The organism is Burkholderia sp. WP9 (genome assembly GCF_900104795.1).
In the GTDB taxonomy this organism is placed as follows: domain Bacteria; phylum Pseudomonadota; class Gammaproteobacteria; order Burkholderiales; family Burkholderiaceae; genus Paraburkholderia.
In genome coordinates this window covers 3,439,810-3,623,263 of record NZ_FNTG01000002.1, presented here as the reverse complement: position 1 = coordinate 3,623,263, position 183,454 = coordinate 3,439,810, and the positions used below count along the sequence as shown (strand labels likewise).

The window sequence follows — 183,454 nt, the reverse complement described above, 5'->3', positions numbered from 1 at the left end:
TCCGGCTGTATCGTCGTTCGCCCAGTCAGAGGCACCTGTTAGCCGTGCGCAAGTGCGTGCTGATTTGGCTCAACTTGAACAGGCGGGCTACCAGCCGGGTGCTGGCGACCAAGCAACTTATCCGGTGCAGATTCAAGCCGCCGAAGCACGTGTCACCGCGAAAAATAACGCCGCTTCGGGTTACGGTGGAGTCTCGGGCGGATCATCCTCATCAGGCGCCTCGCTTAAGCCAACCGCCAATATCGCTACGAAGTCGATCAATTCGGGTCACTAAGCTGATCTGGAGCATCGGCAAAATGCGGCCTAAGGCTGGTTGCTGTCTTGATCGATAGCAAGCCAGCCATCTTGTTTTAGTACCTCCTCCTACGGCATATTTGCCGGTGGATCCCGCCCAGCTACGGCTGGCTTTTTTTTCGTACGCCGAGCTACCGCTAGATAAAAAATCAAAATGCGTTTGCTCAATTTCTTTGCCATTCGATAGCGGCACCTAGCGGCTTATCTTGATCGGAACTGGATGGTCCGCGCCCGACCCGCATTTCTGCCCATGTGGGCATCACGCGTATCGATCTCACGTATGTCGCAATGACGCCAAGGGTCGGCCCGACCTTTCCCTGGTGACGTATATCTCACACCATGCTGCCTATGACCCGCAGTCATAGGATTACGAGACGCCTTCTTCACTCAGATCGCTTTGCCTAAACTGACCATCAGAGCAGCACCTCATTCGCTGATTTCATCTGTCAAGGAGGCAATAACGATGTCGAATCACAACGCTCAGCCAAACACTAACGCGGTCAACGTCGCGACCTCGCGTAACCCTGCGACCAACGAACTGATCGCAACCTATACATTCCAGTCTGCCAACGAAGTGGAGCGCCTGCTTGTTGATAGTGCTGCAGCTTTCCGCCTGTGGCGGGCGACGCCGATGCGAGAACGCGTCGCTGCCTATCATCGCCTGTCGGCGATCTTGCGGGAAAGATCAGATAGCCTGGCCGCTCTCATCACCGCCGAGATGGGCAAGACCATCGGCGCAGCGCACGCAGAGGTCGAAAAATGCGCCGCCACCATCGAGTGGATCGCAGAAAATGGCCCTGCGATCATCGCAGACGAACCGGTCTCAGTCGATAGCGATGACGAGGTCCATGTTTCGTATCTGCCCATCGGCACGGTTCTGGCCGTCATGCCATGGAACTTCCCTTTGTGGCAGGTGGTACGCGCCTCTGGTCCGATCATGTTGTCGGGTAACGGCTTTTTACTGAAGCATGCGCCCAACGTTATGGGTTCTGCTTATGCCCTGCAGGAGGCGTATGAAGCTGCCGGCTTTCCAAAAGGACTTTTCGCCAATCTGAATACCGACAACGAGACAGTAGCCCGCACGATCGAGGATGATCGGATCGCGGCGGTCACGCTGACAGGAAGTATGCGCGCGGGCTCGGCGGTGGCTGCCACAGCAGGAAAAGCACTCAAGAAGAGCCTGCTGGAGTTGGGCGGCGCTGACGCCTTCGTTGTCCTGTCCGATGCGAATATCGATCTGGCAGTGGAAGCGGGCATTAAAGCGCGATTCCAGAACGCCGGGCAGGTCTGTCTGGCCGCCAAGCGGTTTATTCTTGAAAAGCCCATCGCCGAAGAATTTACTCGCAAGTTCGTTGCTGCCGCAAAGCAAGTAAAGGCGGGGGACCCGCTTGATCCTGAGAGCACGATCGGGCCGATGGCGCGCCACGACTTGCGCGACGAACTACACCAGCAGATCGAACGTACCATTGCGGCCGGCGCGACCCTGCTGCTCGGTGGCAAGAAAATTGAGGGCACCGGCAACTTCTACGAACCAACGGTGCTAGCTGACGTCACCCCGGGCATGGCGGCATTCGACGAGGAAACATTCGGGCCGGTGGCAGCGATCACGGTGGCAGACAACGCAGAACACGCGATTGAGCTTGCCAATACCAGCGATTACGGACTGGGCGGCAGTCTCTGGACCAACGACATCGCACAAGCACAACGCATCGCACGTCGCCTGGAGACTGGTGGCGTATTCATCAACGGCTATCCCGCCTCGAATGCTCGCATTCCGGTCGGTGGGGTAAAAAAGAGTGGCTACGGGCGCGAACTGTCGCATTTCGGCTTACGCGAGTTCACCAACGCCCAGGCGGTCTGGGCCAAGGTCGTGGCCTGATCCACAACCATCACATCGAAAAACAAACGACTAATTCTCGAAGGAATAGCCATGATGTCTAATCTCAAATCCAGTCCTGTTTTGCAAGCGGCTACAATCGGCGGCTTGCTCCTGAAGAACCGCGTTGTGATGGCACCGATGACGCGCAGTCGCTCGGACGATGCCGGCGTGCCGCCTGACTATGCCGCCGATTACTATTCGCAGCGCGCTGATGCAGGTCTAATCATCACAGAGGCGACCAATATCTCGGCACAAGCGCGTGGCTACCCACGCACGCCGGGGATCTGGACTAGCGAACACATTAAGGCGTGGAAACACGTGACCGAGGCGGTGCATCGCCGAGAGGGCAGGATCTTCCTGCAGCTCTGGCACACGGGACGGATGTCACACCCCGATATGCATGCCGGTGCGCTGCCTGTCGCACCATCGGCGATCAAACCGGCCGGACAGATCCGCGTCCACGATGGCATGAAAGATTTTGTCACGCCTCGTGCGCTCGCGACGGACGAAATCCCGTTGATTGTCGAGGAATATCGCCGTGCTGCGGAAAACGCGAAGCTTGCCGGCTTCGATGGTGTCGAAGTGCATTCGGCCAATAATTACCTACTCGAACAATTCATTCGTGACAGCACGAATCATCGTTCGGGCAGGTATGGTGGTTCGGTAGAGAATCGATTGCGTTTCCCACTCGATGTCGTCAAAGCCGTTATCGATGTTTGGGGCGCAGACCGCGTCGGCATCCGCATTTCGCCAGTCACTACGACCCCGGGTGACACACCGCCCGACAGCAATACGATGGAGACATACGGTGCATATGTAGACGCGTTGTCACGCCTCGGATTGCTTTATATACACGACATCGAGGGCGTGACTCAACTGAGCCGCGAAGCGTCAGAAGGCATCAGCTTCACTGACCTGCGCAAGCGCTTTAAAGGCGCCTACATCGCCAACAATCAATACACGCTCGCCCTAGCCGAAAAAACACTGGCTGCGGGAGACGCGGATCTGTTCAGCATAGGACGGCCGTTCATTGCCAATCCGGATTTGGTCGAGCGCTTCAGGACAGGCGCTCCACTAGCCGAAGCGCCAAAGGAATATTGGTATGGCGGAGACGCGAACGGATATTCCAACTGGCCGCGGATGAACGGTCAGAGTGCAATAGATCAATGAGGAGGGTAAAACCCCGGTCATTGAGCGAGATTAACATACTGCACTCTCTATAGAGCCAAACCGACTTGGTACGTGCAACATCGTTTGGCGGCCGGAGACCATCGATGGAATGTAACTAGCGCAACTCCCATGTTGAACGGTCTTCGGCGAATCAATTCGAGACTAGTCGAGATGGTCGATAGCCGGTCTTCCCAGACAGGAAAGAAATGACTGTTGTACTCTGGAACCGGTCGTTTGGATGGCCCCATCCGACCGTCCGTAGTGGGTCGAGAGTGTGAGGTCACTGATCGAGAAAGCTGTCATTCGGCGGCGACGACAAACCACCGGCCGCAGTCCGCCATATTGCTGACGTAGCAGTCGTCCGGTCCCAGCGGCCGCAAAGGCCGACCAGCGGTCCTCCGAAACTTCGTTAGCGATGCGCAAATCGAGCTCACAGAGTTCGAGGCACTCTTCTCTTTAACGCCTTGGCAACCGTAGCTGCGATAACGGGTGTTAAGTCACCGTGCGCGCCTGCTCGGAATCACGGTCCTGTGGATCGTCAGTGAGGCCGAGAAAGTCCACAATGTCCGGATCATCCTGCGCATCCCGAGCGAAATCGCACTGTTGTCGAGCGAAGCTTTCCCTAAAATTCGTCACGGCACTGGCGGCTCGCGCAGAGCGCTGTCTTGATCTGCATCGTCAGAACGTGCCGCGGCCAGCCATGCTCATGCGTCTTGCCGGCATACGCGCTTCCTCGCTTCGAATCCTTGACCATATGCAGTAAGGTAGAAAGATAGAACCAAGGCAATTGTGCAGCAGGCTCTGCCCAAAGTTGGCCCTCTGGCCACGCCTGCATAAGCGAGCGCATATATTTCAGGTTGCGTTAAGAAAATCCGCGCATGTCGGGAACCTCGATCTTAGGTTCCGGGCAAGTTGGGCAACTATTCCAGCGCCCCGCCCCGTCGCCACCGATGATCGCCGGGTCCTCAGCCAATCTGCCCCACTCCTCGTGCAGTCGCAGCCCAATCCAGCGCAGGGAGGCTTCCCTGCCGGCGCCCCACTGCGCGTTGGCCTAGTTGCCTCAGGACGAGGTTGCAATCCACCGCATTCCTCCGTCCTTGGTCCGTTGATTTTGCTCATGGAATACCAGTTGTCTCGCGACAATGGGGTATCCCGGCTCGGTCGTCCAGACTGTTGACGCTGTCAGCGCAGCGCTACTCGCCGGCTGCGACTGCGACTTAGGGCGAGGTCCGGCGGCGCGATCGGCCTTGAACGCAGGCGCATGGGTGGCGCAGGCGCCCAGCGACGAAGTGGACGCGGCGACGCCCTTCCTAGCATCGATGACTTTGCCCGTAAGCCAAGGTCCTGTCACTCATCAAACTTAGGTCACCGCTCCAATGCAGAATCGGATGTCGCCTCGACGGCAGGTGAAAAATCAGGGGAACTTCTGCGGCAATCGGTCCGCTGCCCTGCAGGCAACTCGTGTCTCTCAAGCAGTCACTTTAAGACCTCTTTTGCCCGCTGCGAAGGACTCGCTGCAGTGAGGCAGCATGAGGGGCGTTCAGAATAGTTTCTATGAACAGCAGCGCCGACACCGGTCGGACTCGGTGAAGTTAATGTCGATCGGAAATAGTGAAAGAAGCTTGGCGCGACGGCGACCTATTTCGCGCGACAACAATTAGTTGCGCATCATGCCGACGGGCAAACTAATCGGACCGGGCGACGACTCGGAAGTGAGACACGAGGCTAATTAATTGCGTGCACATTTGGTGTGAGTCGCTACATCGCGTCTCGGCGGAAGCGGTTCCTGCATCGCGTACGGGGAATTCTTGCCTGTCAAGGGATGGTCGTTCCTAATCTGCCTAATACGCACAAGAACGGTGCCACACTCATAGCGTTTGCACGAGCGGATCGCGCACCGTGTGGCTCTTTTTGATGGTTCCAACCAGTCACGCATCAGCACCGTATTCAGCGCGGTGCAGTTCGAATCGACGACGGCCCACCGGTCAGCGCAATCCGCGGGCCAACTTCATGCAAGCGTCCGCCATCCACGGCGAAAAATGCGAGTTGCTTCTCGACGTTGAACTGCACGATCAAGTACTTACTGTCCGCAGTGAACGCGATGCCCTGTGCTGCTTCTCCGCCAGCCGCTTCGGAAACCTTCACCGCCTGTCCGTCGCGAATCGCGAACAACAGTACCTTCCCGCGCGGCTGACGACCTGGATTGTCTGGCGTCAGATTCGAGCCATTCATTGCCTGGACGCCAATCCATTTGCCATCTGGCGAAATGGCAACGCCTTCAGGCAACGACGGCACGGTGATGTGTTGAACCGCGCGGAACGGCTCATGCGCCGTGTCGATAAGTGTGATTGCATCGGCATCGCCCGTGAGCGTGCCCGCGTAAGACGGCAGCCCGGCGAGACCAACATCACTCACGACAGCCCACTTACCATCGCTCGACACGTCGATCGTGTACGGAGCCACGCCGCTCGACAAACGCAAACCGCTATCTGATACCCGAGCATCGGCAACGTTGAGCACAGCGACGCCCTGCTCATCGCGCATGGCCACCAACGCGCGCCGCCCATCATGAGTGAAACTCACGCCCGCCAGGCGTTTGTGTCCAACAGTCAGACGCCCGGCGAGCGTCACATTTCCATCGTCAATTCGAAGCTCCACAACACTGCCGTCGACACACGTAACAAGTGCAAGCCGACCCGCGTGGTCGATCGCAATCCCTTGAGGATGACTCCCTATCTCGATCCGGCTCACGACAGGCACCGGCGCGTGCAAATCGACTACTTGCACAAATGAATCCATTTGCAGCTTGCTCGTTGCATGATCGTAGCGAGTCGGTGCGCCGACCAGCGCGATGGCGCCGTCTGGTGTAATTGCAACTGCTTGCGGCGGACCCTGAATGCCATTCTCGACCTCCACCTGCGCCTTTATCTGGGGCGGGAAATGGCTCGCATCGAGAAGCGTCAACGTGTCAGGGCCGTGAGTGACGGGATATGTATCGCGCCCCTCGACCCGCTGATACTTTCCGTCGTTACCCGACACGATCCAGTCGGCCCCTTCGGACGCAGATGCGAACGTCGATGAGGTAACGGCGATGGTCAGCGTAATTACCGCCTGCGCACAGAGGGTGAATTTCGAAATAGATAATTGCATGTCGATGTCTCGGTAATGACGTCTCGTGAAACTATTTTGCCGATGCGGCTACCGCGCCGGCCTGGGCAATTATGGAGTCCTGGACGCCGGCGCCACCGCTGGCGCCCACCGCTCCCTCCAGTTTGCCGTCAATCACGATCGGAATCCCGCCCTCGCCCGCCAAAATGCCAGGAATGCTCAGCACAGCCGCTGAGCCGTTATTTACCGCTTCTTGCATCGCCTTCGTCGGCCGACGAAATTGCGCGGACGCGCGCGCCTTCGCCTCCGCAATCGCGAGCGACGCCAGTTGGGTGTTGTCCATCCTGTCACACGACAGCAGATTGCCGGCGCTGTCGACTACAGCAACCGCATATTGCCAGTTACGTCGATGTGCTTCTGTCTCGGCGGCATCGATAACCTTGCGGGCCTGCGTCAATGACAGAGGAGGACCATAAGGCACGTCAAACGGTAATTTCTCCGGCACGTTCGGGGTATCAACTGACTGGGCTTGCGTCGCACCGGCAACACTCAAGGCCACCAACGCGAGAAGAGACGAAACAGCAACTTTGAACATAGATGAACCCCCATTCACACATAACGCGCCACGCGATGGTCTTTTATCCGTTGCTCCGGCCGCCAGCGACCTCGGACTGATGCACACGCCACTTCCAGAACGCAAACGTGCCGAACAGCAACACGAGTCCGCACAGACCCGCCACCGGCAAGATGTACGGCTGAATCCACGCGAGCAATGGCAACTGGCCGCCCTGGCGCGCAACTGCAACATCGGCTGAAGTCACGGGAGCTTTCGGATTGCCGAAGTGCTGCAATACGTAGTTCGAGATCGCGGCAATCTGATCGTCGGTTAGAGGCTGTACGTACGACTCTTCGCCAAAGTTCGGCATAAGCACGTGCCTGTCACCCACTTTGCGATCCACACCATGAAGGATGGTCGCGACCAGATTCGATGAATTCGTGCCGCCCGTCGCTGTATTATGAAATAGCGACGGATAGCTTTGATCGGCGCTGCCCGAAGCGTCCGCGCGATGACAGCTTGCGCAATAGCCACTGAACAACGCAGCGCCGGAGGACGGCGGAACGATAGTGTTCTCACTCGACATGCCGCGCAGCGACGCTTCATCGCTACCATGGCCGTCGTACGCGAATGCCGGCTTGCTTTCGCCCGGCGTGCGGATCGGTGCCGTGCTGCGCAGGTAGACTGCGATCGATTTCAGATCGTCGTCCGACAGGAACTGCAAACTGTTTTGCACCGCTTCGGCCATGCCGCCAGCCGCTTGGTTCTTGCCGTCGACGTGGCCGGCTTTCAGATACGTGACGAGTTCGTCGTCGGACCATGCACCGATACCGCTGACCGGATCCGATGTGATGTTCGGTGCGTACCAGGGCCCAAGTTGTGCGCCGCTGAATCCCTGGTCGATATCTTCGGCCATCATGAAGTTACGCGGCGTGTGACACGCGCTGCAATGCGCGAGTACGTTCGTCAGGTACGCACCGCGATTCCACTCGACGCTACGATGCGGATCGACCGTGAAGCGCTGATTCTTCAGAAACAGCATGTTCCACACGATCATCGACTGACGGATGCTGAACGGAAGCGGCAATGCCGTTTGCGGTGGAACGTCGTCGACCGGCTCCACACCCTTCATGAAATACGTATAAAGCGCGTGCACGTCCTTATCCGTCATACCGACATATGAGGTGTACGGCATCGCCGGATAGAGATGCGCGCCGTCGGCGCGAACGCCTTCGCGCAACGCGCGCGCGAACTGCGCCTCGGTGTAATTGCCTATTCCCGCTCTTTTCGAGGGCGTGATGTTGGTCGAGTAGATCGTACCCATCGGCGACACGATGCCGTAGCCGCCTGCAAACGGTTTGCCTTTGTCCGCGACCGTGTGACATGCCATGCAGTCGGACGCAATCGCAAGAAGATGACCTTGATGGATCAACGCGGTTTCCGTATCTGGCGCGGCTGCACCCGTAACCGAGTTCGCGACGCTTTGCGCAAACGCGGCTGCTGCACCAAGCGCACTCACGCCGAGCGCGATGATCGCTACCCACGCGCGGCGACGCCTCTTGGCCGCGTCCACCGAGCGGCGCGCATTGAAGAATCGATCGATCATGTCAGCCTCGCCGCAAGGTTCTTTCGATCGAATCGGCTGATTTGATAGCGAGCGCGGCCATCGACAGTGTGGTATTCACCACCGAAGCTGACGCCATCGCACCGCCGCCGGGCAACCAGAGGTTCACGTGATCGTGCGCGCGGCAATCGCCATCGACGACCGAGTCTTTCGCGCTCGCCCCCATGATCGTGCCGCCCATGATGTGGTTATTCGCGTTCAGGCTCTTCGTGATATTGAACTCGAGCGCCCCGAACAACTGGCCAATATGCTCGAGTTGCGCGTGCGCAGCGGTCGCGCCGTCGCGCACATAATCGCCGACGTCGTAGTAGATATCGGGGCACGCAAGACCATGCGGATCGCGGCGCGTTTTGCTCAACGTGAGACGGTTTTTAGGGTCGGGCAACGGCTCAAGGCTGATCGACAGATCGACGCCAAAAATCGCGCGGCGGCGAATCTCGTCGTCCAGTTCCTTGCCGACGAGACCGAGTTGCAATGCCTGCTCCGTCGCCGGAGCGACGCGCGAGATATTGTTCAGGATCATCTTGTTTGACGAATACTTCGAGCGGAACGCACCGTCGCGCGGACCGACGATGCAACTGCTCTGTGCTGGTCCGCGGCCCAGCCACAACGGCTCGTTGGCAAGGAACGTGCAGTGAAAACCGGAGTGGTCCATCATGTTGCGGCCGACCTGGTCCGAGCTGTTTGCAATGCCGTTGGGATTGCGCGCATTAGCGGCGAGCAGCAACAGACGTGGCGTCTCGATGCCATTGCACGCGAGTACGAAGGCACGCCCCTTCGCCGCATGCGACTGGCGATTCGCATCGTAGAAATGAACCGCGGTGATGTTGTTCTGGTCGTCAGTATCGATCTTGTAGACCACCGATTCCGCCATCACTTTTGCGCCCTTCTTTTCGGCGCTCTGAATCGTGTGAATACCGTTGTACATTGCGCCGATCGGACAGATCGGCTGACAGTTGTTGTTGCCGCAGCAGGTCGGCCTGCCATTCCACGGTCGCGTGCTACGTCCTTGCGGAATTGGGATCGAGCGATAGCCGTGCGCATTGACGATTTCGGCAAAACGCGTGTCGCCGTAAGCCCAGGGGACCATGTCCATTGGATACGGACGGCTGCGCTCGGACGGCGATTGCCGTTCGGGATCGTTCGGACCGGCAACGCCGAGCGCTTCCTCCGCGCGGCAATAGTATGGTTCGAGATCGTCGTACGAGATCGGCCAGTCACGACCCACGCCGTATGTCGATTGCATCTTGAAGTCCACCGGCAGATGGCGCCAGCACGACGCTGCCCAGTGCCACGTCGTGCCCCCCACCGTGCGCAGATAGCCCTGCTTGAAACTACCCGCGCTTGGGCCACTCAATGCGACGTAATCGTTCGGCGGAAAGTACAGCGGCGCGGGCGCAGCTTTCGCCTGCGGATACAGACCCTGAAAGTCAGAACCGACGCGATTCGGGAATGGCATGTTTCGCCAGTTCTCGACAGCGGTTGCGCGGTCGATGCGCAGTCCTGCTTCAAGAATCACGACAGAGTGGCCTTGTCCGGCGAGTTGATCGGCGATCAACGCGCCGACCACGCCTGAGCCGACGATAACGACGTCCGCGACGACATCGCCGCTGGAGGAGATTGTGGGCGATACCATGTTCAAGCCTGTTTTTGCGTGGTGGGCGCAGGCGCGGCGCTACGCGCTCTGGCGGCTTCGGCGGGCGTCGAAACGCCGGCGACGGGCGGCTGCCTTTCCCACCAAAGAGGTCCGTTTGCGCAGTAAGTCGGCGCGCTCAGACCGTCGGCGACGGTCGCGTACATCAGCGAATCCGCGTACGCGACCATCTTCGAATGCTGGTCGCGCGTGACGGTGCCGGTGTACCAGCCGGCGACGATCGCAGTCGCGATGTCGTGCAGCCCGGCACCATTGGCGGCGGCAAGTAGCTGTTGCGGGCTCTGCCCTGAATGCATCTGATCCGCGAGCGCCGCTGCCTGCGCGGCAAAAACACTATCGCTAGCGCACAGCGTCGCGAACAAACGCGCACCGAAAGTCGCGTTCATCGACGCGTGGCCGGTCAGCGCTTTCGATAGTTGCACGAAGGCCGTTGCGTCGAGCAACGGCGCGCTCGTTGCACGCTTGGCCGCCGATACCCGCGCCCCCTGCGCAAACACCGCTGTAGGGGAAAGAAACGCGAGCTGCGTCGCAGCCGCGAGTGTCTTGAGCGCATGACGTCGGGACAGATTTGGCGCGCCCGGATCGCATTCCGAACTGATTTTTTCTCTGAGCATTCGAGGTTGCTGGAACGGTCAACGGGCGTGTCACTACATCCGGCGCGGACAAATCCAATTGGACCGGCCCAAGCATTGGGTAAGTTGAAATTCACGTTCAGGTTTGATTGCGCCATTGGCGAAATTCTGCTGAATACTATATTGGAACCGGTTCCAAATGAAAATTAATTTGTGGAAACTCGATTGCAATACTTGCAACAATCGCGCGTGACTACATCTGGTCGCGTTCCACAGCGTCCGTTGCACCGGTGGACGAACAATCCGTGTATAGCAAACTAGTTGAATATTTCAACTAGTTTGCTATACTTTGCTTATCCGCCATGGAGTTTCCTGTGTATTCCGATTTTCTGAATTTCAAGCTGGACATGACCAGTGCTCTACTCATGGAGCACGCTAACGCTGTATATCTCCAGCATTGGAATCTGGATGTGCGCGGATTGCGGGTGTTGCGCCTGATCCACGCCTGCCCTGACATCACCCCCAAGGAAGTTTCATCCCGCGCGTTGCTGGAAAAAACACTGCTGTCCAAGACACTATCGCTGCTGGAGTCTCGCAAACTCATCTCCCGCAACCCCCACCCTGTCGATCGGCGCAGCGTCGGCTTGCGCACTACGGCCATGGGCGCCCAGGTCGCAGATGATTCCTCGGCCGTGGGTGCAGAACTTGAAGATCGGCTCGTGTCGGCGCTTTCGCTTAAGGAACGCAAGGCACTTGATGGTCTGCTATCCAAGCTGATGGACAGCCTGCTACCGCCTGCTTGACGCAGCCGTTTTCCCATCACTTTGCCGCCTTTGTATTTGAAGGAATACCCGATGTCGTCCTTAAAAAAGTTAATCCCCGAGCTTGATGCCCTGTTGCCTGAATTGGAGGAGGTATACAAAGATCTCCACCGTAACCCCGAACTATCGATGTGCGAGTTCCGCACAGCGAAGATTGCCGCCGACTATCTGGAGCGTTATGGCTACGATGTTACGCAAGAGATAGGCGTGACTGGCGTTGTCGGAGTGCTGCGCAACGGCGAAGGCCCGGTGGTAATGCTGCGTGCCGACATGGACGCGCTGCCCATGGCTGAAGCCACTGGTCTGCCCTACGCCAGCGATGTGGTTAGCCGCGATGAAGACGGCGTGGAAGTTCCTGTGTGCCATTCCTGCGGGCATGACATGCATGTCACGTGGTTGATGGGCGTGGCGCGGGTATTGGCAGAGAACCTCGACACCTGGCACGGCACGCTTCTAGCCGTGTTCCAGCCAGGCGAAGAAGTGGGCAAGGGGGCGCAGAGCATGCTCGACGACGGTATGCTCCAACGCTTTCCCAAGCCCGACATCGTTCTTGGTCAGCATGTGATGGTCGGGCCGGCTGGCACCGTCGGTCATCGCAGCGGCACCATTCTGTCGGCCGGTGACAGCCTGAAAATCAAGTTGTTCGGCCGCGGCGCGCACGGCTCCCAGCCGCAAACCTCGGTAGATCCGGTCATCATGGCGGCATCGACAGTACTGCGCCTGCAGACCATCGTATCGCGAGAAATCTCCCCGCAGGATCGGGCCGTCCTTACCGTTGGCTCGTTACAGGCTGGCACCAAGGAAAACATCATCCCCGACAATGCCACGCTGAAGCTGAACGTGCGCACCTACGACGAGGACGTACGCGACTATATGCTGGGCGCCATCAAGCGAATCTGCTGCGCCGAATGCTCGGCGTCCAATGCACCACGCGATCCCGAGTTCACGACGATCAACCGCTACCCGCTGACGGTCAACGATGCACAGGCCTCCGCCACTCTGGCCGGAGCTTTCGGTGCCTGGTTTGGCGACCGCGCCTATGAAACGGCGCCGGCAGCCGCTAGCGAGGATTTCAGTGTGTTTGGCCGCGCATGGCAAGTGCCATACGTGTTTTGGTTCGTGGGCTGTACCGATCCGCAAGTGTACGAACAGGCCAAGGCCGCGCGACAAATAAATACTATCCCAAGCAACCATTCACCCCAGTTCGCGCCTTTGCTGCACCCAACCTTGCGCACCGGACTTGAAGCGATGCTGTGCGCGGCCTTCGCCTGGTTCGGGAACGCCGAATAGCCTGCGATGGACAGCCATCTGATCTATACGGTACTCGACCTGTTGGGCACGTTTGCATTTGGCGTAAGCGGCGCAGTTGCGGCACGTCAGCAGCGGCTGGATCTGTTCGGCATTGCGACCATTACCTTCATCGTCGCGTGCGGCGGTGGGATTTTGAGGGACGTGTGCCTTGGCGCATTTCCGCCGGTAGGCCTGTCGAGCTGGCGGTATCTGGCCGTGTCGCTGGTCGCTGCCGCCTGGGTCGTGTGCTCTTACCCAACGGTGTGTCGAATGAAATCGCCCGTACAGCTTTTCGATTCCATCGGCCTTGGACTGTTTGCAGTTGCGGGAGCGAAAAAGGCTTTGGCCGCCCATGCCGGCGCGGAAGTCGCGATAGTTCTGGGAACGGTCAGCGCCGTGGGCGGCGGAGTGCTCAGAGATATATTGCTGTCACGCGTGCCAAGCATCCTGCAGCGGGAAATTTACGCCTCCGCCGCGCTGGCAGGCGCCAGCGTCGAGGTTCTTCTCAGCTACACCGGCGCAAGCTCGGTGTGGACCCCGTGGGCAACAGCCGTCGCATGTACTGTGCTGCGGCTCGTATCGCTGCACTTTGGCTGGCGACTGCCTTCCAGTCGGGATGACGGCAGCAAGCAACTGCTCTAAACCCTGTCTGTCTTCCCGGTTAGCCGACCTCGCGGCATTTTGGGTATCGCAATTAAACACCTGTGACGCCACCACCGTGCTATTCACGCCCCTTCGGTGGCTTGATGCGGGGAATTGCGCCAGCGCGTCGGAACGTAGCTCCCATGTTGCCGCTGCTCTCACGAATCATGTCGATCAACGCCCTCGCGATAGATGTCGCGAGGGCCAGGTCACGGCAGATCAAGCCAATCGTCATGTTGGGCAACGGTTCTGATATCTGCACTCGGCGCAGTTTTGAGTTGTATTCGGGCATGTGGAAAGGTAATGCACTCCACATGCTAATGAGATCCGTCGTCGTCGCCATTTCCACGTACAGCGTTGTCGACGTGCAGCGCAGCACGCTAGACGGTGGCTCAACACCGTTGGCGCTGAAGAGCGACCCTACCAGGCTTGTTGCATCGTCGAAACCATCCCAACTGAGCCATGCCGACTGGGCCAGCTCACGCAGGGACTTCTTTCCGCGCAGTGGGTGATCCACACGAACCGCTAAAGCGGTCGGAATGGTATAAAGCTCCTCCCAATGGAACCGTGGTTCGACTGGTTGCCCGATACGGGAAACCAATCCCAAATCGATCGAACCGTCCGCCAGCCCCTCTTGTAGCTGTAGCGGCCGGAGTTCACGCACGTTGACGCTGACATGCGGGTGCATCCGCATGAATCGTTTAAGCGCCTCGGCAAACGGTCCAGTTGCGGTTGCTGGTGTGACGCCTACCGTCACATTGCCACGAGCAATTCCTAGCAGATTGTCGATGTCCTCTTTCGCGTGCTGCATCTCCAGTTCGATGACGCGCGCGTGCCGGACCAGACTCTGCCCATACGAAGTCAGTTGCACACCATTGTTGAACCGCAAAAGCAACGGCGCCCCGAGTTCAGTTTCGAGATCGGAAAGTGCCTTGCTAATCGCCGGCTGGGTAATGTGAAGCACCCGGGACGCCTCGCGAATGCTGCCCTTCTCTGCCACCACGATCAACGAGCGAAGCTGGTGAAGTTTCATTAGAAGTATCCGTTGCCGTGTCGTAGGAGGAGACGCGAGGATAGCCCAACGTCAGCAAACGTAAAAGTTGGCGATAAGAAAAAGTAATCGGCATAAAAACAAACGAATTGCGGTAACAAATTGACGCCTTCATTGTTGGATCACCGCGTCAAACGCGCGACACCCACCACCCCACCGGAATCGTCATGGCAAATCTGCATAGCCCGGCCGTAGATTCGGCGATCAGTGCATCCACTGAGGTCCGAGCGTCAAATTTCAAGCTGATCGCCGCAACAGCACTCGGAAACGGTCTTGAGATGTTCGATTTCACGATTTACAGCTTCTTCGCGCTTCTTATCGGAAAGCAATTTTTTCCGTCAGACACGCCTTTCGGTTCCTTGTTAATGGCCGTAGCGACGTTCGGCATCGGCTTTGTGATGCGCCCCCTCGGTGGTGTGCTGATCGGCAATTATGCGGACCGCGCTGGTCGAAAAGCAGCAATGACGCTGACGATCATGATGATGGCCGTAGGCACTGCGCTCATCGGACTAGCTCCGACATACAAGAGCATAGGAGTGCTGGCTCCAATATTGATCGTCATTGGACGATTGATCCAGGGGTTTTCAGCAGGCGGGGAAATTGGGGCATCGACCACCCTGCTCATGGAGTCGAGCGGGCCCTCCAGTCGCGGCTTTCTTACGAGCTGGCAAGTAGGTAGCCAAGGTGCAGCAGCACTGATCGGTGCTCTGAGCGGATTTGCGTTGTCGAACCTCTTATCACCAGTGAACCTCGAGACGTGGGGTTGGCGGGTACCTTTCCTGTTCGGACTGTTAATCGGTCCTGTGGGCATGTACATCCGTCAGGCGCTCGACGAAACACACACGGACGCGCCTAGGCCCCAAAGCGCCTTCCGAGAAGTCCTGTCCAACTATAAACGCCAGTTGATAATCGGCATCTCGCTGATCATCAGCAGCACGGCCGCTATGTACGTCGTCGTGTTCTACATGCCCACGTATCTGATTCGCGTGCTGCACTTACCGCCGTCCACGGCCTTCCTGGCAGGATGCGTCTCCGGCGCCACATTGATGGTCGGCGCACCTCTCGCGGGCCTTGTAGCGGACCGCCTGGGGCGCAGGAAGCCCATGGTGATGTGCGCGATGGTCATGGGGGCTGTCTTGATCTATCCAGCATTCTGGTTGCTTAATCACACCACCGATATTGGCATCGCACTCGTCATCATCGCGTGTCTGGTAGCGTGCCTTGCCGGCTCATCGATCCCGATGATGTTGCTCCTGCTCGAATCGTTCCCGAAGCACGTTCGGGCAACCGGCCTTTCGGTTGTCTACAGTGTAGGCGTCTCGATCTTTGGTGGCTTCGCCCAATTTATCGTGACGTGGCTCATTAGCACCACCGGAAACCAGATGTCGCCCGCATGGTACATGGTCGTATGCAGCCTCATTTCGCTTGCCGGCCTGATAGCGGCGCAAGAGCGGCGCACCGACTGAGCGCGCCGCACTACTTCAACGAATGGAGATCTAGAAATGCCGTTGGTTTTGGAGAAGGGATTTGCTGAAGACCGTCTGATCGCGGAAATCGTGGCCGAGGAAGGAATGTTCATCGAGATCCGGCGTCGTCTCCATGCGAATCCGGAACTTGGGGCAGACGTCGACGAGACCGCTGATTTCGTCGCAGGCCTGCTTCGAGACTGGGGCTACAGCGTCTACACAGGTATCGGCGGAATGGGCGTCGTTGCTCAACTCAAGCTCGGAACGAGTAAACGAACGATCGGCATCCGCGCTGATATGGATGCGCTACCGATCTTCGAGCAAACTGGTCTGCCCTACGCGAGCCGTACGCCCGGAAAGATGCACGCTTGCGGGCATGACGGACACACGGCCATCCTGCTCGCCGCAGCAAAACATATTGCGCGAAGCCGGTCATTCAACGGCACCCTAAACCTGATTTTTCAGCCCGATGAGGAGAACCTCGGCGGCGCACGCCGGATGATCGAGGACGGCTTATTCAAACGCTTTCCTTGCGATGCCGTGTACGCACTGCACAATGGGCCCGGCATCCCTGTCGGTCAATTCGTTGTGAAGGACGGCGACATGTTAGCGGGGTCCGATATAGCAACGATCAAGCTGACAGGTGTGGGTGGTCATGGGGCAATGCCTGACAAGACACGCGACCCCATCGTCGCCGCCGGCTCTCTCATCATGGCGTTGCAAACGATCGTCGCGCGCAATCTCGCGGCGACGGACACGGGTGTCGTCAGCATCGGCGCAATCCATGCAGGAGCAACACACAACGTCATTCCCGAGTCCGTGGAACTGATGCTCAATATACGCTCAACCAGCCCTGAGATCCGTGAGCGCATTGAGGCACGCGTGCGCGGGATAGTCGAGGCTCAGGCACAGTGCTTCGGTGTGGAAGCCTCGATTCACTATAAGCAACTGGTGCCAGTGGTAATGAACGCCGAATCCCCTACGGCGCTCGCGCGCGGTGTCGCGTCGGCGATCGTCGGTCCCGAGAATGTGCTACACGACACGAAATCCGTACTTGCCAGCGAAGATTTTGCATGGATGGCGCAGGCTGTTCCGGGTAGCTACGTGTTCATCGGCAATGGCGTCGGCCAGTGGGGTGGGTGCATGTGCCACAACCCAAAATACGACTTCAATGACCGCATCATCAGTCTCGGGGCGACCTATTGGGTCAAGGTCGTGGAAACGTACCTTCAGTAGGGCGCTCCGTTTCGATTGCTGTATTTCTTGATTTCCTGCCCGTCAGTCACAAATCAGCATAAATCCAACGAGATGCGATTCGTTGAAAAATTCTATTCGATCGCGAATATATATTTAGTAGTCCGTTTGAGAATACAGTGACCTTGGATTTCAAAAAAAGAGCATGCCCCTTCTGGAGATCAATCGATGAAAAAGCATTACTTTGCGCTCAGCGTTCTGAGTGCACTCGCCAGCGTTGGTCAAGCGCAAAGCAACATGACGTTCTATGGCATCCTCGACGAGGGAGTCAACTACAATTCCAACGCTGGCGGGAAGCGGCTCTATAGTCTGACGAGCGGAGGCCTGCAAGCCAGTCGATGGGGACTACGCGGCGCAGAAGATCTCGGCAGTGGCATGAAGGCAGTCTTCGTGCTGGAGAACGGTTTTGACGTCAGCACCGGAAAGCTTGGTCAAGGCGGTTTGATGTTCGGCCGCCAGGCATATGTCGGTGTGTCCGGCGGCGTCGGAACGATTACGCTAGGCCGTCAATACGATTCCGTCGTGGACTATGTCGGTCCGCTGGAGTCCGGGGACCAGTGGGCAAGCAGCATGGGCGCTCACCCGGGCGATCTCGACAATCTTAACAACTCATACCGCACAAATAACACCATCAAGTACACAAGTGCGAATCTTGCCGGTTTGACATTCGGCGGCACGTATAGCATGGGCGGCGTCGCAGGCAACTTCACGTCGAACCAGATCTGGTCGCTAGGCGCCGGCTATGTCAACGGTCCGTTGGTACTTGGGGTGGGTTATCTGAACGCCCGAACACCTGCAGCGAACAATGGCAGCATGTTCGGCAATAATACTTCGTCCAGCACCGCGTCGTCTGTCACTACGCCGGTTTACAGCGGCTTCGTTTCAGCCAATACCTACCAGGTCGTCGCATTGGGCGCGGCTTACACCTTTGGTGCGACAACGATTGGCGCGACGTACTCCAACATCAGGTTTATGGACCTTGGCGCGGTCGCATCGCTTAACACGAAGGGCTATGTCGGCACGGCGACGTTCAATAACGCGGAACTCAATGTCAAATATCAGCTGACCCCCACCCTGCTCGTGGGCGCGGCATTCGACTATACGAAGGGAAGCGACGTCAGCGAGTCGAACGGTGCTACCAACCCGGGTGCGAAATATTTGCAGACAGCGTTGGGAGTTGACTATTTCCTGTCAAAGCGAACAGACATGTACGTTGTTGGCATATACCAGTCGGCTTCAGGAACAGGCTCATCCGGCAAACCGGCTGTCGCGGCGATCAATACTCAGATTGCGTCAAGCAGCGATAGGCAAACCTTTCTGCGTATCGGCATGCGTCACAAATTCTAGACACTTTGGGACGGTCAAAAATCCAAGTTTCCCGGATTAGAACAAATCCAGAATCGTGGAGAGCGGAGGACGTGGAATGGAAAAAACACGGGTCCTCCGCGTAGGGACCGGAAAGCGAATCCTCGCCACAGCGTGGGCCATGAGAATCGCAATCTGCACTAGAACACGGACTGTCGTGACCGACACTTCAGAAATCGCCCGGGTTGAACACCCTTTTGACGAGATTGAGCCAGTGACAGTCGGCCTGACGCTCGCTGAGGTGAGGCAGCAAGGACAACGCGGTCATTGCAAAGTTGGTCCGGCGTGTCAGTTTTGCGACAGTGAATGAGTAACCGCCCATGCTGGTTCCAGAAACGCGTCGGACAGAAAATCGACAAGCCGGCGAACTTTGATCGGCAACTGCTTCCGGCTGGGATACACGGCGTAAATTCCCAGTTCAACCGAACGGTAGTCGGGCAGTATTCTCACAAGATCCCCACGCTTCAAATCCTCCCCAATCATGAAGCTGGGTTGCAATATGATGCCGCCGTCGCGCAATGCGATCGCGCGGCAGGTGTCTCCGTTGTTTGAATAGACACGCGCGCGCGTGCGTACGACCACCTCGCCATCTGGGCCTTCGAATTTCCATTCATCCCGCCCTGCCAGGTGCGAGTACGCCATAACCCGGTGGGCAGTCAGTTCCTTCGGATGCGTCGGAACGCCGTGACGGGAAAGATAGCCCGGTGATGCACATGCAAGCATCTCCGTCTCCGCAAGCTTGCGACACACCAATGATGAGTCCGGCAGCGCGCTGATGCGGACTGCGAGGTCGTAACCTTCGTCGACGAGGTCCACGACGCGGTCGTTGAGCGTAATGTCCAGATCGACCTGCGGATGCGTTTCCATGAAAGCACCCCATAACGGGGCCAGATGCATGATGCCAAACGTCAACGGCACATTGACGCGGATCAGTCCGCTCGGTTCCTGCGTCCGCGAGCTCACTTCTGTTTCGGCGTCGTCCAAGGCCACCAGAATCTCTTTGGAGCGTTGATAGAAGAGCCTGCCTTCCTCAGTCAGCGAAAGCCGGCGCGTGGTGCGCTGTAGCAGGCGCACGCCAAGACGCTGCTCCAAGGAGTCGACATGACGGGAGACCGCGGCCTTGGACATTCTCAGCGCATCGACCGCGCCAATAAAGCTTCCGGCCTCGACGACGGCCGTAAACACGCTCATTTCAAGAGTTCGATCCATTCTATTGTCTCGATAAATGGGACTATATGTCCAGATAATAGCTGTTTATCAACCATTGCTGGATCAATAGAATGGACTTCAATACTCCGGCTGCGAACAGGCAGGTTCGCAGTCGAAAAGGCAAAAACTCCGAGGCAAACCATCATGAAGTCGCTCATCCAAGCCATTGTTGTCGCCACTGCATTCGTCGCTCCCGTCGCGTTCGGCCAGTCAAACCAGCCAGTGAGCCGCGCTCAGGTTCTCGACCAATTGGTCCAGCTCAGAAACGCTGGTTATAGCGCCCACGGCAGAGACCCCTCCTATCCCGCCGACGTTCAGGCGGCTGAGACTCGTGTGTCCGCGCGGAACGGCGCGGCACGAGCCGAAAACAACGCCTTTGGCGGGGTGGGCAGCGGATTGTCGCAATCTGGCGAGTCCGCGGCGAATCCCCCCACAAAGTCGTTGTACGCGCGTCATTAGCCGTTGGACCGGCGAGCCGCGAGCGATTCGACGCTGAACCGCTACTCACCATAAATGTGGCTGCTTTCTACTTAACGTGTCAGCTTAAAGAGGTTATTGATATGAACGTCACCATCATTGGCACCGGCAACATGGGGGCCGCATTCGTCAAGCAGCTGAGCAAGGCCGGCCATGCGGTTCGCGTCACCGGCCGCGATGTCTCGAAGGCCGAAGCACTTGCGGCCGGGCACGCAGGTGCAACGGCCTCTCCCCTCGGCGAGGCGCTAGGTAACAGTGAGGTCGTTATTCTTGCGACCGGCTACGGCGATGCCGTGACTGCCCTGCAAGGTCTGGGCGACCTCACCGGCAAGGTCATCATCGACATCACCAACCCGCTGAATGCAGACTATTCGGGCCTGGTCGTCGGCCATGACACGTCGGCCGCGGAAGAAATCTCCAAGGCAATCCCTGGTGTTCAACTGGTCAAGGCATTCAACACTCTGTTTGCTCAGGTTCTAGCCGACGGGCCGAATTTCGCCAACGAACAGACCGCACCGGTGTTCTTCGCCAGTGACAGTGCGCACGCCAGGCAGACGGTCAAGGCACTCATCGAAAGCCTTGGCTTTAAGCCGATCGACGCCGGTCCGTTGAAAAACGCCCGCTACCTCGAGCCTCTGGCGGGCCTGAATATCTATCTGGGCTACGGCGCCGGTCTGGGCACGGCCATCGCACCCACCTGGATCGCAAAATAACAGCACACGAGCAGAGCAGATCATGAATATCCTGCACAAAGACGCCGCTTCCGGCCTCGCGTTCCGTCTACGCCCCGCAACGGGTCAGCCCGCCGCACGGCTCTTTCTGCTGCATGGAGTCGGAGGTAATGAGACTAACCTGCTACCGCTTGCAGACACCATCGACAAGCGTGTAGAGGTGGTCTTCGTGCGTGGCCGGCTAGAGCTCGGTGCCGGACAGTACGCCTGGTTCCATGTGCGATTCGGCCCGCAAGGACCCGTCATCAATGAGGCCCAAGCGGACGAAAGTCGCCTGACCCTTCGTAGGCTGGTCCGTTCCATGGCCAGTGCCGACGCGAACGCACCTGTGCCGGCGTTGATGGCGGGATTCAGCCAGGGCGGGATCCTCAGCGCGAGTGTTGCTTTGTCTTCCCCCAAGGACGTGGGGCGCTTTGCCGTTCTGAGCGGTCGTATTCTTCCGGAACTGGAGCCGCATCTCGCACCAGCCGAAGAGCTTGCCCGACTCTCGGCATTCATCGCACACGGCCGACTCGACGACAAGCTGTCAGTAAAGTTCGCAGAACACGCTGATTCGTGGTTGACCACGCTCGGCGTCCCGCATGAAATGCATCTGTATTCCGTGGGCCACACCCTGACGGCCGAAATAGCCGGTGATTTTTCACGTTGGGTCAGTCAGCAAACCAATCTCGATTAACCAGAACCGGAGTTTCATCATGACCGATAACCGCACGGCTCCTTATGCCGCCTTCCTCCTGCGCCTCGCGTTGGGCATTATGTTCATCGCGCACGGACTGACCAAGCTGCTCGTCTTCACGCCTGCCGGCACCGCGAAATTCTTCGAATCGGTTGGCTTCGCCGGCTGGTTTGCCTGGCCGATTATCTTGTTCGAGATCGTCGGTGGAATTTTCCTACTGACGGGCATTTATGCGCGCGCCGTCGCGGCTGTTGCCGCGATTGAATTGTTGGCCGCTTCGACCGTGCACTTTGGCAACGGCTGGTCCTTTACCAATCCAAATGGTGGCTGGGAGTACCCGGTTTTCCTCGCGATTGCGGCTGCGACACTGGCGTTGCTTGGCGATGGAGTCTTTGCTGTGAAACCGACTGTTCGCGGGGCCTAAGCGCTACGGCTCATCACGACGTCACAGGAATAACGCAATGGAATTCGGCATTTACACGTTCGGCGATCTTGCTGCCGGAGAAGTCAGCACAGAGCGCGTGCATCAGCGCCTCGAGGAGATCGTCGCCGCGGCAAGGATCGCCGACGAAGCCGGAATCGACGTCTTTGGTGTGGGCGAACACCATCGCCCGGATTTCGCTGTATCGTTTCCATCGGTCGTGTTGGGCGCAGTAGCGAGTGTGACACGACGGATCCGTCTCACCAGCGCGGTGAGCATACTGAGCTCCGACGATCCGGTCCGGCTCTACCAGCAGTTCTCCACGCTCGACCTCCTGTCGGGCGGACGGTCCGAACTGCTGGTAGGACGCGGCGCATATAGCGAGTCATTTCCGCTGTTCGGCCATTCGCTTACTGACTACGAATCGCTGTTTGACGAGAAGCTGGGCCTTTTGGTCGCAATCAATGAACCGGGGCCTGTGTCATGGTCAGGGATGCACCGGTCGCCTCTGTCCGACGCCTGGATCATGCCGCGACCGTTGCGAGGCCGCATTCCGATCTGGGTCGCCGCCGGTGGAACATCGTCGAGTGCTATTCGTGCCGGCCGTGCAGGCTTGCCGTTGAATCTTGCCAACATTGGCGGAATGCCCGAGCAGTTTGTACCGTTCGTCGACCTTTATCGCGCAGCGGGCGCCGAGGCCGGCCATTCCCCAGCGCAACTGAAAATGGCCGTCTCCGGGCATTTCCATGTTCAACGCGACGGCCGACGTGCACGAGAGGCATTCTTCCCCTACTACAGGCGTTACATAGCAAACAATCTTCCCCGTGAGCACGCAGAGATGTCATGGAGCGCCTACGAAGCTTTGTCTTCACCGCGCGGTGCCCTCTTCGTCGGAAGCGTAGAGGAAATCGTCGACAAGATTCTGATGGAATATCAGCTGTTCGGACATCAGCGCTACATGGCGCAACTTGACATCGGTGGTCTTCCATTCGAGATGGTCAAGGAATCGATTGAACTGCTTGCCGCCGAAGTCATTCCCGCTGTTCGCCGGGCTATTCCCTAGCGGGCGAACTGCCCGCGGCACAACAAACAGATGCCGGCGAGGGTGCTACGTCATTCTCGAAGTCTGCGCATCTACAACTGGCCTCAGATCGGTTTATTGCGTGCGCATTAGTGCGAACGCCATCCGCACATCGGGGCAAGACAGTTTTCCAGCTCAATGCTGATCAGCGAAACGTCACCACAGCGTAGCTTGCCCGGCGATACCACTTTGGCGTCAACCCAGGGATAACGATGGCGCTCGCCTCTTTCATCCATTTCGGCGGGTAACGGCGGTGCAGTTTTCTTCGGGCCGGCGAAGTGTCACGCTTGCCGTCAATAGCGCGACAACCATCGTATAGCAAGCCATCCACTGTTGAGCCTGAATAGCAAGGTCGCGAGGACGCGCCGCGTGAATCGGCGAAGCCTTGTGCGTCGCGCCGTCGTGAAAACATCTCACGCATCCGCTTGCAAAATAACTATTGTGAATAAGCAATATGCGATTGGGTTCCGTAGACGCAGGAAACATCGCCCGATTACTTTGGAGGCTAGACAGAAAAATAGAATCTGGAGACATTTAATGAAGAGTGCATCGCCTGTCATCGACGTTCGCGCCTGGCTGGACGTTCAACGTTTCTCCGTGTTTCAGTGGCGAATCGTGTTTCTCTGCTTCTGTATTGTGGCTGTCGACGGCTTTGACACCGCCTGCGTCGGCTTCATCGCCCCTGCTCTGATGCATGAGTGGCAAATCGGCCCAGCGGTGCTCGGAGGTCTGTTCGGCGCAGGACTAGCGGGCCTAATGATCGGTGCATTGTTTTTCGGCCCGTTAGCCGACCGGGTCGGGCGAAAAAAAACACTAATCGTCACCGTAACCTTTTTCGGCCTCGCTAGCCTGGCTGCGGCATACGCGCCAACCGTCGCATTCCTCATCGCTCTTCGTTTCATTACGGGTCTAGGCCTTGGCGGCGCGATGCCCAACGCTATCGCGCTTACCTCGGAGTATTGCCCCGAACGCCGAAAGTCTTTTCTAACGACCGTGATGTTCTGTGGATTTACGCTGGGCTCCGGCTTGGGTGGTGTCGTCTCAGCTCAACTGTTGCCAGACCACGGGTGGCGAAGCGTACTTCTCTTCGGTGGCGTGCTTCCTTTGGCCTTGGTGCCAATCCTGGTCATCTTCCTCCCGGAATCCGTGCGGTTCATGGTCTCCCGAGAATGTCAGCCGGCTAGAATTGGGCCACTTCTTTCTCGCATAGCGCCGGTTCATTACGACGAGAACACGCGTTTCTCACTTCAGGAAATCAAGGTTGAAGGTTCGCCGGTCCGACAGCTTTTTGCCGCCGAATTCCGGCGCGGCACATTGTTGCTATGGTGCGTGTTCTTCATGAGCCTGTTGATCGTTTATCTCATGACGAACTGGCTGCCCACCTTGATCCACCATTCTGGCTTGTCGCTCGCCACTGCGGCGCGGATCGCCATCTTCTATCAGGTCGGCGGCACCGTCGGGGCCCTTTTCATTGGTTATCTGATGGACCGCTTCCCCCCGACCATCGTATTGGGTGTCGCTTATGCTGCCGGCTCGGCGTTCCTCATCGCCACAGGAAGTGCACAGGGCCCGCTGCTGGCAGCCGCCGTCACAGGCGTCGGATTCTGCATTAGCGGTTCACAAGTGGGCGCTAACGCATTTGCGGCTCGCTACTATCCCACAGCGAGCAGAGTTACCGGGGTAAGTTGGGCTCTCGGGGTCGGTCGCTTTGGATCCGTCTGCGGCGCGCTCATTGGCGGAATTCTCCTTTCGGCGAACATTGGCTTCACCCTCCTCTTTCTACTCGTTGCTGTTCCTGCCGCTATTGCATCAATTGCGATCTTTGCATGCGGAGTCCAGCCAGCGATCCGCAGCACCAAATCCGCTGCCGTCTAATTTCAAAACCAGCGGCACACAGCACCGCTAAGCCGCGGACGCAGTAACCTGTGTGCCTCCTCAAGGCACACACAACCATATATAAGAATCGGAGACCCCATGAAGAGGTATTCTGCTGCCTGCATTATCGCTTTTACTGTGGGAACTGCTCACGCTCAAAGCAGCGTAACGCTATATGGCTTAATCGATGTCGGTCTGACATACACCAATAACGCACAAACCGGCAAGCTAAATGGTCAACCCACAGGCGGCAGTCAGGTTGCGCTCACCGACGCGCACACCACTGGTCTGTCTGGGAGTCGCTGGGGCCTGCGCGGCACCGAAGATCTCGGAGGCGGACTGAAAGCAATCTTCGTCCTCGAAAACGGATTTATGGCAAACAGCGGAGCGCTCGCACAGGGCGGAGCTGAGTTCGGACGTCAGGCCTACGTGGGATTATTGTCCGAAAATAGAGGCACCGTGACTGCCGGTCGGCAATATGATCCGTTGGTCGAGTCTGTCCAGCAGTTCTCGGCATCCGGGTATTGGGGTGGCTATATGTCATCGCATCTGAACGACGTCGACAACCTGAGCAACACGAACCGTATCAACAACTCCATCAAATACACGACACCAACCTTCCGTGGCATCCGCGCGGGTGGACTATATAGTTTTGGCGGTGTGGCGGGCAGCGAGACCCAGAATCAAATATGGTCTTTGGGAGTCAACTACAACGGCGGCTCGTTCTCATTGGGTGCAGGATACCTCAACGCTAGAGATCCGAACGTTTCTTTTTATGGGAATACGCCTAACAAGGGACTGGCGACTGCCAACAACATCGGCTCTTTCGGCTCCCCTAGCGCGCCCGAAGCATCTCCCGGTCTAGCAGGATATGCGTCTGCCAAAACGCTAGAGATTATTGGCGGCGGAGCCTCGTACACGATCAGCCAGACAACCGTTAGTGCGGTAGTAACCAACACGCGCTTTGAATCGCTAGGGTCCTCGTCCGGCCCAAATCCTTTGCGCTATTCGGGCAATGCTGTTTTCACCAGCGCGGAGCTGAGCGTGCGAGCTATGGTCACGCCGACACTGCTGGCCGGCGTTGCCTTTGACTATACTCAGCGCAATTCGGTCGCCGGCGACGGCGGAGCGAAATATATTCAGCTCGATCTAGGTGCAGACTATTATCTTTCAAAGCGAACCGATATCTATACCCTCTGCGTACTACAACGAGCGAACGGACGAGATTCATTGGGCCAACCTGCTGTAGCGAATATCGCCGGCTTTACGCCGTCCTCATCGGATAAGCAGATCGGCTTGCGCCTTGGGGTTCGACACAAGTTCTAAGTCCCGTTCATCACGATGGTGCGCTTAAAACACGCCTATGGTCAACCTAAGGCTGACGGCGAAACGTCATGCGCGGTCGACAAATTTCGCCAACAAGCGGCGTAACTCTTCGATCTCTGCACCACTGAATCGCCTTAGACGATCGTTTAGTGTCTCATCGACAACAGCGGGCGCTTGCGCGGCAAGCGCCCCACCTCTATTAGTCAGTCGCATGTCCACCACACGCCTGTCAGAGAGACTCCGTTTCCGCTCAAGCAAACCGCATTGCTCCAGTTTATCCAGCACCCGTGAAACGTAACCTGAGTCAACGTCCAACGCTTTCGCAACTTCGCGCGGGGTTGTTGTGTCATTTCGCCTCATAACGGACAGCACCGATAACTGGCTGTAAGTCGATCCGACTTTCCGGGCGGCGAGGTCCGCTTCGCGACCCACTATCCTCGCCGCTCGAGTGATAACAGATCCCAAACTATCCTCGATAGCGACGTATCGCGATGGATCATCGTTCATTGTCAATTCCAAAACCAGACGAGCCAGCCATTTGCCGCCGTCTGCCGGGTTGCATTAAGGGAGCGGAGCATTCTCACCTGATCACTAAGCAGATGGCTTGAACAGCCCGCCGATGCGCCCTGCCCCCTTCTGATTTTCATCTGTATCGATGGTCACCGTGCAGGTGGTCCCTGCGGAAAGAACGACTCCACGCGCCACGCTGTCGATGTGGATGCGCACCGGTACCCGCTGCGCCAGCCGAACCCAGTTGAATGTCGGGTTGACATCGGCGGTCAAATCCCTGCTCACAGGGTTATCCCGGTCGTAGATGCCACGAGAAATGCTATCGACATGCCCAACAACCTCCCCTCCGCTCATCAGCCGAACATGGGCCTTATCGCCGACTTTTACATGAGGTAATTTAGTTTCCTCAAAATACCCATAGACCCAGAACGAGGAACTGTCGACCACGGCAAGTTTCGGCACGCCGGCCGTTACATAGTCTCCACGATGCACATTGAGATTGGTGACATAACCATCGACGGGCGCATAGACTTTGGTCCGAGCCAGGTTCAGTTCCGCGGCATCGAGTTGCGCCTGCGCCTGCTGCAGCAGTGCCGCCGCGCTTGCCGCCGCTTTCAGTGCGTTGTCCCGACTTTCCTTCGAAACCACGTCGTTGTCCAGATCTTGTCTGCGTTCCGCATCGGCCTTCAATCTGACAAGATCAGCACGATGCGCGTCCACAGCAGCCTTGGCTTGTTCGACTGCAATGGCGTAATGCGACGGATCGACTTCCATCAGAAGATCGCCCTTATGGACCAACTGATTGTCGGCTACCGGCATGGAAACCACCGCTCCCGACACGTCGGGGGCGATGCCGATGATGTCCGCGCGTATCCTCCCGTCCCGGGTCCATGGTTCGTCCATGTACCTGACCCATAGCACTCGTCCTATCGATACAGCGACAAGAAAGACCAACGCGGTCATCGCGATACCGATCAATTTCCGCATGATCATGTTGAAATCCTTTTTAAGTTTTCGGCGCGCATATCAGTAAATGAGCAGACCGAGAATCCCACAGACGCAAACCAGCACACTCGCCCTGAACAGCGACGGATGCCAAACCAGGCGATAAATGCCTGTTAATGCCAACACTCGATCGAGCACCCAAGTACACATACAACCCAACGCGAACGCGAGAAGAATAGTCGGCACATAGGCGTCGAACAGGGCGAAATCACGATGCATGGTCGGAGTTTCTCAATTTTGAATTGAAACGACGGATCTGTGAATCGACACAGTCCGATAAAGGCGACTTCTCGTTTTGGAGCGTTACCTTGAGATATTCCAACAGACTAAGTGAACGCAACAAGCTCTCGCGCTCTTCCTGATAGAGCGTGGGGCGGCTCGTCAGCGCCAGTGTCGTTTCAGTCAGCGTATCCAACAACCGCAGCACGTGGGTCAACCGCTTGCTGTTGACTCTCTTGAACAGCGCAGCGATCGCTCCGATCACGCCACCGAGGTTAGAACTCCACGCCTTGATCTCTTCCGGCGATGTCCGACAAACATGCAGTTCGGCCAGTTCGTCACGAAGGTCAATGACTGTCCGCCCGACCGAGAGTACTAGCAGCAGCCAGCGCGCCGATTCGTTCCGACCGGTTCCGCCAGCGGCCACTGCATTCATTTGAGAGACAATATCTCGCGAACCACTTTCAAAGCGCGCGGCAAGATCGCCGCCGCGGCCTACGCACGCATGGACGACCTGCCTCCTCAAATCCCGAAGCAAGATCCATCTCAACCAATTCCCGTCCGTGGGAAACACGACCGCGAACGAAAGCCAAACTACCAACATGGCTATCATGAGCGCGACACTATCGTTGATAAAAGAATAAGGTTCATATTGCATAACAAGGTCCGGGCCAGCCATGAAGCTGAAAAATATGCAAAAGCCAATGCCAATGCCAAGCGTCTTCGGGCGAGCCATCATCACCGCACCGAACAGCAGAAATGGGGTGAGGCAGAAGGCGAGTAATGGAAACCCATCTATCCGGGGATAAACTCCAAATTGCAGAAATCCTCCGAGAAAGACGGCAAGCGTCGTGCCGATACACATCTGCCTGGAAAACCGCCCGGGCTGGGGCGAAGTTGCAGCAAGCGCACAGACGGCTGTGGCCGCGAGTACCATCGTTCCACCGCTTGGCCACGCAGTTTCGATCCAAAATGCGCTGAGGACACCCGTCAAGAGTGCGGCCCTTGATCCGGCGATCACAGCAGCGATCATATTTGTCTTCGGGATGAAGCTGCCGGACCACGTCTCTCGTCTGTGGCTATGCGTCGCCAGCGACGCGTATGTTTCCACATATGCGACAAGATCATCCACGAACCTTCGGAACAAATCGGCACAGGTATCAAACCGGCGCAGCACCGCCTGATCTCGTCCCGCCAACTCTCGGCGCCCTCGAGAAAGGCGCTTTGTGAGATCGTCTCTGAATGCCGAGAGTGGCCCGGTCGCATGTGCCGCGTCCGCAGCGGTCTTAATCGGACTTCCTTCCGGGTTTAAAAGAAGACTTATTTCGCCGAATATCACGTCCATGATCGCGACCTCCGGGCCGTCTTGATTCCGTGCAAATTCCCACTGCTCGTGAAGAGTACGCAGCCTTGTCGCGACGTTCATAAATTCAAGGTTCGCTCGGGCAAGCCTTCTGCCGCGCATTCGCATGTCAGGCAACTCAAATACGCCCACACTACGGGCGGCCTCAAGACCAATGACCTGCTCGAGGAAATACGTGTGTGCCAGCTCTATCTCGGATTGCTCGACCGTACCGCTAAGTGCACTGCTTAGATGCTCCGAAAGTGTGCGGAAGCGCTTTCTCATCACTGTCTTTATCTGCTCGCCGATGTAGCTTGGAAATATCAACGCACTGACAGCGCCGGCACACACAATACCAACCGAAGTCTCTGCAACACGCGTCATTGCCGATATGAATGCTCCGTCCGGCTGCTGGCCGACGGGAACACCGATCAGAGCAGCCGTGTATCCGGCGAGGACAAAGCCATATGAGCGGAAATTACGGTTGCGCGCTGCTCCTGTTGTGCACACGCAGACCCACGTCGCGACGGCTGTCAGATATAGAACCGGCTGTTGTGCAAACAGACTGACGAAAAACAACATGACAGAGAGGCCGACTGCCGTGCCGAGAAACCGGAACACGCTCTTTGCGAGAACCAGCCCGCTCTGTGGCTGCATCAGGATGAAGACCGTGATCATTGCAGTGCGCGGTTGCGGCAAATTCAGCCGCATAGCAATGAGAAGCGCCAGAATGACTGCCAGCGCTGTCTTGGACACATAGATCCATACCGGGCCTGACGTTCCCCACCAGTTCGCAAAGCCTGCTACGAGTGACTGAAAGGAGAAGAATCGCGAGTCCTCGGCTTTGAATGCAGCACTGCTATTCATACCGCTCATTTTTCGCCCGGCTTCGAAGATGTATTGAAACCAAAGGGCGTCAAATGATCGGACGGAGTCATCTGTTTCTCATTGGGACTCTGGAAGGCGATGTCTGCGCCGCCCCCGAGCGCTGTCTGCAGCGACGCATAAGCCTGGAGCTGGGAGACCTGCACATGAGCCTGCCCTTCACGCGCTTTTAGTAGTTGCATTTGAGCTGTCAGGACGTTGAGATAATCCGTCAGCCCCCGGCGATATCCTTTATCCGCCAGCTGATAACTATCTTGGGCTGCCGCTACAGAGTCGGCTGAATCTTCCGCCTGCGCATCAAACGACCGGACGTTCACGACCTGGTCGGAGATATCTTTTAGGGCGGAGATCAGCACGGCGTTATAGCGGCTAATCGCTTCATCGTATTGCGCAGAAGCAGCTCCAAGCTGGGCCCGCAGCGCGCCTCCCTCGAATATCGGCAACGTGATCGCCGGGCCCGCCATCCACCCGGTGCCTTCAGGATGAAGGAAGGTGAGAAATGTTCCCCCAGCGGCCATTTGCGTGATCGACGCCATAAGATTCACGTTCGGATAGAACTGAGCCTTGGCGACATCGATACCCCGAGCCTGGGCGGCGACCATCCATTTTGCCGCGACGACGTCGGGACGGCGCCCCACAAGTTCGGCGGGCAGATTTGACGGGAGTTGTGCATGCGTCGCCAATGAAAGAACCGGGCGGGTGATCGATTCGCCGAAGCCCGGACCGTCTCCGGTAAGCGCAGCCAACTGATTTCGCGTCAAAGCAATCGTCTGGTCATACACCTGAATTTGCCGCTTGAACTCAGGCAAAGGCGCGACCGCCTGACTCAAGTCGAGCCGCGTGCCGATGCCTCCGGCAAGCCGTCGTTGCGCGATGGACGCTATATGCTCCTGTTGCTCCAGTGTCGAGACCGCGATATCCCGCAGAGCAAAGCTCAACGAAAGCGTCAGATATGTTCGAACAACATTTGACTGGAGTTCCACTGCTGCGGCCCGTTCGTCAGTAGCGGCAGCATGCGATGCGTCAAGCGAACGCAAAAGTGCGTTGTGATCCCGCCCCCACAAATCCAGGTTGTATGAAAGGGACAACCCAGCTGTATTGTTCCAGGTCGTAGTGTGATTGTAGGCACCGGGTCCGTAATAGGTATTGTCGGGAAAATGCTTTCGTCCCAATGCCATCGATCCGTCCACACGTGGATATAGGGAGGCATGTGCGAGATCCGCGGCCGCTTCTGCTTCCCGCACTCGCGCCTGCACAACCGCAAGCGTAGGATTCTTGTCCAGCGATCGCTCGACCAGTCCGTTAAGCTGGGGATCTCCCAACGCGTGCCACCATTGTTGCGACGGCCACTGCGCCTCGGCATTGGCGCTTCTGATTGCTGCTCCCGCATCAAGCGTCGCCGGGTCTATCCGACTGCTCTCAGGCGCCGTATGGTTGAAGCTCGCACAGCCGGCCATCAGCGCATTCGCCACAGCAATCAGTGTGACGAAAACTATCTTTGTCGATCGGGGTTGCACGGGATTCTCCAGGCTCAAGGCTTACACGGGACGATTATATTTTTCGTCCTCCAGCGACCGGAGAGATGCTTTCTCAAAATATTGTTAACAGAATCACTCGTAATGCCTTAGGGCTACGCTGAAGAAGCCACCGTTTTCGCCGACAGCTTGATGCTGAATTCCGGAATGTGAGATCAGCGATGCGACCGGTTCGATTTCCCGGCCCTGAAGGGCCTGGCAAGCGGGGCTCTCGACCCATTTCGGCTGCTTATGGACGCACCTGTGCCATCAGCCGCGCGCGGCTCATGTAGATGTTGGCCAGCGCGAGTGCAGTAAAGGCACGCGTGGCGTTCTTCGCGAGGCCGCGATAGCGCACCTTGCCGAAGCCCCACAGCCGCTTGACCACCGCAAAGACGTGTTCGACCCGGGCACGAATCTTCGACTTGTTGCGGTTTTTCGAGCGCCTGGTTTCATCGACTTCACCACTGCGATTGCGCACACGCTGGTTGGTGAAGTCCTTCGCTTTCGGCGCCTTGCTGGCGATGAGTTCCTTCTGGCTCGCATAGGCGCTGTCGCCGTACACACGCCGCTCGTCGCCGTGCAGTAGCGCCGGCAGCGGATGCTTGTCATGCACGTTTGCCGCCGTCACTACCGCGCTGTGTGCCAGTCCCGTCTGGCTATCCACACCGATGTGCAGCTTCATGCCGAAGTACCACTGCTGGCCCTTCCTCGTCTGATGCATTTCGGGGTCTCGTGCCTTGTCCGCATTCTTCGTGGAACTGGGCGCACCGATGATGGTGGCATCCACGATCGTGCCGGTGCCAACCTTCAGCCCATGCCCTTGCAGTACTTCGCCGACCTTGGAGAACAACTGCTCGCCGAGCTTGTTGCGCTCCAGCAGCCGGCGAAACTTCAACAGCGTCGTGCCATCGGGAACCCGCTCGCGCCCCAGGTCAATCCCGACGAATCGCCGCAATGCGGTGCTGTCCAGCAGCGCCTCCTCGCACGCCTCATCCGCCAGGTTGAACCAGTGCTGCACAAAGTGCATGCGCAGCATGCGCTCCAGACCCACTGGCGGGCGACCGCCTTGACCCTTCGGATAGTACGGCTCGACAACCTCGCACAATTGCGCCCACGGCACGATCTGCTCCATCGTCTCAAGGAACACATCGCGTTTGGTTGGCCGACGGTACTGTTCAAATCCGGCGCCTTGATCGGCCGCCATCGCAAGGGTCTGTTGTTTCATGCACATCTAACGATTGAACGCCCAATGCCGTTGACCTTTTTCAGCGTAGCCTTAGGCCAAAAGTGCAAGAATCAGCGCCACATAGTCGAGATGTGAGTGGAAAGTGGATACGCTTCAGAGTATGAAACTCTTCTTGAAGGTCGTTGAGCTGGGAAGTTTCACCGATGCGGCCCAAGCGCTGGATACGACCACGGCAAGTGCGTCACGGGCGATTTCCGAGCTCGAGGTCCGCTTGAGTGCAAAGCTACTGCAGCGATCCACGCGACGAATGGTCCTCACGGAGACCGGACGCCGTTACCGGGCACGGTGCTACGCAATACTAGACTGCCTGGAACAAGCAGAGCTTGAGATCAGTGATGCAGATGCGCATGTGCGCGCGCGGCCGGTCGGTAAGCTCAAAGTGTATTCAACAGTCCATCTTGGGCAGCACTACGTCGTTCCGCTTGTCACCGCTTACGAGCGTCGCTACCCCCTTGTCGAGGTTGAACTTACGCTCGGAAATGGCTTGCCGGGATTTGATGAACCCTATGATGCGTTGCTTTTGAGCGCGGAAGACGCCTTCCGCGCGCGTGGATGGGCGAGACAGCGCGTTGGAACCGTCTTCGGTATTGCATGTGCGGCGCCCAGTTATCTAGCAAAACAAGGTAGACCGCAGTCCCCTCTCGAGATTTCGCTACACGCTTTCGTCGAATTTTCAGCTTCGAGAGGCCGTAGTCATCTAACCTTTAATGGGCCGAACAGCAGCGAGGTCATCGAGATTTTGACTTCGAGCTTCTCCGAGAACTCTGTCAATGCATTGGCTGCTGCACTCTGCGAAGGAAGAGGGATCGGCATCCTGCCTGCATCGGTAGCTTTACCTCATCTGAGTGCCGGCACGCTTACGCGACTCTTCCCGCAATACACACTCGATAACAAGGTTATCGTTGGGCTGTATCACGCCGGACAACACCTCGAATCAAAATTGCGGACATGGCTGGACTTCGTTGCAGCGGAGCTACCACCTGCTTAGAGAAGCTAGCTCCAACCTGAGGTGGAACTCATTCGCCGCGGGCAACGCGCACGCGCTCTCTCCCGGTTGCGACCGTGCCTTACAAATCCGGACCAAGTGTTCTGAGCAAATCGAAGTCGGAATCCAGCTCTGGAGTGAGTTCCTGCCGCACAAAATCCACCCAGGTCCGAACCTTCGCATCTAAATACTGGCGAGACGGATACAGCGCATAGATAGTTAAATGCTGCGCGGTGTAGTCAGGCAGCACGCGCCGAAGCGCACCGGATTTGAGCAACGGAATTGCCGTGAGTGCCGGCACCAAACCAATCCCCATCCCCTCCTTTACAGCGATGGATAGCGCCTCTGGAATATTGACCCTCAGGGGCGCAGGTCCAAGGTCAAACATTTCCTCGCCGTCAGGGCCGCTGAAAGTCCAACGGTCGGTTTGCCCCGTCGGCGCGAGAACGTAAAGGCACTTGTGCTGAGCGAGGTCCGATAGTTCGACCGGTGTGCCATTGCGTCGCAAATATTCCGGAGAAGCGCAGAGAATGCTGTGGACACTCCCCAATCGCTGGGAGACCAGCGCCGAATCCGGCAAGTCTGCGGAAAGCGTAATCGTTATGTCGTAACCTTCCTCAATCAAATCGGGAAGATGCTGGGATAGCGTGAGGTCGACCTCGACAGAGGGGTGACCGTCGTGATATCTGGCGATGATCGGCACCAGATATCGCAAACCAAAGCTTGTCAGTGAATGCAGTCTGAGCTTTCCCGACGCGGTCATATGTGCGTCACTTGCCTCGGCTTCCGCTTCATCCACGTACATCAGAATCTTGTTGCAGCGTGCGAGATAGCGCTCGCCCGCTTCCGTAAGCGCAATGCGACGCGTCGTACGGTGCAGGAGGCGAGTGCGCAAACGCACCTCAAGCTCAGAAACAGCACGCGAAACCTGCGCCGTGGCCATATCGAGGTGCTTAGCCGCGGTAGTAAAACTCGCATATTCCACGACCTGTTTGAATATGCGCATATTTTGAAGCGTGTCCACAGACTCTCCAGTGCAGCGGCCCTCCCCGTAAAACGGTCCCGCAGCTCATTTAATGCAGCTTAGTTTGATCTCATTTGCTGGGCTGTCGCTGACCAGGCAATCTTTACCGGAACGTCGGGCGGTGCGGCCCGCTGCGCCCTTCCGTCCACCCTGTAGGTGCAGATGGAAGGTCGCTCCACTCTTCTTACCACCGCAGTCTCAACTCGTTACGTAATCAGGTTGGTTTTGCGGTTTCGCACGATCAAAAGCTGGATGCGCGTTTGCGTGTTCACAGATTGCCAGACTGCGCCGATACTCGCTCATGTCGCAGCCCATACGCTGTGCATTCGCGAACTGCGGCACGAGACATACATCGGCCAGTGTCGGTTGCGCGCCGAAGCACCATGGACCGGCAGAACCATCCGCCGCCGCTTCATCTGCCGCTCGTGCGAGCAAACGTTCTACGCCTGCCATACCCTCGGCAATCCAATGCCGATACCACGCATTTTTTTGTTCCGGTGTTACCTTCAGTTCATCTTGCAGATATCGCAGCACACGAAGGTTGTTGACAGGATGAATATCGCACGCAATCAGGTACGACATTTCAAGTACACGTGCCCGCTCGTGCACATCTGCTGGAATCAGGCGTGGCTCGGGATGCTGCGCATCGAGATAGTCAATGATCGCGAGCGACTGCCCGAGGTGAAACTCACCATCGACCAAAGCGGGAACCGACGCGGACGGGTTGATTTCAGCGACATACTGGGCGTCACGGTGTCCTCCGGTCCGAATGTTCACGGGCTTGTACGAATAATCCAGACCCTTCAATGCGAGTGCGATGCGTAGCCGGTACGACGTCGAACTATTGAAAAAACTGTAGAGTTGCATGGCAACGATCTCCTGGCGACGGTCAAATAACGCGTACGGTCAGTTCGCCGAGTTTCTCCACTCCAACTTTCATCGTATCGCCCGCCTTAACCGCGCCGACCCCCTCAGGCGTGCCCGTGAAGATCACATCGCCTGGTTCGAGCCGGAAGAACTGCGACAGATAAGCGACGGTTTCCGCGACCGACCAGATGAGATGGGAAACATCACTCTTTTGCTTGGTCTCACCGTTGACCGTGAGCCATAAACTGGCGCTCTCGAAGTGGCCTACTTTCTCGACCGGATGGATCGGCCCCATCGGCGCGGAGCGATCAAACGCCTTGCCGAGTTCCCACGGCCGACCCATTTCGCGCATTTTCATCTGCAAATCACGACGCGTCATATCCAGACCGACCGCATAGCCCCACACATGGTCGAGTGCATTATCGAGCGCGATATCCGAACCCCCTTTGCCTATCACCGCAACGAGTTCCGCTTCATAGTGATAGTTGGACGTTTGACTCGGGTATTCAAGCTCCAGCGTTTCGCCGTATGCAACCGGCACAACCGCGTCAGCCGGCTTGCAGAAGAAAAACGGCGGTTCGCGGTCGGGATCAAATCCCATTTCCCGCGCGTGCGCTGCATAATTGCGGCCGACACAATAGACACGCCGCACGGCAAAGCTGTCGTCGCTACCGGCGACCGGAACGGCGACTGGCGCCTCGGGTGGGAAAACGAATGCCATAATGTTCAACCTGAAAAGTGAAAAATAGAATCAAACACGCTCTTCGCGCAGCAAATTCAACGCGCTCAGCACCGGGCGATCGGAGTAACTGAACAAAACCGCATCGGTGTCTGCGTCAAGGCGTACCGGCATCCACGACGGTGCGACAAACACGTCATGCGGCTCAAAAGCAAAAGTTTCGTCGCCGATATGCGCCACTCCGCGCCCCTCTACAACGGAGTACACAGTCGAATCAGTGCTGCGATAGGATCTACCGCGGAAACCTGCCGGAAGGAATTGCATGAAGGTCGCGATCGTCGGCATTGGAAATCCGCCAGTGGCCGGATTCACATAGCGCAGCTTCACACCGTCCCATTCGTCGTGCTCCCCGTTCCGATGCAGACGGTCTAGCGCTTCGCGGCTGCGTTCATACGGATAGCTGAAAATCGGTGAAGTCGGATCGGTAGACGTGTGACGCATCGGCAACATGTTGTGACCATAGCGCGCAAAGCTATCCCCCTCCGGACGCGTAACCGGCTGCGTCGCCTTGGGAAAGTTTTCCGCAAACCCGGCGTCCATGTGCGCCACAAGCGGGATATCAAGGCCATCAAGCCAAACCACGGGAACCCCGCCTTCCTCGGTCGACAAATTGCCATGGTCATGCCAGGTCCAGGATGGCGTAATGATGAAGTCGCCTGGACGCATCGTCGTGCGCTCACCGTTGACTGCAGTCCACGCTGTTTCACCTTCAACGATGAACCGCAGAGCCGATTGGGTATGACGGTGGCTCGGTGCAATTTCGCCAGGAAGAATAAGTTGCAGGCCTGCGTAAAGGTTCGAAGTCATGCTCGACTTTCCCGGTAGCCCAGGATTCTCGAGTATCAGCACGCGACGTACGGCTTCCTCCGCACTGATCAGCGAGCCGGACTGCAATACCAGATCGCGGATCTTCGCGTATTTCCAGATCGCCGCCACAGCCGTTGGCTTGGGCTGCTTCGGCACAAGATTGTGCAGAGACTCCCATAGGGGCGACAACTTTTGTTGAGCGATCTGCCCGTAGTAAGCCGCGCGTTGTTCGGATTGCGTATTTGCGGTCACACTCTCCTCCTTTGATTGAACCGGCAGCGCCTTTGCTGTGCCGGAGATTGGCGCATCGCCGTCAGGGAAACGTCGACGCCTTGCGTTGAGAAACCGCCAGACCGGAAGTTACGGTCACGTCTGCCATACAGTTGGCTCGCAGCCGACTAGATTTCGACGAAGACGCTGCCATCCTCAATCTTTACCGGATATACGTTGATGTCCTCGGTCAGTGGCTCACACATCGCTTTGCCATTCCGTATGTCGAAGCGACCTTGATGCAGCGGACACTCGATTTCGTGCCCCTCCAGAAAGCCATCACATAGCCGGGCGTGTCCGTGCGTACAGATGTTGTCTGTTGCAAACACGGCTCCGTCTACGCCGTAGATCGCCAACTCCTTACCATTGGCTTGTACCGCGACAACGTCGTCGTTCGGCACCGCGACTAGTTCAATGACCTTGGTCCATTGTTGTGCCATGTCAAACCTCAAATCGGATAAATCAACGAGTTGGCGATCATCTCGCTATCGAATACGCAAACGCGCGATTCGAATTTCAGACCGTCTTCCGTGCGACGAATGGTGTCGATATACCGCCCGACGTTATAAACGGTGGAGATCTCGTCGGGTTTCGTTCGAAACACGGCATAGTTTGCTTCGGACCGGATACGTTCGGCATCGACCAGAAGAACCCTAGGTGCGCCGACGACATGGCGCTGATAATACGGATCGTGAAAGATGGTTTCCGTCATGCCATAGATGCGATCCTTCAACATGCCGCGGCTTTCGAAAGAGAGTGTCGCGAGCGGATAGCCGCTGTCGTAGTTTTCGCGCGGCTGCACTTTGTACACGCACTCTTCCGTAAAGAACTCCGCCCATTTTTCCCATTCGTTGTTGTCGACGGCAGCGACGTAGTCGGAGTAAAGCGCGAGCAACTGTTGATATGTATTGAAATCAAGCATCTCAGGCCTCCATGACGCGACGCCAGTAGTCGTACATCCCACGAATGAGTGTCTCGGTCACCATGTGATCGGAATCCCCAACTTCGCGGCCACCTAACTCCGCAATCGTTCGATGGAATGGTTTCTGCTCGAAGCCTTCCTGCGAAAATTCGATCACTTCGCCATCGTCTGCGGAAACAAAACCCGCGGGGCCAAAGAGGTTGGCCTGGCGAAGCCGACGGCGTGTCATCTCTTCGCTGTCACCCTCAAACCCGAAATGCGTCCATACGAAGTCGAACGACCCGTGCCCATTCGGCTGAATGTGTCGCGTCGAGACAGAATTGACCTGCTGTTGAATGATCACGCTCGGAAACAGCGTCATCATCACCGCAGTCGGTTCACCCCACCAATCTTCCTTGACAATGTCGAGGATCCTGTCATCGCTGAGGTTCATCTGTTCCTTGAAGCTGGAGACGCCAGATGTGACTTCGCTCTTCCCAGCGGCTCCACGCGTTGAAATCATGGCGGCATGGCGGAATTGTTCATCCATCTTTAATTCCGACTTGTTATCCGCTCGCCACAGACCGAACGTAACAAACCACGTATGCAACAACCCAGGGTGGTACGGGTCCTTGATGTTTTCTTGCATCAACTTCCAGTTTCCGGGAATGCGTTGACGGTTGTAGCCCAAAATGGTCAGTTTTCGGCCGTCGAAAACCCGATCGAAATAGCGAAGAATTGTCGGACCCAGGTACTCTTCAAGCGAGCTAACGTCATGATCGAATGACGCGAAAACTACGCCATGTCGTACTGCGACCTTCAACTTGGTAAGACCATGCTCTTTCGGATCGAAGTCTGACGGCATGCCACCGTTGACCTTGCCGTCAAGTTTGACGCCTCGTCGAAAGGGAACTCCGACGAGGTTCCCTTTGAGGTCGTAATTCCACTGGTGATACGGGCAGGTGAAATCCTTCCGGTTGCCGGACTTCTCCCGACAGAAGCGAACACCGCGGTGCGCACAGACATTCTCTACCGCGTAGATTTCACCATCGGCAGCCCGACTCACGATAACGGATCGCTCTCCGATGACCGTTCGCTTGAAATCGCCGGCGTTTGGAATCTCCGCCTCTAGTGCCACGTAACACCAGTGGCCGTGATAAAAGAAACGCTCGAGTTCTCGGCGATAGACGTCATCGTCCGTGTATGCCCAGAACGGGATGCGACTCGAGCCGTCACCTTTCCATTCGGACTTCTTGAATACAACGGGAGCCTCGTTCATGCCTGTCTCCTAAAGTTGGATTTTTATGGTGTTGCCAAGCGTTCAAACACCACTCGAATAAAAGGCGTCGGCGTAGATGCGTCCAGGTTCTACTCCCTTCTGCCTGAGTAATATCGACGCCGCATCGACCATCACCGGTGCGCCGGCAATGTAGGCGCTCCAGCCACGCATATCACTCCAGTCGTCGCTCACGGCTTGAGTAACCAGGCCACTGCGGCAGCCCTCAACGTCATGACCCGACGCCACTACGATATGAAACTTCAATTTGGGAAGACGACTCTGCAACTCCACCAACCACGGTTCGCCGTACACGTCGATGCTCGACCGAACACCGAAATACACGTGCACAGGGTTAGCCATGCGCGCCTCCGCCATACCCCGGAGGATCGAGAGGATTGGCGCAAGGCCGGTGCCGCCAGCGATGCAAACGACAGGAGCAGAGTTTTTGCGGCGCAGATACGCAGTGCCGAGTGGCCCACTCACTCGTACCGAATCGCCAACTTTCAGTTCGTTGGCGATGTACGACGTGACGCGGCCACCAGGAACGAGTCGGATATGAAACTCGACCTCCTCATCGTTCTGCGTCGCCGCCATCGAATAGGGACGTATATGCTGTGGAGAAAACTGCAGATTCGCATATTGACCCGGTGAATATTCGAGGGGCTTCGCCAGTCCCAGTCGCAAACGCTTGATATCGTGCGTCAAGTCTTCTATGGAGAGCACAGTCGACTTGAGGATCTTTGCAGGATGAACGACAACTTCATCCACTTCTGGAATCTCGATTGCGCAGTCCTCGACGAGCGTGGTCTGGCACGCAAGTACCGTCTCGCCTGTCCTCATAGGCGCGTTCGACTCACCGCTGCCTGTTACGAGCACGCGACCGGACGTTACACGGCAGCGGCACGTACCACAGCGGCCAGCCATGCAGCTATAGGAGATCGGAATTTGATGTTCACGAAACACTTCCAGCAGGTTTTCCCCTGCTCGCACGTCAAGGACGCGGTGTAAAGGCAGAATTGATACTTCCATAGCGCCAGTGTCTCCGGGCTGGTCGATTGATGCCTCAATGATGCCGCCGGACGGGATATTGATAAATAGAAACTCCTTGATAACCCACATCACTGGCAGTGATAATGGTGTCCAGGGAGGGTTTTCGGATGGAACTTCAGGATATCGATCTCAATCTGCTCGTCGTGTTTAACGAGTTACTGCGACAGCGCCGCGTCTCCGCAGTCGCCAACACCTTGGGCATCTCTCAGCCGGCCATCAGCAACGCGCTGAACCGGTTGAGGAAACTCCTGGGGGATGAGCTATTCCTCAGAACATCAAAAGGGATGATTCCGACACCGCTCGCGGAGACACTTGCTGAGCCGATCGGATTCGCGCTGGGTGCGATTTACAACACACTTAACGCGAAATCAAACTTTGACCCGACCACGAGCACGCGTGCATTTACCCTGGCGATGACCGATATCGGCGAGATCTATTTTCTTCCTGCCCTCATGAAGAGGCTCGCCCAGGTCGCCCCTGGCGTCTCCGTCAGCACGGTACGCAATCACGCCGACACGTTGAGCCAGGAAATGGAGACAGGGCGCGTAGACCTCGCGATCGGATTTCTACCCGACCTCAAAACCGGTTTCTTCCAACGGCGCCTTTTCAAGCAAAGATATGTTTGTATTTTTCGCAAAGGGCATCCGCTGGCGAAGACGGGCATGACACCAGACGCATTCTGGGAAGCGGAGCATGTCTCCATTGTTGCAGAAGGCACCGGACATGGAATGGTCGACTCTGCCATTCAGCGTGCTGGCGTGACGCGCAATCTCCGCCTGAGAGTTCCGCATTTTGTAGCTGTAGGACACATCCTCCAGACGACGGATCTGATCGCCGTCGTCCCGGAAGCCTATGCAACGAGAACGCTTGCTCCATTCGGTCTTGAATCCGCCCCCTGCCCCGTGAAGATTCCAGATATTTCCATTAACGTGCTGTGGCATGCTCGCAATCATCGGGAACCGAGCAATCAATGGCTTCGGCAACTCATGGTTGAAGAGTTTTCAATCTGAGCGAATTCCCTCGCAACAAGACGGGCAGAACCGTGCCGATCTGGCGAGGGCTCGCTCATTCTGTCATGAGTCCAGCAAAGCTGGCAGCGTACTTTCCGATCGGTACGTCCACGCCAAGCACTTTATCGTGAGAAAAAGCTTTTCCTGCCTTGCAAGACTTAAAAAACAGGAACTCTGAATTTGCAAAGTCTGGCAGGGTTGCATGGCTAATATTCACCGCGTGAATTTAGCAAATTAACAAAGCGACATTGGCGGCATCCGTGGTCTGATTCATCATCAACACGGTTAGTTCTGCGTTATCCCGCGTCGCTTTTAAAGCGTGACCGCGGAAAACGCAGGCGACTGGAACGTCCATGGGCGTACGTCCACTTCTCACCTGCGGGCAGATCTCATGGTTGCAAACATGGGGTGCTGTACCGCTGCAGAGTCTGACGGAAGCATTCCGTTGCAACGCACGCCAGTGGGCACACCTCATTAAGTACAACAATCCAGGAGACGCTCATGAGCCAATCAATTAGGGCCGCGGTCGTTCGCGAGGCGGGAAGCAATCTCATACTTGAGAGCCTTACGCTTGGCGACCCGCAGCCTCACGAAGTCGTAATCAAGATGGTTGCGACAGGGGTCTGCCATACCGACATGGTGGTTCGCGACCAACTCTTCACCTCGCCGCTCCCGCTTGTACTCGGCCATGAAGGCGCCGGCATCGTTCACGCAGTCGGCAGCGAGGTATCCAACGTCACGCCCGGTGACCACGTCGTTCTAACGTTTATGTCGTGCGGGCATTGTGATACTCGCCTGTCAGGACATCCGGCTTATTGCGAAAACATGGCCCCGCTTAACTTCGGCGGTGCGCGCGAAGACGGCACGAGCGGACTGTGCGATTGCGCAGGCCACCCAGTACACGGACATTTCTTCGGTCAATCATCTTTTTCTACGTACGCGCTTGCTAATGCTCGAAACGTAGTGAAGGTACCCAAAGACATTCCCCTTGAACTTCTGGCGCCACTCGGTTGTGGCATCCAGACCGGCGCGGGTGCAGTGCTGAACTCGCTGAAGGTTGCCCCAGGATCGAGCTTCGTCGCATTCGGGGCCGGGGCAGTTGGTCTCGCCGCAATCATGGCTGCGCGCATCGCCGGCGCCACTACGATCATTGCAGCCGACATTGCCGACAACCGACTCCAACTCGCGCTTGAACTCGGTGCCACACACATCGTCAATCCCCAGACAGTCAATCCGGTCGAAGAGGTCCGCAAAATTACCGGAGGTGGCGCGAACTTTACGCTGGAATGCAGCGGCCGCTCCCAAGTCCTGCGCCAAGCAGTCGACAGCCTCGCCATCTTCGGTACATGCGGCATTGTGGGTGCCACAAAGATTGGTACTGAGGTTTCGCTCAATATCAACGATGTGATGATTCCAAGTCGCCGCATCATGGGGATTGTCCAAGGCGACGCACTACCTCATCGCTTCATTCCCACGCTCATCGAGTTTTATCGCCAAGGTCGTTTTCCGTTCGACCGACTTATCAAGCACTATCGATTCGATCAGATTAACGAAGCGATGGCGGACAGTGAGAGCGGCGTGACCATCAAGCCTGTACTCACGTTCGATGAAGCTTGAGCATCGCTTAAATCCATTCCAGGAGTCTTGTATTGAAAACGCAACTCATCATAGACAACGAGGCGAGGGACGCACAGGGCGGCAAGATCTTTCATCGTTATAGCCCGGTCACCACCGAGCTTGTGACGACAGGCGCCGCGGCGTCGGTCGCAGACGCCGTCGCCGCGGCGGATTTCGCGCAACTGGCATTTCGCACCTGGTGCAGGGTCGGGCCCACCGAGCGCCGTCGTATTTTGCTAAAGGCCGCGGACATTCTAGAAGGCAAGCGAGAAGAACTGCGCCAGCGAATGGCGAGCGAAATCGGCGCGTCAAGTCTCTGGGCGGACTTCAACGTCATGGGCTCGGCCGCGCTCTTCAGAGAGGCGGCAGCGCTTACGACGCAGATTCAGGGCGAAACTATTCCGACTGACAAACCCAATACCCTGTCCTTCACGGAGCGACAGCCAGCGGGTGTGGTGCTTAGCATTGTTCCGTGGAACGGTCCTGTGCTCCTCGCTGCGCGTGCCATCGCCTATCCGCTAGCTTGTGGCAATACGGTAGTGTTTCGTGCTTCGGAGGTAAGTCCGTCGACACATCTCGCAGTGGCAGAAAGCCTTTACGAAGCAGGGCTCCCGGCGGGTGTACTGAACTTTGTGACATGTGCTCCTGAAGATTCGCCGCAAGTCACCGATGCACTGATCGCTCATCCGGCTGTAAGGCGCGTCAATTTCACGGGATCGACCCGCGTAGGTCGAATCATTGCTGAGAAGTCGGCAACACATCTGAAACGTTGCCTACTCGAACTCGGCGGCAAAGCACCATTCGTCGTGCTCGACGACGCGGATATCGACGCCGCGGTCAACGCCGCAACGTTTGGCGCGTTCCTATATCAAGGCCAGATTTGCATGTCGACGGAGCGCTTCATTGTTGACGAGAAGATTGCCGACGAATTCGTCGCCCGGTTCGCGGCGCGTGCGAAAGAGCTTCCAGTCGGCGACCCATCCGGTAGTGCGGCCTGCGTGGTAGGACCACTGGTGTCCAGTGAGTCGGGCAAGCGAATCAACGCTCTCCTCGAAGATGCCCTTTCGAAGGGCGCGCAAGTCCTGACAGGCGGCCCTGCGGAAGCAGCAATCATGCATCCAACCATTGTTGACCGCGTTCAACCGTCCATGTCGATCTACGACGAGGAGACGTTCGGGCCGATTACCACAGTGGTACGCGTGTCGGGAGTTGAGCATGCCATTCGGGTGGCTAACGACACCGAATACGGATTATCTTCCGCTGTCTTTGGCCGGGACGTAACGCGCGCACTGGACGTTGCTCGCCGGATCGACGCTGGATGCGTGCACATCAACGGCGCCACCGTGCAAAACGAAGCTCAGGCACCTTATGGCGGGACGAAGAAGAGTGGCTATGGCCGATTCGACGGTCGTGCGGTGATCGACGAGTTCACCGAACTCAAGTGGATCACGATCGAACCAGCATCACAATCCTACCCGTTCTAAAGAAAGAGCAAGCCCCATCTGGCCGGGTAGGCTAATGGGGCAACTTTTCAATTTTCGGCGTGCCCCGAATTGATGGCGGCCGGCACCGAATCCGCCAACCGATGACTTGACCCCTAGCTGCTCATTATCGGCTCAACTAATGGTCGAGAACCAGCGCGCGCCAACGCCATCTACGCGGCCCGCACATCTAGCGATTCCGCAGCCAGCTGATACGAACGACAACGAGCTGACGGATCGTGAATGCGGGCATCGATGATCAACTCGTCCGCGCCGGTCATCTCCACAAACTGGCGCAAGCCGTCGCCGACCTGCCGTCGGTTGCCCACGACGGTGCACGCCATCGCCTGCGCCAGGCCGCGCTGCTCGGAGGCCGACAGGCTTTGAAGATAGCCTTCTTCGGGAAGCGGCAATGGACCCGGCCGGCCCTGGTGAAGCCGATTCACCCAGTGGAAATGCGAGCTGGCCAGATAGGCCGCTTCGGCCTCGCTTTCAGCGGCAATCACATTGATTCCGGCAATCACATACGGCTCGCTTAGCATCGCAGACGGCCGGAAGTGCTCACGGTAGTGGCGCACGGCATTTGTCAGGAAGCGGGGCGCGAAATGCGACGCAAACACATACGGCAAGCCCCGCTTCGCTGCCAGATCCGCACTCTGCGGGCTCGACCCCAGCATCCAGAGCGGAACGTCGTGAACACCGGGAATGCCGCGCACGGGCTGTCGGCCGTTGTCCCGCAGATAGTCTTCGAGCAAGCCGATGTCCGCCTCGAAATTCCGTTCCGAGGCGTCGCCCCGCAACGCGTGGATCGCGGACCCCGCTGATCCCGCGGCTCGCCCAAGACCTAGATCGATACGTTTCGGGAACAGCGTCTCGAGGGTGGCGAAGTGCTCCGCCACGACCAGCGGCGAATGGTTGGGCAGCATGATGCCGCCGGCCCCCACCCGCAGTCGCTTGGTGGCTGCGGCGAGGTGCTGAATCAGCAACGTCGTCGCTGACGACGCGATGCCCGGGAGGTCATGGTGCTCGGCGATCCAATAGCGTCGATAGCCGCATGATTCGACATGTCGGGCCAGCATCGTGGCGTCGGCGATGGTATCGGCAAACACTTTGCCTTCGCCGATCATCATCAGGTCAAGTACGGATAAAGCTGTCAAGAGGGCTCCGTGTTACAGGCGGCGTCGCCGAATCCGCAATCGGGCGACACAGGGTTCAAAAGACACCATGAGAAAGCGTGTCAACGTCGTGGGGCGATGTCCGCCCAGGCTGGATGACTTTCCAGGCGCTCATCCATCGCGCGCAGCGTGCGCAGGCAACGCTGAAGCTTCAGGTACACGTCGCCACCGTAATCCCAGCCAAGGACGCCTACGCTGCCGGTGTAGCCGATCCGATCGACCGCGGCCAGCACCGCCAGGTTGTCGAGTTCGCCCCTGTCGAGCGGCTCCATCGTCGCGACGCCGCCCCATCCGAGCGGCGACATCGCGCTGCCGGACAGTACGACCTGCATCAGCCACGGTCTGATGGCCGCCAGTCGCTCGTCTAGTTGTCCTTCCTGGCTGGCGTACCAGTGGTAGCCGTTGAAGGACATCCCAAGGCGCGGATGGTCGAAGTGCTCACACAGGCGCACGACTTGGGACGTGGTCTGCGTCACATGCTTCAGGTGGGGATACAGTGCGATGCGCAGACCGCGACGCTCAGCGATCAGCAGCAACGATTCGATCGCGCGCAGAATCGCGCCGTTGCCGTTCATCGAGGTCTGCACGGCAAGCTCGATCAGCTCGACGCCCTCCACGGCTTCGACGATCCGACGCAACGCCGCGTCGTTCCGGCCTTCATGGAGGACTAGATAAAGTGCCGCGACGTCCAGGCCATGCCGCGCCTTGACCGTCGGAAGCAGCGACAGGTCGGTATAGGGCGTGCCGCCCCACGCCGACACGGTGATGCCGTCATAGCCGAGTTCGGCGAGCATCTCGCATTGCGACTGAAATGCATAAATGCCCATCGAAGTATAGAAAAATGAATCAAGTGCGTGAACAGGATGGGTCATGTGTTTTCGCTCCCGTCGACCTAATAAGGCAACGGCGTCATGACCGCCCACTCGGGGTGGGCTGCCAGTCTGCACTCCATTGAGCGGAACGCGGAGTGCGAGCGCTGCAGGTTGCCGTAGACATCTCCTCCCATGCTCTCCCAGCCCAGCACGCCGAATCGCCCGAGATAGCCGCGCCGATCCAGCGCACCGAGCAATACGAAGTTGTCCATTTCGCCTTCGTCGAGGGGCTCAATCGTCGCGGCGCCACCCCAGCCTAGCGGCGACAGCCGGCAGCCGGCGAGATTGACTTGCCGCAGCCACGGCCAGATGGCATCAAGACGCTGCTCGAGCGCCTTCTCCTGCGTCGCGAACCAGTGATAGCCGTTGAATACAATCCCGAGATTTGGGTGATTGAATTCCCGGCACAATGCAACCGCTTCCGACGTGGTCTGCATGCCATAGCGAACGTGCGGATAAAGAGCGATGTCGATGCCGCGGCGCTCGCAGATTGGCAGGACGCGCTCGATCATTCGCCGATCCGCATCGCTCACCTCGTCGCCTGCATGCAAAGCCAGTTCAATGCTGTTGCAGCCTTCGATCGATTCAAAGATGCCGGTGACAAACGATTCGAGGCCCTGACGGTAGATCAGATAAATTGCCCCGACGTCGAGCCCCCAGTTCTGTTTCACGCGAGGCAGCGATTTCAGCTCTTTGCTCCAGGCCGAAACAGTCAACCCCTGGTAGCCGGCTTCGGCGAGCATCTCGCATTGCGCGGCCAGCGGATAGGTACCCAGCGTGGTCTGAAAGATGAAATCCATGTGATGCAGCGGGCGGTTCATGACTGAACTCCCGGCTTGAGGCTCGGAAACAGCGGCAACAGGTGCTCTCCGAGCTCGTCGACGACTTCCGACGCGGCGCGCCGTTGGGGTTTGAAATGAAGCGCTACGTGCGAGACGCCCTGCTCCTGTTGCCGCAACCACAGTTCGCGAAGCGCATTGCGTCCGCCGCGCAGCACGCGACCTGGCTGAATCGGCATGTTGGGATCCCGGTCGAGGTCGAACAGCGTGCCGTATCCGTAGGGTTTGAAGACATCCGTCCCGCACGCGGCTCGCCATTGATCGACAATCTCAGGAATTCGCGATGGATTGGAGATGTAGGAAAGGATCCCGTCGGTACGACTCGCCGTCCATTCTGTCGTCTGTCCTGCGTGTCCGATCACGACGACGGGCACCCGCCTGCCCACCGGCTTGGGCACGAGTTCAAGCGTGCCGCTCAGGTGACCATAGAAGCGCGAGGCATGAATGGGCCAGGTTTGCTCTGTCGCAGCGCGGATGACGTCCAACGCGTCTCTGAAACGCTCCGCGCGATTCTCGAATTCGACGCCGAATGCCGGATATTCGGCGGGCCGGTCGCCGGTCGCGAGACCGAGCACGAAACGTCCGCCCAACAACTGGTCGACCGTAGCAACCTGCTTGGCCACAATCAACGGATCACGGAGCGGCAGTACGATGCCCGCAGTACCTATCGTGATGCGACGCGTGATTGCGGCGAGGTAGCCGGCATAGATCAGAGGATCCAGAACCTGGCCGACATCGCCGAAATTCGGGTCGTAGAACGGCACATCGCGCAGCCAGATGGCTGAGAAACCCGCATCGTCCACCCTTTTCGCCAATTCGGCGTGACCGGCCAAGGTCGGGCCAGGGGTATCGGGATAACTTTCTAGCGGCGCGATGAAACCGAAGGTCAGGTGGCCAGGTTGGAAAAGACGGGAGTAGCCTGGATGCCGCGCAAGCTCGGGCAGAAGTTGGCCGGTCGATGAAATTGTCGCCATTGCAGTCTCGGGGAAGGAGGATGCCGCGCTTCAGTAAGAGGTTGGACTCGCCCGGCATCGAATGTAGACACTGTAAAGGGCTTCTGTATCGAGAAAAATAGGCTTATATTCAAAACATATCGGAAAATAAGGATGAAATGAGGGGATTCCATGTCGATGGATTACTTTGGGGCGCTGGGCGCGTTCGTTCACTCAGCCGAAACGCGCAGCTTCACCGAGGCCGGTCGCAGGCTGGGCGTCTCGTCTTCCGCTATTGGCAAGTCGGTCGTGCGACTGGAGGAGGAATTAGGCGTCAGGCTGTTCCACCGCTCAACACGCGCCATAACACTGACTTCGGAAGGCAGCCGATTCCTGCAGCGCTGCTATCGGATCATTGCGGAGTTCGATACCGCGAGGGCGGAGGTGACCGAAGCCGCTGGCAAGCCACAAGGCAAGTTGCGCGTCGGTCTCCCACAACTTGGCATGCATTTGATGCCTCTACTGATCGCATTCCAAAAGCAGTTCCCGCAGATTCAACTCGAACTGGACTTTAGTGACAGGCTCGTCAATGTGATCGACGAGGGGTTCGACGCGGTCATGCGGATCGGAGTCGTCGACGATTCGCGCCTGACGATGCGCAAGCTCAATGGCTACCAACATCGCCTGGTTGCGGCACCATCCTATGTATCGCTGCACGGCATGCCGTCCCGGCCCGCGGATCTGCCAAGTCATGCGTGCTTGCGCTATCGCTATCCCAGCACCGGTAAGCTCGCGCCGTGGCCGCTGGTATCACGCGGCCAGCCAGTCAACGTCGAACTTCCACAAACCGCAGTTACCAATGCGATCGACCCATTGCTCGAAATGGCTGAAACCGGGCTGGGGATTGCGCTCCTACCCGACTTCATTGTGTCGAATGCGCTCGAGAATGGCCGCCTGGTTTTGGTACTGGAAAAGCACATTCAAGATCACCGCGACGTCTGCCTGCTTTGGCCATCTAGTCGCCAACCGCTGCCCAAGATCAAGGCATTCGTCGATTTCATGGTTGCGCAGATGGGCGACAGTCGAGCGAAACAGGAGAGGCCCGGCGAAAAGATTGTCGAGCCTGTCGCAAAGCATCGTCTTCGCACCGTCCCCCGCCGAACAGGCAGTTCAGCCTAGCGAGGCGAGCCTTTGCATTGCGCCAAACCCTTCGTTCAACAGGGCGGTGAAACCAGTAGATCACAGAGACGCAGCTAGGCTTTCGGCCCCCCCAATTTTCTGGGTTCAAACCGAACAACGGCTGTTGACACCGTTGACGGCCCCTACTTACGAAATTTCGCCACTCACATTGTCGACATCCTTTCTACTCAGATCGTATATTTCGGCTGTTTATCCGCCCCGGCCTCTCCGATAGACTGGACTTGAAGTTACACGTGATGCGCGAGGCGCCAAGACCGATGTCGCCGCCCATCAAACCCAGTTTCTTAAGGAGTGTGTTATGCCCGTCGTGCGAGTCAGTTGGTTTGAAGGAAAGGACAACACTGCAAAAAAAGCAGTCGCTGCTGAAATCACAGAAAGCATCGTCAAGAATACCGGCACCGACCCGAAGTACATTTATGTCATCTTCGAAGACGTCGCGCCTTCGAACTGGGCGGGCGCAGGTCAACTGTTCGGGGGCGATCCAGTATCGCCGTGACACCGACGTTGTCCCCGGACGCGTGGCCAGTCCACATTTCGCGAGTGACCACGACCGCGGGTCCCAGCGGACTCGCGATCCAGCCGTACTCCATTTTGCGGAATCGAGCGCGAACTTTATTCGGTCGTCCTTGCGTGCAGGTGGCTCTCTGAGATCGGGTTGAATTCTGATTAGCAAGGGTTCTCGCTGCACGTGACCACTATATTTCCATCTAATATGCACAATGAAATAACATGCGTCTTTTCGCTCGAAGTTAAACCCGGAAGATTCGAGCAGTTCAAACAGTTGATTGCTGAAATCGTTCCGCTGGCCAAGGCGGAGCCGGGAACGATCATGTATGAATACAGTTCGAGCGCTGACGGCAACGTAGTCCATATCGTTGAGCGTTACCGGAATTCAAGGGCTATCACCGAGCACGTCGAGTTGACCTTCGCGCCCTATGCTGAGCGCTTTCTGTCGTTAGTGACAGTCAAAGCGCTCACCGTCTACGGCGATCCTGATCAGGCGGCGCGGCAAAAGCTCGACGCCTTCGGCCCTTCCTACCTGGTCCAGTTCGACGGATTCAAGCGTTGGGACTAGATACTCGCTCGCGACGAGGCCCGCAAAGTTACTATGCGCCGCGACTTTTGTTCGCGAGCCATTAGCCGCCCAAAAAAGGATTGCGTGTTTGGCGGCGTGGCCAGACGGTCCACGCACGCCGCCATAAGCGTCGGGGCCGGTTGAACGCCACACGCTAAGTGTGGCTGCCGTCCGTTCTTGAGTCAGACTCTCGCCTACCAGGGAATCGTGTTGCCCTGATAGTCGACAAACACGAGTCCCTGCTTACCGGCGTGCTGAGCGACTACGTCCGCGAGGCCTCGGACACTGTCGCTTACCTCGACCGGCGCGTCGGGTCCACCCATATCGGTTTTCACCCAACCAGGCATCAGCGCCAGAAACGATCGTTGCTCCCCTGCGCGCGCAACGAAGCTGCGCAGCAACATGTTCAATGCCACCTTGCTGGCACGGTAAGTCTCATAGCCGCCATCCGTATTGTTGGCGATGCTACCGAGAGCCGTTGACATGGCCGCCACGCTGCCGTCCTTCCTCACCAGCGGGCTCAACGTTTCAATGATCCGAAGCGGGCTCAACGCGTTTGTCACCATCACATGCGCAAACTCCTCCGTGCTGATTTCGTTGATAGTTTGCTTAGGATTGTCGCTAACGCCTGCGTTCACGAAAAGGACATCGAGCGACTCTCCGTCCAGATCGTCCGCTAACGTCGAAATGTTGGCACGATCATTTATATCCAACGTCTTGATGACCAGATTGGCGCCCGCATCGGTCGCGACTGCAGCGAGTGCGGGCGACGGCTTGCGCTCCGTTGCGATCACTCGCCAGCCGCGAGCGAGATATTCGCGAACGAGTCCCAGACCGATGCCGCGCGATGCACCGGCGATCAGGATAGTGGGTTGATGTTGAACTTCAGGCATGGCAGAACCTCTTGGATGGCTTCAAGGAGCAGCGTTGCACATTACAGTCTCCATAAGGAGGATCTGCTTTGAGCGTTACACAAGCGGGTGTGTCGCCGCTAGTAATCGCAATCTTATCGACGGGTAGCACGCTGATAAATGGGCTAGACTTCCGCTTATCGTAGAAAATTTGTCTACTATCCGGCGTCAAATGCTCGATGAACTCACTCGAATCCCTCAATGGCATCGCCACATTCGTAGCCACCGCGCGTTCGTCCAGCTTCACGGAGGCTGCGGATCAACTCGGCATTTCGAAGTCTGCCGTCGGCAAATCGATCGGGCGTCTGGAGCAACGGCTTGGCGTCAAGTTGTTTCACCGCACGACCCGCCGCATTAAGCTGTCAGCGGATGGTGAAGCTTATTTCGCCGCGTGCGCAATGGCGCTAGACGAGATTACGGCGGCGGAGTCTGCCCTTGGTCCGGGTTCACGCGAACCCGCTGGGCGGCTGCGGATAGACATGGCTTCCGCTTTTGGAAGGCAATGCATAATGCCGGTTCTACTGGAGCTCGGAAACACCTATCCGCGGCTCCAGTTCACCATGACGTTCACCGATCACGTGATTGATCCAGTTGAGGAAGGAGTCGACCTGGCGATCCGTTTCGGCGAACTTGCAGACTCTAGCGGGGTCGTTGCGCGGCGGCTGGCATCGCAACAATGGGTGATTTGTGGATCGCCTGCATATTTGGCTCGTGAAGGTACACCGCACACCCTCGACGACATCAGCGCGCACAGATGTGTGGTGGGTTATCGCCGTGGTCAGCCGCTGTCGTGGCGGGTCAAGCAGAACGGACGCTCGTTCCGGATTCACCCTCCATCGACACATCAGATCAGCGATGGCGAAGCGATGATCGACGCTGCTGCCGCAGGTCTCGGTCTATGTCAGATGCCTTTGTCGCTTTTTCGCAAGCACATCGATGCCGGCCGCCTCGTCACCGTTCTCGACGACTACCGCCCGGATCCAGTCGATGTGCATGCGGTGTGGCCGCAAGTTGCGCATTTGCGGCCGAAGGTACGGCATGTTGTCGACGCGCTGGTTGAGCTAGGACGTCAGGGGCGCTTTGATTAGACCGACAAATCCAAACACTTTCTCCCGGATGGGCGAATTGGCCGACTTTCAAGGCGGACAATGAAATCCGCCAATGTCGCGTGACGAAAGCATTCCGCCATATAAGCGTGCATGAACCGCACGCCCCCGAGACCGTTGCCTTCAATCAATAATTGATGACAGTACGAATGGATTTCCCTTCGTGCATAAGGTCGAAAGCTTCATTGATTCGCTCGAGCGGCATTGTGTGCGTCACGAACGGAGCGAGCTGGATTTCGCCACGCATCGCGTCCTCGACCATTCCAGGAAGCTGGCTGCGCCCCTTCACGCCGCCGAACGCCGAACCTTTCCATGTACGGCCGGTGACCAACTGAAATGGCCTCGTAGAAATTTCTTGGCCTGCCCCTGCTACCCCGATCACTACCGACTGTCCCCATCCGCGATGGGCACATTCAAGCGCCGCGCGCATGACATTCACATTGCCGATGCATTCAAAAGAGTGATCAACGCCCCACCCTGTCATATCGATGATGACCTGCTGTACGGGCTTTGCATGATCCTTCGGATTCACGAAGTCCGTCGCGCCAAATACACGCGCGAGCTCGAATTTTTCCGGATTTGTATCAACCGCGATAATGCGTCCCGCCTTCGCCTGACGGGCACCCTGGACGACAGCCAGACCAATGCCTCCCAGTCCAAAGACCGCGACACTATCCCCCGGTTGCACTTTGGCCGTATTGTGGACGGCGCCAATTCCGGTTGTGACCCCGCAGCCAAGGAGACAGACATGCTCGGGGTTGGCATCGGGATTGATCTTTGCCAACGATACTTCAGCGACCACCGTGTATTCGCTGAAAGTCGAACACCCCATGTAGTGATAGATCGGCTGACCGTTATACGAGAACCGGGTTGTGCCATCGGGCATCAAGCCCTTGCCTTGAGTCGCGCGCACCGCCACGCAAAGATTGGTCTTACCCGACTTGCAAAACAGGCATTCACCGCACTCCGCCGTGTACAACGGGATCACGTGGTCACCCGGTTTCACACTCAAGACACCCTCGCCGACTTCGACGACGATACCCGCGCCTTCATGTCCAAGAACAACCGGGAAGAGTCCTTCAGGATCATCGCCAGACATTGTGAAGGCGTCCGTGTGGCAAACACCGGTATGCGTAATCTTGACGAGAACTTCGCCGGCGCGCGGCGGCTCGACATCTAGCTCTACGATTTCAAGTGGCTTACCGGGGCCGAATGCAACAGCAGCGCGTGATTTCATACGAATTCCATCCAAAATTTTTAGTCAATAAACGAAAGCCGGGCGCAACGGTTGGCCATCATTTCAGGTAGGACTTGACGAGGGAGACGACATTCTCGATCGAAGCTTGCTGCGAGTCGGTCACCTTTCCCACTGGTGGGAATTCCTCTCGCAAATGACTTTCGAGAACTCCCGCCATCAATCCGTTCACCGCCCCTCTAACCGCGGCAATTTGCTGAAGGATAGGACCGCATTCCGTACCCGACACTAACGCATTCTCCAGCGCGTCGAGTTGGCCCTTGATGCGACGAACGCGGGCTAGAACGCGCTTTTGCTCTTCGATTGTATGTGGCATCCAAACACCTCGCTTTATACTGGTAGGTAGTATATACCAATACTGGGTGGTAGTATCCAGCAGGAGATGTGACAAAGCGTCTTATCCCGTCCGCCCATGACTCCGGCGTCTTCCTGACGGCATCGGGCCACGGTCACAGGAAGCTAGTCCATCGTAAAATCGATTGCGCCGAATTCCGCGGCGGCAAAATCCAGAAAGCTTCGAACTTTCGGTGTGACCCGCCGGTCCGGAGCGTAGAGCATGTGCATTGGACGCGTTGGGATCGAGTAATCGGGCAACAATGCCACGAGTTGCCCACTGTCCAGCGCGGATCTCACCAACTCGATTGGCTGAAGGATGACCCCAAGGCCCGCGAGCGCCGAGAATAGCAACGCTTCACCATGGTCAGACGTCAAGCGGCTGGTAATAGGGACCGCCACTCGACCAGTTGGCCCTTCAAACGTCCAATGTGTTCGCAATTCCGTATGCCCAAACCCAAGACATTCTTGGTTTTGCAGATCGAGTGGCGTCAGAAGCGGCGGGTGCCTCTTCACGTAACTCGGCGCCGCACACAACACGAGCCTGTAGGGAGTCAACGATATCGCTACCAATCGACTATCAGTGAGCGCCCCAACCCGGAAAACGACATCAAACCCCTCGTCGATCAAATTCACTTCCCGATTTGACAGACTCAATTCGACATCGACCTGCGGATACGCCTTCAGATAGTCGGGCAGCCGTTGTGAGAGTGAATGCACGCCAAAGCTCACCGGCGCATTCACTCGAAGTTTGCCGGTGGGTAGCGCACGCGTTTCTGCGGCAAGGCCTTCGGCGACCTCGACTTCCGCCAGGATGAACTTGGCACGCTCGTAGAACGAACGACCGAACTCAGTGAGACTCTGGCGCCGGGTCGTCCGGTTCAGGAGACGCCCCCCCAATCGATGCTCAATATGCTGGACGTGCTTGCCGACGAGTTGCGACGACATCTGCAAGGCGTCACCAGCCGCGCTGAACGACCCAAGTTCGACGGCTTTGACAAACACGGACATGCTAGTCAATCGGTCCATTGCATCCGTTTTGTTTCAAATGTTCTTCTAATTTGACCATTTATCATAGATTGACTCAAGCGGATACTGCACGATCCGTCGACCACTTTTTCCCATGACTAATTCGGCACTTGATGTCCTCGGCAAGGACTTTACTTTTCCTCAAGCCTTGAGCGACTTTCCATCAAAGCTGTCAGAGTTCGCCGACCTCTGCATTGGCCACTTCACCACGAGTGACGGCGTCAGGCTAGCCTATTGGGCCGCCGGCGCGGGCGAGCCTCTTGTCTTCATCCCCGGCTGGTCCGGCAACGGCGCGCAATACGTAAACCTTCTTTACGCACTGAAGCGGCACTACCGGGTTTATGTGCTCGATGTCCGAAATCAAGGACTTTCACAGCGTGTCGACTATGGCAATCGGATCGCCAGATACGCCGTCGACCTGAGGGATTTTGGCGACCACCTGCGCTTGCAGAAGGCAAACTATTGCGGCTGGTCGATGGGAGCCGCTGTCTTGTGGAGCTATGTGGATCTATTCGGAACCGGGAGTATTCGAAAAGCGGCGTTTGTCGATGAACCGATTTCGATCTATGCCCATTCAAACTGGTCGGAAGAAGAACGGCGTAACGCTGGTGGGATGACGACCTCGGTAGAAAGAATGGTTGCCGCTTTCACTGAAGGGGCGCCCACCAACAATCTCATAGTCGACATGAAGGCGATCGAACGCTATTCGCAAATGGACTCTCCCTATTTCATCAACTCCGAAAGCTTTGCCAATGAGTTCGTGAAGAATGATCCGAAAGCGCTGTCACGCGTACTGTTTGATCATGCAATGAACGACTGGCGCGACGTCATCAAACACAAGATGAATATACCTGTCGCCATCTTTTCCGTAAGCGACATTTGGCGGCCGTCTTGACGATCAGAATTTGATCTCGAAGAGGCGTTCGTTGAGGCCTTGGAGGTCAAAGGCAGAAGGATCGAAACTACCGCCGCACCAGTCGAGCAACCGGTGGTGTTCCTCATGAGCGGGATCGATGATCGCGTCGAGGAACTCGATGTAGCCGGGTACACCGCCAACATCTTCCGGCGGACAGGCATTGCGGCCGCCCAGGCAGATGGGCGAGCGCAACTCAGGATCAGGCGGCAGGACCTTCTCGACCTTCACACGATGCTGCCAGTTGTCACCGTAATCGTAGATGTAGGTGAATGACTTCAGCGCACCGAGCGCACGGCCCAGGCTCACCCGCGCTTCGTTGAGCATCGGAGGGTCACTCGGGAAGTCCGGATCGGGCACCCCGTAGTTGATGTCGCCGAACACGAATTCGTGCAGATGGCCGCCATCCCAGCCCATCGCCCACAGCAGCAGGACATGCAGCTTCGGCAGCTTGATCGAGGCGGGGACCAGAACCCGCCTCCAGACCGCCGGCTTCAGATACTTCAGCTCGATGTGCAGTTGGTAGACCGGTGCCGGTGAGTTGACCGCGCGTAACGCGGGTTTGCGAGTCAATGTCATCGTCACGCAGCCTGCTGGACCGGTTGCTTCACCGGCATCAAATGCCACGGCAGCAACTCGTCAATCCGGTTGATGGGATGATCGGCAATCCGCTCGAACACCGTACGCAGATACGCATACGGTTCGATACCATTCAGGCGTGCCGTGCCGATCAGGCTGTAGATAACCGCCGCACTCTGTCCACCGCCGTCAGAACCGGCAAACAGATAGTTGCGCCTGCCGAGAACCAGCGGCCTGATTGATCGCTCCGCGGTGTTGTTATCTATCTCGATGCGTCCGTCTTCACAGTAGCGCACCAGCGCAGGCCAGTTCCCCAGCGCATACCGGATCGCCTTTCCGAGGCCCGACTTCACCGAGACCTGCGCGAGCGTATGTTCGAGCCAGTCCTTCAGCGCACCTGCGAGCGGCAATGCCCGCGTCATGCGCACCGACTGCCGGACCTCCGGCTTGCGGCCGCGCACCTCGCGCTCGATGGCATACAGGGCCGCGATGCGGTTGAGTGCCTCCTGCGCCACCGGCGAACGCTCCAGTTCGTACAGGTCGTAGAACTTGCGCCGCACATGCGCCCAGCACGCTGCCTCGATGATCGTGCCATCGCGGTACAGCGCATCGTAGCCACTATAGGCATCTGCCTGCAGGATGCCCGACCAGCCCTGCAGATGCGTACGGGGTCGCTCTCCCTTACGGTCGGGCGAGTACTGGTACCAGACCGCCGGGGGTGCCCGGCTGCCCGCCGGCCGGTCATCGCGTACATACGTCCACAACCGTGCCGTACGCGTCTTGCCGCGTCCGGGTTCCAGCACCGGGACGGGCGTGTCATCCGTATGGATTTTTTGCGCCTCACGTACATACCGGCCGACGGCATCCGCCAGCGGCCGCAGCAGTGCGGCGGACTCGCGAACCCACGAGGCCAGCGTGGCACGGTCGAGTTCAATGCCGGCACGGCGATAGATTCCTGCCTGCCGGTACAACGGCGTATGGTCGGCGTACTTGGCAACCACCACCTGCGCGAGCAGGCCGGCTGCGGCCATGCCGCGTGCGATCGGGCGCGGCGGCGCCGCTTCCTGGACGACCTTCGCACAACGGCTGCAGCTCAGCCGGGGGCGCACATGGCGGATCACCCGGAAGTATCCCGGCACGTAGTCCAGCATCTCGGAAGCGTCTTCACCCAGCTTGCGCAGCCGGCCGCCGCATTCGGGGCAGTCGCAGCCCTGTGGCTTGTGCTCCACCACCTCGCGTGGCAGGTGCGCAGGGAATTCGCGCGAGCGGCGGCGTAGCGGAACCACCGGCGCTGTCGTGTCTACCGGTTCATCCGGCACCGGTTCTGGCGCCGGTGCCGCCACGGCATCCTGCTGCGGCAGTGCCCCGTCACTGAGTGCGAGCTGCAGTTGTCCCGCCAGTTCTGCCATGCGCTCCGACGAGCGTCCGTACTGCCAGCGCTTCAGACGCGAGATCTCGGCAAGCAGGCGCGCGATGGTTTCTTCGCGCGAGACAAGCATGCGCTTGAGTGTATCGATGTCGTCGGGGAGTCGGCTGACTGGCATGCCTGGGAGTTTACCAGGCACGCGCAGAAGTGGGGGCAAATTTACGCGGCGCATGTGGGCTTCCACGTCCGTTCGGGGCGTCGCCAGTCGATGCCTTCGAGCAGCATCGACAGTTGTGCCGCCGACAGATGGATGCATCCCGCGTCGGCCTGCGGCCAGATGAAACGGCCTCGCTCCAGGCGCTTGACGTACAGGTTCATTCCATCGCCACTCCACCACAGCAGTTTCACCAGATCGCCCCGGCGACCACGGAAGGCGAACACGTGGCCCGAGAACGGGTCTTGCTCAAGCGCCACCTGCGCCAGTGCAGCCAGACCATCCATGCCACGGCGCATGTCGGTGACGCCGGCGGCGAGCCAGATGCGGGTGCCGGTCGGCAGCGCGATCATGCCGGCCTCAGGCAATGCAGCACCAGTCGCAGCTGGGCTGGGTCTACCTTCCCGCTCACTCGCACGCGTGCGCCATTGAGCTCGATCTCGATACCTGAAGTCGCGGCTTCCTGTGCGCGCAATGGCAATTGCGCTGTCGGCACCGGTAGCGACGAAACCGCCATCGAATCATCCGGCGATATCGCCACCGGAACGAACACTGCCGCTTCGCTCTCCCTCTTGTTGCCCGGCAGGTCGGCAAGGTATTGCCTGCGCCACTTGAACACCATGTTCGGATTCAGACCGTGCGACTGCGCGAGCTTCGCCACCGAGATGCCCGGCTCACACGCGGCCACTGCAACTTCACGCCGGAATTCAGGCGCGTAATTCGGCCGCCCCTTGCGGCTTCCAGCTCTGCCGGTCTCTGTCATCAAAGTGGTCCCCACTACTCGAAGTGATGGACATCACTTTGGACACTCTCAACGTCGATGTCGATACGGCCTTCAAATGACGCTTACTCTTTTCCGGCGAACAGAGCAACAACTTGCCAAGTCAGCGTTGGGCACAATCCGTAATACCTGGCGCAAAACTGTACAACTACTCCGACGCAGAGCATGGGGACCACTTCCTGATGTTCAAAAATCCAAATAAATTTTCGGCTGATCTCCGTGCCTTTCTGGATGAATGAGCAAGCTGACAACCCGCCATCGGCGAAGGTGCTTCCGAAGGCGGAATGAACAATCGCGCTTTTCGGACAATCGGCGCGCAGACACGACCTAATCAACCGGCTCCGCCAGTGCGCCTGCAATGAAAACATGGTGACGTCCAGTGTGGCCGCATGAAATCAGAAATTTAGTGGATATGAAGCGTTGTGATGAAGAGGATTCCAGCGTCTCTGCAAAGCATGCCGTGCAACTCGCCTCGACCATGAGCACATTCGGCGCTCCGCACGCCTTCCGTCTCTCGGGTGTTTCGCTCAGCAATGCAACTTTTCTCGGTGAGCAATCACTAGAAATCACTATGCCGACGTCGGCATATCAAGACCCGACCAGAGAACAGCTAACCGACCGGCATTTCATGGCGTGGTTGCCACTAGATTTTCATGATGGGACGATAGAAGTCGAGGTGGCTAGCCAGGTAGCGCCCAATGCACCGTCATATGCCCGTGGATTCGTTGGTGTTGCGTTCCGGGTAGACGCAGGGCTTCGTTTTGAGAGCATTTATCTTCGCCCGACGAATGCCATCGCCGACGATCAGGTCCGACGCAACCATACCGTCCAGTATTTTTCACATCCGGATTATCCATTTGCTCGGCTGCGCTCCGAATCACCCGAGATGTACGAAACCTATGCGGACATTGCGCCGGCACAGTGGATACATATGAAGATCACGGTCTTTGGGAACCGCGCGCAACTTCATCTGAATCGTCAGCCCCGTCCCACAATAGTGATCAACGACATGAAGCTCGGGCACGACCAACGCGGTGGCGTCGGCCTCTGGATTGAGTCTGGAACCATTGCTTACTTCCGTAACCTGAGTGTCGCCCCGGTGGCAGGCGACGACGACTGACTTCAGTTGTTTCAGCCTGGAGGGCAAGTGGACCGCCAACGTCTTTGTTCGCTGTGCCTACTCATAAGAGCCCGCCCGATAAGACCTGTCATTTCATTGTGGTTAACCACTAGCGGTGTACACGGCATGTTTCTCGACCATATGGCCGCCTCAGGCGCTGAGACCGATCCTCTCGCGACAGTAGTGTCGCACGGTGTCGCGCACGCAACACACCAAGGAAACGCAAGTGTCTGATTTTGCGTGAATTGTTCCATTGGCAAGGCCCGTGCTCTATATCGGGTGCCTTCCACTGTTGCAATTACGAGGTGACCTCATGAATCAGACACCTGACCTAACGATCGACCCGGTACTCGCGGCCGACTTCCGCACTGCAATGCGGCGTATCGCTTCATCCGTGACCCTTGTGACGGGCCGTGACCTCGGTGGAAATCCTCACGGCATGGCGGCCTCCGCTGTCATTCCCGTCTCGATGGATCCGCCATCCATGCTGGTTTCTGCAAATCAAGGGGCCGGCCTGCACTCGGTCGTCCAGTCAACCGGGAAGTTCTGCGTCAACTTGCTCGGTGAATCACACCTTGACCTGCTCCTGCCGTTCTCGCAGTCATCACGGCGCACCGAACGCTTCGCCTCCGGCGACTGGTATGAAGGGACCGACTCCCTGCTCTATCTCAGCAGCGCCCCTGCCGCCATTTTCTGCGAACTTGACCATCACGTGGGCTACGGCACTCACACCCTCTTCATCGGGCGCGTCACCGCCGTGCGCCTTTACGACCGTGAAGTGGACCCGCTCGTCTGGTTCAACGGAGCCAGCGCAGGCGTATCACGAGAAGTTGCACTCGCTTGAACCTTTACCAGCCTATCTGACTTCACCTCGGGGCGACCGCTCCGCTACAAAGTAATTGGAGACAATATGAAACTCGGTCTGTTTGGCATGCCACTTCACCTTCCCACCCGTTCACTGGGAGAAACCATTGAGGAAGATGCGCAAAAGGTAATCTACGCGGATGAGATCGGCTTCGACGAAGCATTTTTCGGCGAACACACGTCCTGTAAAACTGAGCCGATAGCTGCGCCGCTCATTTTCCTCGCGTCAGTGCTTCGGCAGACCAAGAAGATCAAACTCGGCACTGGCGTGATCGCATTGCCGAATCATCATCCCGCGCTAGTCGCGGCGGAAGTCGCCCAGTTCGACCATATGTCCAAGGGGCGCTTCATCTTCGGCATTGGACCAGGCGGGCTCTCGAGTGACATGGAGATGTTCGACGTCGAAGACACGCCTTACCGGAACGAGCGGATGATGGAATCTATCGACACAATCCTCAAGATCTGGTCGCAAGACCCGCCCTACGACATTCAGGGAAAGCACTGGACTATTTCGTTGAAGAAATCGGTGATTCCCGAACTCGGCGTCGGGTACATGCCCAAGCCGTTTCAGAAGCCTTTCCCGGAAATTTCGATGACGGCGATGTCGCCCTTCTCCAGCAGTGTGAAGGTCGCCGCGATGCGGGGCTTCGGCGCAATGACGGCTAACTTCTGTCCGGAATACGTCGTCGCAAGCCACTGGAAAAAGTATGTGGAGGGCTGCGAAGCAGTTGGGCGCGAATCCGCGGGCGAAGCCTGGAGAGTCGCGCGCAATATGATCATTGCCGAAAGCGACGCGGAAGCACGTGATCGCGTGATGGATCCCGAAGGGAGCAGCTACTACTACTTCGACTACATGTGGAGAATTCTTAAGGCCGTCGACTACACCGCCGTTATGAAAGACGACCCGAAGAAGCCCGACAACGAAGTGACCGTCGAGCAACTGATCGAAAGCATGGTTGTCTACGGTTCACCGAAAACGGTCCTCGACAAACTTGTCGCTTTACGGGAACGCACGGGCCCCTTCGGCGGCCTGATGATGGCCTCAATGGACGGTGCAGGGAAAAACCGCGAGTGGGAATGGGAAACGATGCGACGGCTGGCAACCGAAGTCATGCCCGGCCTGCGCAGCGCAACGGCCCACGCACAAAAAGCGGCCGAGCCGGCGTAAAGCACACCGCGCCTCATTTCTGTAGGGTCTGGCAGCGGAATCGGTTCATCGAAGTTCGAACGAATGCCGCTGTCTACCCTTTGCTGCGCAGGCAATAAGACATATGGAGACAAGAAATGCGAGCTGCGGTCTATTACGGCAATTGCGAACTTTCGATTGAAGATATTCCGGAACCCTCCGTCTCTGACGGCGAAGTCAAGATCAAAGTGAGTCGAAACGGAATCTGCGGTACTGACTTGCACGAGTATTACGACGGGCCGATTTTCATACCCAAAACCGATCCACATCCGCTGACCGGGAAAAAGATGCCTCTTGTCATCGGGCATGAGTTTTCGGGCATTGTCACGGCGGTCGGCAATGGTGTCAGCGACATTCGTGAAGGCGACAAAGTCGCGGTCGAACCTATCTATCGGTGTGGCACGTGTAGACCGTGCAAAGGTGGCTACTACAACGTATGCAACCACATTGGCTTCCACGGCCTGATGGCGGATGGTGGGATGGCCGAATACACCGTTGTGCCCCGCAATATGGTCCACAAGCTTCCCGATTCCGTTCCTGTTGATATGGGCGCACTGGTGGAACCCATGTCGGTCGCCTATCACGCCGCAAAGCTCGGCAAGGTCGGTCCAGAAAGCCGTGCGCTTGTCTTCGGCGGCGGCCCAATCGGAATTGGTCTCTGGTTCGCGCTCAAGGGCATGGGGTTGACGCAAATCGATCTCGTCGAACCATCCGAAACACGTCGCAAAGCGGTCGAGACGCTGGGCGCTCGCACTATCGATCCGACTCGCGTCAATGTCACTGAGATGATTCTGGACCAGACCCACGGAAATGGAGTCGATGCGGCGTATGACGCAGCGGGAGTGCCCGCAGCCGTCGCAACGGCTCTCGACTGTCTGGGAGAACAAAGGTCGCTTGTCAGCGTTGCGATCTACGACAAGCCCATACAAACGCCGTTACTCAGCGCCGTTCTGCGCGAAAGACGGATACAGGGAACGATCTGCTACACCGGCGACGATTACAAGGCAGTCATTGACCTTATGGCCCAGGGACACTACGAGACAACCGGTTGGGTTGAGACTGTTCCGTTGAGCGGTGTACTCACGCAGGGCTTCGAGGAACTTCGCGCCGGCCGGAAAATGAAGGTCCTCGTAGATCCAACTGCCTGATTTCGCCTTTTTATCAACATCAATCAAATCTAATCAAGGAGACGAGTCATGACCGTTGCTCACGTTACGGGCGCCGCTCGTGGTATCGGGAAATCCATCGCGCTTCGGCTTGCAAGAGATGGTCACAATATCGCTGTTTCAGACCTTCCTTCGATGGAAAAGGAACTTGAGGAAACCCGGAAGCAAATCGAATCGTCGGGCGTCAGAGCAATCAGCCTGTACGGCGATATTTCTCAGCCTCAGTCGGTCAAGAAACTGGTCGAAAACACGGCAAGTGGACTTGGATCCCTCGACATCATGGTCGCCAACGCCGGCATTGCGCAAACCAAAGCACTTCTGGACGTGTCGCCCGAAGAGTACGACAAGGTGCATGCTGTGAATGGACGCGGCGTGTTCCTTTGTTATACCGAAGCGGCCAGATGGATGATCAAGCAAGGCACGGGCGGGAAGATTATCGGCGCCTGCTCCATCGCGGGACATAAAGGGTTTCCTCTGCTTGGCGTCTACTGCTCGTCGAAGTTCGGCGTGCGTGCGCTCACGCAGTCAGCGGCTCAGGAATGGGCTCCTCATGGCATCACCGTCAATGCTTATTGCCCCGGAATCGTCGACACGCAAATGTGGGTGGAAGTCGATCGAGACCTTGGTGCGATTAACAAGGTCGGCAAAGGCGAGTCTATGAAAGCTATGGCGCAAGGGATCGCGCTTGGGCGTGTGTCCACGGGCGACGACGTCGCAGGATTGGTGTCGTGGCTCGCAGGCGCCGATTCCGCCTACATGACAGGACAATCGCTGCTAATCGACGGTGGCATGCTGTTTGTCTGACCACGCGACGGCGGCGAGCAGGATCAGCGCTTTCGGCGCTCCGATCCTGCTCGCTGTCGATCATTGCACAAGGGCGCCATCTACCTTTCGCAGACGCCGCGCTGTCAGGCCAGAGAACCAAAAAGGGCTTTAAATAAGGCTCGCTCTCAGCGATAGGCTCGGCCAATCATTGCAATCGGTCGATTACCGGATTTGGATTAGACGCCCGCACCCGAACGAACCCACGCCCTGGCGAGCCGCCAGACCATGAAGAATCAGCGGCTGGCATGTATTATCTGATACATGACACGGGCCATAAGGCCCGGACCTGGAGACAAAGTCGATGCAGCCAGATCGCCATAAAAGCATGGTGTTGACGTCAGTCGAGCGTCATCCGTTGCAGGCCCGCCCTCATTCTGATGGTAGCGTCCCTGTATCGTGGGAACGTTGCGTTGGACAGCATAGCCTGAGTCCCGATCGAATCGGTCGCCCGCTCGTGTTGTCTCCGTCCGAACTGAAGGATCATCGAGAACCCATGGGCGACCTGCTTGCGCTGTCGCAAGGAGAGGTACAGCGCCTCTTTGAGTTGCTCGCGGAGCAGGATTACATCGTGATGTTGACCGATTGTAATGGTATCGCTCTGGATTTCCGCTCCAACGCGCTCACGTTGGATGCCTGCGCGGCCGCCGGCGTTCTTCCCGGATCCATGTGGACCGAACAGGCACAAGGCACGAATGGCGTCAGCCTTTGCCTGCAGGAGCAACGCCCCCTCTCGGTCGTGATGGGTGATCACTTCGCATCGTCACTTGAACGGCTTAGTTGCACCGTTGCGCCGATTTTTGGAAACGCCGGGGAACTCGTGGCAGTGTTGAACGTGACGACTTTGATGCCTTCTGACCATGCCACGCAGGCAGTCGTGCGAAACGTCATTTCGGCGTCGGCGCGCCGCATCGAAAACCTGTATTTCGACCGACGTAATGCAGACAACCTGATCCTGCGAATCTCGAAGCACAGCGATTTTTGCGACACCGCGGGGGAAGCGCGCGTGGCCCTGGATTCGAACGGCCACATTCTCGATGCGACGCCTGCGGCACATCTGATGTTGCACAATCGGTCCATGCCGCTCATTGGACAGCCTCTCTCGGAGGTACAAGGTATGGAAGAGTGGCTCGACGCCACCGACCAACCGGCAACGCCGCTCGCGTCGGTGAATGGCCGAATCTTCCTGCGAGCGGAAGAAGTCCGTCGCAGAACGTCGACGGCCTGTTCTTCCCAGCGTAGCCAGCGTCTGCGTACCGAGACGGCGGAACGCCCATGTCTGACCGAGCTGATTGGTGATGACGAGGGTATTCGTGAATCGATAAACATCGCCCGCCGGCTCGTGACTCATCATGTTCCCATTCTGCTACAGGGGGAGACCGGAACAGGCAAAAGCGCTCTCGCCCGTGCCATCCATATGGATGTTGGAGGCGATGACGCAAAATTTGTTTCGATCAACTGTGCTGCAATCACCGCCGAACTGATTGAGAGCGAACTGTTCGGCTACCGCCCCGGTGCATTTACTGGCGCCGCTCGGCAAGGGTCCAAAGGGCGCCTGCTTGAGGCGGATGGCGGCATGCTCTTTCTTGACGAAATTGGTGACATGCCTCTCGGATTGCAAACAAGGCTCTTACAGGTCTTATCAGATGGTGAATTCGTTCCAGTCGGCGCTATCCGTTCCGTCAGGGTGAACTTCGCATTGGTGGCGGCCAGTTTGCATGACATTGCTCAACTCGTGCGCGAGGGCAAGTTTCGGGAAGACTTGTATTTCAGACTAGCCGGTGCAACCGTTCGACTCCCGGCTCTACGCGAGCGCGAAGATCGACTTCAGGTAGTCGAGCAGGTCTTTGCTCAAGCGTCGAGAAACATCGGCAAGCGCTTCTCAAGCATCGACGAGCAGGCGAGACGCGCACTCGCAGCACACAACTGGCCTGGCAATCTACGTGAACTGCACCACGCTGCGCGCTTCGCTGTCGCAGTTGATTCGGACGGAGTCATCACTCTGAACGATCTTCCTCCTCCGCTCAACGCCCGGAATGGCACCGAGGTCTCAACACCCGCTCGGAGTAAGCGCAATGCAATCGAAGTAGCGCTAGAGCGCAGCCATTGGAATGTTTCCGAAGCCGCCATTAGCCTCGGGGTCTCACGTTCCACGTTGCACCGGCAGATGAGGTCACTCGGGATCGACCGCCCGGAAGATTGAGTCTCACGAGCGTACTGACCGCTGCGACAGAAACTGTCGCAGCGCGTGTCATCTGCAACAGTGGCGAAGGTTCCTGGCCCTTGATTGATAGGGTATTTCAAACTGGCATGCTATCTGCACGCATCCTGTTGCTAAAAGTGCTACCCCAACAGGAGACATAATGAACTACGACAATATCGGCCGCGATGGCAATTTGACCTCGTCCGCCATTCAGGAGGCGTTGGCGGCAATGGCCAATGGAACGCCTCTGGTCGTCGTCGACGGCGAAGATCGCGAGAACGAGGGCGATTTGATTGTTGCTGCGGAACATGCGACACCCGAAACAATTGCCTTCATGGTCCGATGGACTAGCGGCCTACTTTGCGTGGCCTTACCGGCCGAGCGGACATCCGAGCTCCAGCTCCCTCTCATGGTCGAGGAAAACACTGATTCAATGCGTACTGCTTTCACCGTGTCTGTCGACCTCCGGGAGGGGATCACCACCGGCATATCCGCCAGCGAACGAGCGGCAACGATCAGAGCGCTCGTTGATCCTTCGCGTCAGGCCTGCGACTTCAGTCGGCCCGGCCATATCTTTCCCCTTCGCGCGGTTCGTGAGGGCATTCTGGAGCGTCCAGGACACACTGAGGCCGGGGTCGACCTCGCCCGCCTGGCGGGATTGCGGCCGGGGGCGGTCCTGGCCGAAATCGTGAATGACGACGGCAGTATGGCACGACGTCCGCAGCTCGAGCACTTCGCGCGCCTGCACGGGTTACCCCTTATCACGATCGACGATCTCGTCCGCTTCCGCCTGGAATTGGAAATCCTGGATTTTCCTCGTGATACATCACGTCGACCAGACAGCGTCGCAGCCTGACTCGTACACCGGCCCGGCAGGAATTCTCCCAAGCATGAGCGGGTCGGGTGGTCGGGGCCCAACCAAGCCTTCCATCGGCGCAGAAATAGTGTATTTCACATATGCACGATTGGAATCACTCATGAAATACGCTAGCATCAAAAGCCTCGGGCAATAGGCTCCTCGACGGGCCAAATGCCAATTGGGCTATTCGAATCGAGGTTCTATGCTTATCTTCCTCACCGGAGCCACGGGATACATCGGCGGCAGCGTGGCCACAAAACTGATCGCCGCGGGTCACCGTGTCCGCGGACTTGTTCGTTCGCAAGGCAAGGCTGACCAACTCGAAAAATCAGGCGTCGAACCAGTCATAGGCACGCTCGATGACGCCGATCTGCTCGGCACAGAGGCCCGGCAGGCGGACGGTGTGATCGACACCGCGAGCGCAGACCATTTAGCCTCTGTGGTGACTTTCATTTCGGCCTTGGAAGGCACGGAAAAACCTTTCATCCACACAAGCGGTTCGAGTGTGATTGGCGACGACGCCCGAGGTCTGTATGCATCAGACATGATCTTCGACGAAGAAAGTACCTTCGTTGTTGAAGCATCCAAGCAACCGAGGCGCGCTGTCGACCAGCTAGTCGTCGGCGCTGCAGATAGAGGCGTGCGCTCCGCTGTCATATGCCCCAGTAACATCTATGGCGTCGGTCGCGGCATCGGGCTTCGCAGCGTGCAAATTCCCGCCCTGGTCGACAACGCATTGCAGACGGGCGTCGTTCAAATCGTCGGCAACGGGACGAACCGATGGTCGAACGTTCCTTAGGTTCAAGGGGTCGTTGCAACACCTAATGCTTATGACGCAAGTAGTAGATCTCTTAGTGCTTCTGCTGGTGATTTCCATCCAAGGCTTTTACGCGGTCTGCAATTTAGTGCGTCTGCGACGGCATCAAGTTCGCGCTGCGTGTACCGGCTGATGTCGGTGCCTTTCGGAAAGTATTGACGCAACAGACCATTCGTATTCTCGTTGGTCCCGCGTTGCCATGGGCTTTGAGGATCGCAGAAATAGATCTCCAGACCCGTATCGATTCGAAGTTGCACGTGCTGGGCCATCTCTGCGCCTTGATCCCATGTGAGCGATCGCCACAAGTGCTCAGGCAATAATACGATCTTCGCAGCTATGGCATTGCGGACGGCCTCCGCTCCATGACCCGCCAAGGGTGGCCCATTCTTGGCCCGCACGCCAGTGCCATGTCCCTCCATAGGTGGGAGATGGAGCAACATTGTATAGCGGGTAGTCCGCTCGACCAGCGTACCCACTGCGGATCGATTAAGGCCGATGATCAGGTCACCTTCCCAGTGACCCGGAACGGCACGATCATCAGCCTCAGCCGGACGTTCACTGATCATGACCTCCGGAGTAATGAAATGCTTTCCTCGCTGTTGCGTCCTGGCTCGAGGCACACGAAGTGCACGGCCCGTACGCAAACAGGCAGTAAGCTCCTTGCGCAGAGCGCCACGGCCCTGAATGTAAAGCGCCTGATAGATGGCTTCGTGAGAGATTCTCATGGATTGGTCTTCTGGATAGTCGGCCTCCAATCGTCGACTGATTTGTTCGGGACTCCAGCAGGTGCCCCAACGACGGTCCGCGCGGCGGCCTTGCCGTCGTCCTTTCCATGGTACGTTGGGTCCGGCAATCGGCCTGCCTTCTGAATCGGTGACCGCTCCCGCCAATCGACTCTGCACATAATTCTTTAATCTATCGTTCTTGGTCAGTCTGGAAGCTTTCGGACGTTCCGCGGCCCGCTCAGCTTTCCACTGAGCAACTGTCGCCCTGTATATCAATGTGCCGCTACGGGTTGCAGCATTACGGCGCAACTCGCGCGAGATGGTCGAAGGTGAGCGCTGCAGTCTTCGCGCGATCTCACGGATCCCGCAATCCTGCGCCCGTAGCAGCGCAATTTCCTCGCGTTCAGAAAAAGACAGATAAGGCGCAGTGCCCGGCGTCAGCTCGATCGGCGGCATTCCGCCTGCATCACGAAACCATCTTGGCCCCAAAGGTTGGGACACGCCACACGCGCGCGCCGCAGCCTCGCTCTCCATGCCTTGCGCGACACAAGTCCAGAACGCTCGCTTTGTATCTCGCTGATTGACACCTGGCCTGCCGGGCGATTGCATTATTGGTCTTCCTGTCTGTTCCGAACCCCAACCCTGTGCTCGTCCCATTTGGCACCTCCTTTAGGAGATGTTGCAACGACCAGTTGAATCCGCCTTCACATCGACGATCTAACCGATTTATACCTGCTCGTGCTGGCGACAGCACCTCCGGGGGCATTCTATTTCGCGGAAAACGGCGAAGCTTCATTTGCGGATATCGGGGCCGCCATCTCGGCCAGACTTGGGCTCGGTGCCGTTCAGAACCTTTCTGCCGCCGATGCAGCTCACAAATGGGGCGAAGGTCGCGCATTCTATTCACTCGGAAGCAATAGCCGAGTGCGGGCCAAGCGTGCGCGAACTGAACTCGGGTGGGCGCCACGACACCATTCCGTGATAGATTGGATCACGACCGAAATGCCGGTTTGAAGTCCGCGAAACATTAACGCCTTGCGCCAATTAGGGCGTTCTCTCAGCGCGCCGAGATTGAGCTCACGACTCTCCACTTTCCAAAGACCTGGAGGTGAAAAATGATTCTCGAAGTAGCCAGTATTCAGATTAGACCCGGCATGCACGCCGAATTCGAAAAAGCAATTCGGCTTGGACTGGACACCGTCATTGTCAAAGCAACGGGATTTCAGCGCTATGAAATCCGTCGAGGTATCGAGTCTCCCGAGAGATATCTGCTGCAAATTCTCTGGCAGACCCTGGAAGATCACACTATAGGATTTCGTGAATCTCCGGCCTACACCGAATGGCGCACTATCGTAGGGCCGTTCTTCGAGAGCCCCCCGGTCGTCGAGCACTTCGAGGTCGTCGCGACATCCGCGTCCTAAGCGTCACCCTTGCATTATCAAAGTTTCGTTGTGGCGGCAATGCAAATTACAGATTTGCACCGGCTTTTAGTCCCTTCATGCTCGCAGTCGGCAGCCAGATCGAACATTCCAGGCCACACACAGGGAGCCGGTGCGAACCCGGTTCAATGGATGTGGCTCCCACCATTAACATCGATTGTTGCGCCGGTCACATAGCCCGAAAGGTCGGATGCGAGAAAAAGACATGCACCGGCGATTTCAACGGGCCGGCCTGCCCGCTGCAGCGGAATGGTCGCTTCAATCTCGCGCTGCCTATCTGCGGTCATACCGTCTAGCATACCGGTCTCGGTCATTGAAGGACAGACGACGTTTGCACGAATGCCCATCGGACCGAATTCACGTGCGATGGTCTTCGTAAGGCTGATTACTCCACCCTTCGATGCGGCGTAATGCGCACCGCCGACAAGGCCCCCTCCCCTCTGCGCGGCTACCGATGCCACGTTCACGATCGCGCCACGCTTCTGCTCCGCGAAGATTTCCAGCGCACTCTTGCAAAGATTGAAGGCGCCCTTGAGATTCACGTTCATGATCCGATCGTAGTCCTCGTCCTCGATTGTCAGGAAGGACTGCGCCTTGACGATAGCAGCACTGTTCACAAGAGCGTCGACCGATCCGTAACGTGCGAGGACCTCTTTGAACAATCGTCGACAGTCCGCGCCGTCGCCGATATCGCACCTGATGCCGATGACTTCGGCTGCGCGTCCGGTTTTTTTCTCGATCGATGCTTTGATTTCAGCCGCAATACTGTCATTCATGACGACATCGACCGCGACTATTTTCGCACCGTGTTCCGCGAATAGCTCCGCTGTCGCGTAGCCGATCCCGCGCAGCGAACCCGCGCCGACAATTACACAAACCCTATCATTCAAAAGCATATCGATACTCCATTTTCTACTGATGCCGCTTGCGCGGAGCTTAACGTTTGATATCCAGGTGCCGTGTTTCCGGGCCCGTCAGAATTGCAATGAGCGATGCGCCCACGATGACAGCACAGAACGCGGTGATGACCCACGTTTGCCCGCCCGAACGCTGCAGCAACCAGGCGCAGATGAACGGAGTCGGGCCGCCCATCAACAAGTTTGCGCCGGTATATGCCGCGGCAGACCCGGAATAGCGGACATTCGTCGGGAACGGCTCGGCGAAATATGCGGGCTGCACGCCCGACTGAATTTGAAGCGAACCAATGAAGGCCGCCATCGCGAGGAAAATGACGTACCAATTCTTCGTGTCAAGGAGAGTGAAATACGACAGGGCAATTACCATCGTCAGGATGGACGCTATCAGCATCGTGGGCTTGCGGCCGATGCGGTCGCTCACCGCTCCACCGCCGATCACGGTGCACACCGCGAGCACATTCGCGCCCATCAGGCAGAGGAATGCTGTCTGGCTGGGAAGTGCCAGATTCTTCGTGATATAGCTCAGCGAAAATACTGTAATCACGTAAAAACACGCTGTAGGCGCACACCACACGATCAACAGTCGGACGATGGTTCCTGGATACTGCGCAAATGCTTTTACCAGCGGAACCCGATCGTCCTGGCCTTTCGCGTGTGCTTCCTCAAAGGCCGGCGTTTCGGAAACGCGCAGCCGGATATACAGACCGACAATGACAAGCACAAAGCTGAACAGGAACGGCACCCTCCAACCCCACACCTGAAACTGCTCTGTGCCGAGGAGGCTGACCAACGCGAAAAGCATTCCGTTCGCCACCGCTGCACTGAGCGACGAGCCGATGTTGATGAAGGAACCAAACAGGCCGCGCCGGTTCTGTGGCGCATGTTCCATTGTCATCAGCTGCGCCCCGGTTGCTTCGCCGCCCAAAGCGAACCCTTGCAGGAAACGCAGAAGTACAAGGCACACCGGTGCGGCGAAGCCGATCGTGGCATAGGTCGGTAGGCAACCGATCAGAAACGAGGCAGCCCCCATCAGAGACAGGGTATAGAGCAGGATGTTCTTGCGGCCGATGCGATCGCCCAGCGCGCCGAAGAACAATCCGCCAAGCGGACGTGCAAAGAAGCCCACACCAAACGTAATGAATGCCGCCAGGATTCCCATGTTGGGATCCATCGACGTGAAGAATAGCTTTGGAAAGACAGTCGCGGCCACTGCGCCGTAGGCGGTGAAGTCGACCCACTCCAGCGCAGCACCAATCGTGCTGGCGATGGTCGCTCGCTTCGCCATCGAGGTGGACTCTTCGACTGGCACCTCCATCGTTAAGGTATTTCTCATTTCGCTGTCTCCTGCTGGATGATTTAAATAGTTTGGCAACGCATTCGGTCTAAACACTCCGACCGGTATGTCAGGTTCGAGCTTCAGTTACATCCGCATGAAGACAAGCTATGCCATCGCGTCTCAGGGGTGCGCCCGCTTGCTGAAGCGGCCGGTAACACCGGGCAAGCAATTCCATCTGCGGTCTCCTCCGGCCATATGTATGCCGGCTTCTTGTTCTCTGGAAGACTGAATGTGAGACGTCTGTCAGCGTATGACGACCGTTGAAAAGCTCGGCGCTCGGGGCGCCAAAGCCTTTCACGGCGGAATAACAGGCACTCAGGTAGAACGTTTCAAATCACTTGCCAAAGAGGTTCGGCTGATGCACTTCGATGACGTTGCCGTCCGGGTCTTGCAGAAACACCTGGTGCCAGCCAGCAATCGCCCAGCGGCCGTAGTCCGAGTAGCGGATTCCGAGTTGGTCAAGACGCTTCTTGAAGCCCTCGATGTCATCCGTTCGGAAACAGAAATGCCCACGAGCCATGGGGTTGACGATCTGCTTCATTTTGAAACCCGTGTCGAGATCGCGCTCTGCCCAGTGGAACTCGATATCGCCATCCGTCAGGAAGTCGACTTTTCCGTTGTACCCCGTCGTCGTGCTTTCAGCATTGACCCGCGCATGCTCCTCATCGTGGATCGTGCCGAGTTCAAAGAGCGTCTGATAAAACTTGGTCAAACGCGGCAGGCTGTCGGTACAGAGATTCATGTGGTGGAACTTGAACTTCATGGTGGATCCTCTAGCAGTTCGAGACAGTGAGACACTGCGATTAACAGTGTGTTGATCTGCGCTCGGGTGGTGGCAAACATCTGCTTACACAGCACGTTGTTGAATCTGGACCAGGTTTGCCGAGCGCTTGGTGACAAGTTAAGACGTTTCATTGGTGAAGTCAACTATGCACTAGTGAAAACACCTACTGTTGTTGGATGTGGAGGCGTTCGATTAGTTTGCGGCCGCGGCTTGCCGATCGTTGAAACCAAGGCGGGCATCTGAAAACCAATAAAAGTCCAATAATTCAATTGGTTAAAGAGAATCTGTTCCCGCGACCGCCCGGTTGGTCACTGAAGCTTAAAGTGCGCGTTGCGGTCTGCCGAGGGCAACGCTGAGTTGCCAGCCACGGGAAAACACTTAGAATTAAATCACCTGTGCAGATAGCATTTCACTTATAAAATTAGTGCAACGAGTGCCTGAGCGCCGGCAGGATTGCTGTCGCCAGCACGTGCAGGCATTTCGAGCAACGTCTCGAGCGCCGCGACATTTGCAACCGGAGAACTACCTGATGAGTGACGATTTCGACGATGTAGTGAAGTCAGTCGAGCCGGGTGCGAGGCACTACTCGGCGCCCGCGTTGGAGAAAGGGTTGGATATTCTGGAAGTTCTGTGCCGAAGTCAGACGCCGGTCACACAGAAGGATCTAGCCGCACAGGTCGGCAGGAGCGTGGGTGAGATCTATCGCATGGTGCTGTGTCTCGTGAACCGCAATTACGTTGCACAAGCCGACGACAGCTACTACATCACGACAAAGCTGTTCGAGCTTTCCCACCAGAACCCACCAACTCACCGCCTCTTGCTCGAAGCGACGCCGGTGATGAACAGACTTGCAAGCGATCTGGACGTGTCGTGCCACCTGACGGTTTATAACCAGGGAAAGCAGGTCGTCATCGCGAAGGTCGACACTCCGAGCGGTATGGGTTTCAGTCTCAGGGTCGGCTCTGATCTGGACGTACTGATCTCCGTCTCTGGCCGTGTGCTGGTCGCGTTTCAGGGCGCCGAGACCAGGCGATTGCGAGTGAGCGAATCGCTTCAGCGCCGGGCTGACCAAGACCATCCTCAGATGGACATCGTTCTGGATTCCATCCGCGACCGTGGTTTTGAGTCGGCGCCGAGCTCACAGGTACGGGGACTGTATGCTGGTATGCGGCTCGTCAGGGCCATTCCCCGCTTCGCGAGAGATAGCTTCATGATGTGAGCTGATTCGTGAACCAGGAGGGTTTGCCGAGATGTCGGAGAGCGCAGCGAAGGATGCCCGCCCCAGGCAGGGGCATCGTGTATATCCCCGGGAATTCAAGCAGCAAGTCATCAAGGAAACGCTGGAGCCCGGCGCATCGGTCTCGATCGTGGCGCGACGCCATGACATGAACGCCAACGTGGTCTTCGAGTGGCGCAAGCAATATCGGGAAGGCAAACTCGTGCTGCCCGACTCGAACGAGGTGCCTCCGCCCCGTGTGGGCGCGGCGCAGTTGTTTGCCGTCGATGTGATTGATATGCCCATGCCGACACCGCGGGCGTTGCCAGGAACGGCGAGCGCGCCGTCGAAGACGGCGGACTGCGTATCGGCGCCGCCGCCGGTATGCGAGATCGAAGTGGAGATTGGCAAGCGCCGCGTCCGGATTCGTGGGCTGTCGGCCGAGCGCGCCGAGATGTTCCTGCAGGAATGTCTGAAGTGATCACGCTGCCGGCGGGCACGCGCATCTGGCTTGCCGCGGGCGTCACCGACATGCGCTGCGGATTCCAGGGGCTGGCTGCGAAGGTACAAACGGCACTCGAGGAGAATCCACTGGGTGGCAGCCTGTACATCTTTCGTGGCCGCCGCGGCGATCTTTTGAAGATTCTGTGGGCGACCGACGACGGGCTCTGGCTGGTCGCAAAGCGCCTGGAGCGAGGCCGGTTTATCTGGCCTCAGGCCGATGGCGGCAAGATCCATCTGACGAGCGCGCAGTTGTCGATGTTGCTCGAGGGTATCGACTGGCGACAGCCACGACGCACCGCCGCACTGTCGATGTTGTAAACCGCGACGAAGGCTCGTAAACTGCGACGCATGCCCGATCACGCGCCGCTTCCCGATACCGTCGCCGAGCTCCATGCCATGGTGCTCGCGCAACAGGCATCGATCGCGAAGATGCGGGAGGAACTCGTCGCACGAGATGACGAGATCGAGCGCCTGAAGGCGCAGATCGACAAGCTCAGGCGAATGTACTTCGGGCGCAAGTCCGAACAACTCGCGAAGCAGATCGACCGGCTCGAGGCGCAACTGGAGGACCTGACGGGCGGTCGGGGTGCTACCGAGGCGCGTAACCAGCGAAACAGGGCGCCGGATGCGCCGGCCAGCAAATCGTCTTCGCGAGAGTCGCTCCCGCCGCACTTGCCGCGCGAGGAGATCGTCCTCGAACCTGATCCGCTCTGCTCCAGGTGCGCGACGACCATGCAGCCGCTGGGCGACGACGTATCTGAACAGCTCGCGCGGGTCACCGCCGCATTCAAGGTGATCCGCACGATCCGGCGCAAATTGCTTTGCCCCGGCTGTGGCCATATCGAACAACTGCCGATGCCCGGCCTGCCGATCGAGCGCAGCATCGCGCATCCGAGCCTGCTGGCCGATATCGCGGTATCGAAGTTCGCGGATCACCAACCTCTGTACCGCCAGTCGGAGATCGCGGCCCGCGACCGCGTAACCCTCGATCGCGCCAGCATGGGCCGCTGGATCGGTCAGATCGTCGAGCTGTGCATGGTGCTGGTCGAGGCGATCCAGCGCTACGTGCTGGCTGCCGGCAAACTCCATGGCGACGACACGACGGTTCCCGTCCTCACGCCGGGCAACCAGAAGACGACAACCGGTCGGTTCTGGGTTTATGTGCGCGACGATCGGCGCTCGGGCTCGACGGAGCCTGCGGCAGTCTGGTTCTCGTACTCGTCCGACCGCAAGGGTGTTCATCCGCAGACGCACCTCGCCCACTTCAAGGGAATCCTGCAAGCGGATGCCTACTCCGGCTTCGATCAGCTGTATGCGAGCGGCGACGTCCACGAAGCGGCGTGCTGGGATCACGCGAGGAGGTACATCTATGACGTTCACGTACGCACGCCGACTCCGGATACCGAAAAGCTGCTCGAGATGATCGGCGAGCTTTACAGCATCGAAGCCGACATTCGCGGCAAGCCGCCCGATGAGCGGTTGCGTGTGCGCCAGGATAAGAGCAAGCCTCTGCTTGCCACGTTCGAATCGACGATCAGGGCCAAGCTTGCGACGCTGTCGAAGAAGTCTGCACTCGCGGGCGCGATCAACTACTCGCTGAACCACTGGGCGGCGCTCATGTTCTATTGCGAGGACGGACGCGCCGAGATCAGCAACGCGCTCGCAGAAAATGCCCTGCGTTGTGTCGCCCTGGGCAGGAAGAACTACCTGTTCGTCGGCTCCGACAGCGGCGGTGAGCGTGCGGCAGCGATGTACAGCCTGATCGGTACGTGCAAGCTCAACGGCATCAATCCGCGCGCCTACCTCGAATACGTGCTCACTCATATCGCGGACCACAAGGTCAACCGCATCGACGAGCTGCTTCCCTGGAACGTGGCCGACAAACTGAATCCGGCCGCTGCGCCCACGCCCACCGTTTGACCGGGTAGATCCAGATAGATCGTGTCCACGATCGCCGATCATGGGCACGATCTCACGTGATCTATCCGGACCTCCCCACGCCCTCACATCATGCCCTACGCGCGCGCGAATCACGGACCGGCCCTGCTGAGCCGCTTACGTATGCTGTCAGCTTCCCGATACTTGATTCTCAAGGGCATGCGAGCGCAGCGCTGACAATCCCGTACGCAGAAAGGATCGACCAGATGACCAGGAATTCGATAACAACGATTCAGGACGCGCTGGCGGGCGCCGCAAGCGCTATTTCTGCCCGTATTGGTGGCGCGTCGCGCGGGCCTGAAGAAAGGTAATAAAAAATTGCGCCGCCAAGCTCAGCGGAAATCTGTTTCGGCGACGAGCGGCTGCCGGACGTTCGCCGCAGAGTAGCAGGCACCTACACCGCGTATCAACGGGCTGGCCGTGCTCGTGACGGGCCGCCAATCCGGGCACATAACTGCCGAGCGGCATCGCCGAGGGCTTCTTCGATTTCCGGGATGGATTTTCGCCGGGCCTGGTCGATCCGCTCCGCATAGGGAACCGTCAACGCAGCGATAGCATGATTCTGGGAGTCCAGAATCGGGTAACTCACCACGTATAACCCGCGAACCTGCACACTCGGAGCTGACTCATAACCCCGCTCCTTGATGAAATCGAGGACGCCATCGATCTGCGGATCGACTTGCTCGGGGCGTCGCTTGAGCGATTCCTCAATATGGAAATGCCGCGTCTCCTTGTCCTGGAACGCCAGCAGCACCCGCCCGGACGCCGACACTATCACGTCAAGCTCGGATCCTACCCGCACGCTAAACCCCATTCCGCTAGGTGAATCGACTTTGGCAATAACGATCTGGCGGCCCTGACCGTACACCGTGAGATGACATGCCTGGTCGAGCTGGCTGGAAAGTATCTGCATGAGAGGACGAGCCTCTATCAGCAGCCGGTGAGTCGGCGGATTGTTATGAGACAGTTCGAACAGTTTTGTCGTGATGTAGTAGCTGTCGTCAACCTGCGTCACATAGTTACGACTGACCAGAACGGCAATCATCCGGTAGATCTCACCCACGCTGCGTCCCAACTGCTGCGCGATATCTCTCTGTGAAAGCGGCTTCTCCGTCCGGCAAAGAATCTCAAGGATATCAAGACCTTTCTCGAGTGCCGGCGCCGAATAGCTGCGTGCCTCCGAGTCCGTGGATTTTTCAGCGTCAGTAACATCGTCCTTCATTATGGGGCCTTCAGAATCTCGCTTTGCTTCACGTTAAGGGGGCGGGCCTTCGGCTTGGACCCTTGAACAGCACCGGCTAGACCGCCTTCTCACTCTCGTTGCGATGCACAAGGGCGGAACCGGGTCACTTTACTGGATCAGATAGCACGATTCAATCGAGTTCTGCCGCCTTCCAGTTCCACGCCCGCACCAACCTCCTGCCACGTTCAGGGGCGATCTCTCTCCGCGGCAGTTCACATCTCGCAAAATCGTCCCGATTTCGCACCAGCAAACCGATCAATTCACTCATGAAATTTTGCTTGGCGTTTACCATAACTTTACGCACTGTATAGAAACTATACAATTACTAATGAAATTTACGTTTCATATATGCAGACTTCGCTCAACACTCCACCACCGCGACGGCGGAGCCGGGAGTCGCGCAGCGCTAGAGGAAAACGACCGATGCTTAACGACGTTGAATACCAGCCGGCAACGCGAGACGAGATCTGTTCGCTCTCGGCTGTACGGCGAGTGGCCGCGATGCTGGATCTGCCCGCGGGAGCTTTCGCCGAAGGTGATCCGCTTCCAAAAGGCTGGCATTTCGTCCTGATGGGCGCTGACACCCGTCGATCCGAACTTCGCTCCGATGGTTTCCCTGGACTCGGCGTCCCGATGCCCGACCTGGGGCTTCCTCGCCTGCTGATGGGCGGACGAACCGTCCAGTACCACAGCGACATCCCCGTTGGCGCAAAAGTTATGCGGGTCAGCGCAATCCGAAGTCTTGTCCAGAAACAGAACGCCTCGGGGCCGATTGCGATCGCGACGATTGATCACGAGCTGAGACTGGCCGGCGAGACCGCTCCTGCCATTACCGAAACGCAGACCTACGTCTTGCTGCCCGAATCCCGATACAGCCCCGTAACAGGACAGCCCCAAGCCGTTACTGGAGCAACCACCAAGTCGGTGCGCCCCGACGAGACGTTGCTTTTCCAGTACTCCGCGCTCGGGTTCAACTCCCACAAGATTCACATCGACCGGACGTATGCACGAGAGGTTGAGGGATTCCCGGACCTGGTCGTCAACGGCGGCCTGTCAACGTTGCTCCTCACGGAGTTCGCGCGGAACGAGCTTGAACTCAACCTGCGTAGCTTCACGATGAAGAATGCCGCACCGTTGTTTTGCGGTCGGCAAATCACGCTCGCGGCGGATTGTCAGGGCGAAAAATGGCGCCTGAGAGCGCACGATGAGACGGGAAAAATCGCTGCAGAGATGGAGGCTGAAGTAAATGACTTTTGAACCGCTGAAAGGAATTCGGGTACTCGACCTGACCAGTGTCGTCGTGGGGCCAGTATGCTCGGCAAGGCTGGCGCAATATGGCGCCGAGGTTGTCAAGGTAGAAAGCCCTGATGGCGACCTCATGCGTGGGCTCGGCGGCTTATCGCCAACGGGGCAGCATTCGGGTGCCTACCTGCATTTGAATCGTGGAAAGCGCAACATTTGCTGCGACCTGAAAAAACCGGGTAGCCAGGCAATCATGGACAAGCTTGTCGCGTCCTCTGATGTGATCATCGCGAATATGCGGCCGCAAGCGCTCAAGCGCCTGGGACTCGATGCGGATACCTTGAGAGACAGGCATCCCGACAAGATTTATTGCCTGATAACCGGCTACGGCACTGATGGCCCGTACGCAGGCCACCCTACGTACGACAGCGTCGTTCAGGCTGCAACCGGAATGACCGGGTTGACGCTTGCAAGAGACGGTGTGCCGGCGTACGTGCCCATGCTCATCTGCGATCATGTCGTGGGTGAAATCGCCGCGGGTTCCATCCTTGCCGCAATCCTGCAACGGAACGTGAGCGGCAAAGGATCGACGCTGGAAGTTCCCATGTTCGAAACGATGTCGGCGTTCGTGTTACAGGAGCATCTCGCGCAGCAGAGTTTCGACCCGCCGGTCGGCCCCCCGGGTGACCTTCGACTTCTCAGCCCTCACAACAAGCCGGTGAAAACATCGGACGGCTGGATTGCTTTTACGATCAACACGGATCAGCAGGTTCGTGCGTTTCTGAATGCGGTGGGCCGAACGGAGCTTATCGGCGACCCTCGCTTCGCGACGGTGGGTGCGCGCGCAGAGAACGTCAAGGAGTGGTTCGAGATTCGTGGCGCCCCCCTCACCGACAAGACGACTTCCGAATGGCTGGACATCCTCCAGCGGGCGGACATCGCAGTCAAACCGTGTCATACGCTCGAGACGCTACCGCACGACCCTCACCTTGAGGCAGTCGGTCTGCTCCAGTATGAAGAGCATCCCACGGAAGGCAAGACAGTCGCAATCCGGCCCACAATCAGTTTCGATAATGCGTATCCGCCGCTGCGGTCATTTTCTCAGCCACGAGGGTGGGAGACTTGCGCCCTACTTGAAGAGGTTGGTTTTTCGTCGCCCGAGATCGAGACTCTGCTCGCGGATGGGGCGGCTGTAGAGAGTTCTGGACGCCGGGGCTCGGCTGCCTGACGGACACGCATGGCGCGCCATGCGATGGTCAACGACGGGACAAAAACTTAGACTCTGAGAGATTAACCATGACCGAAGCATTCCTGTGCGACGCGATTCGCACCCCCATCGGCCGCTATGCCGGTTCGCTGTCGTCGGTGCGCGCCGACGATCTGGGCGCGGTGCCGCTCAAAGCGCTGATGGAGCGCAACAAAGACGTCGACTGGAACGCGATCGACGACGTGATCTACGGCTGCGCGAACCAGGCCGGTGACGATAATCGCAACGTCGCGCGTATGTCGCTGTTGCTGGCCGGTTTGCCGCAAGGCGTGCCGGGCACGACGGTGAATCGTCTGTGCGGCTCGGGCATGGACGCCGTCGGCATTGCCGCGCGCGCCATCAAGTCGGGCGAGGCCGCGTTGATGGTGGCGGGCGGTGTGGAAAGCATGAGCCGCGCGCCGTTTGTTATGGGTAAGGCGACCAGCGCGTTCTCGCGTCAGGCCGAAATCTATGACACGACCATCGGCTGGCGTTTCGTCAACCCGTTGATGAAGAAACTGTACGGTGTCGATTCGATGCCGGAGACCGGCGAAAAAGTCGCGACCGACTACAACATCAGCCGCGCCGATCAGGACGCTTTTGCGCTGCGCAGCCAGCAGAAAGCGGCGCGCGCGCAACGCGACGGCACGCTCGCGCAGGAAATCGTCGGCGTGACGATCGCGCAGAAGAAGGGCGACCCGATCACAATGTTGCAAGACGAGCATCCGCGTGAAACGAGCCTCGAAACGCTCGCCAAGCTCAAGGGCGTGGTGCGTCCGGACGGCACGGTCACGGCAGGCAACGCGTCGGGCGTGAACGACGGCGCAGCGGCACTGCTGCTGGCCAATGAAGAAACGGCGAAGCGCTTCGGCCTCACGCCGCGCGCTCGCGTGCTGGGTATCGCAACGGCCGGCGTCGCGCCGCGCGTGATGGGCATCGGCCCCGCGCCCGCCACGCAGAAACTGCTGGCGCGCCTGGACATGACCATCGATCAATTCGACGTGATCGAACTGAATGAGGCCTTCGCTTCGCAAGGCATCGCGGTGCTGCGCGCACTCGGCGTGGCCGACGACGACGCTCGCGTGAATCCGAATGGCGGCGCGATCGCGCTCGGCCACCCGCTCGGCATGAGCGGCGCGCGTCTGGTGACTACGGCGATGTATCAGTTGCATCGCACGCGAGGACGTTTTGCGCTGTGCACGATGTGTATCGGCGTTGGCCAGGGTATTGCGATCGCGATTGAACGGGTCTGAGGTCAATATGCGAGACTTCCAAAATCCTCGGATTGGCATAGTGGGTTCCGGGGCTATGGGGCAAGGTATCGCTCAGATTGCCGCAGTTGCCGGCCTGAAAGTCAGATTGATGGATATGGGCCCGGATGCATCGTCACGGGCCATCCGCGATTCTGGAGGCTTCATTGGACAACGTATCGTCGCCTCTGTCGTCAACACCGCCCGCGAGATTGCCCAGCAAAGAATCGCCATACCGCACGATATCGACGCTGCGGTTCGCCTGGGCCTTGGCTACCTGTTAGGTCCCCTCGCCTTCGGCGACACCGTTGGCGCAAAGCGGATCTTTGCAGTGTTGAAGGGTCTGATGGATGTATATGGCGATCCGCGTTACCGCTCTGGCGTGTGGCTGGCGCGTCGCGCCGCCTTGGGCATTCTGTTGAATGTTCCCGACTGAGAGAACGGAAACAGCTCGCCGACCGATCGCCATGCAGTTCGGAGCGGTCTCGTGACCGCTCCTGTTGGAATCCCTTTGCTATGGGTTCGTCACGCTGTCAGCTCTTCCGCAGGACAGGCGCCGGTTGCTGCAGTCCACGCCCAAATTGCTCCAGACGGGCTGGAGCTGACTACACGCCATTACGACCAGCAAGGGCAAGGGCCACCCTTCAACAAGTCCGCCAGCCTCTATTACTGCCGGGCCCGAGTCTTACGGGTAACGATTGCGCTTTGCTCTACACACGCCCCCAAACTGGTTGGATCGTGGCGGATCTAGGTGCAAACGTTCACTGCATATATAAATCATAAATTTCATTTTCGACAATCCCACCCTACTCGTTCTGACACAAAACCCCATTTCAGGTGCCCCCGATGTCTTGTCAACAGCCTAGAAGCGGACACCTAGGACGAAGATTCACGATTACCCTATCAGCGTCAATCCCGATCAAAATTCCATTCATGCATCACTCGATTCGCCTATAAAATTCACACAGAATGCGATGCCAGTGCGACTGTGCGCTCGAAATTCTTAGCATTCGGTCGACGTTAAAACTAGCGCGACATACACCGGAGACAAACGCAATGTCGACCTCACCGTTATCGAATGCCGAGATAAAGGCTGCCGAGTCTCAGAACAGCAGCGCGCGAATCTTGTTCGCGAGCTTTATCGGAACCGCCATTGAATTCTACGATTTCTACGTATACGCGACGGCGGCCGCTCTAGTCATTGGGCCGGTGTTTTTCCCACACGGTTCAGCAACAGCTCAGGCGCTGTCCGCATTCGTGACGTTCGGGATCGCTTTTATCGCCCGCCCCATCGGATCATTTCTATTCGGTCACTTCGGCGACCGCATCGGTCGAAAGTCGACGTTGGTTGTTTCGCTTGTGGTGATGGGAATCTCGACCACATTGATCGGCCTTCTTCCTGGCTACAACTCGATCGGCAGCGTCGCGCCCATCCTGTTGTGCGTGCTTCGCTTTGGTCAAGGAATAGGCTTGGGCGGCGAATGGGGCGGAGCCTCATTGCTCGCCACTGAAAATGCCCCGACTGGTAAGCGAGGCTGGTATGGAATGTTCCCCGCACTTGGACCTTCGATCGGATTCCTCGCGTCAAACGGACTTTTTTTCGCACTTTCCTTTACTCTTACCGATGTCCAGTTCAAGAGCTGGGGCTGGCGGGTGCCGTTCCTTGTAAGCGCAGTACTGGTTGTGCTGGGTCTATATGTGCGTCTCAAGATTGCGGAGACACCTGCTTTCCGGGCTGCGATCGAGAAGCGTGAGCGCGTGAAAGTCCCAGTGGCAGAATTGCTCTCGCGCCACTGGTTGCCCACCATTCTCGGCGCGCTTGCCATGGTCCCGTGCTACACGTTGTTCTATAACGCGACAACATTTTCCCTTTCTTACGGAGTGTCGGTTCTACATATTCCACGGCAGACTTTCCTTGGGCTTCTCTGTATCGCGGTGGCTTTCATGGCTCTGGCAACACCGCTTTCGGCGTGGGCCTCAGACCGTCTTGGAAGAAAGCCGGTGATGATTGCTGGCATCCTCGCTGCGATTGCTTCCGGGTTCCTGATGAACCCTTTGCTTGGAAGCGGTTCGACCGGTCTTATCCTGTTGTTCCTCGTAGTCCAGCTGTTCTTGATGGGAGCGACGTTCGCGCCAATGGGCGCCTTGCTACCTGAGTTGTTTCCAACCAACGTCCGCTATACCGGCGCTGGGGTGTCATATAACCTCGGGGGGATTCTGGGCGCATCCGTGGCTCCTTACATCGCCCAACTTCTGGCCGCGCAAGGCGGTCTCTCGTGGGTAGGCTTCTACGTATCGATTGCGTCGGCAGTCGGACTTGTCGGCATGCTTGCGATGAAGGAGACAAGGAACATTTCGCTTTCCTGATATAGCGACCAGCGGAGACGAAATTAGGATGCCAAGCGCAGATTCGACTGCGCTTGAGTAACTTCCGGTTAGGAGTCGATTCAATCAATCACTTAAATCATTGTAGTTTGGCATCCTATTTAATTGGATAGATCGACAGACCGCTTAATGATATGGTTTATGGAGACAGGGATGACAATCAGAGACTGTGAGAAAACTGGCCTGACAGCGAGAGAACTTGAGGGTATTTCGATGGTGTCATGCCTGGCGGCGGCGTCGATAATACTATCGAGCTGTGGCGGTCACGTTGACAACAATTCCAACAACAATTCAACGATCACGCCTACAACCAGCGCACAGGTGCCGTGTGAAACACTTACCAATGTCGCGATCCCCGCTGGTATTGTGCAAAGTGCGCAGTCGATAGCAACCGGGAGTTACACCCGCCTGGCCAGAACACCCCTATCACAGGGCTTCCGGCTTTCTGCCGCGTGACAGCACTGATGCAACCGACGCCAGATTCGCATATCAACGTGGAAATCTGGCTACCACAGGCCGGCTGGAACAGCCGATTCCTAGCCACAGGTAACGGCGGTGGTGCCGGTTCTATTGCATACAGCACAGGAATCGCCATGGGGCTTCAGCGCGGCTTCGCGTCGGCAAATACTGACTTGGGGACGTCCCCTAATATCAACAATATGGTGGGACATCCGGAACGTTGGAATGATTTCGGATACCGCGCAAATCACGAAATGACGATCGCCGCGAAGGCAATTGTGAGTGCATACTACAAGACCGGTCCCAAAACATCTTATTTTTCAGGGTGCTCCACTGGCGGACAGCAGGCGCTTTCCATAGCTCAACGATACCCCAACGACTACAACGGCATTATCGCCGGTGCGCCCGCATTCAATCGTACGCACCTGAACGCGATGTTCTCCTGGAACCTCAAGGCTCTTAACGCGCCAGGCGCCAAAGTCAGTCAGGGGAAACTGGACATGGTGACAAGGAGCGTCGTTGCGGCGTGTGCTGGAAAAGATGGCGGCGCACCGACCGACGGCTTCCTCACGGATCCGCGACAGTGCAACTTTAACCCGGACACACTGCCGAAATGTTCAAACAGCGATGACGACACATGCCTCACGGCCGCACAACTGACGGCGCTAAAGGCGACCTATGCAGGGCCGACTAACCCCTCGACAGGCGAACGGATTTTTTCTGGTATGCCATTTGGCACAGAGAACCTGCCGTTATCGCTTGTGAATCAGGAGGACGCTACAACATGGCCTGCTCAACAGCTCTATGACCTCGTCTGGACCTTCGGTACAGGTTACGATTATCTGTCGTTTGATTTTGATCACAACATGGACACGGTCGACGCATTGCTTGCACCGCCATTGAACGCCAACAGCGCTGATCTGAATGAGTTCAAGTCAAACGGTGGAAAGCTGATCATGTACGGCGGTAGTGCGGACCCGGGAGTTCCCTTTCCGTCCGAGATTGAATACTACGAACGCGTTGTGCGGGATCAGGGCGGCGATCTGGCCGGCACACAAGGGTTTTTCCGGTACTACGTAGCGCCAGGTATGGGACACTGCGCTTCAGTCGGCGGGGGACCGGGCGTAGGCGAGTTTGGGCAGTCTTACGCAACCTATCTTCCGCCTGACAAAACACATGACGTTCTATTACAACTCGTCGATTGGGTTGAAAACAAGACGCCGCCTGGGCCGCTGGTCGCGAGTAAGTACAGTACGGGAGTAAATCCCCAGCCGGTGATGCAGCGCCCCCTTTGCGCCTATCCGCAACTGCCTGTCTACCAAGGCGGAGATGCAAACCAGGCGAGCAGCTTTGTGTGCAAGGACGCGCAGCGTGGGGGAGTGCAGACGCCTGCTCCCCGCTATCTGAACTAACTGTTAAAAATTGGACACTTCCTCCCGCGCGGCTGAATATTGCGCGCGGGACGGGACACTGCCAAAAGGAACCTTCGCGCGGCGGGGGCTGACAGCGAATACTTGCATGGGCAAAGGGACCCAGCGGCAACGGGCCCTTCTCACTCGAACCTACCCTGGCACGCCCTGGTAACCTGATTCAACATCGTCGAGGAGTGAAGCCGCGACAATATTGGCGGGCGAAATCCGACATCGACTTCCACCCATCGCGTCTCTTCAGGCAGTTCACACTCCGCTTTCGACGGGCTTGTCCAAGGAAGCGACCTCCCCTTCATTCGCGAGCAGCGCGCGCTTGCGGACGTATCGCATGATACTCGTGGCGCCATAACGGGAGCCGCCCATTGCCGACTTCTTGAACGCGGTTTTCTCACCGTCGAACATCATCACGCGCGGCAATCCTGTGTCGTTAATGCTGATGCCGCACCGCCACCATTTTCGTCGCGAAGTCACCGGCGGTGTGCGAGTCCGGGCTAAACACCGCGCCGCTCAAACCGAACATGGAGTCGTTCATTAACCCCTCCGCTTCGGTGTCGTCGCTAAAACACATGACCGGCACGATCGGGCCAAATGTTTTCTCCGTCATCGTGTAGTCGACGTTAGTCACGATAGTCGGATCGATCCATACCGCGCCGTTCACGCGCTCGCTCCTGCCGCCGAGCACGATCGATGCACCCTTTTTCACCGCATCATCCAATTGGCCGTCGATGATGGCCGCCTGGCGGCACAGTCAAGCCGAGTGCCGCGAGATCCCTTGCAATCTGAAGACCGATTCCTCGATTCGCCCCGGTTAAGAGAGCAACGGGTTTGTTCTGCATGGCAATCTCCTTTTCGTTACACACTCGCGCGTGTGCAAGCCTCGTTCTATCCGTCCCGCCGGGTCAGCGAACTTCAGCCGCCCATGCCTCGGCATCCGCACCGGCCGGGATGCGCATTGGGGATGACGGGTCCGTCGCGGCGCGCCACACGGCTTCGGCGACGTCCCCTGCCCGGGTGATGGGCGAAGACGCGTCCTGCAACCCCGCGACAACTCTGCCGGCGAGATCCGCGTATGACACGTGGTCGAAACCGTGTATGCGGGTTCGCGCGTTCTCGCCGAACCGGGTGTCGGGCGCGCGGCCTGGCAGTACCAGCCGGACCCGCACGCCGAACGGCTCGACTTCGAGCGCCGTGGACTCTGTAAATGCGTTAACCGCAGCCTTGCTCGCGCTATAAGCCGCGATTAGGGGCAGCGCCTTCAGCGTGACGCTCGACGTGACATTCACGATAACCCCAGCCTGACGCTGCCGGAACTGGCGCAGCACCGCTTGCGTCAATGCGATCGTGCCGAAGGTGTTGGTCTCGAAAATGTCGCGCACTGTCGCCATCGGGATCAGTTCTGCGGGAGAAGCCGCGCCAAAGCCCGCATTGTTGACGAGCACGTCGATCGGGCCAGCCGCCACGACAGCTTTGCGGATGCTTTCCGGATCTGTGACGTCGAGCGCCAGCACGCGCAAGCGATCTGAACGCGGCAGCACGTCAGCGCGTGGCGTGCGCATCGTGGCCACGACTTGCCAGTCACGGGTCAGAAAATAACGGGCGATTTCGAGGCCGAATCCGGAAGAGCAACCGGTGATCAGGACAGTTTTCATGAGAACTCCTGGGTGAGGTGGTTTGCGTATCCCCTTACGATAGACCGCCGGGACCGTACTCACTACAATCTAGAATCCGAATTTCATTTGCAAGAGTCCGACGATGATCGATCCATTGGCCGAAGTAGTGACGCTGCTGCAGCCGGGCGCGCGTTTTTCCAAGCTGGTTCTGGGTGCGGGTTCATGGCGCGTGCGCCGCTCGGATAGCGGTCAGCCGCTCTACTACGTGATCCTCGAGGGCGCGTGCCGCATGCAGATCGACGGACGCGAGCCCATCGAGCTCGTCGCGGGAGATTTCGTGCTGATTCCCGCGGCCTATGACGTCGCGATGTCCAGCCTCGTGCCGCCACCATTGGGAGTTGAAACGCTCGCGCCGATCGCGCTGGGCAACAATGAATTCGGAATCGGCGAGCCGGACGGCTCGGTGGATTTGCGTATGATGGTCGGCCACTGCAGCTTCGGTTCACCCGACACATCGCTGCTGGTCTCTCTGCTACCGCAAATCGTGCACGTCCGCGGCGTAGAGCGGCTCGCCACCCTTGTGCAACTGGTACGCGAAGAGTCACGTGCGCAGCGGCCTGCGCGTGAGGTCGTGCTGTCACGATTGCTGGAAGTGCTGCTCATCGAGGCGCTGCGGTCCGCGGCGGAAACGACTGCGTCGCCGGGGCTGGTTCGCGGGTTATCCGATGCCCGCCTCGCGGCCGCGATCCGCGTGATGCACGAACACCCTACCCGCGCGTGGACGGTTGCTGAACTCGCGAAGGAAGCCGCCCTGTCGCGCTCCACCTTCTTTGAACGCTTCAACCGCAGGGTCGGGATGGCGCCCATGGAATATTTGCTCACCTGGCGCATGGCGCTCGCGAAGGACTTGCTACGCCGCAATGAAGGCCGTGTCGCCGAAGTGGCACAGCGCGTTGGCTACAGCTCCGCCAGCACCTTCAGCGTCGCCTTCACGCGGCACGTCGGGCGGCCGCCTGCACAATACGCGCGCGAGGAGCAGGTCGCCACCGACGACACTTAAGCCATCTGAATGTCTGAGCGAGGGGATAAACGAGTGACGCTTCCTGGCCGGGCCTCCGGCCCTGGGCCCACGGCGACCAGCCCTCGTCGACCCATTGCGGACGGTGATGTCGCTAGACAGCGGACACTCAACCCGTAGGCCGCGAAGTCCTCGGACGATCGTTAAGTGAAGAAATCACGTGGGTAACAGTCTAAAAAACGAAGTCTCCGAGTGTGCGTCTGTTTCCCATGGGCAAATGTCGAAATTCATGGCCAAAGCCTCGTGCAACATGTGCTGCGTAAGATAGCGCTCTGGCATATTCAACCTTCCGTCGTTCAGCCTGTATATCCTCTGCCATTGATCAGGAGGACAGTCGTCCTCTTCCAAATACGTCGGCGAGTTGAGACAACGCACTTCAAACTTTTTGGGTCGGCCACTTTCAAGTATCGGCGGCAGGCCAAGGACATCAGTCGTTTGAAGTCTTGTTCGAGTCCGCAGTCCCCGCTCGAAAAAGGCGTAGCCGAAGCTTCCTCCTGATTCATAGTTGCAGAATGCAAGAAGAAGGTCTGGTGAATCAGTTGCTGAAATCAATGGCTCGGCCTCTCTTGACGGTTTAACAAGAAGTTCCCAGACCAGGTCGCCGCTAAAGACGAAGCAGACGCTCCCAAAAAACTGGACCATTACATCGCGTGAAGATCTGATGTCGAACCCTTCACTGTCTGGCGCCTCTAGCTGCTGAGCCATCCTATCGAAAATGCGGCTCACAAGCACATGTGCCGAATCGTTTCGAAGCGCCGTGCGAAACACCACGCCTGCAAGCGCTATTCCCATTTGTGCGATTCCTAGATAGCTTTGTTTCGGTCCAGTAACTGAGGTCATTGGGTTGCCGTTGGCTACCAGCGCCGAAATTCTAATCGAGCGGGCCTTCGGGTGACAGATTGGTGCAGGATGGTGACGAGCCGGCCCACGTGGGTAATCAACCGCTTACGGCTGCACTGTGCCCGAGCCGACTGACGTTCCGTCGCAGCCGTTTGTCACCGAACCACGCGACGGCGTCGAATGCCTCAAACTGGCCGACCAGCGGCCCGCGAATCAAGCGCAGCGATTGTCCGTGGGCATCCGTCTAATGCAAAAGGCTTGAAGCGACCCCAAAGGGACGCTCAACGCGTCGCTGGGCGACGGCAGCTTTGAGTTCACAAACAGACTTTGGTAAAGCGCCAGCGCCGCGCGCGGCGGCAGCGCGATCTTAGGCAGCACTGGTCGCTAAGTCCGGAGGTGGTCCTTCCGTGGACTCAGCGACCACGGCGCGCTGAATCCGAGGGGCTCGAACCTGGAGGAGTCGTTGACAGCTCAGCCGCCCGGACCTTGCGCTTATCAATCGTCGCCGATGCTGATCACGACTTTGCCGAAGGGGCCGCGAGCAAGATGTTCAAATGCCTGCACGGTCTCGTCGAAGCGATAAACGCGATCGATGACGGGCTTGATCTTGTGTGCATTGAGGAACACGTTCATGCGCTCAAAGGACGTGCGCGGCGCGACGGCGATCCCGCGAATCGTCGTTTGCCGGAAGATCAGCGGCATCAGATCGAGAGCGCTCGTCTGTCCCGTCAGGAAACCAACCTGCGCTATCACGCCTTGCACCTTGGTGGCCGCAACAGACTGGTTGATCCCGTTCCCACCCGCGACGTCGATCGTCACGTCCGCCCCCAAGCCGCCGGTTAGTTCGAGCACCTTCGCCGACCAGTTCGGATGCGTCCTGTAGTTGATCCCTTCAACCTTGTCGCTATTGAGCAGCGCCTTCACTTTCGCGAGGTTCTCGTCCTTGCTCGACGTGACGATCACACGTGCGCCATGGGCAATGGCGATCTGCGCCGCGAAGATCGACACACCTCCCGTTCCTTGCACGAGTACCGTTTGCCCTGATTCCAGGTGGCCGACGTCGGTCAGCGCGTACCAGGCGGTCAACGCAGCGATCGGCAGGGTCGATGCTTCCTCGTCGCTCATCGACGCGGGCGCTGGCACCGCGCTGTCTTCGTGGATGATCATGAATTCGGCGAGTCCTCCCGGCAACGGCATCCCCAGGCAATATGCCGGTTCGTCGGGACCGGGCGCACCATCGATCCAGCGCGAGTACAGCGTCGAGTTTACGCGGTCACCGACCTTGAAGCGGGTTACACCGTCACCGATGGCGACCACCGTGCCGGCTGCGTCCGACACGGGAATTAGCGGTTTGGGTACGCTCGCGGGCTCGTAAATACCATCAACGATAGCCTTGTCACGGAAGTTCAGCGATACCGCGCCGACCTTCACAAGAAGCTCGCCCGGCTGTGGCGTGGGCGTCTCCACCTCGCCAGCGCGTAGGTTAGGGAGACCAAAATCGTGGAGAAGCCGTGCTTTCATTTCACACCTCATGTTCGCTGCAACGGCGGATGCCATCGTGCTAAACAGTGTAATTTCGGCAATCCGGTTGAGTTAGAGGGTAAAATTCCATACATTCCATCCAGTGATTCCAGAATCGATTATGGACGATCGTTTTGCTGGCATTCGCGAGTTTGTTGCCGCCGTCGATCACGGCAGCTTTACCGCCGCCGGTGAGTTGCTGGGCCTTACCGGTTCCGCGGTCGGCAAGAACATCTCGCGGCTGGAGGTGCGGCTCGGTGTGCAACTGCTGCACCGGACGACGCGCCGCATTGACCTGACGACCGCGGGCGAGACTTTCCTGCTCACGTGCCGACGCATCCTTGAAGATCTGGACCAGACAGAAGCCTTTCTGTCGACGGGCCACGAACAACCTATTGGCCGCCTGCGCGTCGATCTTCCGACGACTTTTGGCCGCCGGCACATCGTGCCTGCACTGCTGAATCTGACTCGGCGATTTCCGCGGCTGGATCTCGCCGTCACGTTGCAGGATCGGGCGGTGGATCTCGTCAGCGAGGGAGTCGATCTGGCGGTGCGTATCGGCACGCTCGACGCATTTCCGGATCTCGTCGCGCGTAAGCTTGGCGAGCAGAGGCTCGTTATTTGCGCCGCGCCCGATTACCTGGCACGAACCGGCGAACCGGTGCAGCGCGACGATCTGCTCACACACGATTGCTTGATCGGATGGCGTAGCAACGTACGGTCCGGCTGGCTATTGGCAGATGCGGCGAACGACAGCGGAGCCGCTTACTTTGATGTGCGAGCGCGTCACGAGTTAACGGACGGCGACACCTTGCTGAACGCGTGCGTAACGGGCTGCGGCCTTGCCCAGCTTCCCGGATGGCTGGCGCGAGATGCTTTGCGCACGGGCGCGCTGCGAGAAGTGCTGCCGAGCCTGTCGACGACAACACCGATTCATGCGATCTGGCAGAAGACACGACACCTTCAGCCGAAAGTCAAAGTCGCTGTTGATGAATTGGTGCAACTCGCTGCGTTCGAAGCGTCGGTGTTCCAACCTTGATAGCCAGAGCACTCTCGCTTGCAGCATCGGCGAGCGAGGCGGACGTGCCGGAGGAGAATCTCCGTTCGCGGGTTCACGCTGCCTTCCGGATGTCTGACGCAAGCGCACCACCAATGTCGCTTCATGGCCGCGCTGAGACCTTACCTTCAGCAACCACTACCGCCGGATCGACCTTCGCGAGTGGCACAGTTATTTCGCATCTGGAAGCCCTTGCCCATTCAGGCTGGGCCGGAACGTCGTCGCGATCCAGCCTGAGTCGGCACATTTATTGTGCCCAACGTTGACAGTGTTAATACGCTCTATGCCCCAAGGCTCCGGTGCTTTGTCGATGACGAAATGCACGCACTGCCTGCCGCGCAGGATCACACCCGGCAAGGCCTGTACCACTCCACCGTCGGAGGCGCGGTTGACAATCAGCGCCTGTGCATATTCCCGCCTTTGAGGGTCAGTCTTGAAGCGAAAACGCCAGACAGATGGGCCCGGTCGACCCGCGGCGGCAGGGACCGCGACACGTTTCAGCACGGACATCGGACCGAGCCGTTTAATGACTTCCATCTGAGCTGCGTCACGCACGAAGAGCGATCCGGCAAACCCCAGAGCATTCACCGAAATGCCTTCGACGCATTCCGAATGCCGTGGTACGAGCAGCATCCATCGGCGGGTGACAAGCAGGTTGTACGGTGCCGACTGATGCAATTCGCCATTCACCTTGATCGCTCGTAGGCCCGTAGCTTCGAGCAACGCGTGGTAACAATCGATCGCGGCGTTTGCTGCGTGCGGCGACGCGGCAGGAGCCAGCTCCAGACGACCAAACGCGTGCAGGAAAGGCAGGCCAGGTACAGTGCCGATCAGACCTTCTATGCCCCCGGGCCTAATAACGGATTCAATGGGGAGCGGCGGACCTGATTCTCCGAGCGGCAGCGGCACGATCTGCAGATGCTTGTGGCGTTGACTCGCGCCGGATTCCGCTCCGCCATTGTAGAAGCCGAGGCCGTCGAACTCGGCCATGCAGGCGGCCAATGCAACAAAGTCCGCGAACTCGAGCAACGCGTCCTGCGGTTTGAAGCAACGGGTGACGATCAGTAGATGATGGTCGATGACGTTGAACTTGTTGAGCAAGGCGACGTGAGTGTCCGAAAGATCGGCCACAAAGAGGTCGGGGTCGTAAGGAAGGAACGGGTTCACCGCGCTGCACGCCCCCACCTCGACCTTGCGCGACTGTCGGGTTTCCTCCTTGCGCGCGAGGCTGGAGACCTGACGGACGAGAAAGCATATACCGCGTTCTTCGAGCAGCGTCTGGATTGTCTCGATCGGCCTCAGTGCGCCAAGACGCAGCGCATGCTCAGTCTGACGCAGGATGGCCGGCCACAGCGTGCCGGGGTGCAGATGGAGATGTTCCATGGTTCGATGGGCACGCGGGTCGCGCGGGGAGAGCAGCCGCACCTACGCTTTGTAACCAATAGCACGTAACAGATCCTTACGCCATTGAACGTCCTCCTCGTTTTCCACGCCGAGCGGCGGGAACCCGTCAACCACACCCAGGATGCCACGCCCCTGCTCTGTCTCGGCAACCAGAATCTGCGTGGGATTCGCCGTCGCACAGAATATCCGGCATACCTCCGGCACAGCTTTTATCGCATTCAGAACATTGACGGGGTAAAAACCATCCCCGAGAAAAATCACGAAGCTGTGGCCCGCACCGATGGCCGTGGCATTCTGGCACGCCAACTCGACCAGGTCAGCGTCGGTGCCAGACCGGCGCACGAGGCGCTTACCTGACGCTTCACAAAAGGCCAAACCAAACTTGATACCCGGAACGGTTCCGACCATTGCCTCGTGCAGATCCTCGACAGACTTGATGAAGTGGCTTTGCCCCAGGATGAAGTTCATCGCTTCGGGTTTGACGATTGTTACCGTGAGCACTTGCATATGGGACCTCGCTCTGTGCCGCCAGAAACACCGGGGGGAGGCGGTATTCGCCAGCAGGCGGGTATCGGTTCATCACGTCTCGCGGGACCGCGACCGCCCTGACCATAATCAAGCCTAGTACGAACCGAACACGCATGCTTGCGCATTTCCTGCACTAGAATGGATTTTCATAGTGCCGGACAGTGTTGGTGAGGGGTATTAGCCCGGCCAGGTGGATTCATGTTGGAGAAGTGCAAATGCCAACGTATCAATATCGTTGCGAGAAGTGTGGCCATGTGTTTGAGCACGCTGAACATCTCGCCGAACACGAGAGCACCCACACGCGCTGCCCGAAGTGCGCAAACGAGAAGTGTCAGCACGTACCGACGCCATTTATCGCCAAGACGTCGAAAAAGAGCTGAGATCTCGCCTCGCGTCGACTCGTCCATGGAGCGGATGATTAATTGTCGGCGCGATGAGAGGCAATGATGATCGTCTCGGGTCGACCCGCTGCAGCCGGTCGACCCAACGCGACATATAGGGCGGCTTTCAAGGTACAACCGACGTTCGAATAGTCGCATTGGAAGACGAGGGGCGGCCTGAGCCAACGCTCAGGTGTCGCTGTTCGCGTGGCAGCTTCATGTCGCTTTGCTGCCGCTCTCACGCAGGTGGCCGCGAATGTCGGGTCACGCTGCCTGCCTGCAAACGCGTGCTCCGACCTAAGGCACTAGTCCACTCTAGGGAATGGACGTCCGCCCCCGGTAGACAAGACAGTCATTTGATAGAGGGTTGTTCGCGGACGAGGCCCGTGTCCAGGAAACCAAATATCATCTAGGGCCGGGGGTCGACCGTCCACAGGCCTAAAATCGCATCTACACTGTATCGGCAGATCTGTTTGTCTAATGCGGGAAGGCCGTCGGGATAACCGCCGACTATTCGGGCTTCATTGGACATTCCCTGGAGCAGATTCCCGAGCAGTCGAGCGCCGTGCGCCGGATTGTCGATTCGAAGCTCACCACGCTCGCAGGCAGCACGAAGGTAGCGTTCCAGCGGGTCGATAACCTGTACCGAGACGATCTTTCGAAAATACTCCGAAATACCAGGAACGCGATGTCCTTCGGCCACAAGTAGACGATAAAAGTCAACCGAGCGCGGTTGGGTCGTATACGTGAGCAGGCGCAATGCCATCGCGTACAGAGCTGTTGCAGGGGGCTTCGAAAGCAGGCTCTCCGGAAAGAACTGCGCTTCGAGACCTTCGAATTCGCGCTGCAGCACCGCGGCGAGCAACCCTTCCTTGTTGCTGAACAACTGATACGCGGTCGCGGCGGATCCTCCTGCCTTGCTTACGATCGTCTTCATCGACGTCTGCGCATATCCGGTCGTAAGGAATTCTTCGGCGGCCACTTCAAGAAGCCTGACGCGTCGCGCTTCGCCCTTTACTGTGGGAGCCTGACGTTCACTTTCCTCGCTCAGCTTCCTCATGACCAACTAGCCTCCTTCATAAAAAGCGCCCAGCAACGCACGAGGTTGAGATGGGCCTCAAAGCCCTCCTCGTCACGAGCTGGCAGAGCCAGCGATTATGCACGAACGGCCTGGACCAGAGATCCAAACCGGACATGGACGCGAAAGGCTACCGATTCATTTTCAAACCACGACAAAACGTAACGTATGGTACATTACGTTTTTAGGTCACGGTGAATTGCCCGAAATAAAACTGTTTGTTCTCGTCAGAATCCGCGTGGGCGTTTGCGAGACCAGCGGTAGACCATGCGCGAATCTGGAGTCACATGATGCGGCAGCCCGGCATCGGAGACCGATCACTAGTGTGCCGGCCCTCAGCGTCATCGGCACGAAACGTAACAACGGAGTTGTCGATGCCACTTCACGAGGTAGAGGTCTTTGGTCTTCTGCTTAGCCCGATATTCATGATGATCCTTGCGGCCGTCGTCGGCACAAGTCTGATTGCGGGGGTGGTAAACCGAATCATCCCCTATTCGTTGCACAGGAACGAAAGCCTTCTGTACGTGCTGTTGCTGGTCGGCATCGTGGCGATGATGGTAAGTCATTCATTTTGAGAGCTGGACAATGAAAAGAGCAGCAAGTGCGTTGACGACCTTGATATTGATCGCCGCTATCGGCGCTGGAATCAGCTTCATCTGGAATCGGTACATGTACACGCCGTGGACCCGCGATGGCAGGGTTCGTGCGACGGTCATTTCCATCGCACCGGATGTCTCGGGCTGGATCGACCAGCTGAATGCCGAGAACTCTCAATCGGTCAAGGAAGGCGATGTGCTGTTCACCGTCGACAACGCACGTTACAAGGTCGCACTCGAACAGGCTCAGGCACAGGCCGACAGTGCGAAGGTGGATTGGCAGCGAGCGGCGAGCGTCTATCAACGTCGCGGCAGCCTGACCGACGGCGGCGTGAGCAGCGAAGAAATCGACCTCGCGCGCCTCGATATGCTGGCGAAGCTCGCGGTCTACAAGCAGGCGCAAGCGAAAGTAGATGCGATGCAACTCGATCTGTCCCGAACGATATACAAGGCACCGGCCGACGGGAAAATCATCAATCTGGCGCTAGAAAAAGGGGACTACGTCACGCGTGGCGTCGACCGTCTGGCGCTCGTTAAAAGCAATAGCTACTACGTCACGGGCTATTTCGAAGAGACCAAGATACCCGCCATCAGGCTTGGCGACAAAGTGGAAATATGGTTGATGGCTGGCAGTATCAGACTCGACGGCCACGTTGAGGCTATCGACAGCGGCATCTCCAACGAGAATACGACACCGGGAAACGAAATGTTGCCGTCCGTTTCCGCGACCTTCTCCTGGATTCGTCTCGCCCAGCGCATTCCTGTCGACATCAGGATCGATAGCGTCCCGGCCGGGGTGGATTTGAGTTCGGGAATGTCGGCAACCCTCAAAGTCGTGGTTCCGCCAAACGAGCAACGCAACCGTCGATCGGTTCTGCATGCTTTGAGCACCGACGTCAGCGCCGTTCTCCATTAATGGCGAAATTGGCCGCTATGAACGCCTTGGTAATTTTTCAGGTTGAAAAGCAATGACAGGCTCAGTGCTAAGCGCCTATCTGCTCACGAACAAGGTCGCCGTCAGAACAGCGATCAAAGTCAGCATTTCCGTATGGGGCGCGCTCGTGATTGCGCTTCTGATGAATTTCGAACATCCGGTGTGGGCAATGATCACCGGAATGATTTCTTTCTTCGCACCGGACCACGCACAGGTCGTCAAAAAATGTCTGTTTCAGTGCATCAGCACTATTCTCGGTGGATTGCTGGGACTACTCTTGATGGCGTTCACGGCACAAAGTCCTTTCATGTTGGCACTGCTTGTAGCGGCGGTTATTTTCGTCTCCGCGAGCCTGTCCTATCACACACGCGACGGCAACTTCACGTTCTGTTGTGCAATCTTCTCAGTGACCGTGGTCATCATGGTGATGATCCCCGGATTTATCGGTCCGACGAGCGAAGAGTTCATCGTCATCTTCATCGATCGTATTGGGGCGATCATCGCAGGGATCGCCTGGGCTGCGCTCGTCAGTGCCGCACTGTGGCCGGTGTACAGCACCGATATGCTGTACGGTACGAGCCGCAAGCTTGTCGATGCGTTGTTTCACCTGAATAGCGACTTCGCACTCGACGACGACGCACTGCGGTCGAAGCAGGCGGCTATTTATTCGACGCTTGTCGAGTGCGAGGACGCGGCGAACCACTGCAGTCTCGAAGGTCATTGGGGACAGCGGGCGGCAAAAATTGCGCGAGAAATGAACCGTGTGTCGGTCGAAATAGTCTCGGAATCGTACGCTTTGCACCAGCTTCAGCCGGACGAACAACACGCCGTCGCGGCGGAACTCCAGCGCCTGACCGAGGCTGCGGCATCGATGCCGCTCGATCGGGTGCGCCGGATGCCGCACGAGATGGATTCGCTCACGGAGTTTATCTGGGAGTTGAATGGCTCGATCGCAAAGGACCGGGAGATCGTCGAGTTCACCGGGCGGTCCTTGCTGCTCACGAAGTTGCACAACCTCGCGCTGCAGCTAAAGTCGCTCGCCGACCTGTATGGTAGCCTGCTTCGAGCAGAAAAAATCGACGTCGAGGGCACGAGGATCAAGCGGCACTTCCAGTTCCGTAACAGCGTTACGACCGGATTACGATCGTCCTTGCTGTTCGTGATTGTCTTTGGCCTGTGGTACGCGACCGGATGGGGTCAGGGATTTCTAATCGCGGTCGTGCCCGTCGTCTTCAGCATCATGCTCGGTAAGTTGCCTCACCCCGAAATCATTCTGAAGAAGATCGTCATTGGGACGGCCATAGGCATTCCTGTAGGTCTGGCAGTGTTCATTTTGCTGGCTCAGGCGCCGAGCGCGATTGAGCTGTTGATCCTGACGGCAGGCAGTGTGTTGTTCTTCGGATTGATGGGTCTGTCCAGTCTCATGTCGTTTCCCTATAGTCTCGGCTTCTGCCTGTCGTACATGATTCTCGTGCTTCCTTTGAACACGCCTGCGTTGGCCTTGAATGTGCCATTCGCTATCGAACGCTCGTTGTCGGTCGGCATCGGTTCCGCGATTCTGGCGCTCCTTTACGTCTTGCTGCCACGGCGGCCGTTGTTTAAAGAGGGGGCATCCGCCGCTTCGCTATTTGAAGCGGATCTACGCAATGTCATCCTGACGAATCGCCACGGCAACGGCGCTGCAAATGCGCTGAAGCACCGTGTCGGACTGGTCATCGACAAGCTGGTCGCCGCCAGCCATGAAGTGGAGCCCGACACCAGGGCGGCATTGGTGGATAAAGCTGGGCAATGCATTTTCTTGATGACGCAGGTCAGCAAAGTTGATGCCTACCTGGAAGGCATCGGGATGCCTGCCCGATCGGACGCACTGAGGCCGTGGAAGACCGAGCTTTATCGGAACTACCTTTTTGACGGCTGGCAAAACAAGCACCGACTTGTAGATGGCGTCGCTCCGATTCCTCTGCCGAACCGCGTTTCCACAAGCGACACAAAAATATCGCGTGATCACTACCTGCGCGAATGCGATTACTTGATCCGACGCGTATTCAAGTCGCTTCCGCTTCAGGAAACAATGCAATGAAACCTCGCCATATCGCTTCAATTCTGGCATGCAGCATGGTGTTATCTGGTTGCAGCCTGATACCCGAGTATCACCGTCCTACTGCGCCAGTTAGGCCGACATGGCCCACAGGTCCCGCGTATGCATCCGCGTCTGCGAACAGCGGAAAGATGGCGCCCGACATCGGCTGGAAAGAATTTTTCAAAGACCCGGGTCTGCGCAGCGTGATCGGAGTTGCACTCGAAAACAATCGCGATCTTCGCAAGGCCGCGTTAAACGTCGACGCGTACCGCGCGCTGCACCGTATCCAGAACGCGAAATTGCTGCCGAATGTCGGCGCGGGCGCATCGGCGAACATACAAAGACTGCCATCTGACGTATCGGCTTCGGGACTGCCAGGCATGGAGAACCAGTACGAAGTCGCGTTGGGAATGAGCTCCTATGAGGTCGACTTCTTCGGCAAGGTACGAAGCCTCTCGAAGCAGGCGCTGGAAACCTATCTCGCCAGCGACGAGGCGCAACGCAGCGAACGAATCGCCCTGGTGAGCGAGGTTGCGGATGCCTATTTAACCTGGCGGACAGATCAGAACCTCGCGAAGTTGACGGATGCAACCCTGGCGAGCAATCAAAAAAGTCTGGACCTGGTCGAACGCAATGAGCGAAAAGGTATTGCATCAGCGTTGGCGGTGCGGCAGGCTCGTGTGGCGGTTGACCGTGCGCGCACCCAGCAGGCTGCTGATATGCGTCAGGTCGCGCAGGATATCAATGCCCTTGAGTTGCTAGTCGGCGCGCCTTTACCGAACGATTTGCCTAAGGAAGATCCGCTCGACAATACGGTGATCTACAACCTTCCCGTGGGACTGTCTTCGGACGTTCTGTTGCGTCGCCCGGACATCCAGGCTGCTGAACATCAGCTTCTCTCGGCCAACGCGAATATCGGTGCCGCGCGTGCGGCATTCTTTCCAAGCATCACGTTGACAGCCTCGGCCGGCACAACGAGCGCCGGGCTCAAGGATCTGTTCACGCCGGGCCAGGGTATCTGGACATTCGCACCTCAGATCAACGTGCCGATTTTCAACGGCGGCAGCCTCAAGGCCAGTCTTGATTACTCGAAGATCCAGAAAGATATTGCGATTGTGCAATACGAGAAAAGCATTCAGGTCGCCTTCCGGGAAGTCGCGGATGGACTCGCCGCACGCTCTACCTATGTCGACCAGCTTCAGGCGCAGCGCGATCTGGTGCAAAACAACAAGGAGTACTTCGCCCTTGCGAACGAACGTTTTCGCCAGGGCATTTCCACCTATCTCACAGTACTCGATGCTCAGCGTGAGTTGCTGTCCTCACAGCAGCAACTTCTGAGCGATCACATGCTGCAATTAACTACAGAGATCAGTCTGTATAAGGCGCTCGGAGGCGGATTGTCGGAATGATATCTTTTCTTCTGAACAGGCTCCGCGGGTGAATCGGGTGGCGCCATTCGATGGATTAAAAGAAATATGGATATGCTTCAAGGTATGCGTGCATTTGTGCATGTTGCAGAAAATGAGAGCTTTACCGATGCGGCGCGCCGGATGCAGACTACAACCGCGCAGGTATCACGGGCCGTGACCGCGCTCGAGGATCACTTGTGCACCCGCCTTATAAATCGCACGACACGGCGTATGGCGCTGACGGCGGCAGGAGAGCGCTACCTGCGACGCTGTCAGCAGATACTGATGGAAATCGATCACGCAGAGGCGGAGGCGCGCAAGGCTCACACACACCCTTCGGGCGTGCTGCGGCTTCACGCGATGTCCAGTTTCGGACAGCATCACGTTGTACCGGCGATTGCGCGCTACTCGAAGTTGCATCCGGCTGTTTCCATCGATCTCACCTTTTCCCAAAGCGTTCCAGATCTTGTCGCCGAAGGCTTTGACGTTTCGCTGGTGCTCGCGCCGCAGATGCCGGATTCAGATCTTGTCGCGCGCCATCTGGGTAGCGTCTTTAGCGTCGCCTGCGCATCGCCGGACTACATTAGCGAATCCGGCGTGCCGCAGACACCGGCCGACCTCGGGACGCATACGTGCATTCAGCTACGCACCCCGGTGTTCCCCGCAGATCGATGGAAGTTTGAAGGTGCTGACGGCATCGAAGAGGTCCTTTTGGACCCATCAACACTCCGAGTCAATACAGCAGAAGCGCTTGATGTCGCTATCCAGTCTGGACTCGGTATCGGACTGCTGCCTTGCGCCACGGCTCTCGCAGGACTTCGCGCCGGAACCTTGGTGCGGATTCTGCCGACTTACACGCTACAGGAACTGAATCTCTACCTCCTTTATTCGTCCAGAAAGCATCTGGACGCAAAAATCCGAACATGGGTCGAGTTCCTTCTCGCGGAGATGCCCGGCGTGCTTGCAGCCGACGCGGAACTCATCGGGACTTCTCCTGCCCATATGCGGGACAATGCAGGTTGGGACGTGGTTTCGTCGGCATCAAGACTGTCCGTTCCGAAGGTGGCTGAAGTTTGGATCAACAGATGACATGAGGAGCGCGAATCGCACTCGTCACGTAGCCCTACGTCCGGATCACGCGTAGCTAGAACCGGATCGGAAATATTTGCATTCCCTGGCGCATGGCGGACAGCCGTCGGGTCGGCCTGTACGTTGTTGTGGGAAGGACACACAGAGTCCGTAATGGGAAAAAGTTCGAAAGAGGGCTCGCTGATAACCCGTGCTCGACTGCTGGATTCAGCAGAGATGCTCTTCGCGACAGAGGGCGTCGAGCATGTATCGTTATTGCGGATCGCCTGCCACGCGGGTTTGACGAGAGGTGCGCTTTACTGGCACTTTGACAATAAGAACGCACTGCTGGCAGCGATGTTTGAGAGGGGGTATGCGAGGATTGCTACCCGCATCGAGGCGTTTAGCGAGCGCATCAGTACGGGCGTTTTGCTTGAAGACGTCCAGGGATTCTGCCTGCAACTTGTCGAAGAGCCATTCGTCGATACACAGACCATGCGCTTTTTCGTGATTTTGCTCGCGCGCACCGAGATGACCGAGCAGAATGCCCTTGCGATCGGTTTTAGGCACGCCGTAGACTCCTTGATTTCGGTACTGAGAACAGCGCTAGATCGCGCGATCGGACATGGTGTATTGCCATCTACTCTCGACAGCCGGTGCTGTGCTCACTACATCCATGGTCAGATCGTTGGGGCGCTTATCCTGACGCTCGACACAGCACCCCGGACCTCGGCGCGCGCTGTTGCTCGCGCTACCGTGTCGGCCGCGTTGACGGCACTTACCTGTCCATCGGTCCTAGACGCCCTGAGTACCACGCGGAGCACTATTCGGTGAGCGTAATATATCAGAGGGCGTCATTCCATAGCGTGCGACGATCGTCCGGCAAAAATGTGCCTGACTCGAAAAGCCCCAACGGAACGCGATCTCTCCGATAGTTACTTTCCGTCCCGCATGAGTGACCAGGTCGCGGTATGCTCGCGCGGCTCGCTGCGCCCAGATATAGTCGGAAAGCGAAGTTCGCTCCGCAGCGAATAGACGATTGAGATGTCGCACTGAAACACCGACTTTGACCGCAACGTTCGTAGGCGTCAGTTGTGTGTCACTCAAATTCTGGGCGATATAGCCCTTCGCCTGCAGAACATAAAACACGGATGGCTCGAGTGCAGATGCTCCGTTCCTGCTCGATTTCACCATCGAGCGCAGCAGCATATGGGTGCGTGCCGGCAACGACTCCGCACTTTCGGCTGCCGGGTCCCGCAGATAGCTGGTCAGGACCCGCCGAAACTCGGCTCCCACAGCGATACCGACACCGGGCGTCGGCGCAATTTTGAGCGGTAACTCGTCAGCCCGGATGTCCCACTGTTCGGCCAGTTCGGTCACGGGAATATCCACGAGTAGCTCACGCATATCCGAGAGAAAGCCAAACGTAAAGGGACGACGTGTGTCGTAGATTATTGTGTCGCAGACGGTCAGAGACTGACTTTGGCCGCCCTGAATGAAGTATGCGTTTCCTTTAACCAGGTGACACGCAAAGATCGATTCCTTGGGAAACTCCTTCACGAGTCGCGGGTTCCGTTCGATCACATGATCGTTTCCTTCGATCTCGGCAACGCGCATGGTGTCCAGAGTACCGTTCGCCTGCCGCGCAGTCAGCCCTGACTCCGATAGCGAAGACGTGCGCAATCCGATCAGCGCCGCGGCGTTGTATTTATCCCAATATGCGAGCCTTTCTTCGATCGCCACGGGATCCGTCGATGCGTACGTGAGTAAAGGGGGATAAGTATTCACCGGTTTTGTCTCCAATTTTGCGGTCGCTTCTGCGGCGACCGTCGTCTGATTTCGGCTTTCTAGAAAGCTACCACTTATAGGGACGCCTGTCAGGCGTCGTCGAAATTGAGGTGATCTGGTGTCCCGCTCAGTCAAATCCCACGTCCTCAGGAATCAAACCGACCTCCGCCATTGACGATAAATTGTCTTCACGATTTCAAGGAGACGATGATGGTAGATAGAGCAAAGAATGAATTCTGGCGCGACCTCAGCCCGATCGCCAACCCGTTCAAACCGCACGCGTTGCCGGAGGCGTACATCGCCGGCGCGGCGTCGGAAGATGACCGGCTTTACGTGCCGTTCACCGAAACCGTGTCATCCCGTCCGTTGTGGATCTCGCCGAGCGAAAACAGGTGGTGCGACATCCTGATGGCGAAAGAAGCGGGCCTCGTCAATCGGCACTACCACCCGCATGAAGTTTTTGCATACACCATCTCCGGCAAATGGGGATACCTCGAACATGACTGGACCGCCACAAAAGGCGACTTCGTTTACGAGACGCCAGGCGAAGGCCACACACTCGTTGCCTTCGAACATGAGGAACCGATGCGGGTTTTCTTTATCGTGCACGGACCGCTGATCTGGTTAGACAAGGATGGCAAGTCCGACGGCTATTTCGATGTTCACGACTACATCGAGATGTGCGAGAAGCACTACGATGCGATGGGCTTCGGTGCTGACACGATCAAGGGCTTGTTACGCTAAAGGCGTCTGCAGAAGCCAGAGAATGCCCCTGCATAGGAGACAACAGCATGACATTCCTCAAAAACACCTGGTATGTCGCGGCGCTCGCCAGCGAAATCACCACCGCACCGATGGCTCGCACAATCTGCGGCGAATCGATCCTGATGCTTCGCAAGGAAGACGGCACTTGCGTCGCGGCGGGCAACCGGTGCCCGCATCGATTTGCGCCGCTGCATACAGGAACTGTCGTAGGCGACGGCATCATCCAATGTCCGTATCACGGCCTGCAGTTCGATGGCACATCGGGTCAGTGCGTCCACAATCCGCACGGCGACGGCAAAATTCCCCATGCCGCGCGAATCCCGACTTATTCCGCCGTTGAGCGCAACGGGTTGCTCTGGTTGTGGCTGGGCGATCCAGGCAGGGCTGACCCATCCGCCATTCCAGATTTTGGTTTCATGACGTCACCCTCGTTTCGCACTTTGTCCGGCTCCATTTATGTGCGCTCGCACTACGAGTTGATTGCTGACAATCTGATGGACCTCTCTCATGTCGAATATCTGCACGCAGGTGGCCTCGGCAGCGAAGCGATCAAGAAGGGGAAAACCGAAGTTACTCAGGACGGGGCTACAGTGCATTCGAACCGTTGGTGTCCGGACGGTATGGCGCCGCCCGTGTGGGACGCCATATTCGACAACTACGGAAAGCCCGTCGATCATTGGCTGAATATGCGCTGGGATGCGCCCGGGGTTCTGCGGCTCGATGTGGGCGTTGCGCCAGTCGGCGAGTCTCGTGAAAAAGGGGTGTGGGCGTATTTCAACCATTTTCTGACGCCTGAAACGCAGACGTCAACGTACTACTTCTGGTCGGTAAGCCGGCCGTTCAAGCTGGACGACGAGTCTGTCGACAGGAACATTGAGGAAGCCGTACACGTTGCATTCGTCGGAGAAGATGTACCGATCATCGAGCGAGTCGAGCTGATGATGGGCGGCAAGACTTTCGACCAGATGCGGCCTGTTTTATTGACCGCAGACGCCGGTGCTTTGCGGGCGAGGCGCGTGCTCAAGCAATTGATCAGTGACGAGCAGGAACCTCAGCCAGTCGTGGAGGCAGCAGCGGCATCATGACTACCGACAAGCTGCTCAACCTCATGGTTGCAAAACGCACGGATGAAACTGGGGACATTCTGTCCGTCGAGTTAGCCGATCCCGATGGCAACTGCCTCCCGCCTTTCGAGGCGGGCGCCCATATCGACATACATGTCGCTGAGGGCCTGGTTCGCCAGTACTCCATTTGCAACTCGCCATCAGACCGCTATCGATATCGCCTGGGGATTCTGCGTGCATCACAATCTCGCGGTGGGTCCTCCTCGCTACACGCAGCATTGAAGCCTGGCACACGGTTGGCCGTCGGCGCACCGCGCAGCGCCTTCCGGCTACGCGAAGGGTCAACATTCGGTGTGCTGGTCGGTGGCGGGATAGGCATCACGCCGTTGATGTCGATGGCCCATCGGCTGCACGAGCTTGGCACGCCTTTCGAGTTGCACTACTGCGTCAGATCGCAGGCGCAGGCCGCCTTTATCAGCGAGCTTGCTTCCTGCAAGTTCAAGTCGGCCGTGCAGTTCCACTTCGATGATGGTGACCCCAAGCAACGCTTCTCCCCAGCGGTTTTTGCGCAGCGAACGGCGGCGGATCTCTACCTCTGCGGGCCGGCCGGCTTTATGGAGTGGGTCACATCGTCGGCTGTTGCCGCGGGTCTGGCAACAGGACGAATCCACTCAGAGCGATTCTCGGCGGCACCGCTTGCGGGCGGATGCACCTTCACGGTCAAGGCGGCGCGAAGTGGCGTCACTGTGGACGTAACCGACAAGCAGACTATCGCCGACGCGCTGCACACGGTGGGCGTATCGGTCCAAATGTCTTGCGAACAAGGCGTTTGCGGGACCTGTCTGACCCGTGTTGTCGAAGGTGTCCCTGACCACCGCGATCTTTTTCAAACCGAGGCTGAAAAGGCCGCTAACACTCATATCGCGCCGTGCTGTTCGCGCTCGCTATCTAGTGTGATCACACTCGATATCTGACGGATTCGCAATGGAGGTTGCGCGGCATCAGACAACGCCTACCGCGCAGCACCCGCTCTTCGCGTGGTGACATCGGGTTGACCATGATTCAACGGGTTACGCCAGTTCGAACGGTCCGACTCGCCACGCAATCGGGTTTGACCGCAAGGACGACAAAAGAAGGCTCAGTGCGTCGCGGAATTCGGACGGGCGAAAACAGGTGTGCAGCAGATCCAAGTCTGTTTCTTTCGTTTCAACGTTCTCGTCCCCGCTCATGGGGATCATGCGTGTACCCAAAAGACGCTCTGCCAGCCGGCCCAGCTGTGCATGTCGATCAGGGGAAACGGTCTCGTTAAGTACGCCTGCCAGCCTGCAGCATGACGCGTAGGCTTCCATGCGAAACGAAGCGGTTCCGCGCTGAGTTGGCGTGCTTTCGTTAGGTACGACCCGGTCGTTTGCGGCCGCCGCCACCATGCGCTCGGTTGCGCGGGCAATTTCTGCCAGCCCCCCCGCATGTCCGGTCTTGACCACGATCTGAAAGGCCCGTGTATAAAGGACATCGCCGAGCAGGACGCCCGCGGCCGTTCCCAGCGTCAACAACGGATTTGCTGGTGTACCGGCCGTTGCGTCGGATAGCCGCGCATGCGCCCCGAGCGACAACACCATCAACTCCATCGCTGCGGCAAACGCATAAAGGCACCGCTCCCTACCGTCCTGGACGCCGATCGCACGTGCGCAAAGCATCAGCACGCTGCTCGCGAGCAACCTTTCGTTTGCGATTGCACCGTCGATGAACGGGCGTGCAAAGGCAAGGTGACTGCTTTGTTTGTCGCCGACTTGGTTGAGAATGGCGGTGAGATCGGTGGAAATTGGGGCTTGGAAGTCGTACAAAACATCGTGTCTCATCGTGTGACTAATGGCGGTGCGATCTGTTGTCCGGCGTTGACCAGTATTTTGCCAAGCATCCCTTTGAACAGATCGATCGCTTCAACCGTGAAGCTTAGCAGGAGACCCTTCAGCGTCTCCGTAAATATGGCGGGAATCTGCGCAGCGGCGCGCTCGCCTTCCGCACTCAGCGAAAGGAGAAGTACGCGCCGGTCCGTTGGAATACGGCGGCGCACAACGAGTCCTACCTTTCCTAACCGGTCAACCAGCCGCGTTACTGCACTGGCGTCTATGCCGAGCTCGCGTGCAAGTTCTGCCGCAGAGCATTCACGAGCTATAGCAATGGCTAGCAAGATGGCGGCTTGCGATGTTGTCAGACCAAGCGTGGAAAGCGTGCGTTGCGTGGCGGCATCCCACAACACAGCACGCGCACGGCAAATTAAATTGCACAAATGCACCTTTTCGTCGGCGACGAGAGAAGGATACGCGCTCATCGCGTCTGCTGAACATTGACCGTTAAACACTGGGGAAGAATCGCAAAGGTAACTTGCCGCACAGCGCGGAACAGTGTGCCGTGCGTTGAGGCATATTTTCTATCGGCACCAAATGGTAGGTGCAGCGCAAGTGCAACAGCTAAAGGCTGTTGTGACGCAGTCATTGGAAGGGAAACGAGCGCATTAGATTCGCTTTGCTCCTAGAAGCAATGTTACGCCACTCCTTGCGTCGGAACTGTTGCAAATCCAGCAAATGATCTTTCAAGAATCGCTGATCTCCTGCTCGGAGTCTTGTGGTTGGCCTGCCGGAAGAACGCTTTGAATCGACCCAGCAAAAATATTTGTATAGTTCTGGCAAAGGTGCATTGAAAGAAATGCGTTTTCATCTGGACACCAACAATCCTAAACTCGCTACGGCCCAACACAATGCGTTGGCAATCCAGCCAGGAAGGGAAGTGCTTCGTATGAAATTGCCCGTCATATCCATCGCTATTGCAGTCATTCTGGTTGCGCCAACGACCTCCTTCGCGCAGTCCGCCGAACCAGACATGCTCACAAATTTTGAAAGCGAATCCGTCGACTCCCTAACGGTACGTCAGGGCCAACTGGAACAAACTTCCTACCCAGACAGATCAAAGGCAACCGATAGGTCCATAGCGCGGAGCGGCGCAAGCGAGCAAAGCGCGTCACCCTCGGACCTGCGAGTCAGCTCGTACTCGCCGCCTGTCCACATTGCAAGATGATATGACGTGTCAACTTGCGGGACGGCAGACGAAACAGAGGCATATCCGGATGCAAAGGTCGCGGCGATGAATGCCAGCCTTCCTTGGCGATAGTCTGGGAGTTCAGTTTGCTGCTCGAGATGCACGGGATCTCATTCTGCGACTACTCGCTTGATCCGCATGCCGCACGCGCTTCTGTCCTCGTCAGTCAACTGCACGGCAGCATTTCGAATGACGGATTGTCGGTTCGTAGGTCAACTGGTGTGCACGAAAAATCACCTGGCGCTGCGCGCGTCGCAAAGCGACTGCTTATCACGGTCCATAACATATAGGCACAGTTCCATAGCGACAAGTGTTCTTTTCACAAGGGGATTTCTCTTCCGTTCCTTGTGCGTGGTTATTGCGCTTAGGGGGTATTGGCGTACCCCCTGCGCAGATTGTCCTTTAAGTTTCTTCCATGTGAACTCTCGTGCCGTCGGCGGAAATGAACCTGCCTCAGCGGCACGTTTCTTCCTGACGTGATGGGTTGCAGTTTTTCGGATGGCCGTTTAGTTTTAAACGGACGCAAAGATTTTCACATCAATTCCATAAAAAATCAAAACAGAGCAGAAATTCATAACAAGTGCGATTAATACTGAGCGCATTATTTAAATACTCGCACAGCACCAATAATCCGCGCGACATGATTATGATTTTTTAATCCTCAAATAATTGGCTATCCGTAAACGAGATGTTCCGGGTGCCAGCGCGTGGGATGGCAGACTATCGGCATCGCTTGAGCCCTGATGGCCGTTAAGAATGGCAACGGTGCTGCCATCCCGCGAACCCGCCGGCCGCTCAACATCGATCTGTATGGCTTGGAGGGCGAGCGGATCGTGCGTGCCGAAGTCGGCGGGTCCTCGCTATCGATGCGAAGATCATCACTAGTGCTCGCAGAGCGTTAAATCGCAAGTGCTATGCGAGCGCCCTCCCCGTGAGTGCATGGAACCTCAGACGCTTGCGTGAAGCTCCTCAGCAACGACCCATGACATGGTCGCGGTCGTGCTCTCGGGAACGGAAACAGTTGACGTCTGCATTCCTGTAACACTATCCGTTGATCAGTGAAAATTCGCAATTGGTCACGGTTTCTCTTGAGATGAAACCAGTGCAGAGAACTGAGTGATTCGTGCGGCCACAGGATCATGGTTATCACAGACAGCGCGCGCCCAATTGATCCACTCGGCAACACTTGAGCCACAATCGATCGAAACACCGCTAGCAGCACATGCGATCTCAACCTGATCGAGGTAGCTTCTGCACTGTTGAACACGAAGCCAGTTATCGACCTCCGTCCACAGTTCACCGACCTTCTCCAGATCAAGCTTGGCAGCAAGTCTTTGAGCTTCCGCAGCCGCGCGTTCCGCTTCATAGGAGCTCGTGGCTTCCGCCCGCCTGATCGCTAAACAATTCGTGCTAGTTGATCGTCAACCGTCCGGCCGGGTTCGTCTCTCGCATAAGTGCGTACCCCGCCCCTAGTCTGACGTACTGTAAGACGAAGGCCAACGCTACCTTTACTGGAGGTCGGCTTGCCGCGGGAACTCTCCGCATCAGTCAGGCGGAGATTTATTTCAAACAACCCGCGGGAAAGAACAAGCCGACCGTTCGTCTCACGCGCTTTGAAACCGCGCAGCCGCATAGCCTCCACGAGTGTATCCGCGATACATAAGGCCCGGTGCCGGCGTTGACGCGAGGTGCTAACTGCATCTGTGTTGGAATTTCCCTTCTGGAATGCCAGCCTGTTGGCAATAGCGCGCACGCATGCCGTACACAATTGCCCGTCGGCATACGTAACGATAGGCTGGAGGAAAGATTTCTCCTCTTCCTTGATTTGGAGCAGTCGGCGGGCCAAATCGGGCGGCGACGCACCACGATACCTGTGCCTCTCCGGATCACTAATTACCATGTGACGGCCTGCCTCGCTGGGAAGCGGTGTCCGTGCAACTGCTTTTCCAGCCTCCAGCTTTGCCCAGTACGCAGAGGATGGTGTTGGAACATTCAGTTGCTTGCAGATCCTCTTCAGCATGGCTCCCGACATACCAAGCTCTTGCGCGACCTCCCGCGCCGGCTTCTCCCAAACACGCCGATAGATGTCGCTGCGGACTATCTTAATCTTGCTGCCCATGGATTCCCCTCACCGAAAGACAAGGCAGTCTAGCTCCGACGCTCTGAACTGACATGCAACATACGTATGAGGCCAATTCAGACCTCATTAGGTGGAGAAATTTCCTTCAAGGCGATTACATCTAACTTTAGGTGGATTGCCCTTGGGGGCACTCGAACGCCGCGCCAATCTCCACCTAAAGCTTGCATGCAATTCGGTCTCGTGAGCTTGCCCCCGAAAAACGAATCCCTTGCTGAGCAGGTAAACTCAAGCAAGGAGAAGAACGATGACAAGCAAGGCAAAGCGGGCACAGTACACGCTCGAGTTCAAGCTGGAAGCGGTACGACTGGTCAAAGCCGGGCAAAGCATGGCAGCAGTGGCGGCGACACTGGGTGTGGTTGAACAGACGCTGTACAACTGGGTGAAGGCTGACCGGGAAGGCAAGCTGGCGGGCGCAGGCACGAAGCCTGTGAGCCCGGAACAGATGGAGCTGGCGCGGCTGCGTGCGGAGGTAGCGCGCCTGAAGATGGAGCGAGACATATTAAAAAAGTGCGCAGCGTACTTCGCGAAGGAATCGATGTGAAGTACGCGTTCATCGAGCACAATCGACGCCGCTGGCCAGTCTCGGTCCTATGCGAAGTGCTGGAAGTCAGTCCCAGCGGATATCATCAGCGCCGGCAACGCACCGCGCACGACAAGCCGCACCGTAGCCGCGTAAGCAACGATGCGCTGCTCGCGCAAGTCAAGGCGATTCACATGCAGGTCAAGGGCGAATACGGCTGGCCTCGCATGTGGAAGGAGTTGCTCACGCAAGGCGTGCGCGTGGGCAAAGAACGGGTTCGCAAACTGATGGCGCAGCATGGCATTCGAGCCCGCCACAAGCGCAAGTACATCGCGACGACGAACTCGAACCACGATTTGCCGGTGGCGCCGAATCTGTTGGAGCGCGACTTCACCGCTAACGCACCGAACCAGGTCTGGACGACCGACATCACGTACCTGGCGACAGCCGAAGGCTGGGTCTACCTCGCGGCCATCATCGACCTGTTCAGCAGGCAGGTGGTGGGCTGGTCGATGCAGCCGCACATGAAGGCTGAACTGGTCACGGACGCATTGCGAATGGCGTGGTTCCGGCGTCGCCCTGACGCCGGCGTAATCGTGCATAGCGACAGGGGCAGCCAGTATTGCAGCGGCCTGTTTCAGGACGCGTTGAAGGCCTACGGCATGCGTTCGTCGATGAGCCGACGTGGAAATTGTTGGGATAACTCGCCGACGGAAAGTCTATGGGGTTCGCTGAAGGTAGCACGCATGCACGGACGACACTTCCCCACCCGGCGGGCAGCAATGGATGAGGTGATTGACTGGCTGGGTTTTTACAACGCGCGCCGGTTACATTCAACGCTCGATTACGTCAGCCCCATGACATTCGAAAAGAACTGGTTCGCGGCTCATAGAGGCGAAGCCGCATAATTCACCCAGCTATGGGATTCGTCAAACGGGGGCAAGGTCATCGATCGCGGTGGCACAAGGCTTCTGCGACGAGCAATTTCATATCAAGTTTGCGTTGATCCTCTTCTTTCAACAATCTCCCCCAATCCAACATCCTCCCATCCACCAGCCCAGCGACCGCAGCTCCACTAAAGTACCCACGCTGCATAGCCGTTATCCGGGTGACGTAATCGTCATTTTTCCGCGCGTATTTTCGCGTCGCGGCAAACACGCATCTGATCCGCAGACGCACTGGCGCACCGGTTTATTTCCAAGGGGCACGATCGGCGACAAGCCGTCATACTCTGTCTTTTTTGCGGCAGACGGTTCCGACAACGCATTCGGAAGACTCCCGAGCGAAGTTTGACCGTCCGTCCCGTCTTTTCGACGGCAATTTCCGCGTAGCGCCACGCGCGGTTTATGTGGAGCGTATTTTGTAATGAGTCCACCCCCTGTCGTCCCATTCGTTCACGAAAAGGCTGATTCCGGCGCCTTCGTGGGCGCCGCGCCAGCTTTTCGCCAACTGGTCAGGATGATCGATCGGGTCGCACCAACCGATCATCCGCTGCTTGTTTTCGGGCCGACCGGCTCAGGCAAGGAGTTGGTCGCTCGCCGCGTCCATGCGCACAGCCAGCGCCAGGATCAGCCGTTCGTCGACGTCAACTGCGGCGCGATTCCAGAAAATCTCGTTGAAGCCGAATTGTTCGGGCACGTCAAAGGCGCGTTCACCGGTGCGGGCGAAACCCGTCAGGGACTTTTCCAGCAGGTCGGCAAGGGCACGCTTCTGCTCGACGAAATCGGCGAGCTGCCACTCGCACTGCAGCCGAAACTGCTGCGGGTACTCGAAACGCGAACCTTCCGCCCGATTGGTTCATCGACCAATCTGCATTTCGCGGGCCGCGTCGTTGCCGCGACTCACCGCGACCTGCGCGAACTCGCGCGCGAAGGTCTGTTCCGCGAAGACCTGTTCTACCGGCTGGCGGTTTTCGTGCTCGCCGTTCCCGGCCTCGAACAGCGCATCGAGGACATTCCGGCTCTCGTCACTCACTTCGCGGCGCAGCACACGCGTCGCCTCGAATTTTCGCCGGCGGCCATCCGCCGGCTGTCCCAGCACGCATGGCCGGGTCACATCCGGCAGTTGCGCAACCTGATCAGCCAGTTGAGCGTGCTCGCCGAGAACACGCTCATCGACGTCGATTCGCTCGAGCCGTTTCTTGCCAATGAAACGACCGGGCCGGTGTCGCGCGCAAGCCTCGCTGACATGCTGCTGCAACTCGAAGGCCGCGACAAGCTCGCAGTCGCTGAAGACCTCCTGATCGACCGCGCGCTCGAACGCACCAGCGGCAACAAAAGCGCGGCCGCCACCTTGCTGGGCGTGGGCCGGAAGACCATTGAGCGGCGTCTGAAGTCACGCGAGGAACATCATCGGGAAGCGCGCAAGTGTCTCGAGCACGCCAGCGCGCTGATCGAAGAATCGAAGTTCGCCGAAGCCATCCCGCTGTTGCGCCGTTGCCTCGACGTGCTGCAAACGCCCCAGGAACAGGAGTCCGTGCGCCGTCTTCAGTTTGACGCCTACCGGCTGCTCGGCATGAGCTTGCGTAGCGTGCACGGCTGGTTGTACGCGGAAGCCACCGCCTGCTACGCCGCCGCACTGACCATCGGCGAAGGCGTCTGTGCGCCCGCCGAACTCGCGGCGATCCAGTTCGGCATCTGGACCACGCAACTGACGACGCTTCAGCTCAAGCAGGCGCGCGCCACCGCGCAGAACATGCTGGAGCGCGCCCAGAACGGCGGCGACCGGGTCTCGCTCGACGAAGCCCACGTCGCGATGACCAACACCCTCTTCTGGCTAGGCGACAGTGAGGAAGCGCTGGCCTGTCTCGCGCGCGGCAATCTGCTCGGCGTGGGGCGAGAAGACGCCCGTACCGGTTCGCAGGGAATCGACCTCGCCAGTCTCGCACTGACTTTCGAAGGCCTCGCCGCTTATCAGATCGGCGCATTCGGGCAAGCGCGGCGCGCCATGGACATGCTGATCCTGCGCGCCTCCGAGCCCGGCGCGCACGCGTTGGCTCATGCCGTCAACCTGCAGGGCGCGGCCTGGCTCGCCTGCCTGTTCGACGACGAAAGCCGGCTCGGCGATCTCGCGAGCGAACTCGAATCGGTTTCGATCGCGAACGGTTTTGCGTTCTATCGAGGCGTCGGCCAGGTGCTTCGCGGCTGCCACCTCAGTTCGCTCGGCCACCCCGACGAAGCGGAAACCGTCATGATCGACGGCTTCGACAACCACATGCTCTGCAACGGCGGCGCGCTGTTCTATTCGTTCAAGACGTGGCAGCACGGCGAACTGCTGCTGCGCGCCGGCCGCGCGAAGGAGTGCGAGGCGCTTCTCGCCACTGCGATCGACGAAACGCTCGCCCGCCAGGAACGGGTTTATCTGGGCGAACTCCTCGTCACCCGAGCCCGCGCGCAATGGGCGCTCGGCGACGTCAACGCCGCGGAACTGGGTCTGCGCACCGCCATGTCCACCGCCCTCGCCTTCGGCTCGGTGCCCGCACGCGTGGACGCCGCGCGCTATCTCGCCGATCTGCTGCGCTCCACCGGCCGCAACGCCGAAGCCATCGACACCCTCGAGCGCGGCTTGCGCTCGTTGACGGGGGACCCGACCGCGCGCGTCATCAGCGCCATGGATCTGCTCGCCAAACTTCAGCAGGAAGCGTCTTTCAACATCGACAATAAAGGAATCTTGAATGGCCTATGAATTACGACGGGAAGATCTGGAGCCGCTGCTTCTCGGCGCAGCGTTCTTTGGCTCCGGCGGCGGCGGCACGATCGTATCGGCGCGACACCTGGCCGAGCATTTCGTAAAGGGCGACTATTACCCGACGGATACCGTCAAGGTCGTCTCGGTGGACGAGGCCACCGAAGGCGCGGCGGTCATGGTCGCCTATCTCGGCGCGCCTGAAGCCATCAATTCAGCCACCTATCCGATCGGACCGGTGACGGCCGTACAGAACGTGCAGAAGCGGCTTGCATCACAATCCGTGAAGCTCGCCTATGTCATGCCGCCGGAAAGCGGCGCGCTGGGCTTTACGGTGGCGGCGCTCGTGGCGGCGAAACTCGGGCTGGCGGTCATCGACGCCGACGGCGCCGGCCGCGCCGTGCCATCGTTGCCAATGCTCACTTTCGCGGCCGCCGAGATCGATCCGCGCCCGGCGTTTCTCGTGAGCCAGGGCGGCCTGTGCGTGGAGCTCGACGTGACGCCGCGCAACGACAGCAACGGCGGGCCGACCCATCAACGCGACGTGTCGGCGATCGTCGAACAGATGATGCGTCCGGTCGTGGCCGATCCCGAATTCGGTCAGTTCGGCGGCCTCGCCATGTGGGTCATGAATGCGGGCGACATCGGCCGCGCAACGCCGATTCGCGGCACGCTCAAGCGTGCGCTCGAGCTTGGCCGCACGGTGCAGGCCGGGCAGATCGGCAGCGCCCAGCAGATGATCGACTATCTCGCCGAGCGTTGCGACCTTGCCGCGCGGGCGATCTCCACACCCGGCGAACTGGTATCGGCCGAAGTGGATACGAGCGGCGGCTTCGACGTCGGCAAGATTCGCATTCAGGCCGGGCAGCGTACCTACACGGTGATCTACCAGAACGAGTCGCTGCTCGCGTGGGACAGCGCATGTGCGCAGCCGATCGTGCTGGCGCCGGACAGCGTCGCGTATTTCGTCGGCGGCGAAGGTCAGTCGATCTTCAGCAATGGCGACCTCGTGAACGACGACGGTTCGCTGAACCCGGCAATCGGCAAGCGCCCCGTGACGCTGATCGCCTGGCGTGCCGAAGCGGAATTGCGCAAACCCGGCCTGATTCTCGACAGCTTCATGGAACAGCTCAACAAGCTTGGCTATCTCGGGCCGTACGTGCCGCTCGAATCGCTCCACTCCGCACGCAAGGGGGAAGCATCGTGAGCGCCCCACTTCGTATCTGCGTGCTCGTGCCCGTCGCCACGTCGCAATACAACGACCGCATCATGAAAGCCGTCGCGCCGGTCCTGCCGCCGGACGTGCAGGTCGAGATTCGCAACATTACGCAGGGACATCCCGATATCGAGAACCGGACCAACTGGTTGCAAAACGGCATGCCGGTGGTCGAACTCGCACAGTCGATAGCGAATGACGGCTTTGACGGCATCTGGCTGACCGACTTCGACATGTGCGGTGTCGAAGCGGCACGCGAGGTGATCGACATTCCGATCATCGGGGGATTTCCGGCGTCGGCTTTCACGGCGCTCGCGCTCAGTCAGCGGTTCTCCATCGTCACGATTCTGCAAAGCACGGTCGCGATGCAGCGCGCTCATCCGCAGACTTACGGGATTCAGGACACGTTCGCCTCGATCCGGGCGATCGACTGCCCTGTCGCGCAACTGGAAAACATCGACGTGGTGGTGGTGCGCACCTTCGAAGCGGCCATGGCCGCGATCAAGGAAGACGGCGCGCAGGCGATTCTGCTCGGCTGCACGGGTTTCGTGGACGTGGCGAGCCGCGTATCCACGCTGCTTAGCGAGGCCTTGGGCGTCTACGTGCCGGTGATCGATCCGAATCAGGCCGGTTTCAGCTTCCTCGTGTCGCTGGTGCGGATGAAAGTGCGCCCCAGCCGTTTGACCTACAGCAAGGTCAGCCTTCAGTCGTAAGCGGCGCGTCTGCCCGCGCCCCTCGGGCGCGGCAATTGCGTAATCGGCCCATAGACCGCTTTATGCGATTGCCGCGCGCGCCACGCTCGCCTTGAGCGCTCCTGCCCGCCTCCCCCATTTCTCCTCGATGCCGGCCGATTTCGTTCCGCGCGGACGAATTCGCCCGTTTATTCGTCGTGAACCCCTGATTGGACGAAATCGTCCAATTTCGCCCAAGTCTATGGACGCGAATGTCCAATGTCACGCGTCCAACTGTCGCAGGTCCTTGCCCCTATGCGGGTTTCACCCTGGCACGGTCATTGCTTTAGTAGTTCTGATTCAGCCATCGCCTGGAGATCAACCCCGGACAGGCGGTAGCAGTGCGACGCAACCATGACCACGTTCCACCTGCATCCTGGGAACGCGAAATCAAACGTCCGAGTAGCCGGGGAGAGCCTGAGAGACCAAAAAGATCGCGCGCGGCAACGTGTTCGAGACATCGAACCCGATTGCTGACGCGACGATCAACGCCAGCGACACGAATCGCTGGATGCAAATTGAGAGAGGGTTGTGCTGTTGTTGTAGTAGTGGCTGTCGTGTGTCCATGTAGGGCGACCGAACACTTCCGCAGAGAAGAGCGTCGCAATGCGTGACACCGAAATAACGGATTCGTCTGGCCATGCATCGGACGAACCGCTGCGGGGTTCGGCCGTCGTTGCCCTCTTCGGGAGATAAGCAACGGCGGCTCGTCCTTTCGATCGACCTGCGGCATGCGCGGAAGATCGGCCCATTTTTCACGCAGCGAGACGGTCCCACTGCGGCATTCGCATTCCAGTCATTCCAGTATTAGCAGCCCTACGCGGCGTCAGATTGTTAGCGACGTTGCGAGCGGAATACCTTGGCCATTCCACGGGGATTCATCGCATGCACCACCACCTGTTCGAACGAGAGCTCGTTCATCTGGAACGCGTAGTCGCTTGCGCGCCGAAAGAGCCCTTCTCACCTACCTACTGGCGCGATCGCGTCGAGCATCTAAAGAACTGTCCGCACGCGCCGCTCTATCACTACCGGATTGCACGCCTGTCCGAACGCGTCGCGCAACTGAGCGGTTGAGCGAGCCTGTCGCTATCCGAGGGGCGCGTCGCGGCCGATCCGGCGCCGCGCCGTGCGACAGTCCGAATCGACAGGACTGCGCGTTGCTATCGATATGCGAAAAAATTGGTTCGACGCACGCGCATGATTGCAGACACTCGGTGTGTTGCAACCGATCTGCCGACCATCATGAAGGGATTCGGATATCTTGCTCATCGTATCTCCGATGAAGCGACGGAAGACGCCACTGCGCCATCGGGCCAGCATCGGAAGTCCCTTAAACGGGTCGGCTCCGTGCTGCTGGTCGCGGCCATTCTGGCGTGTATTCACAGGGAAACTTCCGGTGCGATCGACGGATCACTCCTTTCCGTGGTCACGTCCTATGCTAACGGCGCGTTGCACCATGTTGCGTCGGTCTTGCTGAACCGCAGTCCATGACCGGATCGCTCGGCGTATCTGAACAACGGCGCTCGTGCGGACACGAGCGACCACCGCGCAAGCATGGCACCTGTCACTCAGCCGAAGGGCAAAACGGGCGCTCAACTGTCCACGCTGTTGTCGCTGTTGCCGCGCTCATTCCTGCGCACAGCTAGCTCGTATAGCCACCAGCCTGCCACCGTAGCCTGCAAGAAATAAGCGCCTAAATGTCAGGCGCTGCGAGCAGCGCTATCGCCGGATCTGGGCAGTAACTGGACACCTCCCATCCCACGCCAAACATTGCTTCATTGGATCCCCAGCACGCGGCGCACCGCCGGTGGGGATGTCGGCGGCCGTTTCGGCGCGCTCAACGCTCACAGCCAGAAGTGGTTACCTAAATTTGTTAAAAATTGGTTATTCCATGAGTCCAATTCGCGGACTAATCTTCCCCCATCGCATCACCGCATGCGCCTCATCCCACTCAGGAGCGAATCATGGAACAACGTCTCGATTTCTACAAAGCCAACCCCGCCGCGATCAAGGCGCTAATCGGTGTCGAAGAGCGCATCGGCAAGTCGGCGCTCGAAAAATCCCTGACCGAACTGGTCCGCCTGCGTGCCTCGCAGATCAACGGCTGCGCGTACTGCGTCGATATGCATACGACCGACGCTCGCAATGGCGGCGAAACCGAACGGCGCCTGGCCACCGTGGTGGTGTGGCGCGAAACGCCCTTCTTTACCGACCGCGAACGTGCGGCGCTCGAATGGACTGAGGCGCTGACCCTGGTTTCGCTCGACCATGTGCCCGACGCCGTGTGGACCGCCGTGCGCCCCCACTTCAGCGACGCGGAGCTGGTCGACCTGACCCTGCTGATTTCGGCGATCAACGCATGGAACCGCTTCGCGATCGCGTTCCGCAAGCTGCCAGCGTAAGCACATCCAGTCAGCGCACGCCGCAACCATTTTCGAGTGATCCAGCCAAGGAGAGCAATGATGAAAGTAATGCACGTGGATGCGAGCGCCAAGCGTGAGCGATCCAACTCCCGCGCATTGAGCCGGTTCTTTATCGAGTGTCTGCGCGAGGAAGGGGTGGAGCTCGACATCGATTATCTGGATGTGACGGTGGATACGCCGCCCCATGTGAGCGAAGCTTTCGCCATCGCCACCTACACGCCGGAGCACGAACGCACCGCTGCCATGCGCGCGACGCTGGCCGGCTCCGATGCATTGTGCCGACGCCTGCTCGAAGCCGACGCGCTCGTCTTCGCCATGCCCATGTACAACTGGTCGATGCCCTCCGCCTTCAAGGCGTTTGTCGATAGCGTGACGCGCACCAACGTGACCTACGTGAATACTGCCGACGGCCGCATCGAAGGCCAGCTCGGGCGCCAAAAGGTTCTGTTCATCACGAGCCGCGGCGCGGATTTGCGTCCCGGCTCGCCCTATTCCTCGATGGACGCGCTGACGCCCGCGCTAAAAGCGGCCTTCGGCTTCCTTGGCGTCGCGGACCCCACCTTCGTCGATGCGCAGCCGCTGCAGTTCTCCAACCAGGAGGCGCGAGCCGAGGCACTCGAGCGGGCACGTTCCGAATTGTCGGCAGTGGCGGCGACGTGGGCGAAATCGGCATCGTCTCGCACAACGGAAACGGCCGCGGAAGCCATGACGCCTTAATGCCTTAATGCGTTGATGCCCACCCGATCAGAACGCAGATGAATGCCGACATCGATTCGGGATACTAATGTTTTATCGAATTCGAGAGTATTGAAATGCACACCAGGACACTTATCGCGGCCGTCGCATTCGCCGGCCTTTCCCTCACGGCCGTATCGCACGACCTGTTCGCCGGGGAACCGGCTGCGCCGCGCGAAACGATTACACCCGCTTTCGCCGAAGCAATCGCCAACGTCCCCGGCAAGAAGATGACAGCCTTGATCGTCGACTATGCGCCGGGCGGCAAATCGCCCGCGCATCGGCACGGTCAGGCTTTCGTGGTCGGTTATGTGCTGTCCGGCGCCATTCGCAGCCAGGTGAACAACGGCGAGGAAAAGGTCTACCACGCGGGTGAACATTGGACCGAAAAACCCGGCGTTCATCACACCGAGAGTGAAAACGCCAGTGCTACGGAACCGGCCAGATTGCTGGCCATCTTCGTCGCCGATTCGAAAGACAAAGACCTCGTCACGTTCGACCGGAAGTGACCGGAAGTGACCGGAGCGACCCAGCGCGCCGGCGATCGATACGTATAGACGCGTGGATCGCTCGCGCCCCCTCTCACTTCAGACGGGACGTCAGTGCGAAGCCCTTTGGGACCACGCCGGGACGTCTGCCATCGGCGCCACCGGTTCGAAGCGATGCAAAGTCGGAACCTGACGCTCGCCTGACCTGCTTCAGGAAACCACGGACGTCGCCCGATTCGAAAGATGCTCGACCATGCGCCGCGCGGCGGGCTGCAGTGCACCCAGCTCCCGAAAGCAAACCACGAACTGGCGCAGCGCCCACGAGTTCGTCAGCGGAATCGTCTCGATGTCGAAGATCCGCTTATAGGCTTCCCCCACTTCGAGCGGCACGACGCTGATGCCGAGTCGCGCGGCGACCACCCGGAACGCGGCGTCGAAGTTGGACACGATCACGCGATACGACACCGTGTGCCCCGCTTTCGCGGCCGCGCGTTGCAACATTGTATGGACCGCGGTCGAGGGCGGCATGCCGACGTGATCATGCTCGAGCGTCTGCTCAAAACGCACCGACTTGAGCCCGGCCAGCGGATGGCCGGGATAGACGGCAAGCGCCAGCCGGTCCTGCCGATACGGCAGATGCTGCAAGCCTTCGAGGTCCGCGTTGTCCCAGCAGACGCCGACGGCCGCCGCGCCTTCCCGGAGTTGGCGAACAAGATCGATGGAGAGATGCTCCTCCACGTCGACACGAATGTTCTGGTTATCCGGCTCGCGCATGAAAGACGTGATGTCGTCCAGCAGTACCTCGGCGATCGCGGAGGCCGTCGCGCACACACTGACGCTCCCCCTGAGGCCACTGCCGAACGCCGCGACGTCGCTGGCGATCCGGTCCATCGTGAACAGAACATTGCGCGCGTGTTCCAGCAGGGACAGCCCTGCCGGCGTCGGCTGGACCCCGCGGCGCGAGCGCGTGAGCAGCGGCACGCCGAGGTCGGTCTCCAGTTGTGCGATCCGCTTGCTGATCGCGGACGGCTCGATATGTTCTTCCTCCGCCGCGCGGCCCATGTTGCGGTGCTCGCAGACGGCCACGAATAGCCGCAGCGTCTTGAGATCGATGTCTCGCATGTCTGTCTCCTCCCCGCCTTTTACTTTCCATTTGGGAATCTCATCCGTTCCAAAATACCTCTTTATGGCAAACGTGGAAAGTCTAGAGTGACGACATCGCCAGCACCCATGACTGGCAGGTATTCAGGAGACACCGATGTCCTCGTTCCCCTCGAGCGTCGTCATTCGCGAAGTTGGCTTGCGGGACGGCCTTCAGAGCATTCAGACCATCCTTTCCACCGCGCGCAAGATCGAATGGATCGCCGGTGCTTATGCCGCCGGTCAGCGTGAAATCGAAGTCGGCTCGTACGTTCCCGCCAAACTCATGCCGCAACTCGCGGACACCGCCGAACTGGTGGCGTACGCGAAAACCCTACCCGGCCTGCTCGTCTCGGTGCTCGTGCCGAACTTCAAGGGCGCCGAACGCGCGATCGAATCGCAAGCCGATCTGATGCTGGTGCCGCTGTCCGCCAGTCACGCTCATAGCCTCGCCAACCTCCGCAAAACACCCGACGAAGTGATCGCCGAAGTCGCCCGCATTCGCTCGGCACGTGACGCCGCCGGCTCGAAGACGTTGATCGAAGGCGGCATCGGTACTGCATTCGGCTGCACGATCCAGGGTGCGGTCGATCAGGCCGAAGTGCTGCGCTGCATGCAAGGGCTTCTCGACGCCGGCGCGGATCGCGTGAGCATTGCCGATACGGTCGGCTACGGCGGCCCCGCTGCCGTGCGCGAACTGTTCGGCAAGGCTCGCGCCATTGCCGGCGACAAATTCTGGTGCGGCCATTTCCACGACACGCGCGGTCTCGCTCTCGCCAATGTCTTCGCCGCGCTCGAAACCGGCGTGGCCCGCTTCGACGCCACGCTCGCCGGTATCGGCGGCTGCCCGCATGCGCCGGGTGCAAGCGGCAACGCCGCCAGCGAAGACCTCGCGTTCATGCTTGCCGATATGGGCATCTCCACCGGCATCGATATTCCCCGCCTGCTTGCTCTGCGGGAAAAGGTCGCGCAATGGTTGTCCAGCGAAACACTGCACGGCGCCCTGTGGCTTTCGGGTTTGCCGAAAACGTTCGCGCACGCTGCGAGCGCAACACTCAACGCCTGAGGTCATGATGAATACTCCGAATCCTCTTCCTCTCGCCGGCGTGCGTGTCATCGAGTTCACGCACATGGTCATGGGCCCGACCTGCGGCATGATCCTCGCCGACCTCGGCGCGGAAGTCATCAAGATCGAGCCGCCAGGCGGCGACAAGACGCGCAAACTGCCGGGACTCGGCATCGGCTTCTTCCGCTCGTTCAACCGCAACAAGAAGAGCGTGGTGCTCGACATCAATACGCCTGATGGGCACGCCGCCGCGGTTGAACTGATCGGCCAGTGCGATGTGATGCTGGAAAACTTCCGGCCGGGCCTGATGGCGAAACTCGGACTCGACTACGAAACGCTCTCGAAGATCTATCCAAAGCTGATCTACGTGTCGCACAAAGGCTTTCTGCCAGGGCCGTACGAAAAGCGCCTCGCGCTCGACGAAGTCGTGCAGATGATGGGCGGCCTCTCTTATATGACAGGACCTGTGGGCCGACCGCTGCGCGCGGGCACTTCCGTCAACGACATCATGGGCGGCATGTTCGGCGCGATCGGTGTACTGGCCGCGCTGCGCGAGCGCGATACGACGGGCCGCGGTCAGGAAATCCAGAGTGCGCTGTTCGAGAACTGCGTGTTCCTGAGCGGTCAGCACATGCAGCAGTACGCGATGACGAAGGAGCCGCCGCCGCCCATGCCTTCGCGCGTTTCGGCATGGAGCGTCTACGACGTTTTCACACTTGCCGACGACGAACAGCTCTTTATCGGCGCCGTGAGCGACAAGCAGTTCATCACGTTGTGTGACGTACTGGAACGGCCCGATCTCGCTGCCGAACCGCAGTTCGCCAGCAACGCGCTACGTGTCGCGGTGCGACCTGAACTGCTGATTCGCCTTGGCGAAATCCTCAAGCATCACCGCGCCGACGAACTCTCGCTGAAGCTCGAAGCCGCCGGCATTCCTTACGCGCCGATCATGCGGCCCGACCAGTTGCTCGACGATCCGCATCTGAAGGCAAGCGGCGGTCTGGTGCCGATGGAAACCGAGGACGGCATGACGGAGGTCGTGCTTCTGCCCCTGCTGATGGGTGGACGCCGCCCCGGCGTGCGTCAGGCGCTGGCCCGTGTCGGCGAGCATACGCAGGAAATCCTCGCCCGCCTGACAGGCCGGGCAGCGGCTTGAGACAACCGCGGGACATATCAAGGAGACAGTCATGCAACGCGTCATCACTACGGATATTCCGCCCATCGTATCAACCGATACCCGAGCGCACTCACGTACCGCCGCAGTACTTTCCGCGCGGATGGACCGCTTGCCCGCCACCCGCTATATCTGGCTGATGGTGTTCCTCATCTCGCTCGGCGGGTTTTTCGAAGTGTATGACCTGATCTTCACGGGTTATATCGCGCCGGGTATGGCGAAGAGCGGCCTGTTGAAAACCACCACCGCTGCGTTCTTCGGTTTTCAGGGGATTGCGGGCTTTATCGCGGCCACGTTCGCGGGCCTCTTCGTCGGTACGTTCGGATTTGGCTGGCTCCCCGACCGTTATGGCCGCCGCGCCGTGTTCACGTTCTCGCTGCTGTGGTACTCCGTGGGCTCGGCGATCATGGCATTCCAGACCACGCCCGAAGGCGTCATTCTGTGGCGTTTCATCACCGGCATCGGCGTGGGAATCGAGATCGTGACGATCGACAGTTACGTCACCGAACTCGTCCCCCAGCATATGCGTGGCCGCGCGATGGCCTTCAACCAGATGGTCATGTTCGCCGCTGCGCCGGTGGCCGCGATCCTCTCCTACTGGCTCGTGCCGACCACCGTGTTCGGCATCGACGGCTGGCGTTGTGTCGTGCTCGTCGGGTCGATCGGCGCGATATTCGTGTGGTTCATTCGCCGCATCGTGCCGGAAAGCCCGCGCTGGCTCGCGTCACATGGTCGTGAGGAGCAAGCCGAGCGCATTGTCGCGACGATGGAGGCGAAGGCCGTGAAGCAGTTGGGTCGTGCGTTGCCGCCTCCCGCATCTGCCGTTGAACAGCCCGCGCATCGCCGTGCCTCGCTTGCCGAGCTGCTTCAACCGCCTTACCGTTCGCGTCTGATCATGCTGATCGTCTTCAACTTCTGCCAGGCGATCGGCTACTACGGCTTTGCCAACTGGGTACCGACGCTGCTTATCGGGCAAGGCATCACCGTGACCAAAAGCCTGCTGTATTCGTTCGTGATCGCGATTGCCCTGCCTGTCGGTCCCATGCTCGCCATGCTGTACGCGGACAAGGTGCAGCGCAAATGGCTGATTGTCGGCGGAGCGCTCGCGGTTATCGTGTTCGGATTGATGTTCGGCCAGATGAAATCGGTCGGACCTCTGATTGTGCTGGGTGTGTTGATCAGCCTCGCCGGGCAGACGATCTCGGTGTGCTATCACGCTTACCAGTCCGAGTTGTTCCCGACCGCGGTGCGCTGCCGGGCGAATGGCATTGTGTATTCGGCCAGCCGTATTGGCGCCATGATGTCGGGTTTCATCATCGCCTTCCTGTTGCGTGACTTTGGCGTGGCAGGCGTGTTTACCGGCATCACCGTGTGCATGGCGGCTGTGATGATTTCGATCGGTGCTTTCGGCCCCAGGACCAACGGACTGCGGCTCGAAGAAATCAACCATTGAGCATTGAACGGCGCGATTCATGGCATTGCGGTGGTCGTCGTCAATCGCCACGGCACCCTGTTTAGTCACACCGCCGGAGAGGTGACCCCGCTTACAATGCAAGGTGCGCTGAGACGGGAGGTTGCCCGCCCGCTTCGAGCTGTTCGGCACGAACCCCGAGACGTAGCGTCACAACCTTTTCCGTCGGATCAGCAGCATGTATTCATCCACGTTCATTTTTGCCACGAAGCAATTCGACGACACGTTTCATCGTCTTGATCAGGAAATCGCGAAAGTCGCGAAGACGATACCGGGCTACCTGGGCGAAGAAACGTGGGAAAACAGCGCCAGCGGTTTGACGTCTAACGTGTATTACTGGCAATCGCTCGATGCGCTTCAAATGCTGATTCAGCATCCGGCGCATCGGGAGGCAAAAGCTGCTCAGTCGAACTGGCTGAACGGATACCAGGTGATTATTTCCGAAGTGATTCGGACCTATGGAGACGGCGCTCTCGAACATCTTCTCGGGTCGTCAGCAAAGAAATAACGCGACCACGCACGTGCTGTGGCCGTGATCCCACGCTCTCACCGATCTCACATCGCGCTCGCCGCGCGCACCTCCTCTTGTTATAATTCTTTCACCAAATCGAACAAAACATAACGCCCACCCACACATCGCGCGACAGGATCCCCATGCTGAAACCCGACCGCCTCCGCGCCCTTGCCGATGCGTTGGCAAGGCAAAACGTGATGCGCCTGCGCGACGCCGCTGGATTGCTGGGCGTTTCGGAAATGACTGTCCGGCGCGACATCGCAGGCAGTCCGGAACGGTTCACGTATCTTGGCGGCTATATCGTCAGCGCGACCGACGTACCCAATAACGCCGGCTACTCACTCGAAGAAGAAAAGGATCACTTCGCGCAGGCCAAGGCCGAAGCGTCGGCGGTCGCGGCGGGACTTATCGGCGATAACGAAACGCTGTTCATCGATTGCGGCACGACACTCACCACGCTGGCCCGGCTGATTCCGGTCGAGCGGCACGTCACGGTGGTGTGCTATTCGCTGAATGTCGCGGAGATTCTGCGGCGCAAACCGAATGTACGAATGATTCTGCTGGGCGGCGTCTACGTGCCCTCGTCAGATTCGTTCGCGGGTGAAGAAAGTCTGGAGATGCTGCGCCGCATGGGGATCAACAAGGCGTTCATTTCCGCCGGCGGCGTGGACGCTGCGCGCGGCGTCACCTGCTGGAATTTCCATGAGGTCGCGCTCAAGCAGGCAGCCATGGCAAGCGCGGTCGAACGGCATCTGGTGGTGGATCAGAGCAAGTTAGGCGTAGTCAAGGCGGTGCGCTTCTCGCAAGTCGACGACTTCGATTCCATCATCACCGAGAAAGGCCAGGAGCATCGCAAGCGCCGATAAGCGCACTTGCGGCCCGTGCATCGCGGGCCGCGACCGCGCAACGCACAGGTCGCAGCCCGGTCCTCAATTCTTGCGCTGCAAGGCGAAGAGCGTACCGGCGATCAGAATAAACGCGCCGATAATCACCTTCTGCCAGGTGCTCGGCACACCCACCAGAATCAGCACGCTGTTGATCAGCGTGACGAGCACCACGCCGAGCAACGTGCCGGCGACCGTGCCGGTGCCGCCCGTAATACGCGCGCCGCCCAGAATCACCGCGGCGATCACGTCGAGTTCCGAGCCCACCAGATCGAACGGATTCGCGAGCCGGTTGTTCGACACGTGCAGAATCCCTGCAATGCCGGCGAGCATGCCGGTATAGCCGAATACGAACAGATGGATCGCGCGCAGGTTGTAGCCGAGCCGTTCGGCAATCGCGAGGCTGCCGCCCATTGCATAAACGCCGCGTCCCATCATCGTGCGGTTCAACAGCCACCAGGTGAGCACCGCGGCCGCCACCAGCGCTACCACCGATACCGGCAACACGGCGCGCAAGCCGTCGGCGGTGTGATAGAAAAACAGCGGAATGCGGCCGAAATGATCCATGCTGTGCGGGATATTCATGAAGAACGTCGTGCCGATAAACGTCAGCAGCAGCCCGCGATACAGATATTGCGTGCCGATCGTGACGATCAGCGAAGGCGCTTTCAGCCGATGCACCAGCAGCCCGTTGACCACGCCGAGTACGATGCCGCCGAGCGCGCCCGTGATCAGAATCAGCGCGAACGGCGCATCCGGCCACCAGGCGAACACGGCTTTGGTGATGCCGTACATGGTCAGCGCGGCAATCGCGGTGAACGAGACGTCGATCCCGCCGGAGGCGAGCACCACGAGCGTGCCCAGCGCGAACAGCGACATCGTGGTGGCGGAGTGCAACAGATCGAACAGCGTGGCCAACTGGAAGAAGCGCGGATTGATCGCGCCGACAACCAGGCACGTCACCGCGATCAACGCGACGGTGAACCATTCGGGATTGCGCGCGAGCCTGGTCCGCAAACTCGGCGGCTTGACCTCGGGAGCGACTTCGACAACGGTCGGGGTGGTCATGGTCTGGTTCAGGCGCGAATCGATGCGCGAGTTCATGAGTGGAAACGTCCTTTATGCGGCTTCGGAAAGCAACGCGTGATACAGATCGGCTTCGCTCAGCGTGTCGGCCTGGTATTCGCTTGCCACGCGCCCTTTCTTCATCATCAGAATGCGGTCGCAGTTCTGCAACAGTTCGGGCAAATCGTCGCTGATCAGAATGATGCCGATGCCGCGTTGCGACAGGCGCTGCATGATGCGGTAAATAATGTCCTTCGAGCCGACGTCGACGCCGACCGTCGGCCCATGCAGGATCAGCACGCGGGGGTCGATGGCGAGCCAGCGGCCGATCAGCACGCGCTGCTGGTTGCCGCCCGACAGGGATTGCACGGGTTTGTCGACGCCCGGCGTGGCGATCTGCAAATCCTTCACGGTCTGTTCCGCGAGCGCCTGTGAGCGCGTGCGGTCGATCTGGCCGAAGCGGTCACGCAGGCTGGAGATCATCGCGGTGATCACATTGTCGCGAATCGACTTGTCGAGAAAAAGCCCTTCATTCAGGCGGTCTTCCGGTACATAGCCGATGCGATGCGCTTTCGCGTCCGAGGGCGTGCGCAGTGAAACGGCCTTGCCGTCGAGCGTGACCTGCCCGGATTGAGCCGGCGCGACGCCCGCCAGCGCACGCGCGAGTTCGTTGCGCCCCGAATCGAGCAGGCCGGTAATGCCGAGAATCTCGCCGCCGTGCAGTGAGAACGACACATCGCTGAACTGGCCGGCGCGCGTATAACCTCGCACGTCGAGCACGACGTTGCGCTCGCATGCGCCTTCGCGATAACGCTCGCTCGACAGATGCCTGCCTGTCATCAGCTCGCTGATCTGCGCCTTGGTGAATTGCGCGATCGGCCCTTGCGCCATTTTCTGCCCGTCGCGCAGCACGATTACTTCGCCGCCGATCGCGTAGCACTCGTCGAGTTTGTGGCTCACGAACAGGACAGTGACGCCCTGCGCGCGCAGATTGGCGAGCACGGCAATCAGATTGTCGACCTCCTTCTGCGTGAGCGAGGTGGTGGGCTCGTCCATGATGACGAACTTGGCCTCGCTGGCAATCGCGCGGGCAATCGCCACGAGTTGCCGGGTGGCGAGCGGCAATTGCTCGATGAGCGTTGCCTGAAATTCTGCGCTGCCCGGCAGCCCGACCGCTTCGAGCGCGCGTGCCGCCGTGCGCGCCAGTTCGCGCCGGTCGAAGGTGCGGGCGAGCTTGCCCGCGTGCGTGGCCAGCTCCGAGGTGAGCGCGACGTTTTCAGCCACGTTCATATTGGGCAGCAGCGAAAGATCCTGATACACGGTTTCGATACCGGCAGCGAGCGATTCGAGCGCGGAGAGCCGCGCGTGCCGCACGCCTTCGATCACGAGCTCGCCTTCATCAGGTGGCTGTGCGCCGGAGATGATCTTGATGAGCGTGCTCTTGCCGCAGCCGTTTTCACCCAGCAGGTGATAGATCTGACCGCGCTCGAACGACAGGCTCACGCCGCGCAGCGCATACACGCCGGTGAAGCGCTTGTGCACGCCGACCACCTGGAGAAACGGTTGCGGCGTGTCGGACTGCGGTGACTTCGGTGAGGTTGCGTCTTGATTCATGGTGACGAGTCGCAAGTTGTGGCGTCCCCTTTGGGGGACGCCGTGACACATGAAGCCAAAGCCCGATCAGAACGGATACTGCTTGTAGTTCGTCTTGTCGACGTTCACCCAGCCCTGACCGCGCACGATGATGCCCTTGCCCGGTCCTTTCGCGACCGTCACCTTCGTGTAGCCCGGAATGCCGAGATCGGCGCCGTTCTCGACCGTCTTGCCGTCGATCAGCATCTGCGCGACCTTGTTCATGGCGATGCCCGCGAGCTTCGGATCCCAGAATGCGATGCCATTAATGGCGCCGCTTTCGAGGAACTTGCCGGCTTCAGTCGGCAGGCCAGTGCCGTACACGCAGATCTTGCCCTGCATACCCGCCTCTTCCACCGCCCGGCCAATGCCGATCACGTCGAGCGACGACGAGCCCTGGAAGCCCTTCAGGTCTGGATGCTTGCGCAGCACTTCCTTCGCGACTTCATAGGCGCGTTCGCCGTCGTTGTTGGTTTCGAGCTTCGGCTCGACCAGGTTCATCTTCGGATACTTCGCCTTGGCGTTGCCGATGCCGCCGTCCGCCCACTGCACCTGCGAGCGGCTGCCGAGCGAGCCGACCAGCACGGCCCATTTCCCGTCGTCGTGCATGCACGAGGCGAGCCGTTCGTTCAGGCCGGCCCCGTAGGCGGTGTTGTCGAACGCTTCGATGTCCACCATCGTGTTCTTGGCGTTGTCGGCTTCATGCGTGACCACCTTGATGCCGCGATCCATCGCTTTCTTGAGCGCCGGTTCGAGCGTCGGCGGATCGTAGGGCACCACGGCGATCGCCGTCACCTTCTTGGCGATCAGGTCTTCGATGATTTTCAGTTGCTGGGCCGCATCCGCCCGGCCGGGGCCGGTCTGATACGCGTTGACACCGGGGTTGTCCTTGGCGAACTGCTTCACGCCGTCGTCCATGCGGTTGAACCAGTTGATGCCGGTCACCTTGACGACCGTGACGATGGTCTCGTTGGTGGCAGCCTGCGCTGCGGCGATGACGCCAATCGTCAATGCGCCTGCTGCGAGCGCGGCACCCAGTCGAGTCAATTTCATGCGATGTCTCCTTTTTGGTTCGATGTCGCCCATTTCACCGTCGCGGACAGCCAGGGCTCGTTGTCCGCCGTGTACTGAAACCTTTGTCCGGCGCCCGCTAACGCTTGGGCGCCGCATTCGCCGAGGCACCTGCGCCCGCGCCACCGCCGAAGCCGAAAATCGCGCGCACCCGTTCGCCGCCCGCAAACGCGAGCGACAGCAGCAACAGAAACCCCCACGCGCAATCGCCGAAGAACTGCGATACGCCCATCAGATTGAACAGGCTGGAGAGAAACTGCAGCACCGTCGCGGCGAAAAATACGCAGATGATGCGGCCGTGCCCGCCGGCGGGATTCACGCCGCCCATCACGGCAATCAGGATCGCGATCAGCAGATAGGAGTTGCCGTAGTCCCATTTCGCGCTGGACGTATGCGTCGCGCTGATCAGCCCGGCCAGCGACGCAAGCACGCCGCACATGGCATAGGTCATGATCAGCATCCGCGCGCGCGGAATGCCGGCATAGAACGCCGCTTTGGGATTGGTGCCCATCAGATACAGACGCAGGCCGAACGGGCTGCGTTTGAGCAGCCAGCCCAGCACGATCACGGCCGCGATAAAGATGCAGAACGCGATCGGCACCTGAAACACCGTACCGTTACCGATATTCGACAACGGGTCCACGTAATCCACATGTACGGAAGCGCCATTGCTGAGCACCACCGCGAAGCCGGTAAACAGCAACTGCGTGCCGAGCGTGCAGAGAATCGGCGTGAGTCTGAGCCGTGCGATCACCACGCCGTTCAGCAGCCCGCCGAGCAGGCCCATCGCCACCACGATCACGCAGAAGAGCGACGTGTAGAGCGCGGGCGAGTCGTCGCCGCTGACGAAGCGCGGCACGATCAGTGCGGCGACCATGCCGGACAGATTGGCGAGCCCGACCCCGGACAGGTCGATGCCGCCGTTGCCCGACACCATGGAGAGCATGATGCCGAGCGCCAGCAGGCCGAGTTCGGGCAACTGCCCGCCCATCGACTGCAGATTGTCGATATCGACGAACTGGCCGTGCGAAAGCCACGTCGCGACGAGCACGACGAGCACGTTGACGATCAGCAGAAAATTCAGTTGCCGGTCGCCGAACAGTTTTCCAGCGGTGAACGTGGACTTCATGGTGACGATACGCTCCTTCAACCTTCGCAATCGATCAGGATGCCTGGGACATGCCGGCCGGCTGGTTCGGCTGCGTCGGCTGCTTCAATACCTGGTTCACTTCGTCGAGCGTCGGCATGGAAGGCGCCGTGCCCGGACGCGTCACGGAAATGCCGGCGAGCGCGCAACCGAAACGCAATGCGGTAACCGCGTCGTCGCCGCGCGCGAGCGCGGCCGCGAAGCCGCCTGTGAAGCCATCCCCCGCGCCGGCGGTTTCCACCACACGGCCGCAGTGGTACGCGGGCACGAGAATCGATTGCGTCGCCGAATGCAGCAGTGCGCCACCCTCGCCCAGCGTAACGATGACGGTGCCGACGCCTTTGGCGAGCAGCACGTCGGCGGCGCGCCGGGCGTCGTCGGCATTCGCGATCGGCACGCCGGTGAGCGCGGTCGCTTCGGTTTCATTCGGGGTGATGTAATCGCACAGCGGGAAGATGCCGTCGTCGAGCGGCAACGCGGGCGCCGGATTGAACACGGTGATGACGCCATGCCGGCGCGCCACTTCGAGGCCGCGCCGCGCGGCCTCGAGCGGCTGTTCGAGCTGCGTGACGAAAACACGGGCAGAGGCGATATCGGCTTCGATTGCGTCGACATCGGCGGGCTCCATCGTGCCGGCCGCGCCGGATGCGACGATGATCGCGTTCATGCCGGTGTTGTCGTCGACGAAGATATGCGCCGCGCCCGTCGAGACGCCCTCGATCACCGAGGCGCGCGCCGTGATGCCTTCCGCGGCCCACGTGGCGCGCGCAATGGCGCCGAACGCGTCGTCGCCGATGCGGGTGCAGAACACCACGTCGGCGCCCGCGCGCGCGGCGGCCACCGCCTGATTCGAGCCCTTGCCGCCTGGCCCCATCGCGAACGCCGAGCCCGCGATGGTCTCGCCGATCTGCGGCATACGGTCGGCGCGAAACGTCAGATCGGTGACGTAGATGCCGAGAATGACGACGCGTCCGTTTTGTTGCGAAGACGTATTCATGCGCGTTCCCCTTGCTCCTGAACAGCCGGGTTCAAGGGAATGTCTTGCGGCGCCAGAGATGCGCGCGGCACCTCGGCATTGAACAGCAGATCCAGATTTTTCAGCACGTTGTCTCCTCCATTTTCTGGTTGGCGTGCATGTCGTTCAGCGTGTCGGTACGGCGGCCTGTCAGTCGCCGTACGGTATCCAGATGTTCTTCACCTGCACGGCCTGACGCAGGAACGGCCGGCCTTCGCTCGAACGGTCGAACCAGTCGAACTGGCGGCCATGATCGACGAATGTCCGCTTCAGATTGCCAATCGATTCGCGCTCCACCAGCGTCGAATCCGCCGTGCTGCCGAAGCACCAGAGCGCATCCACATCGTCGTGCTTCGCGAGCGCCGGCAGCAACGCGCCGCGTTCGCCAGTGACGATGTTCAGCACGCCACCGGGCACGTCCGAGGTTTCGGCGACCTGATAGAAATCCGTGACCGTGAGCGGCGACGCCTCGCTCGGCACCACCACCACGCGGTTGCCCATGGCCAGCGCGGGCGCCGCCAACGAGACGAAACCGAGCAGCGGCGCTTCGTCGGGACAGGCAATGCCGATCACGCCGAGCGGCTCATGCATAGCCAGCGCAACACCACGCAGCGGCGGCGTATGCACGGCGCCGTCGAACTTGTCGGCCCACGCGGCGTAAGTGAAGAGACGCTGTACCGAAGCGTCCACTTCCGCTCGCGCCGCGCCCTCCGTCGCACCGTTTCGCACCATGAGCTGGCGCACGAATTCGTCCGCGCGCACGGCCAGGTTTTCCGCCAGATAGAACAGCACCTGCGCGCGGTTATGCGTGCTCGCCTGCGACCACTTCTGCGCGGCGCGTGCTGCTTCGACCGCGTTGCGGATGTCCTTGCGATTGCCTGCGGCCACTTCGCCGACGGGCGTGCCGTCCGGCGCGTGAACCGGCAGCGAATAGCCGCTGTCCGGCCGCGCCTGCTTGCCGCCGATAAAGAGCTTCGCGGTGCGGTCGATCGATGCAACGTTGGACAATGGGTCGAGCGTGGCGGTGGCGCCACCCGCGCTGCCGTCCGGGTTGCGCGTTGTCCGGCGCTCCGGAAGATTGAGCCAGGCTCGCGGTTTCAGGTATTCGTAGATGCCCTCACGTCCGCCTTCGCGGCCATACCCCGATTCGCGATAACCGCCGAAGCCGACCGCCGCGTCGAACAGATTCGTCGCGTTGATCCAGACGACGCCGCACGCCAGACGCGGCGCGACATCGAGCGCGCGGCCGATGGTTTCGCTCCACACACTCGCGGCGAGTCCGTAGCGCGAGTTGTTGGCGAGCGCAATCGCTTCGTCGGGCGTGCGAAAGCTCATCGTCACCAGCACCGGTCCGAAGATCTCTTCCTGCGCCAGCGTGGACGCCGGCGCCACGCCGGTCACGAGCGTCGGCGGATAGAAGCAGCCGCCGGCCGGCAACGTCGTCTCGGGCGACTGCCAGACCGAGCAGCCTTCACGACGGCCGGTTTCCACCAGCGACTGGATGCGCTCGAGCTGCACTGGATCGACGATCGCGCCGAGGTCGATGCTCTTGTCGAGCGACGAGCCCACGCGCAGCGTCTCCATGCGCCGTTTCAGCTTCGCGATGAATCGCGCTTCGACGCCTTCCTGCACCAGCAGCCGCGAGCCCGCGCAACACACTTGGCCCTGGTTGAACCAGATCGCGTCGACGACGCCTTCCACCGCGCCGTCCAGATCCGCGTCGTCGAACACGATGAAGGGCGACTTGCCGCCGAGTTCGAGCGTCAGCGATTTGCCCGAACCGGCCGTGGCCGAACGGATAAGCCGGCCGACTTCCGTCGAACCGGTGAAGGCGATCTTGTCCACGTCAGGATGCTCGACCAAAGCCGCGCCCGTGCGCCCGTCACCGGTGACGACATTCAGCACGCCGGCCGGCAAACCCGCACGATGCGCGAGTTCGGCGAACAACAACGCCGTGAGCGGCGTGTATTCCGCTGGCTTCAGGACCACGCAATTGCCCATGGCGATGGCCGGTGCGATCTTCCACGCAAGCATGAGCAGCGGAAAATTCCACGGCACGATTTGCCCGATCACGCCGAGCGGCGCCTGGTCGGCGAACTCGCTCTCCTGCAACTGGGCCCAACCCGCGTGATGCAGAAAGTGGCGCGCGACGAGCGGCACGTCGATATCGCGCGTTTCGCGGATCGGCTTGCCGTTATCGAGCGCTTCGAGCACGGCGAACAGCCGGCTATGACGCTGCACCATGCGCGCGAGCGCATACAGATGGCGCGCGCGTCCCGCGCCGCCCAACGCGAACCAGCCTGGCTGCGCGGCGCGCGCGGCGGCCACCGCGGCGTCGATATCGGCCGCATCGCCCTGGGCGATATCGGCAAGCTGCTCGCCCGTGGCGGGTGCGTGCGAGGCGAAGCGCTCATCGGTTGCGGGCGCATGCCACGCACCGCCGATGAAATGCCCGAAACGGCTCTCATGCTGCGCCAGCCAGGCGCGCGCGGGTTGATCGTCCTCGGGTGCGGGACCGTACTCCATCGATGAAAAATACTCGGCTACGCTCATGGGATCGGTCTTCTGTTCAGGCTACGGGGTGACGGTTGAAAGCGGAGTAACGGCCGCTCACGTAATGTTCGAGCTGGCGTTCGATATCGGCCAGCAGGCTCGATGCGCCGATCCGGAAGAGTTCCGGTTCGAGCCACGCACGGCCGAGTTCTTCTTTCATCAGGATCTGATACGACAGCACCGACTTCGCCGTCGACACGCCGCCCGCCGGCTTGAAGCCGATCAGCACGCCGGTGCGCTCCTGGTACTCGCGGATCATGCGCACCATGACGAGCGACACATCCAGCGTCGCATTGACGCCTTCCTTGCCGGTGGAGGTCTTGATGAAGTCGGCGCCGGCCATCATGCAGACCATCGAGGCGCGCGCCACATTCGACAGCGTGCGAATGTCGCCGGTGGCGAGAATCGCCTTCAGATGCGCCGGGCCGCAGGCCGCGCGGAAGTCTCGCACTTCGTCGTAGAGCGCCTGCCAGTTGCCGGTCAGCACATATTCACGCGTCACGACGATATCGATTTCCCGCGCGCCGTCCGCGACCGAGGCTTCGATCTCTCTCAGCTTCAGCGGATGCGGAATCAGCCCGGCGGGGAAACCCGTGGAGACCGCCGCAACCGGAATGCCGCTGCCGTGTAGCGCATCGACTGCCGCCGCAACGAAGCGGTGATAGACACACACCGCGCCCGTCGTGATGCCTTGCGGCGCGATGCCGAGCGCTTCGAGCAGATCGGCGCGCACCGGTTGGCGCGCTTTCGCGCAGAGGCGGCGCACGCGCCCCTCGGTGTCGTCACCGTTGAGCGTGGTGAGGTCGATGCAGGTGATGGCCTTCAGCAGCCACGCCGCCTGTGCATCTTTCTTGACGCTGCGGCGCGTGCCGAGTGTGGCGGTGCGCCGTTCCACGGCCGACTGATTGACGCGCAGGCCGTCGAGCCACGAGGCGTCGAACGGCATGCCGGGATTGCGCACCGGATGAACGAGCGGTGTGCCGCGCAGCGCGACGACCGAGGAAGACTGCAATGGAGCTTCTGGCATAAGACATCCGAAAATATGATGCGACGCACAACAGCCGCCGGCAATTTGTTCGCACTTATGCTACAACGATTGATAGAATCATAACAAGCTTTGCGAGCAATCATGACATCAACAAGCGGATAAACGCGCTTAGTGCCCGCCAATGTTATTGACGCACCATATTCATGATGCGAAGATCACAACACGGTTGTCGGCCGGCTAGCGTTAGATAAAGAAAAGAATGTCGTCGCGTGGACGAAGGAGACATGCCAGATGAGTGAGCCGGTTGCGGTCGCGGCCGCGTCATCGCCTCAAGTTCCATTGATCCGTGTTGCGGGCGTCACCAAGCGATTTGGCGGCGTGCAAGCGCTGCGCGGCGTCAACCTCGAAGTGTTTCCCGGCGAAGTCCATGCGCTGCTCGGCGAAAACGGCGCGGGCAAGTCCACGCTGATCAAGATCCTCAGCGGCGTGCATGCGTATGACGACGGCGTGATCGAAATCGCCGGCCAGAAAGTGGCGTTCGACTCGCCGGCGCAATCGCGCGATGCGGGTGTCGCCGTGGTCTATCAGGACCTGAGTCTCGTCGAATCGCTCTCGGTTGGCGCCAATCTCATGTTGGGCCGCGAGCCCCGCACACGCCTCGGCTTCGTGAAGAACCGCCAGCTCATGGCCACGGTGGGCGAATTCTTGCGCTCGCATGGCATCCCGCTCGATCCGAAGACACAGGTCGGTGCGCTGCCCTTCGCCTACCGGCAAATGACGGAGATCTGCAAAGCCTTGATGGGCGAAGTGCGGGTTCTGATTCTCGACGAACCCACTTCCGCATTGACTGGCGGCGAAGAGCAGATTCTGTTCGAAGCGATTCGCGCGGTCACGGCGCGCGGCGTGGGCGTGATCTATGTGACGCACCGGTTGAACGAGGTGTTCCGGATTTCGCAGCGCGTTACCGTGTTCCGTGACGGCGCCAATGCCGGCACGTTCGAGACTTCGAAAACGGATATGAAGCAACTGGTGGCGGCGATCGTCGGCTCCGGTCATGCCGCGTTGCAGGCACGGCAGAAGACCGCCGTGGGCGATGGCGTGATTGCCGCAGAACCGGCCAAGGCATCGGCTGTCCACGATGAAGCGGCTGATGCCACCGCCGCGCCCGTGCTCAAGCTATCGGACGTCAGCAACGACCGGCTGCGTCACGTCGATCTATTGCTTCGCCGCGGCGAAATCCACGGGCTCGCGGGGCTGATCGGCAGCGGGCGCAGCGAGATTCTGCAAACCATCTTTGGTCTTCGCACGGTCGACACCGGCGCCATCGAGATCGACGGTCGCGCGCGTTCGCGCATCACGCCCGCCGAAGCCATTCAACTCGGCGTGGCACTGGTGCCGGAGGACCGTCATCTCGAAGGGCTCGTGCTCGATCATTCGATCGAACGCAATCTGACACTGCCGCGCCTGCCGCATTTTTCCCGCTGGGGATGGTTGCGCAGTCAGGCGGCTGTGCAGCAGGCAAAGCGCTCCATGAAGGAGCTGTCCGTCAAGGCGCCCGGCCCTTCCACCGCGGTCAAGTTTCTATCCGGCGGCAATCAGCAGAAAGTGGTGTTCGCGAAGTGGAACCACCCGCGCCCGCGCGTCCTTCTACTCGACGAACCGACGGTCGGCGTCGACGTGGGCGCGCGCGAGGAAATCTACGGCGTGGTGAATGATGCCGCCCATGCCGGAACCGGCGTGCTCGTCGTGTCCTCCGACCTGGATGAACTCTTGCGCCTGTGCGACCGGATCTCGATTGTCGCGGACGGCTCGATCGTCAAAACCGTCGAGCGCGCCGAACTTGCCAACGCCGAGGCGTTGCATCACCTGATCCAACTGTCCCGTTCTTCCATCGAGGCGCACGCAACATGAACGAATCCGTCTCGCCGCTGACGTCCGAACGGCAGGCATCGCCGCCGCAGAAAAGCCGTATGCGGCGCATCGCGCGAGCCCTGCTGCAAGGCGACCGGCCCTATGCGCTCTATGCTGCGTTCGCGATTCTGCTGGTGGTGTTCAGCTTCGCGTCGCCATGGTTCCTGTCTATCGACAACTTCCTGAATATCGGCCGGCAAACCGCGCTCGTTTCCATCATCGCGATCGGCATGACCTTCGTGATCATTGCGCGGCAGATCGATCTGTCGGTGGGATCGACGTTGGCGCTCTCGGGCATGTCCGCCGCGCTCGCCATGACCTATCTGGGCAACAACTGGGTGATCGGCGCGATCGCCGGGATCGGCACCGGCGCGATTGTCGGCGCGATCAATGGGATCGTGACCACGCGGGTCAACATTCCTTCGTTTCTGGTCACGCTCGGCACATTGAGCGCCGCGCGCGGACTCGCGCTGATGGTCACGACCACCAAGCCCGTGATCATCGACAACGACTCGTTTATCGCGATCTTCGGCGAAGGCGACATTTTCGGCGTGCCGGTGCCGATCATCTGGACGCTGCTCGCCGTGATCGCGGGCATTCTGCTGCTGCACTACAGCGTGTTCGGACGGCAGATCTATGCGGCGGGCGGCAATCCGACCGCCGCGCTCTATTCGGGCATCAACACGCGGCGCGTAACCACCCTCGCCTTCATTCTCACCGGCATGCTGGCCGGGCTCGCCGCGCTCGTGCTTTCCGCCCGCTCGCATGCGGCGCGGCCCGATGTGGTGCAAGGCATGGAACTGGATGTGATCGCCTCCGTCACGCTCGGCGGCTGCAGTCTGTTCGGCGGCCGCGGCTTCGTGCTGGGGACGCTGCTTGGCAGTCTGATCATCGGCACGCTCAATAACGGACTGGTGCTGCTCGGCGTCAGTTCGTCGCTGCAACTGGTGATCAAGGGCGTGATCATCGTCGCGGCGGTTGCGTTTACCAGGAAATAGCGAGCGGTAGCGCAGTAATGCCGTCACGGCGGCCGCTCGCGAGCAGACGTAGTTCGGACGTGAAGACCAACGGAGGAGAGACATGAAACAACATCGTGGTTCAAGCAAAGCGTTAGCCAGTGTCATGGCGGCGGCGGCCGTCGCATGTCTGGCTTCCTCGGGCGCTTACGCGCAGTGTGTGACCAGCCTGCCCACCGGATCGATCGGACCGAAGACGATCGTGGGGCAAGGGCCGAACGGCGAAAAAGCCGCGTCGGTGGATGCCGTGAAGCTGACCGACGCCGACATCGCCAAAATCAAAGCCGGCAAATTCAAGGTCGGCATTTCCATGCAGACCATGAATCTCGACTGGTCGCAACTGCAGGTGCAAGGCATTACCGATACGCTGAAAAAATACGGCGTGGAAGTGATCGGTACGGCCTCCGCTGAGTATCAGGTCGACAAGCAGATCGCCGATATCGAGAACACGATCCAGCGCCACCCGGACGGCATCATCTCGATTCCGGTGGACGGCACGGCAACGGCCGCCACCTACAAGAAGGTGTCCGCGGCCGGCATCAAACTCGTGTTCATGGACAACGTGCCGACCGGCCTGAAGCATCCCGAGCAATACGCCGCGATGATCTCGGCGGACAGCGAAGGCAACGGCCAGATCGCGGCGAAAGTACTCGCCTCGTGCGTGCCGCAAGGCGCCACGGTCGGGCTCGTGAATTTCGGCGTGGACTACTTCAGCACGACCGAGCGCACCAAGGCCGTCAACGACTGGCTGAAGAAGAACCGTCCGGACATCAAGATCAAGCAGGTCGCTTTCACGGACCCGTCGAAAGTCGGGCAGATCGCGGGCGACTTCCTGACCGGCAATCCGGACGTGAAGGGACTCTTCGCTGTCTGGGACCAACCGGCACTGGACACGCTCACCTCGATGCGCGCACAAGGCGTGACGATTCCCGTGACGACGGTCGACCTCGGTTTGCAATCCGCGATCGAGATCGCCAAGGGCGGGCCGCTCAAGGCCACCGGCTCGCAACGTCCGTACGACCAGGGCGTAGCCGAAGCGCTGGCGATGATGAAGGCGCTCATCGGCCAGACCCCGCCGGCGTGGATCGGCGTGCAGTCTTTGCCGGTGGTTCAGTCGAACGTGCTCGAGTCGTATAAGACGGTATTCAAGAAAGACCCGCCGCCCCAGCTTGCCGACGCCTGCAAGAAGGCCAAGCCGGCTTGCGGCTGACAGGCGCGAGCCGCCCTGCATCATCGCGCTCTTCTCCTTGAGCGTCCGAACGCCGGCTAGGCTGGCCGGCGTCGGGCGCGAATCGTGCTACTCGATAGACCTACCAAGTCGATTCGAACAAGGAGAAAAGATGACCCTGCTCATTTATCTGGTTGGCTGGATCATTCTGATCGGCGGCGTGGCCTGGGGCTTGATGGCCATGCACGTCGCTCAACATACGATTGCCATCGTCGCCGTGATCCTGCTCGGCGTCGCGGTCATTACCGGCGCGACACGCGCACGCAGCCGCGACCGTTCATAGCACCGGCGCCTTCCCTGCCGTCCGCGCCGGGCAACCCGCACCGGCGCCGGCCCCGTTCCAGCCAACCGAACCGCGTCGGCGCCGTTCCCGCCATGCGAACCGCGCCGGCATCATCCCTGCCGTACTCAATCGCATGGATTTCCCGATTTCGCTTCACTTCGGCAGCCGTCGGCGGTTCCCCGTCGACGGCTGCCCGTCAGAACCCCGCGTGAGGCCGCGCCATATCGCCGTCACCGGGAACCCGCCCGCGGATAACAGAACGGTAATCTAACCGACGGCAGCCCGTCAGCGCCGCCCCGCCACACTCCTGACTCATGAAGCCCGCGTCACGGCCTCAGCCGCACCGCAATGACGCGTACCGCCATCGGCCTCTTTTCAGGAACCCGTCATGTGGATCGTCAGGCTCGCGCTGCGCCGCCCTTATACCTTCGTGGTCCTCGCCGTGCTGATCTTTATCGCCGGCCCGCTTGCGATACTGCGCACACCGACCGATATTTTTCCGAACATCAATATCCCGGTGGTCAGCATTGTCTGGACGTACAACGGCTTCTCCGCCCAGGACATGGCCAATCGCATCACGTCCAACTACGAGCGCGCGCTGACCTCGGACGTGGACGATATCGAGCACATCGAGTCGCAATCGCTGAACGGCGTCTCCGTGGTGAAGATCTTTTTTCATCCGGGCGCGGACATCAATCGCGCGATTGCCGAAGCGGCGTCCAATTCGGCGTCGATTCTGCGCGTGCTGCCACCGGGCACGTTGCCGCCGAACATCATCACGTATAACGCGTCGACCGTGCCGATCCTGCAACTCGGCCTGTCCAGCAACACGCTCTCGGAACAGCAGCTCTACGACCTCGGCAATAGCCAGATCCGTACGCAACTGGCGACGGTGCAAGGCGCGTCCGTGCCGCTGCCGTTCGGCGGCAAGGTGCGGCAGATCATGGTCGACATCGATCCGCGCGCGTTGCAGGCCAAAGGACTTGCGCCGCTCGACGTGGTCAACGCCGTGAACGCGCAGAACCTGATCCTGCCCGGCGGCACGGCCAAGATCGGCACGAAGGAATACAACGTGCAGATGAACGGCAGCACCGACACCGTGGCGGCCCTCAACGATCTGCCGATCAAGACGGTGGCCGGCGGCGTGGTCTATGTGCGCGACGTCGCCCACGTGCGCGACGGCTACGCGCCGCAAACCAACATTGTGCGCAGCGACGGCAAACGCGCCGCGCTGCTGACCATCGAAAAATCCGGCAGCACGTCGACGCTCACCATCATCCAGCAGGTCAAGGCCATGCTGCCGCATATCGCGGCCGGCCTGCCGAGCGCGCTGCATATCACCGCACTGTCGGACCAGTCCGTGTTCGTGAAGTCCGCCGTGGTGGGCGTGGCGCGCGAGGCAGTGATCGCCGCCGCCCTCACCGCCGTGATGATCCTGCTCTTTCTCGGCAGCTGGCGCGCCACGCTGATCATCGCGGTTTCCATTCCGCTCGCCGTGCTGACCTCGCTGATCGCGCTGTCCGCGCTCGGCCAGACCATCAACATCATGACGCTCGGCGGCCTCGCGCTCGCCGTGGGGATTCTCGTCGACGACGCCACCGTCGCGATCGAGAACATCACGCATCATCTGGAGAATGGCGAATCGCTGTACGACGCGATCCTGAACGGTTCCGGCGAAATCGCCGTGCCGACGTTCGTCTCGACCCTGTCGATCTGCATCGTATTCGTGCCGATGTTCCTGCTTTCAGGCGTGGCCCGCTATCTGTTCGTGCCGCTCGCCGAAGCGGTGGTGTTCGCGATGATCGCGTCGTACTTCTTCTCGCGCACGCTGGTGCCGACCCTGGCGATGTACCTGATGCGCGCGCGCAGCAACGCGCCGGTTACCGGCAACGGCCCGGTTGCGCGCCTGATCCGTTTTCAGGCCGGCTTCGAGCATCGCTTCGAATTGCTGCGCGTACGCTATCGCGACGTGCTCGCCGCGGCGATCGCGAGTCCGCGGCGCTTCGTCGCGATCTTCCTGCTGCTGTGCATCGGCTCGCTCGCGCTGGTGCCGTTCGCCGGCCGCGACTTCTTCCCCGCCGTGGATACCGGCGAGATCCGCCTGCATCTGCGTGCGCCGACCGGCACGCGGATCGAGGACACCGCGAGCATCACCGACCAGGTCGAAGCCCGGGTGCGCGACGTGATTCCGAAGCCGGAGCTTGCGGCGATCCTCGACAACATCGGCGTGCCGGTGAGCGGTATCAACCTGACCTACGACTCGTCGGACCCGATCGGCCCGGAAGACGCCGACGTGATGATCACGCTTGCGCCGAAACACAAGCCGACGGCGCAATACGTGGCGACGCTGCGCACGACACTGACGAAGGATTTCCCCGGCGTCACGTTCGCCTTCCTGCCCGCCGACATCGTCAGCCAGATTCTTAACTTTGGCCTGCCCGCGCCAATCGATATCCAGATTGTCGGCAACAAGCTCGACGCCAACCGCACGGTGGCGAACCGTCTGCTCGCGCAACTGCGCGGCGTGCGCGGCCTCGTCGACGCGCGTATTCAGCAGCCCGGCGACGCGCCGGCGATCAACGTCAACGTCGATCGCACCCGGGCGATTCAGGCCGGCCTGTTACAGCGCGACGTGTCGCAAAACCTGCTGATCGCGCTCTCGGGCAGCTCGCAAACCTCGCCGAATTTCTGGCTCGATCCGCACAACGGCGTGAGCTATCCGCTCATGGCGATGATGCCGCAGTACGACATCAACTCGCTGCAGGCCCTCGCCAATATTCCGGTCGCGCAGAACGGCGGCGCGGCCACTACGTCGAGCACGCCAACAGCCGCGGCCAGCGCCTCGTTCTCGGCGAACGGCGCGGGCCCGGCGCCGCAGAACCTGCTCGGCGCGTTGAGCACGCTGACTCGCGGCACGCAGCAAGCCGTCGTCTCGCACTACAACGTGCAGCCGGTGCTCGATATCTTCGCTTCGGTGCAAGGGCGTGATCTCGGCGGCGTGGCGGCGGACGTGAACCGGATCGTCGATCAGATCCGGCCGCAGTTGCCGCCGGGCGCGTCCATCGTGGTACGCGGCCAGGTGCAGGCCATGCACGATTCGTTCAGTGGCCTCGCGAGCGGTCTCGTGTTCGCCATCGGCCTCGTCTATCTGCTGATGGTCGTCAACTTCCAGTCGTGGCTCGACCCGTTCATCATCATCAGCGGCTTGCCGGGCTCGCTCGCCGGCATTGCCTGGATGCTGTTCAGCACCGGCACCCGCCTGAGCGTGCCGGCGCTCACCGGCACGATTCTGTGCATCGGCATCGCCACGGCCAACAGCATTCTCGTCATCAATACGGCGCGCGAAACTCACCAGGCCGGCAAGCCGCCGCTGGAAGCCGCACTCGAAGCCGGTTTCAGCCGCTTCCGTCCGGTGCTGATGACCGCGCTCGCCATGCTGATCGGCATGCTGCCGATGGCGCTCGGTCTCGGCGACGGCGGCGAACAGAACGCGCCGCTCGGCCGCGCCGTGATTGGCGGCCTCGCGCTCGGCACGATGTCGACCTTGCTGTTCGTGCCGGTCGTCTACGGAATGGTGCATGCGTGGCTCGACAAACGCCGCGCGGCGCGCACCGCAAAACTCGAACCCGCCGTCCCGGAACGCACCCTTTGATTTCGACGAGACCTATCCCATGAATAATTCCTCACTTCCGCCGGGGCTTGGTGAGCAGGCCGCCAAGGCCGTTGACAGCAGCCATGCCGCTCACGCTGACGCTGCAGGCTGCGCGACCGATCGCGCGACCAACGCGAGCGATTCGACCAATGCGACGAACGCAACAAGCGCAACAAGCGCGATTAAAGGATCCAACGCAACCAGCGCGAAACCGCGCCGCGCTCTCTGGCCGTTCGCACTCGGCGGTGTCGCCGTGGCGCTGCTGATCGTCGGCATCGTGCCGCGCCTCCATGCCAGCGCCGACCTGACCGAGCAGACGCAGGCGCAAAGCATGCTGACCGTGTCGGTGGTCAAGCCGCGCCCCGCGCCGAGCGTGAACGAACTGCTGCTGCCCGGGTCCGTCACGCCGTTCGCGGAAGCATCGATCTACGCGCGCACGAGCGGCTACCTCGCGCACTGGAACACCGACATTGGCGCACAGGTGAAAAGCGGCCAGGTGCTCGCGACGATCGAGGCCCCGGATCTGGACGCGCAACTGCGCCAGGCCCGCGCCGACGAAGCCACCGCGCAAGCCAATTTCGACTACGCGAAGACCACCGCGCAGCGCTGGCAGGAGATGCTGAAAACCCAATCGGTCGCGCAGCAGGACGCCGACACCAAGGTCAGCGACATGCAGGCGCGCGGTGCGATGCTGGCCTCGGCGCAGGCCAATGTCGCGCATCTTGCCGAACTGGTCTCGTACGAAAAGATCACCGCGCCGTTCGACGGCGTGATCACCGCGCGCAACGTCGATGTCGGCGCGCTGGTGACGGCGGGCGGTACGCCCGGCACCGCGGGCATGTCGGGCGAGCTGTTCCATATCCAGCAGAACGGCGTGTTGCGGGTGTTCGTGGACGTGCCGCAGAACGACGCGCCTTACGTCACCCCCGACACCGGCGTCTATCTGAGCGCCCAGCAGTATCCGGGCCGCCGCATTCCCGCCAAGGTGGCGCGCAGCACCGGCTCGATCGATCCGTCGAGCCGCACGCTGCGCGTCGAGGTAGATGTCGACAACAAGGACGGCGCACTGATGCCCGGCGCTTACACGCAGGTGCATCTGCAATTGCAATCGACCACGCCGGCGCTCGATCTGCCCGTCAGCGCCCTGCTGTTCCGGCCGGACGGCGTGACGGTCGCGGTGGTCGACAGCCATGGCCGCGCGGTGCTGAAGACCGTGCATATCGGCCGCGATTTCGGCACGCACGTGGAAATCACCACGGGCCTCGCCGCCACCGACCGCGTGATCGACAACCCCAGCGATTCGCTGAGCACCGGCCAGATGGTTCAGATCATGCCGGCCATGCACGGCTGAGTGCCTCATCACGGAAAGGATTCGCCGATGTTCTCCCTATCTGATTCACGACCGCTGCCGCGCCGCGCGCTGGCGGCCACGCTGATCGGCGCGCTACTCAGCGCGTGCTCGACCTTGCCGCCCTATCAGCGCCCGAGCGCCGAGATTCCCGCGCAGTATGCGGGCACCGCGCCCGGCTGGGCGCAAGCCGCGCCGGCCGACGCCACACCGCGCGGCCCATGGTGGACGATCTTCAACGATCCGGTGCTGAACCAGCTCGAAGCGCGCATCGACGTTTCGAACCAGACCGTGCGCAAGGCGGTCGCGCAGGTTCAGCAAGCGCGCTCGATGGTGGACTACCAGCGCGCCGGTTTCTTTCCGACGATCACTGCCGGGGCGGCGCAGGACCGCTATCGGACCTCGCAGAACGTCGAAGGGAAATCGCTCGCGGGCAAGACCGTGCCGGACTATTCGGCGGGCGTGGCGGCGAGCTGGGAGCCGGATCTGTTCGGCCGGGTGCGCGACAGCGTGAACGGCGCGCAGGCCGACGCCCAGGCGAGCGAAGCGGACCTCGAAGGCGTGCGCCTGTCGATGAGCGCGGATCTGGCCGTCGACTATTTCTCGCTGCGCTCGCTCGACACACAGAAGAAGCTGCTCGACGACAGCGTGAGCGCCTACGACGCCGCGTTGAAGCTGCTGCAGCAGCAACTGAAAGACGGCGCGATCGATGCCTCCGCGGTCGCTCAAGCCACGACGCAACTCGAAGCGACGCGCACGCAAGATACCGATATCGACGTGTCACGCTCGCAGATGCAGCACGCGATCGCCACGCTGATCGGCGAACCGGCATCGACCTTCACGCTGCCGCCGAACGGGTCGGCTGCGACGCCGCCGGCGATTCCGCCCGGTGTGCCGTCGCAACTGCTGGAGCGGCGCCCGGATATCGCCGCCGCCGAACGGCGCGTGGCGTCGGCGAATGCGCGGATCGGCGAGGCGCATGCGGCGTTTTTCCCGGACCTGGTGCTGTCCGCGAGCGTCGGGCTCGAAAGCTCGTTTTTCGCGCCGTGGCTGAGCGCGCCGAGTCTCTTCTGGTCGCTCGGGCCGCAACTGGCCGGCACGCTGTTCGACGGCGGCAAACGCAAAGCCGCCCTGCACGGCGCCACGGCGCAATACGACGGCGCGGTCGCGGACTATCGTCAGTCGGTGCTGGTGGCGTTTCAGCAGGTCGAGGACAACCTCTCCGCCCTGCATGCCCTCGCCGACGAAGCGACCAGCCAGCAGCGCGCCACCACCGCCGCGGATCTGTCGTTGCGGCTCACGACGAACCGTTTCAACGCGGGCGCGGTCAGCTATCTCGACGTGGTGACGGCTCAGACGATCGCGCTCACCAACCAGCGGGTGGCCGATCAGATCGCCGCGCGGCAGTTGGAGTCGAGCGTGCTGTTGTTGAAGGCGTTGGGCGGGACGTGGGGTAACGCAAGCAAAAGCGCGGCGGGTTCGGTGTAGGACCGCTATCCGCTTTCAGACGCTGCGCGGGAACGTCAGCACGAAGGAGGTACTCCGCGCGTCGCTCTGCGCGTGCACGGACCCGCCGTGCAGTTCCATGATCGTGCGCACGATGGCGAGCCCGAGCCCCGTGGACCCGGACGACCCTTGCGACAGCCCCGCCGTCGGCAGCGCGCTGCGCGACGGATCGACCCGGTAGAAGCGGTCGAATATCCGTTCGATGTGCTCGGCGGGAATCGGCTGCCCCTCGTTCTCGACGGTGATGCGCACGGCCTCCGCCGACGCGCTCGCATCGAGCACGATCTCGCTGCCGGGCGGCGTGTAGCGAATGGCATTGGCGAGCAGATTGCTCACGGCGCGACGAAACAGTTCGAGATCCGCCGTCAGGCTGGCCGTGCCGCTGACACGCACGCGCACTTTCGCATCTTCGGCAATCCCTTCGAAATAGTCGGCGATGTGGGCCAATTCCTGCCCGGCATCGAACTCACGCATGTGCTTGACGAACTGCGGATGCTCGGCGCGCGCCAGAAACAGCACGTTCTCGATCATTTTCGAGAGCCGGTCGCACTCTTCCAGATTCGAGGCGAGCACCGACTCGTATTCATCGACGGAGCGCGGCCGGGCAAGCGCGACTTCGGCGGCTCCACGCATGTTGCTAAGCGGCGTGCGCATGTCGTGAGCGAGGTCGGCGGTGAAACGGGACAGACGCTGAAAACCGTGATCGACTCGCTCGAGCATCGCGTTCAGCGCGGCGACCAGCGTCTCCAGCTCGCTCGGCACACGCGCGACCGCGATCCGCGTATTGAGTCGATTCACCGTGACGAGGCTCGCGCTCGTTGCAATATTGCGCAACGGCCGCAGCGCGGCGCGAATCAGCAGATAGCCGAGCAACACCGCCAGCAGCACGCCGGCCACGCCGGCTATGCCGAGCTTGTCGCGGTAACGGTCGAGCAGCAGCCAGCGGTCGCTCATGTTGCGCGCCACCAGCAGGCTCGCGGTGTCACCGTCGCGCAGCCGCGCGTCGGTGAGAATGCCGCGGATCGGCGCGCCGTCACGGCCGGTCCAGTCGCCAATATCGTCTTCCGTGATGCGCACCGTTGCCGCCACGCGCGTGAGCGGCGGCAACGCGGCAATGGTCGCCGCGCCGCTTGCCGCCTCGGGTGCCGCGAACGCGCCGGCGATGTTGTGTTCGATCGCGCGCTTGCCGTCGGGATCGAACACTTCCATCGACATGGCCTGATTGCCCAGCACGATGCTGGTCAGCCGCTCGCTGTGCTCGCGTATGGCCGCCGCCGAATCCAGTTCCTCAGCGAGGCGCCGTGCGTGACGCGCGGCGAGCACGATGTCGAGATCGTCCTGCGCCTTGATCTGCCTTTCGAGCGCCACATACAGAAAACTGCCGACCAGCACGAACACCGTCAGCGTCGTGGCGCCGAAGGCCAATGCAAGCGTCGCGGCAAGCGAGCGGCCGCGCATCAGGCGGCGTCCTTCAGTTCGAGCACATAGCCCACGCCGCGCACGGTATGAATCAGCTTGATGGGAAAGTTGTCGTCGATCTTGGTGCGCAAGCGGCGGATCGCCACTTCGACCACGTTGGTGTCGCTGTCGAAATTCATATCCCACACATACGACGCGATCTGCGTGCGGCTCAACACTTCACCCTGGCGCCGCGCGAGCAGTTGCAGCAGCGAGAATTCACGCGGCGTGAGGTCGATGCGCGTGCCGCCGCGCTTCACGCGCCGGCGGTTCACGTCCATTTCCAGGTCGCCCACCTTGATCAGTTCACTCTCGCGCGGTGGGCCACGGCGGGCCAGCGTGCGCACGCGGGCCAGCAATTCGACGAAGGCGAAGGGCTTGACGAGATAGTCGTCCGCGCCGAGTTCGAGGCCGCGCACGCGGTCGTCCACGTCGTCGCGCGCGGTGAGGAACAGCACGGGGGTGGTGCGCGTGGTGCGCAAGGTCTTGACGATGGTCCAGCCGTCCATGCCGGGCAACATCACGTCGAGCACGATCACGTCGTACTCTTCTTCGAGAGCGAGGATCAGCCCTTGCGGGCCGTCGTTTGCCACGTCGACCGCGTAGCCGGACTCTTCCAGGCCTTTCTTCAGATAGGCCGCTGTTTTCAGCTCGTCCTCGATCACCAGGATTCGCATCGATTGCTCCGCTTTGCGTTGACGGTGAAATCATACCGTCAAGCTCCCGGACGCGTGATGACGATGCGGTAATCTCCGTGCGCTTACTCGGGGTGCGCGCCGCCGGTCTCGGAAGAAGCCTGCATGGCAGGCGTCAAGGCCGCCCCCGCATCCCGCCCTTCCCCCGCATGCGGCGCCGCAGCGCCGGCGTGCCGCAGCGTCTTCACCCTGCCGATCATCTCGCGGGCCACGCGCCGCGCGCGGATCGCCGCGAGGCCCCAGTTCGAATTGATCGTTTGCACGGTCCATGCGGTGGTCGCCGCGCCGCGCGACCAATAGGCCTTGAAGTCTTCCGTGCCCACGCCGAAATCTAGGTCGTAGCCCTTGTCGAAGGCCCACTTCACGCAATGTTCGATCGCGATCAGGCCCGGACAGAACTTGCCGTAGTGCGGGTCGAAACCGGAAATGATCGCGCTCGCCCACGGGTTGCCCGTGCTCACGACGAGCGCGGCAACCGGCGCTTCGTCCAGGGTGACGACGATCAGGCGCCCCATCGAGGGCACGTCGCCCGAATAGATCAGCTTGCAGAGGAAGCGCTCGAACTCGGGCGAATCGAGCCACACGCTACGCTTGCCGACGCGATCGCTCCAGGCGCGCTTGCATTGGAACATCCACTTGATGATCGACGCCGTTTCGCTTTCGTCCACCGGATCGAGCATGCGCACGGCGACCGTGCCTTCCTTGGCTAACTTCTTCGCGAAGCCGCCCGGCCGCTTGCGAAACAACGTGCCGAGCGTCTGGCAATACTCGTCCCAATTGCCCTGCCCGCGCAATGTCGCGGCGGATGCGTTGTGCGCCTCGGTAAACAGGATCCTGCGCTCCTGCGTCACGAGCCTGTACAGATCGAGCCGCTCGCGCACGTAGGGCAGATGGATGAAGTCGGCGCCGCAACGCCGGCGGGCCATGTCCCACGCGCCGGCTACGAGCGCCGGGGTTGTTTCGTTGGCTTCGACGAGCACGCTCGTGAAGTCGCCGCCTTCGGGGCCGAGCGGCACCAGATACGTCCAGAGCGAACGTTTGACAGCTTCGAGCGGCCAGACCATGACGAGCTTGCCGTCTTCGCGGCATACGATGCATTTGAGCTTGCGCCCATGCGGCTGCGACACGTGCTTCCATGCGAGCCAGCAAAACCCGAACGACTGATAGCAGTAGCCTTGCGCCCTCGCCCAGAGCGCGTCCCATTCAGGCTGCAACGCACGAAATTCAGCTTCGTCGCTGATGACTTCGTAGCGCCGCGTGGTCCGGGTTGTCTCGTCCATGTCGCCTCACACCATGCCTTGTCGTGTTTTTGTCCCGCGCTGTCCCCGCGCCGCTCCATCCGGACAGGCGCGGACGCCGGACCCCACCGGCGTCGACTGGAACGGGTGACATGAGCATGCGCCGAGGCGTTCCGCAGGTGTGTGCGACGCCGCACGCTGCAGTGCGGCGCAACGGCGCTTTCGACGTTGCAGCGTCGGCCCGCGCGCGTGCCGGCGCTACCCGCGGCGTGGGCTATTCGACATTGTCCGAGACATCGGTCATACGAATCATGTGCGGTTTGACCACGTCGTCCTCGTCGTCGCTCTTTTCCGATGGCGGATGAATCAGCGCCTCGAGCCGCGCCTTGGTCGCCAGAAACTCGGGCGACGTCACCTGCGAGTAATCGCGCGGCCGCGGCACCGGCACTTCGATCAACTCCTGCACCTCGCCGGGATTCGCCTTCAGGACCAGAATGCGGTCGGCCAGAAAGATCGCCTCGTCCAGATCGTGTGTGATGAACAGCACGGTCACGTCGACGTTGCGCCAGATGTCGAGCAGGTGCGTTTGCATCTTGGCGCGCGTTTGCGCATCCAGCGCGCCGAAAGGCTCGTCCATCAGCAGAATGCGCGGCCGGTTCGCGAGCGCGCGGGCAATCGCCACGCGCTGTTTCATGCCGCCCGACAACTGATGCGGATACGCATTGGCGAACTTTGTCAGGCCCACCAGATCGAGCCATTGCAACGCCTCGCGTTCCGCATGCAGATTGCCGCGGCCGTTCATCTTCAGGCCGAACATGACGTTCTTCTTGACCGTCAGCCATGGAAACAGCGTGTAGCCCTGAAACACCATGCCGCGGTCGGCGCCCGGCCCCTGCACGGGTTTGCCGTCGAGCAGCACGCTGCCGCTGGTCTGCCGCTCCAGACCGGCGAGAATGCGGATCAGCGTGGACTTGCCGCAGCCCGACGGCCCGATCACGCAGACGAACTCGCGCCGGTGCGTCTTGAAGTTGATGCCGTCGAGCGCCGTGCACTCGCCTTGCGGCGTCTCGAAGCGCTTGCCGAGGTCGCGCACCTCCAGAATCACTTCGCGCGATTTCAGACGGTCGAAACGCTCGCGTACCGCCTCGGACTGAATCAGGTACGACGGAATCGGTTGCGGATTTAACATGATGGAATCCTTGGAATGCTGTGCGTTGCTTACGATAGGCTGTGTCACGAGGCCGTTTGCTACGCCTTGAGCGTGCGGTCCCACGGAAACAGCTTGCGGCCGAGCCACGCCAGCACGAGATCGGTGCCGAGGCCGATGATGCCGATCATCATGATCGCCGCGTAGACGTTCTCGAAATGCTCGTAGCGCGCCTGCTGCGTGATGTACCAGGTGATGCCGGAGCTGGTGCCGACCAGTTCCGCGACGATCAGATAGGTCCACGCCCAGCCGAGCAGAATGCGCTGGTCGCGATACAGATCCGGCAGAATGCCGGGAATCACCACATGCGTGAGCAGCTTGAATTTCTTCGTGCCGAGCGTCATGGCGGCTTCGAACAGGCCATATTCGAGCTTGCGCGTGGTGTTCGCCACGATCAGCACCTGCTGGAACAACGTGCCGATCACGATGATCGCGATCTTCGGGCCGTCGTAAATACCGAGGATCGCCACCATCAGCGCGCCGAACGCGGGCGCCGGCAAGTAGCGGAAAAACTCGAAGAACGGCTCCTGCAACCGCGCAATCGCGCTATACGTGCCGCACACAATGCCGATCGGCACACCGATCACGGACGAGAGCACGAAGCCCCAGAAAATCACCTGAATGCTGTGCCACAGGCTCTGATGCAGCCAGACGCCGTCACGCGACGCGGGCGGCGTGGTGAACGCGGTGTAGAACGCGCGCAGCACTTCGTGCGGCGCGGGCAGATACACCGGGTTGACCGGCTCGCCGGCCGGCAGGGCCGCATGCGCTTCGCGCGCGTGGCTGAGTTCGTCGGCGAATACCTCCTTGTCGACGCGCATGCCCGGCTGAAAATAGTCGACGCTGCCCGGGCTGTCGATCAGCACCTGCGGATGCCAGATGAACGGCACATAGCTGACCACGCACCAGACGAGGAGCGGCAACAGGAACGAGCCCGCGCCCAACAGCCATTTGCCGCGTACGGAAAGTTCGCGGCGCACCGCGAACCATTCGGTTCTGTCAATGACGGCCATGGGATTCTCCGAGGCAGACTTCGGTTGCGTCGTTGGCGGACGGTGACGCCGTGGCCATCTGATCGCGCCATGCACGCGCCAGGTCGAGCAGCATCGCGTCTTCATGCGCGCGAGCGACGAAGGTCACGCCGAACGGCAGGCCCGCGTGTTTGCCAACCGTGCACACGCCGGCCGGCACCGCCAGCGCGGACAGATCGAGCAGGTTCACGAAGTTGGTGTAGTAGCCGAAGCGCGAATTCACGCGGATCGGATCGGCTTCCAGCTCGTCGACGGTGGCGGTCGTCGCCGAGGTCGGCGTGACGATGGCGTCGATGCGCGGCCAGACTTCGGCCGCCTGCATGCGCAGGAACGCAAGGCGGTCGAAGGCGGCGAACGCATCGGCCGCACTCCAGCGCGCCGCGCCGCCGATAATCTCGCGGATCACCGGATGCAGCGCGTCCGGTTGTGTGTCGACGAACTCGCGGATCGCCGCGAGCCGCTCCGCGACCCACGGTCCTTCGTAGAGCAGCCGCGCGGTGGCGAGGAACGGCTCGAAATCGATCTCGATCAGTTCGGCGCCGGCTGAACGCAGGCGCGTCAGCGCGGCGTCGAAAGCGTGTGCGTAAGACGTGTCGCCGAAAAATTCGAGCTGGTTCGCGCGCGGCACGCCGAAGCGCACGCCGCGTAGCGAGCGTTGCGCGCCGTGCTGCGTGGAGGCTTGCGTGCCGTCTTGCGGCGGCTGGAATTCCCGCGCATATGGATCGCCCTCCGTCACGCCGCGAGCGGCGTCGAACACGCGCTGTGCGTCGTCCGCCGAGCGCGCGAAGATCGACACGCAGTCGAGCGATTTGCACGCCGGCACCACGCCTACCGTGCTCAACAAACCCTTGGTCGGCTTCAATCCGACGAGGCCATGAAACGCCGCGGGCACGCGCCCCGAGCCTGCTGTGTCGGTGCCCAGCGAAAACGCCGCCAACCCGAGCGCGACCGAAACCGCCGAGCCGGAGCTCGATCCGCCCGACGCATAGCGCGGATCGAGCGCGTTACGGCACGCGCCGTGCGGCGAACGCTGCCCGGACAGACCCGTGGCGAACTGATCGAGGTTGGTCTTGCCGATCGGAATCGCACCGGCGGCGATCAGGCGCGCGACCACCGGCGCGCTGGCCGTGGGTGTGTACGCATAGGCGGGGCACGCGGCCGTGGTCGGGATACCGGCCAGGTCGATGTTGTCCTTGATCGCGAACGGTACGCCGTACAGCGGCAGCGTTTCAAGGTCGCGGCCTTCGAGCGCATCGACGTATCGCATCATCTCGTCGCGGCTCAAAGGACGGATCCACGCATGATGCGGATCGTCGCCCGAGGTGCGCGCGGTGATCGCTTCGACCAGTTGTTTGGGCGTCAGGCTGCCAGCGCGGTAGCGCGCCTGCAGCCCGGCGATCGACATGGACTGGAACAGATCGTCGTGTGATTTCATTTGCACGTAGCCTCCTCGGTGGCGTCGGCTGCAACGCCGGCGCGCATCACCATCAAACGTTGTCCCGCGACGACCACCGCACCTTCCGCGCAATCGATCGCTTCGATCACGCCGTCGCCGCTCACGGTCACGGAAATTTCCATCTTCATCGATTCGACGATCGCGACCACCTGCCCGTCGCTGACCCGTTCGCCTTCGCTCACGAGCAGCTTCCACATGCTGCCCGACACGTCGGCGACAATGCCTTGCTGGCCTGCCGCGAGCGCGTTGTTCGCCGTGGCGCCGCCGGCTGCATCGCTATCCGTTTCGCCGACGTATTCGGCATGGCCGGCCGCGTTCCAGCGCTCGCGCTCCTCGTCGAACGCGGCTTGCTGCGCGCCTTTGAAAGCGGCAATCGATTCGGCTTCGTCCTTCAGGAAGCGGTTGTACGCGCCGAGGTCGAACACGGACTCCTCGATCTTCAGGCTCGCGCGGCCCGCGATGAAGTCCGTGCGCAGCTCGGCCAGTTCCGCTTCGCTGACCTCGTAAAAGCGGATTTCATCGAAGAAGCGCAGCAGCCAGGGCTTGCCCGCTTCGAACTCACGCGTGGTGCGATAGCGGTTCCACATCTGCACGGTGCGGCCGACGAACTGATAGCCGCCGGGGCCTTCCATCCCGTACACGCACAGATACGCCCCGCCGATGCCCACCGCGTTCTCCGGCGTCCAGGTGCGCGCCGGATTGTATTTGGTGGTAACGAGCCGATGGCGCGGATCGAGCGGCGTCGCGACGGGTGCGCCGAGATAGACGTCGCCGAGACCCATGACGAGGTAGCGCGCGTCGAACACGATGCGCTTCACGTCGTCGATGCTATTCAACCCGTTGATACGGCGAATGAACTCGATATTGCTCGGACACCACGGCGCATCCGGACGCACCGATTGCATGTAGCGTTCGATCGCGATCCGCGTCGACGGGTCGTCCCACGAGAGCGGCAAGTGCACGATGCGGTTCGGCACGCGCATCTCGTCCACTGCGGGCAGTTCGCGTTCGGCTTGCTGCAGATGCGCAAGCAAGGTGTCGTGCGACAGCACACGGTGGTCGAAATGCACCTGCAGCGAACGGATGCCGGGCGTCAGATCGATAATGCCCGGCAGCCGGTGCGCGTCGAGCCAGTTCATCAACGCATGCACGCGAAAACGCAGGTTCAGGTCGAGCACGAGCGGGCCGTATTCGATCAGCACGTTCTGGTCGCCGGAGCGGCGATACACCACGCCCGTGCCCTCGCCCGCCGTGGGATCGCGATAGAGGACGCAATCGTGGCTCTCGTCGCCCGCCTGAGCCACATGCTTCGGTGCCGCGAGCGCTGCTTTGACCGGCATGCGTTCGAAGCGCACGGTGTCTCCAGGGCGCAGTTGCCCGAGCTTCCACAACTCCTCGCCCACCACCGTGACCGGACACACGAACCCGCCCAGGCTCGGACCGTCGGGGCCGAGAATCACCGGCATGTCGCCGGTGAAATCCACCGCGCCGACCGCATACGCGTTGTCGTGAATGTTCGACGGATGCAGCCCCGCCTCGCCGCCGTCCGTGCGCGCCCACTGCGGCTTCGGGCCGATCAGGCGCACGCCCGTGCGGCTGGAGTTGTAATGCACCGTCCAGCGCGTGCCGTAGAGCATCGCGATGTCGTCGGGCGTGAAGAAATCGGGCGCGCCGTGCGGGCCGTCGAGCACGCCGAGCGTCCAGTCGTGCGTCATTTCCGGCACGCGTGCGGCGTCCAGCTGCGCGCCCGCTTCGCCACGGCCCGCGCCGTCCGCGAGATGCAGTACGTCCCCCTTGCGCAGCGCGCGGCCAGCATGGCCACCGAACTGGCCGAGCGTGAAGGTCGCCTTGCTGCCCAGATAGTCCGGCACTTGCAGACCGCCCTTGAGCGCGAGACAGGAGCGCATACCGGCGCCCGTCACGCCGCCCATCTTGAGCACCGAACCCGCCGGCGCGCGCGTGACCTGCCAGAGCGCAACCGGCTCGCCGTCCAGCGTGGCGGCGAGCGGAGCGCCGCCCAGCACGAACAGCGTCGCGGTATTGAAGCGCAGCGTGGCGCCCACCATCGCGCATTCGAGCCCCGCGGCGTCGGCGAGATTGCCGAGCAGTTCGTTGGCGAGGCTGAACGAGCGGTCGTCCATCGGACCCGAGGGCGGCACGCCGATGTCCCAATAGCCTGTGCGTCCGGGCGTTTGCTGCACGGTGGTCTGCACGCCGCCGTCGAGCACGTCGATGGTGTGCGGCGCGAACATGAAGCGCGACAGGAACGCCGTGGTCTGCTCACCGCGTGCGAATGTCGCCGAGCCGGCAATGGCGCGCAGATAGTCGAGGTTGGTCTCGATGCCGTAGAGCTGCGTTTCCTCCAGCGCGGCGCGCAGTGCCGCGAGCGCGGCCTCGCGTGTCTCGCCTTTGACGATCAGTTTCGCCAGCAACGGATCGTAGAAAGCGCTGACTTCCGTGCCCGCATCGACCCAGGTGTCGACCCGCGCCGCAGCGGCGAACGCCACATGCGTCAACACGCCGGCACTCGGTTGAAACTGCTTGTGCGGGTCTTCCGCATACAGACGCACCTGGATGCTCGCGCCCTGCGCCACCGGCGCAAGCGAGTCGAGCGGCGCAAGTTCGCCCTCTGCCTCGCGAATCATCCACTCGACCAGATCGATGCCCGTGACCTCTTCCGTCACGCAATGCTCGACCTGCAGCCGTGTATTCACTTCGAGGAAATAGAACCGCCGTGTATCGGCATCGAAGACGAACTCGACCGTGCCCGCCGATTTGTATTTCACGGCCTGCGCGAGACGCACCGCGCTCGCATGCAGCGCGCTTCGCTCCGCGTCGGTCAATCCAGGCGCGGGCGTTTCTTCGATCACCTTCTGGTTGCGCCGCTGCACCGAACAGTCGCGTTCGCCCAAGGCGATCACGCCGCCGCGGCCGTCGCCGAAAATCTGCACTTCAATATGGCGCGCGTTCTCCACGAATTTTTCGACATAGACACCGGCGTTGGCAAAGTTGGCTTCGCCGAGCCGCGCAACCGACGCGAACACACTCGCCAGTTGCGCCGCGTCGCGGCACAGCGACATGCCGATCCCGCCGCCGCCCGCGGTGCTTTTCAGCATGACCGGGTAGCCGATCGATTCCGCCTCGCGCAATGCCGCGCTTGCGTCGGGCAGCAAGCCGGTGCCCGGCAGCAGCGCAACGTTGTTGGCTTTCGCGATTTCGCGAGCCGTGTGCTTCAGGCCGAACTCACGCATCTGCGCCGGCGTCGGGCCGATGAAACGAATGCCCGCGTCGTCGCAAGCCTGCGCGAAAGCGGCGTTTTCGGACAGAAAACCGTAGCCGGGATGCACGGCGTCGGCGCCGCACGCACGCGCGGCTTCGAGAATCGCCGCGCTGTTCAGGTAGCTCTGCGCCGCGAGCGCCGGGCCGATACAGACGGCTTCGTCGGCGAGCATTACATGCATGGCGTGGCGATCAGCCTCCGAATACACCGCCACCGACGCAATGCCGAGACGCTTGAGCGTGCGGATCACGCGGCAGGCAATCTCGCCGCGATTGGCAATCAGGACTTTGTGGAATCTCATTGGGCATCCCATATCGTCAGTCGCACGGGCGTCGGGTTGTAGCCGTTGCACGGATTGTTCAACTGCGGGCAATTCGAAATCAGCACCGTGACATCCATCTCCGCGCGCATTTCGACGTATTTGCCCGGCGCGGAAATGCCGTCCTCGAAAGTCAGTTTGCCGAGCGGCGTGACCGGCACGTTCATGAAAAAGTTGATGTTGCTGACAATGTCGCGCTTGCCGAGCTGCGTGCCCACGCCGCACGTGCAATGCGTGATCGCATGCAGGAAGCTGTCGCGGCAGCTATGCATATGGCGCTTGTCCAACGCGTAGCGCACCGTGTTGCTTTCGGCCGCGCATGCGCCGCCGAGCGTATCGTGCCGGCCGCAGGTATCCGCGACGATCGTCAGCATCGGCTTGCCGAGGTTCGACATCAACACGCTGCCGGCCGAGAGATAGAGATTGCGTTGCGCGCGGATCGTGTCTTGCGCGCTATAGCGCTCGAGCGGATCGGCGCTGTTGTAGAACAGCGTGTCGACCGCCTGATTGCCTTCCAGGTCGAGAATGCGGAACAGCTGTCCGCGTTTGACTTCATGCAGCCACGGTTCGCCCGAAGGCAGCGTCAGGTCGTAGACCGCATGACGGAGTTCGAGCTTGCTTTCGATAATAGGCATCGCGGGTCTCCTTAAACGAACAGACGGTCGGTGTTGACGAAGCCGCGCTCATTCTCGGGACAGGCCGAGCGGCAGAAATCGTCGGCCGGTACGCAGGCGTCGGCTGCATACGCGCGGTATGCGATCAGCTTGACGGGCCTCGGTTCGTATTCGGATGAAGGGTTCAGCGGATGCGGCGCAGTGGAGAACGCGGCGAGCGTATCCATTTCGAAGCGCAGATCGAACGCGGCGCCGGCCGGCGAATGGCCAGTCACGAAGTCGAGCGCGCCGTCCTCGCCGATCGCGAGTTTGCTGAAAAAGTTGATGTTGGCGACCAGGTCCCGCGTGCCGAGTCCGTGCTTCGCCAGTTCGAGCAGCAGGCTGTCGCGGCCGTTGCGGATCATGGCATTGCGATGCTGCTGATAGCGCGCCACACCGTATTTGCTCGCGAACAGTTCCGCGTCGCCGACGCCGCCGAGCGGATCGTGCCAGCCGAGCGTATCGGCCGTGATCGACGCCAGCACGCACCCCATGTCCGAATAGAGCACGTGGCCGCGCGTCAGATGCGCGGTGTGCTGCGCCTTCAGCGTATCGGCCATGTTGTAGCGTTCAAGTGGTTCGTCGTGCCGGTAGAACACGGCGGCCAGATTCGCGCCGCCTTCAATATCGACGACGCGCAACGCCATGCCACGGCGCAGCACGCCGGACCAATGGGTGCCGGCGGGAATCACCGTTTCCCACGCCACATGCGGGATCGGTGCGAGATCGACTGGGATTTGCGTCGACATGGAGGCTCCAGGTATCGGTTGGGAAAAAGCGTGAGAGGGCGATTGACCGACATCGCGACCTCCCGGGCTTTTATCCCTCCGTGGAGCCTCGCCGGCGCCTTGAAAGAAGGTGAACGGCAAGACCGGATTGCTCTCGGACCAGGCATCGTGCGCATGCAGAGCGGACGACCGGAACCCTAGCGATCCTGAAGATGATGCAAATTACTTCGCACCTCTCGATAAGCACTTAAGCGAGTAGCGTGCCAGTTTTCGCCAGACAATGCGGCAAGTGCGGCGTGGCAAGGGATTGGATGTGATTGGCGGGTGATTTTCATAGGCGTGCGATGTTCGCCCGCGCACCAGTGCCGCTGGCGATTTCGCACCACATGGATGCGCAAGGCACCACGATTGGGCTCGTTCGCCGCGCGCGCCACGTAAGCAATGGCGTCACGCGATGGCATGGTGTGTGCGTATCAATGGGCCACGTCCACTCCCTTCCTGACACGACCATGCCGACGCTTGCCGCTATTCGACGCGCGCTTTACACCCTCATGTCGGCACGTTTCATCGAGCTGCAGAAGCAACAGCGCCGCTCGTAACTCAAACGGCGCTGTTGCCGTACCGATCCGGGCGTCCTCTCTCAAACCTGAACATCCGGTTCAGCGGTTGCGTAACGCGCCTGTTGGCCGAAGCTTGCCAGCGCCTTCGAACCATCGGGCAGTACCAGTTCGCCTCGTTCGAGACGTTCCTTCAGATAGGTAAAGCTCTGCGCCGTCTGCGCGAACAGATGGTCGCCCGCCGACACCGGCGGGTACTTCGCGAGCGCCCCGGGCGTTGCGAACTGCGGTAACGGCGCGACCACCGTGTGATAGTCGCAGGCGAAAAAGAGCGGAAACGAGTAACGCTCCTGCCTCACCTTGCGCACGCGATGCGAAGTCGCGACATACGTCCCGCCCGTCCACACTTCGAGCATGTCGCCGATATTCACGACGAACGCGTTCTCGACCGGCGGCGCATCGATCCATTCGCCTTCGCCGTTCATCACTTCGAGACCGGGCGCGGTCGGCAGCAGGATCGTGAAGCACTCGTAATCGGTGTGCGCGCCGATACCCGGCCGGTCTTCCGCGGAGGGATCGAGCGGATAGTGGATCAGGCGCAACTGGCTCGGCGGCTTGCGCAGATAACGTTCGAAGTGGTGTTCGGGCAAGCCTAGCGCGAGCGAAAAGCCTCGAAACAACGCACGGCCGAGTTCGAACGCCGCTTCGTAGTACCCGCCCACGGCTTCGCGAAAACCTGCTTGTTCGGGCCAGCTATTCGGACCGAGCATAGGCGTGCCGGCGCTCACGTCGGGGTCGTCGGCGGGCAATTCCCGGCCTGTGTCGAACGCCTCCTTCCGGTCGCGCTTGCCACCCGCGAACACTTCTTCCCCCTCGGGCACATAGCCCCGATGCGCGGATGAGTTGCCGATGTAATAGCGCATCTTCCAGTCGTGCGGGGCGGCAAAGAAGCGTTTGGCCTGCTCGATGAGCGCGCTTTGCTGTTCGCGCGCCACCTGGTGGCCGGTCACGTAGAAGAAGCCTGCGTCGCGCGCCGCGCGATCGAGTTCGTGCGCGGTGGCGAGGCGGCGGTCCTGGTCATCGCTGAAGAGGCCGCTGACATCGACGATAGGCAGTTGCTGAAAAGAGGTATGGGTTGGGCTCATGAGAGGTTTGGCGCCTATGCGGCTTGCGGGTTGGTCTGCGATTGCGCTGGCTGGTTACCATTGGCACCGGGAATGCCGCGAGCGTTGCCGGTATCGCGCCCGGCAAGAAACGCGGCGAGGTGACGCCGTTCCTCGCGGCCCATCCATGTGTTGATCTCCCATAGATCGGCCACGGGCGCGTTCGTAAACGGCAGCGTGTGCAGATAGCCGTCGGGGCCGAACTCCGGCGTCATCGTCGTGACGGTGTAGCCCTGCTCGATCTGCGCGGTCCACAGCGCTTCCCAGATCCGCTGATGCGACGCGAGGCACTTCGCGTACTCGGGCGCCGCCGGATGCGGCACCTGTGGACCTTGCGGATAGCCGACACGGCCATGCAGATGGTGCGCATGCGGCGCGAGTTCGAGGATCGTCTCCCACTCGCTGTCGAGCAGTCGCTCGCAGACGGACACCCAGTGGCTGAAGTCGCAGGTCAGCTTGAGCGAGGGCACGGCACGCGCGACGTCGCGGGTAATCCACGGGTTGTAGAACGAGCGGCCGCGATGCGTTTCGAAGCTGCAGAGCACCTCGTGCTTCGCGGCGATCTCCACCGCACGGCTGAAGAACTCGACTTGCGTCGCCGCCGGCCACGCGTCGCAACCGGCCATTACATTGAAGAAGCGCGGCGCGAGCGGCTTGCCCCACACGATCTTCTCCTCGAAGTCCCGCAGATGATCGGCCGGCGTGGCCGAACGCTCCGGCACATAACTGCCCGCTGTCGTGATCTCCGCGATGAACCCGAGTCCTTCGTCCGCGATTGCCTGCGCAAAAGCGTCGCGCGCCGCGCCGCCTGGCGGCACTGGCGCTTCGATACCGTCGAAGCCTGCCGCCCGCACCAGCGGCGCCGCATCGCGCGGGCCGCCATCGAATCCCCAGAAGGTCTTGAACAATTCGAATTTCATCGCCACTCCATTTACATGCAAATTTGCATGCAATAGTACACATGAAATTTGCGAGTCAATAAACTATCGGCGTGAGGCGTGCAAAAATCCGGGCGCGCCCGATTTCCGGCTCAATTAGCACTTAAACTGTGCAGCCCTCCTCCTCGTGGTGAATCGATGAAGAAGAAAATTGCGCGTGCCAAGGGCCAGGCCGTCGCGCGCGCCATTCTCGACATGGACTGGCAGTGGTCGGCGCATTTCGGCGATCTCGGCCTGAACGACCTGAACTACAGCGATCTGTTCTGCCGCATGTGGGTGGACCGGGACAACTACTTCGCCAAGACCGCGCTCTACGAGTTCATGCCTGGTGTGAGCCGCCGCACTGCGGTGCGCTACGTGCAGGAACTGATCGACGGCGGCTGGCTGCTGGAGACGCATTCCGCCGAAGATCGCCGCATCAAGCAGGTGAGCCTCGCGGCGTCGATCGAAGAGCGTCTCGAGCAGTTTCTGGCCTACGTGCATCAACGGTTTGCGGCGCTGGATTGACCGCATCTCCGCATAAACCCTGGCGCGCAATTCATTGGCATATTTCTCGCTAGCTAGTTGACCGAGAGGTGCGGCAGCGTCGCATCTTAGGGATGCTAGGGTTCCGGTTCGAGAGAATGTCTGGTCCGAGAGCAGCCCGGTACGCCGGCCGGTTCGATTGCAGGTTTCATTGCAAGCACGAACGGCCGGGCGCACTACACGGCGGGACAAAAGCCCGGGAGATTGGCGATAGCAATGTCTATCGCGCCTCTCCATGGCCGGCTTTTGTCTCGTGCACGTCTGTCTCGTGCAGTTCTCCGCGCTTTGTCGTTCGTTTGCGCGCGGGAGCCGGTCATGTTGTTTCATCGCGCAGTCGCCGCGCGATCCAACTCAACAATCGCAATTGACCGGTCTCCTGGAGAAAACGATGAAACGCTTCGAATCCGTCCGCACTTCCCTTCATTCAATCGCCTCGCCCCAGCGCTTCGCCGCTGGCCTTCGCGTGCGTGGCGCGCTCGCCGCGGCCGCCGCCGCGCTCAATATCGGACTCACTGCGGGGCTCACTTTGGGACTCACTGCGGGTCTTGCCGCCACGCCGGCGCAAGCGGCCACGCCGCTCGCCATCGGCTATAGCGACTGGCCAGGCTTCGTCGCTTTCCAGATTGCGATCGAGAAAGGCTGGTTCAAGGAAGCCGGCGTGGATGTCAATTTCCAGTGGTTCGACTACTCGGCTTCGCTCGATGCATTCGCCGCGGGCAAACTCGACGCGGTCGGCGCAACCAACGGCGACGCGCTCGTGACGGGCGCAAGCGGCGCGAAGAACGTGATGATCCTGCTGACCGATTATTCGAGCGGCAACGACATGATCGTCGCGAAGCCGCCGGTGCGCACGGTAGAAGGACTGAAGGGCAAGAAGGTCGGCGTTGAAATGGGTCTCGTCGATCACCTGCTGCTCGACACCGCGCTCGAAAAACATGCGCTGAAGGAATCGGACCTCACGCTCGTCAACGCGAAGACCAATGAATTGCCGCAAGTGCTGGCCTCTTCCAAAGACGTCGCCGCCGTCGGCGCCTGGCAGCCGAACGCAGGCGAAGCGCTCAAGCGCGTGCCGGGCGCGCGGCCGATCTTCACCTCCGCCGACGCCCCCGGCCTGATCTACGACGCGATCACGGTGAACCCCGTCAGCCTGCAATCGCGCAAGGCCGACTGGGCCAAGGTGATCACGGTCTGGTATCGCTGCGTGGCCTACATCAACGATCCGAAGACGCAACCGGACGCGGTCAAGATCATGTCGGCGCGAGTCGGCCTGACGCCGGAGCAGTACCTGCCCCTGCTCAAAGGCACGCACCTGCTCGACGCCGCGGCGGCGAAGAAGGCCTTCACCAAAGGCGATGGGCTCGACTCCGTGTACGGTTCGAGCGTGAATGCCGACAAGTTCAACGTGCGCAACGCGGTGTACAAGCAGTCGCAGAACGTGAGCGCCTATATCGACCCTTCGCTCGCCAACGCGCATTAAACGGGCCGCCAGGCACTCGCGCCACAACCGCCGAAATAGCCCGCGGACCCGAAACTGTTATTCTTGCGTCTCTCCCGACCGTCAACTGGTCGCCTGCTGCCTTCGGGCGGCACTCCCAAAGCGGCGCTTTTGCGCCCGTCTTCCGAGAGACAGGAATTTGCATGTTTGGTTTTCTGCGCGGCTATTTTTCCAACGACCTGGCAATCGACCTCGGCACGTCCAACACGCTGATCTACATGCGTGGCAAGGGTATCGTGCTCGACGAACCCTCGGTGGTCTCGATTCGTCAGGAAGGCGGTCCGAACGGCAAGAAGATCATTCTGGCCGTCGGCAAGGAAGCAAAACAGATGCTCGGCAAGGTGCCGGGCAATATCGAGGCGATCCGCCCGATGAAAGACGGCGTGATCGCCGACTTCAACATCACCCAGCAGATGATCAAGCGCTTCATTCAGATGGCACACGAGTCGCGAATGTTCGCGCCGTCGCCGCGCATTATCATCTGCGTGCCGTGCGGGTCCACTCAGGTGGAGCGGCGCGCGATCAAGGAAGCCGCGCACAGCGCGGGCGCCTCGCAGGTCTATCTGATCGAGGAGCCGATGGCCGCGGCCACCGGCGCGGGCTTGCCGGTTTCGGAAGCGACCGGCTCGATGGTGGTCGATATCGGCGGCGGCACCACGGAAGTGGGCGTGATCTCGCTTGGCGGCATTGTTTATAAAGGTTCGGTGCGCGTGGGCGGCGACAAGTTCGACGACGCGATCGTCAACTATATTCGCCGCAACTACGGCATGCTGATCGGCGAGCAAACGGCAGAAGCGATCAAGAAGGAAATCGGCTCCGCGTTTCCGGGCTCCGAGGTCAAGGAGATGGAAGTCAAAGGCCGCAATATGTCCGAAGGGATTCCGCGCAGCTTCACGGTCTCCAGTAACGAGATTCTCGAAGCGCTGACCGATCCGCTCAATCAGATCGTCTCGGCCGTGAAGATCGCGCTCGAACAGACGCCGCCGGAATTGGGCGCCGACATCGCCGAGCGCGGCATCATGCTGGCGGGCGGCGGCGCGCTGCTGCGCGATCTGGACCGGTTGCTGGCCGAAGAAACCGGCTTGCCGGTGTTCGTCGCCGAGGCGCCGCTGACTTGCGTGGTACGCGGCTCCGGCATGGCGCTCGAACGGATCGAGAAGTTCGGCGGCGCATTCTCATACGAGTGAGCTTGAGGCGTGTCGGCGCGCGCTGGTCGATCGAGTCGCTCAGGTCGCTCAAGTCACTCAGCTCGCTCAGGACACGAACGGCAGCTTGCTGTCGCGCGCCGCGGCGAGCATGGATAGCGTGATCTTGCGCACTTCCAGCTTGCTCTGCGTGACATGCGCGCGCAGCAGAATGATCGCCTCGGTCAGGCGGTTGCGTTCGATCAGATTGAGCATGGTGGAATGCTCGTCGTAAGTGGCGCTGGTGCGGTGCGGTTTCAGAAAATCGAGCCGCCGCACAATGCGGATACGCTCGGTCACTTCGTTATGCACGCGCAGCATCTCCGCGTTGCCGGTGGCGGCAACCAGTTGGCGGTGAAAGTTTTCGTCCATGCCGAACATTTTCACCGGATCGCTCTCACGCAATTCGGGCTCGACGCACCAGACCGCCTTCAATGCCTCGACAGCGGCATGCGCGGCATCGCCGCCCGCGCCCAGCCGCTCCACCGCCGCGACTTCCAGCACGATGCGCAAATCGTAGAGTTGATCGAGTTGATCGAAGTTGATCGGCGAGACTTTCCAGCCGCGCCGGAAACCGACTTCCAGATAACCTTCGCGTTGCAGCCGGAACAGGCCGTCACGCATCGGCGTGCGCGACACGCCGTAGTGTTGCGCAATGCCGTTCTCCGAAAAACGGTCGCCAGGAAACAGGCGGAAGCTGAAAATATCGCTCTTGAGTTGCTGATAGACCTGCTCGGCGAGCGGGTTGGCCGCGCCCGGCGTGGCGGGCATGGCGGGCGTCTCCTGCTCGCCTGAAGCAGCGGGTGTCTCCAGCAGATTCGTCGGGTCGTCGTTCATGATGCCAAGGTCCTTTTTCTTATTATCGGCGTTTCATGGCATCGCGATAAGACTGACATGCGCGGCGACGATCTTCCAGCCGTCGGCGGGACTGAGCCTTGCCCACGTTTGCATCTGCCGGCCGAGCAAGGGCGTGGCGTCGCTCGTGAATTCGGTGCTGACAGTGGCGAAGTCCGTGCCGAAGGTCGTCACCACCGTTCGATGCAGCTTGCGCGACTTCGGCACCGGCTCGCAGCGCTCGCGCCATGCACGGATCGCTTCGCCGCCGTGCTGGACTTCGGCGATACCGTAGCGCACCGTTTCGGGCGTATGCCAGAACAGCGCGTTCATCGCCGCGATGTCGTTCTCCACCAGCGCCCGTTCGTATTCGACAAACGCCGCCTCTACCTGCGCCACGATATCGGGCTGATTTACTTCCATGCCGGGATTGTCTCGTCGAGTTTCATGAATGAAGAAAACGGTGCGGTCCAGCCAACAATGCCACCTTGCGAACGCACCATCTCGAGCGTCGCCTGTTTGAACGCGGGGAAATAGCTCGCGGTCGCGTCTTCGATCAGCAGGCTGTCGTAGCCGCGGTCGTTGGCCTCGCGCATCGACGTTTGCACGCACACCTCGGTGGTGACACCGGCAAACACCAGATGCGTGATGCCGCGCATCGCGAGTTCCTCGCCGAGCCGGGTCGCGTAAAACGCGCCCTTGCCGGGTTTGTCGATCACCAGTTCGCCGGCCTGCGGCGCGAGCGGCTCGACAATCGCATTGCCGGGCTCGCCGCGAATCAGAATGCGCCCCATCGGCCCCGCATCGCCAATGCGTGCGTTCGGCGCGCCGCGCAGCCGTTTGGCCGGCGGGCAGTCGGACAGATCCGCCGCATGCGATTCGCGCGTATGCACGACGAGCCACTGGTGTTTGCGTGCGAAGGCGAGCAGCGCAGCCACAGCCGGCACGATCTGCGCGAGCAGCGAGACGTCGTTGCCGAGCGATTCGCCGAAACCGCCCGGCTCGATGAAGTCGCGCTGCATGTCGATCACGACCAGCGCGGTCTTTGCGGAATCGAAGCTGAACGGTCCGGGTTGGGCGTCGATGGTCAGCATGTGGGTCGATGTCATCCGATGGCTTCCCTGAGTTTTTCGGCCGGGACGGCGGGCCGCATGGGTGTGTCGCCGTGTCCGGCCATATGCTGGCCCAGCACGGTCCGGTCCGCGCGCGCGGCCGGCGTCTCGAACACCAGTTCGCCCTCGGCAATCACCATGATACGGTCCGCGAGTTCGAGCAGTTCGTCGAGGTCTTCGCTGACCAGCAGCACGGCCGCGCCCGCATCGCGAGCGGCCATCAAACGCGCATGAATATCGGCCACCGAGGCGAAGTCGAGCCCGAACACCGGATTCGCGACGATCAGCACATCCACCGGCTGCCCGAGTTCGCGCGCGAGCACGGCACGTTGCACATTGCCGCCCGAGAGCGTGCCGATCGCGCGTTCCGGCACCGGCGGGCGCACGTTGAATTCCTCGATCAACTGCGTGGCGCGCTCGCGCATGGCGCGGCGATCGAGCCACCAGCCGCCGCGCCGCAACGGCTCGCGATCGAAGTCGCGCAGCGCGAGATTCTGCGCGACGCTCATGGCGCCGACGCAGGCGTTTTTCAGCGGCTCTTCGGGAATCGCGAAAACACGCCGCTGCGTCATCTGCTCGCGCGTCGCATGGTAGGGCTTGCCGGCGACCTGCATGTCGCCCGTCTTCACGCGGCGCTGGCCGACCAGCGCTTCCACGAGTTCCTTCTGGCCGTTGCCGGACACGCCCGCGAGTCCGAGAATTTCGCCCGCGCGCACCGCGAGCGTCGCGTGCTTCACGGCCGTGTGGCCGCGATCGTCTTCCACGGAGACATCGCGCAGCGCAAGGCGCACCTGGGCGGATTCGTCGAGCGGTTTGCGCTGCACGCGTTCTTCGGTCACGGCGGCCATCACAGGCACGTCGCCGGCCGCCACGGTGCCCATCATCCACGCGGCGAGTTCGTCGCGCGTGGTGTTCGCCACCGTGCTCGTGCCGACCTGACGCCCCTTGCGCAACACGGTGACGTCGTCCGCGTAGGCCATCACTTCACGGAACTTGTGCGTGATCATCAACACGGTCAGCTCGCCGCGCGTGGTCAGCTCGCGCATCAGGCCGAGCACTTCGTCGGCTTCCTGCGGCGTGAGCACGGAAGTCGGTTCGTCGAGTATCAGGAAGCGCTGCTGCAGATAGAGCTGTTTAAGGATTTCGAGCTTCTGCTTTTCGCCGGCAGCGAGCGAGGCGACCGGCGCGTCGAGCGGCAGGCGAAACGGCATGCGCTGCATGAACGCGCTGAGCGCGGCGCGTTCCGCTTTCCAGTCGATTTTCCACGGCATCTGGCCGCGCGCGAGCAACAGGTTTTCTTCGACAGAGAGGCCCGCGGCCAGCGTGAAATGCTGATACACCATGCCGATGCCGAGCGCCTGCGCATCGCGCGGCGAATGGATGTGCACTTCGCGGTCGTCGGCGGCGATCTGCCCGTCGTCGAGCACGCCGTAGCCGACCAGTCCCTTCACGAGCGTGCTCTTGCCCGCGCCGTTCTCGCCGAGCAGCGCGTGGATCGTGCCGGCCTTGACCTTGATCGAGACGCCGTCCAACGCGCGAAACGCACCGAACGACTTGCTCGCATTCAGCACTTCGACACCAAGAGCCTGCCGCACCGTCGACATGATCATCCCCCTAGCGTATGCAGCAACGCGCCGGAGTCCGACACGGTGCCGAACACGCCGCCTTGCATCGTGATCATGTGCAGGGCGGCGTCGTGATTGCCTTGGTCGGTCGCGCCGCAACAGTCGGCGAGCACCGTGCATTCGAAACCGCGGTCATTGGCTTCGCGCATGGTGGTGTGCACGCAGACATCGGTCGTGATGCCGGTCAGAATCAGGTTCTCGATGCCGCGCGTGCGCAGGATCAGTTCCAGATCCGTCGCGCAGAACGAGCCTTTGCCCGGCTTGTCGATCACGATCTCGCCGGCGAGCGGCTTCAGTTCGTCGATGATCTCCCAGCCCGGTTCGCCACGCACGAGGATCCTGCCGCACGGGCCGTCGTCGCCGATGCCCACGCCGTCGGTGCCTGCGCGGCGGCTGCGCCAGCGCTTGTTGGCGGGCAGATCGGAGAGATCGGGCCGATGGCCTTCACGCGTGTGAATGATCGTGAAGCCCTGCTCGCGCATCGCCTTGAGCACCCGCTTGATCGGCTCGATCGGCGCGCGCGTGAGCGCGAGGTCGTAGCCCATCTTGTCGACGTAGCCGCCGTGGCCGCAGAAATCCGTCTGCATGTCGATGATCACGAGCGCGGTGTTTTCCGGGCGCAGGTTGCCGTCGTAAGGCCATGGGTACGGTTTGGCTTCGATGAATCGGGTCATGGTCGAAATATCCTGGATGGGTTTCGTAGGAGTCGGCAGCGTCGGGGTGTGCGCGAACCGGTCAGCGCGTCAGGCTCAGCTCGCCGGGCGCACCCGCCAGCGTGCGGTCCGGACGGCAATTGATGATCATGATCACGAGCGTGAGCACATACGGCGCGGCGTTATAGAGGTAGTAGCCGCTCGTCACGCCGATCGCCTGCAGCGCGGGGCCGAGCGCGCCCGCCGCACCGAACAGCAATGCGGCCCACAGACAGCGCAACGGCTGCCAGCGCGCGAAGATCACCAGCGCGACCGCCATCAGCCCCTGGCCGCTGGAGAGCCCTTCGTTCCAGCTACCGGGATAAACGAGCGACAGATACGCGCCGCCCACGCCCGCGAACACGCCGCCCACCGCCGTCGCGGCGATCCGCACGCGCGTCAGCGGATAGCCCATGGCGCGCGCCGTTTCCGCGTGATCGCCGACGAGCCGCAGCACCATGCCCCAGCGCGTATTGCGCAAGCCCCATTGCAGAACGAAGGCGAGCACCACGCCAATCACGAACAGCAGATTCAGATGCAGCGCGTTATGCAGTTGCGGCGATGAACTCCACGCGCCGAGGTCGATGAACGGCAGCATCGGCGCTTGCGGTTCGATAAAGGGCTTGCCGAGATAGAACGCAAGTCCGGTGCCGAGCAGCATCAACGCAATGCCGAAGGCAATGTCCGATACGCGCGGCAGCGAGCACACCAGACCGTGCAGACAGCCGAGCAGCAAACCGACCGCGCCCGCGGCGAGCACGCCGATCCACGGCGAGCCGCTCAGAAAGGCGCCGGCATAGCCACTCATTGCGCCGGAGACGAGAATGCCTTCGAGGCCGAGATTCACGCGGCCGCCCTTCTCGGTCAGACACTCGCCGAGACTGACGAACAGATAAGGCGTGCTGACGCGGATCGCACCGGCGAACAGCGACAGCAACAGGATCACGATGGGCGAGTGCATATCAGGCATGGGTCTGCTCCAGTTGCACGGGAAGCTCGGTCTGCGCGGCGGCCTGCAACTTCACACGCCACGCGGCGATGCGGCCGCCTAGCGCTTCCCACGCAAGCAGGTTGGCGAACAGCAGGCCTTGCAGCACGAGCGTGGTGGCGTCGGGCAGGTCGAGACGCCGTTGCAGCAGACTGCCGCTCGCCTCGATGCCGCCGATCATCAGCGCGCACGCAATGATCGCGAGCGGATTCTGTCGCGCCGCGAACGCGACGAGAATGCCGGCGTAGCCGTAGCCGGCGAGCAGCGAGGCGTTCGCGCTGCCCTGCACCGCCGCGACTTCGAACATACCGCCGAGGCCGGCCGCCGCGCCGCCCAGCACGCATGCGGTCAACGCGAGCGTATTGACCGGCAAGCCGACCAGGCGTGCCGCGCGATTGCTGCCGCCCACCACGCGCATCGCGAATCCCCTGGTGCTGAACTTCACGAACACCCACGCCGCGATGCACGCGACGACGCCCCAGAACAATCCCCAATGCGTTTCGAGCCCGGGGATCGAGCCGATCATCAGCGCGTCGGGGACCGGCAGCGTGGACGGTTTGTTCAGACTCGCGGGATCGCGCAGCGGCCCTTCCACCAGATGCTTGAACACGGCAATCGCGATATACGACATCAACAGGCTGCTGATGGTCTCGTTCACGCCGCGCCACTGCCGCAATGCGCCGACCGCGCCGATCCACACGCCGCCCGCCAGCATGCCGGCGAGCGCCATCAACGGCGTGGCGATGAGCCAGGGCGTGCCGTGCGGCAGGATCTGCGGAACGATCGCGGCGCACATGCCGCCCAGCGCGAGCGCGCCCTCGCCGCCGATCACGATCAGCCCGACCTGCGCGGGCAACGCCACGCACAACGCGGTCAGCATCAACGGCGCGGCGCGCAGCAACGTGCTTTGCCAGGCGAACGAGGAACCGAACGCACCCTGGAAAATCAGCACGATCGCGTCGAGCGCGGGCTGTCCCTGCACCAGCAGGAACAGCGAAAACAGCAGCAAGGTGCCGAGCACCGCCAGCACGGTCGGCAGCGCGGGCAGCAACGAGAGCATCACTCTCGCAACAGAGGCATTGGGGCGCATCACGGCTCCTCGATTGACGCCAACATCGTCACGCACACTGCGCGACCATCAGATCTGGCCGACGACTCCCGCGACCAGATAGTTCATGCTTTCGAGCGTGTAGTCGGTCTGAGCGTGGCTCGCGCCGGAGGCGATCGCCATGCCGCCCTTGTTGTCCTTCATCGGGCCTTTGAAGATCACGAAATTGCCGGCCACCATGCCGGATTTGATCGAGTCGGCATTCTGCTTCGCCGCGGCCGTGACTTTCGCGCCGTACGGCGACATCTTCACGAAGCCCTCTTTCAAGCCGCCGCGCAGCACGTTGGGCTGCGGCGTGCCGGCTTGCGCGCCCGTCACCAGTTGTTTGTACGGCGTGGCCCAGTCCCACTCCGCGCCGGTCAGATAACCCTTGGGCGCGAGCGCGGCCTGGCTCGCGTGGTAGCCGCAGCTCATCGCGCCGCGTTTTTCCGCGGTCTCGACCACGACCTTCGGACCGTCGACGTGACAGGTCAGCACGTCGCAACCTTGATCGACGAGACTGTTGGTGGCTTCGGCTTCCTTCACCGGCATCGACCAGTCGCCCGTGAAAATCACCTGCGTGGTGATCGACGGATCGACCGACTGCGCGCCGAGCGTGAACGAATTGATATTGCGCAGCACCTGCGGAATCGGCTTGGCCGCGACGAAGCCGAGCTTCTTGCTCTTCGTCATATGGCCGGCCACCACGCCGTTCAGGTACTGGCACTCGTCGATATAGCCGAAGTAGCTGGTGATGTTCGACGGATTGCCCTGCTTCCACAAACCGCCGCAATGGGCGAATCGCACCTTCGGATACTTCGCCGCCATTTTCAGCACGTGCGGATCGAAGTAGCCGAACGAGGTCGCAAAAATCAGCGTCGCGCCGTCCTGCTCGATCATCGCTTCCATGGTCTTCTGCACGGCGATGGTTTCGGGCACGTTCTCTTCTTCCACCACCTTCACGTCGGGCATCTTCCTGATCACCGCGGCGGCTTGCGCCTGTGCCTGGTTGTAGCCGTAGTCGCCGCGCGCGCCGACGTAGATCACGCCGACGGTGGTCTTCGGCGCGGCGAACACCGACTGGATGGGCAGAATATTGCCGAGCGTCAGCAGACTGGCGCTCTTGATGAAGTTGCGGCGGCTTGTCATGGTGTCCAATTCCTGATCGAGGGTGAGAGAGCGTTGGCCGTGGGTTGGCCTAGCGGGTGGCCTGCGGGTTGGCCCGCGGGTCGACCTTCAGGCTGGCGAGATACGCGAGCCAGCCGCCGAACGAAGTGATGTCGCGTGCGCCGCTGTCGTCGCTGACGGCCGACGGCTCGCAGATGAAGCCTTTCACGCTGTCGCCATCCGCGAGTTGCAGCGTGCCGATGCCGAGCGGCGCGGGCACGTCGGCGACGAATTTGCCGAAGGTGCGCAGCGGCACTTCCCACAGCTCGATCGCAATCGGCTGGCCTTGCTGCGGCGTCGCGCGGACGAGACCGGGTTTCGGCGGTTGGGTGTTGGCGAGCGCGTAGAGCTTGTAGCCGGGTGCGGTGTGCGTCGCTTTCACGAAACGCGCACCGGCTTCCTGCAGTTGCCAGTTCAACGGCTGTCCACGCAGATGCGCGCCGACTACCGCGAGCGTGATCGTCGGTTCCTGGAACGGCAGCGGCTGGATGAGCGCGGCCATTGCGCTGGGTTCCGCGGCTTCGGTGGATTCAGCGGTCTCGGCTGCATTAGCGAACAGCGCCTGAATCCGCGCGCCAAGCTCGGCGAGCCGCCGGTCCGCGCCGCTCGGCGCGATCAGCGTGACGCCGGCCGGCAGACCGTCGCTGCGCCGCCGGCACGGCACGGCCAGCGCGCACAGGTCGAGCAGGTTGACGAAGTTGGTGTAGTAGCCGAGCTGGCTGTTCAATTCGACAGGATTGGCCTGCACGTCGGCAATCAACGGATGCGTCGGCGTGGTGGGCACGATGAGAATGTCGATCGTGTCGAAGAGCGCTTCGGCGTGGCGCTTCAGATCGGCCAGCGCATACTGGCCGTTGAAGGCATCGGCGGCGGTGAACTGCTCGGCTTTGCCAATCACTTTGGCCACGACCGGATCGATCGCTTCGTGATGGGTCGCGAAGAACGTGCCGAGCGCCGCGCGCCGTTCCGCAACCCACGGGCCGTCGTATAGCAAGGCGGAGACGGATTTGAGCGGCTCGAAATCGATCGGTTGGGTGGTTAGATAAAGGCGCGTGGTGAGCGTGTCGAGAGCGCCTGAGAACGCCTCCTTCGCTACTGCGTCGCCATAGAACTCCAGTTGTTCCGGCACGCCGATGCGGGGCGCCGAGCGCAGCAGGCCAAGGCCTGGCACCTTGCGCGAATAACCGTCGAGCGAATCGAAGCAGGCGATTTCGCCAAGCACCCGCCAGGCGTCGTCCACGTCGTGCGCGAAGACGGAGAGCGTGTCGAGGCTGCGGCACGCGGGCACCACGCCGCGTTTGCTGACCAGCCCCAGCGAGGGCTTCAGTCCGACGAGCCCGTTGAAGCCGGCCGGCACGCGGCCCGAGCCGGCCGTGTCGGTGCCGAGCGAAAAGGCCACACAGCCCGCCGCCACCGACACCGCCGAGCCCGAACTCGATCCGCCCGATACGCGCAGCGGCGCCTCGGCATTGCGCACGGCGCCATACGGCGAACGCGTACCCACGAGACCGGTGGCGAACTGATCGAGATTGGTCTTGCCGATCAGAATGGCGCCGGCGTCGAGGAGACGCTGCACGGCGAACGCCGACGCGTCCGGCGTATAGGCGAACGGTTCGCAAGCGGCCGTGGTCGGCAAGCCGGCCACGTCGATGTTGTCCTTGACCGCGAACGGCACGCCGAACAGCGGCATTTGCCGGAACACGTCACCGCCCTGCGCTTCATATAGCGCTTCGAGCGCGGCTGCGCGGGCCTGCACGTCGGCTGCGGGCACGCGCAGAATCCAGACTTCCGGGCGGTCGATCGCGTCGATTTGCGCCAGCGCCGAGCTTACGGTTTCAGTCGGTGTGAGGCTGCCTGCCGCGTATGCCGCCAGCAGACCTTTGACCGTCATGGGTGAAGAAATAGGCACCTGTCTGTCCTTGAGTTCAATCTTGAATACAAGTTTGGACTCAAATTAGCAGGAGCTATGCCAAGTGCTCGGCAGGCGGTGGAAAACGGCTTCAAACCCAAGCCAGTCGGGCCTTGGCCATTCCGGGTCCAACGGCCGCTACGCTTACGCGGACACCGCCGGCCACGCTGCCGATGGTGCAGCGCTCCCCAACTCGGGGCTCACGCGCCCTGGATTTGCGCCCGCGCGCGCAGCGGCAACGCCGGATGCGACGCGCCGGCCATCACGAATGCGCGCACCATCTCATGCGCCTGGGCTTTGTGATCTTCCTGCCACTGCGTCGCGAGCATGTCGGTGTTGAAGATGCGCGACAACGTATAAGCGTTCGACTTGTGGAACGAACACAGACTAACGAGCGCCACATACAGATGCAGCGGGTCCATGCCCCGGCGCAGCGAGCCGTCGTCCTCGCCGCGCGCGATCACCGTGCGCAGCAGCGCCAACACCGGCGACGACATTTCCGGAATCGCGCTCGAACGCTTCATCACGCGGGCGCGGTTCAGGTTCTCGAACGAGAGCAGCTTGGCCAACTCGGGATGCGCCGCGAAGTGTCCTTCGATGAAATCGTAAAGCTGCACGATGGCCGTGACGGGATCGATGCGATCGACATCCAGTTTGAGCTTGAGCTCCGCTTCGCGCAGCCGCGCCAGCACGAATTCGAGCACTTCCAGATAGAGCGCTTCCTTGCCGCCGAAGTAGTGATAGATCATCCGGATATTGACCTTCGAGCGGCTCGCGATCGTCTCGACCCGCGCGCCGCTTAAGCCTTTGTCCGAGAACTCGGCGATCGCGATCCTGAAGATGCGCTGACGGGTCGCCGCCGCGAGCTTCTGACGCTGGGTCGTGGGTGCCGTTGAACCGGCGGCGGATGCAGCGGAAGTCGATCGGGCTGAAGCACGTGTCATAAGAGTCGAAAGCCTGGCGGCGGCGTGATGGCGTCAAGAGGATGCGGCGGAATGCGCGACTCCCGCATTGTAAGCGCGGCCTCAGCGACGGAACGGCTGGGTCAGCGCGAGCGGCGCGGTTTGCCGGCCGATCAGCCCGGCCACCGCGATCAGCGCGAGCAGATAAGGCAGCATGACCAGCAGCGCGGTCGGCACGTGCACGCCGATCAGCGGCAACTGGAACTGCAACGCGCTCGCGGCGCCGAACAGCAAACAGGCGCCCACCGTGCGGCCAATCTTCCAGTTGCCGAAGATGATCGCGGCAATCGCCAGATAGCCCGCGCCGCTCGTCATGCCTTCGGTGAAGGTGTGAATATCGCCGATCGAAATGAAGCAGCCCGCCGCACCCGACATCACGCCGGAAAACAGCACCGCGCCATAGCGCAGCCGCGTCACCGAAAGCCCCGACTGATCGACCGATCTTGGCGCCGCGCCGACCGCATGCAGCGCGACACCGAGCGCAGTGCGCCGCATGACGAGCGAAGTCGCGAGCAGAATCGCAAGGCCGAGATAGACGAGCCATACCTGATGAAACACCGGCTCGCCGATCACGGGAATCGCGCCGAGTCCCGGTGGCGACCAGCGCGCGAGCCCAGGAATCACCGCGCTCGAACGCTCGCCGAACAACTCGCGGTACGCGAGCGTGGTCGCGCCGAGCGCAAGGATATTGATGCCGATGCCGGTCACGATCTGATTGGCGCGCAACGTCACGCTCAGGAACGCCTGCAGCAAGGCGATCGGCAGCACGCCGAGCATGCCGATCGCGAGCCCGAGCGCCGCATTGCCGGTCGCCCATGCGCCCGCCGCGCCGAGAAACGCGCCCGAGAGCATCATGCCCTCCACGCTCATGTTGAGCACGCCGGCGCGCTCGCTGATCAGCTCGCCGGTCGATGCGAGCATCAACGGCGCCGCGAAGCGAATCGACGAGCCGACGAAAACCGCCGCGAATTCCGCGTTCATGAGCGTGCTCCCTTGGGTTCGAGCCACAACGAACCGCCCGCCAGCGCGACGATCACGATGCCCTGCACCACCAGCACCAGCGCCGACGGCACCGATGCGACCATTTCCATATTGATGCCGCCCGAGCGCATGAAGCCGAATAGCAGCGCCGCCGCGCAGACGCCGGTAATCGAGCCGCGCGCGAGCAGACCGACCACGAGGCCGTCGAAGCCATAGCCCGACGAAAAACCCGCCTTCAGCGAGTACTGGTCGCCTTGCAGCATCAACGCACCGGCCAGACCGCCGAGCGCGCCGGCGAGCGCCAATGCGCCGACGATGGTCGACGTGATCGGCATGCCGGCGCGGCGCGCGGCCAGCGCGTTCAGGCCGACCGCGCGCAGATGCATGCCGAAACGGCTATACCCCAGCACGAGCGCCACCGCGATGCATAACACGAGCGTGATCGGCAAGCCGATATTGAGCCCGGTCGAGGTTGCGCTCGCGAGCAAAGGCAGTTTGGTCGAATCGGGAATATCCAGCGATTCGGGGAGCGTGGCCGCGTTGCTCATCGGCTGGCGCAGCAGCGCTTCCGATTGCACGCACCCGTAGAGAAACCATACGGCTATGAACGTGAGCAGCAGCGTGCTGATCACCTCGTTGGTGCCGGCACGGGCTTTCAGCCAGCCGGGCAGCGCGCCCCATGCGGCGCCCGCCAGCGCGGCCGCGAGCATCGGCACGATGAACGCGAGACCGAACGGCAGGTGCGCGACATGACCATACAGACTGACCGCGGTCGCGGCGATGCCGCCCATCGCGATCTGCCCTTCGCCGCCGACATTGGTCAATTGCGCGCGATTGGCGAGCACGAAGCCGCTGCCGACCAGCGCGAACACGAGGCTGCGATTGATCGATGCGCCGATCGCGTAGGGCGAGCCCCACGCGCCGTCGGCGAACGCGGCCAACGCGTCGCCGAGCGGCACGTGGACGATCGCGATCAGCGCCAGCGCCGCGACAATCGCGACGAGCGCCGCGCCGCCGAGCACCAGCGCGGTTCTCAGGCGCCGCGAGCCGCGCCATGCCGCGCGAGGAAAAGAACTCAATGAGGTCGTCGGAGTCATGCTGTCTGGCCTGCCATCCATGCGCCAATGCGCTCGCGTTGAAGATTGAGTTGCGACGCATCCGGCACACAGGTGCCCATGATGCGGCCGCGATACATGACGAGGACGCGGTCCGCCACCGCCATCAGTTCGTCGAGTTCGGACGAGATCAGCAGCACGCCGACGCCTTCGTCGCGTGCCGCGCGAATATGGTCGTAGACCGCCGCCACCGCGCCGACATCGAGCCCGCGCGTGGGCTGCGCGGCAATCAGCACGGCGAGTCCGTCGAGCGTGAGTTCGCGCGCCAGCACCGCTTTCTGCTGATTGCCGCCCGAGAGGCCGCGAAACGCGACATCGGGACTCGCGGCGCGCACATCGAAACGCTGCATCAAGGCGCGAGCATCGCGCCGCATCGCGCGACGCCGCATGAAGCCGTGCCGCGCGTAGTCGTCGAGCCGGTTGAGAAAGAGATTCTCGGTGAGGCTCATGTCGGGCACGCAGCCGACCGCGTGACGGTCTTCCGGCACCACGCCGACGCCCGCCTTCGTCAACGTCTGCGGCGCGGCCTGGGTGCAGTCGGCGCCCTGCACGAAGAAGCGCCCCGCACTCGCCTTCTGCATGCCGGCCAGCACCGCGCCGAGTTCGCTCTGGCCGTTGCCTTCCACGCCCGCAATGCCGACGATCTCGCCACGGTTGACCACCAGCGTGCAGTCTTCGAGACGCGTCACGCCGTCGGCATCGCGCACCGTGAGGCCGTCGACCTGCAAGGCTTCGTCGGCGAGCGGACGGCCGTAGGGGGACGCGCTGCGGGTTGCGGGAGGTGGCGTCGCGCTTGCACTCGAACTCGCATTGGCATTGGCTCCCGCTCCCGCAGCCGCGTCCTGCTCCGCATTCCCCGGACGTTGGATCATCGCCCGCACGAGCGCGTCCACGTCCGCGGATGGCGTGCTCGAACGGGCCACCACGCGGCCGCTCTGCAACACCGTCGCACGGTCCGCGATACGGCGGATTTCGGCCAGCTTGTGCGTCACCAGCACGACCGCGCAACCGCGCGCCACGACCCGCGCGCAGGTATCGAGCAACGCGTCGATCTCGGCCGGCAGCAGCACGGCGGTCGGCTCATCCAGCACCAGCAGACGCGGCTCGCGAATCAGACATTTGACGATCTCGACGCGCTGCTTTTCTCCCACGGACAGTTCCGCAACACGCGCATCCGGATCCAGCGCGAGCCCGAGTTCCGCCACCAACGCGCGCACCCGCTGCGCCTCGCGCTTGCGATCGAGCCAGCCGCGCACCTGCCCGAGCAGCAGGTTATCGAGCACGCTCACGTCTTCGACGAGGCTGAAGTGCTGATGCACCATCGCGATGCCGTGCGTCAGCGCATCGCGCGGACTGTGCGGTTCATACGGCGCACCGTCGAGCCACATCGCGCCCGCGTCGGGCTGATGCACGCCGAACATCACATTGCACAGCGTCGATTTGCCGGCGCCGTTTTCGCCCAGCAGGCAATGCACTTCGCCGGCGAAGAGTTCGAGCGAGACATCGCTCAACGCCTGAAATGCGCCGAAGCGTTTGACGATGCCGTCCATGCGCAACACCGCCGCGCGCGGCCGGCCGTGGCCCACATTCGCGCCGGCATTCATGGTGGCCGCTGCGTGGTCAGAAGCGGAAGTCGCGTCCATGTCAGCCTTCGGAAACCTTGATCTTGCCGCTTTCGATGTCCTTTTCGATCTGTTTGATCTTCGTCGACATCTCCGGGGTCGGCTTGCACACCACCATGCCCGACGCCTTCGGTCCCATGGCGAGGCCGAACGCCTTATAGCCCGGCTGCCAGGTGCCGGCCGCCATCTGGTCGATCGCGTATTGCACCTGATAGCCGACGCCCGTGATCGAATACGCGATATACAGCGGGTCCGTGCCGCAGCGGTCGGTATAGCTGCCGATCACGTGCGTGTGCTTTTCATTGGCCGCCTGCTCCATGCCGCGCAAGCCGAGATTGAGAATGTGATAGTGGACGTCCGCGCCTTGCGAGATCGCCGCGAGCGTCGCTTCCTTGGCCTTCGAGACGTTGTCGAAGTCGCCGGTATAGCTCTCGAAGTATTTGATCTTCGGATTGATCGAGCGCGCGCCGTTGCCGAATTCCTTGCCGGCGTTGACGATGGACGGAATCTCCATGCCGCCCACGTAACTCACCGCGCCGTTCTTCGACAGCATCGCCGCAGCCGCGCCGGCCACGTAGGCGATCTCGGCCTGCTTGACGTCATAGCCCGCCACGTTCGGCGGCATGTCCTGCCCTTTGTTGCCGCCCACGATCGCGAACTTCACATTGGGAAAGCGCTTCGCGATCTTCAGCACCGAGGCCTGCGTCTGCCCGCCCACGCCGATCACCAACTGGTTCTTCGAAGCGAGGTTGGTCAACGCCTGCTCCATGTCGGCGTAGTTGATGTTCTCGATCATCTGCGTCTTCAGTTTCGGGCCGAGTTCCTTCTGCGCGGCAACCAGTCCGTCGTAGCCGGATTCCATCCAGCCTTTATCCGACTTGGAACCGGGAATCAGCACGCCGACCCGCAGCGGATCGGCCGCCACCGCATGCATCGCACTGGTGGATGCGGCGAGCGCGACGACACAGGTCGCGAGAGTTTTGAGCTTGGCGATCGACATTCTGGCATTCCTCTTGCGTTTGGTTTGGGTAAGTAGGTTATTCATGAACGAAACCAATGCAACTTCGATGCCATGCGACAGATTTTGCGGCATGCCGGCTTCGTTTGAACCTGCCCGATAGAGCGATCCGGACGCCGCGCGAACAGCGCGTGGCAGCGCTCACGCAACACCTTTTCTATAGCGATCGAAACCCGATGGAGAACTTTCGATGAAACAGCACGACGCATACGGCACAAGCGTTTCCGGTCAGTTGGGCCGCGACGGCCGGCCGCGCTGGGCAGCCAGCGAAACGCTCGTCGACATGTCGTTACCCGCGCCCGAACCGGTCGTCGCGACGCTGCCGTGCGAGCCGCAAAACGTTCGTATCGATCTGCGCAGCACGGCCATTATCGTGATCGACATGCAGAACGACTTCTGCACCAACGGAGGATGGGTTGCCCAGATTGGGGGCGATTTCGCCGTCGACCGCACGCCCATTGCACCATTGCAGCGCCTGTTGCCGGCGCTGCGCAAAAGCGGCGTGCCGGTCATCTGGGTCAATTGGGGCAACCGGCCCGACCTCGCCAACATGCCGCCCAACCAGTTGCATCTATATAAGCCGAAGGGCACCGGCACCGGCCTCGGCGAACCGCTCGCGAGCAATGGCTCGCACGTGCTCGAAAAGGATTCATGGGCCGCGGCGGTGGTGGATGAACTCGCGCCGCTCCCCGAAGACATCCGGGTGGACAAGTATCGGATCAGCGGGTTCTGGGACACGCCGCTCGATAGCATCCTGCGCAATCTCGGCATTCGCACGGTGATGTTCGCGGGCGTGAACACCGATCAGTGCGTGCTGCATTCGCTGACCGACGCCAATTTTCTTGGCTATGGCTGCGTGCTGGTGGAGGACTGCTGCGCGACGTCGTCGCCGGACTTCTGCACCGAAGCGACGATCTGGAACGTGAAGAAGTGCTTTGGCTTCGTTACCGATTCGGCGCGGATCGTCGCCGCACTGGCGGATGCCGCATGAACGCGTTTATTCCCGGTCCGCGCACGCAGGTGGCCGCGACGGCAACCGGGCCGCTGAACGGCCAGCGTTTCGCGGTGAAGGATCTGATCGACGTCGCCGGCGTGACGACCGGCGGCGGCAATCCCGACTGGCTCGCGAGCCACGTGGCGGCGCGCGCTCACGCGCCCTGCGTGGATGCGCTATTGGCGGCCGGCGCGACGCTCGACGGCAAGACGATCACAGACGAACTCGCCTATAGCCTCGAAGGCGAAAACGATCACTACGGTACGCCACTCAATCCGCGTTGGCCGCATGCGTTGCCGGGCGGGTCGTCGAGTGGATCGGCTTCGGCGGTGGCGAGCGGCGACGTGGAGTTTGCCTTGGGCACCGATACCGGCGGCTCGGTGCGCGTGCCCGCCGCGTTCTGCGGCCTGTTCGGCATGCGGCCGAGTCACGACGCGATTTCGCTCGAAGGCGTGCTGCCGTTCGCGCCGTGCTTCGATACCGTGGGCTGGTTCGCGCGCTCGATCGACGTATTGGCGGCGGTGGGCGATGTGTTGTTGCCGGCGGCGCCGTCCGCTGCTAGCGCTTCGGCAAGCCCAATGTGTCTCACGCGTGTCGCCGAAGCTTTCGCTGCACGCGCGCGCAATGAACCCGACGACGCGGCGCGACTCACCACGCTCGCGCAATCGCTCGGCGCGCGCACATCGCTTGATGTGTTCGCCGGTGAAGAAGCCCGTTGGCTTGCATGCTATCAGGCCGTGCAAGACCTTGAAATCGACGTTTCGCTCGGCGACTGGATTCGCTCGGCGCGGCCGCGCTTCGGCCCTTCCATCGCGCCGCGATTCGCACGGCTCGACACGCTCGACGGGCAACAGGCCGAGTCATGGCGCGCGGTTCTGCGCGAATTGCGCAGTCTGCTGGAGGCGCTTTTCGAAACCGAACATACTGTACTGGTGATGCCCACCACACCCGTTGCGCTGTTACCCAAGGACGCGACGAGCGACGCCATTGGCCGCTTCTACGAGGACTCGCTCACGATGAACTCGATCGCCGCATCCGGCGGTCTACCGCAAATCACCCTTCCTTTCACCGACGAAATCGACCGGCCGCTCGCACTCTCCCTGATCGGCGCGCGCGGCAGCGATCGCGCGTTGCTGACCCTCGCGCGCGATCTATACTCGCGACACGCTTCGGCGAACTCTCAGTAGCGGAGCCTCGATGCACAATCAGAAACCTGCCGGCACGCACGGCGGCATGGTCACCAGCCCTCATGCATTGGCCAGCGAAGCAGGCCGCGACGTCCTGCGCGCGGGCGGCAACGCCATTGAAGCCGCCATCGCCATCGGCGCCGCACTGTGCGTGACGTATCCGCATTTCACCGGGCTCGGCGGCGACGCCTTCTGGGTGATTGGCGACCGGCAAGGCATGTTGCGCACGGTATCGGGCATCGGCCAGGCCGCGGCGCAACTGCCCGCGTACAACGAAGCGATTCCGCTGCGCGGGGCCGCGTCGGCGATC

At 60.2% G+C, this 183,454-nt stretch carries 167 protein-coding genes, 1 pseudogene and 2 riboswitches (1 of these 170 cut by a window edge); of the genes and pseudogenes, 83 read left to right on the top strand and 85 right to left on the bottom strand.

Annotated elements, in window-relative coordinates; genetic code table 11:
• The 3 genes from BLW71_RS37260 to BLW71_RS37250 all read left to right on the top strand — a co-directional run.
• A partial coding sequence (locus BLW71_RS37260; protein ID WP_091809342.1) for a DUF4148 domain-containing protein occupies window positions 1-274 on the top strand: 274 nt, incomplete at its 5' end.
• A gap of 483 nt (window positions 275-757) precedes the next feature.
• Entirely contained in the window at window positions 758-2,173 is a 1,416-nt protein-coding gene (locus BLW71_RS37255; RefSeq protein ID WP_091801134.1) for an NAD-dependent succinate-semialdehyde dehydrogenase, read from the top strand.
• A 51-nt stretch (window positions 2,174-2,224) separates the two neighbouring features.
• Window positions 2,225-3,343: an alkene reductase gene (locus BLW71_RS37250; RefSeq protein ID WP_502686852.1), complete on the top strand. Its 1,119-nt coding sequence runs from the start codon at window positions 2,225-2,227 to the stop codon at window positions 3,341-3,343.
• Window positions 3,344-3,965: 622 nt separating this feature from the next.
• On the opposite strand, the gene BLW71_RS42830 is transcribed toward BLW71_RS37250, so the two are convergent.
• The 6 genes from BLW71_RS42830 to BLW71_RS37220 all read right to left on the bottom strand — a co-directional run bounded on the left by BLW71_RS42830 (window position 3,966) and on the right by BLW71_RS37220 (window position 10,899).
• The gene (locus BLW71_RS42830; protein WP_353615910.1) at window positions 3,966-4,178 is read right to left on the bottom strand and encodes a hypothetical protein; all 213 of its coding nucleotides are present in this window, start codon (window positions 4,176-4,178) and stop codon (window positions 3,966-3,968) included.
• 1,112 nt (window positions 4,179-5,290) lie between these two features.
• Window positions 5,291-6,493: a YncE family protein gene (locus BLW71_RS37240; protein WP_091808672.1), complete on the bottom strand. Its 1,203-nt coding sequence runs from the start codon at window positions 6,491-6,493 to the stop codon at window positions 5,291-5,293.
• Window positions 6,494-6,524: 31 nt separating this feature from the next.
• A complete protein-coding gene (locus BLW71_RS37235) occupies window positions 6,525-7,046 on the bottom strand; it encodes a GlcG/HbpS family heme-binding protein (RefSeq protein WP_091808670.1) in 522 nt (173 codons plus the stop codon).
• A gap of 43 nt (window positions 7,047-7,089) precedes the next feature.
• Entirely contained in the window at window positions 7,090-8,613 is a 1,524-nt protein-coding gene (locus tag BLW71_RS37230; protein WP_091808667.1) for a c-type cytochrome, read from the bottom strand.
• Window position 8,614: 1 nt separating this feature from the next.
• Window positions 8,615-10,267, bottom strand: coding sequence for a GMC family oxidoreductase (locus BLW71_RS37225; protein ID WP_091808664.1), 1,653 nt, complete (start codon window positions 10,265-10,267; stop codon window positions 8,615-8,617).
• Between the two features lie 2 nt (window positions 10,268-10,269).
• Window positions 10,270-10,899, bottom strand: coding sequence for a sugar dehydrogenase complex small subunit (locus tag BLW71_RS37220; RefSeq protein WP_091808661.1), 630 nt, complete (start codon window positions 10,897-10,899; stop codon window positions 10,270-10,272).
• A 332-nt stretch (window positions 10,900-11,231) separates the two neighbouring features.
• Between BLW71_RS37220 and BLW71_RS37215 the strand changes: the two genes are divergently transcribed.
• From BLW71_RS37215 to BLW71_RS37205, 3 genes are read left to right on the top strand one after another with little or no spacing between them, the layout of a single operon-like run.
• On the top strand, window positions 11,232-11,660 hold the full coding sequence (locus tag BLW71_RS37215; RefSeq protein ID WP_091808658.1) for a MarR family winged helix-turn-helix transcriptional regulator: 429 nt from the start codon (window positions 11,232-11,234) through the stop codon (window positions 11,658-11,660).
• Window positions 11,661-11,711: 51 nt separating this feature from the next.
• A complete protein-coding gene (locus BLW71_RS37210) occupies window positions 11,712-12,968 on the top strand; it encodes a M20 family metallopeptidase (RefSeq protein ID WP_091808655.1) in 1,257 nt (418 codons plus the stop codon).
• A 6-nt stretch (window positions 12,969-12,974) separates the two neighbouring features.
• Complete coding sequence (locus tag BLW71_RS37205) at window positions 12,975-13,610, top strand: trimeric intracellular cation channel family protein (protein ID WP_091808653.1); 636 nt, start codon at window positions 12,975-12,977, stop codon at window positions 13,608-13,610.
• A 79-nt stretch (window positions 13,611-13,689) separates the two neighbouring features.
• On the opposite strand, the gene BLW71_RS37200 is transcribed toward BLW71_RS37205, so the two are convergent.
• Window positions 13,690-14,643: a LysR family transcriptional regulator gene (locus BLW71_RS37200; RefSeq protein ID WP_091808651.1), complete on the bottom strand. Its 954-nt coding sequence runs from the start codon at window positions 14,641-14,643 to the stop codon at window positions 13,690-13,692.
• 185 nt (window positions 14,644-14,828) lie between these two features.
• On the opposite strand from BLW71_RS37200, the gene BLW71_RS37195 reads away from it, so the two are divergent.
• The 3 genes from BLW71_RS37195 to BLW71_RS37185 all read left to right on the top strand — a co-directional run bounded on the left by BLW71_RS37195 (window position 14,829) and on the right by BLW71_RS37185 (window position 18,728).
• Complete coding sequence (locus BLW71_RS37195; protein ID WP_091808649.1) at window positions 14,829-16,127, top strand: MFS transporter; 1,299 nt, start codon at window positions 14,829-14,831, stop codon at window positions 16,125-16,127.
• Between the two features lie 36 nt (window positions 16,128-16,163).
• Entirely contained in the window at window positions 16,164-17,363 is a 1,200-nt protein-coding gene (locus BLW71_RS37190) for a M20 aminoacylase family protein (RefSeq protein ID WP_091808647.1), read from the top strand.
• 186 nt (window positions 17,364-17,549) lie between these two features.
• A complete protein-coding gene (locus tag BLW71_RS37185) occupies window positions 17,550-18,728 on the top strand; it encodes a porin (protein ID WP_091808645.1) in 1,179 nt (392 codons plus the stop codon).
• Window positions 18,729-19,034: 306 nt separating this feature from the next.
• On the opposite strand, the gene BLW71_RS37180 is transcribed toward BLW71_RS37185, so the two are convergent.
• Window positions 19,035-19,955: a LysR family transcriptional regulator gene (locus BLW71_RS37180; protein WP_091808642.1), complete on the bottom strand. Its 921-nt coding sequence runs from the start codon at window positions 19,953-19,955 to the stop codon at window positions 19,035-19,037.
• Window positions 19,956-20,099: 144 nt separating this feature from the next.
• Between BLW71_RS37180 and BLW71_RS37175 the strand changes: the two genes are divergently transcribed.
• The 7 genes from BLW71_RS37175 to BLW71_RS37145 all read left to right on the top strand — a co-directional run bounded on the left by BLW71_RS37175 (window position 20,100) and on the right by BLW71_RS37145 (window position 26,542).
• Window positions 20,100-20,414 (top strand): DUF4148 domain-containing protein, encoded by a 315-nt coding sequence (locus BLW71_RS37175; RefSeq protein ID WP_091808640.1) that lies wholly within the window; start codon window positions 20,100-20,102, stop codon window positions 20,412-20,414.
• Between the two features lie 101 nt (window positions 20,415-20,515).
• A complete protein-coding gene (locus tag BLW71_RS37170; protein ID WP_091808638.1) occupies window positions 20,516-21,145 on the top strand; it encodes an NADPH-dependent F420 reductase in 630 nt (209 codons plus the stop codon).
• Between the two features lie 22 nt (window positions 21,146-21,167).
• On the top strand, window positions 21,168-21,839 hold the full coding sequence (locus BLW71_RS37165; RefSeq protein WP_091808636.1) for an alpha/beta hydrolase: 672 nt from the start codon (window positions 21,168-21,170) through the stop codon (window positions 21,837-21,839).
• Between the two features lie 19 nt (window positions 21,840-21,858).
• Window positions 21,859-22,263 (top strand): DoxX family protein, encoded by a 405-nt coding sequence (locus BLW71_RS37160; RefSeq protein ID WP_091808634.1) that lies wholly within the window; start codon window positions 21,859-21,861, stop codon window positions 22,261-22,263.
• Window positions 22,264-22,300: 37 nt separating this feature from the next.
• Complete coding sequence (locus BLW71_RS37155) at window positions 22,301-23,323, top strand: LLM class flavin-dependent oxidoreductase (RefSeq protein ID WP_091808632.1); 1,023 nt, start codon at window positions 22,301-22,303, stop codon at window positions 23,321-23,323.
• Window positions 23,324-23,878: 555 nt separating this feature from the next.
• Entirely contained in the window at window positions 23,879-25,216 is a 1,338-nt protein-coding gene (locus BLW71_RS37150; protein WP_091808629.1) for an MFS transporter, read from the top strand.
• A gap of 99 nt (window positions 25,217-25,315) precedes the next feature.
• The gene (locus tag BLW71_RS37145) at window positions 25,316-26,542 is read left to right on the top strand and encodes a porin (protein WP_091808627.1); all 1,227 of its coding nucleotides are present in this window, start codon (window positions 25,316-25,318) and stop codon (window positions 26,540-26,542) included.
• Between the two features lie 66 nt (window positions 26,543-26,608).
• On the opposite strand, the gene BLW71_RS42825 is transcribed toward BLW71_RS37145, so the two are convergent.
• The 6 genes from BLW71_RS42825 to BLW71_RS37115 form a co-directional block, all read right to left on the bottom strand.
• Window positions 26,609-27,049, bottom strand: coding sequence for a MarR family winged helix-turn-helix transcriptional regulator (locus tag BLW71_RS42825; protein WP_091808625.1), 441 nt, complete (start codon window positions 27,047-27,049; stop codon window positions 26,609-26,611).
• 84 nt (window positions 27,050-27,133) lie between these two features.
• A complete protein-coding gene (locus BLW71_RS37135) occupies window positions 27,134-28,045 on the bottom strand; it encodes an efflux RND transporter periplasmic adaptor subunit (protein ID WP_091808623.1) in 912 nt (303 codons plus the stop codon).
• A 33-nt stretch (window positions 28,046-28,078) separates the two neighbouring features.
• A complete protein-coding gene (locus BLW71_RS37130; protein WP_091808619.1) occupies window positions 28,079-28,276 on the bottom strand; it encodes a DUF1656 domain-containing protein in 198 nt (65 codons plus the stop codon).
• Window positions 28,266-30,485, bottom strand: a complete 2,220-nt coding sequence (locus BLW71_RS37125; RefSeq protein ID WP_091808617.1) for an FUSC family protein — start codon at window positions 30,483-30,485, stop codon at window positions 28,266-28,268. Before BLW71_RS37125 ends, BLW71_RS37130 begins: the two co-directional genes overlap by 11 nt.
• Window positions 30,486-30,490: 5 nt before the next feature.
• The gene (locus BLW71_RS37120) at window positions 30,491-32,020 is read right to left on the bottom strand and encodes an efflux transporter outer membrane subunit (RefSeq protein WP_286162210.1); all 1,530 of its coding nucleotides are present in this window, start codon (window positions 32,018-32,020) and stop codon (window positions 30,491-30,493) included.
• Between the two features lie 247 nt (window positions 32,021-32,267).
• Window positions 32,268-33,245 (bottom strand): IS5 family transposase, encoded by a 978-nt coding sequence (locus tag BLW71_RS37115; protein ID WP_091796501.1) that lies wholly within the window; start codon window positions 33,243-33,245, stop codon window positions 32,268-32,270.
• 121 nt (window positions 33,246-33,366) lie between these two features.
• On the opposite strand from BLW71_RS37115, the gene BLW71_RS37110 reads away from it, so the two are divergent.
• Window positions 33,367-34,254 carry a LysR family transcriptional regulator gene (locus tag BLW71_RS37110; protein WP_091808614.1) on the top strand — a complete coding sequence of 296 codons (888 nt, stop codon included), beginning with the start codon at window positions 33,367-33,369 and terminating at the stop codon, window positions 34,252-34,254.
• 79 nt (window positions 34,255-34,333) lie between these two features.
• Here BLW71_RS37110 and BLW71_RS37105 read toward each other — a convergent pair whose 3' ends face one another.
• The 8 genes from BLW71_RS37105 to BLW71_RS37070 all read right to left on the bottom strand — a co-directional run bounded on the left by BLW71_RS37105 (window position 34,334) and on the right by BLW71_RS37070 (window position 41,167).
• A complete protein-coding gene (locus BLW71_RS37105) occupies window positions 34,334-35,275 on the bottom strand; it encodes a LysR family transcriptional regulator (protein ID WP_091808612.1) in 942 nt (313 codons plus the stop codon).
• A gap of 198 nt (window positions 35,276-35,473) precedes the next feature.
• Window positions 35,474-36,142 (bottom strand): maleylacetoacetate isomerase, encoded by a 669-nt coding sequence (maiA, locus tag BLW71_RS37100; protein ID WP_091808609.1) that lies wholly within the window; start codon window positions 36,140-36,142, stop codon window positions 35,474-35,476.
• Window positions 36,143-36,164: 22 nt separating this feature from the next.
• On the bottom strand, window positions 36,165-36,863 hold the full coding sequence (locus tag BLW71_RS37095) for a fumarylacetoacetate hydrolase family protein (protein WP_091808607.1): 699 nt from the start codon (window positions 36,861-36,863) through the stop codon (window positions 36,165-36,167).
• Between the two features lie 30 nt (window positions 36,864-36,893).
• A complete protein-coding gene (gene gtdA / locus BLW71_RS37090; RefSeq protein WP_091808605.1) occupies window positions 36,894-37,940 on the bottom strand; it encodes a gentisate 1,2-dioxygenase in 1,047 nt (348 codons plus the stop codon).
• A 146-nt stretch (window positions 37,941-38,086) separates the two neighbouring features.
• Window positions 38,087-38,398 (bottom strand): non-heme iron oxygenase ferredoxin subunit, encoded by a 312-nt coding sequence (locus BLW71_RS37085; protein ID WP_091808603.1) that lies wholly within the window; start codon window positions 38,396-38,398, stop codon window positions 38,087-38,089.
• 8 nt (window positions 38,399-38,406) lie between these two features.
• Window positions 38,407-38,880 carry an aromatic-ring-hydroxylating dioxygenase subunit beta gene (locus tag BLW71_RS37080; protein ID WP_091808601.1) on the bottom strand — a complete coding sequence of 158 codons (474 nt, stop codon included), beginning with the start codon at window positions 38,878-38,880 and terminating at the stop codon, window positions 38,407-38,409.
• Between the two features lies 1 nt (window position 38,881).
• Entirely contained in the window at window positions 38,882-40,138 is a 1,257-nt protein-coding gene (locus tag BLW71_RS37075; protein WP_091808598.1) for an aromatic ring-hydroxylating dioxygenase subunit alpha, read from the bottom strand.
• Between the two features lie 42 nt (window positions 40,139-40,180).
• The gene (locus BLW71_RS37070) at window positions 40,181-41,167 is read right to left on the bottom strand and encodes an FAD-binding oxidoreductase (RefSeq protein WP_091809335.1); all 987 of its coding nucleotides are present in this window, start codon (window positions 41,165-41,167) and stop codon (window positions 40,181-40,183) included.
• A 128-nt stretch (window positions 41,168-41,295) separates the two neighbouring features.
• Here BLW71_RS37070 and BLW71_RS37065 point away from each other — a divergent pair, with 128 nt between their 5' ends.
• The 3 genes from BLW71_RS37065 to BLW71_RS37055 all read left to right on the top strand — a co-directional run bounded on the left by BLW71_RS37065 (window position 41,296) and on the right by BLW71_RS37055 (window position 45,299).
• Window positions 41,296-42,198 (top strand): LysR family transcriptional regulator, encoded by a 903-nt coding sequence (locus tag BLW71_RS37065; RefSeq protein WP_091809333.1) that lies wholly within the window; start codon window positions 41,296-41,298, stop codon window positions 42,196-42,198.
• 501 nt (window positions 42,199-42,699) lie between these two features.
• Complete coding sequence (locus BLW71_RS37060; RefSeq protein WP_091808596.1) at window positions 42,700-43,815, top strand: NAD(P)-dependent alcohol dehydrogenase; 1,116 nt, start codon at window positions 42,700-42,702, stop codon at window positions 43,813-43,815.
• A gap of 32 nt (window positions 43,816-43,847) precedes the next feature.
• Window positions 43,848-45,299 carry an aldehyde dehydrogenase gene (locus tag BLW71_RS37055; RefSeq protein WP_091808593.1) on the top strand — a complete coding sequence of 484 codons (1,452 nt, stop codon included), beginning with the start codon at window positions 43,848-43,850 and terminating at the stop codon, window positions 45,297-45,299.
• Window positions 45,300-45,469: 170 nt separating this feature from the next.
• On the opposite strand, the gene BLW71_RS37050 is transcribed toward BLW71_RS37055, so the two are convergent.
• From BLW71_RS37050 to BLW71_RS37035, 4 genes are all read right to left on the bottom strand, one after another.
• The gene (locus BLW71_RS37050; protein WP_091808591.1) at window positions 45,470-46,453 is read right to left on the bottom strand and encodes an LLM class flavin-dependent oxidoreductase; all 984 of its coding nucleotides are present in this window, start codon (window positions 46,451-46,453) and stop codon (window positions 45,470-45,472) included.
• Window positions 46,454-46,533: 80 nt separating this feature from the next.
• A complete protein-coding gene (locus BLW71_RS37045; protein ID WP_218157145.1) occupies window positions 46,534-47,265 on the bottom strand; it encodes a sugar phosphate isomerase/epimerase family protein in 732 nt (243 codons plus the stop codon).
• Window positions 47,266-47,363: 98 nt separating this feature from the next.
• A complete protein-coding gene (locus tag BLW71_RS37040; RefSeq protein ID WP_091808587.1) occupies window positions 47,364-48,164 on the bottom strand; it encodes a TIM barrel protein in 801 nt (266 codons plus the stop codon).
• Window positions 48,161-49,156 (bottom strand): LLM class oxidoreductase, encoded by a 996-nt coding sequence (locus BLW71_RS37035; protein ID WP_091808585.1) that lies wholly within the window; start codon window positions 49,154-49,156, stop codon window positions 48,161-48,163. Before BLW71_RS37035 ends, BLW71_RS37040 begins: the two co-directional genes overlap by 4 nt.
• 150 nt (window positions 49,157-49,306) lie before the next feature.
• Between BLW71_RS37035 and BLW71_RS37030 the strand changes: the two genes are divergently transcribed.
• The 3 genes from BLW71_RS37030 (at window position 49,307) to BLW71_RS37020 (ending at window position 51,389) form a co-directional block, all read left to right on the top strand.
• Window positions 49,307-50,293: a LysR family transcriptional regulator gene (locus BLW71_RS37030; protein WP_502686851.1), complete on the top strand. Its 987-nt coding sequence runs from the start codon at window positions 49,307-49,309 to the stop codon at window positions 50,291-50,293.
• 319 nt (window positions 50,294-50,612) lie between these two features.
• Window positions 50,613-50,810, top strand: a complete 198-nt coding sequence (locus tag BLW71_RS37025) for a tautomerase family protein (RefSeq protein WP_091808583.1) — start codon at window positions 50,613-50,615, stop codon at window positions 50,808-50,810.
• A 216-nt stretch (window positions 50,811-51,026) separates the two neighbouring features.
• Window positions 51,027-51,389 (top strand): putative quinol monooxygenase, encoded by a 363-nt coding sequence (locus BLW71_RS37020; RefSeq protein WP_091808581.1) that lies wholly within the window; start codon window positions 51,027-51,029, stop codon window positions 51,387-51,389.
• Between the two features lie 194 nt (window positions 51,390-51,583).
• Here the strand turns inward: BLW71_RS37020 and BLW71_RS37015 are convergent, their stop codons facing one another.
• On the bottom strand, window positions 51,584-52,282 hold the full coding sequence (locus tag BLW71_RS37015; RefSeq protein ID WP_091808579.1) for an SDR family NAD(P)-dependent oxidoreductase: 699 nt from the start codon (window positions 52,280-52,282) through the stop codon (window positions 51,584-51,586).
• Between the two features lie 197 nt (window positions 52,283-52,479).
• Between BLW71_RS37015 and BLW71_RS37010 the strand changes: the two genes are divergently transcribed.
• Window positions 52,480-53,388, top strand: coding sequence for a LysR family transcriptional regulator (locus BLW71_RS37010; protein ID WP_091808577.1), 909 nt, complete (start codon window positions 52,480-52,482; stop codon window positions 53,386-53,388).
• Between the two features lie 145 nt (window positions 53,389-53,533).
• On the opposite strand, the gene BLW71_RS37005 is transcribed toward BLW71_RS37010, so the two are convergent.
• The 3 genes from BLW71_RS37005 to BLW71_RS36995 all read right to left on the bottom strand — a co-directional run bounded on the left by BLW71_RS37005 (window position 53,534) and on the right by BLW71_RS36995 (window position 56,023).
• Complete coding sequence (locus BLW71_RS37005; RefSeq protein ID WP_091808574.1) at window positions 53,534-54,643, bottom strand: S-(hydroxymethyl)glutathione dehydrogenase/class III alcohol dehydrogenase; 1,110 nt, start codon at window positions 54,641-54,643, stop codon at window positions 53,534-53,536.
• Window positions 54,644-54,701: 58 nt separating this feature from the next.
• Window positions 54,702-54,977, bottom strand: coding sequence for a formaldehyde-responsive transcriptional repressor FrmR (frmR, locus tag BLW71_RS37000; protein ID WP_091808572.1), 276 nt, complete (start codon window positions 54,975-54,977; stop codon window positions 54,702-54,704).
• A gap of 143 nt (window positions 54,978-55,120) precedes the next feature.
• The gene (locus tag BLW71_RS36995; RefSeq protein ID WP_091808569.1) at window positions 55,121-56,023 is read right to left on the bottom strand and encodes a LysR family transcriptional regulator; all 903 of its coding nucleotides are present in this window, start codon (window positions 56,021-56,023) and stop codon (window positions 55,121-55,123) included.
• Between the two features lie 94 nt (window positions 56,024-56,117).
• Between BLW71_RS36995 and BLW71_RS36990 the strand changes: the two genes are divergently transcribed.
• A complete protein-coding gene (locus BLW71_RS36990) occupies window positions 56,118-56,918 on the top strand; it encodes an alpha/beta fold hydrolase (RefSeq protein WP_091808566.1) in 801 nt (266 codons plus the stop codon).
• A gap of 3 nt (window positions 56,919-56,921) precedes the next feature.
• On the opposite strand, the gene BLW71_RS36985 is transcribed toward BLW71_RS36990, so the two are convergent.
• From BLW71_RS36985 to BLW71_RS41860, 5 genes are all read right to left on the bottom strand, one after another.
• Window positions 56,922-57,515: a plasmid pRiA4b ORF-3 family protein gene (locus BLW71_RS36985; protein WP_091808563.1), complete on the bottom strand. Its 594-nt coding sequence runs from the start codon at window positions 57,513-57,515 to the stop codon at window positions 56,922-56,924.
• A gap of 2 nt (window positions 57,516-57,517) precedes the next feature.
• Window positions 57,518-59,059, bottom strand: a complete 1,542-nt coding sequence (gene tnpC, locus BLW71_RS36980; protein WP_091808561.1) for an IS66 family transposase — start codon at window positions 59,057-59,059, stop codon at window positions 57,518-57,520.
• 41 nt (window positions 59,060-59,100) lie between these two features.
• Window positions 59,101-59,448, bottom strand: a complete 348-nt coding sequence (gene tnpB / locus BLW71_RS36975) for an IS66 family insertion sequence element accessory protein TnpB (protein WP_090801994.1) — start codon at window positions 59,446-59,448, stop codon at window positions 59,101-59,103.
• The gene (gene tnpA, locus BLW71_RS36970) at window positions 59,445-59,858 is read right to left on the bottom strand and encodes an IS66-like element accessory protein TnpA (RefSeq protein WP_091808559.1); all 414 of its coding nucleotides are present in this window, start codon (window positions 59,856-59,858) and stop codon (window positions 59,445-59,447) included. Before tnpA ends, tnpB (BLW71_RS36975) begins: the two co-directional genes overlap by 4 nt.
• Window positions 59,859-59,941: 83 nt before the next feature.
• Entirely contained in the window at window positions 59,942-60,244 is a 303-nt protein-coding gene (locus tag BLW71_RS41860; protein WP_177205177.1) for a hypothetical protein, read from the bottom strand.
• Window positions 60,245-60,255: 11 nt separating this feature from the next.
• On the opposite strand from BLW71_RS41860, the gene BLW71_RS36960 reads away from it, so the two are divergent.
• The 8 genes from BLW71_RS36960 to BLW71_RS36925 all read left to right on the top strand — a co-directional run bounded on the left by BLW71_RS36960 (window position 60,256) and on the right by BLW71_RS36925 (window position 68,895).
• Window positions 60,256-60,996, top strand: a complete 741-nt coding sequence (locus tag BLW71_RS36960) for a hypothetical protein (protein ID WP_286162209.1) — start codon at window positions 60,256-60,258, stop codon at window positions 60,994-60,996.
• Window positions 60,997-61,309: 313 nt separating this feature from the next.
• Entirely contained in the window at window positions 61,310-61,840 is a 531-nt protein-coding gene (locus tag BLW71_RS36955; RefSeq protein WP_091808557.1) for a flavin reductase family protein, read from the top strand.
• Window positions 61,841-61,906: 66 nt separating this feature from the next.
• Window positions 61,907-63,028, top strand: coding sequence for an LLM class flavin-dependent oxidoreductase (locus BLW71_RS36950; protein WP_091808555.1), 1,122 nt, complete (start codon window positions 61,907-61,909; stop codon window positions 63,026-63,028).
• Window positions 63,029-63,144: 116 nt separating this feature from the next.
• The gene (locus tag BLW71_RS36945; RefSeq protein ID WP_091808553.1) at window positions 63,145-64,194 is read left to right on the top strand and encodes a 2,3-butanediol dehydrogenase; all 1,050 of its coding nucleotides are present in this window, start codon (window positions 63,145-63,147) and stop codon (window positions 64,192-64,194) included.
• 48 nt (window positions 64,195-64,242) lie between these two features.
• Window positions 64,243-65,016 (top strand): acetoin reductase, encoded by a 774-nt coding sequence (locus tag BLW71_RS36940; RefSeq protein WP_091808551.1) that lies wholly within the window; start codon window positions 64,243-64,245, stop codon window positions 65,014-65,016.
• A 322-nt stretch (window positions 65,017-65,338) separates the two neighbouring features.
• Entirely contained in the window at window positions 65,339-67,237 is a 1,899-nt protein-coding gene (locus BLW71_RS36935) for a sigma-54-dependent Fis family transcriptional regulator (protein ID WP_091808549.1), read from the top strand.
• A gap of 160 nt (window positions 67,238-67,397) precedes the next feature.
• Window positions 67,398-68,093: a 3,4-dihydroxy-2-butanone-4-phosphate synthase gene (ribB, locus tag BLW71_RS36930; RefSeq protein WP_091808546.1), complete on the top strand. Its 696-nt coding sequence runs from the start codon at window positions 67,398-67,400 to the stop codon at window positions 68,091-68,093.
• Between the two features lie 205 nt (window positions 68,094-68,298).
• Window positions 68,299-68,895, top strand: a complete 597-nt coding sequence (locus BLW71_RS36925) for an NAD-dependent epimerase/dehydratase family protein (protein WP_091808544.1) — start codon at window positions 68,299-68,301, stop codon at window positions 68,893-68,895.
• A 29-nt stretch (window positions 68,896-68,924) separates the two neighbouring features.
• Here BLW71_RS36925 and BLW71_RS36920 read toward each other — a convergent pair whose 3' ends face one another.
• The gene (locus BLW71_RS36920) at window positions 68,925-70,295 is read right to left on the bottom strand and encodes an IS30 family transposase (protein WP_091793389.1); all 1,371 of its coding nucleotides are present in this window, start codon (window positions 70,293-70,295) and stop codon (window positions 68,925-68,927) included.
• 458 nt (window positions 70,296-70,753) lie between these two features.
• Here BLW71_RS36920 and BLW71_RS36915 point away from each other — a divergent pair, with 458 nt between their 5' ends.
• Window positions 70,754-71,059: an antibiotic biosynthesis monooxygenase family protein gene (locus BLW71_RS36915; protein WP_091808542.1), complete on the top strand. Its 306-nt coding sequence runs from the start codon at window positions 70,754-70,756 to the stop codon at window positions 71,057-71,059.
• A gap of 143 nt (window positions 71,060-71,202) precedes the next feature.
• Here BLW71_RS36915 and BLW71_RS36910 read toward each other — a convergent pair whose 3' ends face one another.
• The 3 genes from BLW71_RS36910 to BLW71_RS36900 all read right to left on the bottom strand — a co-directional run bounded on the left by BLW71_RS36910 (window position 71,203) and on the right by BLW71_RS36900 (window position 74,093).
• Window positions 71,203-71,973 carry an SDR family NAD(P)-dependent oxidoreductase gene (locus BLW71_RS36910; protein ID WP_091808540.1) on the bottom strand — a complete coding sequence of 257 codons (771 nt, stop codon included), beginning with the start codon at window positions 71,971-71,973 and terminating at the stop codon, window positions 71,203-71,205.
• A 40-nt stretch (window positions 71,974-72,013) separates the two neighbouring features.
• Complete coding sequence (locus tag BLW71_RS36905) at window positions 72,014-73,327, bottom strand: MFS transporter (protein ID WP_091808538.1); 1,314 nt, start codon at window positions 73,325-73,327, stop codon at window positions 72,014-72,016.
• Window positions 73,328-73,664: 337 nt separating this feature from the next.
• On the bottom strand, window positions 73,665-74,093 hold the full coding sequence (locus BLW71_RS36900; protein WP_091808536.1) for a VOC family protein: 429 nt from the start codon (window positions 74,091-74,093) through the stop codon (window positions 73,665-73,667).
• 550 nt (window positions 74,094-74,643) lie between these two features.
• Between BLW71_RS36900 and BLW71_RS36895 the strand changes: the two genes are divergently transcribed.
• Genes BLW71_RS36895 through tnpC (BLW71_RS36880) form a run of 4 tightly spaced genes read left to right on the top strand, consistent with a single transcriptional unit; the run spans window position 74,644 to window position 77,754 of the window.
• Window positions 74,644-75,333: an IclR family transcriptional regulator gene (locus tag BLW71_RS36895; protein ID WP_091808534.1), complete on the top strand. Its 690-nt coding sequence runs from the start codon at window positions 74,644-74,646 to the stop codon at window positions 75,331-75,333.
• A 31-nt stretch (window positions 75,334-75,364) separates the two neighbouring features.
• Window positions 75,365-75,811 carry a transposase gene (locus BLW71_RS42535; protein WP_286162208.1) on the top strand — a complete coding sequence of 149 codons (447 nt, stop codon included), beginning with the start codon at window positions 75,365-75,367 and terminating at the stop codon, window positions 75,809-75,811.
• Window positions 75,799-76,152, top strand: coding sequence for an IS66 family insertion sequence element accessory protein TnpB (gene tnpB / locus BLW71_RS36885; protein ID WP_353615908.1), 354 nt, complete (start codon window positions 75,799-75,801; stop codon window positions 76,150-76,152). The genes BLW71_RS42535 and tnpB (BLW71_RS36885) overlap by 13 nt, the downstream gene beginning before the upstream one ends.
• A 30-nt stretch (window positions 76,153-76,182) precedes the next feature.
• Window positions 76,183-77,754 carry an IS66 family transposase gene (gene tnpC / locus BLW71_RS36880; RefSeq protein ID WP_091808530.1) on the top strand — a complete coding sequence of 524 codons (1,572 nt, stop codon included), beginning with the start codon at window positions 76,183-76,185 and terminating at the stop codon, window positions 77,752-77,754.
• Between the two features lie 424 nt (window positions 77,755-78,178).
• Here the strand turns inward: tnpC (BLW71_RS36880) and BLW71_RS36875 are convergent, their stop codons facing one another.
• The gene (locus tag BLW71_RS36875) at window positions 78,179-78,994 is read right to left on the bottom strand and encodes an IclR family transcriptional regulator (protein ID WP_091808527.1); all 816 of its coding nucleotides are present in this window, start codon (window positions 78,992-78,994) and stop codon (window positions 78,179-78,181) included.
• Between the two features lie 151 nt (window positions 78,995-79,145).
• Window positions 79,146-79,283: a hypothetical protein gene (locus tag BLW71_RS41855; RefSeq protein ID WP_177205175.1), complete on the bottom strand. Its 138-nt coding sequence runs from the start codon at window positions 79,281-79,283 to the stop codon at window positions 79,146-79,148.
• 155 nt (window positions 79,284-79,438) lie between these two features.
• Between BLW71_RS41855 and BLW71_RS36870 the strand changes: the two genes are divergently transcribed.
• From BLW71_RS36870 to BLW71_RS36845, 6 genes are all read left to right on the top strand, one after another.
• Window positions 79,439-80,272, top strand: a complete 834-nt coding sequence (locus BLW71_RS36870; RefSeq protein WP_091808525.1) for an HTD2 family dehydratase — start codon at window positions 79,439-79,441, stop codon at window positions 80,270-80,272.
• A complete protein-coding gene (locus tag BLW71_RS36865) occupies window positions 80,262-81,485 on the top strand; it encodes a CaiB/BaiF CoA transferase family protein (RefSeq protein ID WP_091808523.1) in 1,224 nt (407 codons plus the stop codon). The genes BLW71_RS36870 and BLW71_RS36865 overlap by 11 nt, the downstream gene beginning before the upstream one ends.
• Window positions 81,486-81,553: 68 nt before the next feature.
• On the top strand, window positions 81,554-82,756 hold the full coding sequence (pcaF, locus tag BLW71_RS36860) for a 3-oxoadipyl-CoA thiolase (protein ID WP_091808520.1): 1,203 nt from the start codon (window positions 81,554-81,556) through the stop codon (window positions 82,754-82,756).
• 7 nt (window positions 82,757-82,763) lie between these two features.
• Window positions 82,764-83,189, top strand: coding sequence for a 3-hydroxyacyl-CoA dehydrogenase family protein (locus BLW71_RS36855; protein ID WP_091808518.1), 426 nt, complete (start codon window positions 82,764-82,766; stop codon window positions 83,187-83,189).
• Window positions 83,190-83,809: 620 nt separating this feature from the next.
• Entirely contained in the window at window positions 83,810-85,120 is a 1,311-nt protein-coding gene (locus BLW71_RS36850; RefSeq protein WP_091808516.1) for an MFS transporter, read from the top strand.
• Window positions 85,121-85,590: 470 nt separating this feature from the next.
• On the top strand, window positions 85,591-87,009 hold the full coding sequence (locus BLW71_RS36845; protein ID WP_218157144.1) for a tannase/feruloyl esterase family alpha/beta hydrolase: 1,419 nt from the start codon (window positions 85,591-85,593) through the stop codon (window positions 87,007-87,009).
• A 264-nt stretch (window positions 87,010-87,273) separates the two neighbouring features.
• Here the strand turns inward: BLW71_RS36845 and BLW71_RS42530 are convergent, their stop codons facing one another.
• The 3 genes from BLW71_RS42530 to BLW71_RS36835 all read right to left on the bottom strand — a co-directional run bounded on the left by BLW71_RS42530 (window position 87,274) and on the right by BLW71_RS36835 (window position 88,676).
• Complete coding sequence (locus tag BLW71_RS42530; protein WP_286162207.1) at window positions 87,274-87,435, bottom strand: hypothetical protein; 162 nt, start codon at window positions 87,433-87,435, stop codon at window positions 87,274-87,276.
• A gap of 19 nt (window positions 87,436-87,454) precedes the next feature.
• Window positions 87,455-87,730, bottom strand: a complete 276-nt coding sequence (locus tag BLW71_RS42525) for an aldehyde dehydrogenase family protein (protein WP_286162206.1) — start codon at window positions 87,728-87,730, stop codon at window positions 87,455-87,457.
• 196 nt (window positions 87,731-87,926) lie between these two features.
• Window positions 87,927-88,676 carry an SDR family oxidoreductase gene (locus tag BLW71_RS36835; RefSeq protein WP_091808511.1) on the bottom strand — a complete coding sequence of 250 codons (750 nt, stop codon included), beginning with the start codon at window positions 88,674-88,676 and terminating at the stop codon, window positions 87,927-87,929.
• A 103-nt stretch (window positions 88,677-88,779) separates the two neighbouring features.
• Here BLW71_RS36835 and BLW71_RS36830 point away from each other — a divergent pair, with 103 nt between their 5' ends.
• Window positions 88,780-89,697 (top strand): AraC family transcriptional regulator, encoded by a 918-nt coding sequence (locus BLW71_RS36830; protein WP_091808509.1) that lies wholly within the window; start codon window positions 88,780-88,782, stop codon window positions 89,695-89,697.
• A gap of 174 nt (window positions 89,698-89,871) precedes the next feature.
• Here the strand turns inward: BLW71_RS36830 and BLW71_RS36825 are convergent, their stop codons facing one another.
• Together BLW71_RS36825 and BLW71_RS36820 are read right to left on the bottom strand one after the other, a co-directional pair.
• Window positions 89,872-90,555, bottom strand: coding sequence for a hypothetical protein (locus BLW71_RS36825; protein WP_143048427.1), 684 nt, complete (start codon window positions 90,553-90,555; stop codon window positions 89,872-89,874).
• Between the two features lie 495 nt (window positions 90,556-91,050).
• Entirely contained in the window at window positions 91,051-92,076 is a 1,026-nt protein-coding gene (locus BLW71_RS36820) for a zinc-dependent alcohol dehydrogenase family protein (protein ID WP_091808503.1), read from the bottom strand.
• Window positions 92,077-92,197: 121 nt separating this feature from the next.
• Here BLW71_RS36820 and BLW71_RS36815 point away from each other — a divergent pair, with 121 nt between their 5' ends.
• Window positions 92,198-93,115 carry a LysR family transcriptional regulator gene (locus BLW71_RS36815; RefSeq protein WP_091808500.1) on the top strand — a complete coding sequence of 306 codons (918 nt, stop codon included), beginning with the start codon at window positions 92,198-92,200 and terminating at the stop codon, window positions 93,113-93,115.
• Between the two features lie 495 nt (window positions 93,116-93,610).
• On the opposite strand, the pseudogene BLW71_RS36810 reads toward BLW71_RS36815, so the two are convergent.
• Window positions 93,611-94,516: pseudogene (locus BLW71_RS36810) on the bottom strand (ATP adenylyltransferase family protein); the annotation flags it as partial.
• A gap of 42 nt (window positions 94,517-94,558) precedes the next feature.
• Window positions 94,559-95,044 carry an adenosine-specific kinase gene (locus BLW71_RS36805; protein ID WP_091808498.1) on the bottom strand — a complete coding sequence of 162 codons (486 nt, stop codon included), beginning with the start codon at window positions 95,042-95,044 and terminating at the stop codon, window positions 94,559-94,561.
• Window positions 95,045-95,280: 236 nt separating this feature from the next.
• On the opposite strand from BLW71_RS36805, the gene BLW71_RS36800 reads away from it, so the two are divergent.
• Window positions 95,281-95,445, top strand: a complete 165-nt coding sequence (locus BLW71_RS36800) for an FmdB family zinc ribbon protein (RefSeq protein WP_091808496.1) — start codon at window positions 95,281-95,283, stop codon at window positions 95,443-95,445.
• Between the two features lie 409 nt (window positions 95,446-95,854).
• Here the strand turns inward: BLW71_RS36800 and BLW71_RS36795 are convergent, their stop codons facing one another.
• A complete protein-coding gene (locus BLW71_RS36795) occupies window positions 95,855-96,505 on the bottom strand; it encodes a TetR/AcrR family transcriptional regulator (RefSeq protein ID WP_091808494.1) in 651 nt (216 codons plus the stop codon).
• 392 nt (window positions 96,506-96,897) lie between these two features.
• Between BLW71_RS36795 and BLW71_RS36790 the strand changes: the two genes are divergently transcribed.
• The 6 genes from BLW71_RS36790 to BLW71_RS42820 all read left to right on the top strand — a co-directional run bounded on the left by BLW71_RS36790 (window position 96,898) and on the right by BLW71_RS42820 (window position 103,444).
• Window positions 96,898-97,098 carry a hypothetical protein gene (locus BLW71_RS36790; RefSeq protein WP_091808491.1) on the top strand — a complete coding sequence of 67 codons (201 nt, stop codon included), beginning with the start codon at window positions 96,898-96,900 and terminating at the stop codon, window positions 97,096-97,098.
• 10 nt (window positions 97,099-97,108) lie between these two features.
• Window positions 97,109-98,035 carry an efflux RND transporter periplasmic adaptor subunit gene (locus BLW71_RS36785; protein WP_218157143.1) on the top strand — a complete coding sequence of 309 codons (927 nt, stop codon included), beginning with the start codon at window positions 97,109-97,111 and terminating at the stop codon, window positions 98,033-98,035.
• Window positions 98,036-98,087: 52 nt separating this feature from the next.
• Entirely contained in the window at window positions 98,088-100,133 is a 2,046-nt protein-coding gene (locus BLW71_RS36780; RefSeq protein WP_091808486.1) for an FUSC family protein, read from the top strand.
• The gene (locus BLW71_RS36775) at window positions 100,130-101,542 is read left to right on the top strand and encodes an efflux transporter outer membrane subunit (RefSeq protein WP_091808484.1); all 1,413 of its coding nucleotides are present in this window, start codon (window positions 100,130-100,132) and stop codon (window positions 101,540-101,542) included. The genes BLW71_RS36780 and BLW71_RS36775 overlap by 4 nt, the downstream gene beginning before the upstream one ends.
• A 66-nt stretch (window positions 101,543-101,608) precedes the next feature.
• Entirely contained in the window at window positions 101,609-102,631 is a 1,023-nt protein-coding gene (locus tag BLW71_RS36770) for a LysR family transcriptional regulator (RefSeq protein WP_091808482.1), read from the top strand.
• A 153-nt stretch (window positions 102,632-102,784) separates the two neighbouring features.
• Entirely contained in the window at window positions 102,785-103,444 is a 660-nt protein-coding gene (locus BLW71_RS42820) for a TetR family transcriptional regulator (RefSeq protein ID WP_091808481.1), read from the top strand.
• Here BLW71_RS42820 and BLW71_RS36760 read toward each other — a convergent pair.
• A complete protein-coding gene (locus BLW71_RS36760) occupies window positions 103,406-104,398 on the bottom strand; it encodes a helix-turn-helix domain-containing protein (RefSeq protein WP_143048426.1) in 993 nt (330 codons plus the stop codon). The genes BLW71_RS42820 and BLW71_RS36760 overlap by 39 nt on opposite strands.
• Before the next feature lie 210 nt (window positions 104,399-104,608).
• Between BLW71_RS36760 and BLW71_RS36755 the strand changes: the two genes are divergently transcribed.
• From BLW71_RS36755 to BLW71_RS36745, 3 genes are read left to right on the top strand one after another with little or no spacing between them, the layout of a single operon-like run.
• Entirely contained in the window at window positions 104,609-105,142 is a 534-nt protein-coding gene (locus tag BLW71_RS36755) for a 2,4'-dihydroxyacetophenone dioxygenase family protein (protein ID WP_091808477.1), read from the top strand.
• Between the two features lie 47 nt (window positions 105,143-105,189).
• Complete coding sequence (locus tag BLW71_RS36750; protein WP_091808475.1) at window positions 105,190-106,248, top strand: aromatic ring-hydroxylating oxygenase subunit alpha; 1,059 nt, start codon at window positions 105,190-105,192, stop codon at window positions 106,246-106,248.
• Window positions 106,245-107,201: a PDR/VanB family oxidoreductase gene (locus tag BLW71_RS36745; protein ID WP_091808473.1), complete on the top strand. Its 957-nt coding sequence runs from the start codon at window positions 106,245-106,247 to the stop codon at window positions 107,199-107,201. Before BLW71_RS36750 ends, BLW71_RS36745 begins: the two co-directional genes overlap by 4 nt.
• Window positions 107,202-107,297: 96 nt before the next feature.
• Here the strand turns inward: BLW71_RS36745 and BLW71_RS36740 are convergent, their stop codons facing one another.
• Together BLW71_RS36740 and BLW71_RS36735 are read right to left on the bottom strand one after the other, a co-directional pair.
• On the bottom strand, window positions 107,298-108,071 hold the full coding sequence (locus tag BLW71_RS36740) for a hypothetical protein (protein WP_143048425.1): 774 nt from the start codon (window positions 108,069-108,071) through the stop codon (window positions 107,298-107,300).
• Window positions 108,072-108,082: 11 nt separating this feature from the next.
• Window positions 108,083-108,559, bottom strand: coding sequence for a MarR family winged helix-turn-helix transcriptional regulator (locus tag BLW71_RS36735; RefSeq protein ID WP_091808469.1), 477 nt, complete (start codon window positions 108,557-108,559; stop codon window positions 108,083-108,085).
• 3,148 nt (window positions 108,560-111,707) lie between these two features.
• Between BLW71_RS36735 and BLW71_RS36720 the strand changes: the two genes are divergently transcribed.
• From BLW71_RS36720 to BLW71_RS36680, 9 genes are all read left to right on the top strand, one after another.
• Window positions 111,708-112,891 (top strand): IS3 family transposase gene (locus tag BLW71_RS36720; protein ID WP_091793237.1). Its coding sequence is split into 2 segments (ribosomal slippage): window positions 111,708-111,972 and window positions 111,972-112,891, totalling 1,185 coding nucleotides; the frame shifts between segments, so codons are not numbered across the junction.
• A 457-nt stretch (window positions 112,892-113,348) separates the two neighbouring features.
• Window positions 113,349-115,667, top strand: coding sequence for a sigma 54-interacting transcriptional regulator (locus BLW71_RS36715; RefSeq protein WP_091808462.1), 2,319 nt, complete (start codon window positions 113,349-113,351; stop codon window positions 115,665-115,667).
• Entirely contained in the window at window positions 115,657-116,874 is a 1,218-nt protein-coding gene (locus tag BLW71_RS36710) for a DUF917 domain-containing protein (protein ID WP_091808460.1), read from the top strand. The genes BLW71_RS36715 and BLW71_RS36710 overlap by 11 nt, the downstream gene beginning before the upstream one ends.
• Complete coding sequence (locus BLW71_RS36705) at window positions 116,871-117,596, top strand: aspartate/glutamate racemase family protein (protein ID WP_091808458.1); 726 nt, start codon at window positions 116,871-116,873, stop codon at window positions 117,594-117,596. Before BLW71_RS36710 ends, BLW71_RS36705 begins: the two co-directional genes overlap by 4 nt.
• A gap of 903 nt (window positions 117,597-118,499) precedes the next feature.
• Window positions 118,500-118,688, top strand: coding sequence for a hypothetical protein (locus BLW71_RS36700; protein ID WP_091808456.1), 189 nt, complete (start codon window positions 118,500-118,502; stop codon window positions 118,686-118,688).
• 123 nt (window positions 118,689-118,811) lie between these two features.
• Complete coding sequence (locus tag BLW71_RS36695) at window positions 118,812-119,105, top strand: hypothetical protein (protein WP_091808454.1); 294 nt, start codon at window positions 118,812-118,814, stop codon at window positions 119,103-119,105.
• Window positions 119,106-119,578: 473 nt separating this feature from the next.
• Complete coding sequence (locus tag BLW71_RS36690) at window positions 119,579-120,016, top strand: carboxymuconolactone decarboxylase family protein (protein WP_091808452.1); 438 nt, start codon at window positions 119,579-119,581, stop codon at window positions 120,014-120,016.
• A 60-nt stretch (window positions 120,017-120,076) separates the two neighbouring features.
• On the top strand, window positions 120,077-120,754 hold the full coding sequence (locus tag BLW71_RS36685; RefSeq protein ID WP_091808450.1) for an FMN-dependent NADH-azoreductase: 678 nt from the start codon (window positions 120,077-120,079) through the stop codon (window positions 120,752-120,754).
• Between the two features lie 95 nt (window positions 120,755-120,849).
• Window positions 120,850-121,281 carry a cupin domain-containing protein gene (locus tag BLW71_RS36680; RefSeq protein ID WP_091808448.1) on the top strand — a complete coding sequence of 144 codons (432 nt, stop codon included), beginning with the start codon at window positions 120,850-120,852 and terminating at the stop codon, window positions 121,279-121,281.
• 189 nt (window positions 121,282-121,470) lie between these two features.
• On the opposite strand, the gene BLW71_RS36675 is transcribed toward BLW71_RS36680, so the two are convergent.
• Window positions 121,471-122,382, bottom strand: coding sequence for a LysR family transcriptional regulator (locus tag BLW71_RS36675; protein ID WP_091808446.1), 912 nt, complete (start codon window positions 122,380-122,382; stop codon window positions 121,471-121,473).
• Window positions 122,383-122,518: 136 nt separating this feature from the next.
• Here BLW71_RS36675 and BLW71_RS36670 point away from each other — a divergent pair, with 136 nt between their 5' ends.
• From BLW71_RS36670 to BLW71_RS36650, 5 genes are all read left to right on the top strand, one after another.
• On the top strand, window positions 122,519-123,466 hold the full coding sequence (locus BLW71_RS36670) for a hydroxymethylglutaryl-CoA lyase (RefSeq protein ID WP_091808444.1): 948 nt from the start codon (window positions 122,519-122,521) through the stop codon (window positions 123,464-123,466).
• A 7-nt stretch (window positions 123,467-123,473) separates the two neighbouring features.
• Entirely contained in the window at window positions 123,474-124,622 is a 1,149-nt protein-coding gene (locus tag BLW71_RS36665; protein WP_091808442.1) for a CaiB/BaiF CoA transferase family protein, read from the top strand.
• Between the two features lie 31 nt (window positions 124,623-124,653).
• Window positions 124,654-126,093, top strand: coding sequence for an MFS transporter (locus tag BLW71_RS36660; protein ID WP_091808439.1), 1,440 nt, complete (start codon window positions 124,654-124,656; stop codon window positions 126,091-126,093).
• 196 nt (window positions 126,094-126,289) lie between these two features.
• Entirely contained in the window at window positions 126,290-126,619 is a 330-nt protein-coding gene (locus tag BLW71_RS36655) for an antibiotic biosynthesis monooxygenase family protein (RefSeq protein WP_091808437.1), read from the top strand.
• A gap of 146 nt (window positions 126,620-126,765) precedes the next feature.
• A complete protein-coding gene (locus BLW71_RS36650) occupies window positions 126,766-127,491 on the top strand; it encodes a DeoR/GlpR family DNA-binding transcription regulator (RefSeq protein WP_091808435.1) in 726 nt (241 codons plus the stop codon).
• Window positions 127,492-127,554: 63 nt separating this feature from the next.
• Here the strand turns inward: BLW71_RS36650 and BLW71_RS36645 are convergent, their stop codons facing one another.
• The 7 genes from BLW71_RS36645 to deoC form a co-directional block, all read right to left on the bottom strand.
• A complete protein-coding gene (locus BLW71_RS36645) occupies window positions 127,555-128,613 on the bottom strand; it encodes an ABC transporter permease (RefSeq protein WP_091808433.1) in 1,059 nt (352 codons plus the stop codon).
• A 15-nt stretch (window positions 128,614-128,628) separates the two neighbouring features.
• Window positions 128,629-130,188 carry a sugar ABC transporter ATP-binding protein gene (locus tag BLW71_RS36640; RefSeq protein WP_091808431.1) on the bottom strand — a complete coding sequence of 520 codons (1,560 nt, stop codon included), beginning with the start codon at window positions 130,186-130,188 and terminating at the stop codon, window positions 128,629-128,631.
• A gap of 66 nt (window positions 130,189-130,254) precedes the next feature.
• Window positions 130,255-131,259 (bottom strand): autoinducer 2 ABC transporter substrate-binding protein, encoded by a 1,005-nt coding sequence (locus tag BLW71_RS36635; protein WP_091808430.1) that lies wholly within the window; start codon window positions 131,257-131,259, stop codon window positions 130,255-130,257.
• Window positions 131,260-131,356: 97 nt separating this feature from the next.
• A complete protein-coding gene (locus tag BLW71_RS36630; protein ID WP_091808428.1) occupies window positions 131,357-132,406 on the bottom strand; it encodes an ABC transporter permease in 1,050 nt (349 codons plus the stop codon).
• Window positions 132,407-132,440: 34 nt separating this feature from the next.
• Window positions 132,441-133,421: a ribokinase gene (gene rbsK / locus BLW71_RS36625; protein WP_091808426.1), complete on the bottom strand. Its 981-nt coding sequence runs from the start codon at window positions 133,419-133,421 to the stop codon at window positions 132,441-132,443.
• A 168-nt stretch (window positions 133,422-133,589) separates the two neighbouring features.
• Window positions 133,590-135,992, bottom strand: coding sequence for an aldehyde dehydrogenase family protein (locus tag BLW71_RS36620; protein ID WP_091808424.1), 2,403 nt, complete (start codon window positions 135,990-135,992; stop codon window positions 133,590-133,592).
• Window positions 135,993-136,008: 16 nt separating this feature from the next.
• Window positions 136,009-137,019 (bottom strand): deoxyribose-phosphate aldolase, encoded by a 1,011-nt coding sequence (gene deoC / locus BLW71_RS36615; protein WP_091808421.1) that lies wholly within the window; start codon window positions 137,017-137,019, stop codon window positions 136,009-136,011.
• 252 nt (window positions 137,020-137,271) lie between these two features.
• On the opposite strand from deoC, the gene BLW71_RS36610 reads away from it, so the two are divergent.
• The 7 genes from BLW71_RS36610 to BLW71_RS36580 all read left to right on the top strand — a co-directional run bounded on the left by BLW71_RS36610 (window position 137,272) and on the right by BLW71_RS36580 (window position 147,906).
• On the top strand, window positions 137,272-138,891 hold the full coding sequence (locus BLW71_RS36610) for a sugar ABC transporter ATP-binding protein (protein WP_091808419.1): 1,620 nt from the start codon (window positions 137,272-137,274) through the stop codon (window positions 138,889-138,891).
• Complete coding sequence (locus BLW71_RS36605) at window positions 138,888-139,889, top strand: ABC transporter permease (RefSeq protein ID WP_091808418.1); 1,002 nt, start codon at window positions 138,888-138,890, stop codon at window positions 139,887-139,889. The genes BLW71_RS36610 and BLW71_RS36605 overlap by 4 nt, the downstream gene beginning before the upstream one ends.
• An 82-nt stretch (window positions 139,890-139,971) precedes the next feature.
• A complete protein-coding gene (locus tag BLW71_RS36600) occupies window positions 139,972-141,117 on the top strand; it encodes a substrate-binding domain-containing protein (RefSeq protein WP_091808417.1) in 1,146 nt (381 codons plus the stop codon).
• Between the two features lie 130 nt (window positions 141,118-141,247).
• On the top strand, window positions 141,248-141,418 hold the full coding sequence (locus BLW71_RS41850; protein ID WP_177205174.1) for a hypothetical protein: 171 nt from the start codon (window positions 141,248-141,250) through the stop codon (window positions 141,416-141,418).
• A 388-nt stretch (window positions 141,419-141,806) separates the two neighbouring features.
• Window positions 141,807-145,070, top strand: a complete 3,264-nt coding sequence (locus tag BLW71_RS36590; protein ID WP_091808415.1) for an efflux RND transporter permease subunit — start codon at window positions 141,807-141,809, stop codon at window positions 145,068-145,070.
• A 19-nt stretch (window positions 145,071-145,089) separates the two neighbouring features.
• Complete coding sequence (locus BLW71_RS36585; RefSeq protein WP_091809326.1) at window positions 145,090-146,421, top strand: efflux RND transporter periplasmic adaptor subunit; 1,332 nt, start codon at window positions 145,090-145,092, stop codon at window positions 146,419-146,421.
• A 27-nt stretch (window positions 146,422-146,448) separates the two neighbouring features.
• Window positions 146,449-147,906: an efflux transporter outer membrane subunit gene (locus BLW71_RS36580; protein ID WP_091808414.1), complete on the top strand. Its 1,458-nt coding sequence runs from the start codon at window positions 146,449-146,451 to the stop codon at window positions 147,904-147,906.
• A 15-nt stretch (window positions 147,907-147,921) separates the two neighbouring features.
• On the opposite strand, the gene BLW71_RS36575 is transcribed toward BLW71_RS36580, so the two are convergent.
• The 11 genes from BLW71_RS36575 to BLW71_RS36520 form a co-directional block, all read right to left on the bottom strand.
• Window positions 147,922-149,382: a heavy metal sensor histidine kinase gene (locus BLW71_RS36575; RefSeq protein WP_091808413.1), complete on the bottom strand. Its 1,461-nt coding sequence runs from the start codon at window positions 149,380-149,382 to the stop codon at window positions 147,922-147,924.
• On the bottom strand, window positions 149,382-150,059 hold the full coding sequence (locus tag BLW71_RS36570; protein WP_091808412.1) for a heavy metal response regulator transcription factor: 678 nt from the start codon (window positions 150,057-150,059) through the stop codon (window positions 149,382-149,384). The genes BLW71_RS36575 and BLW71_RS36570 overlap by 1 nt, the downstream gene beginning before the upstream one ends.
• Window positions 150,060-150,142: 83 nt before the next feature.
• Window positions 150,143-151,357 carry a GNAT family N-acetyltransferase gene (locus BLW71_RS36565; protein ID WP_091808411.1) on the bottom strand — a complete coding sequence of 405 codons (1,215 nt, stop codon included), beginning with the start codon at window positions 151,355-151,357 and terminating at the stop codon, window positions 150,143-150,145.
• Between the two features lie 232 nt (window positions 151,358-151,589).
• On the bottom strand, window positions 151,590-152,504 hold the full coding sequence (locus tag BLW71_RS36560; protein ID WP_091808410.1) for an ABC transporter ATP-binding protein: 915 nt from the start codon (window positions 152,502-152,504) through the stop codon (window positions 151,590-151,592).
• A gap of 59 nt (window positions 152,505-152,563) precedes the next feature.
• Window positions 152,564-153,535, bottom strand: coding sequence for an ABC transporter permease (locus tag BLW71_RS36555; protein ID WP_091808409.1), 972 nt, complete (start codon window positions 153,533-153,535; stop codon window positions 152,564-152,566).
• Window positions 153,522-154,988: an allophanate hydrolase gene (atzF, locus tag BLW71_RS36550; protein ID WP_091808407.1), complete on the bottom strand. Its 1,467-nt coding sequence runs from the start codon at window positions 154,986-154,988 to the stop codon at window positions 153,522-153,524. The genes BLW71_RS36555 and atzF (BLW71_RS36550) overlap by 14 nt, the downstream gene beginning before the upstream one ends.
• Entirely contained in the window at window positions 154,985-158,590 is a 3,606-nt protein-coding gene (gene uca, locus BLW71_RS36545; protein WP_091808405.1) for an urea carboxylase, read from the bottom strand. The genes atzF (BLW71_RS36550) and uca overlap by 4 nt, the downstream gene beginning before the upstream one ends.
• Window positions 158,587-159,243: an urea amidolyase associated protein UAAP2 gene (locus BLW71_RS36540; RefSeq protein WP_091808403.1), complete on the bottom strand. Its 657-nt coding sequence runs from the start codon at window positions 159,241-159,243 to the stop codon at window positions 158,587-158,589. Before BLW71_RS36540 ends, uca begins: the two co-directional genes overlap by 4 nt.
• Window positions 159,244-159,254: 11 nt before the next feature.
• The gene (locus tag BLW71_RS36535) at window positions 159,255-160,010 is read right to left on the bottom strand and encodes an urea amidolyase associated protein UAAP1 (RefSeq protein ID WP_091808401.1); all 756 of its coding nucleotides are present in this window, start codon (window positions 160,008-160,010) and stop codon (window positions 159,255-159,257) included.
• Between the two features lie 57 nt (window positions 160,011-160,067).
• Window positions 160,068-160,201: riboswitch (guanidine-I (ykkC/yxkD leader) on the bottom strand.
• Between the two features lie 428 nt (window positions 160,202-160,629).
• The gene (locus BLW71_RS36525; protein WP_091808398.1) at window positions 160,630-161,691 is read right to left on the bottom strand and encodes an isopenicillin N synthase family dioxygenase; all 1,062 of its coding nucleotides are present in this window, start codon (window positions 161,689-161,691) and stop codon (window positions 160,630-160,632) included.
• 14 nt (window positions 161,692-161,705) lie between these two features.
• Entirely contained in the window at window positions 161,706-162,629 is a 924-nt protein-coding gene (locus BLW71_RS36520) for a sugar phosphate isomerase/epimerase family protein (protein ID WP_091808396.1), read from the bottom strand.
• A 156-nt stretch (window positions 162,630-162,785) separates the two neighbouring features.
• Between BLW71_RS36520 and BLW71_RS36515 the strand changes: the two genes are divergently transcribed.
• The 3 genes from BLW71_RS36515 to BLW71_RS36505 all read left to right on the top strand — a co-directional run bounded on the left by BLW71_RS36515 (window position 162,786) and on the right by BLW71_RS36505 (window position 165,854).
• Window positions 162,786-163,154, top strand: coding sequence for a helix-turn-helix domain-containing protein (locus BLW71_RS36515; RefSeq protein ID WP_091808394.1), 369 nt, complete (start codon window positions 162,786-162,788; stop codon window positions 163,152-163,154).
• Between the two features lie 84 nt (window positions 163,155-163,238).
• Window positions 163,239-163,377: riboswitch (guanidine-I (ykkC/yxkD leader) on the top strand.
• Between the two features lie 183 nt (window positions 163,378-163,560).
• Window positions 163,561-164,649: an ABC transporter substrate-binding protein gene (locus tag BLW71_RS36510; RefSeq protein ID WP_143048424.1), complete on the top strand. Its 1,089-nt coding sequence runs from the start codon at window positions 163,561-163,563 to the stop codon at window positions 164,647-164,649.
• A gap of 161 nt (window positions 164,650-164,810) precedes the next feature.
• Window positions 164,811-165,854: a rod shape-determining protein gene (locus BLW71_RS36505; RefSeq protein ID WP_091808392.1), complete on the top strand. Its 1,044-nt coding sequence runs from the start codon at window positions 164,811-164,813 to the stop codon at window positions 165,852-165,854.
• Between the two features lie 66 nt (window positions 165,855-165,920).
• Here the strand turns inward: BLW71_RS36505 and BLW71_RS36500 are convergent, their stop codons facing one another.
• The 14 genes from BLW71_RS36500 to BLW71_RS36435 all read right to left on the bottom strand — a co-directional run bounded on the left by BLW71_RS36500 (window position 165,921) and on the right by BLW71_RS36435 (window position 180,945).
• Window positions 165,921-166,688, bottom strand: a complete 768-nt coding sequence (locus tag BLW71_RS36500; protein ID WP_091808390.1) for a GntR family transcriptional regulator — start codon at window positions 166,686-166,688, stop codon at window positions 165,921-165,923.
• A gap of 33 nt (window positions 166,689-166,721) precedes the next feature.
• On the bottom strand, window positions 166,722-167,108 hold the full coding sequence (hpxZ, locus tag BLW71_RS36495; RefSeq protein ID WP_091808388.1) for an oxalurate catabolism protein HpxZ: 387 nt from the start codon (window positions 167,106-167,108) through the stop codon (window positions 166,722-166,724).
• A complete protein-coding gene (locus BLW71_RS36490) occupies window positions 167,099-167,794 on the bottom strand; it encodes a cysteine hydrolase family protein (protein WP_091808385.1) in 696 nt (231 codons plus the stop codon). The genes hpxZ and BLW71_RS36490 overlap by 10 nt, the downstream gene beginning before the upstream one ends.
• Window positions 167,791-169,401, bottom strand: coding sequence for an ABC transporter ATP-binding protein (locus tag BLW71_RS36485; RefSeq protein WP_177205173.1), 1,611 nt, complete (start codon window positions 169,399-169,401; stop codon window positions 167,791-167,793). Before BLW71_RS36485 ends, BLW71_RS36490 begins: the two co-directional genes overlap by 4 nt.
• Window positions 169,402-169,403: 2 nt before the next feature.
• A complete protein-coding gene (gene biuH, locus BLW71_RS36480) occupies window positions 169,404-170,096 on the bottom strand; it encodes a biuret amidohydrolase (RefSeq protein ID WP_091808384.1) in 693 nt (230 codons plus the stop codon).
• Window positions 170,097-170,157: 61 nt separating this feature from the next.
• Window positions 170,158-171,084, bottom strand: a complete 927-nt coding sequence (locus BLW71_RS36475) for an ABC transporter permease (protein WP_091808382.1) — start codon at window positions 171,082-171,084, stop codon at window positions 170,158-170,160.
• Window positions 171,077-172,192: an ABC transporter permease gene (locus BLW71_RS36470; RefSeq protein ID WP_091808380.1), complete on the bottom strand. Its 1,116-nt coding sequence runs from the start codon at window positions 172,190-172,192 to the stop codon at window positions 171,077-171,079. The genes BLW71_RS36475 and BLW71_RS36470 overlap by 8 nt, the downstream gene beginning before the upstream one ends.
• Before the next feature lie 48 nt (window positions 172,193-172,240).
• Window positions 172,241-173,338: a BMP family ABC transporter substrate-binding protein gene (locus tag BLW71_RS36465; protein WP_091808378.1), complete on the bottom strand. Its 1,098-nt coding sequence runs from the start codon at window positions 173,336-173,338 to the stop codon at window positions 172,241-172,243.
• A gap of 49 nt (window positions 173,339-173,387) precedes the next feature.
• Window positions 173,388-175,247, bottom strand: a complete 1,860-nt coding sequence (gene atzF, locus BLW71_RS36460) for an allophanate hydrolase (RefSeq protein ID WP_091808375.1) — start codon at window positions 175,245-175,247, stop codon at window positions 173,388-173,390.
• 218 nt (window positions 175,248-175,465) lie between these two features.
• Window positions 175,466-176,209 (bottom strand): TetR/AcrR family transcriptional regulator, encoded by a 744-nt coding sequence (locus BLW71_RS36455; protein WP_091808374.1) that lies wholly within the window; start codon window positions 176,207-176,209, stop codon window positions 175,466-175,468.
• 81 nt (window positions 176,210-176,290) lie between these two features.
• Complete coding sequence (locus tag BLW71_RS36450) at window positions 176,291-177,208, bottom strand: ABC transporter permease (protein WP_091808371.1); 918 nt, start codon at window positions 177,206-177,208, stop codon at window positions 176,291-176,293.
• On the bottom strand, window positions 177,205-178,305 hold the full coding sequence (locus BLW71_RS36445; RefSeq protein ID WP_091808369.1) for an ABC transporter permease: 1,101 nt from the start codon (window positions 178,303-178,305) through the stop codon (window positions 177,205-177,207). Before BLW71_RS36445 ends, BLW71_RS36450 begins: the two co-directional genes overlap by 4 nt.
• Entirely contained in the window at window positions 178,302-179,966 is a 1,665-nt protein-coding gene (locus BLW71_RS36440; protein ID WP_502686850.1) for an ABC transporter ATP-binding protein, read from the bottom strand. Before BLW71_RS36440 ends, BLW71_RS36445 begins: the two co-directional genes overlap by 4 nt.
• A gap of 1 nt (window position 179,967) precedes the next feature.
• Entirely contained in the window at window positions 179,968-180,945 is a 978-nt protein-coding gene (locus BLW71_RS36435; protein ID WP_091809315.1) for a BMP family protein, read from the bottom strand.
• A gap of 208 nt (window positions 180,946-181,153) precedes the next feature.
• On the opposite strand from BLW71_RS36435, the gene BLW71_RS36430 reads away from it, so the two are divergent.
• The 3 genes in view from BLW71_RS36430 to BLW71_RS36420 are tightly spaced (at most 10 nt apart) and all read left to right on the top strand, a layout consistent with a single transcriptional unit that may run on beyond the window.
• Entirely contained in the window at window positions 181,154-181,954 is an 801-nt protein-coding gene (locus BLW71_RS36430) for a cysteine hydrolase family protein (RefSeq protein WP_091808367.1), read from the top strand.
• The gene (locus BLW71_RS36425) at window positions 181,951-183,144 is read left to right on the top strand and encodes an amidase (RefSeq protein ID WP_091808364.1); all 1,194 of its coding nucleotides are present in this window, start codon (window positions 181,951-181,953) and stop codon (window positions 183,142-183,144) included. The genes BLW71_RS36430 and BLW71_RS36425 overlap by 4 nt, the downstream gene beginning before the upstream one ends.
• Before the next feature lie 10 nt (window positions 183,145-183,154).
• On the top strand, window positions 183,155-183,454 hold the 5' portion of the coding sequence (locus tag BLW71_RS36420) for a gamma-glutamyltransferase family protein (RefSeq protein WP_091808362.1). Its footprint extends 1,287 nt past the window's final position; the window shows 300 of its 1,587 coding nt (coding positions 1-300); the start codon lies at window positions 183,155-183,157; the stop codon falls past the right edge of the window.

Bases quoted from the DNA above. Each gene is read 5' to 3' on its own strand.
- BLW71_RS37255 (WP_091801134.1), top strand. From the start codon at position 758: ATGTCGAATCACAACGCTCAGCCAAACACTAACGCGGTCAACGTCGCG.
- BLW71_RS37250 (WP_502686852.1), top strand. From the start codon at position 2,225: ATGATGTCTAATCTCAAATCCAGTCCTGTTTTGCAAGCGGCTACAATC.
- BLW71_RS42830 (WP_353615910.1), bottom strand. From the start codon at position 4,178: ATGCAGGCGTGGCCAGAGGGCCAACTTTGGGCAGAGCCTGCTGCACAA.
- BLW71_RS37240 (WP_091808672.1), bottom strand. From the start codon at position 6,493: ATGCAATTATCTATTTCGAAATTCACCCTCTGTGCGCAGGCGGTAATT.
- BLW71_RS37235 (WP_091808670.1), bottom strand. From the start codon at position 7,046: ATGTTCAAAGTTGCTGTTTCGTCTCTTCTCGCGTTGGTGGCCTTGAGT.
- BLW71_RS37230 (WP_091808667.1), bottom strand. From the start codon at position 8,613: ATGATCGATCGATTCTTCAATGCGCGCCGCTCGGTGGACGCGGCCAAG.
- BLW71_RS37225 (WP_091808664.1), bottom strand. From the start codon at position 10,267: ATGGTATCGCCCACAATCTCCTCCAGCGGCGATGTCGTCGCGGACGTC.
- BLW71_RS37220 (WP_091808661.1), bottom strand. From the start codon at position 10,899: ATGCTCAGAGAAAAAATCAGTTCGGAATGCGATCCGGGCGCGCCAAAT.
- BLW71_RS37210 (WP_091808655.1), top strand. From the start codon at position 11,712: ATGTCGTCCTTAAAAAAGTTAATCCCCGAGCTTGATGCCCTGTTGCCT.
- BLW71_RS37205 (WP_091808653.1), top strand. From the start codon at position 12,975: ATGGACAGCCATCTGATCTATACGGTACTCGACCTGTTGGGCACGTTT.
- BLW71_RS37200 (WP_091808651.1), bottom strand. From the start codon at position 14,643: ATGAAACTTCACCAGCTTCGCTCGTTGATCGTGGTGGCAGAGAAGGGC.
- BLW71_RS37195 (WP_091808649.1), top strand. From the start codon at position 14,829: ATGGCAAATCTGCATAGCCCGGCCGTAGATTCGGCGATCAGTGCATCC.
- BLW71_RS37190 (WP_091808647.1), top strand. From the start codon at position 16,164: ATGCCGTTGGTTTTGGAGAAGGGATTTGCTGAAGACCGTCTGATCGCG.
- BLW71_RS37185 (WP_091808645.1), top strand. From the start codon at position 17,550: ATGAAAAAGCATTACTTTGCGCTCAGCGTTCTGAGTGCACTCGCCAGC.
- BLW71_RS37180 (WP_091808642.1), bottom strand. From the start codon at position 19,955: ATGGATCGAACTCTTGAAATGAGCGTGTTTACGGCCGTCGTCGAGGCC.
- BLW71_RS37175 (WP_091808640.1), top strand. From the start codon at position 20,100: ATGAAGTCGCTCATCCAAGCCATTGTTGTCGCCACTGCATTCGTCGCT.
- BLW71_RS37170 (WP_091808638.1), top strand. From the start codon at position 20,516: ATGAACGTCACCATCATTGGCACCGGCAACATGGGGGCCGCATTCGTC.
- BLW71_RS37165 (WP_091808636.1), top strand. From the start codon at position 21,168: ATGAATATCCTGCACAAAGACGCCGCTTCCGGCCTCGCGTTCCGTCTA.
- BLW71_RS37160 (WP_091808634.1), top strand. From the start codon at position 21,859: ATGACCGATAACCGCACGGCTCCTTATGCCGCCTTCCTCCTGCGCCTC.
- BLW71_RS37155 (WP_091808632.1), top strand. From the start codon at position 22,301: ATGGAATTCGGCATTTACACGTTCGGCGATCTTGCTGCCGGAGAAGTC.
- BLW71_RS37150 (WP_091808629.1), top strand. From the start codon at position 23,879: ATGAAGAGTGCATCGCCTGTCATCGACGTTCGCGCCTGGCTGGACGTT.
- BLW71_RS37145 (WP_091808627.1), top strand. From the start codon at position 25,316: ATGAAGAGGTATTCTGCTGCCTGCATTATCGCTTTTACTGTGGGAACT.
- BLW71_RS42825 (WP_091808625.1), bottom strand. From the start codon at position 27,049: ATGAACGATGATCCATCGCGATACGTCGCTATCGAGGATAGTTTGGGA.
- BLW71_RS37135 (WP_091808623.1), bottom strand. From the start codon at position 28,045: ATGATCATGCGGAAATTGATCGGTATCGCGATGACCGCGTTGGTCTTT.
- BLW71_RS37130 (WP_091808619.1), bottom strand. From the start codon at position 28,276: ATGCATCGTGATTTCGCCCTGTTCGACGCCTATGTGCCGACTATTCTT.
- BLW71_RS37125 (WP_091808617.1), bottom strand. From the start codon at position 30,485: ATGAATAGCAGTGCTGCATTCAAAGCCGAGGACTCGCGATTCTTCTCC.
- BLW71_RS37115 (WP_091796501.1), bottom strand. From the start codon at position 33,245: ATGAAACAACAGACCCTTGCGATGGCGGCCGATCAAGGCGCCGGATTT.
- BLW71_RS37110 (WP_091808614.1), top strand. From the start codon at position 33,367: ATGAAACTCTTCTTGAAGGTCGTTGAGCTGGGAAGTTTCACCGATGCG.
- maiA (WP_091808609.1), bottom strand. From the start codon at position 36,142: ATGCAACTCTACAGTTTTTTCAATAGTTCGACGTCGTACCGGCTACGC.
- BLW71_RS37095 (WP_091808607.1), bottom strand. From the start codon at position 36,863: ATGGCATTCGTTTTCCCACCCGAGGCGCCAGTCGCCGTTCCGGTCGCC.
- BLW71_RS37085 (WP_091808603.1), bottom strand. From the start codon at position 38,398: ATGGCACAACAATGGACCAAGGTCATTGAACTAGTCGCGGTGCCGAAC.
- BLW71_RS37080 (WP_091808601.1), bottom strand. From the start codon at position 38,880: ATGCTTGATTTCAATACATATCAACAGTTGCTCGCGCTTTACTCCGAC.
- BLW71_RS37075 (WP_091808598.1), bottom strand. From the start codon at position 40,138: ATGAACGAGGCTCCCGTTGTATTCAAGAAGTCCGAATGGAAAGGTGAC.
- BLW71_RS37070 (WP_091809335.1), bottom strand. From the start codon at position 41,167: ATGGAAGTATCAATTCTGCCTTTACACCGCGTCCTTGACGTGCGAGCA.
- BLW71_RS37065 (WP_091809333.1), top strand. From the start codon at position 41,296: ATGGAACTTCAGGATATCGATCTCAATCTGCTCGTCGTGTTTAACGAG.
- BLW71_RS37060 (WP_091808596.1), top strand. From the start codon at position 42,700: ATGAGCCAATCAATTAGGGCCGCGGTCGTTCGCGAGGCGGGAAGCAAT.
- BLW71_RS37045 (WP_218157145.1), bottom strand. From the start codon at position 47,265: ATGCTCGCCGAACTCGGCTATGACGGCATCACCGTGTCGGCGTGGGGC.
- BLW71_RS37040 (WP_091808587.1), bottom strand. From the start codon at position 48,164: ATGAACCGCCCGCTGCATCACATGGATTTCATCTTTCAGACCACGCTG.
- BLW71_RS37035 (WP_091808585.1), bottom strand. From the start codon at position 49,156: ATGGCGACAATTTCATCGACCGGCCAACTTCTGCCCGAGCTTGCGCGG.
- BLW71_RS37030 (WP_502686851.1), top strand. From the start codon at position 49,307: ATGTCGATGGATTACTTTGGGGCGCTGGGCGCGTTCGTTCACTCAGCC.
- BLW71_RS37025 (WP_091808583.1), top strand. From the start codon at position 50,613: ATGCCCGTCGTGCGAGTCAGTTGGTTTGAAGGAAAGGACAACACTGCA.
- BLW71_RS37020 (WP_091808581.1), top strand. From the start codon at position 51,027: ATGCACAATGAAATAACATGCGTCTTTTCGCTCGAAGTTAAACCCGGA.
- BLW71_RS37015 (WP_091808579.1), bottom strand. From the start codon at position 52,282: ATGCCTGAAGTTCAACATCAACCCACTATCCTGATCGCCGGTGCATCG.
- BLW71_RS37010 (WP_091808577.1), top strand. From the start codon at position 52,480: ATGAACTCACTCGAATCCCTCAATGGCATCGCCACATTCGTAGCCACC.
- BLW71_RS37005 (WP_091808574.1), bottom strand. From the start codon at position 54,643: ATGAAATCACGCGCTGCTGTTGCATTCGGCCCCGGTAAGCCACTTGAA.
- frmR (WP_091808572.1), bottom strand. From the start codon at position 54,977: ATGCCACATACAATCGAAGAGCAAAAGCGCGTTCTAGCCCGCGTTCGT.
- BLW71_RS36995 (WP_091808569.1), bottom strand. From the start codon at position 56,023: ATGGACCGATTGACTAGCATGTCCGTGTTTGTCAAAGCCGTCGAACTT.
- BLW71_RS36990 (WP_091808566.1), top strand. From the start codon at position 56,118: ATGACTAATTCGGCACTTGATGTCCTCGGCAAGGACTTTACTTTTCCT.
- BLW71_RS36985 (WP_091808563.1), bottom strand. From the start codon at position 57,515: ATGACATTGACTCGCAAACCCGCGTTACGCGCGGTCAACTCACCGGCA.
- tnpC (WP_091808561.1), bottom strand. From the start codon at position 59,059: ATGCCAGTCAGCCGACTCCCCGACGACATCGATACACTCAAGCGCATG.
- tnpB (WP_090801994.1), bottom strand. From the start codon at position 59,448: ATGATCGCGCTGCCGACCGGCACCCGCATCTGGCTCGCCGCCGGCGTC.
- tnpA (WP_091808559.1), bottom strand. From the start codon at position 59,858: ATGACAGAGACCGGCAGAGCTGGAAGCCGCAAGGGGCGGCCGAATTAC.
- BLW71_RS41860 (WP_177205177.1), bottom strand. From the start codon at position 60,244: ATGTTTTCATTGCAGGCGCACTGGCGGAGCCGGTTGATTAGGTCGTGT.
- BLW71_RS36955 (WP_091808557.1), top strand. From the start codon at position 61,310: ATGAATCAGACACCTGACCTAACGATCGACCCGGTACTCGCGGCCGAC.
- BLW71_RS36950 (WP_091808555.1), top strand. From the start codon at position 61,907: ATGAAACTCGGTCTGTTTGGCATGCCACTTCACCTTCCCACCCGTTCA.
- BLW71_RS36945 (WP_091808553.1), top strand. From the start codon at position 63,145: ATGCGAGCTGCGGTCTATTACGGCAATTGCGAACTTTCGATTGAAGAT.
- BLW71_RS36940 (WP_091808551.1), top strand. From the start codon at position 64,243: ATGACCGTTGCTCACGTTACGGGCGCCGCTCGTGGTATCGGGAAATCC.
- BLW71_RS36935 (WP_091808549.1), top strand. From the start codon at position 65,339: ATGCAGCCAGATCGCCATAAAAGCATGGTGTTGACGTCAGTCGAGCGT.
- ribB (WP_091808546.1), top strand. From the start codon at position 67,398: ATGAACTACGACAATATCGGCCGCGATGGCAATTTGACCTCGTCCGCC.
- BLW71_RS36925 (WP_091808544.1), top strand. From the start codon at position 68,299: ATGCTTATCTTCCTCACCGGAGCCACGGGATACATCGGCGGCAGCGTG.
- BLW71_RS36920 (WP_091793389.1), bottom strand. From the start codon at position 70,295: ATGGGACGAGCACAGGGTTGGGGTTCGGAACAGACAGGAAGACCAATA.
- BLW71_RS36915 (WP_091808542.1), top strand. From the start codon at position 70,754: ATGATTCTCGAAGTAGCCAGTATTCAGATTAGACCCGGCATGCACGCC.
- BLW71_RS36910 (WP_091808540.1), bottom strand. From the start codon at position 71,973: ATGCTTTTGAATGATAGGGTTTGTGTAATTGTCGGCGCGGGTTCGCTG.
- BLW71_RS36905 (WP_091808538.1), bottom strand. From the start codon at position 73,327: ATGAGAAATACCTTAACGATGGAGGTGCCAGTCGAAGAGTCCACCTCG.
- BLW71_RS36900 (WP_091808536.1), bottom strand. From the start codon at position 74,093: ATGAAGTTCAAGTTCCACCACATGAATCTCTGTACCGACAGCCTGCCG.
- BLW71_RS36895 (WP_091808534.1), top strand. From the start codon at position 74,644: ATGAGTGACGATTTCGACGATGTAGTGAAGTCAGTCGAGCCGGGTGCG.
- BLW71_RS42535 (WP_286162208.1), top strand. From the start codon at position 75,365: ATGTCGGAGAGCGCAGCGAAGGATGCCCGCCCCAGGCAGGGGCATCGT.
- tnpB (WP_353615908.1), top strand. From the start codon at position 75,799: ATGTCTGAAGTGATCACGCTGCCGGCGGGCACGCGCATCTGGCTTGCC.
- tnpC (WP_091808530.1), top strand. From the start codon at position 76,183: ATGCCCGATCACGCGCCGCTTCCCGATACCGTCGCCGAGCTCCATGCC.
- BLW71_RS36875 (WP_091808527.1), bottom strand. From the start codon at position 78,994: ATGAAGGACGATGTTACTGACGCTGAAAAATCCACGGACTCGGAGGCA.
- BLW71_RS41855 (WP_177205175.1), bottom strand. From the start codon at position 79,283: ATGAGTGAATTGATCGGTTTGCTGGTGCGAAATCGGGACGATTTTGCG.
- BLW71_RS36870 (WP_091808525.1), top strand. From the start codon at position 79,439: ATGCTTAACGACGTTGAATACCAGCCGGCAACGCGAGACGAGATCTGT.
- BLW71_RS36865 (WP_091808523.1), top strand. From the start codon at position 80,262: ATGACTTTTGAACCGCTGAAAGGAATTCGGGTACTCGACCTGACCAGT.
- pcaF (WP_091808520.1), top strand. From the start codon at position 81,554: ATGACCGAAGCATTCCTGTGCGACGCGATTCGCACCCCCATCGGCCGC.
- BLW71_RS36855 (WP_091808518.1), top strand. From the start codon at position 82,764: ATGCGAGACTTCCAAAATCCTCGGATTGGCATAGTGGGTTCCGGGGCT.
- BLW71_RS36850 (WP_091808516.1), top strand. From the start codon at position 83,810: ATGTCGACCTCACCGTTATCGAATGCCGAGATAAAGGCTGCCGAGTCT.
- BLW71_RS36835 (WP_091808511.1), bottom strand. From the start codon at position 88,676: ATGAAAACTGTCCTGATCACCGGTTGCTCTTCCGGATTCGGCCTCGAA.
- BLW71_RS36830 (WP_091808509.1), top strand. From the start codon at position 88,780: ATGATCGATCCATTGGCCGAAGTAGTGACGCTGCTGCAGCCGGGCGCG.
- BLW71_RS36825 (WP_143048427.1), bottom strand. From the start codon at position 90,555: ATGACCTCAGTTACTGGACCGAAACAAAGCTATCTAGGAATCGCACAA.
- BLW71_RS36820 (WP_091808503.1), bottom strand. From the start codon at position 92,076: ATGAAAGCACGGCTTCTCCACGATTTTGGTCTCCCTAACCTACGCGCT.
- BLW71_RS36815 (WP_091808500.1), top strand. From the start codon at position 92,198: ATGGACGATCGTTTTGCTGGCATTCGCGAGTTTGTTGCCGCCGTCGAT.
- BLW71_RS36805 (WP_091808498.1), bottom strand. From the start codon at position 95,044: ATGCAAGTGCTCACGGTAACAATCGTCAAACCCGAAGCGATGAACTTC.
- BLW71_RS36800 (WP_091808496.1), top strand. From the start codon at position 95,281: ATGCCAACGTATCAATATCGTTGCGAGAAGTGTGGCCATGTGTTTGAG.
- BLW71_RS36795 (WP_091808494.1), bottom strand. From the start codon at position 96,505: ATGAGGAAGCTGAGCGAGGAAAGTGAACGTCAGGCTCCCACAGTAAAG.
- BLW71_RS36790 (WP_091808491.1), top strand. From the start codon at position 96,898: ATGCCACTTCACGAGGTAGAGGTCTTTGGTCTTCTGCTTAGCCCGATA.
- BLW71_RS36785 (WP_218157143.1), top strand. From the start codon at position 97,109: ATGAAAAGAGCAGCAAGTGCGTTGACGACCTTGATATTGATCGCCGCT.
- BLW71_RS36780 (WP_091808486.1), top strand. From the start codon at position 98,088: ATGACAGGCTCAGTGCTAAGCGCCTATCTGCTCACGAACAAGGTCGCC.
- BLW71_RS36775 (WP_091808484.1), top strand. From the start codon at position 100,130: ATGAAACCTCGCCATATCGCTTCAATTCTGGCATGCAGCATGGTGTTA.
- BLW71_RS36770 (WP_091808482.1), top strand. From the start codon at position 101,609: ATGGATATGCTTCAAGGTATGCGTGCATTTGTGCATGTTGCAGAAAAT.
- BLW71_RS42820 (WP_091808481.1), top strand. From the start codon at position 102,785: ATGGGAAAAAGTTCGAAAGAGGGCTCGCTGATAACCCGTGCTCGACTG.
- BLW71_RS36755 (WP_091808477.1), top strand. From the start codon at position 104,609: ATGGTAGATAGAGCAAAGAATGAATTCTGGCGCGACCTCAGCCCGATC.
- BLW71_RS36750 (WP_091808475.1), top strand. From the start codon at position 105,190: ATGACATTCCTCAAAAACACCTGGTATGTCGCGGCGCTCGCCAGCGAA.
- BLW71_RS36745 (WP_091808473.1), top strand. From the start codon at position 106,245: ATGACTACCGACAAGCTGCTCAACCTCATGGTTGCAAAACGCACGGAT.
- BLW71_RS36735 (WP_091808469.1), bottom strand. From the start codon at position 108,559: ATGAGCGCGTATCCTTCTCTCGTCGCCGACGAAAAGGTGCATTTGTGC.
- BLW71_RS36715 (WP_091808462.1), top strand. From the start codon at position 113,349: ATGAGTCCACCCCCTGTCGTCCCATTCGTTCACGAAAAGGCTGATTCC.
- BLW71_RS36710 (WP_091808460.1), top strand. From the start codon at position 115,657: ATGGCCTATGAATTACGACGGGAAGATCTGGAGCCGCTGCTTCTCGGC.
- BLW71_RS36700 (WP_091808456.1), top strand. From the start codon at position 118,500: ATGCACCACCACCTGTTCGAACGAGAGCTCGTTCATCTGGAACGCGTA.
- BLW71_RS36695 (WP_091808454.1), top strand. From the start codon at position 118,812: ATGATTGCAGACACTCGGTGTGTTGCAACCGATCTGCCGACCATCATG.
- BLW71_RS36690 (WP_091808452.1), top strand. From the start codon at position 119,579: ATGGAACAACGTCTCGATTTCTACAAAGCCAACCCCGCCGCGATCAAG.
- BLW71_RS36685 (WP_091808450.1), top strand. From the start codon at position 120,077: ATGAAAGTAATGCACGTGGATGCGAGCGCCAAGCGTGAGCGATCCAAC.
- BLW71_RS36680 (WP_091808448.1), top strand. From the start codon at position 120,850: ATGCACACCAGGACACTTATCGCGGCCGTCGCATTCGCCGGCCTTTCC.
- BLW71_RS36675 (WP_091808446.1), bottom strand. From the start codon at position 122,382: ATGCGAGACATCGATCTCAAGACGCTGCGGCTATTCGTGGCCGTCTGC.
- BLW71_RS36670 (WP_091808444.1), top strand. From the start codon at position 122,519: ATGTCCTCGTTCCCCTCGAGCGTCGTCATTCGCGAAGTTGGCTTGCGG.
- BLW71_RS36665 (WP_091808442.1), top strand. From the start codon at position 123,474: ATGAATACTCCGAATCCTCTTCCTCTCGCCGGCGTGCGTGTCATCGAG.
- BLW71_RS36660 (WP_091808439.1), top strand. From the start codon at position 124,654: ATGCAACGCGTCATCACTACGGATATTCCGCCCATCGTATCAACCGAT.
- BLW71_RS36655 (WP_091808437.1), top strand. From the start codon at position 126,290: ATGTATTCATCCACGTTCATTTTTGCCACGAAGCAATTCGACGACACG.
- BLW71_RS36650 (WP_091808435.1), top strand. From the start codon at position 126,766: ATGCTGAAACCCGACCGCCTCCGCGCCCTTGCCGATGCGTTGGCAAGG.
- BLW71_RS36645 (WP_091808433.1), bottom strand. From the start codon at position 128,613: ATGAACTCGCGCATCGATTCGCGCCTGAACCAGACCATGACCACCCCG.
- BLW71_RS36640 (WP_091808431.1), bottom strand. From the start codon at position 130,188: ATGAATCAAGACGCAACCTCACCGAAGTCACCGCAGTCCGACACGCCG.
- BLW71_RS36635 (WP_091808430.1), bottom strand. From the start codon at position 131,259: ATGAAATTGACTCGACTGGGTGCCGCGCTCGCAGCAGGCGCATTGACG.
- BLW71_RS36630 (WP_091808428.1), bottom strand. From the start codon at position 132,406: ATGAAGTCCACGTTCACCGCTGGAAAACTGTTCGGCGACCGGCAACTG.
- rbsK (WP_091808426.1), bottom strand. From the start codon at position 133,421: ATGAATACGTCTTCGCAACAAAACGGACGCGTCGTCATTCTCGGCATC.
- BLW71_RS36620 (WP_091808424.1), bottom strand. From the start codon at position 135,992: ATGAGCGTAGCCGAGTATTTTTCATCGATGGAGTACGGTCCCGCACCC.
- deoC (WP_091808421.1), bottom strand. From the start codon at position 137,019: ATGCCAGAAGCTCCATTGCAGTCTTCCTCGGTCGTCGCGCTGCGCGGC.
- BLW71_RS36610 (WP_091808419.1), top strand. From the start codon at position 137,272: ATGAGTGAGCCGGTTGCGGTCGCGGCCGCGTCATCGCCTCAAGTTCCA.
- BLW71_RS36605 (WP_091808418.1), top strand. From the start codon at position 138,888: ATGAACGAATCCGTCTCGCCGCTGACGTCCGAACGGCAGGCATCGCCG.
- BLW71_RS36600 (WP_091808417.1), top strand. From the start codon at position 139,972: ATGAAACAACATCGTGGTTCAAGCAAAGCGTTAGCCAGTGTCATGGCG.
- BLW71_RS41850 (WP_177205174.1), top strand. From the start codon at position 141,248: ATGACCCTGCTCATTTATCTGGTTGGCTGGATCATTCTGATCGGCGGC.
- BLW71_RS36590 (WP_091808415.1), top strand. From the start codon at position 141,807: ATGTGGATCGTCAGGCTCGCGCTGCGCCGCCCTTATACCTTCGTGGTC.
- BLW71_RS36585 (WP_091809326.1), top strand. From the start codon at position 145,090: ATGAATAATTCCTCACTTCCGCCGGGGCTTGGTGAGCAGGCCGCCAAG.
- BLW71_RS36580 (WP_091808414.1), top strand. From the start codon at position 146,449: ATGTTCTCCCTATCTGATTCACGACCGCTGCCGCGCCGCGCGCTGGCG.
- BLW71_RS36575 (WP_091808413.1), bottom strand. From the start codon at position 149,382: ATGCGCGGCCGCTCGCTTGCCGCGACGCTTGCATTGGCCTTCGGCGCC.
- BLW71_RS36570 (WP_091808412.1), bottom strand. From the start codon at position 150,059: ATGCGAATCCTGGTGATCGAGGACGAGCTGAAAACAGCGGCCTATCTG.
- BLW71_RS36565 (WP_091808411.1), bottom strand. From the start codon at position 151,357: ATGGACGAGACAACCCGGACCACGCGGCGCTACGAAGTCATCAGCGAC.
- BLW71_RS36560 (WP_091808410.1), bottom strand. From the start codon at position 152,504: ATGTTAAATCCGCAACCGATTCCGTCGTACCTGATTCAGTCCGAGGCG.
- BLW71_RS36555 (WP_091808409.1), bottom strand. From the start codon at position 153,535: ATGGCCGTCATTGACAGAACCGAATGGTTCGCGGTGCGCCGCGAACTT.
- atzF (WP_091808407.1), bottom strand. From the start codon at position 154,988: ATGAAATCACACGACGATCTGTTCCAGTCCATGTCGATCGCCGGGCTG.
- uca (WP_091808405.1), bottom strand. From the start codon at position 158,590: ATGAGATTCCACAAAGTCCTGATTGCCAATCGCGGCGAGATTGCCTGC.
- BLW71_RS36540 (WP_091808403.1), bottom strand. From the start codon at position 159,243: ATGCCTATTATCGAAAGCAAGCTCGAACTCCGTCATGCGGTCTACGAC.
- BLW71_RS36535 (WP_091808401.1), bottom strand. From the start codon at position 160,010: ATGTCGACGCAAATCCCAGTCGATCTCGCACCGATCCCGCATGTGGCG.
- BLW71_RS36525 (WP_091808398.1), bottom strand. From the start codon at position 161,691: ATGAGCCCAACCCATACCTCTTTTCAGCAACTGCCTATCGTCGATGTC.
- BLW71_RS36520 (WP_091808396.1), bottom strand. From the start codon at position 162,629: ATGAAATTCGAATTGTTCAAGACCTTCTGGGGATTCGATGGCGGCCCG.
- BLW71_RS36515 (WP_091808394.1), top strand. From the start codon at position 162,786: ATGAAGAAGAAAATTGCGCGTGCCAAGGGCCAGGCCGTCGCGCGCGCC.
- BLW71_RS36510 (WP_143048424.1), top strand. From the start codon at position 163,561: ATGAAACGCTTCGAATCCGTCCGCACTTCCCTTCATTCAATCGCCTCG.
- BLW71_RS36505 (WP_091808392.1), top strand. From the start codon at position 164,811: ATGTTTGGTTTTCTGCGCGGCTATTTTTCCAACGACCTGGCAATCGAC.
- BLW71_RS36500 (WP_091808390.1), bottom strand. From the start codon at position 166,688: ATGAACGACGACCCGACGAATCTGCTGGAGACACCCGCTGCTTCAGGC.
- hpxZ (WP_091808388.1), bottom strand. From the start codon at position 167,108: ATGGAAGTAAATCAGCCCGATATCGTGGCGCAGGTAGAGGCGGCGTTT.
- BLW71_RS36490 (WP_091808385.1), bottom strand. From the start codon at position 167,794: ATGACATCGACCCACATGCTGACCATCGACGCCCAACCCGGACCGTTC.
- BLW71_RS36485 (WP_177205173.1), bottom strand. From the start codon at position 169,401: ATGTCGACGGTGCGGCAGGCTCTTGGTGTCGAAGTGCTGAATGCGAGC.
- biuH (WP_091808384.1), bottom strand. From the start codon at position 170,096: ATGACCCGATTCATCGAAGCCAAACCGTACCCATGGCCTTACGACGGC.
- BLW71_RS36475 (WP_091808382.1), bottom strand. From the start codon at position 171,084: ATGCCTGATATGCACTCGCCCATCGTGATCCTGTTGCTGTCGCTGTTC.
- BLW71_RS36470 (WP_091808380.1), bottom strand. From the start codon at position 172,192: ATGCGCCCCAATGCCTCTGTTGCGAGAGTGATGCTCTCGTTGCTGCCC.
- BLW71_RS36465 (WP_091808378.1), bottom strand. From the start codon at position 173,338: ATGACAAGCCGCCGCAACTTCATCAAGAGCGCCAGTCTGCTGACGCTC.
- atzF (WP_091808375.1), bottom strand. From the start codon at position 175,247: ATGACGGTCAAAGGTCTGCTGGCGGCATACGCGGCAGGCAGCCTCACA.
- BLW71_RS36455 (WP_091808374.1), bottom strand. From the start codon at position 176,209: ATGACACGTGCTTCAGCCCGATCGACTTCCGCTGCATCCGCCGCCGGT.
- BLW71_RS36450 (WP_091808371.1), bottom strand. From the start codon at position 177,208: ATGAACGCGGAATTCGCGGCGGTTTTCGTCGGCTCGTCGATTCGCTTC.
- BLW71_RS36445 (WP_091808369.1), bottom strand. From the start codon at position 178,305: ATGACTCCGACGACCTCATTGAGTTCTTTTCCTCGCGCGGCATGGCGC.
- BLW71_RS36440 (WP_502686850.1), bottom strand. From the start codon at position 179,966: ATGGACGCGACTTCCGCTTCTGACCACGCAGCGGCCACCATGAATGCC.
- BLW71_RS36435 (WP_091809315.1), bottom strand. From the start codon at position 180,945: ATGTCGATCGCCAAGCTCAAAACTCTCGCGACCTGTGTCGTCGCGCTC.
- BLW71_RS36430 (WP_091808367.1), top strand. From the start codon at position 181,154: ATGAAACAGCACGACGCATACGGCACAAGCGTTTCCGGTCAGTTGGGC.
- BLW71_RS36425 (WP_091808364.1), top strand. From the start codon at position 181,951: ATGAACGCGTTTATTCCCGGTCCGCGCACGCAGGTGGCCGCGACGGCA.